The sequence below is a fragment of the Curtobacterium sp. MR_MD2014 genome (genome assembly GCF_000772085.1).
Classification (GTDB): Bacteria; Actinomycetota; Actinomycetes; order Actinomycetales; family Microbacteriaceae; genus Curtobacterium.
In genome coordinates this window covers 2755279-2985964 of sequence record NZ_CP009755.1, presented here as the reverse complement: position 1 = coordinate 2985964, position 230686 = coordinate 2755279, and the positions used below count along the sequence as shown (strand labels likewise).

At 71.3% G+C, this 230686-nt stretch carries 217 protein-coding genes, 1 tRNA gene, 6 rRNA genes and 2 pseudogenes (2 of these 226 running past the window's edge); 125 read left to right on the top strand and 101 right to left on the bottom strand.

Annotation, left to right across the window (positions count from 1 at the left end; all coding sequences use genetic code 11):
• The 5 genes from galU to NI26_RS13785 form a co-directional block, all read left to right on the top strand.
• Window positions 1–53 carry the end of a UTP--glucose-1-phosphate uridylyltransferase GalU gene (gene galU, locus NI26_RS13805; RefSeq protein WP_066656448.1) on the top strand. It extends 838 nt beyond the left edge of the window, so 53 of the gene's 891 nt are visible here — the last part of the coding sequence; its start codon lies off the left edge, out of view; the stop codon is at window positions 51–53.
• An 89-nt stretch (window positions 54–142) separates the two neighbouring features.
• Entirely contained in the window at window positions 143–802 is a 660-nt protein-coding gene (locus NI26_RS13800) for a GNAT family N-acetyltransferase (protein ID WP_066656446.1), read from the top strand.
• A gap of 128 nt (window positions 803–930) precedes the next feature.
• Window positions 931–2064 (top strand): hypothetical protein, encoded by a 1134-nt coding sequence (locus NI26_RS13795; protein WP_144411380.1) that lies wholly within the window; start codon window positions 931–933, stop codon window positions 2062–2064.
• Between the two features lie 82 nt (window positions 2065–2146).
• A tRNA-Ala gene (locus NI26_RS13790) sits at window positions 2147–2222 on the top strand.
• A gap of 281 nt (window positions 2223–2503) precedes the next feature.
• Entirely contained in the window at window positions 2504–3232 is a 729-nt protein-coding gene (locus NI26_RS13785) for a hypothetical protein (RefSeq protein ID WP_235426379.1), read from the top strand.
• A 3-nt stretch (window positions 3233–3235) separates the two neighbouring features.
• Here NI26_RS13785 and NI26_RS13780 read toward each other — a convergent pair whose 3' ends face one another.
• Window positions 3236–3619 (bottom strand): hypothetical protein, encoded by a 384-nt coding sequence (locus NI26_RS13780; RefSeq protein ID WP_066656438.1) that lies wholly within the window; start codon window positions 3617–3619, stop codon window positions 3236–3238.
• Between the two features lie 74 nt (window positions 3620–3693).
• Here NI26_RS13780 and NI26_RS13775 point away from each other — a divergent pair, with 74 nt between their 5' ends.
• Window positions 3694–4755 carry an amidase domain-containing protein gene (locus NI26_RS13775; protein WP_066656435.1) on the top strand — a complete coding sequence of 354 codons (1062 nt, stop codon included), beginning with the start codon at window positions 3694–3696 and terminating at the stop codon, window positions 4753–4755.
• A gap of 298 nt (window positions 4756–5053) precedes the next feature.
• Here the strand turns inward: NI26_RS13775 and NI26_RS13770 are convergent, their stop codons facing one another.
• A complete protein-coding gene (locus NI26_RS13770) occupies window positions 5054–6289 on the bottom strand; it encodes a glycosyltransferase family 39 protein (RefSeq protein WP_144411379.1) in 1236 nt (411 codons plus the stop codon).
• Between the two features lie 121 nt (window positions 6290–6410).
• Here NI26_RS13770 and NI26_RS13765 point away from each other — a divergent pair, with 121 nt between their 5' ends.
• Window positions 6411–7262, top strand: a complete 852-nt coding sequence (locus NI26_RS13765) for an alpha/beta fold hydrolase (RefSeq protein ID WP_066656433.1) — start codon at window positions 6411–6413, stop codon at window positions 7260–7262.
• Between the two features lie 106 nt (window positions 7263–7368).
• Here the strand turns inward: NI26_RS13765 and NI26_RS13760 are convergent, their stop codons facing one another.
• Entirely contained in the window at window positions 7369–9219 is a 1851-nt protein-coding gene (locus tag NI26_RS13760) for a glycoside hydrolase family 2 protein (RefSeq protein ID WP_066656431.1), read from the bottom strand.
• Between the two features lie 117 nt (window positions 9220–9336).
• Between NI26_RS13760 and NI26_RS13755 the strand changes: the two genes are divergently transcribed.
• Complete coding sequence (locus tag NI26_RS13755; protein ID WP_066656429.1) at window positions 9337–10605, top strand: phosphotransferase; 1269 nt, start codon at window positions 9337–9339, stop codon at window positions 10603–10605.
• 98 nt (window positions 10606–10703) lie between these two features.
• On the opposite strand, the gene NI26_RS13750 is transcribed toward NI26_RS13755, so the two are convergent.
• On the bottom strand, window positions 10704–11006 hold the full coding sequence (locus NI26_RS13750) for a DUF1844 domain-containing protein (RefSeq protein WP_066658711.1): 303 nt from the start codon (window positions 11004–11006) through the stop codon (window positions 10704–10706).
• A 387-nt stretch (window positions 11007–11393) separates the two neighbouring features.
• Between NI26_RS13750 and infC the strand changes: the two genes are divergently transcribed.
• The 22 genes and pseudogenes from infC (at window position 11394) to rrf (NI26_RS13640) (ending at window position 40309) form a co-directional block, all read left to right on the top strand.
• Window positions 11394–12053, top strand: a complete 660-nt coding sequence (gene infC / locus NI26_RS13745; protein ID WP_081985092.1) for a translation initiation factor IF-3 — start codon at window positions 11394–11396, stop codon at window positions 12051–12053.
• A gap of 62 nt (window positions 12054–12115) precedes the next feature.
• Window positions 12116–12310, top strand: a complete 195-nt coding sequence (rpmI, locus tag NI26_RS13740; protein ID WP_022903519.1) for a 50S ribosomal protein L35 — start codon at window positions 12116–12118, stop codon at window positions 12308–12310.
• Window positions 12311–12337: 27 nt separating this feature from the next.
• Window positions 12338–12721, top strand: coding sequence for a 50S ribosomal protein L20 (rplT, locus tag NI26_RS13735; protein WP_066656427.1), 384 nt, complete (start codon window positions 12338–12340; stop codon window positions 12719–12721).
• Window positions 12722–12792: 71 nt separating this feature from the next.
• Window positions 12793–13656 carry a TrmH family RNA methyltransferase gene (locus tag NI26_RS13730; RefSeq protein WP_066656424.1) on the top strand — a complete coding sequence of 288 codons (864 nt, stop codon included), beginning with the start codon at window positions 12793–12795 and terminating at the stop codon, window positions 13654–13656.
• Window positions 13657–13727: 71 nt separating this feature from the next.
• Window positions 13728–14768 (top strand): phenylalanine--tRNA ligase subunit alpha, encoded by a 1041-nt coding sequence (gene pheS / locus NI26_RS13725; RefSeq protein WP_066658706.1) that lies wholly within the window; start codon window positions 13728–13730, stop codon window positions 14766–14768.
• On the top strand, window positions 14768–17260 hold the full coding sequence (pheT, locus tag NI26_RS13720; RefSeq protein WP_066656421.1) for a phenylalanine--tRNA ligase subunit beta: 2493 nt from the start codon (window positions 14768–14770) through the stop codon (window positions 17258–17260). The genes pheS and pheT overlap by 1 nt, the downstream gene beginning before the upstream one ends.
• 74 nt (window positions 17261–17334) lie before the next feature.
• A complete protein-coding gene (locus NI26_RS13715; RefSeq protein WP_066656418.1) occupies window positions 17335–18432 on the top strand; it encodes an N-acetyl-gamma-glutamyl-phosphate reductase in 1098 nt (365 codons plus the stop codon).
• Window positions 18429–19628 (top strand): bifunctional glutamate N-acetyltransferase/amino-acid acetyltransferase ArgJ, encoded by a 1200-nt coding sequence (gene argJ / locus NI26_RS13710; RefSeq protein ID WP_200884114.1) that lies wholly within the window; start codon window positions 18429–18431, stop codon window positions 19626–19628. Before NI26_RS13715 ends, argJ begins: the two co-directional genes overlap by 4 nt.
• Window positions 19628–20530 (top strand): annotated as a pseudogene (gene argB, locus NI26_RS13705) (acetylglutamate kinase); the annotation flags it as partial. The gene argJ and the pseudogene argB, both read left to right, overlap by 1 nt.
• Before the next feature lie 158 nt (window positions 20531–20688).
• Window positions 20689–21912 carry an acetylornithine transaminase gene (locus tag NI26_RS13700; protein WP_066656412.1) on the top strand — a complete coding sequence of 408 codons (1224 nt, stop codon included), beginning with the start codon at window positions 20689–20691 and terminating at the stop codon, window positions 21910–21912.
• The gene (gene argF, locus NI26_RS13695; protein WP_066656409.1) at window positions 21909–22853 is read left to right on the top strand and encodes an ornithine carbamoyltransferase; all 945 of its coding nucleotides are present in this window, start codon (window positions 21909–21911) and stop codon (window positions 22851–22853) included. Before NI26_RS13700 ends, argF begins: the two co-directional genes overlap by 4 nt.
• Before the next feature lie 20 nt (window positions 22854–22873).
• Window positions 22874–23977: an argininosuccinate synthase domain-containing protein gene (locus tag NI26_RS13690; RefSeq protein ID WP_066656406.1), complete on the top strand. Its 1104-nt coding sequence runs from the start codon at window positions 22874–22876 to the stop codon at window positions 23975–23977.
• 112 nt (window positions 23978–24089) lie between these two features.
• The gene (gene argH, locus NI26_RS13685; RefSeq protein WP_066656404.1) at window positions 24090–25538 is read left to right on the top strand and encodes an argininosuccinate lyase; all 1449 of its coding nucleotides are present in this window, start codon (window positions 24090–24092) and stop codon (window positions 25536–25538) included.
• Complete coding sequence (locus tag NI26_RS13680) at window positions 25535–26230, top strand: DNA-3-methyladenine glycosylase (protein ID WP_066656402.1); 696 nt, start codon at window positions 25535–25537, stop codon at window positions 26228–26230. Before argH ends, NI26_RS13680 begins: the two co-directional genes overlap by 4 nt.
• Window positions 26231–26280: 50 nt before the next feature.
• The gene (tyrS, locus tag NI26_RS13675; RefSeq protein ID WP_066656399.1) at window positions 26281–27594 is read left to right on the top strand and encodes a tyrosine--tRNA ligase; all 1314 of its coding nucleotides are present in this window, start codon (window positions 26281–26283) and stop codon (window positions 27592–27594) included.
• A 573-nt stretch (window positions 27595–28167) separates the two neighbouring features.
• Window positions 28168–29689 (top strand): 16S ribosomal RNA (locus NI26_RS13670).
• A gap of 412 nt (window positions 29690–30101) precedes the next feature.
• Window positions 30102–33229: ribosomal RNA gene (locus NI26_RS13665) — 23S ribosomal RNA — on the top strand.
• A gap of 141 nt (window positions 33230–33370) precedes the next feature.
• Window positions 33371–33487, top strand: a 5S ribosomal RNA gene (rrf, locus tag NI26_RS13660).
• A 168-nt stretch (window positions 33488–33655) separates the two neighbouring features.
• Entirely contained in the window at window positions 33656–34522 is an 867-nt protein-coding gene (locus NI26_RS16290) for a GNAT family N-acetyltransferase (protein WP_081985090.1), read from the top strand.
• 467 nt (window positions 34523–34989) lie between these two features.
• Window positions 34990–36511 (top strand): 16S ribosomal RNA (locus NI26_RS13650).
• A 412-nt stretch (window positions 36512–36923) separates the two neighbouring features.
• Window positions 36924–40051 (top strand): 23S ribosomal RNA (locus tag NI26_RS13645).
• Between the two features lie 141 nt (window positions 40052–40192).
• Window positions 40193–40309, top strand: a 5S ribosomal RNA gene (rrf, locus tag NI26_RS13640).
• Together the 16S, 23S and 5S rRNA genes form the textbook arrangement of a ribosomal RNA operon.
• On the opposite strand, the gene NI26_RS16665 is transcribed toward rrf (NI26_RS13640), so the two are convergent.
• Window positions 40310–41524: a hypothetical protein gene (locus NI26_RS16665; RefSeq protein ID WP_066656396.1), complete on the bottom strand. Its 1215-nt coding sequence runs from the start codon at window positions 41522–41524 to the stop codon at window positions 40310–40312. It lies immediately after the preceding rRNA gene.
• A gap of 198 nt (window positions 41525–41722) precedes the next feature.
• Here NI26_RS16665 and NI26_RS16660 point away from each other — a divergent pair, with 198 nt between their 5' ends.
• From NI26_RS16660 to NI26_RS13585, 10 genes are all read left to right on the top strand, one after another.
• Window positions 41723–42463 (top strand): hypothetical protein, encoded by a 741-nt coding sequence (locus tag NI26_RS16660; RefSeq protein ID WP_066656394.1) that lies wholly within the window; start codon window positions 41723–41725, stop codon window positions 42461–42463.
• Window positions 42464–42488: 25 nt separating this feature from the next.
• On the top strand, window positions 42489–43466 hold the full coding sequence (locus tag NI26_RS13625; protein ID WP_066656392.1) for an HAD-IIA family hydrolase: 978 nt from the start codon (window positions 42489–42491) through the stop codon (window positions 43464–43466).
• Between the two features lie 10 nt (window positions 43467–43476).
• Entirely contained in the window at window positions 43477–43776 is a 300-nt protein-coding gene (locus NI26_RS17220) for a hypothetical protein (protein WP_235426377.1), read from the top strand.
• Window positions 43763–44608: a TlyA family RNA methyltransferase gene (locus tag NI26_RS13615; protein WP_235426376.1), complete on the top strand. Its 846-nt coding sequence runs from the start codon at window positions 43763–43765 to the stop codon at window positions 44606–44608. The genes NI26_RS17220 and NI26_RS13615 overlap by 14 nt, the downstream gene beginning before the upstream one ends.
• Window positions 44605–45528, top strand: a complete 924-nt coding sequence (locus NI26_RS13610) for an NAD kinase (RefSeq protein WP_066656388.1) — start codon at window positions 44605–44607, stop codon at window positions 45526–45528. Before NI26_RS13615 ends, NI26_RS13610 begins: the two co-directional genes overlap by 4 nt.
• Window positions 45525–47219: a DNA repair protein RecN gene (gene recN / locus NI26_RS13605; RefSeq protein ID WP_066656385.1), complete on the top strand. Its 1695-nt coding sequence runs from the start codon at window positions 45525–45527 to the stop codon at window positions 47217–47219. Before NI26_RS13610 ends, recN begins: the two co-directional genes overlap by 4 nt.
• 212 nt (window positions 47220–47431) lie before the next feature.
• A complete protein-coding gene (locus NI26_RS13600; RefSeq protein WP_066656378.1) occupies window positions 47432–49153 on the top strand; it encodes a CTP synthase in 1722 nt (573 codons plus the stop codon).
• A gap of 114 nt (window positions 49154–49267) precedes the next feature.
• Complete coding sequence (locus tag NI26_RS13595; RefSeq protein WP_066656376.1) at window positions 49268–49897, top strand: NUDIX domain-containing protein; 630 nt, start codon at window positions 49268–49270, stop codon at window positions 49895–49897.
• Complete coding sequence (locus tag NI26_RS13590; protein WP_066656372.1) at window positions 49894–50493, top strand: DUF1349 domain-containing protein; 600 nt, start codon at window positions 49894–49896, stop codon at window positions 50491–50493. Before NI26_RS13595 ends, NI26_RS13590 begins: the two co-directional genes overlap by 4 nt.
• A 40-nt stretch (window positions 50494–50533) precedes the next feature.
• The gene (locus NI26_RS13585) at window positions 50534–51526 is read left to right on the top strand and encodes a site-specific tyrosine recombinase XerD (protein ID WP_066658700.1); all 993 of its coding nucleotides are present in this window, start codon (window positions 50534–50536) and stop codon (window positions 51524–51526) included.
• Window positions 51527–51916: 390 nt separating this feature from the next.
• Here the strand turns inward: NI26_RS13585 and NI26_RS16960 are convergent, their stop codons facing one another.
• The gene (locus NI26_RS16960; RefSeq protein ID WP_066656369.1) at window positions 51917–52360 is read right to left on the bottom strand and encodes a DUF2510 domain-containing protein; all 444 of its coding nucleotides are present in this window, start codon (window positions 52358–52360) and stop codon (window positions 51917–51919) included.
• 129 nt (window positions 52361–52489) lie between these two features.
• Here NI26_RS16960 and NI26_RS13575 point away from each other — a divergent pair, with 129 nt between their 5' ends.
• Window positions 52490–52969, top strand: coding sequence for an ASCH domain-containing protein (locus tag NI26_RS13575; protein WP_066658698.1), 480 nt, complete (start codon window positions 52490–52492; stop codon window positions 52967–52969).
• A gap of 15 nt (window positions 52970–52984) precedes the next feature.
• On the opposite strand, the gene NI26_RS13570 is transcribed toward NI26_RS13575, so the two are convergent.
• Complete coding sequence (locus NI26_RS13570; protein WP_400430339.1) at window positions 52985–54016, bottom strand: LLM class flavin-dependent oxidoreductase; 1032 nt, start codon at window positions 54014–54016, stop codon at window positions 52985–52987.
• A gap of 56 nt (window positions 54017–54072) precedes the next feature.
• Between NI26_RS13570 and NI26_RS13565 the strand changes: the two genes are divergently transcribed.
• Together NI26_RS13565 and NI26_RS13560 are read left to right on the top strand one after the other, a co-directional pair.
• Window positions 54073–54405: a TraR/DksA family transcriptional regulator gene (locus NI26_RS13565; protein ID WP_066656365.1), complete on the top strand. Its 333-nt coding sequence runs from the start codon at window positions 54073–54075 to the stop codon at window positions 54403–54405.
• Window positions 54406–54667: 262 nt separating this feature from the next.
• Window positions 54668–55135 (top strand): TIGR02611 family protein, encoded by a 468-nt coding sequence (locus tag NI26_RS13560; RefSeq protein ID WP_235426374.1) that lies wholly within the window; start codon window positions 54668–54670, stop codon window positions 55133–55135.
• A 13-nt stretch (window positions 55136–55148) separates the two neighbouring features.
• Here NI26_RS13560 and NI26_RS13555 read toward each other — a convergent pair whose 3' ends face one another.
• Window positions 55149–56399 carry an MFS transporter gene (locus tag NI26_RS13555; protein WP_066656361.1) on the bottom strand — a complete coding sequence of 417 codons (1251 nt, stop codon included), beginning with the start codon at window positions 56397–56399 and terminating at the stop codon, window positions 55149–55151.
• Between the two features lie 106 nt (window positions 56400–56505).
• On the opposite strand from NI26_RS13555, the gene NI26_RS13550 reads away from it, so the two are divergent.
• Both NI26_RS13550 and NI26_RS13545 read left to right on the top strand, forming a co-directional pair.
• Complete coding sequence (locus NI26_RS13550; RefSeq protein WP_066656359.1) at window positions 56506–56883, top strand: ArsR/SmtB family transcription factor; 378 nt, start codon at window positions 56506–56508, stop codon at window positions 56881–56883.
• Entirely contained in the window at window positions 56880–58514 is a 1635-nt protein-coding gene (locus NI26_RS13545) for a DUF7059 domain-containing protein (protein ID WP_442854639.1), read from the top strand. The genes NI26_RS13550 and NI26_RS13545 overlap by 4 nt, the downstream gene beginning before the upstream one ends.
• Before the next feature lie 24 nt (window positions 58515–58538).
• Here the strand turns inward: NI26_RS13545 and NI26_RS13540 are convergent, their stop codons facing one another.
• Window positions 58539–59405 (bottom strand): NAD-dependent epimerase/dehydratase family protein, encoded by an 867-nt coding sequence (locus NI26_RS13540; RefSeq protein WP_066658693.1) that lies wholly within the window; start codon window positions 59403–59405, stop codon window positions 58539–58541.
• A 198-nt stretch (window positions 59406–59603) separates the two neighbouring features.
• Window positions 59604–60206, bottom strand: a complete 603-nt coding sequence (locus NI26_RS13535) for a TetR/AcrR family transcriptional regulator (protein WP_081985082.1) — start codon at window positions 60204–60206, stop codon at window positions 59604–59606.
• 99 nt (window positions 60207–60305) lie between these two features.
• Between NI26_RS13535 and NI26_RS13530 the strand changes: the two genes are divergently transcribed.
• The gene (locus tag NI26_RS13530; RefSeq protein WP_442854638.1) at window positions 60306–62834 is read left to right on the top strand and encodes a beta-glucosidase; all 2529 of its coding nucleotides are present in this window, start codon (window positions 60306–60308) and stop codon (window positions 62832–62834) included.
• A 426-nt stretch (window positions 62835–63260) separates the two neighbouring features.
• Here the strand turns inward: NI26_RS13530 and NI26_RS13525 are convergent, their stop codons facing one another.
• Window positions 63261–64283: an LLM class flavin-dependent oxidoreductase gene (locus tag NI26_RS13525; protein ID WP_066656356.1), complete on the bottom strand. Its 1023-nt coding sequence runs from the start codon at window positions 64281–64283 to the stop codon at window positions 63261–63263.
• Between the two features lie 182 nt (window positions 64284–64465).
• Between NI26_RS13525 and NI26_RS13520 the strand changes: the two genes are divergently transcribed.
• Together NI26_RS13520 and NI26_RS13515 are read left to right on the top strand one after the other, a co-directional pair.
• Window positions 64466–67027: a DEAD/DEAH box helicase gene (locus tag NI26_RS13520; protein ID WP_066656349.1), complete on the top strand. Its 2562-nt coding sequence runs from the start codon at window positions 64466–64468 to the stop codon at window positions 67025–67027.
• A gap of 104 nt (window positions 67028–67131) precedes the next feature.
• A complete protein-coding gene (locus NI26_RS13515) occupies window positions 67132–67383 on the top strand; it encodes a DUF6458 family protein (protein WP_066656348.1) in 252 nt (83 codons plus the stop codon).
• 99 nt (window positions 67384–67482) lie between these two features.
• Here the strand turns inward: NI26_RS13515 and NI26_RS13510 are convergent, their stop codons facing one another.
• Both NI26_RS13510 and NI26_RS13505 read right to left on the bottom strand, forming a co-directional pair.
• Window positions 67483–68004, bottom strand: a complete 522-nt coding sequence (locus tag NI26_RS13510) for a ribonuclease H family protein (RefSeq protein WP_066656346.1) — start codon at window positions 68002–68004, stop codon at window positions 67483–67485.
• Window positions 68005–68068: 64 nt separating this feature from the next.
• Window positions 68069–68881: a LysM peptidoglycan-binding domain-containing protein gene (locus NI26_RS13505; RefSeq protein ID WP_144411377.1), complete on the bottom strand. Its 813-nt coding sequence runs from the start codon at window positions 68879–68881 to the stop codon at window positions 68069–68071.
• A 149-nt stretch (window positions 68882–69030) separates the two neighbouring features.
• Here NI26_RS13505 and NI26_RS13500 point away from each other — a divergent pair, with 149 nt between their 5' ends.
• From NI26_RS13500 to NI26_RS13485, 3 genes are all read left to right on the top strand, one after another.
• Window positions 69031–69369, top strand: a complete 339-nt coding sequence (locus tag NI26_RS13500) for a hypothetical protein (protein WP_066656341.1) — start codon at window positions 69031–69033, stop codon at window positions 69367–69369.
• Between the two features lie 99 nt (window positions 69370–69468).
• Window positions 69469–70309 (top strand): IS5 family transposase gene (locus tag NI26_RS13490; RefSeq protein WP_235426373.1). Its coding sequence is split into 2 segments (ribosomal slippage): window positions 69469–69771 and window positions 69773–70309, totalling 840 coding nucleotides; the frame shifts between segments, so codons are not numbered across the junction.
• 49 nt (window positions 70310–70358) lie between these two features.
• Entirely contained in the window at window positions 70359–70649 is a 291-nt protein-coding gene (locus NI26_RS13485) for a hypothetical protein (RefSeq protein WP_066656335.1), read from the top strand.
• 142 nt (window positions 70650–70791) lie between these two features.
• Here NI26_RS13485 and NI26_RS13480 read toward each other — a convergent pair whose 3' ends face one another.
• Together NI26_RS13480 and NI26_RS13475 are read right to left on the bottom strand one after the other, a co-directional pair.
• Complete coding sequence (locus tag NI26_RS13480) at window positions 70792–71292, bottom strand: VanZ family protein (RefSeq protein ID WP_066656333.1); 501 nt, start codon at window positions 71290–71292, stop codon at window positions 70792–70794.
• Window positions 71289–72056: a TetR/AcrR family transcriptional regulator gene (locus tag NI26_RS13475; protein WP_081985077.1), complete on the bottom strand. Its 768-nt coding sequence runs from the start codon at window positions 72054–72056 to the stop codon at window positions 71289–71291. The genes NI26_RS13480 and NI26_RS13475 overlap by 4 nt, the downstream gene beginning before the upstream one ends.
• A 97-nt stretch (window positions 72057–72153) precedes the next feature.
• Here NI26_RS13475 and NI26_RS13470 point away from each other — a divergent pair, with 97 nt between their 5' ends.
• The 5 genes from NI26_RS13470 (at window position 72154) to NI26_RS13450 (ending at window position 76220) form a co-directional block, all read left to right on the top strand.
• Complete coding sequence (locus tag NI26_RS13470; protein WP_066656331.1) at window positions 72154–72894, top strand: SDR family oxidoreductase; 741 nt, start codon at window positions 72154–72156, stop codon at window positions 72892–72894.
• Window positions 72894–73796: an SDR family oxidoreductase gene (locus NI26_RS13465; RefSeq protein WP_066656329.1), complete on the top strand. Its 903-nt coding sequence runs from the start codon at window positions 72894–72896 to the stop codon at window positions 73794–73796. The genes NI26_RS13470 and NI26_RS13465 overlap by 1 nt, the downstream gene beginning before the upstream one ends.
• A 39-nt stretch (window positions 73797–73835) precedes the next feature.
• The gene (locus tag NI26_RS13460) at window positions 73836–74042 is read left to right on the top strand and encodes a tautomerase family protein (RefSeq protein ID WP_066656327.1); all 207 of its coding nucleotides are present in this window, start codon (window positions 73836–73838) and stop codon (window positions 74040–74042) included.
• Window positions 74043–74175: 133 nt separating this feature from the next.
• A complete protein-coding gene (locus tag NI26_RS13455; RefSeq protein WP_066656325.1) occupies window positions 74176–74769 on the top strand; it encodes a hypothetical protein in 594 nt (197 codons plus the stop codon).
• Window positions 74770–74834: 65 nt separating this feature from the next.
• The gene (locus NI26_RS13450; protein ID WP_144411376.1) at window positions 74835–76220 is read left to right on the top strand and encodes a LamG-like jellyroll fold domain-containing protein; all 1386 of its coding nucleotides are present in this window, start codon (window positions 74835–74837) and stop codon (window positions 76218–76220) included.
• 762 nt (window positions 76221–76982) lie between these two features.
• On the opposite strand, the gene NI26_RS13445 is transcribed toward NI26_RS13450, so the two are convergent.
• Window positions 76983–77558 (bottom strand): helix-turn-helix domain-containing protein, encoded by a 576-nt coding sequence (locus NI26_RS13445; RefSeq protein ID WP_066656309.1) that lies wholly within the window; start codon window positions 77556–77558, stop codon window positions 76983–76985.
• A gap of 77 nt (window positions 77559–77635) precedes the next feature.
• On the opposite strand from NI26_RS13445, the gene NI26_RS13440 reads away from it, so the two are divergent.
• From NI26_RS13440 to NI26_RS13425, 4 genes are all read left to right on the top strand, one after another.
• Entirely contained in the window at window positions 77636–78586 is a 951-nt protein-coding gene (locus tag NI26_RS13440; RefSeq protein WP_200884113.1) for an NAD(P)/FAD-dependent oxidoreductase, read from the top strand.
• Window positions 78583–79212, top strand: a complete 630-nt coding sequence (locus NI26_RS13435; RefSeq protein WP_066656302.1) for a class I SAM-dependent methyltransferase — start codon at window positions 78583–78585, stop codon at window positions 79210–79212. The genes NI26_RS13440 and NI26_RS13435 overlap by 4 nt, the downstream gene beginning before the upstream one ends.
• A 94-nt stretch (window positions 79213–79306) precedes the next feature.
• The gene (locus tag NI26_RS13430; protein ID WP_144411374.1) at window positions 79307–80797 is read left to right on the top strand and encodes an MFS transporter; all 1491 of its coding nucleotides are present in this window, start codon (window positions 79307–79309) and stop codon (window positions 80795–80797) included.
• A gap of 70 nt (window positions 80798–80867) precedes the next feature.
• The gene (locus tag NI26_RS13425; protein WP_268746753.1) at window positions 80868–81452 is read left to right on the top strand and encodes an IS5 family transposase; all 585 of its coding nucleotides are present in this window, start codon (window positions 80868–80870) and stop codon (window positions 81450–81452) included.
• Window positions 81453–81480: 28 nt separating this feature from the next.
• Here the strand turns inward: NI26_RS13425 and NI26_RS13420 are convergent, their stop codons facing one another.
• A complete protein-coding gene (locus NI26_RS13420) occupies window positions 81481–82299 on the bottom strand; it encodes an aldo/keto reductase (RefSeq protein WP_066656298.1) in 819 nt (272 codons plus the stop codon).
• Window positions 82300–82347: 48 nt separating this feature from the next.
• On the bottom strand, window positions 82348–83553 hold the full coding sequence (locus tag NI26_RS13415; protein ID WP_066656297.1) for an MFS transporter: 1206 nt from the start codon (window positions 83551–83553) through the stop codon (window positions 82348–82350).
• Window positions 83554–83965: 412 nt separating this feature from the next.
• Here NI26_RS13415 and nrdH point away from each other — a divergent pair, with 412 nt between their 5' ends.
• The 6 genes from nrdH (at window position 83966) to drt3b (ending at window position 91384) form a co-directional block, all read left to right on the top strand.
• The gene (gene nrdH / locus NI26_RS13410) at window positions 83966–84199 is read left to right on the top strand and encodes a glutaredoxin-like protein NrdH (protein ID WP_058727719.1); all 234 of its coding nucleotides are present in this window, start codon (window positions 83966–83968) and stop codon (window positions 84197–84199) included.
• Window positions 84200–84311: 112 nt separating this feature from the next.
• On the top strand, window positions 84312–84728 hold the full coding sequence (gene nrdI, locus NI26_RS13405) for a class Ib ribonucleoside-diphosphate reductase assembly flavoprotein NrdI (RefSeq protein WP_066656296.1): 417 nt from the start codon (window positions 84312–84314) through the stop codon (window positions 84726–84728).
• Between the two features lie 17 nt (window positions 84729–84745).
• Complete coding sequence (gene nrdE / locus NI26_RS13400; RefSeq protein ID WP_066656294.1) at window positions 84746–86851, top strand: class 1b ribonucleoside-diphosphate reductase subunit alpha; 2106 nt, start codon at window positions 84746–84748, stop codon at window positions 86849–86851.
• A gap of 94 nt (window positions 86852–86945) precedes the next feature.
• A complete protein-coding gene (gene nrdF, locus NI26_RS13395) occupies window positions 86946–87947 on the top strand; it encodes a class 1b ribonucleoside-diphosphate reductase subunit beta (RefSeq protein ID WP_058725585.1) in 1002 nt (333 codons plus the stop codon).
• A gap of 172 nt (window positions 87948–88119) precedes the next feature.
• Window positions 88120–89370 (top strand): antiviral reverse transcriptase Drt3a, encoded by a 1251-nt coding sequence (gene drt3a, locus NI26_RS16275; protein WP_158407772.1) that lies wholly within the window; start codon window positions 88120–88122, stop codon window positions 89368–89370.
• Window positions 89363–91384, top strand: a complete 2022-nt coding sequence (gene drt3b / locus NI26_RS16270) for an antiviral reverse transcriptase Drt3b (RefSeq protein ID WP_144411373.1) — start codon at window positions 89363–89365, stop codon at window positions 91382–91384. The genes drt3a and drt3b overlap by 8 nt, the downstream gene beginning before the upstream one ends.
• Window positions 91385–91843: 459 nt before the next feature.
• Here the strand turns inward: drt3b and NI26_RS17345 are convergent, their stop codons facing one another.
• On the bottom strand, window positions 91844–92101 hold the full coding sequence (locus NI26_RS17345) for an SDR family oxidoreductase (RefSeq protein WP_235426657.1): 258 nt from the start codon (window positions 92099–92101) through the stop codon (window positions 91844–91846).
• 38 nt (window positions 92102–92139) lie between these two features.
• On the opposite strand from NI26_RS17345, the gene NI26_RS13385 reads away from it, so the two are divergent.
• Together NI26_RS13385 and NI26_RS13380 are read left to right on the top strand one after the other, a co-directional pair.
• The gene (locus tag NI26_RS13385) at window positions 92140–92769 is read left to right on the top strand and encodes a TetR/AcrR family transcriptional regulator (protein ID WP_066656289.1); all 630 of its coding nucleotides are present in this window, start codon (window positions 92140–92142) and stop codon (window positions 92767–92769) included.
• A gap of 372 nt (window positions 92770–93141) precedes the next feature.
• On the top strand, window positions 93142–93756 hold the full coding sequence (locus NI26_RS13380; protein ID WP_158407771.1) for a hypothetical protein: 615 nt from the start codon (window positions 93142–93144) through the stop codon (window positions 93754–93756).
• 195 nt (window positions 93757–93951) lie between these two features.
• Here the strand turns inward: NI26_RS13380 and NI26_RS13375 are convergent, their stop codons facing one another.
• The 18 genes and pseudogenes from NI26_RS13375 to NI26_RS13285 form a co-directional block, all read right to left on the bottom strand.
• Window positions 93952–94950 (bottom strand): HD domain-containing protein, encoded by a 999-nt coding sequence (locus tag NI26_RS13375; RefSeq protein ID WP_158407770.1) that lies wholly within the window; start codon window positions 94948–94950, stop codon window positions 93952–93954.
• Between the two features lie 92 nt (window positions 94951–95042).
• Window positions 95043–95360, bottom strand: a complete 318-nt coding sequence (locus NI26_RS13370; protein ID WP_066656282.1) for a winged helix-turn-helix domain-containing protein — start codon at window positions 95358–95360, stop codon at window positions 95043–95045.
• The gene (locus NI26_RS13365) at window positions 95357–95788 is read right to left on the bottom strand and encodes a chemotaxis protein CheY (protein ID WP_066656281.1); all 432 of its coding nucleotides are present in this window, start codon (window positions 95786–95788) and stop codon (window positions 95357–95359) included. The genes NI26_RS13370 and NI26_RS13365 overlap by 4 nt, the downstream gene beginning before the upstream one ends.
• Window positions 95789–95894: 106 nt before the next feature.
• Window positions 95895–96506, bottom strand: a complete 612-nt coding sequence (locus NI26_RS13360) for a GrpB family protein (RefSeq protein WP_066656280.1) — start codon at window positions 96504–96506, stop codon at window positions 95895–95897.
• 130 nt (window positions 96507–96636) lie between these two features.
• Complete coding sequence (locus NI26_RS13355) at window positions 96637–97602, bottom strand: diacylglycerol/lipid kinase family protein (RefSeq protein WP_144411371.1); 966 nt, start codon at window positions 97600–97602, stop codon at window positions 96637–96639.
• 13 nt (window positions 97603–97615) lie between these two features.
• Window positions 97616–97783: a hypothetical protein gene (locus NI26_RS17090; RefSeq protein WP_200884112.1), complete on the bottom strand. Its 168-nt coding sequence runs from the start codon at window positions 97781–97783 to the stop codon at window positions 97616–97618.
• 140 nt (window positions 97784–97923) lie between these two features.
• A complete protein-coding gene (locus tag NI26_RS16955; protein ID WP_066656274.1) occupies window positions 97924–99231 on the bottom strand; it encodes an ice-binding family protein in 1308 nt (435 codons plus the stop codon).
• Window positions 99232–99466: 235 nt separating this feature from the next.
• A complete protein-coding gene (locus NI26_RS13340) occupies window positions 99467–99880 on the bottom strand; it encodes a hypothetical protein (protein ID WP_066656271.1) in 414 nt (137 codons plus the stop codon).
• 236 nt (window positions 99881–100116) lie between these two features.
• Window positions 100117–100695: an NADPH-dependent FMN reductase gene (locus tag NI26_RS13335; protein ID WP_066656268.1), complete on the bottom strand. Its 579-nt coding sequence runs from the start codon at window positions 100693–100695 to the stop codon at window positions 100117–100119.
• Between the two features lie 151 nt (window positions 100696–100846).
• On the bottom strand, window positions 100847–102118 hold the full coding sequence (locus NI26_RS13330) for an MFS transporter (RefSeq protein ID WP_066656266.1): 1272 nt from the start codon (window positions 102116–102118) through the stop codon (window positions 100847–100849).
• Between the two features lie 373 nt (window positions 102119–102491).
• Window positions 102492–102899, bottom strand: coding sequence for a hypothetical protein (locus tag NI26_RS13325; RefSeq protein WP_066656263.1), 408 nt, complete (start codon window positions 102897–102899; stop codon window positions 102492–102494).
• Between the two features lie 162 nt (window positions 102900–103061).
• On the bottom strand, window positions 103062–103589 hold the full coding sequence (locus tag NI26_RS13320) for a histidine phosphatase family protein (RefSeq protein ID WP_200884111.1): 528 nt from the start codon (window positions 103587–103589) through the stop codon (window positions 103062–103064).
• Between the two features lie 29 nt (window positions 103590–103618).
• Window positions 103619–104062, bottom strand: coding sequence for an SdpI family protein (locus NI26_RS13315; protein WP_081985066.1), 444 nt, complete (start codon window positions 104060–104062; stop codon window positions 103619–103621).
• Between the two features lie 77 nt (window positions 104063–104139).
• Window positions 104140–104637, bottom strand: a complete 498-nt coding sequence (locus tag NI26_RS13310) for an RES family NAD+ phosphorylase (protein WP_235426372.1) — start codon at window positions 104635–104637, stop codon at window positions 104140–104142.
• 19 nt (window positions 104638–104656) lie between these two features.
• On the bottom strand, window positions 104657–105082 hold the full coding sequence (locus tag NI26_RS17210) for a PRC-barrel domain-containing protein (RefSeq protein ID WP_066656258.1): 426 nt from the start codon (window positions 105080–105082) through the stop codon (window positions 104657–104659).
• Window positions 105083–105123: 41 nt separating this feature from the next.
• Window positions 105124–105414, bottom strand: coding sequence for a hypothetical protein (locus NI26_RS13300; RefSeq protein ID WP_144411370.1), 291 nt, complete (start codon window positions 105412–105414; stop codon window positions 105124–105126).
• Window positions 105415–105922: 508 nt separating this feature from the next.
• A complete protein-coding gene (locus NI26_RS13290) occupies window positions 105923–106408 on the bottom strand; it encodes a hypothetical protein (RefSeq protein WP_144411369.1) in 486 nt (161 codons plus the stop codon).
• 269 nt (window positions 106409–106677) lie between these two features.
• Window positions 106678–106956 (bottom strand): annotated as a pseudogene (locus NI26_RS13285) (methionine synthase); the annotation flags it as partial.
• 88 nt (window positions 106957–107044) lie between these two features.
• Here NI26_RS13285 and NI26_RS13280 point away from each other — a divergent pair.
• The 4 genes from NI26_RS13280 (at window position 107045) to NI26_RS13265 (ending at window position 109803) form a co-directional block, all read left to right on the top strand.
• A complete protein-coding gene (locus tag NI26_RS13280) occupies window positions 107045–107371 on the top strand; it encodes a hypothetical protein (protein WP_066656234.1) in 327 nt (108 codons plus the stop codon).
• 68 nt (window positions 107372–107439) lie between these two features.
• Entirely contained in the window at window positions 107440–108018 is a 579-nt protein-coding gene (locus NI26_RS13275; protein WP_144411368.1) for a DUF5819 family protein, read from the top strand.
• A gap of 107 nt (window positions 108019–108125) precedes the next feature.
• Window positions 108126–109124: an HTTM domain-containing protein gene (locus NI26_RS13270; protein WP_158407769.1), complete on the top strand. Its 999-nt coding sequence runs from the start codon at window positions 108126–108128 to the stop codon at window positions 109122–109124.
• On the top strand, window positions 109021–109803 hold the full coding sequence (locus NI26_RS13265; RefSeq protein ID WP_158407768.1) for a serine hydrolase domain-containing protein: 783 nt from the start codon (window positions 109021–109023) through the stop codon (window positions 109801–109803). Before NI26_RS13270 ends, NI26_RS13265 begins: the two co-directional genes overlap by 104 nt.
• Before the next feature lie 198 nt (window positions 109804–110001).
• Here the strand turns inward: NI26_RS13265 and NI26_RS13260 are convergent, their stop codons facing one another.
• Window positions 110002–111051, bottom strand: a complete 1050-nt coding sequence (locus NI26_RS13260) for a methionine synthase (protein WP_066656224.1) — start codon at window positions 111049–111051, stop codon at window positions 110002–110004.
• Between the two features lie 20 nt (window positions 111052–111071).
• Complete coding sequence (locus NI26_RS13255; protein ID WP_066656222.1) at window positions 111072–112076, bottom strand: putative oxygenase MesX; 1005 nt, start codon at window positions 112074–112076, stop codon at window positions 111072–111074.
• 119 nt (window positions 112077–112195) lie between these two features.
• Here NI26_RS13255 and NI26_RS13250 point away from each other — a divergent pair, with 119 nt between their 5' ends.
• Window positions 112196–113143: a LysR family transcriptional regulator gene (locus NI26_RS13250; protein ID WP_066656220.1), complete on the top strand. Its 948-nt coding sequence runs from the start codon at window positions 112196–112198 to the stop codon at window positions 113141–113143.
• A gap of 24 nt (window positions 113144–113167) precedes the next feature.
• Here NI26_RS13250 and NI26_RS13245 read toward each other — a convergent pair whose 3' ends face one another.
• Both NI26_RS13245 and NI26_RS13235 read right to left on the bottom strand, forming a co-directional pair.
• Window positions 113168–113656, bottom strand: a complete 489-nt coding sequence (locus NI26_RS13245; RefSeq protein WP_144411367.1) for a hypothetical protein — start codon at window positions 113654–113656, stop codon at window positions 113168–113170.
• A gap of 431 nt (window positions 113657–114087) precedes the next feature.
• Window positions 114088–115998, bottom strand: a complete 1911-nt coding sequence (locus tag NI26_RS13235) for an ABC transporter ATP-binding protein (protein ID WP_066656205.1) — start codon at window positions 115996–115998, stop codon at window positions 114088–114090.
• A 59-nt stretch (window positions 115999–116057) separates the two neighbouring features.
• Here NI26_RS13235 and NI26_RS13230 point away from each other — a divergent pair, with 59 nt between their 5' ends.
• Both NI26_RS13230 and NI26_RS16260 read left to right on the top strand, forming a co-directional pair.
• Window positions 116058–117086 carry an LLM class flavin-dependent oxidoreductase gene (locus NI26_RS13230; protein WP_066656203.1) on the top strand — a complete coding sequence of 343 codons (1029 nt, stop codon included), beginning with the start codon at window positions 116058–116060 and terminating at the stop codon, window positions 117084–117086.
• A 29-nt stretch (window positions 117087–117115) separates the two neighbouring features.
• A complete protein-coding gene (locus NI26_RS16260; protein ID WP_066656201.1) occupies window positions 117116–117982 on the top strand; it encodes an SMP-30/gluconolactonase/LRE family protein in 867 nt (288 codons plus the stop codon).
• A 101-nt stretch (window positions 117983–118083) separates the two neighbouring features.
• Here the strand turns inward: NI26_RS16260 and NI26_RS13220 are convergent, their stop codons facing one another.
• Window positions 118084–118806: a tyrosine-protein phosphatase gene (locus tag NI26_RS13220; RefSeq protein WP_066656199.1), complete on the bottom strand. Its 723-nt coding sequence runs from the start codon at window positions 118804–118806 to the stop codon at window positions 118084–118086.
• A 161-nt stretch (window positions 118807–118967) separates the two neighbouring features.
• Here NI26_RS13220 and NI26_RS13215 point away from each other — a divergent pair, with 161 nt between their 5' ends.
• Both NI26_RS13215 and NI26_RS13210 read left to right on the top strand, forming a co-directional pair.
• The gene (locus NI26_RS13215) at window positions 118968–119417 is read left to right on the top strand and encodes a DUF4383 domain-containing protein (protein WP_066656188.1); all 450 of its coding nucleotides are present in this window, start codon (window positions 118968–118970) and stop codon (window positions 119415–119417) included.
• Between the two features lie 211 nt (window positions 119418–119628).
• Window positions 119629–120057 carry a hypothetical protein gene (locus NI26_RS13210; protein ID WP_066656185.1) on the top strand — a complete coding sequence of 143 codons (429 nt, stop codon included), beginning with the start codon at window positions 119629–119631 and terminating at the stop codon, window positions 120055–120057.
• A gap of 31 nt (window positions 120058–120088) precedes the next feature.
• Here the strand turns inward: NI26_RS13210 and NI26_RS13205 are convergent, their stop codons facing one another.
• From NI26_RS13205 to NI26_RS13195, 3 genes are all read right to left on the bottom strand, one after another.
• Window positions 120089–121519, bottom strand: coding sequence for an FtsX-like permease family protein (locus NI26_RS13205; RefSeq protein WP_066656181.1), 1431 nt, complete (start codon window positions 121517–121519; stop codon window positions 120089–120091).
• 1 nt (window position 121520) lies between these two features.
• Complete coding sequence (locus NI26_RS13200; protein ID WP_066656179.1) at window positions 121521–121952, bottom strand: hypothetical protein; 432 nt, start codon at window positions 121950–121952, stop codon at window positions 121521–121523.
• Between the two features lie 106 nt (window positions 121953–122058).
• A complete protein-coding gene (locus tag NI26_RS13195) occupies window positions 122059–122475 on the bottom strand; it encodes an HIT family protein (protein WP_066656177.1) in 417 nt (138 codons plus the stop codon).
• A gap of 112 nt (window positions 122476–122587) precedes the next feature.
• Here NI26_RS13195 and NI26_RS13190 point away from each other — a divergent pair, with 112 nt between their 5' ends.
• The 9 genes from NI26_RS13190 (at window position 122588) to NI26_RS13150 (ending at window position 130832) form a co-directional block, all read left to right on the top strand.
• Complete coding sequence (locus NI26_RS13190; protein WP_066658679.1) at window positions 122588–122812, top strand: PLDc N-terminal domain-containing protein; 225 nt, start codon at window positions 122588–122590, stop codon at window positions 122810–122812.
• Window positions 122813–122964: 152 nt separating this feature from the next.
• Window positions 122965–124566 (top strand): MFS transporter, encoded by a 1602-nt coding sequence (locus NI26_RS13185; protein WP_081985053.1) that lies wholly within the window; start codon window positions 122965–122967, stop codon window positions 124564–124566.
• 236 nt (window positions 124567–124802) lie between these two features.
• Window positions 124803–125483, top strand: coding sequence for an acyl-CoA dehydrogenase (locus NI26_RS13180; RefSeq protein WP_066656175.1), 681 nt, complete (start codon window positions 124803–124805; stop codon window positions 125481–125483).
• Between the two features lie 32 nt (window positions 125484–125515).
• Window positions 125516–126067, top strand: a complete 552-nt coding sequence (locus NI26_RS13175; RefSeq protein ID WP_200884110.1) for a signal peptidase I — start codon at window positions 125516–125518, stop codon at window positions 126065–126067.
• Window positions 126064–126789 (top strand): hypothetical protein, encoded by a 726-nt coding sequence (locus tag NI26_RS13170; RefSeq protein WP_066656170.1) that lies wholly within the window; start codon window positions 126064–126066, stop codon window positions 126787–126789. The genes NI26_RS13175 and NI26_RS13170 overlap by 4 nt, the downstream gene beginning before the upstream one ends.
• Window positions 126786–128702 carry a choice-of-anchor G family protein gene (locus tag NI26_RS13165; protein WP_144411366.1) on the top strand — a complete coding sequence of 639 codons (1917 nt, stop codon included), beginning with the start codon at window positions 126786–126788 and terminating at the stop codon, window positions 128700–128702. The genes NI26_RS13170 and NI26_RS13165 overlap by 4 nt, the downstream gene beginning before the upstream one ends.
• Before the next feature lie 120 nt (window positions 128703–128822).
• Window positions 128823–129332 (top strand): hypothetical protein, encoded by a 510-nt coding sequence (locus tag NI26_RS13160; RefSeq protein ID WP_066656165.1) that lies wholly within the window; start codon window positions 128823–128825, stop codon window positions 129330–129332.
• A 67-nt stretch (window positions 129333–129399) separates the two neighbouring features.
• Window positions 129400–129960 carry an RNA polymerase sigma factor gene (locus tag NI26_RS13155; protein WP_066656163.1) on the top strand — a complete coding sequence of 187 codons (561 nt, stop codon included), beginning with the start codon at window positions 129400–129402 and terminating at the stop codon, window positions 129958–129960.
• The gene (locus tag NI26_RS13150) at window positions 129957–130832 is read left to right on the top strand and encodes a hypothetical protein (RefSeq protein ID WP_066656160.1); all 876 of its coding nucleotides are present in this window, start codon (window positions 129957–129959) and stop codon (window positions 130830–130832) included. The genes NI26_RS13155 and NI26_RS13150 overlap by 4 nt, the downstream gene beginning before the upstream one ends.
• A 145-nt stretch (window positions 130833–130977) precedes the next feature.
• Here the strand turns inward: NI26_RS13150 and NI26_RS13145 are convergent, their stop codons facing one another.
• The 6 genes from NI26_RS13145 to NI26_RS13120 form a co-directional block, all read right to left on the bottom strand.
• Window positions 130978–133242 (bottom strand): FdhF/YdeP family oxidoreductase, encoded by a 2265-nt coding sequence (locus tag NI26_RS13145; protein ID WP_066658674.1) that lies wholly within the window; start codon window positions 133240–133242, stop codon window positions 130978–130980.
• Between the two features lie 38 nt (window positions 133243–133280).
• Window positions 133281–134147 (bottom strand): formate dehydrogenase accessory sulfurtransferase FdhD, encoded by an 867-nt coding sequence (gene fdhD / locus NI26_RS13140; protein WP_066656158.1) that lies wholly within the window; start codon window positions 134145–134147, stop codon window positions 133281–133283.
• Between the two features lie 106 nt (window positions 134148–134253).
• Window positions 134254–135450: a molybdopterin molybdotransferase MoeA gene (locus NI26_RS13135; protein WP_066656155.1), complete on the bottom strand. Its 1197-nt coding sequence runs from the start codon at window positions 135448–135450 to the stop codon at window positions 134254–134256.
• Complete coding sequence (locus NI26_RS13130; RefSeq protein ID WP_066656152.1) at window positions 135447–135779, bottom strand: DUF6457 domain-containing protein; 333 nt, start codon at window positions 135777–135779, stop codon at window positions 135447–135449. Before NI26_RS13130 ends, NI26_RS13135 begins: the two co-directional genes overlap by 4 nt.
• Window positions 135780–135783: 4 nt before the next feature.
• Window positions 135784–136392: a molybdenum cofactor guanylyltransferase gene (mobA, locus tag NI26_RS13125; protein WP_066656149.1), complete on the bottom strand. Its 609-nt coding sequence runs from the start codon at window positions 136390–136392 to the stop codon at window positions 135784–135786.
• Between the two features lie 28 nt (window positions 136393–136420).
• On the bottom strand, window positions 136421–138472 hold the full coding sequence (locus NI26_RS13120; protein WP_066656144.1) for a glycosyltransferase family 39 protein: 2052 nt from the start codon (window positions 138470–138472) through the stop codon (window positions 136421–136423).
• 203 nt (window positions 138473–138675) lie between these two features.
• Here NI26_RS13120 and NI26_RS13115 point away from each other — a divergent pair, with 203 nt between their 5' ends.
• A complete protein-coding gene (locus NI26_RS13115; protein ID WP_066656141.1) occupies window positions 138676–139932 on the top strand; it encodes an endo-1,4-beta-xylanase in 1257 nt (418 codons plus the stop codon).
• Window positions 139933–140050: 118 nt separating this feature from the next.
• Here NI26_RS13115 and NI26_RS13110 read toward each other — a convergent pair whose 3' ends face one another.
• Window positions 140051–140356, bottom strand: a complete 306-nt coding sequence (locus NI26_RS13110) for a putative quinol monooxygenase (protein WP_066656138.1) — start codon at window positions 140354–140356, stop codon at window positions 140051–140053.
• 302 nt (window positions 140357–140658) lie between these two features.
• Here NI26_RS13110 and NI26_RS13105 point away from each other — a divergent pair, with 302 nt between their 5' ends.
• From NI26_RS13105 to NI26_RS13095, 3 genes are read left to right on the top strand one after another with little or no spacing between them, the layout of a single operon-like run.
• Window positions 140659–142026 carry an MFS transporter gene (locus NI26_RS13105; RefSeq protein WP_066656135.1) on the top strand — a complete coding sequence of 456 codons (1368 nt, stop codon included), beginning with the start codon at window positions 140659–140661 and terminating at the stop codon, window positions 142024–142026.
• A complete protein-coding gene (locus NI26_RS13100; RefSeq protein ID WP_235426371.1) occupies window positions 142023–142865 on the top strand; it encodes a sugar phosphate isomerase/epimerase family protein in 843 nt (280 codons plus the stop codon). The genes NI26_RS13105 and NI26_RS13100 overlap by 4 nt, the downstream gene beginning before the upstream one ends.
• Window positions 142862–144019 carry a Gfo/Idh/MocA family protein gene (locus NI26_RS13095; protein ID WP_066656133.1) on the top strand — a complete coding sequence of 386 codons (1158 nt, stop codon included), beginning with the start codon at window positions 142862–142864 and terminating at the stop codon, window positions 144017–144019. The genes NI26_RS13100 and NI26_RS13095 overlap by 4 nt, the downstream gene beginning before the upstream one ends.
• 56 nt (window positions 144020–144075) lie before the next feature.
• Here the strand turns inward: NI26_RS13095 and NI26_RS13090 are convergent, their stop codons facing one another.
• The gene (locus NI26_RS13090) at window positions 144076–145329 is read right to left on the bottom strand and encodes a glycosyltransferase (protein ID WP_066656131.1); all 1254 of its coding nucleotides are present in this window, start codon (window positions 145327–145329) and stop codon (window positions 144076–144078) included.
• A gap of 50 nt (window positions 145330–145379) precedes the next feature.
• Here NI26_RS13090 and NI26_RS13085 point away from each other — a divergent pair, with 50 nt between their 5' ends.
• From NI26_RS13085 to NI26_RS13075, 3 genes are read left to right on the top strand one after another with little or no spacing between them, the layout of a single operon-like run.
• Window positions 145380–146384, top strand: a complete 1005-nt coding sequence (locus NI26_RS13085) for an NAD-dependent epimerase/dehydratase family protein (RefSeq protein ID WP_066656128.1) — start codon at window positions 145380–145382, stop codon at window positions 146382–146384.
• Window positions 146377–147204: an MBL fold metallo-hydrolase gene (locus NI26_RS13080; protein WP_158407767.1), complete on the top strand. Its 828-nt coding sequence runs from the start codon at window positions 146377–146379 to the stop codon at window positions 147202–147204. Before NI26_RS13085 ends, NI26_RS13080 begins: the two co-directional genes overlap by 8 nt.
• Entirely contained in the window at window positions 147201–148142 is a 942-nt protein-coding gene (locus tag NI26_RS13075) for a 3-oxoacyl-[acyl-carrier-protein] synthase III C-terminal domain-containing protein (RefSeq protein ID WP_066656122.1), read from the top strand. The genes NI26_RS13080 and NI26_RS13075 overlap by 4 nt, the downstream gene beginning before the upstream one ends.
• A gap of 208 nt (window positions 148143–148350) precedes the next feature.
• On the opposite strand, the gene NI26_RS13070 is transcribed toward NI26_RS13075, so the two are convergent.
• Complete coding sequence (locus NI26_RS13070; RefSeq protein WP_066656120.1) at window positions 148351–148809, bottom strand: DUF4383 domain-containing protein; 459 nt, start codon at window positions 148807–148809, stop codon at window positions 148351–148353.
• A gap of 214 nt (window positions 148810–149023) precedes the next feature.
• On the opposite strand from NI26_RS13070, the gene NI26_RS13065 reads away from it, so the two are divergent.
• Window positions 149024–149944: an ABC transporter ATP-binding protein gene (locus NI26_RS13065; RefSeq protein ID WP_066658668.1), complete on the top strand. Its 921-nt coding sequence runs from the start codon at window positions 149024–149026 to the stop codon at window positions 149942–149944.
• Window positions 149941–150798 carry an ABC transporter permease subunit gene (locus tag NI26_RS13060; protein ID WP_066656118.1) on the top strand — a complete coding sequence of 286 codons (858 nt, stop codon included), beginning with the start codon at window positions 149941–149943 and terminating at the stop codon, window positions 150796–150798. The genes NI26_RS13065 and NI26_RS13060 overlap by 4 nt, the downstream gene beginning before the upstream one ends.
• A 100-nt stretch (window positions 150799–150898) precedes the next feature.
• Here NI26_RS13060 and NI26_RS13055 read toward each other — a convergent pair whose 3' ends face one another.
• Complete coding sequence (locus NI26_RS13055; RefSeq protein ID WP_066656115.1) at window positions 150899–151240, bottom strand: hypothetical protein; 342 nt, start codon at window positions 151238–151240, stop codon at window positions 150899–150901.
• A gap of 172 nt (window positions 151241–151412) precedes the next feature.
• Between NI26_RS13055 and NI26_RS13050 the strand changes: the two genes are divergently transcribed.
• Entirely contained in the window at window positions 151413–152036 is a 624-nt protein-coding gene (locus NI26_RS13050; protein ID WP_066656113.1) for an LppP/LprE family lipoprotein, read from the top strand.
• Window positions 152037–152055: 19 nt separating this feature from the next.
• Here the strand turns inward: NI26_RS13050 and NI26_RS13045 are convergent, their stop codons facing one another.
• Window positions 152056–152712, bottom strand: a complete 657-nt coding sequence (locus NI26_RS13045; protein ID WP_144411365.1) for a hypothetical protein — start codon at window positions 152710–152712, stop codon at window positions 152056–152058.
• 77 nt (window positions 152713–152789) lie between these two features.
• On the opposite strand from NI26_RS13045, the gene NI26_RS13040 reads away from it, so the two are divergent.
• Entirely contained in the window at window positions 152790–153854 is a 1065-nt protein-coding gene (locus NI26_RS13040; protein ID WP_066658665.1) for a YeiH family protein, read from the top strand.
• Between the two features lie 564 nt (window positions 153855–154418).
• On the opposite strand, the gene NI26_RS13035 is transcribed toward NI26_RS13040, so the two are convergent.
• From NI26_RS13035 to NI26_RS13015, 5 genes are all read right to left on the bottom strand, one after another.
• A complete protein-coding gene (locus tag NI26_RS13035; RefSeq protein WP_066656108.1) occupies window positions 154419–155495 on the bottom strand; it encodes an ABC transporter permease in 1077 nt (358 codons plus the stop codon).
• Window positions 155492–156373: an ABC transporter ATP-binding protein gene (locus NI26_RS13030; protein ID WP_066656105.1), complete on the bottom strand. Its 882-nt coding sequence runs from the start codon at window positions 156371–156373 to the stop codon at window positions 155492–155494. The genes NI26_RS13035 and NI26_RS13030 overlap by 4 nt, the downstream gene beginning before the upstream one ends.
• A 130-nt stretch (window positions 156374–156503) precedes the next feature.
• Window positions 156504–157211, bottom strand: coding sequence for a response regulator (locus NI26_RS13025; protein ID WP_066656102.1), 708 nt, complete (start codon window positions 157209–157211; stop codon window positions 156504–156506).
• Window positions 157193–158461 (bottom strand): sensor histidine kinase, encoded by a 1269-nt coding sequence (locus NI26_RS13020; protein WP_066656099.1) that lies wholly within the window; start codon window positions 158459–158461, stop codon window positions 157193–157195. Before NI26_RS13020 ends, NI26_RS13025 begins: the two co-directional genes overlap by 19 nt.
• A 10-nt stretch (window positions 158462–158471) precedes the next feature.
• A complete protein-coding gene (locus NI26_RS13015; RefSeq protein WP_158407766.1) occupies window positions 158472–159716 on the bottom strand; it encodes an MFS transporter in 1245 nt (414 codons plus the stop codon).
• A gap of 23 nt (window positions 159717–159739) precedes the next feature.
• Here NI26_RS13015 and NI26_RS13010 point away from each other — a divergent pair, with 23 nt between their 5' ends.
• On the top strand, window positions 159740–160294 hold the full coding sequence (locus tag NI26_RS13010) for a TetR/AcrR family transcriptional regulator (RefSeq protein WP_066656095.1): 555 nt from the start codon (window positions 159740–159742) through the stop codon (window positions 160292–160294).
• Window positions 160295–160400: 106 nt separating this feature from the next.
• Here NI26_RS13010 and NI26_RS13005 read toward each other — a convergent pair whose 3' ends face one another.
• On the bottom strand, window positions 160401–161072 hold the full coding sequence (locus NI26_RS13005) for a peroxiredoxin-like family protein (protein ID WP_066656094.1): 672 nt from the start codon (window positions 161070–161072) through the stop codon (window positions 160401–160403).
• Between the two features lie 349 nt (window positions 161073–161421).
• Complete coding sequence (locus tag NI26_RS13000) at window positions 161422–161883, bottom strand: ATP-dependent zinc protease family protein (protein WP_066656091.1); 462 nt, start codon at window positions 161881–161883, stop codon at window positions 161422–161424.
• A gap of 68 nt (window positions 161884–161951) precedes the next feature.
• On the opposite strand from NI26_RS13000, the gene rimK reads away from it, so the two are divergent.
• The 4 genes from rimK (at window position 161952) to NI26_RS12980 (ending at window position 167999) form a co-directional block, all read left to right on the top strand.
• Window positions 161952–163130, top strand: a complete 1179-nt coding sequence (rimK, locus tag NI26_RS12995; RefSeq protein ID WP_058727301.1) for a 30S ribosomal protein S6--L-glutamate ligase — start codon at window positions 161952–161954, stop codon at window positions 163128–163130.
• Window positions 163131–163198: 68 nt separating this feature from the next.
• Window positions 163199–164272 (top strand): 3-oxoacyl-ACP synthase III, encoded by a 1074-nt coding sequence (locus tag NI26_RS12990; RefSeq protein ID WP_066658652.1) that lies wholly within the window; start codon window positions 163199–163201, stop codon window positions 164270–164272.
• Window positions 164269–167028, top strand: a complete 2760-nt coding sequence (locus NI26_RS12985) for an alpha/beta fold hydrolase (protein WP_066656089.1) — start codon at window positions 164269–164271, stop codon at window positions 167026–167028. Before NI26_RS12990 ends, NI26_RS12985 begins: the two co-directional genes overlap by 4 nt.
• Window positions 167025–167999 (top strand): NAD-dependent epimerase/dehydratase family protein, encoded by a 975-nt coding sequence (locus tag NI26_RS12980; protein WP_066658648.1) that lies wholly within the window; start codon window positions 167025–167027, stop codon window positions 167997–167999. The genes NI26_RS12985 and NI26_RS12980 overlap by 4 nt, the downstream gene beginning before the upstream one ends.
• A 27-nt stretch (window positions 168000–168026) precedes the next feature.
• Here NI26_RS12980 and NI26_RS12975 read toward each other — a convergent pair whose 3' ends face one another.
• From NI26_RS12975 to NI26_RS17085, 9 genes are all read right to left on the bottom strand, one after another.
• Window positions 168027–168440: an MFS transporter permease gene (locus tag NI26_RS12975; protein WP_066656086.1), complete on the bottom strand. Its 414-nt coding sequence runs from the start codon at window positions 168438–168440 to the stop codon at window positions 168027–168029.
• On the bottom strand, window positions 168437–169612 hold the full coding sequence (locus NI26_RS12970) for an Asp23/Gls24 family envelope stress response protein (RefSeq protein ID WP_066656083.1): 1176 nt from the start codon (window positions 169610–169612) through the stop codon (window positions 168437–168439). Before NI26_RS12970 ends, NI26_RS12975 begins: the two co-directional genes overlap by 4 nt.
• A 65-nt stretch (window positions 169613–169677) precedes the next feature.
• The gene (locus NI26_RS12965; RefSeq protein ID WP_066656081.1) at window positions 169678–169848 is read right to left on the bottom strand and encodes a CsbD family protein; all 171 of its coding nucleotides are present in this window, start codon (window positions 169846–169848) and stop codon (window positions 169678–169680) included.
• Window positions 169849–169977: 129 nt separating this feature from the next.
• Window positions 169978–170541: a hypothetical protein gene (locus NI26_RS12960; RefSeq protein WP_066656077.1), complete on the bottom strand. Its 564-nt coding sequence runs from the start codon at window positions 170539–170541 to the stop codon at window positions 169978–169980.
• A complete protein-coding gene (locus NI26_RS12955) occupies window positions 170538–171113 on the bottom strand; it encodes a DUF6286 domain-containing protein (protein WP_066656074.1) in 576 nt (191 codons plus the stop codon). The genes NI26_RS12960 and NI26_RS12955 overlap by 4 nt, the downstream gene beginning before the upstream one ends.
• Before the next feature lie 12 nt (window positions 171114–171125).
• The gene (locus NI26_RS12950) at window positions 171126–171458 is read right to left on the bottom strand and encodes a hypothetical protein (RefSeq protein WP_066656068.1); all 333 of its coding nucleotides are present in this window, start codon (window positions 171456–171458) and stop codon (window positions 171126–171128) included.
• A complete protein-coding gene (locus NI26_RS12945; protein WP_066656066.1) occupies window positions 171455–171646 on the bottom strand; it encodes a DUF2273 domain-containing protein in 192 nt (63 codons plus the stop codon). The genes NI26_RS12950 and NI26_RS12945 overlap by 4 nt, the downstream gene beginning before the upstream one ends.
• Complete coding sequence (locus NI26_RS12940) at window positions 171639–172103, bottom strand: Asp23/Gls24 family envelope stress response protein (RefSeq protein WP_066656064.1); 465 nt, start codon at window positions 172101–172103, stop codon at window positions 171639–171641. The genes NI26_RS12945 and NI26_RS12940 overlap by 8 nt, the downstream gene beginning before the upstream one ends.
• Window positions 172104–172267: 164 nt before the next feature.
• Window positions 172268–173461, bottom strand: coding sequence for a helix-turn-helix domain-containing protein (locus NI26_RS17085; RefSeq protein ID WP_066656061.1), 1194 nt, complete (start codon window positions 173459–173461; stop codon window positions 172268–172270).
• Between the two features lie 283 nt (window positions 173462–173744).
• Here NI26_RS17085 and NI26_RS12930 point away from each other — a divergent pair, with 283 nt between their 5' ends.
• The 3 genes from NI26_RS12930 to NI26_RS12920 are packed head-to-tail and all read left to right on the top strand — an operon-like array spanning window position 173745 to window position 176560.
• Window positions 173745–174047 carry a metal-sensitive transcriptional regulator gene (locus tag NI26_RS12930; RefSeq protein WP_066656058.1) on the top strand — a complete coding sequence of 101 codons (303 nt, stop codon included), beginning with the start codon at window positions 173745–173747 and terminating at the stop codon, window positions 174045–174047.
• 30 nt (window positions 174048–174077) lie between these two features.
• A complete protein-coding gene (locus tag NI26_RS12925) occupies window positions 174078–174296 on the top strand; it encodes a heavy-metal-associated domain-containing protein (RefSeq protein WP_066656057.1) in 219 nt (72 codons plus the stop codon).
• Entirely contained in the window at window positions 174293–176560 is a 2268-nt protein-coding gene (locus tag NI26_RS12920; RefSeq protein WP_066656056.1) for a heavy metal translocating P-type ATPase, read from the top strand. The genes NI26_RS12925 and NI26_RS12920 overlap by 4 nt, the downstream gene beginning before the upstream one ends.
• A 65-nt stretch (window positions 176561–176625) precedes the next feature.
• Here NI26_RS12920 and NI26_RS12915 read toward each other — a convergent pair whose 3' ends face one another.
• Window positions 176626–176820: a hypothetical protein gene (locus NI26_RS12915; protein WP_066656055.1), complete on the bottom strand. Its 195-nt coding sequence runs from the start codon at window positions 176818–176820 to the stop codon at window positions 176626–176628.
• On the bottom strand, window positions 176820–177383 hold the full coding sequence (locus NI26_RS12910) for a hypothetical protein (protein ID WP_066656053.1): 564 nt from the start codon (window positions 177381–177383) through the stop codon (window positions 176820–176822). The genes NI26_RS12915 and NI26_RS12910 overlap by 1 nt, the downstream gene beginning before the upstream one ends.
• A gap of 233 nt (window positions 177384–177616) precedes the next feature.
• On the opposite strand from NI26_RS12910, the gene pgi reads away from it, so the two are divergent.
• Window positions 177617–179326, top strand: coding sequence for a glucose-6-phosphate isomerase (pgi, locus tag NI26_RS12905; RefSeq protein ID WP_066656051.1), 1710 nt, complete (start codon window positions 177617–177619; stop codon window positions 179324–179326).
• A 187-nt stretch (window positions 179327–179513) separates the two neighbouring features.
• Here the strand turns inward: pgi and NI26_RS12900 are convergent, their stop codons facing one another.
• The gene (locus NI26_RS12900; protein WP_066656044.1) at window positions 179514–180419 is read right to left on the bottom strand and encodes a LysM peptidoglycan-binding domain-containing protein; all 906 of its coding nucleotides are present in this window, start codon (window positions 180417–180419) and stop codon (window positions 179514–179516) included.
• Window positions 180420–180529: 110 nt separating this feature from the next.
• On the opposite strand from NI26_RS12900, the gene NI26_RS12895 reads away from it, so the two are divergent.
• The 3 genes from NI26_RS12895 to NI26_RS12885 all read left to right on the top strand — a co-directional run bounded on the left by NI26_RS12895 (window position 180530) and on the right by NI26_RS12885 (window position 183447).
• The gene (locus NI26_RS12895; protein ID WP_066656042.1) at window positions 180530–181039 is read left to right on the top strand and encodes a hypothetical protein; all 510 of its coding nucleotides are present in this window, start codon (window positions 180530–180532) and stop codon (window positions 181037–181039) included.
• A 133-nt stretch (window positions 181040–181172) separates the two neighbouring features.
• Window positions 181173–182630 (top strand): sugar porter family MFS transporter, encoded by a 1458-nt coding sequence (locus tag NI26_RS12890; protein WP_066656039.1) that lies wholly within the window; start codon window positions 181173–181175, stop codon window positions 182628–182630.
• 112 nt (window positions 182631–182742) lie between these two features.
• Entirely contained in the window at window positions 182743–183447 is a 705-nt protein-coding gene (locus tag NI26_RS12885; RefSeq protein ID WP_066656031.1) for a DUF4396 domain-containing protein, read from the top strand.
• 81 nt (window positions 183448–183528) lie between these two features.
• Here NI26_RS12885 and NI26_RS12880 read toward each other — a convergent pair whose 3' ends face one another.
• Genes NI26_RS12880 through NI26_RS12870 form a run of 3 tightly spaced genes read right to left on the bottom strand, consistent with a single transcriptional unit; the run spans window position 183529 to window position 185455 of the window.
• Window positions 183529–184503, bottom strand: coding sequence for a zinc-binding dehydrogenase (locus tag NI26_RS12880; RefSeq protein WP_066658646.1), 975 nt, complete (start codon window positions 184501–184503; stop codon window positions 183529–183531).
• Window positions 184504–184530: 27 nt separating this feature from the next.
• On the bottom strand, window positions 184531–184953 hold the full coding sequence (locus NI26_RS12875) for an organic hydroperoxide resistance protein (protein ID WP_066656027.1): 423 nt from the start codon (window positions 184951–184953) through the stop codon (window positions 184531–184533).
• 25 nt (window positions 184954–184978) lie between these two features.
• Window positions 184979–185455 carry a MarR family winged helix-turn-helix transcriptional regulator gene (locus NI26_RS12870; RefSeq protein ID WP_200884109.1) on the bottom strand — a complete coding sequence of 159 codons (477 nt, stop codon included), beginning with the start codon at window positions 185453–185455 and terminating at the stop codon, window positions 184979–184981.
• 101 nt (window positions 185456–185556) lie between these two features.
• Between NI26_RS12870 and mvk the strand changes: the two genes are divergently transcribed.
• From mvk to NI26_RS16945, 7 genes are all read left to right on the top strand, one after another.
• Entirely contained in the window at window positions 185557–186546 is a 990-nt protein-coding gene (gene mvk / locus NI26_RS12865) for a mevalonate kinase (protein WP_066656025.1), read from the top strand.
• Window positions 186546–187553 carry a diphosphomevalonate decarboxylase gene (gene mvaD / locus NI26_RS12860; protein ID WP_235426370.1) on the top strand — a complete coding sequence of 336 codons (1008 nt, stop codon included), beginning with the start codon at window positions 186546–186548 and terminating at the stop codon, window positions 187551–187553. The genes mvk and mvaD overlap by 1 nt, the downstream gene beginning before the upstream one ends.
• Window positions 187550–188629 (top strand): phosphomevalonate kinase, encoded by a 1080-nt coding sequence (locus tag NI26_RS12855; RefSeq protein ID WP_066656020.1) that lies wholly within the window; start codon window positions 187550–187552, stop codon window positions 188627–188629. The genes mvaD and NI26_RS12855 overlap by 4 nt, the downstream gene beginning before the upstream one ends.
• Window positions 188626–189690 carry a hydroxymethylglutaryl-CoA reductase gene (locus tag NI26_RS12850; RefSeq protein ID WP_066656017.1) on the top strand — a complete coding sequence of 355 codons (1065 nt, stop codon included), beginning with the start codon at window positions 188626–188628 and terminating at the stop codon, window positions 189688–189690. The genes NI26_RS12855 and NI26_RS12850 overlap by 4 nt, the downstream gene beginning before the upstream one ends.
• Window positions 189687–190877 carry a hydroxymethylglutaryl-CoA synthase gene (locus NI26_RS12845; RefSeq protein WP_066656014.1) on the top strand — a complete coding sequence of 397 codons (1191 nt, stop codon included), beginning with the start codon at window positions 189687–189689 and terminating at the stop codon, window positions 190875–190877. The genes NI26_RS12850 and NI26_RS12845 overlap by 4 nt, the downstream gene beginning before the upstream one ends.
• Window positions 190878–190981: 104 nt before the next feature.
• Window positions 190982–191365: a DUF7882 family protein gene (locus tag NI26_RS12840; protein WP_066656011.1), complete on the top strand. Its 384-nt coding sequence runs from the start codon at window positions 190982–190984 to the stop codon at window positions 191363–191365.
• Between the two features lie 135 nt (window positions 191366–191500).
• Complete coding sequence (locus tag NI26_RS16945; RefSeq protein WP_158407765.1) at window positions 191501–191668, top strand: hypothetical protein; 168 nt, start codon at window positions 191501–191503, stop codon at window positions 191666–191668.
• Between the two features lie 66 nt (window positions 191669–191734).
• Here the strand turns inward: NI26_RS16945 and NI26_RS12835 are convergent, their stop codons facing one another.
• From NI26_RS12835 to NI26_RS12780, 12 genes are all read right to left on the bottom strand, one after another.
• Window positions 191735–193522, bottom strand: a complete 1788-nt coding sequence (locus tag NI26_RS12835; protein WP_066656008.1) for a sulfite reductase subunit alpha — start codon at window positions 193520–193522, stop codon at window positions 191735–191737.
• Complete coding sequence (locus NI26_RS12830) at window positions 193519–199083, bottom strand: glutamate synthase-related protein (RefSeq protein WP_081985045.1); 5565 nt, start codon at window positions 199081–199083, stop codon at window positions 193519–193521. Before NI26_RS12830 ends, NI26_RS12835 begins: the two co-directional genes overlap by 4 nt.
• Before the next feature lie 395 nt (window positions 199084–199478).
• The gene (locus tag NI26_RS12825) at window positions 199479–200813 is read right to left on the bottom strand and encodes a glycosyltransferase (protein WP_081985044.1); all 1335 of its coding nucleotides are present in this window, start codon (window positions 200811–200813) and stop codon (window positions 199479–199481) included.
• 76 nt (window positions 200814–200889) lie between these two features.
• Window positions 200890–201240 carry a hypothetical protein gene (locus NI26_RS12820; RefSeq protein ID WP_066656002.1) on the bottom strand — a complete coding sequence of 117 codons (351 nt, stop codon included), beginning with the start codon at window positions 201238–201240 and terminating at the stop codon, window positions 200890–200892.
• A 112-nt stretch (window positions 201241–201352) separates the two neighbouring features.
• Window positions 201353–203002 (bottom strand): sensor histidine kinase, encoded by a 1650-nt coding sequence (locus NI26_RS12815; RefSeq protein ID WP_081985042.1) that lies wholly within the window; start codon window positions 203000–203002, stop codon window positions 201353–201355.
• Entirely contained in the window at window positions 202999–203721 is a 723-nt protein-coding gene (locus tag NI26_RS12810; protein WP_066655996.1) for a response regulator transcription factor, read from the bottom strand. The genes NI26_RS12815 and NI26_RS12810 overlap by 4 nt, the downstream gene beginning before the upstream one ends.
• A gap of 52 nt (window positions 203722–203773) precedes the next feature.
• Window positions 203774–206014: an ArnT family glycosyltransferase gene (locus NI26_RS12805; RefSeq protein ID WP_081985040.1), complete on the bottom strand. Its 2241-nt coding sequence runs from the start codon at window positions 206012–206014 to the stop codon at window positions 203774–203776.
• Window positions 206015–206070: 56 nt separating this feature from the next.
• A complete protein-coding gene (locus tag NI26_RS12800) occupies window positions 206071–206865 on the bottom strand; it encodes an HAD family hydrolase (protein WP_066655993.1) in 795 nt (264 codons plus the stop codon).
• Window positions 206866–206920: 55 nt separating this feature from the next.
• The gene (locus NI26_RS12795) at window positions 206921–207733 is read right to left on the bottom strand and encodes a fructosamine kinase family protein (RefSeq protein WP_235426369.1); all 813 of its coding nucleotides are present in this window, start codon (window positions 207731–207733) and stop codon (window positions 206921–206923) included.
• A gap of 33 nt (window positions 207734–207766) precedes the next feature.
• Window positions 207767–208474, bottom strand: a complete 708-nt coding sequence (locus NI26_RS12790; protein ID WP_066655990.1) for a response regulator transcription factor — start codon at window positions 208472–208474, stop codon at window positions 207767–207769.
• Window positions 208462–209661, bottom strand: coding sequence for a sensor histidine kinase (locus NI26_RS12785; protein ID WP_066655986.1), 1200 nt, complete (start codon window positions 209659–209661; stop codon window positions 208462–208464). Before NI26_RS12785 ends, NI26_RS12790 begins: the two co-directional genes overlap by 13 nt.
• Window positions 209662–209732: 71 nt before the next feature.
• Window positions 209733–210581: a LysR family transcriptional regulator gene (locus tag NI26_RS12780; RefSeq protein WP_066655983.1), complete on the bottom strand. Its 849-nt coding sequence runs from the start codon at window positions 210579–210581 to the stop codon at window positions 209733–209735.
• 71 nt (window positions 210582–210652) lie between these two features.
• Here NI26_RS12780 and NI26_RS12775 point away from each other — a divergent pair, with 71 nt between their 5' ends.
• The gene (locus NI26_RS12775; RefSeq protein ID WP_144411363.1) at window positions 210653–211567 is read left to right on the top strand and encodes a DMT family transporter; all 915 of its coding nucleotides are present in this window, start codon (window positions 210653–210655) and stop codon (window positions 211565–211567) included.
• Between the two features lie 226 nt (window positions 211568–211793).
• Window positions 211794–212279 carry a GNAT family N-acetyltransferase gene (locus NI26_RS16640; RefSeq protein ID WP_066655979.1) on the top strand — a complete coding sequence of 162 codons (486 nt, stop codon included), beginning with the start codon at window positions 211794–211796 and terminating at the stop codon, window positions 212277–212279.
• A gap of 12 nt (window positions 212280–212291) precedes the next feature.
• Here NI26_RS16640 and NI26_RS12765 read toward each other — a convergent pair whose 3' ends face one another.
• The gene (locus NI26_RS12765) at window positions 212292–213140 is read right to left on the bottom strand and encodes an aminoglycoside phosphotransferase family protein (RefSeq protein ID WP_066655978.1); all 849 of its coding nucleotides are present in this window, start codon (window positions 213138–213140) and stop codon (window positions 212292–212294) included.
• Window positions 213141–213329: 189 nt separating this feature from the next.
• Between NI26_RS12765 and fdhA the strand changes: the two genes are divergently transcribed.
• Together fdhA and NI26_RS12755 are read left to right on the top strand one after the other, a co-directional pair.
• On the top strand, window positions 213330–214550 hold the full coding sequence (gene fdhA / locus NI26_RS12760) for a formaldehyde dehydrogenase, glutathione-independent (RefSeq protein WP_066655976.1): 1221 nt from the start codon (window positions 213330–213332) through the stop codon (window positions 214548–214550).
• A gap of 94 nt (window positions 214551–214644) precedes the next feature.
• Window positions 214645–215511: a UbiA family prenyltransferase gene (locus tag NI26_RS12755; RefSeq protein ID WP_066658628.1), complete on the top strand. Its 867-nt coding sequence runs from the start codon at window positions 214645–214647 to the stop codon at window positions 215509–215511.
• 122 nt (window positions 215512–215633) lie between these two features.
• On the opposite strand, the gene NI26_RS12750 is transcribed toward NI26_RS12755, so the two are convergent.
• The 3 genes from NI26_RS12750 to NI26_RS12740 all read right to left on the bottom strand — a co-directional run bounded on the left by NI26_RS12750 (window position 215634) and on the right by NI26_RS12740 (window position 218793).
• Window positions 215634–216815, bottom strand: a complete 1182-nt coding sequence (locus tag NI26_RS12750; RefSeq protein ID WP_066655974.1) for an FAD-dependent oxidoreductase — start codon at window positions 216813–216815, stop codon at window positions 215634–215636.
• A gap of 126 nt (window positions 216816–216941) precedes the next feature.
• Entirely contained in the window at window positions 216942–218153 is a 1212-nt protein-coding gene (locus NI26_RS12745) for an acyltransferase family protein (RefSeq protein WP_066655971.1), read from the bottom strand.
• 67 nt (window positions 218154–218220) lie between these two features.
• Window positions 218221–218793 carry a TetR/AcrR family transcriptional regulator gene (locus NI26_RS12740; protein ID WP_066655968.1) on the bottom strand — a complete coding sequence of 191 codons (573 nt, stop codon included), beginning with the start codon at window positions 218791–218793 and terminating at the stop codon, window positions 218221–218223.
• Window positions 218794–218888: 95 nt separating this feature from the next.
• Here NI26_RS12740 and NI26_RS12735 point away from each other — a divergent pair, with 95 nt between their 5' ends.
• Window positions 218889–219794: an SDR family oxidoreductase gene (locus NI26_RS12735; protein WP_066655965.1), complete on the top strand. Its 906-nt coding sequence runs from the start codon at window positions 218889–218891 to the stop codon at window positions 219792–219794.
• Between the two features lie 160 nt (window positions 219795–219954).
• Here the strand turns inward: NI26_RS12735 and NI26_RS12730 are convergent, their stop codons facing one another.
• Complete coding sequence (locus NI26_RS12730) at window positions 219955–221286, bottom strand: NAD(P)/FAD-dependent oxidoreductase (protein WP_235426368.1); 1332 nt, start codon at window positions 221284–221286, stop codon at window positions 219955–219957.
• 101 nt (window positions 221287–221387) lie between these two features.
• Window positions 221388–221936: a dihydrofolate reductase family protein gene (locus tag NI26_RS12725; protein WP_066658613.1), complete on the bottom strand. Its 549-nt coding sequence runs from the start codon at window positions 221934–221936 to the stop codon at window positions 221388–221390.
• Between the two features lie 93 nt (window positions 221937–222029).
• On the opposite strand from NI26_RS12725, the gene NI26_RS12720 reads away from it, so the two are divergent.
• The gene (locus NI26_RS12720; RefSeq protein WP_144411362.1) at window positions 222030–222848 is read left to right on the top strand and encodes an alpha/beta fold hydrolase; all 819 of its coding nucleotides are present in this window, start codon (window positions 222030–222032) and stop codon (window positions 222846–222848) included.
• Window positions 222845–223588 (top strand): esterase/lipase family protein, encoded by a 744-nt coding sequence (locus tag NI26_RS12715; protein ID WP_235426367.1) that lies wholly within the window; start codon window positions 222845–222847, stop codon window positions 223586–223588. The genes NI26_RS12720 and NI26_RS12715 overlap by 4 nt, the downstream gene beginning before the upstream one ends.
• Window positions 223589–223713: 125 nt before the next feature.
• Here NI26_RS12715 and NI26_RS12710 read toward each other — a convergent pair whose 3' ends face one another.
• The 5 genes from NI26_RS12710 to NI26_RS12690 form a co-directional block, all read right to left on the bottom strand.
• Window positions 223714–224103 (bottom strand): VOC family protein, encoded by a 390-nt coding sequence (locus NI26_RS12710; protein WP_235426366.1) that lies wholly within the window; start codon window positions 224101–224103, stop codon window positions 223714–223716.
• An 84-nt stretch (window positions 224104–224187) separates the two neighbouring features.
• A complete protein-coding gene (locus tag NI26_RS12705; protein ID WP_066655952.1) occupies window positions 224188–225195 on the bottom strand; it encodes a LacI family DNA-binding transcriptional regulator in 1008 nt (335 codons plus the stop codon).
• A gap of 183 nt (window positions 225196–225378) precedes the next feature.
• Window positions 225379–226899, bottom strand: a complete 1521-nt coding sequence (locus NI26_RS12700; RefSeq protein ID WP_066655949.1) for a tripartite tricarboxylate transporter permease — start codon at window positions 226897–226899, stop codon at window positions 225379–225381.
• A 1-nt stretch (window position 226900) separates the two neighbouring features.
• Window positions 226901–227545 (bottom strand): tripartite tricarboxylate transporter TctB family protein, encoded by a 645-nt coding sequence (locus NI26_RS12695; protein WP_066655946.1) that lies wholly within the window; start codon window positions 227543–227545, stop codon window positions 226901–226903.
• Entirely contained in the window at window positions 227542–228594 is a 1053-nt protein-coding gene (locus NI26_RS12690; RefSeq protein ID WP_081985036.1) for a tripartite tricarboxylate transporter substrate binding protein, read from the bottom strand. The genes NI26_RS12695 and NI26_RS12690 overlap by 4 nt, the downstream gene beginning before the upstream one ends.
• Window positions 228595–228729: 135 nt before the next feature.
• On the opposite strand from NI26_RS12690, the gene NI26_RS12685 reads away from it, so the two are divergent.
• Window positions 228730–230007, top strand: coding sequence for an ATP-binding protein (locus tag NI26_RS12685; RefSeq protein WP_235426365.1), 1278 nt, complete (start codon window positions 228730–228732; stop codon window positions 230005–230007).
• Window positions 230004–230686 carry the 5' portion of a response regulator gene (locus NI26_RS12680; RefSeq protein WP_235426364.1) on the top strand. The gene runs 43 nt beyond the window's last position, so 683 of the gene's 726 nt are visible here — the first part of the coding sequence; its start codon is at window positions 230004–230006; its stop codon lies beyond the right edge, outside the window. The genes NI26_RS12685 and NI26_RS12680 overlap by 4 nt, the downstream gene beginning before the upstream one ends.

Here is a 230686-nt window from a genome sequence, read left to right as displayed (position 1 = left end):
ACCTCGGCCCCGACCTCAAGGCCTGGCTGAAGGACTTCAACGCGGGAGAGTAGCCACCCCGTCACGAACGGGTCCGGGGTCCGCCCCGGGCCCGTTCGTGCGTCCACCCGGTCGAGCGCCGGGCACCGGAGGAACCACAGCGATGACGACGATCCCGACCCTGTCCCACGGGCGGGTCACGATCCGGCCCCTCCGGCTCCGCGACACCCGTGACCTCGACGTCGCCCTCGCCACGAACCGCTCGTGGCTGCGGACGTGGGAGGCCACCAACCCCTCCGGACACGTCTCCACCGACGTCCGCGGCAGCATCCGGGCACTGCAGGCCAACGCCCGCGCCGGGCTCGGTCTGCCGTTCGCGATGGAGCTCGACGGTCGCTTCGTCGGCCAGCTCAACGTGTCCGGCATCACCTACGGCTCGCTCGCCAGTGCGTCCATCGGCTACTGGGTCGTCGAGGGGGCGGCCGGGCACAACGTCACGCCGATCGCGGTCGCGATGGCGGTCGACCACTGCTTCCGGGTCGTCGGCATCCACCGCATCGAGATCTGCATCCGTCCGGAGAACGCGCCGAGCCTGCGGGTCGTCGAGAAGCTCGGCTTCCGGTTCGAGGGCCTGCGCCGCCGGTACATCCACATCAACGGCGACTGGCGCGACCACTTCTGCTTCGCCCTCGTCGCGGAAGAGGTGCGCGAGGGAGTCCTCGACCGCTGGGTCGCCGGTCGCGTCCCGCACGGGGCGGGCAGCGTCCCGGCCTCCGCCCGTGAGGAGGCGGCGACCCCGCTCGACACCCGACCGCGCATCTGACGGTCGTCCCGTCGTCCTGTCACGTCGGCCTGGAGGCGCGACCCGCGTCCCACGGATTCGGTCGCGACTCGCGCAACACGCGTCCGGCAATGGGCGGTCCGGGGAACGCGCACCCCTACCGTGTCCCCATGGCAGGTATCGGCTCCTGGGGCGGCGGCATCGTCCTGCTCATCGCGGCCGTGCTCTGGGTCGTCTACCTCATGCCGTCGTGGGCGGCTCGTCGGCAGTACCTCGCGACCGAGCGGAACGCGATCCGGCTGCAGCAGACGCTGCGCATCCTCGCGCAGACCGCCGAGCTCCCCGACGAGGTCCGGGTCGAGATGAACGCGAAGTCCCTGGCCGAGGCGCAGCGCGTCGCCCGGTCGGAAGAAGCGAAGCGGGCCGCCATCGTCCGAGCGCACGAGGCCGCGCGGCAGCGTGAGATCACCCGGCGCCTCGCGGAGCAGCAGCCCCAGCTCGAGCGGGTGTCGTCCGTCCCCGCACTCACGGCCATGCGGATGCGCCGCTCCCGGCTCGGTGCGACCCTCTTCGGCGCGCTCGGTGTCCTCGTCGCGGCGGTCGTCTTCGTCGCGGCCCCGGGCGCCTGGCTCGTCGGTGTCGCCGGGCTCGTCGCCGCCGGTGGGTCCGCGGCGGTCCTGGCGCAGCTGCACCAGGTCGCCCAGGCGCGGAAGGCGCGTGCCGCGGCGGGCGCTGCGGCGGTGACCCGTGCCTCCCGGCCGTCGACCGCGTGGACGGACCCGGCACCGCCGCTGTCCACCGAGCAGCCCGCCGAGCCGACGCGCGACCGGAGCTGGACGCCGGCCAGCGTGCCGAAGCCCCTGTACGTCGAGCGCCCCGCGGCGCCCGCGCCGTCGCCGGAGTCGTCCGCCGAGCTCGCTGCCCGGCTGCGCGAGCGCGTGGCCGAGGCGAAGGCCGAGGCCGAGGCCGAGGCGGCTGCCATCCGGGCGGGGGAGACCGACCCGACGCTCGCGCGGGTGTCCCGGATGCGGTCCGACGTCGAGGAGGCCGCTGCGTCGCTCTCCGCCCACGACCAGGGCCGTCTGGCGGAGCGACTCGGGCTCCGTGCCCCGGCCGGGGAGGCGGCGCCGTCCCGCCCCGCCGGATCGCCTGCCGCCGGATCGCCTACCGCCGAGCCCGCCGTCGCCGCCGAGCCCGAGCAGTCGGCGACGCCGAGCCGCTGGGCCGGCATGGGGGTCATCGACGACGAGGCGTACCGGCAGACCGACCTCGACGCCGTCATGCGTCGGCGCCGCGCGGTCTGACACCGTCCGTGCGCGGCGCGCCCGGACGTGGCGGGCCGATTTCGGTTCGCGCTCCCGGTGGTGCTAGTGTGGTCGAGCACTTGGGGCTATGGCGCAGTTGGTAGCGCGTCTCGTTCGCAATGAGAAGGTCAGGGGTTCGAATCCCCTTAGCTCCACCAAGCAGCAGCGAAGGGCCACCCGATCGGGTGGCCCTTCGTCGTTCTCCCGTGCTGCGGCCCGCACACTGTGTCGCACGGTCCACAGCCGGGTCCCGGGGCTGTTGCCGCGCGCCCGCGCCACCTAGACTGCCGACCGTCCGCACCGGGCGCGGGACCAGCGCCGGGTCTCACCAGGGGGAGTCATCATCCGTACCAGCCGTCTGTTCACGGCCGTCGCGACCGTCGTCGTCGCCGCCGCAGCGCTCGCGTTCGCGGGTCCGACCTCGACCGCCTCCGCAGCGGTGAGCCCGACCGGAGTGGACGTCTCCTGGCCGCAGTGCGGCAGCCGGGTGCCGACCGGACAGGCGTTCGCGATCGTCGGGGTCAACGGGTCGCTCGGGAACACCACGAACCCGTGCCTCGACGAGCAGCTCGCCTGGGCAGCATCGTCGGTCGGGGGTTCCACGCAGCCGAAGACGCAGCTCTACGTGCTGTTCGCCAACCCGGGGCTGCAGGCGTCCGTGTGGCCGAAGTCGAACTCGTACCAGGGCACGACGCCCACCAACCGCTTCGGGAACTGTGGCACGAAGGGCGGCAAGCCGCAGCTCACCCTCGCGTGCTCGTTCATGTACGGGTACGCGCGCGGCTACGACGACGTCACGATCCGGGGCATCGATCGCCCGGCGGCGTACCGGTGGTGGATCGACGTCGAGGAAGGCCTGTCGCACCAGTCCGCGACCTCGCAGAACCGGGCAGCGCTCGAGGGCATGATCGCCGGGCTGAAGGCGGGCGGCGTCCGGACGATCGGGATCTACTCCACGCCGTCCCAGTGGAAGACCATCGCCGGGTCGGTCGGCAAGGACAGCATCCTGTACGGCCGGTCGAACTGGATCGCGCTCGGCCGGAGCACCATCACGAAGGCTCGCCAGGCGTGCTCGAGCACCCCCCTGTCCGGCGGGAAGATCGCGATGGTGCAGATCGAGGCGGCCTACGGCTCGGGGACGATCGACCGCGACGTCTCCTGCACCTGACGCTCAGCTCGGCACGCTGTCCGTCAGGACGCCGGCCTGCGCGAGCGACGTGTGGATCGCGTTCGCGGCCTGCTCGAACGCCCGGTTGCCGCGGGCCACGCCGAGCGCGCCGCCCTTGACCGCGGACCGGCCCGAGCCGCGGAGCAGTCGTGCGACGCTCCGGCCGTCGGGCGCGACCATCAGCTGCACGTCGAGCCGGGTGTGGAACGTCCGGTCGTTCAGGAGACCGCCGACGAGCAGGGTGAGGCCCAGGCTGCCGCGGGTCCCCAGCAGCGTGCCCTGGTCGCCGTCGGTGATCGTGTAGCCCTCGCGGACGAGGGCGTCACGGACGATCGTGCGGGTGGACTCGGGGTCGGCGGCGACGAAGAAGTCGTGGCTCTCGGGCATGTGCGGGTCGATCCTTCCGGTGGATGGTGTGCTGCCAGCGATCCTGCCGTACCGTCGCCTACCCTGGTCGGGTCATGACTGCCTCGTTCACGCGCCGTTCCCTGCTGTCGCTCGCCGGCGTCGCCGGCATCGGGGTCGCCGTCGCGGCCTGCTCCCGCGCCGACGACGCGTCGTCGGGCGCGACCACCCGCGCCGCCGACGGGCCGAGCGGCGCGTCGCCCGGGCCGTCGTCCTCCGGCTCGTCGAGCGCCCGCCCCGCGGCGACCGCGGTCGAGCCGGCGCAGGTGCCGCTCGCCGGTGGTGTCACGGTGACGGTCACGGGGACCGGCCTCGCCGCGGTGCAGGGGGTCACGGTCGGCGGGGTCGCGGCGCGGGACGTGCAGGCCTCGGCGACGACCGTGACCTTCACGGCGCCGCACCAGGCGATGTACACGGCGGGGTCGGCTGACGTCGCGCTCTTCACGTCGGCGATCGAGCCGAGCCCGTCGGCGAACCGGTCGTCGGACGGCAACGGCAGTGCCGCCAACGACGGGCAGGCCGGCGCCACGCAGGACCAGGCCACCGCGACGCCGACCCCGACGGCCGCGCCGGTCCCGGACGCCTCGACCGCGGTCGCGACGACCTCGGTGGCCTACGCGGCACTGACGGACGTCGACCGGCAGCTCGAGTACGCGATGCGGTACTGGGCGGACTACAACCTCGCCGAGTACGGCACGATGAACCCGATCGGCGGGGACTGCGCGAACTACGTCAGCCAGACGCTGATCGCCCGTGGGTGGGAACAGCGCGACGACTGGTACAGCCGGTCCGGCGGTGCGCAGCACAGCGCCACGTGGACGTACTGCCCGGCGATGGACCCGTGGATGACGGCGAACGCGGCGACCTTCGGGTTGACGCGACGCTCCCTCGACGAGCGCAGCAAGGTCAAGGTCGGCGACATCGTGTTCTACGACTGGAACGACAACCGATCGCCCGACCACGTGACGATCGTGTCCGAGGTGTTCACGGAGCCCGACGGCACGATCCGCATCAAGTCGGCGAGCCACAACCAGGACGGGCCCTACCGCGACCTGGACGAGATGATCACCGTGCAGCACCCCGGCGGCACGGCCTGGTTCCACACGTTCGACGCGTAGCGGCGACGCGGCGCGGTCACCCGCCCTGCCGCCCCGTCGGCGCCGGTCGGCGCCGGTCCCGCGGGCCGATCGCGTTGCGCCGGCGCCGGTCATGCCGGCCGATCGCGTCGCGCCGGCGCCGGTCGTGCCGGCCGATCGCGTTGCGCCGGCGCCGGTCGTGCGCACAACCGGGAGCACCTCGCGCCACGTGATCACGTGGCGCGAGGTGCTCGCCGTTGTGCGGCGGCATCCGACACCGCGTTCCGACAGGCCGCCGCGACGCGACGCCGCGCCCCCGCCCCGGCCGCCGCGCCGACGCTCAGGGGTACCCGAGGAACCAGAGCAGCACGATCGCGACGGGCTGCAGGCACACCCCGACGACCAGCCACACGGTCGTCCGTCGCCGCGTTCCCGTGAACACGTCGGCCCCGAGCAGCGGTGCCGTCGGCATCAGCAGGCGCGGCAGGCTCTGCTGCGGCAGGAACACGGCCACCAGGTACAGCGCGTACGCCGCGGTGAACGATACGACGTCGACGCCGAGCGCCCGTACGCCCGGTCGGGTCCAGGACCACACCGCCCCGGCGAGGACCACGACCACGAGCACGACGCCGAGCGGGCCGAGCCACGTGGAGGCCATCGTGAACCACGGCGTGAGCGGCGCGAAGTGCTGCCGGCCGACGAACCCGACCCACCACGACAGCTCGGTCGCGAGGTACGCGTCCGGCCGTCCGGTCGCCGCCGTCGCCACGACGGGCCACGCCAGCCCCGCCGCCGCGACCCCGAGCCCCGCGAGGACGATCGCCACGGCGTCCCGCACCGGCAGCGCCCGGCGCTCCCGGACGACCCGCACGACCAGGTGCACCGCGAGGGCCACCGCGAGCGCGAGCACCCCCGGCTTCGTGAACGCCGCGACCAACCCGAGCGGCAGCACGAGCCAGTACCGCCGGCGCACCAGGGCGAGCAGTGCGCCGAAGAGCAGCAGCAGGAAGGTGCTCTCGGCGTACGCCACCTGCAGCAGGAACCCCGTCGGCGCGAACGCGAAGAGCGCCGTCGCCCGGGTCGCCCGCCGCTCGTCGGTCACCGCGCGCACCAGGCGCCAGAGCACGATGCACGTGCCGGCCCCGGCGAGCGTGGCGACGAGCACGCCGGCGGCCCAGAAGGACCCGCCGACCAGTGGCTGGACCAGCCGTGCCACCGCCGGGAACACCGGCAGGAAGGCCCACGGGTTCGGCAGCACGTGACCCGCCGCGTCGGTGGGCAGCGTCGTCGGGTAGCCGTGCTCGGCGATGGTCCGGTAGAACGACGCGTCCCACGACCCGAGGAACGCCGTGAACGTCCCCTCGCGTCGGACCGACGCGAACCGCCACCCGTGCGCGGTGGCGAGCAGCCAGACCGTGAGCAGCAGGACGGTGCTGACCACGCGGGAAGCCAGCCACACGACGAGCGGAGCGGTCCACCCGCCGTGCCGTCCCTCCAGGCCGACCGTGAGCAGACGACGGACGCGGGACGGCAGCCCCGGCCGGGAGGCACGGGTCGTCTCCGCCAGGTCGGTCACCGCCCGAGTCTCCCATCTCCGCAGCCGCCGCCCGCTGTCCGGTCACCGCACCTCCAGGATCCGTCCGGGCGACGGGCGTTGCATCGGGCACGTTCCCTGGAAACCACCAACAGGAGGAAGCATGCCCTTCGTCACCGTCGGCGCCGAGAACGGCCACGACATCGAGCTCCACTACGACGACCTCGGCGCGGGCGACCCGGTCGTCCTGATCCACGGCTGGCCGCTGTCCGGCCGCTCGTGGGAGGGCCAGGTCCCGGCACTCGTCGAGGCCGGTCACCGGGTCATCGCCTACGACCGCCGCGGGTTCGGGCAGTCGTCGCAGCCGTGGGGCGGCTACGACTACGACACGTTCGCCGCGGACCTCGACAAGCTCATCACCGAGCTCGACCTGACGAACGTCACCCTCATCGGGTTCTCGATGGGCGGCGGCGAGCTCGCGCGCTACGTCTCGACCTACGGCACCGCGAAGATCAAGAAGCTCGTCTTCGCCAGCGCGGTGCCGCCGTACCTGTGGAAGTCGGACGACAACGCGGACGGCGCGGTCGACCAGGACCTCGCCGACTGGTTCGCGAACGGCATCACGGGCGACCGTCCGGCGTTCCTGCACCAGTTCGTCGACATGTTCTACACGCCGGGCGGCGAGCCGGGTCTGCTCAAGAAGCCGCTCGTCAGCGAGGACCAGCGCGCCTACGACCTGGCGATCGCCGAGCTCGCCTCGCCGAAGGGCACGCTCGACTGCACCACGGCGTTCGCGACGACGGACTTCCGCGACGACCTGACGAAGGTCGACGTCCCGACGCTCGTCATCCACGGCGACGCCGACGGGATCGTGCCGTTCGAGGCGTCCGGTCAGCGCACCGCGGCGGCCATCCCGAACGCGCAGACCCACGTCATCGAGGGTGGCCCGCACGGCGTGCTCGCCTCGCACAAGGACGAGTGGAACGAGGCGGTCCTGCGCTTCCTGGCGTCCTGACCTCCCCGCTCCGCAAGACGCAACGTGGGCGGTTCCTCGCAGCGGTGTACCGCTGCGCAGGACCGCCCACGTTGCGTTCCGCGGGTCGCCGGTGCCGGGCGCGGCCTCAGCGCCCGGTGACCGCGGCGCGGATGCGCTCGATCGGGACCTTCGGGGTGCGGTCGGCGTTCAGCAGGCCGTTCGTCTCCTGCATCGTGTCCGTCAGCTGCGTCCAGCACGACCCGGCCAGGAACGAACTCGCCCGGACGCCGTCGTAGAGCGCCGAGATCCGCGCCACCCAGTCGTCGCCGTCGACGGCCGAGGTGTAGCCCCACCCGTCCTCGCGCTTCGCCCCGGGCTGGAAGTCCACGCCGCCGAACTCCGTCAGCATGACCGGCTGCCCCTGGTCCGTCGCGCCGCCCACCAGGATCCGACGATCAGCGGGCCCGCGCCCACCGAGCAGTGCCGTCCGTGCGGCGTCGTCGGTGTAGGTCGCGGCGAGCCGGGGACCGTCGCCCTCGTAGTCGTGCACGGTGACGATGTCGGAGTTCGTGTGCTCCCAGCCGTCGTTCGAGACCACCGGCCGGGTGGGGTCGAGCGCCCGGGTGACGTCGGCGAGTGATCGGGCGTAGGCCTGCTGCGCCGGGTCCGTCGCGATGTGCTGCACGCCCCAGCTCTCGTTCGCCGGCACCCAGGTGACGATGGACGGGTGCGAGGCGTCGCGTTCGACGGCGTCCATCCACTCCCGCACGAGCCGCTGCACGGCGAGCGGGGAGAACGCGTACGCGCCGGGTGCCTCGCCCCAGACGAGCAGCCCCAGCCGGTCCGCCCAGTACAGGAACCGCGGGTCCTCGATCTTCTGGTGGTTCCGCGCGGCGGTGAAGCCGAGCTCCTTGATGAGCTCGACCTCGCGGCGCAGGGCCTGCCGTGACGGTGCTGCGAGGTGCGACTCCGGCCAGTAGCCCTGGTTGAGGACACTGCGGACGTCGTAGGCGCGGCCGTTCAGCAGGAAGGCGCCGCCGTCGATGCCCACGGTGCGGACGCCGAAGTACGACGACACGGCGTCCAGGGGCACGTCGCCCCCGGCCGGCAGCAGCGTGACGACCGCGTCGACCAGGCGCGGGGTCTCGGGGGACCACACCAGCTCGTCCTCGGCCTGACCGTTCTGCTGCCGGGCGACGGGCACGACGACCTCGACCTCGTGCGCGGTCACGGGCACGACCGTCTCGACGGTCGCCAGGTCCTCGTCGCCCTCGGACCAGTGCGCCGCGACGCGGACCCGCGCGCCGGCGGGGCGCTCCCCGGCGAGCCGGACGGTCAGCCGCACCGTCGCGTGGTCGACGTTCGTCCAGCGCAGGGCCCCGATCGACGCGGTCGGCACGGCCTCGAGCCAGACGGTCTGCCAGATCCCGGTCGTGCGGCGGTACCAGATGGCGTGCGGGTGCTCGTGCCAGTCCTGCTTGCCGCGCGGCTGGGTGACGTCGTGGGGGTCGTCCTCGGCGCGGACGACCAGGGTGTGCGTCGCGTCCGGCTCGGTGCCGAGCGCCTCGGTCACGTCGAGCGTGAAGGGGGTGTGTCCGCCCTCGTGCTCGCCGATGAACTGCCCGTCGACCCAGACCCGCGCGCGGTGGTCGACGGCGCCGAAGTGCAGCAGGAGCCGGGGTGCCGCGTCGCCGTACCCGGCGGCGTCGAGCTCGGCGCGCGTGATCGTCCGGGCGTACCAGACCACGGGGTGGAACCCGGGCTCGTCGATGCCCGACGCCGGCGACTCGGGTGGGAACGGCACCGTGATGTCCCGGGCGTCCGGGAACCCGGAGCGCCAGGTCGGGTCGTCGCCCGTGTTCCGGAACGACCACGTCCCGTCGAGGTCGGCCCACGCGCCGCGCAGCATCTGCGGTCGGGGGTACGAGCCGTCCTGGTCGGAGGCGCGAGGGAGCGGGGGCAGGAGGGCGGCGACGGTGCCGTCGAGCGAGGTCATGCGTCCATGCTCGCCGCTCCGTACATCGTTGTAAAGCGGTGCGGGCCAACCGGTGCGGGCCAACCGGTGCGCCACGACTCGGGGCGCGCCCCGGGACCGGCGCGTACCGTTCGCTGCATGAGCGCCGAGGCACCCGAGCACGTCGACGACCGCACGCTGGAGGGCTGGATCGCACGCCAGCGCTGGTACGCCGCGAAGGGTGGGACCCCGGCGCTGCACACCATCGCCGAGACCGACGGCACGCGGTTGGTCCTCGACGACGCCGCGACCGGGCCCGTCCTCTACCAGGTGCCGGTCGTCGCGGGCCCCGGCGGAGGAGCCGTCGACCCGGTCGACGCCACCACCGACACCGACTGGGTGCAGCAGCTCGCGGCGCGCATCGACGCCGACCCCTCGAGCCTCCGGCCGATCGGCGAGGTCACCGCGTCCCGGGTGCTGTCCGGCGAGCAGTCGAACACCTCCGTCATCTGCGACACCGCGTCCGGTGACCGGGTCATCACCAAGGTCTTCCGGGTGCTCCACCACGGTGACAACCCCGACGTCACCACGCAGCTCGCACTCTCCGCCGCGGGCAGCTCCCGCGTGCCGACCGTGTACGGCGCCCAGCAGGCGAGCTGGCCCGACCCCGGCCGTCCCGACGGCACGGCCACCGGACACCTCGCGTTCGCCCAGGAGTTCCTGCCCGGCCTCGAGGACGCCTGGCGCGTGGCCCTCCGCGACGCCAGGACCGGCACCCCGTGGGACGAGCAGGCCGCCGCGCTCGGCGAGGCGCTCGCCGAGGTGCACCGCACGCTCGCCACCGCCCTGCCGACCGAGCCCGCCGACGATGCACGACGGGACGCTGCGATCGCGACGATGCGCGGCCGGCTCGACGCCGCCGTGCGCGAGGCCCCGACCGTCGAGCCGCACGTCGACGCGATCCGTGCCGTGTACGACCGTGCCGCCGCGTCGCACTGGCCGGACCTGCAGCGCATCCACGGTGACCTGCACCTCGGGCAGGTGCTCGCCGCGCCCGAGCCCCGAGGGTGGGTGTTCCTCGACTTCGAGGGCGAGCCGCTCCGCCCGCTCGCCGAGCGGTCGCTGCCCGACTCGACGCTCCGCGACGTCGCCGGGATGCTCCGGTCCTTCGACTACGTCGCCGGCGCGCTCGCGCACGACGCCGAGTTCGTCGACGCGGGTGCCTGGGCGCAGGCGGCACGGCAGGCGTTCCTCGACGGGTACCGCCGGGGGACCGGTGACGACCTGACCGACCACCGCGCACTGCTCGACGCGTTCGAGCTCGACAAGGCCGTGTACGAGGTGGTCTACGAGACGCGGAACCGGCCCGACTGGGCCGGCATCCCGCTGGCTGCGGTCGCGCGGCTGGCGGCGGACGGCGCGGCCTGATCCTCCGACCCCCGGCGTGACCCGCTGACGGACGGGAGGCGCGGTGCCGGCCGACACCGCGCCTCCCGTCCGTCACGTGGTGACGACGACCGTCGTCGTCAGTTGACGGGGCCCGTGTACTTCTCGCCCGGCCCCTTGCCCGGCGCGTCCGGGATGCTCGACGCCTCGCGGAACGCGAGCTGGACCGAGCGCAGTCCGTCGCGGAGCGGACGGGCGTGGTGGTCGCCGATCTCGGTGGCCGCTGCCGTCACGAGCCCGGCGAGGGCCGTGATGAGCTTCCGCGCCTCGTCGAGGTCGGTCTGCTCCTGCGGGTCGTCGGCGAGCCCCACCTTCACGGCGGCTGCGCTGAGCAGGTGCACGGCGACGGTGTTGATGAGCTCGACCGCGGGCACCTCGGCGATGTCGCGGGCCTCGCCGCCGGCTGCGGTCTCGTCCTGCGTGACCTGCGGGGTGTCGTTCTCGGGGGTGTCGGGCACGGTGCTCCTCTGCTAGACTCATCGGCGGCAGATGCTGCCCGTGTGCCCAGATCGTCTCCACAGGAGTCGGACCGAGCCCCGGACGGCGTCGTAGAAGAGGAGTCTCTCCCACCCGCGGCCGTGCACCACAGGCTACCGGGTCCCAACCGCTCCGCCGGGTCAGCAGTGCGATCGTCAGACCGCACCGCGTCCCGGCAGGCCAGCCCCGCGGGGCCGGTGTCGGGCGGCTGCCGAACGGGTTCCGATCCGTGCGTCAGATCTCCTCTCTCGTGCCGTCGTCCAGCGCAGCAGCGCCGGACGGCCACCACTTGATTGAAGGAGCTCCGCATCACCGATCCCCGCACCAACGACCGAATCCGCGTTCCCGAGGTCCGACTCGTCGGCCCCCAGGGTGAGCAGGTCGGCGTTGTCCCGATCGCCATGGCTCTGCGTCTCGCGCAGGAAGCCGAACTGGATCTGGTCGAGGTCGCCCCGAACTCGAAGCCGCCCGTGGCCAAGATCATGGACTACGGCAAGTTCAAGTACGAGGCAGCGCAGAAGGCCAAGGAAGCGCGCCGCAACCAGGTGAACACCGACCTCAAGGAGGTCCGGTTCCGCCTGAAGATCGACGTGCACGACTACGAGACCAAGCGCAAGCGCGCCGAGGGCTTCCTCCTCGGCGGCGACAAGGTGAAGGCGATGATCCTCTTCCGTGGGCGCGAGCAGTCGCGTCCGGAGCAGGGCGTCCGTCTCCTCCAGAAGTTCGCCGAGGAGATCGCCGAGTTCGGCGTCGTCGAGTCGCGTCCGACCCAGGACGGCCGCAACATGACGATGATCATCGCCCCCCTCAAGAACAAGTCCGACGTCAAGGGCGAGCAGAACGCGAAGCGTGCTGCGCAGAAGGCCGAGCGTCGTGCGTCGGAGCACGCGGCGAAGGGCAAGGAGGCCGACGAGGCCACCGAGTCCGCGCCGGCCGAGGCTCCCGCCGAATAGGTCCTCCCCGGACCACCCCGCGACGACGCGGCTCCCCACCCACCCCACGGAAAGGCACCACGATGCCCAAGCAGAAGACCCACTCCGGGTCGAAGAAGCGCTTCAAGGTCACCGGCAGCGGCAAGATCATGAAGCAGCAGGCCGGTATGCGTCACAACCTCGAGGTCAAGAGCGCCAAGCGCAAGGCCCGCCTCAACGAGGACCAGGTCCTCGCGAAGGCCGACGCCAAGAACGTCAAGAAGCTTCTCGGCCACTGAGCCGGCGGAACGTAAAGGAACAGATCAATGGCACGTGTCAAGAGAGCGGTCAACGCCGCCAAGAAGCGTCGCGTCATCCTCGAGCGCGCCGAGGGCTACCGCGGCCAGCGTTCGCGCCTGTACCGCAAGGCGAAGGAGCAGGTCACCCACTCCCTCGTCTACGCGTACCGTGACCGTCACGCGAAGAAGGGCGAGTTCCGTCGCCTGTGGATCCAGCGCATCAACGCCGCGTCGCGTGCGAACGGCCTGACCTACAACCGCCTCATCCAGGGCCTCTCCCTGGCCGGCGTCGAGGTCGACCGTCGCATCCTCGCGGACCTCGCGGTGAACAACCCCGAGACGTTCGCGGCGCTCGTCGAGACCGCCAAGAAGGCCCTGCCGGCCGACACCTCGGCCCCCAAGGCCGCGTAGTCACGCCAGCTCCCGAAGCCCCCGTTCCGTCCACGGAGCGGGGGCTTCGTGCATGCTGCGACACTTGACGCGTGAGCGATCTCCTCGAGAACCCGAAGTCCGGACGCGTCAAGGCCGTCGCGGCACTCGCCAAGAAGGACGTCCGTGCCGACACCGGACTCTTCCTGCTCGAGGGCCCGCAGGCCGTGCGCGAGGCGATCGAGTACCGCCCGGAGCTGCTCCGCGAGCTCTACGTGACGCCGACCGCCGCCGCACGGTACGGGCTCGACGACGCACCGGTCGACACGTGGTTCGTCACCGAGCAGGTGCTCGACACGATGGCGGACACCGTCACGCCGCAGGGGGTCGTCGCGGTGTGCCAGCAGTTCCCGACGTCGGTGAAGGACGTCTTCCCGGACGCCGGACCCGGCCTGGAGGCGCAGGGCGCGTCCGCCACGGACGGCACGCTGCCCGGGCTGGTCGCGATCCTCGAGCAGGTCCGGGACCCGGGGAACGCCGGCACGATCATCCGCGCCGCCGACGCGGCGGGCGCTGACGCGGTCGTGCTGACCGGTCGTTCGGTCGACCCCTACAACCCGAAGGTGGTGCGGTCCACCACGGGTTCGCTGTTCCACGTGCCGGTCTCGGTGGGCGTGACGCTCGCCGACGCCGTCACACGCGCGAAGGCCCTCGGGTACACGGTCCTCGCGGCCGACGTCTCCGGCGACGACCTGCCGGACGTCCGGGCCGACGGCATGCTCGACGGGCCGACCGCGTGGGTCTTCGGCAACGAGGCCCGGGGCCTCACATCCGAGGACCTGGCGCTCGTCGACCGGGCCGTGAAGGTCCCGATCTACGGTCGGGCCGAGTCGATGAACCTGGCGACGGCCGCGTCCGTCTGCCTGTACGAGTCGGCGTTCGCGCAGCGGGTGGCGTCCTCCTCCACAGCGCGCTGACCCGTCCTGCTCTTCCACCGTCCGTCCAGTGCAGGACGGCGGTATCCCGGGGGCCGGTAGGCTTGGGCCTCGTGTCAGAACACCTCGAGATCAGCGAAGCGGCCGTCGCCGACGCGGTCGACCGGGCCCTCGCCGCGGTCCGCGCGACGACGACCGTGGCCGAGCTGAAGCAGGCCAGGGCGGAGCACACGGGCGAGCAGTCGACGCTCGCGCGGATGAACGCGTCGATGCGCAGCGTGCCGAAGGAGCAGAAGGCCGAGGCCGGCAAGCTCGTCGGCCAGGCGCGCGGTCGGGTCAACGCCGCCGTCGCCGAGCAGGAGTCCGTCCTCGCCGAGGCCGAGGAACGCGCCCGGCTCGAGGCCGAGCGCGTCGACGTCACCGCACTGCCGGTCCGTCGGGCGCCGGGCTCCCGCCACCCGCTCTCGGTCCTCAACGAGACCGTCGCCGACATCTTCGTCGGCATGGGGTGGGAGGTGGCGGAGGGCCCCGAGCTCGAGCACGAGTGGTTCAACTTCGACGCGCTGAACTTCGACCCGGACCACCCCGCACGGGCGATGGCCGACACGATCTTCGTCGAGCCGGTCGACCGGCACCTGGTCATGCGCACGCACACCTCCCCGGTGCAGGTGCGCTCCCTGCTGTCCCGGGAGCTGCCGCTCTACGTGATCGCCCCGGGACGCGTGTACCGCGCGGACGAGCTCGACGCCACGCACCTGCCGGTCTTCACCCAGGTCGAGGGCATCGCGATCGACAAGGGCCTGACGATGGCGCACCTCCGCGGCACGCTCGAGCACTTCGCGCGCCAGGTCTTCGGCGCCGGGGCGCAGATCCGCCTGCGTCCGAACTACTTCCCGTTCACCGAGCCCAGCGCCGAGATGGACGTCTGGCAGCCGAACGCCAAGGGCGGCGCGCGGTGGGTCGAGTGGGGCGGCTGCGGCATGGTGAACCCCAACGTCCTGCGTGCGGCCGGCATCGACCCGGACGAGTACCAGGGCTTCGCGTTCGGGATGGGCATCGAGCGGACCCTGCAGTTCCGCAACGGCCTGAACGACATGCGTGACTTCCTCGAGGGCGACATCCGCTTCTCGCAGCAGTTCGGAACGGTGGTCTGATGCGCGTCCCACTCCGTTGGCTCGGCGAGTCCGTCGACCTGCCCGACGACGTCTCCCTCGAGCACGTCCACGCGGCCCTCGTGTCGGTGGGCTTCGAGGAAGAGGACGTCCACACCTACGACCTCACCGGCCCGATCGTCGTCGGCCGCGTGCTCGAGCGCGAGCCCGAGCCGCAGAAGAACGGCAAGACGATCAACTGGTGCCAGGTCGACGTGGGCGAGTCCGAGCCCCGCGGCATCGTCTGCGGTGCGCACAACTTCGACGTGGGCGACCTCGTCGTCGTGACGCTGCCCGGCGCCGTGCTGCCCGGGCCGTTCCCGATCGCCGCGCGCAAGACGTACGGCCACGTGTCCGACGGCATGATCGCCTCGGCCCGTGAGCTCGGCCTCGGCGACGAGCACGACGGCATCCTGCGCTTCGCCGACCTCGGCATGGACCCCGAGGTCGGGGCCGACGCGATCGCGCTGCTCGGCCTCGACGACGCCGCGGTCGAGATCAACGTGACGCCGGACCGCGGGTACGTGATGAGCATGCGCGGCGTCGCCCGCGAGTACGCGCACGCCACCGGTGCCGGCTTCCGCGACCCGGCGGCGCGTGTGACGCCCCGCTCGGGCGAGGGGTTCCGCGTCACGATCGACGACCGGGCCCCGGTCCGCGGCCGTGTCGGCGCGCGCACCTTCGTCACCCGCGTCGTCCGTGGCATCGACCCGACCCGGACGACCCCGGCGTGGATGGTCTCCCGCCTGGCGCTGGCCGGCGTCCGCTCGATCTCGCTGCCCGTCGACATCACGAACTACGTCATGTTCGAGCTCGGCCAGCCCCTGCACGGCTACGACCTGGCGAAGGTCCGCGGTGGCCTCGGCGTGCGTCGCGCGGCGGTGGGGGAGACCCTCGTCACCCTCGACGACACGACCCGCGCGCTCGACCCCGAGGACCTCGTCATCACCGACGACGACGGCCCCGTCGGTCTCGCCGGCGTGATGGGCGGTGCACGCACCGAGATCTCGGACACGACGACCGACGTGCTGATCGAGGCCGCCGGCTTCGACCAGGTATCGATCGCCCGGACGGCCCGCCGGCACAAGCTGCCGAGCGAGGCCTCGAAGCGCTTCGAACGCGGGGTCGACCCGCTCGTGGCCGAGGCCGCTGCGAACCGTGCCGTCGAGCTCCTCGTCGAGCTCGCGGGCGGCACGGCGGACACCCTCGGCTCCACGCTCGTCGACGCCGAGCCCCGCCCGACGATCACGATGCGGGCGTCGCGGCCTGCCGACCTCGTCGGTGTCGAGTACACCGACGCCGAGGTCATCGACACGCTGCGCGCCATCGGTGCGACGGTGGACGTCGACGGCGAGGTGCTCGTCGTCACGCCGCCGTCCTGGCGACCGGACCTGACCGACGACACCACCCTGGTCGAGGAAGTGGCCCGCATCGTCGGCTACGACCGCATCCCGAGCGTGCTGCCGATCGCCCCGCCCGGACGCGGTCTGACCCGGCACCAGCAGGCCCGTCGGCGCGTGTCCGCCGCCCTCGCAGCGGACGGCCTCGTCGAGGTCGTCACCGCGCCGTTCGTCTCGCAGACCACGCAGGACGCCTACCCGGGCATCGACGGCGACGGTGGTCCGAGCGTCGTGCTCGCGAACGCGCTGGACAGCGAGCAGTCGCTGCTCCGTCGCAGCGGGCTCCCCGCGCTCGTCGACGCCGCCCGCCGCAACGTGTCCCGCGGCCTCGTCGACGTCGCCCTGTACGAGACCTCGCGCGTGTTCCTGCCGACGACGGACGTGCAGCTCGGCACCGACGCCGTGCCCGCCGGCGCCGAGCGGCCCGACCCCGACACCCTCGGTGTGCTCGACGCGTCGCTCCCGCCGCAGCCGTTCCACGTCTCGGCGTTGCTGACCGGCAACCGCGTCGTGAAGCAGCCCGGCGTGCAGCCGGAGCCCTACGGCATCGCGGACGCGCTCGACGTCGCCCGGGCCGTCGCCTGGGCGGTCGGTGTGGAGCTCCGGGTCGCACAGACGAGCCACCCGTCCCTGCACCCGGGGCGTGCGGCCGCGCTGCTCGTCGGTGACACCGTCGTCGGTGTCGCCGGTGAGCTGCTGCCCGTCCTCACCGAGGCCGCGGTGCTGCCGCGCGTCGTCGCCGTCGTCGAGCTCGACCTCGACGCCCTGGTCGCCGCGGCACCGGAGCTCGTGTCGGTGGCGCCGATCGTGTCCTACCCGGCGGCGACGCAGGACCTCTCCCTCGTGGTCGCGGTCGACGTCCCGGCGGGTGACGTGCTGGAGGTCGTCCGCTCTGGCGCCGGAGAGCTGCTGGAGTATGCTCGGCTCGTGGACGACTACCGGGGCAGGGGCGTGGACGAGGGACAGAAGTCCCTGACGTTCGCGCTGCGCTTCCGCGCCACGGACCGCACGCTGACCGCTGCCGAGGCCTCCGAGGCCCGTGACGGCGCCGTCCGACGTGCCGGCGAGCGATTCGGGGCGACCCTGCGCGACTGATCCACCGGATCAGCACCGCCCGGGGCCGCCGCCTCCGACTCTCTCGACGACCAGTCCGACCAAAGGTGGAACCCATGTCCGTATCCGTCGCCGTGGCGGGAGCCTCCGGCTACGCGGGCGGAGAGCTCCTGCGCGTGCTCGCCGCCCACCCAGAGTTCGACGTCAGGACGGTGACGGCCTTCTCGAACGCGGGGCAGCCGCTCATCGCGACGCAGCCGCACCTGCGGTCGCTGGCACACCTGACGCTGGTCGAGACGACGGCGGCGACCCTGCGCGGACACGACGTGGTGTTCCTCGCGCTGCCGCACGGGCAGTCCGGGGCGATCACCGCCGAGCTCGACGAGGACACCCTCGTCGTCGACTGCGGCGCGGACCACCGGCTCACGGACCCGGCTGCGTGGGACGCGTTCTACGGCGGCGAGCACCACGGCGCGTGGACCTACGGCCTGCCGGAGCTGCTGCACGCCGCGCCGGCGCCCGGGACGGCGGAGGAGTGGCGGGACGTCGACGACATCGCGGGCCTCGGGCGGCAGCGCACCGAGCTCGCGGCGACGAAGCGGATCGCGGTGCCGGGCTGCAACGTCACGGCGGTGACGCTCGGGATCCAGCCGGGTGTCCAGGCCGGGCTCGTCGAGACGGACGACCTCGTCGCGGTGCTGAGCGTCGGGCCGAGCGGAGCCGGCAAGAAGCTCGCGACGACCTACCTCGCCTCGGAGATCATGGGCTCCGCGAGCGCCTACGCGGTCGGCGGCACCCACCGGCACATCCCGGAGATCCAGCAGAACCTCGTGGCAGCGGGGGCCGGTGACGTCCGGATCTCGTTCACGCCCGTGCTCGTGCCGATGTCGCGCGGCATCCTCGCGACGACGACCGCCAGGCTCTCGCCCGGGGTCAGCGCGCGCGACGTCCGGATCGCCTGGGAACAGGCCTACGCCGACGAGCCCTTCGTGCACCTGCTCCCGGAGGGCGAGTTCCCCCGCACCGCGGACACCGTCGGCGCGAACACCGCGCTCGTCGGCATCGCCGTGGACGAGGCCGCGGGCCGGGTGGTCGCCGTGAGCGCCCTCGACAACCTGGCCAAGGGCACCGCCGGCGCGGCCGTGCAGTCGGCCAACATCGCCCTGGGCTTCCCCGAGACCCTCGGCCTCAGCGTGGACGGAGTCGCACCGTGACCGACGAGACCTCGACGGACCAGCCCGACACGGGCCTCCAGGGCGTGACCGCCGCTGCGGGCTTCCGCGCGGCCGGCGTCACCGCCGGACTCAAGACGAGCGGGAAGCCCGACGTCGCCCTCGTGGTGAACGACGGCCCCGACGCGACCGCGGCCGCCGTGTTCACCAGCAACCGCGCCCAGGCGCACCCGGTGATCTGGTCGCGCCAGGTCGTCGGCGACGGTGTCGCCCGGGCCGTGGTGCTCAACTCCGGCGGCGCGAACTGCTTCACCGGACCCTTCGGCTTCCAGACCACGCACATGACGGCGGAGGCGGTGGGTGCCGCGCTCGGCATCGGTGCCGGCGACGTCGTCGTCTGCTCGACGGGCCTGATCGGCCGCGGTGACCAGACGTTCCGTGACGGCGTGCTGCGCGGTGTCGACCTGGCCAGCGCCGCGCTGGCGGCCGACGGCGGCCCCGACGCTGCGGTCGCGATCATGACCACGGACACGACGCCGAAGCAGTCCGTCGTGACCGAGGACGGCTGGACGGTCGGCGGCATGGCCAAGGGCGCCGGCATGCTGTCCCCCGGGCTCGCGACGATGCTCGTCGTCATCACGACCGACGCCGTGCAGACCGCGGAGCAGCTCGACCAGGCGCTCCGCGCGGCGACCCGCGTGACCTTCGACCGCGTCGACTCGGACGGCTGCATGTCGACCAACGACACCGTCGTGCTGCTGTCCTCCGGTGCGAGCGGGGTGACCCCCGAGGTCGGCGACTTCCAGGAGGCACTGACCGCGGTGTGCGCGGACCTCGCCCGGCAGCTCCAGCAGGACGCCGAGGGCGCGAGCCACGACATCACGATCGAGGTCACCGGCGCGGTGTCCGAGGACGAGGCCGTCACGGTCGGGCGCAGCGTCGCCCGGAACAACCTGTTCAAGGCCGCGGTCTTCGGCAACGACCCGAACTGGGGCCGCGTGCTGGCGGCGATCGGGACCACCGACGCCGAGTTCGACCCGTACGCGGTCGACGTCAGCATGAACGGCGTCCGCGTCTGCCACGCCGGTGCCCCGGACCGGCCGATCGACGAGGTCGACCTGACGCCGCGCGACACCCACGTCCTGATCGAGCTCGGGGTCGGCGTGCACGCGGCGACGATCCTGACGAACGACCTGACGCACGACTACGTCCACGAGAACAGCGCGTACTCCAGCTGATGAGCGACGACCTGACCAAGGAAGAAGAGCACGAGCTCGCCGCCGTCAAGGCCGCGACGCTCATCGAGTCCCTGCCGTGGCTGAAGCGGTTCTCGGGCAAGACCGTCGTCGTGAAGTTCGGCGGCAACGCCATGGTGAACGACGACCTGAAGCGGGCGTTCGCCGAGGACATGGTCTACCTGCGCTACGCGGGACTCCACCCGGTCGTGGTGCACGGCGGTGGGCCGCAGATCTCGGCGGCGCTGAAGGAACAGGGCATCGCGTCCGAGTTCCGCGGTGGCTACCGCGTGACGACGACCGAGGCGATCACGGTCGTCCGCGACGTGCTCGCCGGCGAGGTCAACCGCGAGATCGTCGACCTCGTCAACGAGCACGGTGACGGTCTGGCCGTCGGCGTCTCCGGCGACGGCGGCTCGCTGTTCACCGGTGAGAAGAAGGGCGTCGTCGTCGACGGCGAGTACTTCGACCTCGGCCACGTCGGTGACATCACGCACGTCGACCCGTCCGACGTCCTCGCGGCGATCGAGGCCGGACGCATCCCGATCGTGTCGAGCATCGCGATCGACGACGCCCACCCGGACCAGGCGCTGAACGTCAACGCCGATGCCGCGGCCGGTGCGCTGGCCATCGCGCTCGGTGCCGCCAAGCTCATGATGCTGACGGACGTCCCCGGCCTCTACCGCAACTGGCCGGACCGCGACTCGATCATCGACCTGATCGCGGTCGACGAGCTCCGGGCGCTGCTGCCGAGCCTCGAGTCGGGGATGATCCCGAAGATGACCGCGTGCCTCGACGCCGTGGTCGGCGGGGTCGGCGGCGCGACGATCATCGACGGGCGGATCCCGCACTCGATCCTGCTCGAGGTCTTCACCCTGCGCGGTGCGGGCACCGAGGTGATCCCGGACCCGAGCCGTCGCACCGAGAACCAGAACACCCACGCCGAGGTCGGCCGACGGGTGCCCGAGTCCGCGGCGGACCCGGGCCGACACGCGGCGACCGACGCCACAGTCACCGACACCACCGTCACCGACACCGCCACGACGCAGAAGGGGAACGAGCAGTGAGCACCGAGACGCACACCCAGACCTGGAACGACCGGTTCGGGGCGTCGCTCATGCGATCCCTGACCCCGCCGAAGATCATGCTCGACCACGGTCAGGGCTGCCGCGTGTGGGACGTCGACGGCAACGAGTACCTCGACTTCCTGGCCGGCATCGCGGTGAACTCACTCGGTCACGCCCACCCGGCCCTCGTCGAGGCCGTCGCCGACCAGGCGGCGAAGCTCGTGCACGTCTCGAACTACTTCGCGACGCCGCCGCAGCTCGAGCTCGCCGAGCGGCTCAAGCGCATCACGGGCGCGGGGGATGCCGGCCGCGTGTACTTCGGCAACTCCGGCGCCGAGGCGAACGAGGCCGCGTTCAAGCTCGCGCGGCTGAACAAGGGTGCGGACGGTCGCAAGACCCGGATCCTCGCGCTGAAGCAGGGCTTCCACGGCCGGACGATGGGTGCGCTCGCGCTCACCGGCAAGCCCGCGCTGCAGGAGGACTTCCTGCCGATGATCGCCGGCGTCGAGCACATCGACTCGACGGTCGAGGCGCTCGAGGCGGCCGTCGACGACACCGTCGCCGCGCTCATCCTCGAGCCGATCAAGGGCGAGGCCGGCGTGGTCGACCTGCCCGAGGGCTTCCTGCAGGCCGCGCGTCGCCTGACCGAGGAGCACGGCGCGCTGTTCATCCTCGACGAGATCCAGACCGGGGTCGGCCGCACCGGCAACTGGTTCACCTTCCAGGGCCACGGGTTCACGCCGGACGCCGTCACGATCGCGAAGGGCATCGCCGGTGGGTTCCCGATCGGCGCCCTCGTGACCTTCGGCTGGGCGTCCGAGCTGTTCTCGGCCGGCCAGCACGGCTCGACCTTCGGCGGCAACCCGCTCGGCACCCGCGTCGCGAACGCGGTGCTCGAGGAGATCGAGCGCGCCGACCTGGTGGCCGGCGCGGTCACCAAGGGCGAGCGCATCCGTGCCGGCATCGCGGCCCTCGGTTCGCCGCTGGTGCAGGAGGTCCGGGGCACGGGCCTGCTCGTCGGCGTCGGCCTGACCGCGCCCGTCGGCCCCGCCGTCAACGCCGCCGCCCTCGAGCGCGGCCTCATCATCAACGCCCCGAACGAGTCGAGCCTGCGCATCGCGCCGCCGCTCATCGTGTCCGACGCCGAGATCGACGAGTTCGTGTCGATCCTCGGCCAGAGCCTCGCGGCCGTCGCCGCCGAGCAGGAGACCTCCGCATGACCCGCCACTTCCTCCGTGACGACGACCTGACCCAGGCCGAGCAGTCCGCGATCCTCGACCTCGCCGCCCAGATGAAGGGTGACCGCTGGGGCGAGAAGCCCCTCGCCGGGCCGCAGACCGTCGCGGTGATCTTCGACAAGTCGTCCACCCGCACCCGGGTGTCCTTCCACGTCGGGATCTCCGACCTCGGCGGCAGCCCGCTCGTGATCACGACGGCGAACAGCCAGCTCGGCGGCAAGGAGACCCCGTCGGACACCGCCCGCGTGCTCGAGCGCATGGTGTCAGCGATCGTCTGGCGCACCTACGCCCAGTCCGGACTCGAGGAGATGGCGGCGGGCACCCGCGTCCCGGTCGTCAACGCCCTGTCGGACGACTTCCACCCGTGCCAGCTCCTCGCCGACCTGCTCACGATCCGCGAGCACCGCGGCACCCTCGCCGGGCAGACCGTGGCGTTCATCGGCGACGGCGCGAGCAACATGGCGCAGTCGTACCTGCTCGCGGGAGCGACCGCGGGCATGCACGTCCGCGTCGCCGCTCCGGCGGCGTTCAGCCCCGACGCCACGGTCGTCGCCGACGCCGAGCGTCGTGCGGCCGAGACCGGTGGCTCCGTCCTGGTCGTCACCGACCCGGTGGCGGCGGTCGCCGGCGCCGACGTCGTGGTCACCGACACGTGGGTGTCGATGGGCAAGGAGGACGAGAAGCAGTCCCGACTCGACACCTTCGCGGGCTACCGGGTGGACGACGAGCTGATGGGGCACGCCGCCGACGACGCCGTGTTCCTGCACTGCCTGCCGGCAGACCGCGGGTTCGAGGTGACCGCCGAGGTCATCGACGGGCCGCGCAGCATCATCTGGGACGAGGCGGAGAACCGGCTGCACGCGCAGAAGGCCCTGCTCGCCTGGCTCCTGGCCGCGAACGCGACCGGCAGCCCGGCCGCCTGACCCCGCTCGACTGGAGTCCCGTGACCGATCGCATCGTCGTCGCCTGCTCCGCCGGGGTGGACCCGGCGGCAGCCGTCGAGCACTTCGCCGTCGACCACGAGGTCCTGGCCCTGGTGGTCGACCTCGGCGGTCGGTCCCGCGAGGTCGACGCCGTGCGGGACCGGATGCGGGCCGCCGGTGCGGTGGACGCCGTGGTGGTCGACGCGAAGACCGAGTACGCCGACCGGTACGTCGTCGCGGCGGTCCGGGCGAACGCCGGCGGCCCGGGTCGCCCGCTCGTCCCGGCGCTGCGGCTGCCGATCGTCGTCGACCACCTGGTCCGCACGGCCCGGCAGCTCGGCGCGGTCGCCGTCGCGCACCTCACGAGCGCCCCGGACGAGGTCGCCCTCACGACCACGATCGCCGGGCACGATCCCGACCTCCGGGTCCTCCCGGTGCCGACGGCCGTCGTGCCGGCCGGCGGTACCGAGCACGACGTGTGGGGCCGTGTCGTCACCGAGCCGGACCTCGAGGACCCGTGGGCCGCGGTCGACCGTGCGGACTGGGCGCGCACGGCGGAGGTCTCCGCGCAGCCGGACACCGAGCCCGACGAGGTCACCGTGACCTTCGAGCACGGCGTCCCGGTCGCCCTCGACGGGCAGCGCTTCCCGGTCCTCCGGCTGCTGCGCGAGCTCGACGCCCTCGCCGGCCGTCACGGGGTCGGTCGGCACGACCTGGTCGTCGACCTGCTCGACGGCCGCAAGGCCCGACGTGTGGCGGAGACACCGGGTGCGACGGCGCTCGTGGCCGCGCACCAGGACCTCGAACGGATCACCCTCGAACGCGAGGTCCTGCGCTGCAAGCAGGGCGTGGACCGCGAGTGGGCGGAGCTGGTCGACGAGGGTCGCTGGGCGAGCGGACTCCGCCGCGCGCTCGACGCCTTCATCGAGGAGACGCAGCGGCACGTCTCCGGTGACGTCCGGCTCCGGTTGCACGGCGGGGTCGCGAGTGTCACCGGGCGCCGGTCGGAGCAGAGCCTCTTCGACTTCGAGCTGGCCGGGGCACCGGCCACCGGGAGCGTGTCGTTCGCGAGCGCCCGGGCCCGACCGACGCGGACGGCCACGCGGCGCGACCGCGCGAACTGACGCCCCACCGGCACCACGCAGCACCGCCCCCACCAGCACCACGCAGTACCACCCCGCGAAGCACCGCCCCACGAACCGAGCACGACCGACCCGTACCCCCAGGCAGGACGACATGACCGACGCGACGCAGCCCAGCAAGACCGACGCCACGAACACGGGCGCCCTCTGGGGTGGCCGCTTCGCCGACGGCCCCAGCGCCGAACTCGCCGCGCTGTCCCGGTCGACGCACTTCGACTGGCAGCTGGCCCCCTACGACATCGCCGGGTCCCGCGCCCACGCCCGTGCCCTGCACACCGCCGGCTACCTGACCGAGGACGAGCTCGGGCGCATGACCGCCGGCCTCGACCGCCTCGAGACCGCCCACGCCGACGGCTCCCTGCAGCCGGACGACGGCGACGAGGACGTCCACGGCGCCCTCGAGCGCCTGCTCATCGCCGACCTCGGCCCGGAACTCGGCGGCAAGCTCCGCGCCGGCCGGAGCCGCAACGACCAGATCGCGACCCTGGGCCGCATGCACATGCTCGACCACGGCCGGCGGATCGGGCGCCTCGTCATCGACCTCGTCGACGCGATCTCGCAGCAGGCGAGCGAGCACCCGGCGGCGATCATGCCCGGCCGCACGCACCTGCAGCACGCCCAGCCGGTGCTCCTCGCCCACCACCTGCTCGCGCACGCGTGGCCGCTCGTCCGGGATCTCGAGCGGCTCCGCGACTGGGCCGACCGTGCGAGTGTCAGCCCGTACGGGGCCGGCGCCCTCGCGGGCAGCTCGCTCGGTCTCGACCCGACGGCGATCGCGCACGAACTCGGCTTCGCCCGCCCCGCCGACAACTCGATCGACGCCACGGCAGCCCGCGACGTCGTCGCCGAGTTCGCGTTCGTCCTCGCACAGGTGGGCATCGACGTGTCCCGTCTGGCCGAGGAGATCATCCTCTGGAACACCAAGGAGTTCGGTTTCGTCCGGCTGCACGACGCCTTCTCGACCGGGTCGAGCATCATGCCGCAGAAGAAGAACCCCGACATCGCCGAGCTCGCGCGCGGCAAGTCGGGTCGGCTCGTCGGCAACCTCACCGGCCTCCTCACGACCCTGAAGGGCCTGCCGCTCGCGTACAACCGCGACCTGCAGGAGGACAAGGAGCCGGTCTTCGACTCGGTCGCCCAGCTCGAGGTGCTGCTGCCGGCCTTCACCGGCATGGTCGCCACGCTCGCCTTCGACACGGAGCGGATGGCCGAGCTCGCGCCGCAGGGCTTCTCGCTCGCGACCGACGTCGCGGAGTGGCTGGTCCGGCAGGGCGTGCCCTTCCGCGACGCGCACGAGATCTCGGGGGCGCTGGTCCGGTACTGCGAGGAGCGCGGGATCGAGCTCGACGAGCCCGGCGACGACGAGTACCGCGCCGTGTCCGCGCACCTCACGCCCGAGGTGCGCGGCGTCCTGACCATCGAGGGCAGCGTCGCGTCGCGCGCCGGTGTCGGCGGGACGGCGCCGGAGCGCGTCGCCGAGCAGCTCGCCGCCCTGACCCGTCGCGTCCACGACCTGGCCGAGGGCGCGCCCTTCACCCGATGAGCGACGCGCTCCTCGCGCTCCTGGCCGAGCCGGCTCCGGTGTGCGCGCCGGCGCTGCTCGGCGCGACGATCACCGGGCGTGGTGTGACACTGCGCATCACCGAGGTCGAGGCCTACTGGGGCCCGACCGACCCCGGGTCGCACGGCCATCGCGGCCCGACACCGCGCAACCGGCACCTCTTCGGGCCGCCGGGCACGCTCTACGCGTACCGCTCGTACGGCATCCACACCTGCGTGAACGTGGTGAGCGGCCCGGAGGGCACGTCGTCCGGCTCGCTCCTGCGCGCCGCCGAGGTCGTCGACGGCATCGAGGTCGCCCGGGCTCGCCGCGGTCCGTCGGTCGCCGACGTCGCCCTGGCCCGCGGTCCGGGCAACCTCGGGCAGGCGCTCGGTGCCGTGCTCGGCGAGGACGACGGCACGTCGCTCCTCGACGGCTCGGGACCGTTCCGGCTCGCGCTCGCACCCGGCCTGGAGGCGCGGCTCGCCTCCGCCGACCCGGCGGACGTGGTCGCGGAGCTGCTCGCCGAGACGGTGGCCGGCCCCGCGGGGACGGCTCCGGTCCGGCGGATCTCGCGCGGACCGCGCACCGGCGTCGCCGGTGTCGCCGGCGGCGCGTCCTTCCCGTGGCGCTCCTGGCGCACCGGTGACCCGACGGTGTCGCCGTACCGACGGCACCGGCGCGCGGTCGACTGACGGGGCCGCGCCGATCCTCCCGGCCGTCGCCCGGTGGCTACGATGGTCGGGTGTCCAGCGCAACCGATCCCGATGTCCTGACACGCCAGCAGAACGACCCCACCTTCGCCTCGGTGTGGGACGAACTGCGCTGGCGTGGTCTGGTGCACGTCTCCACCGACGAGACGGCACTCCAGGAGGCCCTCGACGGCGGGACCGTCACGTACTACTGCGGTTTCGACCCGACCGCACCCTCGCTGCACTGCGGCAACCTGCTGCAGCTGCTCACCATGCGCCGGCTGCAGCTCGCCGGGCACCGGCCGCTGGCGCTCGTCGGTGGGTCGACCGGCCTGATCGGCGACCCGCGTCCCACCGCGGAACGCACGCTGAACACCCCGGAGACGGTCGCCGAGTGGGTGAGCCGACTGCAGGCGCAGGTGTCCCGGTTCCTCAGCCCCGACGGCGAGAACGGCGTGCGGCTCGTCGACAACCTCGACTGGACGGCACCGCTGTCCGCGATCGACTTCCTGCGCGACATCGGCAAGTACTTCCGCGTGAACACCATGCTGAAGAAGGACGCCGTCGCCGCACGCCTGAACTCCGACGCGGGCATCAGCTACACCGAGTTCAGCTACCAGATCCTGCAGGGACTGGACTACCGCGAGCTCTACCGGCAGTACGGCTGCACGCTGCAGACCGGCGGTTCGGACCAATGGGGCAACCTGACCTCCGGCACCGACCTGATCCGTCGCACCGAGGGGGTGTCCGTGCACGCGCTCGGCACCCCGCTCATCACGAACTCGGACGGCACGAAGTTCGGCAAGAGCGAGGGCAACGCGATCTGGCTCGACGCCGAGATGACCTCGCCGTACGCCTTCTACCAGTTCTGGCTCAACACGGCGGACGCCGACGTGGTCGCCCGGCTGCGCGAGTTCACGTTCCTCGACCGTGCGGAGATCGGTCGACTCGAGCAGGCGGTCGCCGACGAGCCGTTCCGGCGCGAGGCCCAGCGGACCCTGGCGTTCGAGGTGACGTCGCTGGTGCACGGAGCGGCGGCGACCCGGGCGACGATCGACGCCTCGGCGGCGCTGTTCGGCAACGGCGACCTGGCCGCGCTCGACGAGGCGACGCTGCGTGCCGCGGTCGCCGAGCTCCCCGGCACGGTGTCGCTGCCGGGCGAGGCCGACGTCGCTCGCGCCCTCGTCGACACCGGACTCGTGAAGTCGCTCGGCGAAGCGCGCCGGGCGGTCGACCAGGGAGGCGTGTACGTGAACAACGTCCGCGCCGACGACGCGACCGCGCAGCTCGCGAGCCTCGCGCTGCCCGGCGGAGTCGTGGTGCTCCGACGCGGCAAGAAGACCCTGGCGGGCGTCACGCTCGGCTGATCGATCCACCCTCGGTGCACCCGGTGCCCGGTCTCCCGACGGAGACCGGGCACCGCTGCGTCCGGAGGAGTTGCACAGTGCGACACGCCCGGGAGTGGGGCGCGGTTGGCGCTCCCGCCCAGCGCTGCGTAGAGTTCTTACTCGTCACCCCAAAGGTGCGGCGGAGCGGCTGGAGCGAGAGCCCAGAGCCTGCCGGCCTCAAGCGGGACCATCCTCCACCGAAGTTCAGATCAAGCCTTGTGCTCGATCGCTTCGACGCTTAGGATGACTACTCCACCGGCCCTCTCCCTCGGGATGAGCCACAGGACCTCGGTCCGACGCGATGCCGGTGGTACCAAGAACACAATGCCCCTCTGGCGGAGCTCCTTCGTGGAGTCGAGTGGGGGGGTGCGTCTGGTCCTTGAGAACTCAACAGCGTGCACATTGTCAATGCCAATTATTTTGACCCCGTGCGACCGCAGCTTTGGTTGTGGTCGTCGGAGACAATTCCTTTTGGATTGAAGATTGTCAGTAGACAGTCAACAGTCAGAATCAACTCGGTTCGGCGCTTTCGGGTGTCGGATCTGTAATTTTTTTACGGAGAGTTTGATCCTGGCTCAGGACGAACGCTGGCGGCGTGCTTAACACATGCAAGTCGAACGATGATCAGGAGCTTGCTCCTGTGATTAGTGGCGAACGGGTGAGTAACACGTGAGTAACCTGCCCCTGACTCTGGGATAAGCGTTGGAAACGACGTCTAATACTGGATATGATCACTGGCCGCATGGTCTGGTGGTGGAAAGATTTTTTGGTTGGGGATGGACTCGCGGCCTATCAGCTTGTTGGTGAGGTAATGGCTCACCAAGGCGACGACGGGTAGCCGGCCTGAGAGGGTGACCGGCCACACTGGGACTGAGACACGGCCCAGACTCCTACGGGAGGCAGCAGTGGGGAATATTGCACAATGGGCGAAAGCCTGATGCAGCAACGCCGCGTGAGGGATGACGGCCTTCGGGTTGTAAACCTCTTTTAGTAGGGAAGAAGCGAAAGTGACGGTACCTGCAGAAAAAGCACCGGCTAACTACGTGCCAGCAGCCGCGGTAATACGTAGGGTGCAAGCGTTGTCCGGAATTATTGGGCGTAAAGAGCTCGTAGGCGGTTTGTCGCGTCTGCTGTGAAATCCCGAGGCTCAACCTCGGGCTTGCAGTGGGTACGGGCAGACTAGAGTGCGGTAGGGGAGATTGGAATTCCTGGTGTAGCGGTGGAATGCGCAGATATCAGGAGGAACACCGATGGCGAAGGCAGATCTCTGGGCCGTAACTGACGCTGAGGAGCGAAAGCGTGGGGAGCGAACAGGATTAGATACCCTGGTAGTCCACGCCGTAAACGTTGGGCGCTAGATGTAGGGACCTTTCCACGGTTTCTGTGTCGTAGCTAACGCATTAAGCGCCCCGCCTGGGGAGTACGGCCGCAAGGCTAAAACTCAAAGGAATTGACGGGGGCCCGCACAAGCGGCGGAGCATGCGGATTAATTCGATGCAACGCGAAGAACCTTACCAAGGCTTGACATACACCGGAAACGGCCAGAGATGGTCGCCCCCTTGTGGTCGGTGTACAGGTGGTGCATGGTTGTCGTCAGCTCGTGTCGTGAGATGTTGGGTTAAGTCCCGCAACGAGCGCAACCCTCGTTCTATGTTGCCAGCGCGTTATGGCGGGGACTCATAGGAGACTGCCGGGGTCAACTCGGAGGAAGGTGGGGATGACGTCAAATCATCATGCCCCTTATGTCTTGGGCTTCACGCATGCTACAATGGCCGGTACAAAGGGCTGCGATACCGTAAGGTGGAGCGAATCCCAAAAAGCCGGTCTCAGTTCGGATTGAGGTCTGCAACTCGACCTCATGAAGTCGGAGTCGCTAGTAATCGCAGATCAGCAACGCTGCGGTGAATACGTTCCCGGGCCTTGTACACACCGCCCGTCAAGTCATGAAAGTCGGTAACACCCGAAGCCGGTGGCCTAACCCTTGTGGAAGGAGCCGTCGAAGGTGGGATCGGTGATTAGGACTAAGTCGTAACAAGGTAGCCGTACCGGAAGGTGCGGCTGGATCACCTCCTTTCTAAGGAGCATCTGACCGGCCCTGCTCTGCAGGTGTCTGGTTCAGGCGCCGAGTAACCCGAACGTGGTTGCCGGTAGCTCATGGGTGGAACATTGACAGTGCAGTCGGGAGCGTAGCTTCCGGCCCTAGTACGCCAGCTTGCTGGTTGGGACGGGTCGGGGTGAGCGGGTCGGCTGGTGCACGTTGTTGGGTCCTGAGGGACCAGGCTTCCTGTTGACACGTGAGTGTTGGCGGGGGTTGGGCCTACGGGTCCTTCGTTGGGCCAGGGTGAACCTACCGGTTGGTGGGGGAGTGCTGGTGCCGATCGTATGTTGAGAACTACACAGTGGACGCGAGCATCTTAGATCGCTCGTGATGATGACCGGCCTTCGGGTTGGTTGTTGTTCGAGTCGATCGCAATTTTAATCTTTGTGGTCAAGTTTCTAAGAGCAAACGGTGGATGCCTTGGCATCTGGAGCCGAAGAAGGACGTAGAAATCTGCGATAAGCCTCGGGGAGCTGATAATCGAGCTGTGAGCCGAGGATTTCCGAATGGGGAAACCCCGCCAGGCGACTTGTCGACCTGGTGACTCCCGCCTGAATATATAGGGCGGGTAGAGGGAACGTGGGGAAGTGAAACATCTCAGTACCCACAGGAAGAGAAAACAACATGTGATTCCGTGAGTAGTGGCGAGCGAAAGCGGATGAGGCTAAACCGATCATGTGTGATAGCCGGCGGGCGTTGCATGGTCGGGGTTGTGGGACACGTCGCTCAGTTCTGCCGGACTGGGACGGTTACAGCGCATCATAGTCGAACCGGTTTGAAAGCCGGGCCGTAGTGGGTGCCAGCCCCGTAGACGAAATGGTGTTATGGCCGGATGTGTATCCCAAGTAGCACGGGGCCCGAGAAATCCCGTGTGAATCTGTCAGGACCACCTGATAAGCCTAAATACTCCCAGATGACCGATAGCGGACAAGTACCGTGAGGGAAAGGTGAAAAGTACCCCGGGAGGGGAGTGAAATAGTACCTGAAACCGTTTGCTTACAAACCGTCGGAGCCTCCTTGTAGGGGTGACGGCGTGCCTTTTGAAGAATGAGCCTGCGAGTTAGTGATATGTGGCGAGGTTAACCCGTGTGGGGCAGCCGTAGCGAAAGCGAGTCTGAATAGGGCGATTCAGTCGCATGTCCTAGACCCGAAGCGAAGTGATCTATCCATGGCCAGGTTGAAGCGACGGTAAGACGTCGTGGAGGACCGAACCCACTTCAGTTGAAAATGGAGGGGATGAGCTGTGGATAGGGGTGAAAGGCCAATCAAACTTCGTGATAGCTGGTTCTCTCCGAAATGCATTTAGGTGCAGCGTTGCGTGTTTCTCGCCGGAGGTAGAGCTACTGGATGGCCGATGGGCCTCAACAGGTTACTGACGTCAGCCAAACTCCGAATGCCGGTGAGTGAGAGCGCAGCAGTGAGACGGTGGGGGATAAGCTTCATCGTCGAGAGGGAAACAACCCAGACTACCAACTAAGGCCCCTAAGCGTGTGCTAAGTGGGAAAGGATGTGGAGTTGCACAGACAACCAGGAGGTTGGCTTAGAAGCAGCCACCCTTGAAAGAGTGCGTAATAGCTCACTGGTCAAGTGATTCCGCGCCGACAATGTAACGGGGCTCAAGCACACCGCCGAAGTTGTAGATTTCGCACACAGACAAGCCTTCGTGGTTCAGTCGTGCGGAGTGGTAGGAGAGCGTCGTGTGGCGAGTGAAGCGGCGGAGTAATCCAGCCGTGGACGCCACACGAGTGAGAATGCAGGCATGAGTAGCGAAAGACGGGTGAGAAACCCGTCCTCCGAAAGACCAAGGGTTCCAGGGCCAGGTTAATCCGCCCTGGGTAAGTCGGGACCTAAGGCGAGGCCGACAGGCGTAGTCGATGGACAACGGGTTGATATTCCCGTACCGGCGAACAACCGCCCAAGCTAATCCAGTGGTGCTAAGAGTCCTAACCCGGACTTCCGGATCCCTTCGGGGTGATGGTGTCCGGTCTAACGCTCGACCCCATGCTGGTGCGGCTAGCGTATGAACAGGTGTGACGCAGGAAGGTAGCTGAGCCAGGCGATGGTATCCGTAAGGTGAACCTGGTGTAAGGATGTAGGGCTGACGATAGGCAAATCCGTCGTCTGTGTGCCTGAGATCCGACGCGTACCCGTAAGGGGAAATCAGTGATCCTATGCTGCCGAGAAAAGCATCGACGCGAGGTTGCAGCCGCCCGTACCCGAAACCGACTCAGGTGGTCAGGTAGAGAATACCAAGGAGATCGAGAGAATCGTGGTTAAGGAACTCGGCAAAATGCCCCCGTAACTTCGGGAGAAGGGGGGCCGGACACGTGATACGACTTCTCGTCGTTGAGCGTTGAAGGCCGCAGAGACCAGTGGGAAGCGACTGTTTACTAAAAACACAGGTCCGTGCGAAGTCGCAAGACGATGTATACGGACTGACGCCTGCCCGGTGCTGGAAGGTTAAGAGGAAGGGTTAGCCTTAGGGCGAAGCTCTGAATTTAAGCCCCAGTAAACGGCGGTGGTAACTATAACCATCCTAAGGTAGCGAAATTCCTTGTCGGGTAAGTTCCGACCTGCACGAATGGCGTAACGACTTCCCAGCTGTCTCAACCGCGAACTCGGCGAAATTGCACTACGAGTAAAGATGCTCGTTACGCGCAGCAGGACGGAAAGACCCCGTGACCTTTACTACAGTTTGGTATTGGTGTTCGGAGTGGCTTGTGTAGGATAGGTGGGAGACTGTGAAGCGGGCACGCTAGTGTTCGTGGAGTCATTGTTGAAATACCACTCTGGTCACTTTGGATGTCTAACGTAGGACCCTGATCGGGTTCATGGACAGTGCCTGATGGGTAGTTTAACTGGGGCGGTTGCCTCCCAAAGAGTAACGGAGGCGCCCAAAGGTTCCCTCAACCTGGTTGGCAATCAGGTGGCGAGTGTAAGTGCACAAGGGAGCTTGACTGTGAGACTGACAGGTCGAGCAGGGACGAAAGTCGGGACTAGTGATCCGGCAGTGGCTTGTGGAAGCGCTGTCGCTCAACGGATAAAAGGTACCTCGGGGATAACAGGCTGATCTTGCCCAAGAGTCCATATCGACGGCATGGTTTGGCACCTCGATGTCGGCTCGTCGCATCCTGGGGCTGGAGTAGGTCCCAAGGGTTGGGCTGTTCGCCCATTAAAGCGGTACGCGAGCTGGGTTTAGAACGTCGTGAGACAGTTCGGTCCCTATCCGCTGCGCGCGTTGGAAATTTGAGAAGATCTATCCCTAGTACGAGAGGACCGGGATGGACGAACCTCTGGTGTGTCAGTTGTTCTGCCAAGAGCACCGCTGATTAGCTACGTTCGGACCGGATAACCGCTGAAAGCATCTAAGCGGGAAGCCGTCTTCGAGATGAGATTTCCATGCACCTTGAGTGTGAGAGGCTCCCAGCAGACTACTGGGTTGATAGGCCGGATGTGGAAGCGGGGACTAACGACCCGTGGAGCTGACCGGTACTAATAAGCCGAAGACTTGACAACACAACTTTTACCGTCGCCCCTTGTGGGTGGCGGGCTCGCGTCCACTTTGTGGTTCCCGACAGACGATCGGGAATCAAACTGAATACTTCAGCAATGCTCTGAAGGAACAATGGTTTGATCCAGGATCTGGGTCGACAGTGTTCCGGTGGTCATAGCGAGAGGGAAACGCCCGGTCACATTCCGAACCCGGAAGCTAAGCCTCTCAGCGCCGATGGTACTGCAAGGGGGACCTTGTGGGAGAGTAGGACGCCGCCGGACTCAACTTCAGCAACACCAGGAAACCCCTGACCGTGACCGGTCAGGGGTTTCCTGCGTTTCCGGGCCGACCCGCACACCGCCACCGCCCTCGACTGCTCGGGCCGTGCGGGCGAGCGCAGCGGCGATCGCACGCTGGCGCGATTGCACGCGATCGGTCACCATCAGAACGTGGCACGACACGTCGGTGATCTGTTCCGGGACGAGCCTGACCAGTGGGGCTGGCGCGGTGACCCGTGGCTGTGGCGAGCTCTCGGAGAGCGGTTCGCGCACGTCACGCTCCCGAGCACGCGAGGTGAGCTCGACGGCATGCTGCGGTGGGGCTTTGCGGCGGAGGTCGGTCGTGCGATGTCGGGAGACGCCGGCGCAGGGGTGTTCGTCGAGCGCTTCGCACACGGCGGGATGTCCTCCGGGCACGTGTCGCCCTCGTGGTGGTCGGCGACCGGCGTGCCCCTCCTCCTGGGGCGGGCCGGTCTCCCGGGTCTCCGGTACGTCGTGCGGAGCACGGTCGAGCAGGACTGGCGGTCGGTGCGAGCGCTCTGGCTCGAGAACGCGGCGGAGAACCCGGTGTCGTACGGAGCCGACCTCCGGACCACCCTCGCGATGACCGAGGACGACTGGCGGCTGCGGGCGCGGCGCGGTACCGGGCGGGACACCACTGCTGTCGTGGCAGTCGCGGAGGACGGGGCGTGGCTGGGGATCATGGCCGCTCAGCTGCCGGCTGACGAGGAGCCTGCCGCGCTGCTCACGGGGGTGTTCGTCCGTCCTCGAGCGCGGGGCCGGGCGAACGGCGTGGCGGACGCGCTCCTCGCGGAGGTCCTCAGCTGGGCAGCCCTCCGTGCCCCGTCGATCCGACTCTGGGTGGACTGCGCTCCGGACGGTGCGCCGGCGCGGGGCTTCTACGCTCGCCACGGCTTCCGCAGGACGGGACGCCGGCGCGCGGCCGACGGGTTGCCGAACGCCGTCATCGAAGAGATGGCGACTGCACTCGAGCTCCCGACCGTCCACGGAAGCAGCGGAGAACCGGGCGAGGAGTGAGTCGGTCGCAACGCTGCAACGCGTCCGCTCATCGCCCGACACGCCCGGGATGTGGCCCCACTTGGCAGCGCGTTCACCTCCGCGTAAGGTTGTACCTCGTTGCCGCTGAGGCGGAGAACGGAACGGCCGAGACGGTCACCAGGGCGAGTACCTGGAGATGCAGTCCGGACGGGGTCCCGCTCGGCAACCAACCACCATCCTGACGAGCTGCAAGGTTCGGGGGATGGTGCCGAGAATCCAGCCCCTCTGATGAGGTACCACTGTGGTGGTGCTGAGTGGGGGGTGCGTCTGGTCCTTGAGAACTCAACAGCGTGCACATTGTCAATGCCAATTATTTTGACCCCGTGCGATCGCAGCTTTGGTTGTGGTCGTCGGAGACAATTCCTTTTGGATTGAAGATTGTCAGTAGACAGTCAACAGTCAGAATCAACTCGGTTCGGCGCTTTCGGGTGTCGGATCTGTAATTTTTTACGGAGAGTTTGATCCTGGCTCAGGACGAACGCTGGCGGCGTGCTTAACACATGCAAGTCGAACGATGATCAGGAGCTTGCTCCTGTGATTAGTGGCGAACGGGTGAGTAACACGTGAGTAACCTGCCCCTGACTCTGGGATAAGCGTTGGAAACGACGTCTAATACTGGATATGATCACTGGCCGCATGGTCTGGTGGTGGAAAGATTTTTTGGTTGGGGATGGACTCGCGGCCTATCAGCTTGTTGGTGAGGTAATGGCTCACCAAGGCGACGACGGGTAGCCGGCCTGAGAGGGTGACCGGCCACACTGGGACTGAGACACGGCCCAGACTCCTACGGGAGGCAGCAGTGGGGAATATTGCACAATGGGCGAAAGCCTGATGCAGCAACGCCGCGTGAGGGATGACGGCCTTCGGGTTGTAAACCTCTTTTAGTAGGGAAGAAGCGAAAGTGACGGTACCTGCAGAAAAAGCACCGGCTAACTACGTGCCAGCAGCCGCGGTAATACGTAGGGTGCAAGCGTTGTCCGGAATTATTGGGCGTAAAGAGCTCGTAGGCGGTTTGTCGCGTCTGCTGTGAAATCCCGAGGCTCAACCTCGGGCTTGCAGTGGGTACGGGCAGACTAGAGTGCGGTAGGGGAGATTGGAATTCCTGGTGTAGCGGTGGAATGCGCAGATATCAGGAGGAACACCGATGGCGAAGGCAGATCTCTGGGCCGTAACTGACGCTGAGGAGCGAAAGCGTGGGGAGCGAACAGGATTAGATACCCTGGTAGTCCACGCCGTAAACGTTGGGCGCTAGATGTAGGGACCTTTCCACGGTTTCTGTGTCGTAGCTAACGCATTAAGCGCCCCGCCTGGGGAGTACGGCCGCAAGGCTAAAACTCAAAGGAATTGACGGGGGCCCGCACAAGCGGCGGAGCATGCGGATTAATTCGATGCAACGCGAAGAACCTTACCAAGGCTTGACATACACCGGAAACGGCCAGAGATGGTCGCCCCCTTGTGGTCGGTGTACAGGTGGTGCATGGTTGTCGTCAGCTCGTGTCGTGAGATGTTGGGTTAAGTCCCGCAACGAGCGCAACCCTCGTTCTATGTTGCCAGCGCGTTATGGCGGGGACTCATAGGAGACTGCCGGGGTCAACTCGGAGGAAGGTGGGGATGACGTCAAATCATCATGCCCCTTATGTCTTGGGCTTCACGCATGCTACAATGGCCGGTACAAAGGGCTGCGATACCGTAAGGTGGAGCGAATCCCAAAAAGCCGGTCTCAGTTCGGATTGAGGTCTGCAACTCGACCTCATGAAGTCGGAGTCGCTAGTAATCGCAGATCAGCAACGCTGCGGTGAATACGTTCCCGGGCCTTGTACACACCGCCCGTCAAGTCATGAAAGTCGGTAACACCCGAAGCCGGTGGCCTAACCCTTGTGGAAGGAGCCGTCGAAGGTGGGATCGGTGATTAGGACTAAGTCGTAACAAGGTAGCCGTACCGGAAGGTGCGGCTGGATCACCTCCTTTCTAAGGAGCATCTGACCGGCCCTGCTCTGCAGGTGTCTGGTTCAGGCGCCGAGTAACCCGAACGTGGTTGCCGGTAGCTCATGGGTGGAACATTGACAGTGCAGTCGGGAGCGTAGCTTCCGGCCCTAGTACGCCAGCTTGCTGGTTGGGACGGGTCGGGGTGAGCGGGTCGGCTGGTGCACGTTGTTGGGTCCTGAGGGACCAGGCTTCCTGTTGACACGTGAGTGTTGGCGGGGGTTGGGCCTACGGGTCCTTCGTTGGGCCAGGGTGAACCTACCGGTTGGTGGGGGAGTGCTGGTGCCGATCGTATGTTGAGAACTACACAGTGGACGCGAGCATCTTAGATCGCTCGTGATGATGACCGGCCTTCGGGTTGGTTGTTGTTCGAGTCGATCGCAATTTTAATCTTTGTGGTCAAGTTTCTAAGAGCAAACGGTGGATGCCTTGGCATCTGGAGCCGAAGAAGGACGTAGAAATCTGCGATAAGCCTCGGGGAGCTGATAATCGAGCTGTGAGCCGAGGATTTCCGAATGGGGAAACCCCGCCAGGCGACTTGTCGACCTGGTGACTCCCGCCTGAATATATAGGGCGGGTAGAGGGAACGTGGGGAAGTGAAACATCTCAGTACCCACAGGAAGAGAAAACAACATGTGATTCCGTGAGTAGTGGCGAGCGAAAGCGGATGAGGCTAAACCGATCATGTGTGATAGCCGGCGGGCGTTGCATGGTCGGGGTTGTGGGACACGTCGCTCAGTTCTGCCGGACTGGGACGGTTACAGCGCATCATAGTCGAACCGGTTTGAAAGCCGGGCCGTAGTGGGTGCCAGCCCCGTAGACGAAATGGTGTTATGGCCGGATGTGTATCCCAAGTAGCACGGGGCCCGAGAAATCCCGTGTGAATCTGTCAGGACCACCTGATAAGCCTAAATACTCCCAGATGACCGATAGCGGACAAGTACCGTGAGGGAAAGGTGAAAAGTACCCCGGGAGGGGAGTGAAATAGTACCTGAAACCGTTTGCTTACAAACCGTCGGAGCCTCCTTGTAGGGGTGACGGCGTGCCTTTTGAAGAATGAGCCTGCGAGTTAGTGATATGTGGCGAGGTTAACCCGTGTGGGGCAGCCGTAGCGAAAGCGAGTCTGAATAGGGCGATTCAGTCGCATGTCCTAGACCCGAAGCGAAGTGATCTATCCATGGCCAGGTTGAAGCGACGGTAAGACGTCGTGGAGGACCGAACCCACTTCAGTTGAAAATGGAGGGGATGAGCTGTGGATAGGGGTGAAAGGCCAATCAAACTTCGTGATAGCTGGTTCTCTCCGAAATGCATTTAGGTGCAGCGTTGCGTGTTTCTCGCCGGAGGTAGAGCTACTGGATGGCCGATGGGCCTCAACAGGTTACTGACGTCAGCCAAACTCCGAATGCCGGTGAGTGAGAGCGCAGCAGTGAGACGGTGGGGGATAAGCTTCATCGTCGAGAGGGAAACAACCCAGACTACCAACTAAGGCCCCTAAGCGTGTGCTAAGTGGGAAAGGATGTGGAGTTGCACAGACAACCAGGAGGTTGGCTTAGAAGCAGCCACCCTTGAAAGAGTGCGTAATAGCTCACTGGTCAAGTGATTCCGCGCCGACAATGTAACGGGGCTCAAGCACACCGCCGAAGTTGTAGATTTCGCACACAGACAAGCCTTCGTGGTTCAGTCGTGCGGAGTGGTAGGAGAGCGTCGTGTGGCGAGTGAAGCGGCGGAGTAATCCAGCCGTGGACGCCACACGAGTGAGAATGCAGGCATGAGTAGCGAAAGACGGGTGAGAAACCCGTCCTCCGAAAGACCAAGGGTTCCAGGGCCAGGTTAATCCGCCCTGGGTAAGTCGGGACCTAAGGCGAGGCCGACAGGCGTAGTCGATGGACAACGGGTTGATATTCCCGTACCGGCGAACAACCGCCCAAGCTAATCCAGTGGTGCTAAGAGTCCTAACCCGGACTTCCGGATCCCTTCGGGGTGATGGTGTCCGGTCTAACGCTCGACCCCATGCTGGTGCGGCTAGCGTATGAACAGGTGTGACGCAGGAAGGTAGCTGAGCCAGGCGATGGTATCCGTAAGGTGAACCTGGTGTAAGGATGTAGGGCTGACGATAGGCAAATCCGTCGTCTGTGTGCCTGAGATCCGACGCGTACCCGTAAGGGGAAATCAGTGATCCTATGCTGCCGAGAAAAGCATCGACGCGAGGTTGCAGCCGCCCGTACCCGAAACCGACTCAGGTGGTCAGGTTGAGAATACCAAGGAGATCGAGAGAATCGTGGTTAAGGAACTCGGCAAAATGCCCCCGTAACTTCGGGAGAAGGGGGGCCGGACACGTGATACGACTTCTCGTTGTTGAGCGTTGAAGGCCGCAGAGACCAGTGGGAAGCGACTGTTTACTAAAAACACAGGTCCGTGCGAAGTCGCAAGACGATGTATACGGACTGACGCCTGCCCGGTGCTGGAAGGTTAAGAGGAAGGGTTAGCCTCAGGGCGAAGCTCTGAATTTAAGCCCCAGTAAACGGCGGTGGTAACTATAACCATCCTAAGGTAGCGAAATTCCTTGTCGGGTAAGTTCCGACCTGCACGAATGGCGTAACGACTTCCCAGCTGTCTCAACCGCGAACTCGGCGAAATTGCACTACGAGTAAAGATGCTCGTTACGCGCAGCAGGACGGAAAGACCCCGTGACCTTTACTACAGTTTGGTATTGGTGTTCGGAGTGGCTTGTGTAGGATAGGTGGGAGACTGTGAAGCGGGCACGCTAGTGTTCGTGGAGTCATTGTTGAAATACCACTCTGGTCACTTTGGATGTCTAACGTAGGACCCTGATCGGGTTCATGGACAGTGCCTGATGGGTAGTTTAACTGGGGCGGTTGCCTCCCAAAGAGTAACGGAGGCGCCCAAAGGTTCCCTCAACCTGGTTGGCAATCAGGTGGCGAGTGTAAGTGCACAAGGGAGCTTGACTGTGAGACTGACAGGTCGAGCAGGGACGAAAGTCGGGACTAGTGATCCGGCAGTGGCTTGTGGAAGCGCTGTCGCTCAACGGATAAAAGGTACCTCGGGGATAACAGGCTGATCTTGCCCAAGAGTCCATATCGACGGCATGGTTTGGCACCTCGATGTCGGCTCGTCGCATCCTGGGGCTGGAGTAGGTCCCAAGGGTTGGGCTGTTCGCCCATTAAAGCGGTACGCGAGCTGGGTTTAGAACGTCGTGAGACAGTTCGGTCCCTATCCGCTGCGCGCGTTGGAAATTTGAGAAGATCTATCCCTAGTACGAGAGGACCGGGATGGACGAACCTCTGGTGTGTCAGTTGTTCTGCCAAGAGCACCGCTGATTAGCTACGTTCGGACCGGATAACCGCTGAAAGCATCTAAGCGGGAAGCCGTCTTCGAGATGAGATTTCCATGCACCTTGAGTGTGAGAGGCTCCCAGCAGACTACTGGGTTGATAGGCCGGATGTGGAAGCGGGGACTAACGACCCGTGGAGCTGACCGGTACTAATAAGCCGAAGACTTGACAACACAACTTTTACCGTCGCCCCTTGTGGGTGGCGGGCTCGCGTCCACTTTGTGGTTCCCGACAGACGATCGGGAATCAAACTGAATACTTCAGCAATGCTCTGAAGGAACAATGGTTTGATCCAGGATCTGGGTCGACAGTGTTCCGGTGGTCATAGCGAGAGGGAAACGCCCGGTCACATTCCGAACCCGGAAGCTAAGCCTCTCAGCGCCGATGGTACTGCAAGGGGGACCTTGTGGGAGAGTAGGACGCCGCCGGACTCAACGTAAGTGATGTGGCCATCGGCCCTCCATCGAGAACTCGTAGGGGAGACCCTCGTTCTCGTGGAAGCCGGTGGCCACATCTGTTTCCGCCGTAGGTCGCTCGACTCGCGGTCCGGTTCGTGATGGACTGGGCCCAGCAGTGAGCACGGACGACCGTGCGGCACCCCCCACAACGACACAGCGGACGATCGCCCGGCGCATTCGAGCACGGGCACGCGATGAGGAGCAACGGTGGCGAACGACGACGAGCAGCAGCGCAACGACCGGGATCGCGGGGAACGGCGCGAAGGCAGCCGCTGGTCGTCCGGGCCGCGCGACTTCGAGCGTCGCGAGGGGGATCGTGCGCGACGGGACGGTGACCGTCCAGCCCGCGACGCCGGCCGGAGTGGTCGTGACGACCGTCGGGGCTTCCGCGAGGGCGACCGGTCGTTCGGTGACGGTGGCCGTCGGCCGGCTCGGCAGGGTGACCGCGACGGTGCTGGGCGTCCGCCCCGCGGTGACGGTCCTCGGGGCGCTGACCGCCCGGGCCGTGATGGTGACCGCCGTCCGTTCCGTGGCGGCGACGACCGTCGGCCGCAGCGGGATGGTGATCGTCCCTTCCGTGGTCGCGATGACCGCGCGCCCTTCCGTGGTGGCGACGACCGTCGTCCGCAGCGGGACGGTGGCGACCGTGGTCCGCAGCGTGATGGTGATCGTCCCTTCCGCGGTCGCGATGACCGCGCGCCCTTCCGCGGTCGCGATGACCGCGCGCCCTTCCGTGGTGGCGACGAGCGTCGTCCGCACCGTGACGGTGGCGACGACCGTCGTCCGTTCCGTGGTGGCGATGACCGCCGTCCGGCGCGTGACGGTGGCGACCGTCGTCCGTTCCGTGGTGGTGATGACCGTCGTCCGGCGCGTGACGGTGGTGAGCGTCGTCCGTTCCGTGGTGGCGACGACCGCCGTCCGCAGCGTGACGGTGATGACCGCCGTCCGTTCCGTGGTGGCGATGATCGTCGTCCGCAGCGCGACGGTGGTGAGCGTCGTCCGTTCCGTGGTGGCGACGACCGCCGTCCGCAGCGTGACGGTGATGACCGCCGTCCGTTCCGTGGTGGCGATGATCGTCGTCCGCAGCGCGACGGTGGTGAGCGTCGTCCGTTCCGCGGTGCCGACGACCGCCCCCGCCGCGACGACGACCGGGGCGACCGCCCTCGGTTCGGCGACGGCTCCCGTCATGCCGGCGCACGCTTCGGCGAGGCTGCCCGTGACGACTGGGAGGACCGTGACCCGTACGGCACGCGTTCCGTCCGTCCGCGGCACGAGGACCCCGAGATCGACGAGAGCGTCTCGCCGCGGGACCTCGACCCGGCTGCCCGCGCCGAGCTCAAGACGCTCAGCAAGGACAACGCCGAGTGGGTCGCGAAGCACCTCGTCATGGCGGCGCTGCTCGTCGACGAGGACCCGGAGACGGCCAACCTCCACGCCCTGAGCGCTGCGCGTCGGGCCGGCCGTGTGGCGGTCGTCCGCGAGACCGCGGCGATCACCGCCTACCGGACGGGCGACTTCGCCACGGCGCTCCGGGAGCTGCGCACCTACCGTCGCATCTCCGGCAAGAACGACCAGCTGCCGATGATGGTCGACTGCGAGCGGGGTCTCGGACGTCCGGAGCGGGCGCTCGAGCTCGGCCGGTCGGTGGACCGCGCCGCGCTGGACACGGCGGTGCAGGTGGAGCTCGCGATCGCGATGTCCGGCGCCCGGATCGACCTGGGCAACCCGACGGCCGCGCTCGGCGAGCTCGAGATCCCGCAGCTCGACCCGACCACGGCGTACAGCTGGTCGCCGGCCCTCTACAGTGCTTACGCGGCCACGCTCGAGGAGCTCGGCCGCCAGGACGAGGCCGACGAGTGGTGGGCGCGGGTCGACCGGGCTGCCGCCGCCCTGGCCGAGATCGCCGACGAGAACGCATGGGAGACTGTCGATGTGGTCGAGGAAGAAGTCGAAGGACACGACGAGCACGACGCCGTCGTCGGTGACGAGTCCGTCGCCGGTGACGAGCACGGGACCGGAGCGCTCGACGACACCGACCAGCTCGGCGACGACGTCGACCCCGACGACGACCTCGGCGAGATCGACGACGACAACCCCCGCGACGTCGACGGCTCCGCAGCCGACTGACGTCCCGAGGCCGCCGACGGACGGTGTGGACGTCGTCCTCACCGACCTCGACGGTGTCGTGTACCGCGGACGCAACGCGATCCCGCACGCTGTCGAGGCCCTGACACGGGCGTCGCTGACGGCTCGGGTCGGCTACATCACGAACAACGCCTCTCGTCGGCCGTCCGACGTCGCGGAGCACCTCGAGGGCTACGGCCTCGAGGTGACCGCCGACGACGTCGTGACCTCGTCGCAGGCGGGCGTGCGGCTGCTCGAGACGCTGGTGCCGGCCGGGTCCACCGTGCTGGTCACCGGCGGCCTCGGGCTGACGAGCATCGTCGAGGAGGCGGGCTTCACCGTGACGACGAGCGCCGACGACGCTCCGGCAGCGGTCATCCAGGGGTTCTCGCCGGACCTCGGGTGGACGCACCTGGCCGAGGCCTCCTTCGCCCTCGCCGATCCGGACGTGCCCTGGGTGGCGACGAACATGGACTGGTCGATCCCGGTCGAGCGTGGCATCGCGCCCGGCAACGGCACGCTCGTGTCCGCGGTGCACCAGGCCGTCGGGCGGATGCCGGTGGTGGCGGGCAAGCCGGAGCGACCGATCTTCGACGCCGCGATCGCCCGCTTCGGCGGCGAGCACCCGCTGTTCATCGGCGACCGGCTCGACACGGACATCAAGGGCGCGAACGACGCCGGCATCCCGAGCGTGCTCGTACTGACGGGCATCGACCAGGCGAAGCAGGTGCTCGCGGCCGACCAGCGCTCGCGTCCGACGTACGTCCTGCAGGACCTCCGTGGGCTGTCCGAGCCGTACCCGGTGACGGTGCGGCGGCAGGACCCGGACGGCACCCGGTACGTCACGGTCGGCGGCGCCACGGTCGCGATGCACGGGCACGTCGTCCGGGTGCTCGACAGCGGGACCCCGATCGACCTGCTCCGCGCCGGAGCGGCGCTGATCTGGGAGTCCGGACTGGCGATCTACGGCCTCGACGTCGACCCGAAGCTGTACGGCGGCGAGTAGCGTGACCGACGTGCCCCACCCGCAGCAGCCGCCCGAGCAGGAGCAGGGTGAGCAGCAGCAACCGGGCGAGCAGCAGCAGCCGGGCGAGCACCGACTGCCCGCGCAGCAGCCGGATGGCTTCGCGGAACGCACCGCGGCTGCCGAGGCGCTGCCCCTGCCCGAGCGCGCCGACGCCTTCGCCGCGCTGCACGACGACCTGCGCACCCGCCTCGAGAGCGGCCAGGCACCGCAGGGGCACAGCTCGGGTCGCGCTGCCGGCGCCACGCAGGTGTGGGGGAGCGGACGAGGAGACGGCGGTGCCGGTGCCTGAGCACGACGAGGCCCGCCCGGTCCGGTTGGACGCACTGCTCGCCGCCCGCGGGCTGGTCAGGTCACGGACCGCCGCGGCGAAGCTGGTCCAGGCCGGCCGCGTGACGGTCGGGGGCACGGCGGTCGTGAAGCCGTCGGCCCCGGTCGCGCCGGACGCCGAGCTCGTCGTCGACACCGAGGACGAGTGGGTGTCGCGTGCGGCGCGGAAGCTCGTCCGTGCCCTCGAGGCCTTCGACGTCGACCCGAGCGGGCGCGTCGTGCTCGACGTGGGCGCCAGTACCGGAGGATTCACGCAGGTGCTGCTCCACCACGGAGCCGCCCGCGTCGTCGCCCTCGACGTCGGGCACGGTCAGCTCGACCCGGTGGTCGCCATCGACGAGCGGGTGCGTGTGGTCGAGGGGTGCAACGCCCGTGACCTCACGCCGGACACCTACGCGGCGCTCGACGACGCAGCGCCCCGCACGAGCCTGGTCGTCGGGGACCTGTCCTTCATCTCCCTGCGCATCGTCCTGCCCGTGCTGGCGGCCGCCGTGCCCGCGGACGACTTCGTGCTGCTCGTGAAGCCGCAGTTCGAGGTCGGCCGTGGTGGGGTGCGGGAGGGCATCGTGCGCGACCCCGCCCTGCGGAACGACGCGCTCATGAACGTGCTCTGGTCGGCGTGGGACGCGGGCCTCGGGACGGTCGGGCTGACCGCATCGCCGATCGTCGGCACGCACGGCAACCACGAGTACCTCGCGCACTTCCAGCGTGGTGTCGGGGGTCATCCGGCAGGATGGGGGAACCCGACAGCGTGGATCGGTCGGGCCACCGAACTCACCGAAGGGGCTGCATGAGCGACGACGACCGGCACATCCTGCTCGTCTCCCACACGGGCCGACAGGACTCCATCGACGCCGCCGTCGAGGTCTGCGACCTGCTGCACGCCGCCGGACTCACCCCGGTGATGCCGTTCGACGAGTACGCCGACGTCCGGCGGGCCGAGGCCTCGGTCGGCCAGGTCGACATCCTGGGGGTCGACGTGCAGGCCGACGCCCTCGAGATCGTCATCGTCCTCGGCGGGGACGGCACAATCCTCCGTGCCGCCGAACTCGTGCGGGGGACGCGCGCCCCGATCGTGGGCGTGAACCTCGGACACGTCGGCTTCCTGGCCGAGAGCGAGCGCGACGGGCTGCGGGCCACGGTCGAGCGTGCCCTCGTCGGCGACTACAAGGTCGAGGAGCGTGTGACGCTCCAGGTCGACGTGGTCGTCGGGCACGAGGTCGTCTACTCCTCGTGGGCGCTGAACGAGGCGACGATCGAGAAGGCCTCCCGCGAGCGCATGCTCGAGGTCGTCACCGAGGTCGACGGTCGGCCGCTGTCGTCCTTCGGCTGCGACGGCGTCGTCGTCGCCACCCCCACGGGGTCCACGGCCTACTCGTTCTCGGGCGGCGGCCCGATCGTCTGGCCGGACGTCGACGCCCTGCTCATGGTGCCGCTCAGCGCGCACGCCCTGTTCTCGCGTCCGATCGTCGTCGGGCCGGACTGCACCCTCGCGATCGAGGTACTCCGGCGCACGAGCGGCGTCGGTGTCCTGTGGTGCGACGGCCGTCGCACCCACGACCTGCCGCCGGGTGCCCGGGTCGAGGTCCGTCGATCGCCCGACCCCGTCCGGGTCGCCCGGCTGAAGGACGCGCCCTTCACCGACCGGCTGGTCGCCAAGTTCCAGTTGCCCGTCGCGGGTTGGCGCGGTCCGGCGACCGAGGACGACGCATGATCGAGGAGATCGTCATCTCCGACCTCGGCGTCATCGGCGAGACCACGCTCGAGCTCGGACCCGGCTTCACCGTCGTCACCGGCGAGACCGGTGCGGGCAAGACCATGATCGTCACGGCGCTCGGGCTGCTGCTCGGTGCCCGGGCGGATGCCGGCTCCGTGCGCCGCGGCGCCTCCAGCGCGGTGGTCGAGGGGCGTTGGCACGTCCCGGACCACGCCGCCGTCGCGGAGCGTGTCGAGGACGCGGGCGGGACCGTCGAGGACGGCGAGCTCATCCTGACCCGCACGGTCTCGGCGGAGGGCCGCAGCCGTGCGACGGTCGGTGGCCGCAGTGCCCCGGTCGCGGTGCTCGGCGAGCTCGCCGACCAGCTGGTGACCGTGCACGGGCAGTCGGACCAGATCCGCCTGACGTCGGCCTCGGCGCAGCGCGCCGCCCTCGACGGCTTCGGCGGCAGGGCCGTGCAGCGGGCACTCGGTGCCTACGTCGCCGCCTACGACACCTGGCAGGCGCACGCCGGCGAGCTGGAGACGCTCGTGCGGGACCGCGACGACCGCGTCGCCGAGGCCGAACGCATCCGCGCCGCGTCGGACGAGATCGAGTCGGTCGACCCGCAGCCCGGCGAGGACGTCGAGCTCGCCGAACGCGCCGAACGCCTCGGCAACCTCGAGGAGCTCCGCCTGGCCGCCGGCACCGCCCACGAGGCACTGTCCAGCGAGTCCCTCGACGGGGTCGCCGACGTCGTCGGACTGGTCGAGGCGGCACGCCGGGCCGTCGAGCGCGTCGCCGGGTCCGACCCGGCCCTCCAGCCCGTGCTCGAGCAGCTGACCGAACTCGGGATCCAGGCCTCGGACGCATCCGCCGGCCTGTCCAGCTACCTCGGCTCGTTGGAGCCGGACGCCGGGCACGACCTCGAGCTCGTCAACGAACGCCGGGCACTCCTGGCGAACCTGACGCGCAAGTACGGCGAGACGGTCGACGACGTGATCGCGTACGGCCAGCGGGCGAGCGACCGGTTGCTGGAGCTGGACGGTGACGACGACCGCATCGTCGCGCTGCAGCAGAGCGTCGAGCAGGACGAGCAGGCCCTCGCGCAGACGGCCGCGGCGCTGACCGCGGCCCGCACGAAGGCCGCGGGCGACCTCGCGAAGCGGGTCACCGCGGAACTCCGGACGCTGGCGATGGCCGGCGCGACCCTGGTGGTCGAGGTCACCGACGGCGGCGAGTACCGCCGGCACGGGCGCGACCAGGTCGCGATCCTGCTCCAGCCGCACTCCGGCACCGACCCCCGCCCGATCGGCAAGGGCGCGTCCGGCGGTGAGCTCTCGCGCGTGATGCTCGCGATCGAGGTCGTCATGGCCGGCAGCACGACCGTCCCGACCTTCGTGTTCGACGAGGTGGACGCCGGCGTCGGCGGAGCCGCGGCGATCGAGATCGGTCGGCGGCTCGCGAAGCTCGCCGAGCGGACACAGGTCATCGTCGTCACGCACCTCGCCCAGGTCGCCGCGTTCGCGAACAACCACCTCAACGTCGTCAAGGACGCCAGCGGCGCCGTGACCTCGTCGAGCGTGCGCCGGCTCGAGGGCGAGGACCGGCTCCAGGAGATGGCCCGCCTGCTCTCCGGCCTGGGCGACAGCGCGAGCGGCATCGAGCACGCGCGCGAACTCCTCGACGTCGCCGGCCAGCGCGCCTAGGCAACGTTCCGGCCTGGAGGCACGCCCCGCCCCGTCCCTCCGCCCTCGTCCGCGACACGCAACGAAGGCGGCTCCGCGCAGCGGTACAGCGCTGCGCACAGTCGCCGACGTTGCGTCCTGCGGGGACGGCGGGGGTGACCGGTCGGCGGGCGCAACGCCCGCGGCGAACGCGGGTCGCGCCTCCCGGCAGTTCTGACGTACGATGGAACCCCGTGGCGGACACTCTCAGCGGCGGAACCAATTCTTCGACCTCGACCCCGAAGGTCACGAAGCAGATCTTCGTGACCGGCGGGGTCGTCTCGTCCCTCGGCAAGGGCCTGACGGCGGCCAGCCTCGGCAACCTGCTCACGGCGCGCGGCCTCAAGGTCGTCATGCAGAAGCTGGACCCGTACCTCAACGTGGACCCGGGCACGATGAACCCGTTCCAGCACGGCGAGGTCTTCGTGACCGACGACGGTGCCGAGACGGACCTCGACATCGGGCACTACGAGCGCTTCCTCGACATCAACCTGTCGCAGGCCGCGAACGTCACGACCGGTCAGGTGTACTCCAGCGTGATCGCCAAGGAGCGTCGCGGCGAGTACCTCGGCGACACCGTCCAGGTCATCCCGCACATCACCGACGAGATCAAGCGTCGGATGCGCGAGCAGGCCGAGAACGACCCGCAGCCCGACGTCATCATCACCGAGGTCGGCGGCACGGTCGGTGACATCGAGTCCCAGCCGTTCATCGAGTCCGCCCGCCAGGTCCGCCACGAGCTCGGCCGCAACAACGTGTTCTTCGTGCACGTGTCGCTCGTGCCGTTCATGAGCGCCTCGGGCGAGCAGAAGACCAAGCCGACGCAGCACTCCGTCGCCGCGCTCCGCTCGATCGGCATCCAGCCGGACGCCCTCGTGCTCCGCTCGGACCGCCCGGTGTCGGAGTCGAACAAGCGCAAGATCGCCCTCATGTGCGACGTGGACGAGGACGCCGTGGTGAACGCCGTCGACGTCCCCTCGATCTACGACCTGCCGACGCTGCTGCACGACCAGGGTCTCGACCAGGTCATCATCGACGCGCTGAAGCTCGACGCGCACGACGTCGACTGGTCCGCGTGGAACCCGGTCCTCGACGCGGTACACGAGCCGAAGAAGCACGTCACGATCGCGCTGGTCGGCAAGTACATCGACCTGCCGGACGCCTACCTGTCGGTCACCGAGGCCCTGCGCGCCGGTGGCTTCGCCCACAACGCCAAGGTCACGCTGAAGTGGGTCGTGTCCGACGACTGCACGACGCCCGAGGGCGCCGCGAAGCAGCTCGGTGACGTCGACGGCATCTGCGTCCCCGGCGGCTTCGGAGTCCGCGGCATCGAGGGCAAGCTCGGCGCGCTCAGGTTCGCGCGTGAGCAGGGCATCCCGACGCTCGGCCTGTGCCTCGGCCTGCAGTGCATGGTCATCGAGTACGCCCGCCACGAGGCCGGCCTGACCGACGCGTCGAGCACCGAGTTCGACCCGGAGACCTCGACGCCGGTCATCGCGACCATGGCGGAGCAGGTCGACATCATCGCCGGTGGCGACATGGGCGGCACGATGCGCCTCGGCCTGTACCCGGCGCACTTCACCGACGGGTCGCTCGCGGCCGAGCTCTACGGTGCGTCCGAGGCCTCGGAGCGCCACCGTCACCGCTACGAGGTGAACAACACCTACCGTCAGCAGATCGCGGACGCCGGCCTGGTGTTCTCGGGCACCTCGCCCGACGGCACCCTGGTCGAGTACGTCGAGCTGCCGCGCGACGTGCACCCGTTCTACATCGCCACGCAGGCACACCCGGAGCTGCGCTCGCGTCCGACGAACGCGCACCCGCTGTTCGCCGGGCTGGTGGACGCGGCGATCGCGCGCCACGAGGCGTCCAGCCTGTTCGACCCGGCCGAGGAGTCGGCGGAGGTCGTCGCGTAACGCGCGCTGTCGCTCAACGCGCGTTGTCGCTGACGGGAGGCGCGGTGCCAGCTGGCACCGCGCCTCCCGTCCGTCCCGGGGAGGGCTGACGGAGCCGCGTGCCAGGATGGGCTGGTGACTGCCGCTGACGCACCGATCGCCGACGAACACGCCTCGTACGAGGTCACCGACTCCACCGTCGTGTACGAGGGTGCCGTCTGGGACGTCCGCCGTGACCACGTCGACTACGACGGGCACGACATGGTCCGCGAGTACATCGACCACACGGGCGCCGTCGCCGTCTTCGCGGAGGACGACGAGGGCCGCGTGCTCGTCATCCAGCAGTACCGCCACCCCGTGCAGCTGCGCGACTGGGAGCTGCCGGCCGGGCTCCTCGACCACGAGGGCGAGGACCACCTCACCGCCGCGCAGCGGGAGCTCGGGGAAGAGGCCGACCTCGAGGCGGACCACTGGGAGCCCCTCGTCCGGTACAACACCTCGTCGGGCGGCAGCGACGAGTTCATCCAGGTCTACCGGGCCCGTGGGGTCCGTGCGACGGCGTCCGCGTTCGAGCGTGAGGCCGAGGAGGCGGACATCGTGACCCGATGGGTGCCGCGGGCGGAGCTCGTCGAGGGGATCCTCGCGGGCCGCCTGCAGAACTCGGCGCTCGTCGTCGCGACCCTCGCGGTCGATGCGATCGAGCGGGGCGCGGTCGAGCGCGGCGCGGTCGAGCGGGGCGCGGTCGAGCGGGACGCGACGGCGTGACGGCCGACAGCGGGCTCGGTGCCCTGCTGCGGGACGGGCTCTGGACGCACGAGCCCGTCGCCGTCGAACCCGTCGTCGACCGCGCCGCCCTGCTCGTGACCGCGGAGGAGGGCAGCGATGCCTGGCGGACGACCTCGTACGGGTTCGTCCACGACTCGGAGCACGCGCTCCTCCGACCCACCGACGGCGCGTTCGCCGTGGAGGTCTCGTTCGTCCTCGACTTCGCGGAGCAGTTCGACCAGGCCGGGGTGTTCCTGCGGGTCGACGAGCAGGAGTGGGTGAAGGCGGGCGTGGAGTTCTCCGACGGGCTGCCGCAGGTCGGGGCCGTCGTGACGCACGGGACGTCCGACTGGTCCGTCGCGCCCGTGCCGTCCTGGACCGGGCGGGTCGTGACGGTGCGCGCGAGCCGCTCCGGTGACGCCGTGACGATCCGGGCCTGGGCCGACGGCGAGGAGCCTCGGCTGGTGCGGGTCGCGCACCTCGACCCGGACGCCGTCGTGTCGGCCGGCCTGTTCTGCGCCGCACCCACCCGGGCCGGGCTCACGGTGACCTTCACCGCCTGCCGCTTCGGCGAGCCGGACGCCGGGCTGCACTGACGACCTGCGCAGGGCGGTCCCGCACTAGTTTTGTCGGGTGATCCCCCTCGACCGTGCCACCGACACCTACCTGCGGCACGTCGCCGTCGAGCGGGGACTGTCGCAGCACACGGTGGCGGCCTACCGGCGGGACCTGGCGGTCTTCGCGGAGTGGCTCGCCTCGACGCCGGCGGTCGACTCCGCGGGCGCGGACCGGGCTGGGGGAGCGGAGGCGCTGACGGACGTCGCACGCCTCGCCCGCGCGGACGTCGCCGGGTTCGTCACGCACCTGACCTCGCGACCGGAGCAACCGCTCGCGCCCCGGTCGGTCGCCCGGATGCTCAGCTCGGTGCGGTCCTTCACCGCGTTCGCGGCCGCCGAGGGCTGGCTGCCGCTCGACCCCGCCACGGCCGTCCGGCCACCGAAGGCGCCGTCACGGCTGCCGAAGGCGATCTCGGTGCACGACATGGAGCGACTGCTCGGCGCCGCGGGTTCGGCGGACGACGACCCCGTGCAGCTGCGGGACCGGGCGCTCCTCGAGCTGCTCTACGCCACGGGCGCGCGCATCTCCGAGGCGGTCGGGTTGTCGGTGGACGACGTCGCGACGCTGTCCGACCCCGAGGACGACGAGGGCGACGGGCTCGCGGTCGTGAAGGTCACCGGCAAGGGGAACAAGCAGCGCATCGTGCCGCTCGGCAGCTTCGCGCGGGCCGCGGTCGACGCGTACCTCGTCCGGGCCCGGCCGGTGTTCGCGGCGCGTGGGCCGTCGACACCGGCGCTGTTCCTCGGCGCTCGGGGCGCACGGCTGTCGCGGCAGAGCGCCTGGCTCGTGATCCAGGCGGCGGCGGAGCGGGCCGGACTGGCGGCGCACGTGTCCCCGCACACGTTCCGGCACTCGTTCGCGACGCACCTGCTCGAGGGCGGCGCGGACGTGCGCGTCGTGCAGGAGCTGCTCGGGCACGCGAGCGTCGCGACGACGCAGATCTACACGCTCGTCACGGCCGACATGCTGCGCGACGTCTACCAGACGGCGCACCCGCGGGCGCGGCGGTAGCGCTGCGCCCGGGCGGGGCCGGGGCCGGCCGGGCGGGGCCGGAGGCGGGGTCGGGGTGACGTGCGGCGCGACGTGCTCGGGCACAACCGGAAGCACGTCGCGCCATGAAGAACCCTGGCGCGACGTGTTTCCCGTGGTGCGGCGCGCCGAGCGCCGCGGGCGCGGCGGTAGCGCTGCGGCCGGCCTGCCTGCCTGCCGGCCTGCCGGCCGGCCGGCCGGGCGGCCGACCGGGGCCGGAGGCGGGGCCGGAGGCAGGGCCGGGGTGACGTGCGGCGCGACGTGCTCGGGCACAACCGGAAGCACGTCGCGCCATGAAGAACCGTGGCGCGACGTGCTTCCCGTAGTGCCGAGCGCCGAGCGCCGCGGGCGCGGCAGCTCCGCCCGCAGCGCTCAGAACAGGTGGAACTGCGCGGACGCAGCGACCACGCCCGTGGCGACCGCGACCACGAGGGCGCTCGCCGCGGCGCTCCGCCACAGCGCCCGCCAGCCGCCGGTCGCGCCGGGACGCACGATCGCGAGGACGCCCGTGACGACGGCCAGCGTGCTCGCGATGCCGACCGGGTTCCAGACGATCGACACGACCGCGAGCAGGACCGCCACGAGCGCCGCCGCCCCGACCCGCTGCACGGACCCGCCGGACGCCCAGGACCCGGTGCGCACCGCTGCGCCCTCGACGGAGAACGACGGCCCGACCGGTGCGACGACGACCGGTGCGACGGGCTCCTGCCGTGCCGGGAGCACCCGCGTCGCCCCGCCCCACGCGTGACCGTCCCACCACCGGAGGCGGTGGGCGTCCTGGGGGTCCGGGAACCAGCCGGCGGCCGGCAGCGTCACGGGGTGCTCCTCGCGGGTGCGGTGGATGGTGCACCTCGACGCTACGCAGCCGGGAGGCACGGCCACAGTCCCACAGCGGGTGTCGGCAACAAGGGGGACCGGTCGCACCTGCGCTACGGTCGTGCGGTGATCACCGCCGACGCCGAGACCCTGTCCGCCTTCTGGGCCGCCCGCCGCGACGAGGCACCGGAGCTGCCCGAGGCCGTGCCGGAGGCGTGGGCGTTCGGCGCGACGCCGGACCACGCCGACGGACTGCTCGACCTGGTGCTCCGCGGGATCAAGGACGGCACGGCGTCGTCGATGTGGGACTACGAGGCGACGGGCGACCCGCTGCCCGAGGTCGGCGAGCTCTCGGTGATCCTGGACGGTCGCGGCGAGCCCCGGGCCGTGATCGAGACGACGGACCTGCGGGTCGTCCCGTTCGACCAGGTCGGCGAGGAGCACGCCCGCGCCGAGGGCGAGGGGGACCGCACCCTCGCGCACTGGCGTGCGGTGCACGAGCGCTACTGGCGTGAGCACTCCGAGAACCCGCGCGGGTACGAACCGGACATGCCGGTGCTGTGCGAGCGCTTCCGCCTGCTCTGGCCGGAAGCGCCCGCGGGGGCGTGAGCCGGACGACCCGACCTACGCGGGGACGGTCGCGGCGTCGACCTCGTCCATGACGGCCTTCGTCGCTGCGAGCAGCCGGGCGTTGAAGTCCACGCCGAGCTGGTTCGGCACGGTGACGAGCACGGTGTCGGCAGCCCGGACCGCGGCGTCGGCGGCGAGTTCGGCGACGAGCTGCTCCGGCTCCCCGATGTAGGACCGACCGAAGCGGGCGAGCCCGCCGTCGAGGTGCCCGACCTGGTCCTGCCCCTCGACCTGTGCCCGCACGCCGAAGTAGTGCCGCGACTCGTCGTCGGTGATCGGGATGATGCTGCGCGACACCGAGACCCGGGGCGTCCGCTCCCAGCCCATCTCGCGCCACGTCGTCCGGAATCGCTCGATCTGCTCGGCCTGCAGCTGGTCGAACGGCACGCCGGTGTCCTCGGTGAGCAGGGTCGACGACATGAGGTTCATGCCCTGCTCGGCCGTCCACTCGGCGGTCGCGCGGGTCCCGGCACCCCACCAGATCCGGTCGGGCAGCGAGTCCGACAGCGGGGACACCGACAGCGACCCGGCCGACCCGGTCATCTGCGGGTTCGCGTGTGCCATCGGCTCGCCGGCGATCGCACGACGGAACACGTCGGTGTGGGAGCGCGCCATGTCGCCGCCGTTGGTGTCGTGCGCCTCGGGCACGTAGCCGAACTGCTGGTACCCGGCGAGGGCGGTCTCGGGTGACCCCCGCGAGACACCGAGCTGCAGTCGGCCTCCCGAGATGAGGTCGGTGGCCGCGGCTTCCTCGGCCATGTAGAGCGGGTTCTCGTAGCGCATGTCGATCACGCCGGTGCCGATCTCGATGCGGCTGGTCCGGGCGGCGATCGCCGAGAGCAGGGGGAACGGCGCCGCCTGCTGCGGAGCGAAGTGGTGCACGCGGAAGTACGCGCCGTCGACGCCCGCTTCCTCGGCCGCGACGGCGAGGTCGATCGCCTGCACGAGGGCCTCGCGGCCGCTGCGCACACGCGAGCCCGGCACGTCGCGCCAGTGCCCGAAGGACAGGAACCCGATCTTCGTCATGCCGATGCGAACGCATGCTGCTGCGGCCGCATTCCGACGCGACTACGGTCGTCGGCATGGACGACCCCCGCACCGCGCTCGCCGACGAACGGCGGCGCAACGAGCGGCTGCTCGCCGACGTCGAGCGCAGCATGCGGGACGTCAGCGACGCGCGCCTGGACGCCAACGCGGACGACGAGCACGACCCCGAGGGTGCGACCCTCGCCTGGGAGCGCGGGTCGCTCGGTGCGGTGCGCGACGACGCCCGGGAACGCATCCGCCTGGTCGACGCCGCGCTCGCGCGGCTCGACGCCGGCACCTACGGGCGGTGCGCCGTCGGCGGCGAACCGATCCCGGAGGCCCGTCTCGCCGCGGTCCCGTGGGCTGCGACGTGCGTCGCTCACGCGTGACGAGCCTCCAGGCCGACGGGGCCCGCTGACGGGGCTGCGGCCGGCGCGACACGGCCCCGACTGCGCGAGACGCCGCGGGGCGCGCAGAACGCCGTTGCATCCGACGCCGTCGCGACGAGACCGCGGCGTCTCGACGGAACGAGGGCTCCGGTGGGCCGAGGCCCGTGACGGCCGGGAGGCGCGGTGTCCGCCCGTCCCACTGCTCACGTGGCGTGGACCGGTTGCGCCGCCGTTTCCCAGCCGCGCGCCCTAGGTTGCCGCCATGGACGACACCCACGAGCGACCCGACGCGGTCGTGCGTGCCGACACCACGGCTCCCGAGACCGACGCCGACGACCGGCACCACCGCTTCCGGTGGTTCCGTCGGATGCGCGCCTGGATCCACGCGCGGCCGGGGTGGCACCTGTTCTACAAGGTGCTCGTCGGGATCGTCGGCGGACTCGTCGTGGTGATCGGGCTCATCCTCGTGCCGCTGCCCGGTCCGGGGTGGCTCGTGGTCTTCATCGGCCTGACGATCCTGGCGAGCGAGTTCCACTTCTTCCACCGCATCATCACGTGGCTGCGCGCGCAGCTCCACCGCTTCTGGGACTGGGCGAAGGCGCACGGACCGCAGTGGCTGCGGAGGGCGGCCGACCGCGGCAAGGCCGACGTCGACGCGGCGCACGCCGACGCACACCGCAGCACCGGGGTCCGCGCACAGCGACCGAACCGGGCGCGGGCCGGGCACTAGCCCTCGCGCGGCGCTACTCGGCGACGGTCCGGACGGAACCGGTCGCGGTGCGCTCGACGGCCTCGGCGGCGCGCTCCTCGACCCCGGCCGCGCTGCGTGACGCGAGCTGCAGCACGAGGGCGATCGCCGCGGCGAGGACGATGAAGGCGCCGTAGCCGGCGAGCACCGGCACGAAGCCGAACGCCGGTTCGACGAGTCCCGCGACGACGGCGGGTACGCCGAACGCCAGGTAGCTGACGATGTAGACCGACGACAGGAGTCCGGCGCGGTGCGTCGGCGCCGCGGTGGCGAGCAGCATCCGCAGGGGTGCCTGGAAGCCCGCGCCGAAGCCGACGCCCGCGATCGCGCTGCCGACGACGAGCCCGGGCAGCGAGTGCGCGAACACGAACGTCACGGTGACGACCGGGCCGACGATGAGCGCGACGAGCCCGAGGAACAGGCTCCGACGTGTGTCGAGGCGCTGGATGGCGAGACCGGTGAGTCCGCCGACGCCGGTGACGACGGCGATGAGAGCCCCGGCTGCGAAGTGGTCGTGGATGCCGAACACCGCGCCGAGGGCCGACGGCACGAGCGACAGGAACAGCCCGCCCAGTGCCCAGCTGGCGACGAGCGCCCCGGCGACGCCGCGGAAGAGCGCCCGCGACGCCCGCGGGACGGACACGGTCGGGCGGAGGGAGCGGAGTGCACCCGGTCGGCGCGTGACCCGCTCGGGCACGACGACCAGGGCGGCGACGAGCAGCAGCAGGAGCGCACCGAAGAGCACGTAGACGAGCTGCTCCGGTGCCGGGCCCCACTCCACGAGGGCGCCGCTCGACACCGCGCCGGTCGCCAGGGCGAAGGGTGGGACGGCACCGTTCAGCACGCCCGCGAGCGAGGGGAAGCGCTCGAGCGAGTTGTCGATGAGCGCTGCACCGAGGGCGCCGATGAGCAGCCCGACCGCGACGCCCTGCACGATCCGGTCGACCACGAGGGCCGTGAACCCGTCGGCGCCGGTGAACAGCACGAGCGACACGACGAGCAGCAGTCCGCCGGCGACGAGCACGGGCTTCCGGCCGACGTGGTCGGACAGCCGACCGGCGACGAGCATGGTGACGAGGAGTCCGGCGACGTAGATCGCGAACACCCCCGTGAGCATGAGCGGCGTGAGGTCCCACTCGGCGGCGTAGACGGGGTAGATCGGCGACGGGACCGAGGACGAGGCCATCGCCACGAAGAGCATGGCGGCGAGGATCCAGAACCCCGCGACTCCGCGTGCTGACTGCATGGTGGCACCTTCCGGCCGGATCGACTGCTGTACGACAGCATTCGTACAGCAGTGCACCAGTACGACGCAAGTCGTACTACTGCGTGCGCGGTGCTACCGTCGTCGCATGCCCGCCGCGCCCGTGGACTCCGTCGTCGCCCCAGAACGCCTGCCGCAGCCGACCGTCGCCGAGATGGACCTGCCCGTCGTGCTCGACGCGCTGAGCGACCCGATCCGGCTGACGATCCTGCACCGCTACCTGGTCGACGCCGCCGGTGGCGTCCGCAGCTGTGGGTGGGTCGGGGTCGACCGACCGAAGTCGACGCTGACGCACCACTTCCGCGTCCTGCGCGAGGCCGGCCTGCTCGAGCAGCACCAGGAGGGACTGACGCGCTCGAGCCGGGTCCGGGTCGAGGACGTGCAGCAGCGCTTCCCCGGGCTCCTCGACCTGGTGGCCGCGTGGCAGGTCCCCGCGACCGTCATGCGCGAGGAGGTCCCCGCGTGACCGGCCGGCCCCGCGGTCCGATCGCCCACGAGCTCCCGACGATCACGACCGTCCCCGCGGTGACGACGGCGCTCGCCGCCGACCTCGACGCCGCGGGCTTCACCGTCGACCGCATCGACGCACTCTGGGGCACCGAGGCCGCTGCATCGCTGCACCGCGGTTCCCGGGTCGCCGCGCTGCGGGCGCTCGCCGCGCGGGACACCACGCCGCTGACCACGCTCGCGACGCTGTTCGTGCTCGGCCTGCCGGTCGACCGGAGCGATGCCGAGCGGGCGTTCCCGACGGCCGGGCTCGACGCGGTGCTCGCGGCCGGTCTGCTCCGGATCGACGACGACACGGACGACGCCGGTGCTCCCGACGCCGACCACCTCCTGGTCCACCCGACCGTCGACCTGCGGCCCTACGCCTTCGTCGACGACCTCGGCGCCGGCAGCTGGTGGATCGTCTCCGACCTCGGGGAGCTCGCACTCGGCACCGCACTGGGCGAGGAACACGTGCTCGGCATCGGCGGCGCGACCACCACGCTCTCCGGGCTCCAGGTCCCGGTGCCGGTCCGACGGGTGCTCGACCTCGGGACCGGGTGCGGGATCCAGGCCATGCACGCCCGTCGCTTCGCCGACGAGGTCGTCGCCACGGACATCTCCCGCCGTGCGCTCGACATCGCCCGGTTCAACGCGGCGCTCAACGGCATCGACGGCATCGAGTTCCGGCTCGGGTCGCTGTACGAGCCGGTGGCGGGCGAGCGGTTCGACCGGATCGTGTCGAACCCGCCGTTCGTCATCACCCCGCGTCGCGACGACGTGCCCTCCTACGAGTACCGCGACGGCGGCATGGTCGGCGACGCGCTCGTCGAGACCGTGCTCCGCGGGCTCGCCGACCACCTCGCACCCGGCGGGACCGCGCAGCTGCTCGGCAACTGGGAGTACCGCTGGGGCGTCGACGGGCTCGACCGGGTGCGCTCGTGGTTCGCGGACGCCGAGGACCTCGACCTGTGGGTCGTCGAGCGGGAGCGCGAGGACCCGCCCGCCTACGCCGAGACCTGGATCCGCGACGGCGGCACGAAGCCCGGCACGGACGGGTTCGACCGGCTCGTGGACGCCTGGCTCGACGACTTCGCGACCCGGCGGGTCACCGGGGTCGGTTTCGGGTACGTGGTCGTCCGGCGTGCGTCGGCGTCGGCAACGGAGATCGGTCGGCCGGGAGGTACGGCTCGCCTCCGCCGCGCCGAGCGGGTCCCCGAGGCGCTCGGTTCCAACCCCGTGGGGCTCGGCGCGACGGTCGCACGGGTGCTCGACGCCACCGGGTGGCTCGAGGCGCACGACGACGAGGCGCTCGCCGCCGCCCATCTGCGGGTCGCCGGTGACGTGACCGAGGAGCGGCACTACTGGCCCGGGAACGACGACCCGACCGTGATCACGCTCGTGCAGGGCGGTGGCTTCGGCCGTCGGGTGGACGCGGACACGGCGCTCGCCGCGTTCGTGGGTGCCTGCGACGGGGAGCTGTCGGTCGCGGCGATCGTCGGCGCCATCGCGCAGATCACCGGCGTGGACGAGGGCGCGCTCGTGGCAGACCTGCTGCCGCGCGTGCGCGACCTGGTGCTGGACGGCCTGCTGCTCGCGCCGACGTCCTGAGGCCGCCCCGCGCCTCCCCTCCGGTCAGCGCGAGCGGTGGTTCCGCCAGGTGTGCTCGGGGGCGTAGCCGAGGAGCTCGCGGGCCTTCTCGCTCGAGAGCAGGGAGCTCGTGCCGTCGATGTCCGCACGGCGCTCGATGTCCGGCACGAAGCGCTCCACGAGCTCGATCGTCGGGGTGTCCATCACGGTGTCGGGGCTCGCGATGACGAACGCCTCGAACCCGGTGAGCTCGGCCTCGAGCGACCGCCGCACGGCCTGCGCCCCGTCGCGCGAGTCGATGTACGACCACAGGTTGAAGGTCTTCGCCTCGGGGGAGGCGTCCCACGGGAACGACGGGTAGTCGGTCTCGTCCATGACGTTCGAGAAGCGCAGCCCGATCATCTTGAGCTCCGGGTCCCAGCGGGTGAAGTGGCGGGCCATCTCCTCCTCGACCGCCTTGCCGAGCGAGTACGAGGACTGCGGGCGGACCGCGAACTCCTCGTCGACGGGCAGGTACGGCGGGTGGTGCTCGCCCATCGGGATGCCGAGCAGGGTCTCGCTCGACGCCCACACGACGTTCTTGATCCGGGCGACACGGGCGGCGTGGAAGACGTTGATCGACGCGGTCACGTTGTTCGTGATGAGAGCGACGTCGGGCACCTGTCCGGGGGCCGGTACGGCGGCGAGGTGCACCACGGCGTCGACGCGGTCGTAGCGGTCGTCGATGCCCGTGAGCGCCCCGAGCACCTGGCCGTAGTCGCTCAGGTCGATGCGGACGAAGGGCACCCGCTCCGGCTTGTCGGGGGAGGGCACCCGGTCGAGCAGGACCACGTCGTACCCGTGCTCGTCGAGGTCGCGGACGACCGCCCGTCCGAGCTTCCCGCTGCCTCCGGTCACCACAACACGCGTCATCGCGTCACTCCACATCGTCGTCGGACGGCCTGGTCGGCCGGACCCCATCCTGCCGTGCGCGCCCGAGCGGGGACCAGGCACTGGCGGTACCTGTCCGGGCGGCGCAGGCGGTGCAGGCGACGCAGGCGATGCGGCCGACGCGGCCCGGGGCCGGAGCGGTCGAGCGCGGCGGGAGCGCGGCGGGCCGGGGTGCCGGCGTCAGGCCGGGGCGGGCGTGACGGACTGCGCGACCGCGAGCCGTGCGACGAGCTCGACGTGGTCGGCCATGTCCCGCGACGGGTCGTACAGCCACTGGATCTGCATGCCGTCGGAGATCGCCAGGAGCACGCTCGCCAGCTGCTCGGTGTCCACGTCGGAGCGGAGCCGGCCGTCCTGCTGCATGGTGCGGAAGTCCCGGGCGAAGTCGTTCCGGCTGCGCTCGTAGCGCTCGCGGAAGTACTCGTGCGCGGGGTGCTCGTCGTCGGTCGCGGCGGCCGCCGACAGGTTGACGAACATCTGCACGAGGCCCGGGACCTCGGTGTTGTGCCGGACGATCGCCGCGAGGAACGCACCGGGGTCCTCGGCCGCGGTGCCCCAGTCGTGCGCCAGGTCGACCTCGTCGCGGCGACGGAGGATCTCCACCCAGAGGTCGTCCTTCGAGTCGAAGTAGTGCAGCAGCCCGGCCTGGGTGAGCCCGACCGCGTCGGCGATGTCCTTGATGCTCGTGCGCCGGAACCCCTGCTGCGCGACGAGGTCGAGCGCGACCGTGAGGATCTCCTCGCGCTTCGCGATCCCCTTCGCGTACGAACCCCGTCGTGCCATGGCGCGAGCGTACAGCGGGTTCGAGACCCAACAAACCTACTTCCGATAGGTTTTGGGTGCTACGCTGCCCGCAGCCGCCGACGATGGCGCGCGGAGGTCATGCCCCGTCGCCTGCGTCGCACAACGAAGGGACCGACCATCGTGACCACCGTGGACGACACCACCCGCGCCTCCCGGCCGACCGCCGCGTCGCCGCTGGACGAGCGCATCGCCGCGCTCGTCGGACAGCTGACGACCGCGGAGAAGGTCCAGCTGCTGACCGGGCGCGACTTCTGGACGACCTGGCCGGTCGAGAAGATCGGGCTGCGCCGCATCCTGATGTCCGACGGTCCGTCCGGCGTCCGCGGCGAGGTCTGGGACGAGCGCGACCCGTCGCTCAACCTGCCGTCCGCCACCGCCCTGTCGGCGAGCTGGGACCGCGCGATCGCGAAGCGCTACGGTGCCGCCGCGGCGGTCGAGGCCCGCCGGAAGGGCGTCGACGTCGTCCTCGGCCCGACGATCAACCTGCACCGCTCGCCCCTCGGTGGTCGCCACTTCGAGGCGTTCAGCGAGGACCCGCTGCTGACCGGCGACCTCGCCGCGTCCTACGTCGACGGCGTGCAGGAGAACGGCGTCGCCGCGACCCCGAAGCACTACATCGCGAACGACTACGAGACCGACCGGTTCACCGCGTCGACGGAGGTGTCGGACCGTGCGCTCCGTGAGCTGTACCTGCTCGCGTTCGAGAAGGCCGTGACCGAGGCGCACGCCTGGGCGGTCATGTCGTCCTACAACGCGATCAACGGCGTCACCGCGTCCGAGAACGACCTGCTCGAGACACCGCTCAACTCGGAGTGGGGCTTCGACGGCATCGTCGTGTCCGACTGGACCGGCGTCCGCTCGGTGGAGTCGGCGAAGGCGTCGCAGGACGTCGCGATGCCCGGGCCGAACCCCTGGTGGAGCGAGGGGCCCCTGCTGCAGGCGGTCGAGTCGGGCGAGGTCCCGATGGAGGCCGTCGACCGCAAGGTCCGCCGCATCCTGACGCTCGCCGCCCGCGTCGGCGCGCTCGAGGGCTTCGAGCCCGTGGCCGCGCAGCCGGTGCACGTCGAGGACGGCGTCGCGTTCGTGCGGACGGCCGAGGCCGAGGGCACCGTCCTCGTCCGCAACACCGGGATCCTGCCGCTCGATGCGTCCGCGGCGTCGCGGATCGCGCTCCTCGGGCACAACGCCGACCAGGCCCGCACGCAGGGCGGCGGTTCGGCGACGGTGGTGCCGGAGCACGTCGTCACGCCCATCGAGGGCATCCGAGCGGCCTTCCCCGGCGCGACGGTCGACCACGCCATCGGCGCCGTGGTGCAGGAGGGCATCGCGGAGTTCCCGCTGTCCAGCATCACGAACCCGGCCACGGGGGAGCCCGGTGCACGGGTGGCGTTCGTCAAGGGCGGCGAGGAGCTGTTCGTCGAGGACCGCCGTGCCACCGCGCTGTTCTGGTTCGGCGGCGACGCCCCGATCCGGGAGTCCGACCGACTCGACGTCACCACGACGTACACCGCCGAGACGACGGGGACCGTGCGGATCGGCATCGGTGCCGCCGGTCGCTCGCGCATGTGGGTCGACGGCGAGCTCCTGCTCGACGAGACCGTGCCGGTCGAGGGGGACCAGCTCGGTGCGGCGTTCCTCAACCCGCCGGCGCGCTCGGTGCCGGTGTCGGTCGAGGCCGGGCAGCAGCTCGCGATCCGGATCGAGCACGACATCGTGCAGGACGAGGCGCTGGGCGGTGTGCTCGCCTACCAGTTCGGTACCGAGCCGAGCGACGCCGACCCCGCCGCACTCGTCGAGGCCGCGGTCGCGACGGCCCGCGACGCCGACGTGGCGATCGTCGTCGTCGGGACGAACAGCAAGGTCGAGTCCGAGGGCTACGACCGCTCGTCGCTCGCGCTGCCGGGCCACCAGGACGAGCTGGTCCGTGCCGTCGCCGCCGTGAACCCGAACACGGTCGTCGTGGTGAACTCCGGTTCGCCGGTCGAGATGCCCTGGCGGAACGACGTCGCCGCGGTGCTCCTGACCTGGTTCGGCGGACAGGAGTACGGCAACGCGCTGGCCGACGTCCTGACCGGTGCCGCGGAGCCCGGCGGGCGCCTGCCCACCACCTGGCCGGCGACCCTCGCCGACGTCCCGGTGCAGGACGTCACGCCGGTCGACGGCAAGGTCGCCTACGACGAGGGCGTGCACGTGGGCTACCGTGCCTGGCTGCGCGCCGGCACCGAGCCCGCCTACCCGTTCGGCCACGGGCTGGGCTACACCACCTGGACGATCGACGGCGTCGCCGCGTCGCCGACCGTGACGGAGGGTGACGCCGCGATCGTCACCGCGACCGTGGCGAACACGGGCGACCGTGCCGGGAAGCACGTCGTGCAGGTCTACGCCTCCCGCACGGAGTCGGCGGTCGACCGTCCCGTTCGCTGGCTCGTCGGCTTCGCGCCCGTCCGGCTCGGGGCAGGGGAGTCCACCGAGGTGTCGATCGAGGTTCCGGCCCGGGCGTTCGCACACTGGGACGGCGCCTGGCGCTACGAGCCCGGGACGTTCGAGCTCCACGTCGGTGCCTCGGTCGCGGACCTGGCCGGTTCCGCGGCCCTCGAACTGGAGTGAGCCGATTTCCGCACGGTCGTGGATGCGTTCAGTAGCATGAATCCGCGCCAGTCGGCTGGTTACCGTCGGCGCGCGCACCACCGAGGGATCGTCGTGTGAGCGAAGCGGCCTCCTGATCCGGCCGTGGAACCCCGTCGATCCCGGTGCGTCCAGAATGCGTCCCCGCGTCCGCGCGGGGGCGCATTCGTCGTCCTGTGGGCAAAGGTACGAGAGCGTACCTTTCCGCTTCTGACCAGGGGTTGTCGTGCGCAACTGGCCATGTGCCCGTTCCCGGGGAAGTGATGATGACAAATCCTTCAGAAAGTGAAAGAGTGATGCCACCATCCCGTACGGATCAGGGACGAGATGGTCATCCGGCCCGGGGCTCGTCGGACCTCACCACCCCGACTCGAGCCCCGGCCGGGTGCCTGTCGTCAGCGGTCGTGCTCAGGGCAGCCGCGGGGCGATCTCCTCGGCGACGACCCGCAGGATGCGTTCGTGCGCCGCGGCGTCGCCGTTCGCCGGCAGGGTGATCACCAGCTCGTCGGTCGCCTGGACCGCGGGGTCGGCTGCCAGGGCGTCGACGATCTCGTCCACACCGCCCGACACGATCCTGCTGAACCGGAACGGCGGACCGCTCAGGGGGCGCCCCTCGTCGTCCATCCCGCTCGCGTACCCGGTGAGGAACTCCTCGTGCACCCGGCGGTCGTGGTCGTCGAGCATCGGGACGACGATCCGACCGACCGCCACCTTCGGCGTGCGGCCGGGGTGCTCGCCGGCGGCCTGCAGCTCGGCGAAGCGGTCGCGGTACGCGGTGAGCTGGTCCGCCTGTGCCTGGGCGAACGGGGCGCCCGTGTCCTCGGTGTTGAGCGTCGAGCAGTGCAGCAGCAGGCCCTTCTCGGCCGTGCGGACCGCGGTGCCCGTGCTGCCGCCGCCCCACCAGACGCGGTCGCGCAGGCCTGGCGACAGCGGCTGGAGGGTCAGGTCGGCACCGGCGGGGATGCTCTCGTAGCCCTTCCCCGCGGTGCCGAGCGGCTCGCCCTGCAGGACCTCGAGCAGCCGCGCCGCGCGCACCTCGGCCTCGTCGCGGAAGCTGCGTTCCGACCCGCCGAACACCGGGTCGAGGATCGGGCCGTACCCGGCGATCCCGGTGCTGATGCCGAGCTGCACCCGACCGTCGCTGAGAAGGTCGACGGTGCTGGCGTCCTCGGCGAGACGGATCGGGTCCTCGTACCGCATGCCGAGGACGGCGGTGCCGAAACCGATGGTGCTCGTGCGCTGGGCGGCCGCCGCGAAGAACGTCATCGGGCTGGTCAGGAAGGGCTCGAAGTGGCGGCCCCGGACCCAGCCGGTGCCGTACCCGAGCGACTCGGCCGTCTCGAACAGGCGGAGACCGTCCTCCAGGGCGGCAGCAGCACCGGCGGTGCCGCCGTGGTTGGGGACGAAGGAGAGGAAGCCGAGTTCGCGCACGGTCTGAGTCTATGCGCGCGCATCGATTCCCGACAGGGCGCCGGACGGGAGGCGCGGCTCGTCTCCGGCCTGCGACCTGCGGTCGGCGCGTGCGGACGCCGGATGCGTGACGGAGCGGCCCCGTGCCTCCCGTCCGCCGCCGGCTCGTCTGCCGGTCACCGCCCACCTGGGAGGATGGGCGCATGACCGACGTCACCACCACCCCGCCGCTCCTCGCCGCCCTGCCGGCGGCGGTCGACGGCGCCGTCGACCCCGACGCGGTCTACCAGGCGTTCGCCGACTGGGCCGAGGCGGGCGGACGACCGCTCTACCCGGCGCAGGACGAAGCGCTCATCGAGCTCGTCTCCGGCGCGAACGTCGTCCTCAGCACGCCGACCGGCACCGGCAAGTCCCTCGTCGCGGCCGGGGCGCACTTCGCCGCGCTCGCCGAGGGCAAGCGCAGCTACTACACGGCGCCCATCAAGGCCCTCGTCTCCGAGAAGTTCTTCCAGCTCGTGGACCTGTTCGGCGCGCAGAACGTCGGCATGGTGACCGGTGACTCGAGCGTCAACGCGGACGCCCCGATCATCTGCTGCACCGCCGAGATCCTCGCGAACACCGCGCTCCGCCAGGGCCCGGACGCCGAGGTCGACGTCGTGGTGATGGACGAGTTCCACTTCTACGGCGACCCCGACCGCGGCTGGGCGTGGCAGGTGCCGCTGCTCGTGCTCGAGCGCGCGCAGTTCCTGCTCATGTCGGCGACGCTCGGCGACGTCACGACCATCGCCGACGACCTGTCGCGCCGGACCGGGCGCCCGACCGCACGGGTCACCGGCGTCTCGCGGCCCGTGCCGTTGTCGTACGAGTACGTGCTGACCCCGGTGCAGGAGACGGTCGAACGTCTGCTCGAGGAGGGGAAGGCGCCGGTCTACATCGTGCACTTCGCCCAGGCCGCTGCGCTCGAACGGGCGCAGGCGCTCATGTCCGTGAAGGTGGCGTCGCGCGAACGCCGGGACGAGATCGCCGCCGCGATCGCCGGGTTCCGCTTCAGCGCCGGGTTCGGGCAGACGCTGTCACGACTCATCCGGGCCGGCATCGGCGTGCACCACGCGGGCATGCTGCCGAAGTACCGCCGGCTCGTCGAGCAGCTCGCCCAGCGCGGCCTGCTGCCGGTGATCTGTGGCACCGACACCCTGGGGGTCGGGATCAACGTGCCGATCCGCTCCGTGCTGCTCACCGGGCTGACGAAGTTCGACGGCTCCCGGATGCGGCAGCTGTCCGCCCGCGAGTTCCACCAGATCGCCGGACGAGCCGGACGAGCCGGCTACGACACCGAGGGCGACGTCGTGGCCGAGGCGCCGGAGCACGAGATCGAGAACGCCCGGGCCGTCGCCAAGGCCGGGGACGACCCGAAGAAGAAGAACAAGGTCAAGAAGAAGAAGGCGCCGGAGGGGTTCGTCTCGTGGGGGCCGGCGTCGTTCGACCGGCTCATCGCCGCCGAGCCCGAGCCGATGGTGTCCCGGATGCGGATCACGCACGCGATGGTGCTCGCCGTCGTCGCCCGCGGGGGTGACGCCTTCGCCGACGTCCGCTCGCTCGTGTTCGAGAACCACGAGCCGCGCTCCCGGCAGCTCGCGATGGCCCGGCGCGCGCTGTCGATCGCCCGCACGCTGATCAACGCCCGCGTGATCGAGAAGGTCGACGGGCGCTACCGCATGACCGTCGACCTGCCCGTGAACTTCGCGCTCAACCAGCCGCTGTCGCCGTTCGCACTCGCCGCCTTCGAACTGCTCGACCCCGAGTCCCCGACGTACGCGCTCGACATGGTGTCGGTCGTCGAGGCGACCCTCGACGACCCGCGCGCCGTCCTCGCGCAGCAGCAGTTCAAGGAGCGCGGCGAGGAGGTCGCCCGGATGAAGCGCGAGGGCATCGAGTACGAGGAGCGGATGGAGCTGCTCGAGGAGGTCACCTGGCCCAAGCCGCTCGACGAACTGCTGACCGCCGCGTACGAGGCCTACGCGGCCGAACAGCCGTGGGTGCTCGACTTCACGCTGTCGCCCAAGGCCGTGGTGCGCGACGTGTACGAGCGGGCGATGACCTTCGGCGACTTCGTGCGGTTCTACCAGCTGACCCGCTCCGAGGGACTCGTGCTCCGGTACCTGTCCGACGCCTACCGCACCATGCGCCAGACCATCTCCGAGGAACAGCGCACGCCCGAGCTCGACGACCTGATCGAGTGGCTCGGCGAGGTCGTGCGGCAGACCGACTCCTCGCTCGTCGACGAGTGGGAGGCGCTGGTCAACGGCTCCGTCGCGGAGGCCGCCGCGGAACACGACGAGATCGCGCCGCCGCAGCCCGCGCGGCTCACCGGCAACCCGCGCGCGTTCCGCGTGCTCGTGCGGAACGCGCTGTTCCAGCGGGTGCTGCTCGCGGCGGCCGACGACGTTGCCGGGCTCGCCGCGCTCGACGGGGCCGCAGGGTTCGGGCAGGAGGAGTGGGACGCCGTGCTCGAGGAGTACTACGAGGAGCACGACGCGATCGGGACCGACGGGGACGCCCGGTCGATGGCGTACCTGGTGCTCGACGAGCACGGGCCGGGTCGGACCTGGCGGGCACGGCAGATCTTCGCCGACCCCGAGGGCGACAAGGACTTCGGGTTCTCGGCGACGATCGACCTGGACGCGTCCGACGAGACCGGCGAAGCCGTGGTGCGCGTCACCGAGATCGGCCGGTTCGACGGCTGGGCCGAGGTCGACGTCGACTGAGGGCGGCCTCGCTCGGCGGTCACACGGAACCTCGCCGCCGCGGTCCGGGTACCTTCGACGCCAGCCCCGGACACCCGGGACGGGGCACCACGGAAGGACCCGTCATGCGCATCGGATCGAGCATCGCCCTGATCGTGATCGGAGCGATCGTCGCCTTCGCGGTCGACTACCAGATCGCCGGCATCGACCTGCGCCTGATCGGCTACATCCTGATGGCAGCCGGGGTCGTGCTGCTCATCATCAGCCTGGCGGTCGGGTTCGGCGGGCGTCGGACCACGACCACCACCCGGTCGGGCGTCGACCCGGCGTCGGGGGAGCAGATCACCCGACAGGACCGTCGCGACGGCACCTACTGAGCGCACGTCCCGAGCGGACGACGGGCCCGGGCGAGGACATCGCCCGGGCCCGTCGTCGTGCGGCCCGTCGTCGTGCGGCCCGACAGGGCGTGTGGCTCGTCAGAACAGGGTGGCGGGCGGTTCGACCTGCACCGGCTCCGGAGCGGGCGGGACGACGGTGTCCGGCCAACCCGGACCGGTCGGTACCTCGGTGCGGTTCTGGAAGGCGGTCGCAGCGCCGCGGGCACGGACGTCCGCGGCCTCGTTCATCTCGTGGCCGACGTGACCGCGGACCCACTCGAAGGTGACCTTGCGGCCCTGCAGCTCGGCGTCGAGCTCCTTGATGATCTCGACGTTCAGCACGGGCTTGCCGTCGGCCTTCCGCCAGCCCTTGCGCTTCCACCCGGCCAGCCACTCCGTGCACGCCTTGATCGCGTACTGGCTGTCGCAGAGGATGTGCAGCGGCTCGCCGGTGTCCTTCGTGGCGCGGAGCAGCTGCAGCACGGCCGTGAGCTCGCCGATGTTGTTCGTCGCCCGCGGCCATCCACCGGCTGCCCAGCGGTCGTCATCGACGTACCAGGCCCAGCCGGCCGGTCCGGGATTGCCGAGGGCGGAGCCGTCTGCGGCGGCGACGATGGTCACGATGTGGCCTCCTGGGTGGTGCGGGGTGCTGGACGAGCGTAACGGACCCGCACCGGGCTCCGTGTCAGCGCGAGGCCGGGTCCAGGTTGATCCAGGAGCCGGCGAGCACCCAGTTGTTGCCACGGGTCTGCATCGTCGGGTTGAGCCACCGCAGCTGGTCCACGGTGATGCCGAAGCGCTTCGCGATGGTGGACTGGTCGTCGCCCTCGTTGACCTTGTAGCTGACCGGGGTGCCGGTCGTCCCGCGGAGGGTCTCGTCGGCGGCGTCGAACGCGTAACCGTACGCACCCGGTCGGGCCGTGCCGAGCGTGACGTGCAGGTCCGGGTCGGGGTTCGGGATCGACCAGGAGAGCTTCCCGATCGCGAGCACCTTGTAGACCCACGGGCGGGCGCTGTCGTCGCCGTCGGACTGCGGGACGAGGACGACCGTGTGCAGCCAGTCCGGGTAGGGGCCGCCGTCGCTCAGGCTGACCGTCGCGGGCGGCTGGGCGTCGGCGTCCCACTGCGTCGTGGCGACCGCTTCGGTGTCACCACCGTCGCCGTACTGCGCCGTGCGCCGGAACTGCACGGACATCGGCTGCGGCTGCGTGGTGCGGTAGTCCGACAGCTGCGCGTCGAACGTGCCGTGGTCGTTCGCGACGACCCGGACGTGGATCGACGTGTCGCCGGTCTTCGACACCGCGTCGGTCTCCGCGACCACCGTGCCGGCCGGCACCGCCTGCGGCGCCGCGACGGGCTGGGCGGTGTCGTCCGCGGCAGCCGACCCGCCGACGGGCCCCGGCGTCGCGGAGGCGCTCGGCGCAGCGTGGCCGGTCGGCGCCGGCAGCGGGGCGTCGTCGCCGAACAGCGAGCAGCCAGCCAACAGCAGCGTGCTCATCCCCACCAGTGCGACGGCCGCCGTGCCCCGTGCCCTCGTCCGACCCATCGTCCGACCCCCTTCGTCGGGACGACGGTACCCGAGCGCGAACCGGATCACGGCCGTCGTGACCGAACCGGTACCAGGAGCCCCGGCCTACTGTGCGGGGCATGAGCGACAGCATCCCGAACGTGCCCGGCCCCGACGAGTCCGACGACCGCGCCCGCAACGACGAACTCCGCGACGCGGCGCACAGCGACGACGTCGACGGCGTGAGCGACCGCGAGCAGCGTGCCGCCGACACGTCCTACAGCCCGTCGAGCGAACGGGAGACGGTCGCGTCCCAGACGCAGCAGCGCAGCCGCGAGGACCTCGAGCAGGACGGCATCGACCCGTCCCGCGTGGTGGCGGCACCCGGCACCGGCGGTGCGGACGACGCGGGCGACGTCGAGCCCGAGCCGGGCGACCTGAACCTGCCGTGGCAGTCCGAGGAGGACCGCCGGGGCTAGGGCGTGTCTCCTGAAGATCAGGTAGTGCGCTGGCGCGCTGTAGTGGTGACATGATTCCAGCTGCTCTCCGATGCTCAGTGGTCTTCGATCCAGTCGTTCATGCCGGGTCCGACAGGCAAACGTGGCCGTCCGTTTGCGGACGCTCGGAGCATGGTCGAGGGGATCGTGTACCGGTATCGGACCGGGATCGCGTGGCGTGACCTGCCCGAGGTGTTCGGGCCGTGGCAGACGGTGTGGAAGTGGCATCGCCGGATGGCAGGCGACGGCACGTGGGACAGGGTCCTCGCCGCGGTGACAGCGTCCGCGGACCAGGCTGGGGCGGTGGACCGGTCGTTGTCAGTGGACTCCACGATCGCTCGCGCGCATCAGCACGCCACGAACATCGCCCGCACCACAGGGGGAACCATCGAATCACACGGATTCGGGACTCGAGCCGCCTGATCACGGATTCGGCCGCTCCCGCGGCGGCCTGTCCACGAAGGTCCACCAGCTCGTCGACGGCCACGGGCTGCCCCTGGTCACCCTGATCACGCCCGGACAAGCCGGCGACTCACCGATGCTGCTGCCGCTGCTGGCAGCGCTCGAAGTGGCCCGTCCGGTCGGCAGGCCGCGGACCCGACCGGACCGGCTCCGCGGTGACAAGGCGTACTCATCCAACGCGATCCGGCAACACCTGCGCGACCGCGGTATCGAGTCCGTGATCCCCGAGCCTCGCGACCAGCAAGGACACCGGAAACGGCGTGGTTCCCGCGGCGGGAGACCCGTGACCTACGACCGCATCGACTACAGGAACCGGAACGTCGTCGAGCGTGGCTTCTGTCGCCTCAAGCAATGGCGAGCCCTGGCGACGAGGTACGACGACCTCGCGATCGTCTACCGCTCAGCCGTCGTGCTCAACGCCGTCATCGCCTGGACCCACCATTCAGGAGACACGCTCTAGGTCCCTCCCGCTCCGCCCATCATCCCCGATCGACCCAGGAGCAGGAACCATGATCACCACGACACGCACCACCAAGACCGCGGCCCGCCGTCCGGCCGAGAAGACCTCGACGCCCCGCCGCACCATCGAGGAGAAGAAGGCGCAGGCCGCCGCACTCCACGAGTCGATCGCGACGCAGGTTGAGAGCTTGCGCGACGCGGAACGGTGGACGGCGTTCCTCGCGTGCGCGTCCGCGTTCCACGCCTACAGCCTGGGCAACGTGTTGTTGATCCTCGGTCAGCGCCCCGACGCGTCGCGCGTCGCCGGGTTCCGCAAGTGGCAGGGACTCGGCCGAGGATGATCCCGCACACGATCGGTGCAGCTGACGGCAGGCCTGTCGGGGGGGCTCACCATTCTTGCTGCGGCAGGTGAGCACGCGCACATCGCACCCTGATCGAGGACGGACATCGACCGGTCAGCGCCTGTCGTGATCCGGCAGCGGTTCAGTCCAGGACGAAAGCGGCGCGCCGCCGCCGGTCGATCGCATGGATGGTCAGAGCAATGACCGCGCCCAGCAGTGCTCCGACGGTGTTCATGAACCAGTCGTTGGTGTCGCATCGCCGGCCGAGTGCCGGTGCGAGGGCCTGCACGACCTCGATGGCGACGGAGAGGGCGACCGTGCCGGCGAGGACGGTGAGTGGCCGGTTCGTCGCCACGCTGAGGAAGAGCGCGAGCGGCAGCAGCAGCGCGATGTTGGCGAGGGTGTCGATGCCCTGGAACGGGACCGAGAACTGCACGGTGCAGGTGACGCCGCCAGAGCGGGCACCGTCGGGGAGCAGGGTGAGCACGAGGGCGGCGACGAACGACAGGCCGGAGAGGCCGAGCAGGACGCCGCGGAGCCGCAGACGGTGGAGCAGCCAGGCGACCCCCGTGGCGACGGCGAGGGCGACCCAGAACCCGATGGGGACGAGGGGGGCGTGTTCGGCGAGGAACGTGGAGATCATCGGGTGCCTTCGTGGTCCTGGTGGTGGTCGGTTTCGTGGCCGTGGTCGGCCTCGTGGTCGGCCTCGTGGTCGGCCTCGTGGTCGAGTCGGTCGAGCCAGATCCGCATGAGTGCGGTCTCCTCGGGGAGCAACGCGTCCGACCCGTCGTCGTCGAGCCGGGCGCGGAGCTGGCGACGAGCAGCCGCGTCGAGGTCGTCCTGGTCGCGGGCGGACGCCTCGATGAGGACGGCGTCGAGGACCGCGTCCCGGAGTGCGTCGTCGTCGGCAGTGTCCGGAGCCGTCGTGGTCATCTGGTGGAGTGCGAGTCCGACGTTGGCGGCGAGCAGCATGGTCGCTGCGACGGGGACGTCGACGCGGAGCAGGCCCGCGGCCGCGCACCGGGTCAGCGTCCGTTCGAGCAGCGCGGTCAGGCCGTCCCGCGCGGAACTGCTCGCCCACGGCCGTGGGGCGAACATCAGCCGGTAGAGGGCGGCGTGTTCCCGAGCGAACGCGAGGTGGTCGTCCCATCCGTGGCGCAGGTCCGCTGCCGGGTCGTCGGACACCTCGAGCTCGGCCTTCCGAGCGGTGTACCGCTGCAGGCCCGTCTCGGCGAGGGCGTCGAGGAGCCCGCGCTTGTCGCCGAAGATCCGGTAGAGCACGGGCTGGGTCACGCCGGCCGCTTCGCAGACCGCTCGGGTGGCGACGTCCCCGTCGGGGGCAGTGACCAGCTGGTCCTCCGCTGCGCGGAGCAGGGCGCTGCGGAGCGCTTCGTCAGATCGGGCCATGCAGTGATCGTAGCGCAGGTTGTATCGATGATCGTAACCGTGCTACGTTCTGCCGTAGCGCCGAAATGCTCTGCGCGTATCACTGAAAGGACAGACGATGAGCACCACTCCTCGCCGCGTCGCCCTGGTCACCGGCGGCTCTCGCGGCATCGGCCGCGCCGTCTCGATCCGGCTCGCCGCGGACGGCTTCACGGTCGTCGTCAACCACGCCAGCGGGACGGCCGCCGCCGAGGACACCGTCGCCGAGATCGAGCGGACGGGCGGCCGTGGCGTCGCCGTGCAGGCCGACGTCGCGGACGAGCACGCCGTGGCCGCGATGTTCGACCGGGTCGAGGCCGAACACGGCGGCGTCGACGTCGTCGTGCACTCCGCCGGCCGCCTTGCGCTGTCGACGATCGCCGACCAGGACCTCGACGTCCTCGACGCACTGCACCGGACGAACATCCGCGGCACCTTCGTCGTCGCGCAGCAGGCTGCCCGTCGTCTCCGGGCCGGCGGGGCGTTCGTCGGCATGTCGACGTCGGTCGTGGGGACGCAGTTCCCGACCTACGGCGCCTACGTCGCGAGCAAGAGCGCGGTCGAGGGCATGACGATGATCCTCGCGAAGGAGCTCCGCGGCCGGGACGTCACGGCGAACGTGGTGGCCCCGGGGCCGACGGCGACCGAGCTGTTCCTCGACGGCAAGACGCAGGACCAGATCGACACCCTGGCGAAGGTCCCGCCCCTCGAACGGCTCGGCATGCCGGAGGACATCGCCGGTGTCGTCGCGTTCCTCGCCGGGCCCGACGGGCACTGGGTCAACGGCCAGACCATCCGCGCCAACGGCGGGATGGTCTGATGCCGACGCCGCGGGTCGTCCTCGTCACGGGCGCGTCGAGCGGCTTCGGCCGGCTGACGGCGGAGTCGCTCGCGCGGGCGGGGCACGTCGTCGTCGCCGGGATGCGTGCGGTCGACGGCCGGAACGCGCCCGCCCGTGCCGCGCTCGACGACCTCGCCGTGCGCGAGGGCCTGCAGCTCGGCGCGGTCGAGCTCGACGTGCAGTCGGAGCAGTCCGTCGACGAGGCGGTCAGCACCGTGATCCGTGCGCACGGGCGCATCGACGTGCTGGTGCAGAACGCCGGCCACATGGCCTACGGTCCGGCCGAGGCGTTCACGCCGGAACAGTTCGCCGCCCTGTACGACGTCAACGTCGTCGGCGCCCAGCGCGTCGCACGTGCCGTCCTGCCACACCTGCGGGCGCGCCGGTCCGGACTCGTCGTCTGGGTCGGCAGCTCGGCCACCCGCGGCGGCCACCCGCCGTTCCTGGCGCCGTACTTCGCGGCGAAGGCCGGCATGGACGCCCTGGCCGAGAGCTACGCGGCGGAACTGATCCGCTTCGGCATCGACACCACGATCGTGGTCCCGGGCGCCTTCACCTCGGGCACGAACCACTTCACGAACGCCGCCGTCCCGACGGACACCGCCCGCGTCGACGAACACGACACGGAGTACGGGGCGCTCCGGCGCGACCTGACCGACCGCCTCGCCGCGATCGTGCCGGCCGACGCCGACGTGCAGGACGTCGCCGACGAGATCGTGCGCGTGGTCGGCCTGGCCGACGGCGCCCGCCCGTTCCGGACCCACGTCGACCCCTCCCGTGACGGCAGCGAGGTCGTCTCGGCGGTCGCCGACCGCATCCGATCCGAGTTCTACCACCGCGTCGGCATCGAGGACCTCCTGTCCCCGAACGCCGCGCTCTGACCCCCGGAACGTCCGGGACACCCCACCGAGAGGAACACCATGCCCTTCGCCAACATCAAGGTCCCCGCTGACACCCTGACCCCGGAGTCGAAGAAGAAGCTGCAGGACGCCGTCACCGACGCCATCGTCGACGTCTACGGCGAGCGAGCCCGACCCACGACGCTCGTCATCCTCGACGAGGTCGCCGACGGCGGCTGGATGCTCGGCGGCACCATCCTCAACGAGGCGATGCTCGGCCGCGTCTGACCATCTCCGGGCGCGGCGGGGACCGACAGCACGGCCCCGCCGCGCCCCGCACCGGGAGTCGATCCGCGCTCCCTCGTCCTGCACATGCTCGCGTCCACCGACGACGGTGTGGCGCCCTCCCCGAAGGAACCCCGTGCACCTCACGTCTCGAGCACGCCGCACCATCGCCCTCGCCGTCGTCCCGACGGCTGTCCTGGCCTCCGGCCTCGTCATCGCCCAGGCGTCCTACGCCGCCTTCTCGGCCACGACGAGCAACGCCCCGAACACCTGGTCTGCCGGGTCCGTCTCGCTCAGTGACGACGATTCCGACACCGCGCTCTTCACGGCCTCCGGGCTGCAGCCCGGTGACACGCGGACATCGTGCATCGTCGTCACGTCGACCGGCTCACTCCCCTCGACGGTGAAGCTGTACGGCACGGACCCGGCGACCACCAACGCACTGTCGAGCTCCTTGCACGTCACCGTCACCGAGGGCACCGGCGGGTCCTTCGGCAAGTGCAGCGGCTTCACCCCGCTCTCGCCCGCCGCGGTCTGGTCGGGCTCCCTCGCCGACCTCGGATCGACCGCCACGAGGTTCTCGAACGGCATCGGCACCTGGCGCACCGCCGGCGGTTCCTCCGAGTCGCGCACGTACCAGGTGACGGTCGCGCTCGACGCCGCGACGCCGAACTCTGCCCAGAACGGGACCGCGCGCATCGGTCTCACCTGGGAAGCGCAGAGTTCCTGAGCCCGGCCGTGGCCGACGTCACCCTGCGTCCGGACGGACGACGCGAACAGCCCTCGGCTGTCGCGGTGACACGATCCGGGCACGCCTCCGCCTCGACCTGGGTGGTGTTCGCTGCGGCACTGCTCGGCCGCACGGTCCTCGTGGTCACCGTGAGCCTCCTGCTCTGGGCAGCGCTGCCTGCGTCATGGGCGTGGACCCCCACGACGGTGGTGTCGGGATCCATGGCGCCGAAGATCCTCCCAGGTGACGTGGTCGTCGCGATGCCGGTCCACGATCGGGAGGTGACGATCGGGCAGGTGCTGCTGGTCGAGGACCCCGACCACCCGGAAGCGCTGCTGCTGCACCGACTCGTCGCGCGGACGCCGTCGGGTTCCCTGCAACTCCGCGGTGACGCGAACCCCACGCCCGATGCCCGGACGGTGGAGCCGGAGGACGTCCGCGGGGTCGGTGTGCTCCGGGTCCCGCTGGTCGGTCTCCCTGCACTGTGGGTCCGCGAGCACGACGTCGGCAGGCTCGCCGCGGCGACGCTCGGACTCGGGGGCGCCCTCGTGCTCTCGTCCCGCCTGGGCAGCCCAGGCGGACCCGAGGTGACCCGTGCGGTCGGGCACGGTCGGCGACGACGGCGGTCCGTCCGCGCGGAACGTGCCCGGAGCGTGGTCTTCGTCGGTGCACTCGCCGCCGTCCTCGCCGTGGTGATCGTGGTGGACGATGCCGCTCGCGCAGCGTTCACGGCCACCGCGGCGAACACGGGTACCCGGCTCGCCACCGCGACGTTCCCGTGTCTGCAGCGAGCGCCGTTCGCACACACGTACCTGACCTACCGGTTCGACGACGCCCCCGGCACCTCCGCGGCCGACGGATCCGGGAACGGTCGCCACGGCACCCTCACCTCGGGAGTCTCGCTCGCCCCGGGCACCTGCCGAGCCGGGGACAGTCCGTCCCTGCTGACGGGCGGGGTGCGGGGGCAGGTGATCACGGACGCGGCGGTCGATGCACCGCAGATCTTCGCGATCGAAACGTGGTTCCGGACCACGACGACGACCGGCGGGATGCTCCTCGGCTTCGGCAACCTCCGCTCGGACCAGTCCACCAAGTACGACCGACAGCTCTACCTCTCCGACGAGGGCGCCGTGCACTTCGGCGCCTACAACGGCACCAACATCGCGATCAGCTCCGCAGCCGGCCTGAACGACGGCGTCTGGCACCTCGCCACCGCGACCATGGACGCGTCGGGCATGCGGCTGTACGTCGACGGCGAACAGGTCGCCGCGAGCTCGAACGCCAGAGCAGAGGTCAGCACCGGGTGGTGGCGGATCGGCTTCGACAACCTCAACGGCTGGCCCGGCAACCACACGACATTCCACTTCAAGGGCAACCTCGACAACGTCGCCGTATATGAAGACACGCTGCCGGCGGCCGCGGTGCAGGAACACTTTGCCGTCGGCAGATGACCGGCAGGACGCCGAAGCAGTAGGCACGCAGGCCCTGGTCACTCGGGAACGGGGCCCGCCCGCCGAGCCGGGAGTCAAGCGCATGTTCAAACCGAGTCGTCGGCAGATCAGTCCGGTGCGATTTCTCTGGACCCCAGCCGAACGGACGCGCGTACCACTGGCATCTCCGTTGGTGAAGAAGTCTTGGTAGGTCGGACCGATCCTGTCTGTAGCGCCGGCGGCGTCGACTGGCCGTCCGCTCGGGTGCGGGTGCAGCGACGATCGCCGTTGCACAACGGCGTTGATGTCGTCGGGTGACGGGTCCGACTTTCGCCCACTCGGGGCTGCCGCGTGTGGCGTCGTGAACGCGGGTTCGGCCAGCAGACCTCGCTTCAACGAAGTTCGCTGACCGGAAGGAGCTCTTGTCAGGGGACGCGGAGGCGCGGCCCGATACGGCACGTCAACATACGTTGACAGGTGACGAAACGGCGGTTGGCTCGACTCGTGGAGCACAACGCCGGCCCCGACGGCACACGCCGCACGGAGGGTGTCCGCACAGGGCAGCTCTGCCCTGTGCCCACTCCGCGTTGCAGGTCACACCGCGTAGGCCGACCAACCGGAGATTGCGGTGCGGCATCTCTGTCTCTGGGACGCCCTCCTGAGCTCATCAACTTCGGCGCTCCTGGGAACCCTGCCCCGCGCTCGTAGGTGACGCGGTCGGCAAGGCGCCACACCGCGGGTTCTCTGTGTTCGACCGTCAACCCTGGCGAGCAGTCTCGACGGTCAGGCGTCGCGGATGTGCAGCTGCTCGCCCTGTGCGCTGAAGAGGGTCAGGACCTCGACCGGGTTCGTCGTGCCGCTGGCCATGCCGTGCGGCGCTGCCGTGTCGAACTCGGCCACCTCTCCAGCATCGAGCACCGTGAGTGTCGAGCCGATCTGCAGGTGCAGCGTCCCAGTGAGAACGAACACCCACTCGTAGCCGACATGGGTCTTCTGGCAGATCCGCGCGTCCGGCTCACGACCCGGCAGGATCACCTTGAAGGCCTGAACCCCGATCGGCCTCGTGGTGAGGGGAAGGTAGATCATCCCGTGGCGACGGACCGGTTTGGGGTGCACACGTGGATCACCGGATGCGGGCGCGCCGACGAGCTCGTCGAGAGGAACCTGGAAGACGCGGGCGATCTTCAGCAGCACGTCGAGGCTTGGAGCGCGGACCCCTGATTCGAGCCTGGACAGGATGCTGATCGAGACTCCCGTGATCTCGCTCACGTCGGCGAGCCGGAGGCCCCGTCTCGTCCGCTGCTCCCTCAGCCGCGCGCCGAGCCCGTCCATCACCGCATCGAGGTCGTCGTGTCCCATACCGTACAGCCTCTCCCGCCTTTGCGATTCTCGCAAATCAGTTTGAGGTTCTGGTCACCGTGTTGCAGGGTCATCACGTGAGCAGATTCGAGTGGGATGTCGTGGTACTCGGTGGCGGTAGTGCTGGCCTCAGCGCAGCGCTGATGCTCGGACGTGCGCGCCGCAAGGTGCTTGTGCTCGATGCGGGGGCACCCCGGAACAGGTTCGCCGCCCACATGCACGGTGTCCTCGGTCATGACGGGAAACCTCCGCTGGAGCTTCTCGCGGTAGGTCGGGCCGAAGTCGAAGCCCACGGCGGTGCCATCTGGGACACTCCGGCTGTGACGACCCGTCACGAGGGCGACGGGTTCGCGGTGGAGACCGATGACTCCCGGACCGTGCTGGCGCGGGCGCTCCTTGTGGCGACGGGTGCCAGCGATGAACTGCCTGACGTCGATGGCCTCGCCGAGCGTTGGGGCAGCGGTGTCGCGGCGTGCCCGTACTGCGACGGGTACGAAGTGCGCGACCGACGGATCGGGATCCTGGCTACCGGCCCCGGCAGCATCTTCCAAGCGCAACTGTTGCGACAGTGGTCCGACCAGATCATCTACCTCGCACACGACACGGATGCGCCGACCGGTGAGGACCAGGCGGCGTTCGACGCCCGCGGCATCCAGATCGAGGATGGGCGAGTCACGCGTGTGCTGTCCCGAGGTGACCAGCTGTCCGGCGTGGAGTTCGACGATGGACGGACCATCGAGCTCGACGCGATCTTCACCGCACCGCGTCTGATCCCACAGGACGCGGCACTGCGACAGCTGGAGGTCGAGCGCACTGAACACCCCTGGGGGTCCTTCGCCACCGTCGACCCCAGCGGGAGGACGAGCGTCGACGGGGTGTGGGCGGCCGGGAACGTGGTCAACGCGATGGCCAACGTCCCTGTCTCCATCGGCACCGCGGCCCTCGCCGCAGGCGCGGTGAACCACGCTCTCGTCCTCGACGACGTCCGCCTCGCACTCCGCGGCAGCGCGAAGGCGGAGACGCGATGAGCGAGGACACCACGCCGAGCGAGCGGTTCTGGGAATCCCACTACCAGGGCATGGACCCGTCTTGGGGGACCCGGCCGAACGCAGTCCTCGCTGCAGTCCTGGATGACCTGGCTCCTGTCCCGGCTCGTGCTCTGGACCTCGGATGCGGACACGGTGGGGATGCGCTCTGGCTCGCCTCCAACGGCTGGCACGTCACTGCGGTAGACGTCTCCGCGACCGCCATTGCACGCGTCACCGACGCAGCGCAGCGCAGTGAGTTGGGCCCGCGCCTGAGTGCCTTCCGGAAGGATCTTGCTCGAGACATCCCCGCCGGCCCGTTCGACCTGGTGTACGCCTGTTACTTCCACACGCCAGTGGACATCGACCGGAACGCGATCATCGGTCGCACATCCGAAGTCCTGTCCCCGGGCGGGTACCTCGTCGTCATCGACCACGCGTCATCGGCACCATGGTCCTGGGGTGCCCACGACCAGGAGTTCCCCACCGCGAACGAGGCGGTGACCCGGCTGGGCCTCGGTGAAGACCTGCGCATCGTGCGGCAGGAGACCGCGTGGCGTGAGGCGTCCGGCCCTGACGGGCAGCGCGCCGACGTCGCTGACAACGTCATCTTCGCCCAGCGTCCTTGACCGACCAACCGAAGCCGGTTCGTGCTTCGTGCTTGCCCCACCCTCCCCGTCACCTCGGGCCTCCTTGGCCTGCCCGAAAGTAGTGGACCACCACGTGTCAGATTCACCCGTCACCGCCCCGCCGCCGTCCGCACCGGAGAACCCACGGAAGTGGTTCGCCCTCGTCGCGATCACACTGGCCAGCCTCATGGTCGTGCTCGACGCCTCCATCATCAACATCGTCTTGCCGGAGGCGCAGCAGGAACTCGGGATCTCGGACGCTGACCGCGTCTGGGCCGTGACCGCCTACGCCATCACCTTCGGCGGGCTCCTGATGCTCGGCGGTCGGATCGCGGACATCGTCGGGCGCAAGAAGACCCTGGTCATCTCGCTCATCGGCTTCGCGATCGTGTCCGCCATCGGTGGTCTCTCTTCAACGCCAGAGATGCTGTTCGCCGCTCGCGCCGCCCAGGGTGTGTTCGCCGCAGCCCTCGCACCCGCAGCCTTGTCCTTGCTGAACGTCACGTTCACCAACCCGCGTGAGCGAGCACGGGCGTTTGCCGCGTACGGGGCCGTTCAGGGGGCTGGCGGTGCAGTCGGTCTGCTCCTCGGCGGGGTCCTGACCGAATTCGTCAACTGGCGCTGGACGCTGTTCATCAACGTGCCGATCTCCCTCGTCGCCGTGATCACGGCGATGTGGGCCGTTCGGGAGAGCCACGCCGGGAGCTCGCGCCGCCTGGACGTTCTCGGCGCGGTGCTCGTCACCGCCGGATCCGCTCTCCTCGTCGTCGGGTTCACCTACGCCGCCGAACCCGGCGCGGGCTGGACCAGCGCCGTCACGATCGCCTCGCTCATCGGCGCCGTCGTGCTTCTCGCAGCCTTCGTGTTCGTGCAGGCGAAGGTGAAGAACCCGATGCTCCCACTACGGATCCTGACGAACCGCACCCGCGCCAGCGCGCTCTCTGCCGGCTTCCTTGCCAACGCGGCGGTGTTCGGTATGTTCCTGTTCCTCACCTACTACCTGCAGCTCTCCCTCGGCTTCACACCGCTGCAGACCGGCTTTGCGTTCCTCCCCTTCAGCATCGGCATCGTCGCGAGTGCCACGCTGTCCTCATCCCTCTTGCCCCGCATCGGAGCCAAGCCCCTCATCGTCGGCGGCCTCATCCTCGCTACCGCAGGCATGGCGTGGCTGACCACGATCGGCCCGTCATCCTGGATCACCGTTGTGCTGCCCTCCCAGATCCTGATGGGCCTCGGACTCGGTGTGACGTACGTTGCGATCAACAACGCCGCGCTGAACGGCGTCACGGACGCTGACTCCGGAGTCGCCAGCGCCACGATCAACACGACGCAGCAGCTGGGCGGAGCTCTCGGCGTCGCGCTGCTGAACACCGTCTACGCCACTGCTCTCCTCACAGAGGGTTCGGGAACACCGACAGGTGCGACGACGCTTGCCGCCTACCAGACCGCTTTCCTGGTGTCCGCCGCGCTCTTCCTCGCCGCGACGATCGCCGGTCTCCTGACCCGGAATTCCGGCAAGCGAGCGCAGAGCGAAGACCCCACATCGGAAGAAGCCCACGCCAGTACTCCCGCTGCAACGCACTAGGGCGTGTCTGCTGAAGATCAGGTAGAGCGCTGGCGCGCTGTAGTGGTGACATGATTCCAGCTGCTCTCCGATGCTCAGTGGTCTTCGATCCAGTCGTTCATGCCGAGTCCGACAGGCAAACGTGGCCGTCCGGTTGCGGACGCTCGAGCCGCCTGATCACGGATGCGGCCGCTCCCGCGGCGGCCTGTCCACGAAGGTCCACCAGCTCGTCGACGGCCACGGGCTGCCCCTGGTCACCCTGATCACGCCCGGACAAGCCGGCGACTCACCGATGCTGCTGCCGCTGCTGGCAGCGCTCGAAGTGGCCCGTCCGGTCGGCAGGCCGCGGACCCGACCGGACCGGCTCCGCGGTGACAAGGCGTACTCATCCAACGCGATCCGGCAACACCTGCGCGACCGCGGTATCGAGTCCGTGATCCCCGAGCCTCGCGACCAGCAAGGACACCGGAAACGGCGTGGTTCCCGCGGCGGGAGACCCGTGACCTACGACCGCATCGACTACAGGAACCGGAACGTCGTCGAGCGTGGCTTCTGTCGCCTCAAGCAATGGCGAGCCCTGGCGACGAGGTACGACGACCTCGCGATCGTCTACCGCTCAGCCGTCGTGCTCAACGCCGTCATCGCCTGGACCCACCATTCAGGAGACACGCTCTAGATCCCCGGCGACGGCGACGGCGACGGCATCAGGACACCGAGTCCGGGTGCGACCCGGTCCGCTGTCCGTTCTCGAGACCGGCGATCGCGGTCAGGTCCTCGTCGGTCAGCTCGAACCCGTCGACGTCGATGTTCGCCCGGATGCGCGACGGCGTCACCGACTTCGGCAGCACGACGACCCCCTGCTGCACGTTCCACCGCACGAGCACCTGCGCCACGCTCACCCCGTGCGCGTCCGCGATCCGCGTGAGCACCGGGTCGTCGACGAGCCGCCCACGTCCGAGCGGCGACCACGCCTCGGTCCGGATGCCGTGCTCCTCGTGGAACTCGATCAGCTCGCGCTGCGGCAGCCACGGGTGGCGCTCGACCTGGTTGACGGCCGGCACCTCGCCCGTCTCGTCGACCACCCGCTGCAGGTGCGGCACCTGGAAGTTCGAGACGCCCACGCTCCGCGCCCGACCCTGCTCGCGCAGCTCGACGAGCGTCCGCCACGTCTCGACGTACCGGCCGTTCGCCGCCGCCGGCCAGTGGATGAGGTACAGGTCGACGGCGTCGAGTCCGAGCCGCTCGAGGCTCGCGTCGAACGCCCGCAGGGTCGCGTCGCGCCCCTGGTGGTCGTTCCACACCTTGGTGGTCACGAAGACGTCGTCGCGGTCCAGCCGGGAGGCACGGATCGCCTTCCCGACGCCGGCTTCGTTGCCGTACATCTCGGCCGTGTCGACGTGGCGGTACCCGGCGTCGAGCGCCAGGCGGACGGCGGTCTCCGCCTCGGCGTCGTCGACCTTGTAGACGCCGAACCCGATCGCGGGGATCGACCGGCCGTCGCGGAGGGGGAAGGAGGTGACCATGCACCCATCCTGCCCATCGGGGCGGGGGTGCGTCGTGCCTCCCGGCCGTCAGCTCGGCAGCGTGACCGGCTCGGTGTCGGGGAGGGGGCTCGCGTCGCGGCCGCGCAGGTCGGGCAACCACCGCTTCGTCACGAGCGGCAGGACGACCCCCGCCGCCGCCATCACCGCTCCGACGGTCATGCCGCCGGTCGGGCCGTTCGCGTCGATGAGGAAGCCCGCGACGGCGGACCCGCCCGCGGCGCCGATGAGCTGGCCGGTGCCCATCCAGCCGTAGGCCTCGGCCGTGTCGGAGAACTTGACCGTCGCGGACACCGAGCCGAACATGACCGCGAGTGCCGGTGCGATGCCGGCGCCGGCGATGACGAGGGCCAGGCAGAGCCACCAGAAGTCGGTGCCGCCGACCGCGAGCGCGAGCCCGACGAAGACGATCGACATGCGCGCCCAGAGCGTGTTCTTCGAGATCGGTCGGTGCCCGAGCGCGAGGCCGCCGGCGAGCGACCCGACCGCGAACACCGCGAGGACGATGCCGGCGTTCGGACTGCCCTCTCCGAAGACGCTGGTGACGCTCGCCTCGACCGCCGAGCACGCGCCGATGAGCAGCAGGCCGGTCAGCGTCGCGACGATCACCGACGGCCGCTTCAGCACGACACCGAACGCCCGCTTCGACCGGGGGATGCGGACGCGACCGAGCTCGGGGGAGGCGATGAACCACACGCCGCCCACGACCAGGAACACCATGGCGACGACGATCGCCTGCACCGTGCCGACCTGCGTCGCGACGAACGTGGTGATGACCGGGCCGGCGACCCAGATGAGCTCCTGCGCACTGGCGTCGAGCGAGAACAGGGGGGTGAGCTGCGACGAGGTCACCATCTTCGGGTAGATGGTGCGCACCGCGGGCTGCACGGGCGGGACCGCCAGCCCGCCGAGGAACCCGACGACGACGTACCCCCAGAGCGGCATCGTGACGAACGCGATCACGACCATGCTCGCCAGGGCGACGGCGCTCGTCAGGACCAGCACCGGCCGCATGCCCCAGCTGCCCATCCAGCGGCTGGTGAGAGGACCGGCGATCGCCTGGCCGATGCTCGTCGTCGCGAGGACGAGCCCCGCGGCGCCGTAGGAGTGGAACACGTGCTCGACGTGCAGCAGGTAGGCGAGCGACAGCATGCCGAACGGGAAGCGTGCGGTGAGCTGTGCTGCGATGACGCGACCGACTCCGGGGGTCTTCAGCAGGGGTCCGTAGGCGCTCACGGGACGAGCGTACCGACCGGACGGAACGTGCCGTCACCCGTCCGGGGGTGCTGTGGACAGACCGGGTGCCCACGGTGCTCGGCACGGGCTGCCGCGACACGCCGACGCGTCGATTCCACACCTGTGGATCGAGGCTCTCCACGAGTGTGGGGAAGTGTCGGTGGTCGGCCGCAGAATGGCGGAACCGCGGGCCTCCCCGAGCTGTGCACACTGTGGAAGGGCTTGTGGAGAACTACACTGCTGTAACACTTCCTCTAGTGGTCGGTGCGGCAGTCAGCCACTAGATGTAGTGTGGAGACATCGCAGCGGCCCCTTCCCGGACACGTCTGCGCAGCTACCTGCACCACCTGCACACGTGGCATCAGCACCACCTCCACAGCAAGCACGACACCAGCAAGAACCAGGGGAGATCATGGCCGTCACCGTCTACACCAAGCCGTCCTGCGTCCAGTGCACCGCGACGTACCGCGCGCTCGACAACAAGGGCATCCAGTACGAGGTGCTCGACGTCTCCGCCGACGAAGCAGCGCTCGAGCACGTCAAGAGCCTCGGCTACATGCAGGCCCCCGTCGTCGTGACCGACGACGACCACTGGTCGGGCTTCCGTCCCGACAAGATCGCGACGCTCAGCGCCGAACTCGCGTGAGCCGTGCGGGTCCCGTCACCGGGGCCCGCAGCTCCGCCGGCCCGGAGGCGCGCAGCACCTCCGACGGGCCACCCCTGATCTGCTGTCCGCACCTCTCACAAGGAGCGCGCACATGAGTCGCCTCGTCTACTTCTCGAGCGTGTCCGGCTACACGGCCCGCTTCGTCGAGAAGCTCGGCCGTGACGCGGACCGCATCCCGCTCCTCCCGAGCGACCCGTTCCTCCACGCGGACGAGCCGTACGTGCTCGTGCTGCCCACCTACGGTGGCGGCAACGGTCAGGGCGCGGTCCCCAAGCAGGTCATCAAGTTCCTCAACGACGAACGCAACCGCTCGCTCATCCGCGGTGTGATCGTCGGAGGGAACACGAACTTCGGCGAGGCCTACGGGCTCGCCGGGGACGTCATCGCCGAGAAGTGCGGCGTCCCGCTCTTGTACCGCTTCGAACTCTTCGGAACGCCTGACGACGTGCAGGCGGTCAACTCAGGATTGGATGCATTTTGGACGCAGCAGTTGCAGACGTCGATCTGACGTCGCCGCAGACGGGGATGGACTACCACTCCCTCAACGCGATGCTCAACCTCTACGACGCGGACGGGAACATCCAGTTCGACAAGGATCGTGAGGCCGCCAAGCAGTTCTTCCTGCAGCACGTCAACCAGAACACCGTCTTCTTCCACAACCTGAAGGAGCGGCTCGACTACCTGGTCGAGAACGAGTACTACGAAGCCGCGACGATCGAGCAGTACTCGCTCGACTTCATCCAGCAGCTCAACGACCTGGCGTACTCGAAGAAGTTCCGGTTCCAGACGTTCCTCGGTGCGTTCAAGTACTACACGAGCTACACGCTCAAGACGTTCGACGGCAAGCGCTACCTCGAGCGCTTCGAGGACCGCGTCGTGATGACCGCCCTCGGCCTGGCGCAGGGCAACGAGCAGCTCGCGATCGACCTCGTCGAGGAGATCATCGCCGGCCGATTCCAGCCCGCGACCCCGACGTTCCTCAACACCGCGAAGGCCCAGCGCGGCGAGCTCGTCTCCTGCTTCCTCCTCCGCATCGAGGACAACATGGAGTCGATCTCGCGCGGGATCAACTCGTCGCTGCAGCTCTCGAAGCGCGGCGGTGGCGTGGCCCTGCTGCTCTCCAACATCCGCGAGGCCGGCGCCCCGATCAAGCAGATCGAGAACCAGTCGTCGGGCATCATCCCCGTGATGAAGCTGCTGGAAGACTCCTTCTCGTACGCGAACCAGCTCGGCGCGCGTCAGGGTGCCGGTGCCGTCTACCTGTCGGCGCACCACCCCGACATCATGAAGTTCCTCGACACCAAGCGCGAGAACGCGGACGAGAAGATCCGCATCAAGACGCTGTCGCTCGGTGTCGTCGTGCCGGACATCACGTTCGAGCTCGCGAAGAACAACGAGGACATGTACCTGTTCTCGCCGTACGACGTCGAGAAGGTCTACGGGATGCCCTTCGGCGACGTCCCGATCTCCGAGAACTACCGCGCGATGGTCGACGACTCGCGCATCAAGAAGACGAAGATCAAGGCGCGTGACTTCTTCACGACCATCGCCGAGATCCAGTTCGAGTCGGGCTACCCGTACATCGTGTTCGAGGACACGGTGAACAAGGCCAACCCGATCAAGGGTCGGATCAACATGTCCAACCTGTGCTCGGAGATCCTGCAGGTCAACACGCCGACGACCTTCAACGAGGACCTGTCCTACAAGGAGATCGGCAAGGACATCTCCTGCAACCTCGGCTCGCTGAACATCGCGCTGACGATGGACTCGCCGGACTTCGGCAAGACCATCGAGACCGCGATCCGCGGCCTGACCTCGGTCTCGCAGATGTCGCACATCTCGTCGGTCCGCTCCGTCGAGGACGGCAACGACAAGTCGCACGCCATCGGCCTCGGCCAGATGAACCTGCACGGCTACCTCGCTCGTGAGCGCGTGTTCTACGGCTCCGACGAGGGCATCGACTTCACGAACATCTACTTCTACACGGTGCTGTTCCACGCCCTGCGCGCCTCGAACAACATCGCGATCGAGACGGGGGAGACGTTCGACGGCTTCCGCGACTCGAAGTACGCGTCGGGCGAGTTCTTCGACAAGTACACCGACCAGACCTGGACGCCGGCGACCCAGCGCGTCGCCTCGCTGTTCGACGACGCGAACATCACGATCCCGACGCAGGACGACTGGAAGGCGCTGAAGGCGTCCATCCAGGAGCACGGCATCTACAACCAGAACCTGCAGGCCGTCCCGCCGACCGGGTCGATCTCGTACATCAACCACTCGACGTCGTCGATCCACCCGATCGCGTCGAAGATCGAGATCCGCAAGGAAGGCAAGCTCGGTCGCGTCTACTACCCGGCGCCGTTCATGACGAACGACAACCTGGACTACTACCAGGACGCGTACGAGATCGGTGCCGAGAAGATCATCGACACCTACGCGGCTGCCACCCAGCACGTCGACCAGGGCCTGTCGCTGACGCTGTTCTTCAAGGACACCGCCACCACGCGCGACATCAACAAGGCCCAGATCTACGCATGGCGCAAGGGCATCAAGACGATCTACTACATCCGTCTGCGCCAGCTCGCCCTCGAGGGCACCGAGGTCGAGGGCTGCGTCAGCTGCATGCTGTAGAGCTGCTGCTCTCTTCCTGGAGGCGCGGGGCGGGCCCCGCCCTGCGCCTCCAGTCCGTCCGATCGTCCTGTCCACCACCACCCGGAAGAAAGCCATGACCCTCACCGACCCGGTCCACGCCACGGGCAAGTCCATCCCGCTGATCAGCGCGGTCAGTGCCATCAACTGGAACCGCATCCAGGACGACAAGGACGTCGAGGTCTGGAACCGGCTGGTCAACAACTTCTGGCTGCCCGAGAAGGTGCCGCTGTCGAACGACGTGCAGTCGTGGAACACGCTCACGCCGGAGGAGCAGCAGCTCACCATGCGGGTCTTCACCGGCCTGACGCTGCTCGACACGATCCAGGGCACCGTCGGCGCGATCAGCCTGATCCCCGACGCGATCACCCCGCACGAAGAGGCCGTCTACACGAACATCGCGTTCATGGAGTCGGTGCACGCGAAGAGCTACTCGTCGATCTTCTCGACGCTCGCCTCGACGCCCGAGATCGACGACGCCTTCCGCTGGTCCACGGAGAACCCGAACCTGCAGAAGAAGGCCCAGATCGTCCTCGACTACTACACGGGTGACGACCCCCTGAAGCGCAAGGTCGCCTCGACGCTGCTCGAGTCGTTCCTGTTCTACTCCGGCTTCTACCTGCCGATGTACTGGTCCAGCCGGGCGAAGCTCACCAACACCGCCGACCTGATCCGCCTGATCATCCGCGACGAGGCCGTGCACGGGTACTACATCGGGTACAAGTTCCAGAAGGGCCTTGAGGGCGCCTCCGAGGAGCGCAAGCAGGAGATCAAGGACTACACGTTCAACCTGCTCTTCGAGCTCTACGAGAACGAGGTGCAGTACACGCAGGACCTCTACGACGGTGTCGGGCTGACCGAGGACGTCAAGAAGTTCCTGCACTACAACGCCAACAAGGCGCTGATGAACCTGGGCTACGAGCCGATGTTCCCCAAGGAGACGACGGACGTGAACCCGGCGATCCTGTCGGCGCTGTCGCCGAACGCGGACGAGAACCACGACTTCTTCTCGGGGTCTGGCTCGTCGTACGTCATCGGCAAGGCCGTCGTGACGGAGGACGAGGACTGGGACTTCTGATCCCGGTCTGACTCGTGGGGGCGCCCCGCTGGCTTCGGCCAGCGGGGCGCCTTCTCTTTAGTGACCGTGACTTAGGTGTCGGGTAGGCTGAACGCTTATGGGGTGGCATGAGGATTCGTATGGGCACGAGCGATTCCGAGCGTCTTGGGATCGAGCCATCCGACGCGGCGAGGTGCTCACGACGTGGGATGATGCGCTGCGACTTGCAATCGAGAAGCGGAACCACCTCCGCGCGCAGATCCGCCGGGCCGAGCGACTCACCAATGTGAGCATCACATCCGCGCTCGAACTCGCCCATAAAGAAAGCGAGGACGTTGCGACAAAGGAGCTGGACAGGTTTCTTGACGAAGTGCGCGGACAAGTTCAATCCAGACTTGAAGCAAATGACCGTTGGGTGCTGACCGAGGGCATAACTCTCAATGGTAAAAGAACCTGGCACACCGACCGCAAGATGAACGCTGCCTCCTATTTCGAGGAGCGCATTGCCGAACGAGCACTTCGTTCTTCGTTTGACATCTCATCGCCAAGCCGGGCGCATGTTTCTGACGCTCTCAAAACCGTTCTGACCGACGGGTCGCCAAAGTTTGTGTATAGAACGGACATTAGGGGGTGCTTCGAAAGCATTCCGCACGCCGGGTTACTCGAGATGCTTGAAGCTAATCGCGAACTTCCGCGACGAGTGGTCAAGCAAGTGAGGAATCTGCTGTCCGATTACAGCGCAATTGTCGGAAGTGCAGTTGGGTTACCGCGAGGGGTTGGTATCAGCAGTGTGCTAACGGAGGTGTATTTGTCGGCACTCGATCGACAGATCGAGGAGCAGTTGTTACCAGCTTTCTGGTGTCGATACGTCGACGACATAGTGGTGGTGACGTCCGCCGAGCGCGGCCGGGACGCGTCGAAGGTCATTAAGTCCGCTGTGAAAAATCTGTCGCTAGCTCTGAATGCGTCGAAAACAATCTCCTTCGCTAGTGGCACTCCTCGCACTTTCACATTTTTGGGCTATCAATACTCGTGGCCCTCAGGGTCACTGCTAGTACAAATGTCCAGCAAGCGATCTAAAAGGATGCGGCTTCGTTTGGAACGGGCATTCGACGCCTACTCCTCATCGACCTCGCCGGCACGCGGTGATTTGTTAATCAAGCGTGTCCGCTTTTTGACCCGTAATGTGCGTCTGAGCAACAACAAACGAAACGCCTTGACGGGGATCTACTTTTCAAACTCGCAATTAGACACGCCGTCGCGGCAGTTGCAAGCTTTAGATAGACGATTGAGCGCGCTCACGAAGCAGCGCGTGAGCGAACCGGGCATTTTTCAACTCATCCATCAGGAGAGCTTTGCAGGGGGTTTTGTCAGCAAGCGTTTTTTAGTCCTGACGCCGGAAGAAATGACCAGAGTAACTGCGATTTGGATCGACCTTGAGTAAATCACGTAGAGGTATCAAGCATGGCCCAGGACGAGTTGTTCTCTCAGATACTCTGCCGTTCGAGTTGCCAGTGGGATTCGACAATAGCGCCTGGTATTCGTTTCTCAATCTTGCTAAATTCGAATGGGATGCCGACGGCTATAAGTTCCGAGCAGACAAAGACGGGCTTCATGAACTCGTTCTGAAAATCGTATTCGGCGGAGTGGCTGAAGTGAGCGTTGCGTCAGCTGAGCGCTTAGAGGTCAGGTTCTTCAAGCGGCCTAGTCCCACCGTTCCTTTCCAGTTTGTAATCAACACTCGGAATGGCAGGGGTCGACTGCTGTCGGTGCCTCATCCGGCTATCCAGCTCCGCATCGCTCGCTTCTACGATAAGTACCGCGCCCTTATTCTTCACCACTCACGTAGGAGCAACTTCTCGCTGAGGGCCCCGAGTCGAGTTGCACGCTACACTACTGTTCGCGATTCTCTTTTCGCCGCCGATCGTGATCGATCGACTCGAGAGACCGTCGAGGTGAGGGATAGGGAGTCTCGCGCTCTTCACTCATACTTTGTGTATCGGGAAGTGGCTAGTCTTCACCGCTTCTACGAGTCCCGCAGCTACCGGGAGGCCGAAAAGCACTATTCGATGCTTACTCGCCTCGATCTTTCTCGCTGCTTCGATAGTATCTATACTCATTCGATTGCTTGGGCTTTGCACGAGCGTGAAGTTGTCAAGCGAAGTGTTGCATCGCACAAGATGACATTCGCGGGCGAGTTCGACGCCTTGATGCAACTGATGAATGATAACGAGACTAACGGCATTCTTATTGGCCCGGAGGTCTCTCGCATATTCGCAGAGATGATCCTCCAGGGTGCGGATCGCTCACTTGAGCGGGTGCTGCGCTCGCGAGAAGTCGTTCACGGCCGTGACTATCAAGTACTCCGGTATGTTGACGATTACTTCATTTTCCACAACGACCCGGCTGTGGAGCGTGTCATTGTGTCAGAGCTTGAGAACGAGTTGCGGCCTTATAAGATGAACTTGAACTCAGCCAAAGAAGAGCGACTGAGTGCGCCATATATTTCACCGATGTCGAGCGCGAAACGAGCATTGAATCGCGCCATATCTAGGCAGCTGCCACTACCAGCGACGGACTCAAATATTGTCACGGGCGAATATGTTGTCCGAAATTTGCTTCATGAGTTCAAGACGGTAGTCCTGCAAAGCGGACTTTCTGCGGCCGATCTCGCAAATTACTCGACGGCTGTGGTCGAGTTACGTCTTGAGGAGGTCCTGCGAGCCGCCGCTCATGGAGCCGATCCAGAACTCAGCGCGCTTTCGTCCGCAACTTCGGCGCACCTCCTTGCGCTGGTGTCGGGGTCGATGGAGTTTTTGTTCTACGTGTATGGTTCGACACCGCTCGTGTCGGGCGCCGTCAAGTTGGCTCGGGCAGTCGCTATGGTGCGTCGCTTCATGTCCGAATGGAACTTTCCTTACTCATCGCGGTTGCTTGTCGATGAATTGATTGGACGCGAATGCTCCCGGCTACTCCGGCGCATGAAGCTCGAGGCAGGGGTTGAATCCGTCTACCTTCTAGACGTTCTAGCGGAGCTCCCGCGGGACTTCGACCTTTCCGAAGCGGAGTTCAGGCATGTCACCGGCGGTCTCTCTTTCGAAGCGAATACCGGTGAACTTGCACTACTGGAGGTTTTCGGTGTTTTGCGATACGCAGGGCCAAGGGCCCATCTTCAGCCGTTCGTTCTTGCATCAGAGCGTTGGTTGAAAACTCGCGCTGCCGAGCTTCAGAAGTTGCAGCGTCCTAGTTCCGAGTTGGTTCTATTGGTTTTGGATGCAATTGCGTCTCCCTGGGTGGACGATGCAGTGAAGGGGCACCTCTTGCGGCTCTTTGTTCCGAAGGCGAGCAACTCCAAAGCGGTGGAGCTGGCCGCGCTCCAAGAGGGCTGGTTCGGCCGTTGGCGTTGGGACGATCTGTATGCGGAGTTGCGTTTGAAGCGCGTTCATGAGGTATATTGACCGAGCGCCTCGCCGGCCTCTAGGTCACACACCAGCGCCTTGGCGGTATCGAGTACCCCGCCTCCCAAAATCATCAAGGTCACATCGGTTCAGATCTAATCACTTGCCGCATGGTTCGGTGTCCTCCTGCTGCAGAGGAGAGTGCGTGCCTTTTTCAGCGCGATGATCAGCCGGTTCTTCGACTGAGTCACCGCTGGCGTGACTCGGCCTGCCGTACGCCGGCTAGGGGCAAGCGAGCCGGCGGGGTTGAACCGAGATCCGAGTGTTTGTCTGCCTTCCACGCGAGGAAGGCCCACACCTCGGGGCGATACCTGTGACACCTTCAAGGGGAGTGCCTGTGCCGGATCCCTTTCCACGTGCTGTCGAGAATCGCTAGTAGGCCGCGCGGCCCTCGAGGCTCTGGCGTTGGCCTTCGGGAAGAGGTTGTGTAGGCTGTGGCCGTTGGGTGGCGCCTTCGAACTAATCGTGGCGGCGATACTGGCCAGGGAAGCTGGCGCAGGCGATGCTGCTGCCGCCGTCGATGAGGAGCTCGCTTCCCGTCATCCCCGAGCTCTGGTCGGACACGAGGAAGAGCACCGTGGCGGCGACCTCCTCGGGACGGAGGAGTCGACAGAACGGCAGACCGCTCGCCATCTGCTGGAGCATCGCGTCCGGACTGCCCGTAGCGGGTCCCGCGAGCCCCGGCGTCCCTGTCGGCCCGGGGACGACGGTGTTGATCCAGACGCCGCGCGGTGCGAGCTCGGCCGCCCACGTGCATGCCCCGACCGCGCAAGTTCGACGAGGCCGAAGTGGTCGAGCGCGCCCGGCGCACGTTCGCGGAGTCCGGGTTCGACGGCACGTCGCTCGACGACCTGCTGGCAGCGACGGGGCTCGGTCGGCAGAGCCAGTACAACACGTTCGGAGGCAAGAAGGAACTCTTCATGCGCGCGTTCCTCAGCGACACCGCCGACGCCGTCGAGGTCGTGCAGTCCGTCCTGCGGAGCGCCGAGCACCCGATCGCGCGGATCCGGACGCAGCTGGTCTCCGCTGCGGTCGAGCACGGGGCGGCGCAGGGTCCGCCGTCACTGCTGCTCCGCGCGGCGGTGGAGCTGTCCGCTCGGGATCCCGAGGTGGCCGCGACCGTGACCGAGGCCTTCGACACCATCCGCGCTGGCTACACGGCCTGCATCGTGGACGCGCAGGCAGCCGGCGAGGTCGAGGCTGCCGCCGACGCCGAGGCGCTCGGCACCTACTTCTGCGCGGTCATCGAGGGGATGGGGGCGATCGGACGCGTCGGGACCTCACGAGCGGCGCTCCTGCAGGTGGGGATCGCGAGCCTCGCGGCACTGCCGATCACACCGCTGGGTGCAGAGCACCTCGGAACCGCGGACGGTCCCTGGGACTGATCGTCGCCCAGTACCAGGGCGACACCGCGACGACGCGAGCGGCGGGACGGACCGGCACCGCGCCTCCAGTCCGGATCTGGAGGCGCGCATCCCGCAGGCGCGACGGCATCCGCCCGTCGCATGGAACATCACCGTTGCGTCGATGAAGCCGGTCCTCGCCATGATGCGAACACCGCAGCCGGGCGTTCCGATCCATCAGGACGGTTCCCTCGAGGGTCAGCGGCACGGACGACAAGCCTGCGCTAGCTTCGAGTGAGATGACACGGTATCTACGGGGGACACAACGGTGACAGGATCGACAGACCTGACCGCGTACGTGCTGCCAGACTTGACGTCCTTTCCCTCGGGACTTGCGACGTGGATGCGAGGGTCGTGTCGAAGGGCGACGGGACCGCCGTGGTCGAGTACACGGCACCGAACGAGACCACGCTCGGCTCGGCCCTGCGGATCCCCGGGCTCGACCACGACGCGGTGAACCGAGCCGCTGGGAGACCACGGGCCGTTCTCGCGGGTGACGGAGCGGTTCACGTGGAAGGAGAAGGTGAAGTGGTGGCGAAACATCCGGCGGGTATAGCGACGTCGATCGCGGTGCTGACGCTGTTGATGACCGGTTGCGCCGTCACGGCACAGCCCGAGCCGGAGGACTACACCGGCACCTGGGTGCTCGAGGGAGCGGACGGTGATCGAGCGACGGAGTTCACCGTGTCGGCGGACCGGACGTACACAGCGCGCAACATCCCGATCGACCTCGCGTGCCGAACCGGCAACGCTGCGACGGGCCCTCCGGGTTGTGCGAACGGCGAGGACTCGGCGAGCTTCTCCGGACGATGGAAGGTGGCCGACGGTGACTCGCCCGGCATCCGGTTCTACTTCGATGGCCAATTAGTGCGCCAGGGCTACGCGACCAATGGAGCACTCGGTTTCTACAGCGGATCACTCGATGTGCCACGTCCCGACTACCTCTTCGTCCGTTCGTCGTCGGCCTGACCGGAAGCCTCCTCCACAGCCCGCCCGGTGACCGTCCCGACGGGGACCGCGACGACAATCGGGGAGTCGTGGCGGCGCGGATCTGTGGGACGCCCTACCGGTGGGGCCCGTGGCTCGTGTCGGCTCCCACCCGTGCTGCACGAGACGCACAGCCGGTCCGTTCGACGGCCGCTCCACCACCGGGCGCGGTTCGGCTCAGGCGACGTGCGTCCGATCGTCGCTCCGCTTCGCGCTCACCCACATCGGGAGGTCCTCCTGCAGGGCGGCGACGCGCGGGTCGGAGGTGGTGCGACCGCCACTCCTGGGGAGGTCGAGGTAGCTGCGTCGGACCACGTGCGAGAAGGGTTCGCCGCAACTGTCGTCGCTGTGATGGCGAAGCTGCCACCGCTGAGGATGCCGTCGCAACGACGCTGCGTCGGCACGGGTCGCGGCGCTGGAGAGGAGCACTGACCACAGTTCGTCGTCGGTCATGCCGGCCAACTCGGTCGGTTCGAGGGCTCCCGTGTCGAAGAGGCGGCTCACCAGGCCCCGCACGACGGCGACGGGCACGAGGTTCGCCGCGCTCCTCTGGGCAAGTGCTTCGCTGATCGCGAGGTCCGCCAGTTCGACAGCATCGACCGGATCGGCATCGACGGCACCGTCGCTCAGATGCAGCCGTCGCAGGAGTTCGTGCGGTGCTGATCGTGTGCGCCCGTGGGCCTGTCCGCTGCGGAGGAACGAGTCGAGGTGGTCCAGCTTCAGGCCGCCGTGCGACGCCGTGAGCGGCGAAGGGATGCTTCCGTCGTCGAGTGCGATGATCGTCTCGGCATCGCCAGCGAGTGCCGCATCGGTGGCGAACAACGCGGTGATCCGCTGTCGGGTGAGGTCGTGGTGGTCGAGGCCTGCGAGACCCTCGAGCGTGTGGCTGAACGGGAGGTGGCCGACGTCGTGCAGCAACGCAGCGGTGCGCGCGGGCTGGTGCTCGGGCGCGAAGTGGGCCACGAGTGCGAGTACCCCGAGCGAGTGCTCGAGGCGAGAGTACGTCTGCACCGTCGTGATCGACGCGGCTCCTGCGTGGGCGATGAAGGCGAGACGCCGCACCGGCCAGGTGCGGAGGAGACGCTGTTCGGTCGCCGTGAGGCGCACCTCGATCCGCCACAGTGGGTCGAAGTACACCCCGTCGTTCCCCAACGTGTCGACCGCTTCTCGGTGCACTCTGGCCTCCCCGTCGTCCGCACCGACAGTAGCGGAGCGGACGGCCGCTCCAGGAAGTTCGTCCCGTGCCGCGCGAGCGACGACCGCAGGGATCAGGACGGGTCGGCGATCTCCTGGAGCGCTGCGAGGTGCGCACGCCACGCCGTCCGACCCTCGCGTGTGACGGTGAGCGACGTCCGGGGGGTCTTCCCCGTGAAGGCCTTCCCGACGGCGACGTACCCCGCCGTCTCGAGGAGCGCGACCTGCTTGCTCAGCGCCGAGTCGGTGACCTCGACGGCGTCGCGGACCTCGCGGAACCCCAGCGTGGTGGCACGGTCGAGTGCGGCCATGATCGAGAAGCGGACCGGATTCAGCAAGTGACCGTCGAGCCGGTGACGGGGATGGACCGGTGCCTGGTTCGTCGACGTCATCGTCGTGCCTCGTACGACGCGCAGGCCATCGTGACCGCCAGGATCGCTCCGGAAGTGATCCCGGACCACAGGACGGATCCGTGCGCCCAGGCGACGACGGCGATTGCAGCCCCGTAGGTGACGAACCAGCTCGCGATGTAGATCGTCCATCGACGGCTCCGCGCGAAGGCCGCTCGCCCGCGGATGGACACCGCGAAGAACACGATCAACGCGAAGAAGGCGGCGAGTGTGCCGACGTAGGTGAGGCCGAAGGCCGAGCCGGTCGTCAGACCCATCCCGAGGGTCCCGAACGAGGTCACCATGCCGAGCGCGAGGATGAACGTCACGTACGGCCACCGGGTGGACTCGTGCGCTCGTCGACTGAGGCGATCGGCGGTGTCGAGGAGCGTCCGCGCCTCTGCCGGGCTGATGCTGTTCTGGTTGTCCATGGTGTTCCCCTCTCGGGTTCCAGCCTGGCACAGACTTGCCATGTAGGCAAGTGCTTGCCGATCGGCCAAACCTACCGCGACACGGGCGACGGACGGCTGCGGGTGGTCATGGCCGCGGCTGAGCGTCGTGGGCGTGATGCGGATCCGATGCGAAGGCTCGTTCGTAGATCTCGTGGACGACAGCGGCCTTCGCGTCGTTGTAGCGCAGGCCGTTGCCGGCGTTCACGGCCGCTGCCTTCGCGTCCGCGTACACCTGCCGGTCCTCGGGGTGGGATCGCAACCACTCCACGAACAGGCGATGCCGTTGCGGCTCCGCTGCCCCCGGCTGCCACACGTGCAGGTTGGTGTTGGGATCGCCGAGGGTGAGCTGCCGGTGCGGGTCACCGGCGATCACGTCGCGGAAGACCAGACGGAACCCGACGGCCTCGAGCTCCGGGAGCCAGGTGCGTTCATCACCGAGGTCGGGCACGAGCAGGTCGGCGTCGATGACCGGCTTGGCGATCATCCCGGGAACGGCAGTCGAGCCGACGTGCGCGATGGTGTGATCGGCGCCGAGCGCACCTGCGACGAGGTCCCGTACGCGCGCGAACGCATCGGCCCAACGTGGGTCGTGGTCCTGGAGGCTGCCAGGGTCGACCTGTCGGAACGCGACACGCTGCGACTGACGGGCTGCGTTGCCGTCTGCGGTGAACGGCCGCCAGAGCGGGTGTGTGGCCACAGCCACATCATGGACCCTCGACGCGTCCGCTGGGCGAGGGATGTCGGGGGAGGGCCGAGAGCACTGCCCCGTGGTGGTGTGAGCACGACGTTCGCACGGTCGGCGCGTGACCACCGCGGACGAGTGCCGGTCAGGCGCGGAGCGTCAACCCGTGAGGGTGGGTGCTCAACGTCACGGCGACCACCCGACCGAACGGGTCCCCGTCGAGTTGTACCTGTTCCGGTTCGTCGAACGCGAGGCGGAGTCGTCGCGCTCGGGTGGTCGGGAGCACCCGGGAACGCGGCAGCAACCGAGCGAAGAGCCGACCGAACCCGGTGCGCGAGAAGAAGCGGTTGAGCGTGAGGGTGGAGCCGATCTTCGTCCAGCCGAACCAGCCGTTCGGTCGGAACGCGACGGCGTCGAGGATGCCGTCGTCGGGCTCGGCGCGCGGCAGGAGGAGCACGCCGGCGGTGAGGGTGCCGCAGTTGCCGACGATGATGGTGTGTGCGTGCATCGTCCTGGTCGGGGCGCCGTCGATGTCGTAGCGGACGGGGATCTGACGGTTCCCGACGATGGACCTGGCGATCGGGTCCGAGTACGCGACCCAACCGAACCGCTTCTTGACCCACGCGTTCGTGTCCGCCGCCATGCTCGCGTCGAGTCCGACACCGGCCATGACGAGGAACGCGTGGGTGGTCGTTGATCCATCGACGTCGGTCAGTTCGGCGAGCCCGACGTCGATCGGCCGGTCGGCGCCGGTGAAGGCGTCGTGGACGGCACTGTCGACATCGTTGCGGGTCAGACCGAGGTTGCGGGCGAACAGGTTCCCGGTACCGCTGGGCAGGAGCGCGACCGGGACACCGGTGCCGCGGAGTTCCTCGGCGACGACACGGAGGGTCCCGTCGCCGCCGGCGACGAGGACGACGTCCGGCTTCGACTCGGCTGCTTCGCGTGCGGCTGCGCGACCGTCGTCGTCCGCAGCGGTCTCGAACCATCGGGTGGGTGCCCACCCGTTGCGGGACGCTTCGGCGTCCACGAGGGTGCGCAGCCGTGTCGGGTCGGTCTTGACCGGGTTGATGACGACGGCTGCGGTTCGCTGCCGTGAGGGATCCTGCACTGGTCCGTCCCGATCAGTCGGTGCGCTGGGCCGTGTTCCCGGAGCGGCGGATCGCCCCGAAGACCACGGTTCCGACGAACAGGACGATGCCGATGATCGCGAGCCAGAGCAGGCCCTTCAGCGCGAAGCCGACGACGGCGAGGATCAGCCAGAGGGTGAGGAGGACGATGACGGTCTTCATGGTGGTGCTTCCTGTCAGGGAGGGGGAGATGCCGGCGGTCCGCTCGACGTCGACGACCTCGTCGCCGGTGCGGCAGGAGGGTCCGCGGCCGTTCCGCGGACCTGGCCACCACACCGGTGGCGGTCCGGGGCGGCTGCGTGTCAGATGCGGCTCGTGCGACGACGGTGCCGGACGATCAGCGTGATCGCCGTGCCGGCTGCCAGGAGCACTCCGGCGATGCCGAGGGGCAGCGCCGGGTCGCTCCCGGTGAAGGCCAGTTCACCGGTCGGGGTGTTCCCGCCCGGTGCCGCTCCGCCGGTCGGGCTCCCTGAGGGGGTGCCGGTGGGAGCGGTCGGGGTGTTCCCGCCCGTAGCTGCTCCGCCTGTCGGGGTCCCAGCGGGGGTGCTGGCGGGGGCGGTCGGCGACGCAGTGGGTGTGGGAGTCGACGAAGCAGCCGGTCGCACGGTGATCGTCACGGTCTGCACGTCAGCGGGCGGCGTGCCGTTCGACGCGGTGATCGTCACCGTGGACGTGCCGGGTGTGGTCGGCGTGCCGGAGACGACGCCGCTGGTGCCGTTGATCGTCAGGCCGGCGGGCAGTCCGGTCGCCGTGTAGGTCGGGGTGGGCGTACCCGTCGCGGTCACCGTGTACGAGTACGGCGTCCCGGCGGTCGCGGCGGCGGGTGCGTCGGAGGTGATGACCGGTGCGGGCGTCTCGGTCGGAGTCCCCGGGGCGGGGCAGCCGGTCGAGGCAGTGATGGTGTTCGTGTCGAGGGTCACAGCGCCGGTGCGGGCGAGCAGGCGTCCCACGACGGTGGCGCCGGTGGTGGCGGTCACGGACTGCTGCGCCAGCACGGTCCCCTGGAACTGGGCACCGGTGCCGATGGTGGCGGAGCTGCCGACCTGCCAGAACACGTTGCACGAACTCGCACCACCGGTGATCGTGATCCGGCTGGCGGAACCGATGGTCAGCGTCGATGCGGCCTGGAACACCCACACCGAGTCCGCGCTGCCGGCGAGGGTCAACGCACCGTTGTCCGCGAGCTGGAGCGCCCCGCCGGAGTACACCCCGGGTGAGAGGGAGAGGCCGTTCAGCTCGGTGAGGCCGGTCTGCGTCGGAGACAGTGACGCAGCGACGTCGTACGCCGTCGTGGTGTCCCGCTGCGCCTGCGCGGCCGCGGCGTCGGTCTGGTGCGTGGTGCCGTTGACGGTTCCGTTCGGCGCACCGCCGAAGCCGGTGATCGAGGTGCCGGGAGAGAGCCCCAGGTCGCCGTTGACGACTGACGGGCCTGTGTTCGTCACGGCGCTCGCGCCGAGGACACCGTAGGTCGACGCGGTGCCGAGGTTCACCGGGCCGTCGATCACGGTCGCGGCCGATGCCGCAGAGGTCGACATCATCGCCATCGAAGCGGCGAGGCCGATGCCGGTCAGGGCGAAGGCGGTGCGGCGGAGGATACGGGACGTGGCCATGCGAGGCCCCTGTCTGAGTGGGAGAGCCACAAGGCGAGCGTCGACGACGCGAACATGATCTCCGGTCCCTGCAGTATGCGCCTGCTCGACGCAGAACGGTGCGGCTCGTCGGATCGGCAGGCCGATGGTCAGGAACGGTGTCGTCGACCGGGCCCCTCCCACGGCACGGACCTCGCGGCCGAACCGAGGACGGACACCACACGCGACCCGGCCGGAGACGTTCCGCCGGAGGCCCTCAGCAGGACGCCAGTCCGAGTCGGGATGCTGCTCGCGAGACGACCGGTCCGCGGCTGCGTCGCGCGTCTGCAACGGCTCGTCGCACTTGCTCGGCGTCCGCTTCCGGACGCGTCGGTGATCCAGCGTCGAACGGCGGGTGCGGGTCGTACTCCACGGCCAGTTGGACAGCGCGGGCTGCGGCATCGTCGTAGACCTCAGCGGCGACCGTGAGGGCGAAGTCGACACCACTGGTCACCCCGCCTCCCGTGATGATCCGACCGTCGCGGACCACCCGCGCCTGCTCGGGTACGGCTCCGATGGTCTCGAGCAGGTCGAAGGCACCTTGCCCTCCGGGGACCATGAGGACGTCCGCCTGCGGGGCCTCGTCGAAGGTCACCGTCGGCATGATCGCGAAGCCCGCATCGGTGCCCACCGGCTCTCGGTCGTGCCAGGCGAGGTCGATGGTCGCCGGGGAGCCTGGAGAAGAGCTGTACCGGGCCGGTCAGGTCGAGCTGTGTCACGTTCGGGAACAACAGCGCAACGAACCTGACGGGTCTGTTCATCCGTACATCGTCGCGGAATCGCGAGGATCCCGGTAGCCGGTAGCCGGTAGCCGGTAGCCGGTAGCCGGTAGCCGGTGGTCGGTGAACCGCGCGACCGTCGTCGGACTCACACCTCCCAGTCCGACAGGGAGGTCCTGTCGCGGAGGAGACCGGCGAGTTCGGCGTGCACCGTCATGGTCTTCTCCAGACGCGCTGCCCTGTCGACGGAGAGCGTCCCCGCTTCCCAGTCCCGCTCCGCGATGTACGCCGTGTACGGGTTGACGACGCACTTGAAGTCGAGCATCAGGGACTGCGCGAGCGCGCCCGTCGCCATGTAGCTGTGCGGGAGCCCGGCAGCGCACACGAAGGTGACCACCTTGTCGAACCATGCAGCACGCCGGCCTTCCCCCGTCGCACCGGTGGCTTCGATGAGCGACTTGACCGCCGATGACGGCGCCCAGTTGTAGATCGGGAACGCCAGCACCACGCCGTCGGACTCCCGGATGACATCGTGCAGCGCACCGAACGCGTCACTGTCGAAGACCTGGTCGTTGTCGAACGCCGGCAGCGGTGCCGTTGCCAGGTCGACGACCTCTGACCCGTGACCGTTCGCCCTCAGGAGCGACGCCGACCGCTCGGCCAGCCGGCGACTGGTGCTGACGGGATCGAGGCTGCACGAGATGACCGGCAGACGCAGGGGAGTCACCCCTGCACGGTACCGATTCAGGTGCGGCGGAGCGTGGTGCGACCGGTCCGTGGCAGGTCGTCCTCGTGCCGGTCGGGGCCACCAGCTGGCGCGCGACCACCCGTAGCTGGCATCCTCCGGACAGCCAGCCGTCCGTCCGGCCGAGCCCCGCTCATCCGTCGATGTCGGTCGGCTCCGTTCCCTGGACCCGTTGTGGCAGGTCGCGGACCGCTCCGTGCCAGGCCCAGGCAGCGCCGAGGAACACACCAGTGGCGATGAGCCACAGCAGCCAGGGCATCCGCGAGTCCAGCAGTCCGAGGGTGAGCGGGAAGAGTGCCATCCCGATCGAGCTCGCGGTCTGGAACACCCCGATGGCTCGGCCACGGATGCGTGGGTGCGGCGCTGCAGCCATGACCGCGTTCGCCGCGGGCAGGGAGATCATGTCCGCCGCGGCCAGCACGACCGCGACCACGACGACGTAGGACCACGCGGCCGGTCCGTGCAGCGGAGGAAGGACGATCAACGGTGCCGTCGTCGCAGCGGTCAGGACGGCGCCGAGCGCGATGAGCGTCCCGCGCCGTCGCCCGGCGACCCACCGGGTGACGGATGTCTGGAAGAGTGCGCACAGGCCTGTGGCGATGGCGAACTGGACGGGTGCGACCGCCGGGGACACGCCCCACCGCTCGATGAACAGGACGGCGAACGCGACGTTCGGCAGCAGCATGGCGGGACCGATCAGGAACTGGCCGAGCGCGATGAGACGCATCGACCGGTCGGCGACGAAGGCGCGGAGCAGCCCGGAGGCATCGGCTGGTCCCGCTCCCGTCGGTGCCGCTGCCTGCGGGGCTCGATGGCCGGTGCGTTGCGTGGCGAACACGACGGCCGCTGCGACGCTGGTGACGACGTTGGCGAGGACCAGCCACCGCAACCCGTCCTGGTGTCCGTGCGCGAGGGTGACCGCAGCGACGATCGCGCCTGCCCCGAGGGCGGCGGCCTTCGTCGCTTCGAGGAAGGCGAACCAGCGCTCGAACGGGCGGCCCGCCGCGAGGTCGTGGACGTACGCGGTCCACGAGGTCCAGTAGAGCCGTTCGGATGCGTTGGCGAGGAAGATCGCCGCGAAGATCACCACCGGATCGTGGGCGGAGAGGTAGAGCGTGAAGCCCGCTGCGGAGAGCAGGTTGTTGAGGACCATCGACGCCCTGGCACCGAACCGGTCGGTGAGGACGCCGCCGACGAGTCCGATCGGGAGGGCCACCAGCGATGCGACGGTGGAGAGGACACCGATCACCGCCAGGGACACGTCGGTGGTGATCGTGAAGTAGACGATCGTCAGCGGCAGCGTGAGGCCGGCGCCGATGGTGTCGGTCAGGACCGCGAACGTGACGAAGCGGTGCTCGTGGAGGCTCGCGAGCGGAGCCCGGAGCCGGGCAGGGGTGAAGCGCATGGAGGTGTTCCCGTGAGGTCGTCGCACCGCCGCCGAGCGGCGACAAGGGCGTGCAGGAGCACACGAGCAGAACGCTCGCGGCGAGGAGGGCTGACCGTGTCGGTCAGCTCAGTGCTGCGTTGCCATGACTCCGGGAGGGACGGGCCGCGGTCCGACGAGCTCGGGGGCGGCTTTCGTGGGGAACAGTCCACGAGGGGCACTGAGCGGCATCGTCGCCACCTTCCCCGTCGTCGGACCAGACCGACGAACGTTAGCAGCGTCCACGTCGACCGAGCAACGGTTGGTGCAGCACACCGTTCGGGTCAGCGGCGCTCGCGCGCCTCCGGTCCGGGCCGGGAGGCGCGGGTCCTGCGGGTGCAGCGGCGCCCGCCCGTCACTTCGTTCGCTGGTAGACCGTTGCGACGACCGACCCGTACAGCGCGAAGGCGGCGATGCCGCCGGGGAACATCGCGAGGACGGCCGCGGGTACCGCCCACACCTGGTGCACCCAGGGGTGACCTGCTGGCTCCGTGGTGGTCATCGCGGCGAACGAGCACGCGGAGACGAGCACGGCCCACGCCGCCGTCATGCAGATGATCGGCAGGAAGTGCCACCCGAGGCCGAGCAGCGGGTAGACGAGCGGGAGGAGGAACATCGCCGGCGCGATGATGAAGCCGGTCCTGGCCGTGATGCGGAAGGCCTTCCGGCTGCTGTTGACCTGCGCGATGGTGCGCTGGTCGTCGACCTCCGACTCCGGCCATGAGTCGTACGGGAGGCCTGAGCGCGTGTCCTTGTGGTCCATCTACGGCAGCCCCGGCCAGGACACCGCGGGCCACTCGAGCTGCCCGGCCGTCGCTCGTTCCCGATGATCTGTGGTCACGGTTCCCCCTCGCGTTCCCCTGACGGCAGCGTACTGCTCTCGATCTGATCTGCCGCCGCCGGACCTGCCCCCCCGCCTCCCGCTTCAGCCGACGTGCTCCCACGACGACAGCGCCGTCCAGTCCTGCGGGTCGAAGGCGAAGGAGCTGCCCATCGCGGGCTGGTCGAGTGCGCGGCTGATGGGCTCGCGTCGGAGGCTCGCCAGCAGGAGTGCGCCGACCCCGCCGTGAGCGATGAACGCGATGCCCCGCTCGGGCGTCTGTGCCGCGATGCGTCGGACCGCGCGCTCGACACGGCTCTGGGCGTCGATCGCGCGTTCCCAACCACGGGCGGACCGGTGCGGTTCGGCGAAGAACGCGTCGACGGTCGGTTCGAACTCACGCGGGTCGAGGTAACCGGTCGCGCTGCGGTCCATCTCACCGAGGTCCTCGTCGACCTCGAACTCCGAGCCCCACTGTCCGGCGATGATCCCGGCGGTGTCCAGGGCCTTCCGCTCGCTGCTGCTGACGATGCGGAGGGGCTGGGGGAACAGCGTCGCGATGTGTGCGGCGCGGGCCCGTCCGACCGGCGACAGACCCCAGTCCTGGATCCGGACGGTCGGGTCGACTGTCACCTCGGGATGGGACACCCACGTGCACAGCATCATCCGACCGTATCGGCGTCGTCAGTGTCCCTCTCACTCGAGACGGGCGACGGGGTCGCGGGGGAGCCATCGGGGTGAGAACCGTCGCCTCCAGCCTCGGGCAACGCTCGTCGTACGGCGCGGTGGGCGGCCGGGATGGACAGGAGTGCTCCACCGACGAGGAGACCAGCGGCGACGAGGACGGCGGCAGGAGTGTGGAGTGCTGGAACTCCGATGCTGATCGCGCACCACGCCGTCACGAGGAGGCCGGAGACGATCGTCGGGCGCAGCGCTGCACGATGGCCGATCCGCCAGGCCGCCTCGCTCGACATCGTGACCGACGTCCGGACGCCGGCGAGGCTGTTCCGTGGCAGCGAGCCGTTGGCGGCCCTCCACGTCAGCCACGTGACCAGCGCAGCCGCCCCGATCTCGAGGGCCATCGGGAACACCACCGCACCGTCCATGCCGACGACGCTAGCGTCCCCGGCGGAGAACAGCGAAGTATCAGTGTCACCTACGTGTCGTCGAACCCGGCACGGTCTCAGCCGGCCTCTGTCCGGACGCGTACCTGCGGCGCACCGTCGGTGTTCCAGCGGAACAACACGAGGTGCCAGAGGCCCGGGCGCTTCCTCGACGGATCGATCAGGCCGTCGGCGCCGAGTGCCACCAGGCGGTCTCGGACCTGCCACGAGGCCGGGACGCCACCGTCTGCGACGACCTGCTGCCACGGAGCGGTCGCGTCCTCGAGGTCGACCACGGCTTCGGAACGAGCGGCCCGGTCGCGGAGGTCGACGATCCGGGACGCCACCACGTCCACCTCGACGATCATCGGCTCCGTGGCGCGCGTGTCCGGATGCGCCACCAGTGCGGCCTCCACACCCTCGACCGACGAGCTGAGGTACAGCGTGGGCTCGTCAGCACGTGAGTACCGGCCTGCGGACCGTGACCCTGCGATGGCGGATGCGCGGAAGCGCGGGTCCACCGCGCGGAAGAAGGTGCCGCGCACCTCCGGTGCGAAGATGTCTCGGTCGTCGCTCACAAGAGCATCCTGGTGCGGCTCACGCCGGCGGCGTCGCTCCCGCGCCCTCGGTGTCGTCAGCGCCCGCCGGACCGGTACCGGCCTGGTCGAGGTTCTCGTGCGGGTCGCCCATGTCGCCGGTCGCCTTGCCTGCCGGGGACAGCCCGAAGTGCTTGCGGACGGCATCCGCCTGGGTGTCGGTCACGGTGTTCCCGGCTCCTGGGGAAGGGGCATCCTTGATCGCGCTCTTCAAGTAGCCGACGTGCAGGTCGTTACCGTCGAACGTTGCGTCCTCGACCGGGACGAGCACGGTGTGACCCCCGAGGAGTCCCGTTGCGACGCTGATGAACGCGGCACTGCCGTCCTCGGCGGAGGGGAAGACCTGCGCGACCTTGCCGACGGATGCGCCGTCGCGGTCCTTCACAGGAGCGTTCTCGATCTCGTGGATCTTCGCCTTGGTGATCATGTGCGTAGTCAACGCCCTGTGCCTGATGCTCCGCGGGTCTGTCACTCGCCGTTCCGCTGGAGCTCCTCTGCATTGCCAGCGGTGCAGACGGAAACGGCGTCGAGGCTGTACCCGCGTTCGTCGGCGAGGAAGTCGATGCTCGTGGCCGGGCCGCCCGTTCCCCGGACGCCCTGCGTCGGGTCGGTGCCTCCGCTCTCGTGGCGTTCGGTCGAGAGGCCCTTGTCCTTCCACAGCCGTTCGACCGTGGCGACGTCGTCGGCGGGATCTCCTGCACGCTGTTCGCGCATCTCCGTCAACAAGTAGGCGGCACCACGTGCACCGTTGTCGCGCATGCAGCCTTGGACCGCCGGACCGCTCGCGACCGACCAAGTGCCGCCGACTGCGCCGGCGGTGTCGTCGACGATCGTGACGACGGTGTCCTTCGCCTGGTCGGGGGCTGCTCGTTCTCCGAGGAGGGCCCTCCGGAGCACCCCATCAGTGCGAGCGCCGCAGCAGCGACGGACACCGCGGAGCCGGTGATCCTGTCGGCCTGCAGGCGACGTGCCGTCTTCATGTCCGCCCTGATCCTCACGCCTCGACACTAGCGAGACGGGCGGAACGACGGAGTCCGAGGCGGTCGGAGTGCTCGACCTCTGGGCGATCGCAGCCGCCTTGTCCGTGTTCGACGTGCGGTCCGCCGTCCGCCTCGCCGCGACGCAGTCGCTCCTGCCGTGGATCGCGCCTCGACCGCTGCTCCTTGCTCGAATGCTCGAGTGGACCAGAGGGATGCTGCAGCGCAGACCGTGGGGCCACCGAGCGCTCGGTCACCAGGAGGAACGTCACCTGTTCGACTGGACCGCCTCAGGATGAGGGGCCAGCGGACGGCAGACGCGTCGTGTCCTGGTGCTCGTACGCGTACTGCTCGTCGTTCAGTACGTTCACGTCGCCTTGCGCGCAGGGCGTCTGCGCTTGGATGCTCGACCCGTACTCCGTGATCCCGATCTCCACGAAGAAGCCATCATCGAAGACTCCGCCGGCCGGGTAGCGGAGCTGCAGTCCGGGTGCATCACCGCCGAACGTGCTCCGTGTCGGCTCCCAACCGTTGTCCTTCCACGCAGTCTCGATCCGGGCGATGATCCGCGTTCGGTCGTCGGCGCTCGCACCCGGACCCAGTCGGGTGATGCCCCACTGCGCCCCGGAGGTCCCGCATGCTGACGCGCCGGAGTCCGACGCCTCCCACTCGCCCGGGACCATCAACTGGGTCGACTCGATCCGCTCGTTCAGGTCGTCCCAGGCGGCTTTCGCGTCCGTCGCGCGTGGCTCTGATCGGGCGGAAGGGCGGTTCACGTTCGGCTCCTCGTCGGGGCGACTGGTCGAACAGCCGGCGATCATCAGCACTGCTGCCCCGGTAGCACCCAGGATGAGCAGGGACCGGGCCACTGTTCTCATGAGATCCGTTTTTCGCCCGGGGTGTACCCGATGCTCGTGGAGGCGGTGTTGCGAAGGGACGAAGTACGCGAGAAGGTATGCGCTCCCCCGTCGGAGTCTGCCTGGTTCGACCCTGCGGAGCTGTGAACGCGAGCGAGGACGCCGAGCCGCATCGGCTGGTCGTGTCGCTAGCGGCCCGCCGGTACCGCGACGTTCGCGAGCTCGGCCCGCACGATGTCCGCGCCGGCGGACAGCGCGCCGAGCTTCTGCAGGGCCGCCCCGCGCGCCAGCGGCGCCATGCCGCAGTTGGTGCTCGGGATGAGCTTGTCGGCATCGACGTGGTCGAGTGCCCGGCGGAGGACCGCGGCGACCTCCTCGGGCGTCTCGACCTGCTCGGTGGCGACGTCGATCGCGCCGAGTATGACCTTCCTGCCGCGGACGAGCTCGACGAGTTCAAGCGGGACGTTTCCAAGGGTTAACCATCGCACTTGCAAGGTAGACAGCACACCAGAGGTGCCGGTATTGATGTATCAATCGACAAGAAGGGGTTGCATCATGAACCGGAAAACGATTGTGGCGCTCGCAAGTGGTTTCGTCGCCCTGGGGGCGATCGTCGCCCTCGCGGCGCCCGCAGAGGCCGATTCGTACAGCGAAACGAGCGCCATGGCGCAGGCAGTGGAGGCTGGCTCTTCGCAGACTGCGGCGGCCGAAGCGAGTCCGCGAGGGGTGGGGGGCGTCGCCAAGGCGCTGTGGGCGGGGTTCAAGGCCGCTCATGCGCCGCGAGCTGCGGGCAACGTCGCGCGCATGGCGAGCGTGCTCGGGTACGCCGCAGACACCCCCCAGGGGTCGTCGGAGGCAGAGAAGGCGTACTTCGATCGATGACCAGGTCAGGCGGGTCCGGTATCAGCGCTGGACCCGCCTCCGTCGGAGGGACAGCAATGAGACGGACGGTGCTTGCTGCACTCGGCCTCACTCTGGTCGCCACCTTCGGAGCCATGGCGATGGTTCTGGCGGGGCCGTTGACACCGATCAAGTTCGACGTCGGTGGTGCCGCTTCGATGTTGAACCCGTACTTCTCCCAGAACTGGCAGTTGTTCGCTCCTGATCCGGTCAGTGATGAACGGGGGGTCATTGCGCGGTTCGAATGCAACGGCAATGCGACGGACTGGAGGGACATCACCTCGCAGGCAATCGTTCGTACTCAAGGGAGCCGCTTCTTCCCACCGCGCGAGAGTCGAATCGTGAGCAGTGCGGTGCTGCAGCGGTTCGCAGAAGACGACCTGACCGAGCGATTGTTGAAGAAGCACAACGCGGACCTGGCGCCGCCGGATGAACGCGTTCGGCGTCAGGCGGAGGAAGTGCTCGCTCGTTACGCGGCTTTGACTGTCGGTTGTGGACGCGACGATCAGCGGCCGACCGCGGTGCAGCTCCGTTTCGTGACCAAGGCGTTGCCTCCGTGGTCGCAGCGAGGGTCAGCACCTCGCGACGCTCAGCCGAGCACCATCGACTCGGCGTGGATCCGACTGTGACGCATCTCTTGTGGCGTCGACTGGTCAGCGTCATCGAGTGGATGACGGACGCGCCTCGAGCGCTCGAGGCCCTGAGTCTCCTCCGTGCTGTGCTCGGACTGGTATCCGTGTCGATCTACGTCGGGCAGTACAGCGACCGTCTTCTGCTCTTCGGTCCTGACGGTGTGTACGGCACTGCGGGCATCCGAGATTCCGCCGCAAGCATCGGAACGTGGAGCCTGTACGGCTTGTCCGAGGATCCGTGGGTCTTCGAGCTTCTCTTTCATGCGGGTCTTGTCATCGCGGTGCTCGTCATGCTCGGCGTCGGAGGTCGCGCGCTCCTTGCGGTGCACTGGGTCCTGATCTGGCCGCTGTACATGGCGAATCCGGGGCTCATGGACGGCGGCGACGCGCTCGCCTCAACGGCGACTTGCTTCCTCCTCCTCACGCGGTGCTACTCCGCCTTCACCGTTCGTCGAATCCGTTCCGAGCCCGTCGGGGTGATCGCGAGCGTGTGCAACAACACCGGACTCCTCCTGCTCGTGACGCAGGTCGTGGTCGTGTACCTCATGGCGGGCCTGTACAAGGTCCAGGGTCAGCTGTGGCAGGACGGAATCGCGCTGTACTACATCCTGAGCGTTCCGGAGTTCTTCCTGCCCGGCGTGACGCCGTTCGTCCTGCAATCGGATTGGGTTCTCGTCATCGGCGCGTACGCGACCGTGCTCGCATCGGTGTTCTTCCCAGTGCTCGTGCTCTTCCGCCAAGGAAGACCGTTGGCTGTTGCGGTGATGCTGACGTTCCATCTGGCGATTGCAGTGCTGATGGGGCTCACGTCGTTCGCGCTCGTCATGGCGGCGTACGACCTTCTCTTCGTGAACCATCACGTGGTGCGCTTGCGCCGCCGGGCGGCCCTGCTACGCCGCGCATTGGCCGGCTGTCGAGAGGAGACAGTTGATGAGAGATCTGTTGAGAGTACGGCGACACTGGCGGGCGAGCATCGGCGACGAGTGGGGCTGGCGTTCTGTGCGTCCCGCCAGCGGGCCGTACGCAAGGGCTGCTCTGGTCGAGTGGGGAAGTATCACCAAGGGACTCGTGGGGACCGCTGCGACGATGGTGCTTCCGCTTGATCGCGAGGTCCGTCAGTTCGCGCCCTGGTTCCCGGGGGCTGACTTCACCGTCCAAGACCTGATTGAGCACACCTCGGGACTCCCTCGCCTGCACGTCGGTATGGGACTGGTGCCGTTCCGCGATCCGTACCTTCCGACGATCGGAGCCCCTCTGGATCCGGACAGCGTCGTTCGCAGCGGAGACCGCGGACAGTTTGCGTACTCGAACCTCGGCTACGCCCTGCTCGGTGAGTTACTCGACGACGTCGACGGCAACTGGTTCCGAACGGTACGGAAGCAGGTCCTCGAGCCAGCGGGCATCACCACGGCCACGACAGCTCCACTGGAGACAGCCAGAGTCGTGCCGCGGAGGCTTGGTCGGCCCGTCGAGCCGTGGACGATGACCGGGTCGCCCTATGCAGCTGCAGGGGGCGTCTGGTCGACGTTCGAGGACCTCTGCCGATATGCGGACTGGGCTCTGGGAGACCTGGACGACCCGGCGCGGACGGTTGCTTGGCAACGACGGGATGCGACGATCTGGATCAACGGACAGGTACGTGCTGCAGGTGCTGCCATCGTGTCTGCGGGTGGCGTGACGGCGGTCGTACATGCCTTGGCGCAGCGGCTCTTCACTCCGGACCGCATCGCCTCAGCCGTCATCGAACGGGAGCTCGCAGGGCGTGGCGAGCGACGTCGATGAGATGAGCCGCGGCGGTCAGGAGGTGACCAACTCGAGCTGGCTGGCGGCCAGCCCCGCGCCGACGCGCAGGTGCCCACACATGTGACCGACCCGCCAGGAGCGACCCCTGCCTCCAGGCCGGATCGAGACCAGCGCAGGCGGGGACACGGCGGTCGGCTCGCCCGGTTGTTGGGGCGAGCCGTCCTGCGGAGCAGGGGACTACCGCGCTGCCGGTACCGCGACGTTCGCGAGCTCGGCGCGCACGATGTCCGCACCCGCGGAGAGCGCACCGAGCTTCTGCAGAGCCGCCCCGCGCGCCAGCGGCGCCATGCCGCAGTTCGTGCTCGGGATGAGCTTGTCGGCGTCGACGTGGTCGAGGGCGCGGCGGAGGACCGCGGCGACCTCTTCCGGCGTCTCGACCTGCTCGGTGGCGACGTCGATCGCGCCGAGCATGACCTTCTTGCCGCGGATGAGTTCGACGAGTTCGAGCGGGACGTGGGAGTGGATGCACTCGAGGGAGACGATGTCGATCGAGGACTGCTTCAGGAGCGGGAACGACTGCTCGTACTGCCGCCACTCGGCGCCGAGGGTCTCCTTCCACCGGTTGTTCGCCTCGATGCCGTAGCCGTAGCAGATGTGCACGGCGGTCTCGGCGCGCAGGCCCTCGGCGGCGCGCTCGAGTGCGGCGACGCCCCAGTCCTGCACCTCGTCGTGGAAGACGGTGAAGGCTGGCTCGTCGAACTGGATGACGTCCACGCCGGCCTCCTGGAGCTCGAGTGCCTCCTGGTTGAGGATCGTCGCGAACTCCCACGCCAGCTTCTCGCGGCTCTTGTAGTGCTGGTCGGAGAGGGTGTCGATCATGGTCATCGGGCCGGGGAGTGCCCACTTGATCGGCCGGTCGGTCTGGGCGCGGAGGAACCTCGCGTCCTCGACGAACACCGGCTCCGGGCGGCTCACCGCGCCGACGACCGTGGGCACGGCGGCGTCGTAGCGGTCGCGGATGCGCACGGTCTCCTTGCGCTCCTGGTCGATGCCGTCCAGGTGCTCGATGAAGGTGGTGACGAAGTGCTGCCGGGTCTGCTCGCCGTCGCTGACGATGTCGATGCCGTTGCGCTCCTGCTCGTGGACAGCGGAGCGGAGCGCGTCCTGCTTGCCCTCGACGAGGGCGTCACCCTCGAGCAGCCAGGGGGACCAGAGTCGCTCGGGCTCGGCGAGCCAGGAGGGCTTCGGCAGGCTGCCGACGATCGCGGTGGGGAGGAGCGTGCTCATGCGCGTGGGGGTCCAGTCGGTCAGTGGGTGAGGGCAGCGGGGGCGGCGGGAAGAGCCTGGCCGGCGTGTGCGGTCTGCTCGGCGAGCCAGCGGTCGAGGAAGTCGCGGTGCGGTGTGACGAGGTGCTCCTCGGTCCACCGGCCCTGCGTGACGCCGAGGCGGCTGCGTTCCTCGCGGTCGTAGGCGATGCCGGTCGACGTCCAGTCGTCGTGCTCGAGGGTCGGGCGGAACGTGCTCGGCGCGACCTCGTTCGCGTTGTAGATCTCCGGCCGGTAGATCTTCTGGAACGTCTCCATGGTGGCGATCGTGCCGATGAGCTGCAGGTCCGAGTAGTCGGTCAGGACGTCGCCGCGCGAGTAGAAGGCGAGCGGTGCCTTGGACCCCGGCGGCATGCAGTACCGGACCTGCATGCCCATGCGACCGAAGTAGTCGTCGGTGAGCGACGAGTGCTCGTGCTCGTACTCCGCACCGAGGACCGGGTGGACGACGCCCGTCTGCCGGTAGGTCTGGCTCGTCGAGACGCTGATGCAGACGACCGGCTCCGCGTCGAACTCCGACCCGAACGCGTCCGATCGCAGGAAGTGCTGGAAGAGCTGCCCGTGCAGCAGCCCGAAGTCGGCGGGGAGCGAGGGAGCCGACGGCAGGCGGACGGCGAAGTCGTGGTCCCGCAGGTACGACGAGAAGTTGTTGCCGACGATGCCCTGGTGGCGATCGCCGGAGTGCTGGTCGACGATCGTGACGTCGAGCACCTCGATCAAGGGGAAGCGCTCGACCAGACCGCCGTCCTCGAACTGCATCGTCACCGACACGATGTCGAGCTCGACGCGGTAGCGATCCGCGTCCGGGTGACCGGCCAGGTCGTTGCAGCGCCCGTCGATGAGCGCGAGCGCGTTGCGGAGGTTCTGCTGGCGGTGCTCCCCGCGGGCCAGGTTCGCGAAGTTCGTCGTCAGGCGGGAGCTCTCGGCGGGGGAGTAGTCCTCGTCGAAGCGTGTCCTGCTGATGCTGAAGGTGATGTCGTTCGCCATGGTCCGGAGTCCGGTCGTCGAGCGCCCGCGGGCACTGTGGGAAGGGTCCTCCGATCATGACGGGAGGCGCGGGTCATCAGGTAATACCGAGACGCTATGCGGTCGCATAGCCTGTTCCTATGGCTCGCGTTGCGAACGACATCACCCTGCAGCAGCTGCGGTACTTCATCGAGGTCGCCTCCGAAGGATCGATCAGCGCGGCCGCAGACCTGCTCTACGTCTCGCAGCCGACCATGTCGGCCGCGATGAAGGACCTGGAGGCTCGCATCGGCCGGCCGCTCTTCACCCGGTCCGCACGTGGGGTCGTGCTCACCGTCGACGGCGTCGAGTTCCTCGGGTACGCCCGCCAGGTCGTCGAGCAGGTGTCGTTGCTCGAGCAGCGGTACGTCGGGCGCCAGGCGTCGCGCCGGCTGCTCGGGGTGTCGGCCCAGCACTACTCCTTCGCGGTCGAGGCCTTCGTGCGGATGGTCGAGGGTGCCGACGCCGACCAGTACGAGTTCTCGCTGCGCGAGACCCGCACGTGGGACATCATCGAGGACGTCCGGACGCTGCGGAGCGAGCTCGGCATCCTCTACCGCAACGACTTCAACCGGCAGGTCCTCGGCAAGCTCATGCGGGACGCCGGGGTCGTGTTCACGCCGCTGTTCGTCGCACAGCCGCACGTCTTCGTCGCCCGGCGGAACCCGTTGGCGTCGCAGGAGCGGGCGACGCTCGACGACCTCGCCGAGCTGCCGCGGTTGACGTTCGACCAGGGCGCGAACAACTCCTTCTACCTGGCCGAGGAGATCCTGTCGACGATGTCGAGCAAGCGGGAGATCCGGGTGTCGGACCGGGCGACGATCTTCAACCTCATGATCGGGCTCGGCGGGTACACGATCTCGACCGGGCTCATCAGTGACGACCTCGACCCGGAGATCGTCGCCATCCCGCTCGACGTCGACGAGCGCATCGAGATCGGGTGGATCGCGCACTCCTCGGTGCCCCTGACGGAGCAGGCGCAGACGTACCTGGAGGAGTTGCGGGCGGTCGTCGTCAGCTACGGGGTCGAGCTGCTCGGGCCGCACTGATCCGTCGAGGATCTCCGCCGCTCGTCACTCGCCGTTGCGCTGCATCTCGACGGCGTCCCCGTCAGCACACTCGGACGTTGCTGAGACCGTGTACCGACGGGTGTCCGCCAGGAAGCTGATGGACGTGGTCGGGCCTCCTGCGCCGCGGAGACCGAGGATCGGGTCGTCGCCCCCGCTCTCGTACGGCTGCGTGGTGATCCCGGTTTCCTCCCACAGCTTCTCGACGACGGCGATGTCCGTTTCGGGTTCACCGGTCGGCTTCGCGAGAGCCTTGATGTACCTGTAGGCAGCGCCGTCGCTGCCGTCGCTCTTGCTGCACTGCTCGACCGAGGGCCCGCTGTAGACCTCCCAGTCGCCCTCGAGTGAGGAGGCAGTCCGGTCGACGATGTCCTGCACGGACTGCCGGGCCTCGGCAGTGCTCACGGCCCCGTTGCTCTCCGAGTCCACGCGGCTTCCTCCACTGCAACCGGTGATGACGACGATCGCTGTCGCCGCAGTGACGACGGCGATCACCGCACGGACGTGTTCCCTCACCGTCCGCATCGGTCAGGGATCCGCTCCGAGGACGATCCCGAGGACGATCCCGAGGCCGGCCTCGAGAGGTGGTACGCGGTCATCTCGACTCCTTGTCCCGTGGCGGCGTGAGCGACGACACGACGCCATCCTGCGCCTCGTCGCACCGAGCGAGCCGGGAGCCGAGTACGGGGCGGCCACGTCCCGTCCGCCGCGTGACGATCCCGGTGCACGGATGCCGCGGTTCGTGCACCGGGATCGTCACGGACGTGGACCCGATCTCGGTCTCGGGCACGGAGCGGCTGACGGCTGCGGACCGCGGTGCCGCCGGACGGGAGGCGCGGGGCGCGCGCACCACGCGCCTCCGGGCCGGCGCTGGGCGCGATCGCACGTCCGCCCGCAGCCCGTCACAGGACGCTGCGGTCGCGCCGTCAGCGGATGCCGCTCCCGCGCAGCGGAGCGGGGTCCGGCGCCTGGTCCGCCTGGACGGCGAACTGGGTCCGGTGCAGCTCCTCGTACCGGCCGCCCGCGGCGAGGAGTTCCTCGTGCGTGCCGCGCTCGACGACGGAGCCGTCCTCGATGACCAGGATGAGGTCCGCGCTCCGGATGGTAGACAGCCGGTGCGCGATGACCATCGCCGTGCGACCGTCGAGCGCCTCGCTCAGGGCGGCCTGCACGGCGGCCTCGGACGTCGAGTCGAGCGCGGCGGTCGCCTCGTCGAGGATCACGACGCGGGGCTGCGCGAGCAGGAGCCGGGCGATCGTCATGCGCTGGCGCTCGCCGCCGGACAGTCGGTAGCCCCGCTCGCCGACCATGGTGTCGAGCTGGTCGGGCAGCGACCGGATCAGCGGCTCGAGGCGTGCGCGTCGCACGGCGTCCCACACCTCGTCGTCGGTGGCCTCGGGGCGGGCGAGGCGCAGGTTGGCGCCGATGGTCTCGTGGAACAGGTGCCCGTCCTGGGTGACCATGCCCATCGTGTGCCGCAACGACGCGAAGGTGACGTCGCGGACGTCCGTGCCGGCGAGTCGGACGGCGCCGCTGTCGACGTCGTACAGGCGGGAGAGCAGCTGCGCGATCGTGGACTTGCCCGCGCCGGAGGACCCGACCAGGGCGACGGTCTGCCCGGGCTCGATCCGGAACGAGACGCCGTGCAGGACCTCGTCACCGCCGCGGGTGTCGAGCGTGGAGACCTCCTCCAGCGAGGCCAGCGAGACCTTGTCGGCGGACGGGTAGGCGAAGCGGACGTCGTCGAACTCGACCGCGACGGGACCGTCGGGCAGGGTGACGGCGTCGGGCTTCTCCTGGATGAGCGGCCGGAGGTCGAGCACCTCGAAGACGCGCTCGAAGCTCACGACGGCGCTCATGATCTCGACGCGGGCGTTCGCCAGGCTCGTGAGCGGTGCGTAGAGGCGGGTGAGCAGGAGTGCGAGGGTGACGACGTCGCCCGTGTTCAGCTGGCCACCGAGGGCGAGCGTGCCGCCGAGCCCGTACACGAGTGCGAGCGCGAGCGCCGAGACGAGCATGAGCGCGGTGACGAAGACGAACTGCAGCATCGCGGTGCGGACGCCGATGTCCCGCACGCGGGCGGCGCGGACGCGGAACTCCTCGGCCTCTTCGTCGGGGCGTCCGAACAGCTTGACGAGCGTCGCGCCGGGCGCGGAGAACCGCTCGGTCATCTGCGTGCTCATCGCGGAGTTGTGGTCGGCGGCCTCGCGGCGGAGTGCGGCGAGGCGGCTGCCCATCCGGCGTGCGGGGACGAGGAACACCGGGAGCATGACGACGGCGATGACCGTCACCAGCCACGAGGTGCTGAGCATGACGACGAGGGTCAGCACGAGTGCCACGGAGTTCGTGACGACGCCGGAGAGCGTCCCGCTGAAGGCCTGCTGCGCGCCGATGACGTCGTTGTTGAGCCGGCTGACCAGGGCGCCGGTGCGGGTGCGGGTGAAGAACGCGATCGGCATCTTCTGCACGTGGTTGAACACCGCGGTGCGGAGGTCGAGGATGACGCCCTCGCCGATCCGCGCGGAGTACCAGCGGGTCAGCAGCGACGACGCGGCGTCGGCGACGGCCACGAGCGCGATGACCAGGGCCAACCAGACGATCGTCGACACGGCGCCGCGGGCGGCGATGACGTCGACGACCTGGCCGGCGAGCACCGGCGTCGCGACCGCGAGGAACGCCCCCACGACGGACAGCGCGATGAACACCACGAGCTGGACCTTGTAGGGCACGGCGAACGTCATGATCCGCCGGAGCGACTCGCGGGAGAAGCCCCGCCCGGCGTCCTTCGCGGACGAGATCTTGTACAGCGAGCTCCAGGCAGCGCCTTCCATGCTCATGCAGCCAGGATACGTCGGGACCACCGACGCCCCGCGCCCCGGTCTGCGACGATCGGAGCATGCCCTCCGACGACCGGCCCCTCGAGCGCCTCGGCTTCCTGACCATCGGCTCGTTCGACCCCGTGCGCCCGGCCGACGGCCACGAGGAGACGCTCCGCGTGATCGAGCGAGCCGAGGCCCTCGGCTTCGACAGTGCCTGGCTCCGGCACCGCCACCTGCAGCACGGCATCTCGTCACCCGTGGCGATCACGGCCGCCGCCTCGCAGCGCACCTCGCGGATCGCCCTCGGCACCGCGGTCACCCCGATCGGCGCCGAGAACCCGTTCCGCCTCGCCGAGGACCTCGGCACCGTGGACGTGCTGCTCGGCGGTCGGCTGCAGCCCGGCTTCTCCGTGGGGACGCCCATGCACTACGACCTCTACCGCGACGCGATCCACCCGGACACCGCCGAGCACGAGGACCTCGGCAACGACCGACTCCTGCGCTTCCGGGACCTCGTGCGCGGCGACCCCGTCACGGCGACCGTGGAGCGCCGGGGGATCGAGGAGTTCGCCACGACCGTCCAACCGCAGAGCCCGGGGCTCGCCGACCGGATCTGGTACGGCACCGGCAGCACGCGGTCCGCGGTGTGGGCGGCCGAGCACGGCTTCCACCTGCTCACCTCGAGCGTGACCCGGAGCGAGGTCGGCACGGACTTCGCCGCGAACCAGCGCGCGCAGGTCGACGCCTACCTCGACGCGCACCCGGACCCTGCTGCGGCGCGGGTCTCGCAGGGCCTCGTGGTCATCCCGACCGACTCGGCGACGCCGGAGCAGGTCGAGCGGTACCGGGCCTACGCCGCGGCGCGAGCCGGTCGGGTCGGGGTCCCGCAGGGGCCGGGGAAGCTGCTGTTCGCCGCCGACCTGGTCGGGAGCTCGGCCGAGATCGCCGATCGACTCCGCGCCGACGCCGGGTACCAGGTGGCGACGGAGGTGGCCTTCGCGCTGCCGTTCTCGTTCGCACCCGACGACTACGCGCAGATCATCGAGGACATGGCCGGTCGGCTCGGCCCCGAGCTCGGCTGGACCCCGGCCACGAGCGCCAGGTGACCGCCAGTCCCGAGTGGCAGGTTGGACGGGTGCACACCACCATCGACTCCGCGACCGAGGTCGTCTCCGGCATCCGCTTCCCCGAGGGCAACCGCTGGCACGACGGCCGGCTCTGGTACTCCGACATGCACACGGGCGAGGTCTTCTCGGTCGACCCCGGTGCGGCGGACGCGCGACCACGCCTCGAGACGACCATCGACGGCCAGTCGTCCGGCCTCGGGTGGCTCGCCGACGGTCGGCTGATCGTCAGTGCCATGAACGCCCGGACGATCCAGGTCGTGCGTCCCGACGGCTCGAACGAGCCGTTCGCCGACCTGTCGTCGACCGAACCGTCGCTCCTCAACGACCTGGTCGTCGACGAGGCGACCGGCCGGACGTACGTCGGCGCGTTCGGCTACGACCTGTACGGCGGTGAAGAACTGCGCCCGGGACCGCTCTACGTCGTCGACCAGGACGGCTCCGCCCGGCTCGCCGCCGACGGCCTGGTGTTCCCGAACAGCGCGAACGTGCTCCCCGGCACGCGGACCCTGGTGGTCAGCGAGACCTGGGGTGGTCGACTGACCGCGTTCGACATCGAGCCGGACGGGTCGCTCACCGGCCGCCGCGAGTGGGCGACGCTGCCCGGGGGCGTCACGCCGGACGGCAGCACGGTCGATGCCGAGGGCGCGATCTGGGTCTGCTCGGTGGACACGGGGGAGTTCCTCCGCGTCGTCGAGGGCGGCGAGGTCACCGACCGCATCGACGCCCCCGGCCTGTGCGCGATCGACTGCGCGCTCGGCGGCGAGGACGGTCGCACCCTCTACCTCGCCACCGCCGACAGCTACGACCCGGACACCACGGCGCGCACGCGCGCCGGGCGGATCAGCGCCGTCCGCGTCACCGTCCCCGGGCCGTGACCCCACGACCGACCTGAGCAGTCGACGGCGGGGCGCAGCTGACGGACGGGAGGCGCGGTGCGGGCCGGCAGCGTGCCTCCCGTCCGACGGCTCCCGCGTGGTCAGGGGGTGGTGAGTCGGGCGCGCAACCGTGCGCGCAGGTCGTCGTCGGCACCGACGGCGGCGAACGCCGCGTCGACGTCGGCGGCGACGTCCTCGACGATCGGTGTGACGGTGGCGAGCCACTCGGTCACCTGGTCGGCATCCCAGGTCGCCTGGCGGTCACCCGGAGCGTGGGTCCCGGTGCCGGCCATCGCGCGGACGGAAGCCGCGTGGTCCTCGGCGACGGCCGTCGGCGGGACGCCGGCGTTCGCGAGCAGCAGCGTGCTGATCATGCCCGTCCGGTCGCGCCCCGCACTGCAGTGCACGAGCACCCCGGACGGCGCGTCCGCGATCGCCCGCAGCGCACCGAGCACCAGGTCGGGCAGGATCCGCCAGTTGTGCCGCCAGTACTCGGGGGAGTCGAGGATCGGGAAGCACACCCCGCGGAACTCCGGGTCGTCCTGGTCCTCGGTCGGGGCCGCGACGACGGTGATGTCGGTGAGGGCGTCCGGAGCGACGAGGGGATCGCCCTCGCGACGCCCCACCTCGTCGGCGCACCGCAGGTCGACCACCGACCGGAGCCCCCACACGCGTGCGTCCTGCCAGCCTCGGTCAGTGAGCAGTTCGCGGCGCGGACCGCGTGCGATCCGGCCGAGTTGCGTCGCACCGGTCGGGGACGACGGGGTGGGGAGCCCGCCGAGGTCCCGCACGTTCCGGTAGCCGTCCCAGTCGAGTTCCCGCACCCTCCCACCGTACGACGGGTCCTGTCCGTTCGGCGCGTGCCCCCGGACGGGGGGAAACCGAGAGCAGGCTGCATGTCTACCGTCAAAGGCAACCGAGCGTGACACGCGTCACGTCCCCGACCGGAACCACGACCCGGTCCTCGCACACAAGGAGAGACCACATGTCCAGCGCAGCAACCCCCCGTACCGGTTCGACCCTCGTCCAGAAGGGCGCACTGCTCTTCGGGATCGTCTTCCTCATCGTCGGCATCGCCGGCTTCATCCCCGGACTCACGATGGACATGGGCACGCTGTCCTTCGCGGGCAACAGCTCGATGGCCATGCTCCTCGGCCTGTTCCAGGTGTCGGTGCTCCACAACATCGTGCACCTGCTGTTCGGCATCGTCGGCCTGCTCGCCGCCCGTTCGGCCGCGGGCTCGCGCTCGTACCTGCTCATCGGCGGCATCGTCTACGCCGTGCTGTTCGTCTTCGGCCTCTTCGTCGCCGGCATGGCCGGGGCTGCGAACTTCGTCCCGCTGAACAGCGCCGACAACGTCCTGCACGCCTTCCTCGCCGTCGCGATGATCGTCCTCGGCGTGCTCCTGCCCCGCGCCGGACGCACCACCCGCTGACACCCAGCCCAGCGCAGACAGGAGCGCGTCGGTCCTCGGACCGGCGCGCTCCTGTCGTCCGTGGGCAACGGGCGTGCGCCGGGACGGACGGGAGGCTCGTGGTCGACCCGCACCGTGCCTCCCGTCCGCCGGGTCGCGCGGTCCGCACCGGCGGTGCCAGGATGCCGTCAGCACCGGTCGCGGACCGGGCGGATCGGTGAGGGAGACGGGCATGGCCGAGGTGTTCAGCGACGCGGAGCGAGCCGCGATGCAGCAGGCAGCAGCGGAACGGAAGGCGACGCGCGGGCTGAAGGGCGCCGCGAAGCGCGAGGCCGAGCGCGAGGCGTGCACGGCCGCGATCGAGGCACTCGAGGGCTTCGACCAGGTCCTGGCCGCGCGCTACCACGTGCTCGTGACCGAGGTCGCTCCGGAGCTCGATCCGAAGACCTGGTACGGGTTCCCGTCGTACGCGCGGGACGGCAAGGTCGTCACCTTCGTGCAGCCGGCCTCGAAGTTCGGTGCGCGCTACGCGACCGTCGGGTTCCAGGAGGACGCCACGCTCGACGACGGCGCGATGTGGGCGACCTCGTTCGCCGTCGTCGAGTGGACCGACGAGGTCGAGCAGCGGCTCCGGGAGCTCGTGCGTCGGGCGGCCGGCTGACCCCGCGACACCCCCCCGGCCCCGTCGGGCGCTACTCGTACCGGAGCGCGGTCACCGGGGCCGCCCGCACGGCTCGTGCCGCCGGGCCGAGCGCAGCGGCGAGCCCGGTGCCCGCAGCGCCGACCACCACGACGACCACGAGCCAGAGCGGCACGACGGGCGCGATGAGTTCCGCACCCTTCGTCGCGCCGAGCAGGGTGTACGCCCCGGCCCAGCCGTACGCGGTGCCGAGCAGCCCGCCGAGCACGACCGCGACCGCGACCGTGATCGCCGTCTCCGCGAGGACGAGCGCGCGGACCTGCTGCCGCGTCGCGCCCACCACCCGGAGCAGTCCGAGCTCACGTCCCCGCTGCGCGGTCGTCAGGGCCGTGACGGCGACGACCCCGGCGGCCGCGATGACCCCCGCGGCACCGACGAGGCCGGTGAACATGACCGCGAGCTGGTCGAACTGCTCCTGGATGCCGCGGTAGTACTCGGGGTCGTCCGCGGCCTGGCCCTGGAGCATGCTGGCGTAGGTCGAGAACCCGACGGCGAACGTGGCCATGAGCGTCACCGCGATGAGCAGCCCCACCGTCGCGCGGGCGGTGCGCTTCGGCGCCCGGAGCGAGTTCCGTGCGGCCATCGCCGGCACGACCGACCGGGCGGACGCGGCGGCCGCGATCCGCAGGACGGCGGGGAGCAGCACCGGGGCGGCGACCACGACGCCCGTGAACGACAGGGCACCGCAGGCCACCGCGAGCAGCAGGGAGTCGACGCTCGTCGCGCCGAGCACCACGGCGACGCCGAGCCCCGCCGTGCCGAGCAGGGAGAGCGTGCTCGCGGTCACCGTGCGGCCGACGGAACGGGTCGTGCCGGGAGCGGCCTCGACGCCGGCCTCGAGCGCGCGGAGCGGGGAGATGGTGAGGACGGCGCGGGAGCCGATGCGGAACGCGACCGTCGTGATGACCGCGACCAGGAGCCCGATCGGGACCAGGGACGGCGGGGCGACGACGCCGAGCGACGGGAGCACGTCCGCGGCCGCGGTGACGGCGAGCGCGGCGTCCGCGACGACCGCGCCGAGGACGGTGCCGACGGCGGCGCCGACGATCCCGCAGGTCGCCCCGGTCCGGGTGACCTGCCAGCGGAGCTGCTGACCGGTGGCACCGAGGACACGTTGCAGTCCGAGCGAGCGGGTGCGGCCGGCGATGACGGTCGCGCAGGTGTTGGACGCGACCACGGCGCTGACGTACAGGGCGATCCCGATGAAGACCCACGCCACGACGGGCAGGATCGCGGCCACCGTTGCGCTCGACCCGGTGCGTTCGCCGAGCTCGACGATCCGGTGCGCGGCCTCGGCGCCGGTGACGACGAGGGCGCCGAGGCCGGCGGAGAGGGCCGCGACGGCGACCGTGGCGCGGTGCTCGCCGAACGGACGGGCGCGCCGCGTCCTCGTGCGTCGGTGGCGGCCGCGGGGACGGGGCACGTCAGGACCCGCCGTCGCCCGGGTTCGGCGTCCAGGCGACCCAGCGGTCACCCGTCGACGTCATCGACCACGGGCCGCACCGCAGCACCGAGGTGGCCTTGTACACGTCCGGCGCACCGTCGACGTCCATCGTCGGCGCGGACTGCCGGGGCGTCGTGCTGCAGGCGTCGTCGGTGACACCGTCGGTGCTCGTGAAGACCAGCGTGGTCGGGGTCGTGTCGGAGCCCTTCCCGCCGGTGCCTGCGACCGAGGTGATGTCGCTGGCGTCCGAGGGCAGCCAGTCGGGTGCGGAGTCGAGGTCGGCGCGGCTCGAGGCCTCGGAGGTCACCCGGTCGTGGGCGAGGTCGCCGAGGGCCGAGCAGCCGGTGAGCGTCAGGGCGCCGAGGGCGAGCACGCCGACGGCGAGGGGAGCGGTGATCGTGGAGCGGGGCATGTCGAGCCTTTCGTGTCTGGGACGATCACAGCGCACCGCGGCCCACGGCGGGATCGGCACAGCGGAGGACCGACGTGCTCCTCCGGGATGACATCCGGTGCCGCGCCTAATCGAACATCGCCCGCAGGTCGGCGTACGGATCGCCGTCGTGCACGTGCGCCGACGGCGGCTCCGGCCAGTGCGTCGTGCCGTCGTCCGGCCAGCAGGGCACCACGTGGAAGTGCAGGTGCGGCACGCTCTGCCCGGCGTCGGTGCCGGAGGCCTGCAGGAGGACGGTCCCGGTCGCGCCGAGGGCACCCCGCAGGGCGAGGCCGACCCGTCGCGCCAGCGCCGTGCAGGCTGCGAGCGAGGTGGGGTCGGCGCTGAGCAGGTCCGCGGTGTGGGCGACCGGGACGACCAGCGTGTGCCCGGGCGCCAGCGCCGACGCCGGGAGCGGGGCGAAGGCGACGGCGTGCTCCTCGCGTTCGACCCAGGTGACCGGTTCCCCGCCGGCGATGATGCTGCAGAACGTGCACGACTCCATCGCTCCAGTCTGGTCGACGCCGACCAGGGGGGAGTGAGGTCGTCCTCGCGGAGGACGCGACCGACACGGGGCGCGTCCTAGCGTGGGACCTCCGACGACGAAGGAGGACGACGTGTTCGAGAACCTCGCTGGTGCCCACGTGCTGGTGCTCGTGCTGCTGCTGACCCTGGACGTGCTGGCGCTGGTGCAGGTCTGGCGCGACCGACGCCGGAGCGACGCGGTGAAGATCGTCTGGACGCTCGTCATCGTCCTGGTGCCGGTCGTCGGCGTGCTCGGTTGGGCGGTCAACTGGCTCCTGGGGAGGGCGGCGGACGGCCTGCAGCGCACGGGGCGCTGACCCTCCGGCCCCTCCGGCCCGTCCGGCCCGTCCGGGGCGTCCGGGGCGTCCGCTGTGTCCGAGGTGTCCTCGGCGTCCGCGGGTCGGATCGGGGGACAAGAACCGCACAGCCTGCGGATCGCCCCGAGGGCCCGGCCTAGCGTGGCATCGTCATGGCAGCCGAACACCGCAGACCCGTCGAGCCCGATGCGGCTCCCACCGTCGCGCACCACACCGCGCACCACGCCGCGAGCGCCGAGCAGCCCTCGGGACCGCAGGCCGAGCAACACCCCGAGCAGCACCCCGACCAGCAGCAGCCGACCGGCGGACGACCGGCGCAGCAGCAGGACGACGCCCCGGACCCGAACCGGTGGAAGGCACTCGTCATCTGCCTGCTCGGCGGCGGCATCGTCCTGCTCGACGTGTCGATCGTCAACGTCGCACTCCAGTCCATCTCGAGCGGCCTGAGCGGCGCGACCCCCGAGGCCGTCCAGTGGATCCTGTCCGGGTACGCCCTGGCGTTCGGACTGCTGCTCGTGCCCGGCGGTCGGCTCGGTGACGCCGTCGGCCGTCGCCGCATGTTCGTCGTCGGTGTCGCACTCTTCACGGTGGCGAGCGCGCTCTGCGGCTTCGCCCCGAACGGGTTCGTGCTCGTGGTCGCCCGCCTGGTGCAGGGCCTGGCCGGCGGTCTGCTCACCCCGCAGGTCACCGCGCTCATCCAGCAGCTGTTCCGCGGCAAGGAGCGCGGCACCGCCTTCGGCCTGTTCGGCGCGACCGTCGGCATCGCCACCGCGATCGGTCCGCTGGTGGGCGGCCTGCTCATCACGGCGTTCGGCACCGAGAACGGGTGGCGCTTCGTCTTCTTCGTGAACCTGCCCGTCGGGCTCGTCACGATCCTGCTCGCCTTCCGCTACCTGCCCACCACGCCGAAGGCGGAGCGCGGCCAGAAGCACGACTTCGACCCGGTCGGGATCGTCCTGCTCGGCGCCGCGGTCGTCGCGCTGCTGCTGCCCTTCGTGCAGTCGGAGCAGTGGAAGAGCAACGCCAAGTGGTGGCTCGTCGTCGCCGCGGTGGTGTTCGCGGTGCTGTTCGTGCTCTGGGAGCGCCGCTACGGCCGGGACCACGAGCCCGTGGTCGACCTGCGGCTGTTCCGCCGTCGGTCGTTCTCGCTCGGGGTCGGTCTCGCCACGGTCTACTTCGCCGGGTTCACCCCGCTGTTCTTCGTCCTCACCCTGGCGCTGCAGTCGGGCCTGCAGTACTCCGCGCTGCTCGCGGGCGTCGCGTCGGTGCCGTTCGCCATCGGCTCGGGCATCGCGTCGACCGTCGGCGGCCGGATCGTGCACCGCTTCGGTCGGCAGCTCATCGTGGTCGGCACCGTGCTGGTGCTCATCGGCCTCGGCGCGGTCGTCTGGGTCGTCGCGGAACACTACGGCCCGGACCTCGGCTGGTGGCTCGTGCTGCCGCTGCTCGTCGCCGGCATCGGGTCGGGTCTCACCATCTCGCCGAACCAGACGCTCACGCTCTCCGAGGTACCGGTCCAGCAGGGCGGGTCCGCAGGTGGTCTCATCCAGGTGGGGGCCCGCGTCGGCTCGGCGATCGGCATCGCCGCGGTCGGCAGCGTGTTCTACTCGTCGCTGGCGAGCACGAAGGGCGACTACTCGCAGGGCCTGCCGCTCGGGCTCGGGGTCTCCCTGGTCTTCGTCGCGGCGGCGCTCATCGCCGGGATCGTCGACGTCGTGGTGGGGAAGGTCCGCGGGACGGAGGCGTCCGTCTGAACGGGCGCGACCGTTGCGCGGCGACCAGCTGACGGACGGGAGGCGCGGTGCCAGCGGGCACCGCGCCTCCCGTCCGTAGTCTCCGGAGCAATCCTCGCGGTTGGCTTGTCTTCCGGCCGGAGGTCCGGCAGCATGTCCCCAGAAGAGCGGACAGCCGCCGACGGGGGACCTCACCAGCTCCCGCCGTGTCGGACCGGCCCACCACCGGCGTCCGCGTGCACGGATCAGGAGCAACGATGTCAGGACAGTCCAGCGCGCCCGCTTCGCGGCGCACCAGGGCCGCGGCGCTCGTCGCCGGCGGCGCCCTCGTCGTCGGCGGGGTCGGGTACACGCTCGCGTCGTGGACGGACACCGAGTGGGTGTTCGGCGGGAACGGGACCGGAGGGCCGGGGATCGGGACCTCCACCTTCGAGGTGGAGCAGAACGTCACCGCGGCGCTCGACTCCGGGTGGACGCAGGCCGAGGAGAACCCCGGCCAGGAGATGACCTTCGGCCTCGACGGCATCGCGCTCTCGCCGGGCGACGCGACGTACGCCGGTGTCCGACTCCGGACGGTGGCGGGCTCGATCGCGGGCGACGTGCGGATGGCGGCGGCGGAGACCGCGACCGGGGTGACGACCTCCGACCCCGGCGAGCTGCTCTGGCAAGCCCTGCAGGTCCGCGTCGCGACGACGGCCGACGGCGTCCCGTGCGGTGCGACGGCCTTCACCACCGGCACCGTCATCGCCGACGGGTCCCTTGCGTCGACCGGAGCCGCCGCGAGCCAGGCGCTCGCGGCGGACGCCGGTTCGGAGCAGGCGTACTGCTTCGAGGTGTCGCTCCCGACCACGCCGTCGCTGCCCGCCGGGGTCGCGCTCGACGCACTGCAGGGACGGACCGCGGCGCCGGCATGGATGTTCGCAGCCACCTCGAGGTGACCGGGGTCGTTCCGGTGCAGGACAGCGCGGCAGTGGTTTCGACCGCCGCTGCACGCCGTCGCGGCGTGCTGCACCGCCTGCGAGCCGTCGTCGTCGCCGTGGCGGGGGTCGTCGGTGTCCTCTGCGTCGCGTGGTGGGTCGTCGCCACGACGACGGGGCTGTCGCTCGTGGTCGTGACCACCGGGTCGATGAGCCCGACGATCCCCGCCGGGGCGGTCGTCGTGTCCGAGCGGATCGCAGCGGCTGACGTGCGACCGGGGCAGGTCGTCACGGTCCCGCGACCGGGATCCGAGCTGCCGGTGACCCACCGCGTGGTCGCCGTCGATCGGGTGCCGGGTGACCCGGAGGCGAGGTCGCTGACGATGCGGGGCGACGCGAACGACACGATCGACCGTGATCCCTCGGTCGTCCGCGAGGCCCGGCTCACCGTCGCCAGCGCCCCCGGGCTCGGGCACGTGCTGCAGTGGTCCTCGACCCCCGTTGCCCGCGGGCTGGCGGTGGCGACGGTCGGCCTGCTCGTCGTGTGGTCGTTCTGGCCAGCACGACGGACCGCTCGGGACGACGACACCGGAGCGCGAGCATGAGTCGTACGGCGGGCGCTCGTGCGGGAGTCACCGCGGCCGGAGCGGTCATCTGCGCCGTCCTCGGGCTCGCCAGCGGCGGTGCGGCCGTCGCAGCGGGGTGGCACGTCGTTCCCGAGACCGGAGTACCGGGCGGTCTCGTGCTCGAGGCATCGCCGTACCCGCTGCGCGCACCCGAGCTGCAGCCCGGTCGACCGGTCCACTGGCAGGTGCGCACCAGTGTCGACCGACCAGGGCTGATCGCGACGGAGGTGCAACTCCGTCGGGACGGAGCGCTCGCCGAGCACCCGGACGGCCTCCGGGTCGCCGTGTCGGCGTGCGAGCGGCCCTGGCGAGGACTCGATGCCGTGCCGGTCTGCGACGGCGGGCAGCGGGTCCTGTCGGTCGGTCCGGGAGAGCCCGACACCCTCCGTGTGCCGGTCTCCGATCCCGACGGCGACGGTGCGACCTGGCTGCTCGTCGAGCTCGCCGTCGCCGACACCGCGGGAGCCTCGGCCGACGACGGGCTCATGGGACTCCGAGCGACCGTGGGGCTCGGGGTGACCGCGAGCGCGGACGACGCGGTCGCGGGGCCACCGGTGTCGCCGACGGCGTCGTCCACCTCGCTGGCCTCCACCGGTGCGGCCTTCGTGGCGCCGCTGTTCGTCGCGGCGGCGCTCGTGCTCGCCGGGGTGGTGGTCCGGGTGTGGCGGACAGCGGCGTCGAGCGACGGGTGCGCCCGGTGATCCCGCGCACGAGCCCCCGCCAGCGACCGCGCCACCGTGCCCGTCACCGCCCGGCGGTGCTCGGCATGCTGCGCCGTGGTCGTGGCGCCGTGCTGGTCGGGATCGTGGCGGTGGTCGGGGCGACCGCAGCGGTGACGGTCCCCGGACCCGCCCCGTCGACCGCGACGTGGCAGGACTCGGAGTGGGTGCACGGTGACGGTGCTCTGGGGACCTCGTCGTTCTCGTGCGGCGAGGACGTCGGCTACACGGCGAACTCCTCGAGCCGGTTCCTCGCCGGGAGCGTGGCGGGGCAGGACCTCGGGGCGGTCGCGGACCTGCGCGGGCTCGACGTGACGAAGACCGGCACGCAGGGCGTCTCGGTCAGCCCGGCGACCGCGCCCGAGATCACCCGCACGGAGACCACCGCCGCGTACGGCAACCCCCTCGACGTCGGCGTCCTGGGCAGTGTCGCCGGACTCGACCTGACCGGCCTCGGCACCGGACTGCCCGGAGGATCGGCCGGAGCGGTCAACCAGGTCGCGACGTCCGTCGCCACGGGCAGGTCGGTCGCCGCTTCCGGCCTGGTCAGTGACTCCGGGGGCGTGCTCGTCACCGACACCACGCCGACCGAGGCGCTGCCCGAGCCGGCGACGCTCGACCTCGGGCAGGCCCTGGCAGGGGTCGTCGACCTGCGGAACGTCTCGGACGTCGGGCTCGAGGTCGGGGCCGTGGGATCCTCGGCGCAGCTCGACGGCTGCGACCTGCTCGAGGACGAGGTGTGGGGGACCGCGGGTCCCACCGCGGCCGGTGCAGGTGCTGACGCGCCCACCGTCCGACCTGCGTTGCTCGCGGCGACGGGGACCACGACGGCTCCCGTTGCGGCTGCCGCTGCCGACGGGTCGCGGCGGGTGACGCGCGACTACGGGATCGCCGGGCTCGACCTGCGGATCGACAGTCCGCTCGTCTCGTCGCTCACGAGCTCGGTGGACAGCACGGTGCGGACGCTCGACGGCGCGGTGGCCCAGCTCGCCGGTCCGGGCGGGCTGCTCGCGAACGCCGTCAGGGCCGAGATCGGCGCGGAGTTGCTCGGCGGCACGCTCCGCGTCGGGACCGTGCGCGGCAGCGTGACCCTGCAGGGAGCCGACCTCGGGACCGCGATCGCCCCGATCACCCGGGAGCCGCTGACCGACGGCGTCGTCACGGTCGACCTCGCGTCCGGCAGCGTCCACGTCGACCTCGCACGGCTCGTCGGTGGTCGGTCCTCGGGGTTGAACGGCCTGCCCCCGAACACCGAGATCGTCCTCGACGCCGGTCTCGTGGACCAGCTCACGGCCAGGGTCACGGCGATGCTGGACGCCTGGACGCAACGCATCGCGGCGGTCCTGACCTCGACGCTCGAGGCGTTGCGCCTGCAGGTCGCGCTCGACGTCCAGCTGCTCGGCCTGCTCGGGACACCGGTCGTCGAACTGGACATCCGCACGGACAGCGGGCTCGGGACCGCCGCCGGCGGGAGCGGGACCGTGACCGTCGGGTCGAAGCTGCTCGGGCTCGACCTCGGACTGGGCGGTCTCGTCAGCCTGCTCGTCAGCGGCCTCACGGAGGACCTCCCGGGAGTCGTCCAGGGTGTGGCGAGGGGACTCCTGGCCCAGGTCACCACCGCGGGCAGCACCCTGGCAGCGGCGACGGGGCCGCTCGTGGCCGCGGTCACACCGGTGCTCCGGGCGCTCCCCGCGCTGCTGTCGGTGCAGGTCAACGTGCAGCGCGACCTCCCCGGTTCCCGTGACGGTCGGTACGCGAGGACGGGCGCGTACTCGGTGACGGCGATCCGCATCGGTGTCCTCGGACCGGGCGGAGGCACACCCCTCGCCCGGGTCGACCTGGCGTCGTCGACGGTCGGGCCGAACCTGGTCGACCTCGGTACCCCGCGGTCCTGAGGGCCTCCGCCGCCGCGCTGACACGGAGCGGGTCGTCTCCTAGGGCTGCCGTCGGCGTCTCGACTCCGCTACCGTCGCGGTACGCGGGCGACGAGTCCGTGAGCGACCGGAGGGGGCACCGTGACGACGGACGACCGCGCGCAGGACAGCGACCGACCGCTGCGACGACCGACGGTGGTCACCGCGGCCCTGGCGATCTGGGCGGTCGTGCTGCTGGTACGGGTCACCACGGTCTCGGTGGCAGCGGTGCAGCTGGCGCAGGACGAGTCCGGTGGTCCGCTCATCGCGGTGATCGGTGGGGTGCTCGGCATCGGGATCTGCGCGTTGCTCGCCTGGGCGACCCTGCTCGTGTGGCGTGGTTCCGGCACCGCGCGGGTGTGGCTCGGGGTGCTGGGTGCCTTCGCCCTGGTGAACGTCGTGATCGCCGTGGCCGTCGGGAGCGCGGACCGGCCCACGCTCGAGCCGGTCGCTGTCGTCGCCGCTGCCGTGCTGCTGTACCTGCCGTCGGCACGCCCGTGGTTCCCTCGCTGGGAGCGACGCCCGCGTGCGCAGGAACCGAGGACCATCGGCTGGGACCCGCAGACCGGGGAGCGGATCACGGAGCCGCGCGAGGCCGCCGACCAGCGCTGAACACGCCGCGCCCGCGCGCGACACGCCGAGCCGGGAACCGATCGCGTCGGTGCGGACACCACCTGACATGAACCAGATCACGGGGGACCGGGCCGACTGGGCCCTGAGCCTCGCGGGGGACGGGCAGGCCTTCGGCAGGGTCTTCGACCGGCACGCCGCGAGGCTCCGGCGACATGCCGTCGGCCTCGTCCCGGCAGCAGCACCGGCCGACGCGGACGACGTCGTCGCGATGACCTTCCTCGAGGCCTGGCGGCGCCGTGACCACGTCCGCTTCGTCGACGACTCGCTCCTGCCGTGGCTCCTCGTCACGGCGACGAACACCGCGCACAACGTCACCCGGTCGGCGCACCGGCACCGGGCGTTCCTCGGCCGGTTCCCGGCGCCCGAGCCGGCGCCCGACCCCGCGGAGCAGTTCGGCGACGGCGGTGCGGTCGCGGCCATGGGGCGGCTGTCGCTCGACGACCAGCGCGTCCTGACCCTCTGCGTGCTCGAGGGACTCAGCGAGCGCGAGGCGTCGGCGGTGCTCGGCGTCGCCCCCGGGACCGTCAAGTCCCGACTCCACCGGGCGAAGGCCCGGCTCCACAAGCGGTACACAGCCACAGCGGAACCCCTCGGAGGCGCACTGTGAACGACGACTTCTCCCCCCGCCTGACCGCCATGCGCGACGCGCTCGTCGCGGAGGTCGACCGGTCCGGCACCCCCGGCACCGCTCCCGTCCCTCGTCGCCGTCCGACCCGGGGCGCGGTGCTCGCTGTGCTCGCAGCCTTCGTGGTCGGCGGTGGGCTAACCGGCGGGCTGACCGCGGCCGCGCTGCCCGGAGCCGACCCGGACGCCGCCGTCGAGACCCAGCTGGCGACGTCCGCGCGGTACCAGGTGGAGGAGAGCAATCACGCGACGGTGCTCGGGACCCCGACCTTCCTCGTCACGCACGGCGACCGGACCATCACGTTGGACGACCGACCGCGCGGTGCCGACGCGATCACGGTGTCGTGGACGTGCCTGGACCGGGCGGACCTCCGGGTGGCGGTCGACGGGACGCGCGTGGACGTCGGCGACCCGTGCCTGCCCTCGACCGAGGACGTCATCCGCACGCCGTGGAGCATGACCCCGGCGGACGACGCCGGGAACCCGTCGGTGACGCTGTCGAGCTCCGGGTCGGCGCGGTACGCCGTCTGGGTGTCGTGGGTGCAGCGGGCGACGATCGCCGAGCCGTCCCCGCAGCAGGGCGCCGAGACCGACGACGGGGTCGTCACGTTGCAGGAGTACACGACGGCGTTCAACCGGCTGCAGGCGTGCATGGCCCAGGCCGGCCACCCGATGGCCGTCGTCCCGCTCACGTACGCCGCGGACGGCCTGTGGAGCTCGACACCGGGCGGCGACGGGCCCTGGTACCGGTACGGCATCGCGTCGGAGAGCATCGAGGTCTACGACACCCAGTGCTACCCGCGCGAGTTCGAGGCCGTCGACACGATCTGGCAGGGCGAGCACCCGGAGCCCTGACCCGGCACCGCGGCGGACGGGAGGCACGGTGCCGGCTGGCACCGTGCCTCCCGTCCGTCAGCGGTGCGCGTTCCGCGACGTCGCGGCTGTCGAACGACAGCGGTCTCGTCGCAGGACGCGTGTCACGCGCCGCCGCCCGCGTGCCTCACACGCCCGCGGGCACCGCCACCCGTGTCAACCGCACCGGCACCGCCTTCGACACCGGCGTGTTGCTGCCCTTCGCCGCGCTGTCGAGCGGCACGAGCACGTTCGCCTCGGGGAAGTACGCCGCCGCACACCCGCGAGCACTCGGGTACGCGACGACCCGGTAGTCGCGCAGCACGCGCTCGACGTCGTCGTCCCACACCGTCGCGACGTCCACCCGGTCGCCGTCCTGCAGCCCGAGCTCGACCAGGTCGTCCGGGTTCACGAAGACGACGTGGCGGCCCTTCTTGATGCCGCGGTACCGGTCGTTCAGGCTGTAGATCGTCGTGTTGTACTGGTCGTGCGACCGCAGCGTCTGCAGCAGCAGGGTGCCCTCGGGGCGCTCCACGTGCTCGAGCTCGTTCACGGTGATCATCGCCTTGCCGGTCTTCGTGGCGAAGGTCCGGGAGTCGCGGGGACCGTTCGGCAGGACGAAGCCCTCCTTGCTCGCGGCGCGGCGGGAGTAGTCGTCGAAGCCGGGGACGACGTGGCTGATGTGGTCGCGGATCACGTCGTAGTCGTCCCGCATGCCCTGCCAGTCGACGGCCACGCGGTCACCGAGGGTGGCCTTCGCGAGCTCGCAGACGATCGCGACCTCGGACAGCAGCCCGGGGGCGACCGGCGGGACCTGCCCGTGGCTGCCGTGCACGGAGCACACGGTGTCCTCGACCGAGACGAACTGCGGGCCCGCGGCCTGCACGTCGATCTCGGTGCGGCCCATCGTCGGCAGGATCAGGGCTTCTTCGCCCACGACGGCGTGCGACCGGTTCAGCTTCGTCGACACCTGCACCGTCATCTCGGTGCCGCGGAACGCCGCCTCGGCGAGCTGGCTGTCGGAGATCGCGGCGACGAGGTTGCCGCCCATCCCCATCCAGAACTTGATCTCGCCGCGCTGCATCGCCGTGATGCCCTTCAGGGCGTCGACCCCGTGCTCGCGGGGCGGCTCGAAGTGGAACTCCTCCGCCAGGGCGTCGAGGAAGCTGTCCGGCATCTGCTCCCAGATGCCCATCGTCCGGTCGCCCTGCACGTTGCTGTGCCCGCGGATCGGCGAGGCGCCGGCGCCGGGTCGGCCGATGTTCCCGCGGAGGAGCAGGAGGTTGATGATCTCCTTGATCGTGTCGACGGCCTTGGTGTGCTGCGTGATGCCCATAGCCCAGGTGATGATCGTCCGCTCGGAGCGCATGTAGCGCTCGGCGAGCTCGTCGATCTCCTCGGTGGTCAGGCCGGTGGCGCGGAGGACCTCGTCGTCGTCGATCCGCAGGACGTGCTCGACGAACGCCTCGTACCCGCTGGTGTGCTCGGCGATGAAGGCGTGGTCGACGACCGTGCCGGGGGCGGCGAGCTCGGCCTGCACGACGCGCTTCGCGAGCGCCTGCAGCAGGGCCATGTCGCCGCCGAGCCGGATCTGCACGAACTGGTCGGCGATCTCGGTCCCGCGGCCGACGATGCCCCGGACCTTCTGCGGGTTCTTGTAGCGCCTCAGGCTCGACTCGGGGAGCGGGTTGACGGCGACGATCTCGGCGCCGTTCTCCTTGGCGTCCTCGAGCGCGGTGAGCATCCGGGGGTGGTTCGTGCCGGGGTTCTGGCCCATCACGATGATGAGCTCGGTCTCCTCGAAGTCGTCGTAGGCGATGGTCGACTTGCCGATGCCGACGACCTCCGCCATCGCGAGGCTCGTCGACTCGTGGCACATGTTCGAGCAGTCGGGCAGGTTGTTCGTGCCGAAGGCGCGCACGAACAGCTGGTAGACGAAGGCCGCCTCGTTCGAGGTGCGCCCGGAGGTGTAGAACGACGCCTGGTCGGGGGAGTCGAGCCCGTTCAGCTTGTCCGCGATGATCCCGAACGCCCGCTCCCAGCTGACCGGCTCGTAGTGGTCCTTCCCCGCGGGCTTCCACACGGGTTCGGTGATGCGGCCCTGCTGTCCGAGCCAGTACTCGGTCTTGTCGGCGAGGTCGTGGACCGAGTGCTCGGACCAGAACGTGCGCGGCACGAGCAGCGGGGTGGCCTCCCACACGACCGCCTTGGCGCCGTTCTCGCAGAACTCGGCGGTCTTGCGCTTGTCCGGGTCCGGCCAGGCGCAGCTCATGCAGTCGAACCCGCCCTTCTGGTTCAGGTTCAGCATGAGCTTGGCGGTGCGGGCCACGCCCAGCTGCTCGATCGCCGGGGCCATCGAGTGCAGGACGCCGGGGACGCCTGCGGCCCACTCCTTCGGTTCGCCGACCGTCATCTCGGCGTCGGTCACGTCGTCCTTCGGGGGCTGTTCGGTCACGGTGCGCTCACGGTCTCTCGAGGGGCTGGTGCTGGTTCGGTGATGCGTTCGGGGCGGCTGTAGACGACCATGCTCTGGCCGCGCAGGAAGCCGACGATCGTGATGCCGACCTCCTTCGCCAGGTCGACCGCGAGCGACGACGGCGCGGACACGGCGGCGAGCACCGGGATCCCGGCCATCGAGGCCTTCTGCGTCAGCTCGAAGCTCGCCCGGCCGGAGACCATGAGGACCGTACCCCGCAGGGGCAGCCGTCCTTCCTTCACGGCCCACCCGACGACCTTGTCGACGGCGTTGTGCCGACCGACGTCCTCGCGGAGCACGAGCATCCGCCCGCTGGCGCCGTCGAACAGCGCTGCGGCGTGCAGGCCGCCGGTCTTCTCGAACACGTCCTGGGCCTCGCGCAGCCGGTCGGGGAACGTCGCGAGGAGCGCCGGGTCGAGCACGAGGTCGTCGTGCAGGACGCTGTGCTGCGAGGTCGTCCGCACGGCGTCGATGCTGGCCTTGCCGCACAGGCCGCACGAGCTCGTCGTGTAGAACGCGCGCTCCAGGCTCGGGTCCGGCGCGGGGACGCCGAGTGCGAGCGTCACGTCGAGCACGTTGTAGGTGTTGAGCCCCTCGTCCGTCGCCCCGGCGCAGTACCGGGCGGCGGCGAAGTCGTCACCCCGGGCGATCACGCCCTCGGACACCAGGAACCCCGCGGCGAGGTCGACGTCGTTGCCGGGCGTCCGCATGGTGATCGCGAGCGAGTTCCCGCCGACGCGGATCTCGAGCGGCTCCTCGACGGCCAGCAGGTCGTCGCGCACCGACCGGGACGTCGCGACGGTGATGCGGGTGACGCGCTTCCGCGCCGTGATCCGGCTCATGCTCCGGGTCTACCACCCGTGCCCGGCACCCGCCAGGGCGGTGCGGTTCCCGCACGCCGTCCTGTGGCGGTCCTCAGGCCCGCCGTCGGACCGTCCAGTGCGCCCGTCAGCACCACGGCAGCCGGACGGGAGGCACGTCCTCGCCCGCCACGCCGCCGCCGGCCGGGACGACCAGCAGTCCGTCCGCGTCGGCCAGGCCCCGGAGCATCGCCGAGGTCTGGTGCGACGCCGGGACGGCGCCCTCGGGCGTCGCGCGGTACGCGAGCACCAGCGCGCCCGGCCGGTCGTTGGGCACGTCGACCGCGAGCCGCACCCGTCCCACCGGCTCGAGCGGTCGCCCGAGCAGTCCGGCGACGAGCGGTCCACCGAGCAGCACGAGGCCGACCATCGCGGCCATCGGGTTGCCGGGCAGGCACAGGAACACCGTCGGGCCCCGGCGGGCCAGCAGCATCGGTCGACCCGGACGCACGTCGACCCGGTCGACGAGCAGCTCGGCCCCGATCCGGGCGAGCGCACCGCGGACGTGGTCGGTCGACGAACCGGCCGTGCCGCCCGTGCTCACGACGAGGCGCTCGCGAGCGGCGTCGAGCACGCGGGCGGTGGTGTCGGCGTCGTCCGGCACGCGGTCCGCGGCGACGGGGTCGGCACCGAAGGTCCCGAGCACCGCGGGCAGGGTGTGCGAGAAGACGTCGCGGACCTGTCCGGGTCGTGGGACCCCGGCGCCGACGACCTCGTCGCCGAGCACCGCGACCCGGGCGGTCGGGACCGGCGCGACGCGCACGTCGTCGACCCCCGAGGCGGCTGCCAACGCTGCACGCGGAGGCGTGAGCACCGTGCCGCCGGTGAACAGCACCTGGTCCCGGGTGACCTCCTCGCCCGCCGGCCGGACGTGTCGTCGGGTGGACGGCGTGTGGCGGACCAACCGGCCGTCGTCGTCGACGGTGGCGTCCTCGGACCGCACCACGGCCGCCGTGCCGGGCGGGACGGGTGCCCCGGTCGTGATCGGTCGGGCGTGCCCGGTCGTCAGCGGCGCGTCGGACGGGACCGCTCCGGCGACGATCGGCGCGCCGAGCACCCACGGCCCCGGTCCCGCGACGGCCCACCCGTCCATGGCTGCGCCGTCGTGCCCGGGGACGTCGCCGCGGGCGGCGAGGTCGCCGGCGAGCGTCCGGCCGAGCGCCGACGCCAGGTCGAGCCGGACGGATCCGGCTCCCGGGTCGGCGGCGGTGTCGGCGGCGAGGCGGACGCCCTGCCGGTGTGCCTCGTGCCGGGCGTCTGACCAGGACGGCAGGACCAGCGTCACCGGGCGTCGGACCCGGTGGTGCCGTCGGTCCGGCCCGTGTGCTCGGGTCCGTCCGGGCCGTCGGTCGTGTCCGGGGCGTCCCCGTGCGCGAGCGCGAGCCGTGTCGCGGTCGCTGCGGCGTCGGCCAGGTCCGCCTCCGACCCGCCGCGGAGCCCCGCGGCGTACCCGACCAGGAAGGTGGTCAGCGGGGCAGCCGGACGGGCCACGCCGTGCGCGGCGTCACGGGCGAGGTCGAGCACGACGTCGCGGTCGAGCGCAGAGCCCTCGGGGAGGCCGAGCGCCTCGGCGAGCTCGGCGGTCCAGGCGGCGAGGACGTCGTCAGTGGTCATGCGGTCAGTCAAGCAGCCGGGCGTCCGCCGTGGCCCGCGTGGCGTCCTCCGGTTCGTCCACGTCCGCACAGAGTGCGGCGGGCAGCCGGACCTCGACGAGCCGGAGGCCGTCGGTCAGCCGTCGCACCGCCGCGCCGGTCGGGTCGCCGAGCGCCCGGACCGCGGCGCGCAGCGCGTCCGAGCGGTACAGCGCGAGCAGGTGCTGGCGACGCCCGTCCTCGTCGACCGCGACGACGCCGTCCGCGTCGTCGGGCGCCGCGCCGGCGGCGTCGAGCAGCAGCGCGGCCGCAGGCTCCGGACGCACGAGGTCGCACGCGAGCACGAGCGTCCACGGCGCGGGGTCGGCCACGGCGGCGAGTCCGGCGGCGATCGCGGCGACCGGCCCGCCGAGGGGCGGGTCCTCGCGCGTGTGCACGACCCCGGCGGGTGCACCCCGTCCCGCCCGCAGCCCGACGAGCACGGTCCGACGAGCGCCGGCGGCCGCGGCGACGGCGTGGTCGGACAGTGCGACGCCGTCGGCGACGAGGGCGGTCTTGTCGATCCCACACATGCGCGTCGCTCGGCCGCCGGCCAGCAGGACGGCGTCGTGGTGCGGTGCGGTCGGGGAGGTCATGCCTGCACCGTAGCCGGACGGCCCGGGGTCAGGAGCAGCGCTCGAGCGCGAAGGACTGGAGTGCGTCCCACTGCGACGGTCCCTGGCCCAACGCGGGGCCCCACCGGTGCAGGACGCGGCACCCGAGCGCGGTCGTGGCCTGGCGCACCGGGTCCGCGGCGCGTCCGTCCCGTGCGACGAGGAACAGCCGTTCCCGACCGGAGTGCACCATCGACTCGATCTGCGCCGCGGAGAACACGGCGACCTGACCGGAGAACCCGCCGTCGGTCAGGACCTCCTTCCCGGTGGCACCGATCACGTCCGACGCGACCCGCCACGAGTCGGTGAGGAACAGCGGGGCGCCGTCCTGCCCGCCACCTGCGCGCTCGGCGTCCCGCACCAGTTCGGCGTCCGCCGTGGGCAGGCCCTGCCCAGCGCCCCACGGGTCCGGTGCCGAGACGGTGAAGGGAGCGTCCTCGGTCGCCTGCCCGACGCGGCGGGGACCGCCTCGGCCCGGCGCCGACGCCCGCTGCGACCGCGCAGCGTCCCACGTCGCAGCGTCCTGTCGCACCCCGACCGACGCGTCGCCCCGGTCACCGTCGCGAGCGGCGTCGAGCGCCTGCAGGGAGAAGCACGCGGGCCCGAGCACGACCGCGGCGACGAGCAGGGCCCCCGCGGTCCGGCGCCCCGCCCCGCCCGGCGCTCGTCCGGTCGCCGCCGACCCGGACCGACGGCTCCGGACGGCGAGCACGACGAGGGCGGCGGCGGTCGTGCCGACGGCGACGGTCGCGAGCAGTGCCGGCTCTGCCGAGGTGCGTGCGAGCCAGGTCCACCAGGCGCCCTGCAGGACGAGCAGCCCGGCGGGGACGAGCCGCAGTCGGCGGTCCGGCGCGTCCGCGAGCCGGGCGGCTCCCCACCAGCCGAGGGCGGCGAGGGCGGCGAGCTGCACGCCGATGCCCGCGACGTAGGCGGTGTGCGGCAGGTGCATGACGGACAGGACCACCACCGCGGTCGCCAGCCAGACGACCAGCGTGCACAGCGTGGCGGAGGGGACCCGGGCCTCCCGGACGGTGCGTCGCGGCCACCAGCGGAACGCGCCGAGCACGATCCCGGCGAGCGCAGCGGGCCACGACCACCCGACCTGCGAGGCGTAGCGGGGTGAGAACAGCTGCAGGAGCGGGTGTCCGGCCGCGTGGCTGACCGCGAGCGACCACCGGTCCGCGGCCGCGTCACCCGCGGTCCGCAGCGCACTGACGGCGCCCGGCCAGGCGCCCGGCAGGAACCGGTCGACCCCGTTGTAGCCGAAGACCATCGCGAAGACGCTGTCGTCGGTGGAGCCGTCGACGAACGGGTGGTCGGCCGTCGGGAGCAGGGCGACGACGACCGACCAGCCGAGGCTCGCGACCAGCGTCGCCGACACCAGGGCGGCGAGGTGACCGGCGGCTCGACGCCAGCGCGGACCCGGACCGGCGGTCGCGACGAGGGTGCCGACCACCAGCGCCGGCAGGACCAGCCACGCCTGCAGCATCTTGGCCTGGAACCCGATGCCGACGAACAGTCCCGCGAGCAGCAGCGGCCACCAGGTGCGGGTCAGGGCGGCGCGTTGCCACCACACGAGGGCGACGGCGAGCGCAGCGGTGAGCAGGCCGTCCTCCATCGGGTGGCCGAACATCGACACGAAGATCGGGGTCGCGGCGGTCAGCGCGGCCGCGACCAGACCGGCGCGGGCCCCGAGCCAGCGGAGCACGACCACCGACACCGCCAGCGTGGTGACGGCGCCCTCGACGACCTGCGGCAGGCCCATCGCGGCCGCGGACATGCCGAAGAGGTGCACGCTGATCGCCTGGGGGACCGCGAAGCCGGCGAGCTTGTCGAGCGTGACGGTCGCATCCGGGTCGAAGGAGCCCGAGAGGAAGGCCGGCAGGGACTCGGACATGGACCGGACGGCGCTCGCGTAGAAGGACAGGTCGCCGCCGCGGCCGAGGTTCCAGCTCGTGAGCACCGCGCCGAGCACCACCACCAGGGTGAGGGTGGTCTGCTCCCACCGGCTCTGGTGCCACCACCGGGCCGGGCGTTCCGCGGCCGCGTCGATCGTCGTCATGCGGTGACTGTCCCGCCGCAGTCGATGGAGCAGCCGTGCGGAGCCGCCCGGGGGCAACGGATCCGTTCAGCCAGGCCCCCAGGGAACCGCGGTCTCCGGACGACGGTGGGGTCGGGGCTGTCGCGTCCGCCGAGCACCAGTTATGTTCGGCAGCACAACAAAACCGGACGACGGTGGCGACGCGGCCGCCGGAGGAGCAGCCCATGGTCGAGCACGGAGTCCAGCACGAGTCGGTCGCGCACCGCACCGGCGAGACGGTCCTGACGGTCGTCGACCACCACGGCGCACCGCTGCCGGACGTCGAGGTCGCCGTCGAGCAGACCCGGCACGCCTTCGGGTTCGGCAACATCGGGTTCGACTTCGTGGAGCTGGCGAACGACGAGGTCGACGGCGCCGGACGGGAGCGCCTCGAACGCCTCGCCGACCTGTACGCCGACGTCTTCACGACCGCGACGCTGCCGTTCTACTGGGGTCGCTTCGAGCCGGAGCGCGGGCGCCCGGACACCGCTCGACTCCGGCGCACCGCGGAGTGGTTCCGCGACCGGGGGATCGCGCTCAAGGGGCACCCGCTCGTCTGGCACACCGTGCAGCCGGACTGGCTCCTCGGGCTGCCCCTCGACGAGGTCGAGCAGCTGCAGCGGGAGCGCATCCGCCGTGACGTCGGCGACCTCGCCGGGCTGGTCGACACGTGGGACGCGATCAACGAGGTCGTCATCATGCCCGTGTTCGACAACGGCGACAACGCCATCACCCCGCTCGCCCGGGCGAAGGGCCGCATCCCGACGATCCGGATGGCGTTCGAGGAGGCCCGCGCCGCGAACCCGCACGCGACCCTGCTGCTCAACGACTTCGACCTGTCGAGCGCGTACGAGTGCCTGATCGAGGGCGTGCTCGAGGCCGGCGTGCAGATCGACGCCATCGGGCTGCAGACCCACATGCACCAGGGGTACTGGGGTGAGGAGACGATGCTCGCGATGGTCGACCGCTTCGCCCGGTACGGCCTGCCGCTGCACCTGACCGAGACCTCGCTCGTGTCGGGTGACCTCATGCCCGCGGACATCGTGGACCTGAACGACCACGTGGTGGACTCGTGGCCCTCGACGCCCGAGGGTGAGGCCCGACAGGCGGACGAGGTCGAGCGGCACTACCGGAGCCTGGTCGGGCATCCCGCGGTCGAGGCGGTCACCTCCTGGGGCATCACCGACGCGGGCGCCTGGCTCGGCGCGCCGATCGGGCTGGTCCGCGAGGACGGGACGCCGAAGCCGTCGTACGAGGCACTCCGTCGCCTGGTGAAGGACGAGTGGTGGACCGGGCCGACGGTGCTCCGCACGGACGAGCGCGGACAGGTGCGGGTGCGCGGGTTCCGGGGGGAGTACCGGGCCGAGGTGCGGGGCGCGTCGGCGGCGGTCACCGTCGGGCGCGAGCCGGCCGAGCAGCGGGTGGTCGCGTCCGCGACGTGACCAGCGGCGGACGGGAGGCGCGGTGCGGGTCCGTCCCGTGCCTCCCGTCCGGTGTCGCCCCCCGGTCCCGCGCCGCGCGGTGCGGTGCCGTCGGGACCGCGGACGCGGCCCTGCGTGCTCAGCCCAGGTCGAGCGTCCGGCCGAACGTCCGCGTGACGGGCGGCGCGGCGACGATCGCCGCGAGGGCCCTCGGGGCACCCTCGTCGGTCGCGCGCCAGGCGACGTAGGCGTCGTGGTCGGCGGGTGTCGTCCACCGCTCGAGCACGACGAGGTGCAGCGGGTCGGAGTCGTCGACCAGGACCTCGAGCGACTCGTTGCCGGCGAAGGTCGCCGTCTGGGCGAGGGTCTCGCGGATCGCGGAGTCGATCGTGTCCTGCGCGACGTCGTCTCGCAGCTGGACCTCGAGGAGGACCGTCTGGGTCATGTGCGTGCCTTTCGTCAGGTGCTCGTTCTCGGCACCCGTCCGTCGGGTGCCGAGTGCGCCAACGTCCGGGTGACCCGTGGTGTTCCGCGGACCGACGGAGAAGTGCAGAACGCAACGTCGGCGACTGCTCGCAGCGGTGGGGCGTTGCGGGGAACCGCCGGGGTTGCGCGTTGCGGGCCCGACGCCGACACATGTCGGAAAGAAAGCTTCCGGAGGAAGGTTTTCGGTGTTACTGTCCTGATCACCTAGCAGCACTAGGTATTCGAGAGGGCACGCCGCCCCCGATGGCTCGAGGAGGAGTCATGTCGACACCGACGTCGAAGGAAGAACCGCAGTCCGGTCTCGCCGGTACCGCGAACCCGCCGGTCACCGCGGCCGCGGGAGCCACGAGCACCGACCCCGCAGCCGCATCGCGTGCGTTCTCGGTCGAGGGCCTCACGCAGAACGTCAGCACCGTCCGGGTCGGCCCGAAGTACCTCTGGGCACTCAGCCTGGCCCAGTTCGGCCTCTTCGCCGCCCTGCTCACCCCGGTGTTCGTGGGCATGGCGATCAAGGCGACGGTGCTGAACCCGGACAGCCCCGAGACGATCGTCGGGTCGGTCCTGCCGTTCGGTGCCCTCGGCGCCCTGCTCGCCAACCCGCTGGCGGGGGCACTCTCCGACCGCACCCGCACGCGCTGGGGTCGCCGTCGGCCCTGGATGGTCGGTGGCGTCGTCGTCTTCGTCGTCGCGCTGGCCTGGCTCGCGTTCGCGCCGGACGTCCTGCAGCTCACCATCGCGTGGGTGCTCGCCCAGGTCGCCGCGAACGCCGTCCTCGCCACCCTGACCGCGAGCTTCGCGGACAACGTGCCCGAGTTCCAGCGCGGCAAGGCGTCGAGCGTCATCGCCCTCGCGCAGAACATCGCGATCCTCGCCGGCCTCTACCTCGCCGTGTACCTGGTCGGGAACCTGCCGGTCCTCTTCATCGCGCCGGGCATCCTGGCGATCGTCGTGATCCTCGTCTACGCGGTCGTGGCCCGCGACGAGCTCCCGGCCACGACCAAGCCCTTCAGCTGGGTCACCCTGATCGCGTCGTTCTGGACGAACCCGATCAAGCACCCCGACTTCGGGCTCGCCTGGTGGGGCCGCTTCCTCATCACCTTCGGCACGTTCATGTTCACGACGTACCGCGTGCTGTACATGCAGGAGCAGATCGGGATCGAGGACCTGGCCGAGGCCACCGCCACCGTCGCGTTCGGTGTGCTCCTGTACACGGTCGCCCTGCTCGTCAGCGCCGCGGTCTCGGGCTGGGTGTCCGACCGCGTCCGACGCCGCAAGGTCTTCGTCTGGGGTTCCACCGCCCTCACCGCGGTCGGCCTGGTGATCCTCGCGCACGTCGACAGCGTCGGCGGGTTCTACTTCGCGGAGATCGTGCTCGGGTTCGCCTTCGGCATCTACGCAGCGATCGACACCGCGCTCGTCGTCGACGTGCTGCCCGACCCCGAGCGTCCGGGCAAGGACCTCGGTGTCATCAACATCGCCAACGCCCTGCCGCAGTCGCTCGCCCCGGCGGTCGGCCTGTTCCTGCTGGGCCTCGGCGGCGGCCAGAACTACACGCTCATGCTCTGGGGTGCCGGCGTCGCCGTGCTCCTCGGTGCGCTCGTCATCCTCCCGATCAAGAAGGTCCGGTGACCACCGTGGCACCCCGCATCTCCCTCCAGCTCTACACGGTCGACAAGGCGCTGGCGCCCGACCTCGACGGCGGCGTCGCCCGCCTGGCCGGCATCGGGTTCGACACCGTCGAGGCGTTCGCCTTCGTCGGCCGCGCAGCCGAGCTCCGGACGGCGTTCGACGCGCACGGCATCAGCGCCCGCACCGGCCACGCCTTCCTGGTCGAGGAGTCGATCCCGCTGCCGGACGGCACGGTGATGACCGCCCCGTCGCACGCCGAGACGTTCGCCGAGGCGTCGGCGCTCGGCATCGAGATCGTCATCGACCCGTTCGTCGGTCCCGACCACTGGACGACCCGCGAGGGCGTCGAGCGGGTCGCCGCCCGGCTGAACGCCGCCGCCGAGGAAGCCGCCGTCCACGGCCTCCGCGTCGGCTACCACAACCACGACCACGAGCTCCGGCCGCGCATCGACGGGAAGCCCGCGCTCCAGGTGCTCGCCGAACTGCTCGACCCGCGCGTCGTGCTCGAGCTCGACCTGTACTGGGCGTCCGCCGCGGGCATCGACCTCGTGCCCTTCGTCGAGGAGCTCGGCGACCGCATCGTCGCCGTGCACGTCAAGGACGGCCCGATGCGCGAGGGGATCTCCACCGCGCAGGTGCCGACCGACCAGACCCCGGCCGGCCAGGGCGACGTCCGGCTGGCCGAGGCGCTCGCCGCAGCACCGGCGCTCGAGTACGCCGTCATCGAGTTCGACGGCTTCGACGGGGAGATCTTCGACGGGGTCGAGCAGTCGTACCGCTGGCTGCAGGCCGCGCTCGCCGGGTCGGACGAGACCGCCACCACGGGGGTGTCCGCATGACCCGCACCGGCCGCGTCGGCGTCGGCTTCATCGGCGCCGGGATGATCAGCGAGCAGTACCTGACGAACCTCACGACCTTCCCGGACGTCGAGGTGGTCCGGATCGGCGACATCGACACCGAGCGCGCCGCGGCGTCGGCGGCGAAGTGGGGCATCCCCGCGTCGGGCACCGGCGACGAGGTCCTCACCGACCCCGACGTCGAGATCGTCGTGAACCTCACCCTGCCCGCCACGCACGTCGAGGTCTCCACGGCGGCACTCCGCGCCGGCAAGCACGTCTGGAGCGAGAAGCCGATCGGCGTCGACCGCGAGAGCGCCGCCGGACTCGTGGCGCTCGCCGACGAGCTCGGCCTGCGCCTCGGCATCGCACCGGACACCGTCCTCGGCACCGGGTGGCAGACCGCGAAGCGCGCGATCGAGGCCGGCGCGATCGGCACCCCCCTCACCGCCGTCACGAGCTTCCAGTGGCAGGGACCGGACGTGTTCCACCCGAACGCGTCCTTCCTCTACGCGAAGGGTGCCGGACCGCTGTTCGACATGGGCCCGTACTACTTCACGGCGCTCGTGCACCTGCTCGGCCCGGTCGCGTCCGTCGTGGCGACGGGGTCCCGGTCGCGCGAGACCCGGCAGCTGGTGGTCGGTCCGAACGCCGGGCAGGAGTTCCCGGTCGAGGTCCCGACGCACCTCTCGGTGCTCACGTCCTTCGAGCAGGGCGGGAACGCGCAGTCGCTGCTGTCGTTCGACACCCCGCTGTTCCGGCACGGCGTCTTCGAGGTGAACGGCACCGAGGGCACGATCGTGCTCCCGGACCCGAACACCTTCGGTGGCGGACACCCGATCCGCATCGCACGACCGCTCGGCACGGACGTGTCGTTCCCGATCGAGCAGGCGTGGGAGACCCTCTCCGACGAGGAACCGACGGTCGGCCGCGGCCTCGGCGTGCTCGACATGGCACGGGCGATCCGCGGGGGCGGTGCGCACGTCGCGACCGGCGAGGTCGGGTACCACGTGCTCGACACCATGGTCGCGGTCGAGGAGTCCGTCGCGCGCCGCGCGTTCGTCGAGGTTGCGTCGACGGTGGCGCCGATCGCGTCGCTGCCCGAGGACTTCGACCCGCTCGCCGCGACCCTCGAGGGTGCGTCCGCCACGGTCTGAGCGGCCACACGACGGTCTGGAGGCTCGGCGCCGGTCGGCACCGAGCCTCCAGACCGTCACGTGGTGCGGGACGGCCGCAGGACGCTCGCGTAGACCGCCACCAGCTCGTCGACGCGCTGCTCGACGCGGCCGCGGGCCGCGACCAGCGCGGCGCTCGCCCGCACGAGCTGCTCCGGCTCGTCGTGGAGCCGTCGGACGACCGACGCGATCCCCGCGGCGTCCGGCGTCGGCGTCGTGAAGCCACCGCCGTCGGGGACGACCTCGGCGAGGTCCGGGTCGCAGTGCACGACGGGCAGGCCGGTGGCGACGGCCTCGAGCATCACCATCGGCTGGTTGTCGAAGTCGGAGGAACTCGACACGAGCACGTGTGCACGGCGCATGGCGGCGAGGACCTCGTCGTGCGGGGTCGAGCCGTGCAGCCGGACCGGGGTGCCGGCCGCTGCCCGGGCGACCGCAGCACGCGCGACGCCGTCGCCGAGCACGTCGACCACGGTGCCGGGTGGGAAGGAGCGGGCAGCCTCGACCAGGACCTCCGGACGCTTCTCGGGCGACAGGCGCCCCACCCAGAGCACCCGGAGCGGCTCGTCTGCGGTCCTGGTCCGGACGGTCGCCGGTCCGATCGCGTCGAGGACCGCGGGCTCGATGCCGTTCGAGACGACCGACACCGGGGTCCGGACGCCCCGGTCGACGAGCTTGTGGGCGAAGTGCCGCGACGGGACCACGACGTGGTCGCTCGCCCGGGACTGCGCGAGCATGACCCGCCACATCCGCCGCGCCGTCCGGGTCCGGGTGTACGGGGTGTCGGCCGCGACACGGACGCCCCGGCGGGGGACCTGCGTCGCGTGCAGGAAGGCGAGCAGCGCGGTCGTGACGGCGGGCACGGGCAGGACGTTCCGCGTGTAGACGTCGATGCGGCCGTGCATCGTGTGCACCACCGGGATGCCGAGGTCCTGCGCGGCCCGGATCCCGCCGAGCGCCGCGAACATCTCGGAGTGGGTGTGCACGACGTCGACCCGGCGTGCGGCGAACTCGCGGCGGAGCAGGGCGCGGAGGCGACGCGGGGACCACGCGAAGGGGTAGCCGTCGGGGCGGAACACGGGGGAGACGGGCAGACCGACGACGGCCGGCACGGTGGCGGTGCCGGGTGCCTGCGCCGTGCCCGCCGAGTGCGCGGGGCCCGCCGGGTCGTCGGGACAGAAGACCGTGACGTCGTGTCCCGCTGCCGTGAGGGCCTCGGCCAGGGAGCGCACCGCCGTCTGGACGCCCCCGAGCGTCGGCAGGTAGTAGTCGGTGACCAGCGCGATCCGCACGCCCCGAGCCTAGGGCCGTCGGCTCCTGCCGGGCTCGTAGGATCTGGGGCATGGGGGGAGCAGGCACCGGGGAGCGCGCGCTGGTCACGGGGGCGAGCGGGTTCGTCGGCGGTCACGTCGTGCGGACCCTGCGCGAGCACGGCTACCGCGTCACGGCGTCCGGTCGGCGGGCGTCGGCGCTGCCCGCCGGGGACGTCCACGTCGGCGACCTCGACGACCTCGCCCGCGCGGACGTCCCCGCCGACGTCGTCGTGCACTGCGCGGCGCTCAGCTCGCCGTGGGGCCCGTGGTCGGCCTTCGAGCACGCCAACGTCACCGGGACCGCCCGGGTGCTCGAGTACGCACGTCGCGTCGGGGCGCGGCGGCTCGTGCACGTGTCGTCGCCCGGCATCTACGCCGCACCGCGCGACCGGCTCGACATCCGCGAGGACCAGGTCGACCCGAGCCGCCCGATGAACCACTACATCCGCTCGAAGCTGCACGCCGAGGCGCTCCTCCGCGCCGCGACCGGCGACCCCGACGGACCCGAGATCGTCGTCCTGCGGCCGCGCGGCATCATCGGCGCGGGCGACACCGGACTCGTCCCGAGGCTGCTCCGCGTGCACGAACGGGTCGGCGCGCCCCTCCTGCGCGGCGGACGCGGACTCGTCGACCTGACCGCCGTCGAGAACGTCGCGCACGCCGTCCGGCTCGCGGCCGAGGTGCCCGGGGCCGCCGGGCTGGCGTTCAACATCACGAACGGGGACCCGCGTCCGTTCGTCGAGCTCCTCGACCAGCTGCTCACCGGACTCGGGGTCCGGCCGCGGCACCTGCACCTGCCGGCCGGGCCGGTGTCCGCGCTGGCCACCGTGCTCGAGGCCGTGTGCACGGTGCTGCCCGGGCAGCCCGAGCCGCCCATCACCCGGTACACGGTGACGACGATCACGCACTCGCAGACCCTCGACCTGACCCGGGCCCGGCAGGTGCTCGGCTACCAGCCGGTCGTCGGGCTCGACGAGGCACTCGCGAGCTACGCGACCGCCGGCCGGCGCGTCGGTGGGCAGCCCCGTGGCTGAGCGCCCGGTCGGTACCCTGCGCGCCGCCGCCTGCGGGTGGACGACCCACGACGTGCACGGTCTGCTCCGCGGTGCACCCCGTGGCCGTCGGGTCTTCCCCGCGAACGTCTTCCACTGGTCCGGTCCGGACCGCTCCGTGCTGTTCGACACCGGGTACGCACCCCTGCCGTGGCGCACGGGTGCCGCCGGGTGGCTGTACCGACGCCTGCTCCCGCCCGTCGTCCCCCCGGGCAGCACACTCGCCGACGCGATCGACACGGACGACGTCACGCACGTCGTCCTGTCGCACCTGCACCCCGACCACGTCGGCGGGCTGGCTTCCGTGCCGCACGCGCGGGTGCTGGTCTCCGAGGGCGTGGCCCGGAGCACCGCCCGCCCGCGGGTGCTCGCCGGGCAGCTGCGGGGGCTGCTGCCCGCGGGGCTCGTCGACCGGCTGCAGGTCGTCCCGGACAGCGCCTTCGGCCCCGCCCCGACCGGGCCGCTCGCCGCGGTCGGTCTGTCGACGGCCGACCCGTTCGGCGACGGTCGCACGCGGCTCGTCCGGCTGCCCGGGCACGCCGACGGGCACCTCGGCCTCCTCGTCGAGGACCGTGTGCTGCTCGCGGGCGACGCTGCATGGAGCCGCGACCTGCTCGGACGCGAGCGCGACCTGCGCCTCCTGCCGCGTGCGGTCGCCCACGACGCCCGATCGCAGCGCGACACCGCCGAGCGCCTGCTCGCCCTCGAGCGCCCAGGTGTCAGACTGCTGTTCAGCCACGACGAGCACCGGACCGGGGTGGACCTGCTCGTCGACGACGACGAGGACCGAGGGGGACCATGAAGCACTGCGCCATCGCCGGGTGGGGGACGGCACTGCCGGACCGGACGGTCACCTACGGCAGCGGTGCCCGCACCGTCACCCGGTACCGCATCGCCGACGACGTGTCGCACCTCGACATGCTCGCCACGGCAGCGTCCCGAGCCATCGAGCACGCCGGCATCGACGCCGCCGACCTCGACCTCGTGATCGCCGCCTGCGCCGCCGGCGTGCAGCCGATCCCCTGCACGGCGGCACTCGTGACGGAGCGGGTCGCGCCCGACGCCCGAGCGGCCGCGTTCGACGTGAACTCGACGTGCACGAGCTTCATCACGGCACTCGACATCGCCTCCCGCTACCTGGAGGACGGCGACCACGACCGGGTGCTCATCGTCTCCGGGGACGTCGGGTCACGCTTCCTCGACCCGGCGCAACGGGAGTCCGCCGAGCTGTTCTCCGACGCTGCGGCCGCGGTGGTGCTGACGCGCGGCGACGGGACGCAGGGGGTGCTGTCGGCGCTGCAGCAGACCTGGCCGGAGCACGCCCACGACACCGAGCTCCGGGGCGGCCTGTCCCGGTACCCGGCGCAGCAGTACGCCGACGGCGACCCCGCTGACTACCTGTTCGACATGCACGGCCGGCGCGCCCTGACCGGGATGCTCCGGGTCCTGCCCGGGTTCTTCGCGCGGTTCTGGGAGCGCAGCGGTCTCGGGCTGGACGACGTCGACCTGGTCGTACCGCACCAGGCCAGCGGCGCGATCGGGCTCGCGATGCGCCGGCTCGGGATCCCGACGGACAAGTACGTCGACGAGGTCGCGGCGTTCGGGAACTCGGTCTCGTCGTCGGTGCCGTTCATGCTCGCGCGGTGCCTCGACGACGGTCGGCTCCGGCGCGGGGACACCGTGCTGCTCTGCGGGACGGCTGCCGGCCTGACCGCGAACGCCCTCGCGCTGCGCCTCTGACGCGCCCGCGGTCGGCGCTGCGCCTCTGACGCGCCCGCGGTCGGCGCTGCGCCTCTGGCGCGCGCGGTCGGCGCTGCGCCGGGTTCGCCGGGGACACGACGACGCCCCCGCCGCTGCTGCGACGGGGGCGTCCGATGACCCCTGATCCCCGGGGAGGCCACCGCTGGTCCGGTGGACCGCCCAGCACCGGGCGGTCCACCGAGGTCGGTCAGCGCGCGGTGCGTCCGGCGCGGGGCAGGAGCACGCCGAGGACGATCATCGCGACGGCGAGGAAGGCGTGCAGGACGTTGTCGGCGCTGTTCAGCGGGACGAAGTTCGCAGCCCCGGCCATGCCGGCGACGAAGAGGCCGAAGACGAACAGCACGGCGTAGACGATGCCGCCGATGAGCAGGTACGAGCGCGACCCTGCGGCGGAGCGGGCGGCGAGGATGCCGACGATGCCGAACAGCAGGTGGACGATGTTGTGCAGGGCCGACACCTGGAACAGGCCGAGGAGCATGGCCATCGAGCTGTTGCCGGCGAAGGACATGGTGCCCATGTCCATGGTCAGGCCCGGGATGAACCCGGCGATGCCGACGATGAGGAAGACGACGCCGAAGAGCAGTGCGCCCTTCTGGACGAGGGTCGACGCGAAACCGGTACGGGGTGATGCTGCGTTGCTGGTCATGGTGCGGTCCTTCCGAATGCGTTCCACGACGGCGTCTCCGGGTCACCGCGCAGGGGCAGCGTCGTCGTCGTACAGGGGTTTCGGAGCAGGTGCGCAGCCGGATTGGTGCGCCGTCCGGGTGTCCTTCCAGCGCGGCGTCCTCCTGCGGGATGACCCCGGGTCTCCGCCCCAGGGGGGACGCGCTCGGCGGTGTCCCGGAAATAGCGTGGACCACGTGATCGAGATCGAGCATCTGTCCAAGCGCTACGGCGCCAAGACCGCCGTCGACGACATCTCCTTCGTCGTCCGTCCCGGCAGCGTCACCGGCTTCCTCGGGCCGAACGGCGCCGGGAAGTCCACGACCATGCGGATGATCATGGGCCTCGACACGCCCACGTCCGGACGCGTCCGGGTGAACGGCCAGGACTACCGGTCCTTCCGCGACCCGCTCCGCCAGGTCGGCGCGCTGCTCGAGGCGAAGGCCGTCCACTCCGGGCGCAGCGCGTACAACCACCTGCTCTCGCTCGCGGCGACGCACGGCATCCCGAAGTCCCGCGTGCACCACGTGATCGAGCTCACCGGCCTCGAGTCGGTCGCGAAGAAGCGCGTCGGCGGGTTCTCCCTCGGCATGGGGCAGCGGCTCGGCATCGCGGCGGCACTGCTCGGCGACCCGAGGACCCTGATCCTGGACGAGCCGGTCAACGGCCTCGACCCGGACGGCGTCGTGTGGGTGCGCCAGCTCGCCCGGCACCTGGCGTCCGAGGGACGCACGGTCTTCCTCTCCAGTCACCTCATGAGCGAGATGGCGCAGACGGCCGACCGCGTGGTCGTGCTCGGCCGCGGCAAGGTCCTGGCCGACGCCCCGATCGCGGAGTTCGTCTCGGGCAGCGGACAGGGCGGCGGCGCACGGACCCTCGTCCGGACCCCGCACCCCGACCAGCTCTTCGATGCCGTGGGATCAGCGGCGTCGTCGATCACCCCGCGCGAGGACGGCGCCTTCGTGGTCGTCGGTCCCGACGCACAGCAGATCGGCACCATCGCCGCCCGTGCCGGCGCGGTGCTCCACGAACTCACCCCCATGGGTGCGAGCCTCGAGGAGGCGTACATGGCCCTCACGAAGGACGAGGTCGAGTACCAGGCGGAGGTCGCACGATGAGCGCCGCGACGGCCACCGCGATGCCCGACCGCGTCGGACTCGGGTTCGGTCGACTCGTCCGCAGCGAGTGGATCAAGTTCCGCAGCATCCGGTCGACGTGGTGGTGCTACGCCATCATCGTCGCGCTGACCATCGGGCTCGGTGCGCTGCTCGGGCTCTACGCGCCGATCGTCGGTCTGCCCGAGGGCGCCGAGGTGACCCAGGCGGTCGCGAACGCCCAGATCGTCAACCTCAGCATCTCGTCGGTCGGCTTCACCGTGCTGGTCGCCGCGGTCCTGGGTGTCCTCATCATCACGGGTGAGTACGGCACCGGGCAGGTGCGCTCGACCTTCACGGCCGACCCCGGGCGCACCGGCGCGATCCTCGCCAAGGCCGTCGTCCTCGCCGTGGCCACCTTCGTGGTCAGTGCAGCGGCGACGTGGATCGGGGTCGTGCTCGTCGCGCTGTTCCAGGCGGACAAGGGCGTGCACGCCGACCTGGCCGACCCCGCCGTCTTCATGCCGATCCTCGGTTCGTCGGTCTACGTCACGGGGATCGCACTGCTCGCCTTCGGCATCGGCCTCCTGGTCCGGTCGAGCGCCGGTGGCATCGCGATCGCGCTCGGCGTGCTGCTCGTCCTGCCGATCGTGCTGCAGCTCTTCGCGGGGCTGGTGGACCAGCAGTGGCTCCTCGACGTGTCCCGCTTCCTGCCCGACCAGGCCGGCAGCCAGCTCTACACCTACGAGCGGTCCGCGGGCCAGCCCGCACCCGAGGGCGTCGTGCTGAACGGTTGGGCCGGCGGCGGGGTCCTGGCAGCGTGGGTCGTCGCGATCGGTGTCCTCGCCCTGGCCGCGGTCAAGAAGCGCGACGTCTGACGACGAGCCGCGCGGCCCGCGAGGCGGGGCGTGACGGAACGGAGGCTCGGTGCCGACCGGCACCGAGCCTCCCGTCCGTCCGCAGCCGGGTACGGGCGGTTCAGGCCGCCCGTGAGAACAGCCCGCGCAGGGCGCGCGTCAGTCGCCACGAGCGCCGCGGCTGCTGGACGACCTCGACCGCGCGGGTCGGCATCCGGAAGGCGAGGTCGTGGAGCATGTTCCGCTTCGAGCCGTCCCAGTTCGCGAACAGGTAGGAACCGCCGATGAACGACATGCTCCGGACCGGCGTCCGCTTCCACGAATCGGCCGCGACGTAGTAGCCGGCGTGCCCGGCGCGGATGTGGTCGATGACGGTGTCGACGTCGAAGACACCGGTCGTGGTGACGACGGTGGTGATGCCCGTCCGGTCGCGGGCGACGTACTCGATGAGGTGTTCGGTCACGGCGTGCTCTGATCTGTGTCTGACTCGACCGGCCCGTGAGGTCGGTGCTCGGGAGGTGTTCGGAACCGCCCTTGCTTCCGCCTGGATGGTACGCCGACAGGCGGTGGGGTCTCCAGGCGTCGGTGCGGTCGGGGGATGAACATCCGGGCAGCGCGGCGGGCAGGGTGGTCCCATGCGCACCACACGTCACTCCCGTCCCGCCGGCCTGCTCCTGATCGTCGCCGGGGCGTCCCTCGCCCTCGCGGGGTGCACCGGCGGGGGCGCCGGTGGCCCGACCGCGACCGTCACGCGGACGGTCACGCCCTCGAACTCGGCGTCGTCCTCGTCGTCGACGACGGGCAGCGGGACCCCGGGCCCGTCGTCGACGCCGACCGTGACACCCTCCTGCGGACCGTCCGACGGGGCCGCCGCCGCCGCTGGTCCGATCGCCGACCTCCCGCTGCCCGCCGGCCTCGAGTCGGCGCGGTGGGACGCGTCGAACGCCGACACCTCGGTCTACGACGGCTGCGCCGCGCTGTCCGCGGTGACCGTCAGCGTCGTCGACGGCACCGCGAGCTCGCCGGTCGCGATCCTGCTCTTCCACGACGGGACGTACCTGGGGACGGCGACGAAGGAGCAGTACCCGTTCGTCCCGCAGGTGACGCGGGAGTCCGCGGGGACGATCCGCGTCGAGTACCGCTACCCGCAGGGTGCGGACAGCAACGCCGACCCCTCCGGCCGAGCGACCGCGACGTACACGTGGGACGACGCTGCCGGTCGCGTTGAGATGTCCGGAGACGTCCCGCCCGCCCGGTGACGTCCCGCCGCCCTGTCACTCAGCGCGGTGCTCCGCGTCGACCGGCGGACCCGGACCCGGACCCGGGCCCTGACCCGGGGCGCAGCGCCCGCAGCACGTCCCGCAGGACGTCGAGCCGGGGCTGGGACGCGCTGAACGGTCGACCGAGTGCCGAACGCGGTTCGAGGACGAACGGTCCGCCGTCCGTCAGCGTGAGCCACAGCCCGTAGTCCTCCCGTCGTCCGCGGTGGTCCTTCGTGGCCAGGTCGATCCGTGCGACGCGCGTCCAGGGGATCGTCACCACCGGGTCGGGTGACACGGGGGACCAGCCGAGCAGCCCGCTCCGGTCGACGGTGACGAGCGCGATCCGCGGGTCGGGGAGGTCCTGTCCGGCGATGGTGCCGCGGGCGGAGACCGGGAGGTGGAACGCCGGTCGACCCCGGCCGTGGCCGTGCGCGTGCCGGAGCGCACGTCGGTCCCGTCGTCCGTCCCGCCAGGCGCTGATCGGCGCGGCGACGCATCCCACGGCGCCGAGCAGCGGCAGGAGGACGGCGAGCGAGCCGCGGCCGGTGAGCGACGCCTGGTCGACGAACCGGGCCTCGACGACGAGCACGCCGACCGCGACGGCGAACAGGCCGAGCGCGCCCGCGACGAACGGCCACAGCGGCGGCACGACGCCGTCTCGCAGTCGCTGCACCCACGGCTCCGACTGATGGTCCACCACCTCAGCCTGCCCGTACCGCCTGGGCACCGGACGGTGGGATGCTGGTCCGCATGCCCCTGTCCCGCCCGGCGCTCGTCGCTGCCCTGCCCGGTGTCGCGCTCGCCGTCGTGATCGGCGTCGCCGCGACCCTGGTCGGCCGCGCGGTCCCTGTCGTCGGCGGTCCGGTGCCGGCCGTCCTGCTCGGTGCGCTGGTCGGCTGGCTCGTCCGGCGTCGACGGGCCCAGGACGACGGAGCAGCCGACCTCGGTGGGCTCCAGCCCGGCGTGAAGTTCGCGTCGAGCCGCGTCCTGCAGGCAGCGGTCGTGCTCCTCGGCGCACAGCTGTCGATCGGCGAGGTCCTGCGCATCGGCGGCGAGACCCTCCCCGTGATGCTCACCACGCTCGTGGTGTGCCTCGTCGCGGCGTGGGGGATCGGTCGGCTGCTCCGGGTGTCGAGCACGCTCCGGACGCTCATCGGGGTCGGCACGGGCATCTGCGGCGCATCGGCCATCGCCGCCGTCACCCCCGTGGTCGGTGCCGCCAGCGCCGAGGTCGCCTACGCCCTGTCGACGATCTTCCTCTGCAACATCGCCGCGGTCTTCGTCTTCCCGCTCGTCGGCCACGCGCTCGGCCTGTCCCAGCACGCGTTCGGCGTCTTCGCCGGGACCGCCGTGAACGACACGTCCTCCGTCGTCGCGACCGCCACGGTCTACGGCCGTCAGGCGACGGACACCGCCGTCGTCGTCAAGCTCGTGCGGACCCTGATGATCATCCCGATCGTGATCGGGCTCGCCGGCCTGGAGGCGCGCCGCACCGCCCGCACGCAGCCCGCCGCCGTCGACGGTACGGGTCGCGCCGGGGGCGTCCGCGTGCTGCGGCTGGTCCCGTGGTTCCTGGTCGGCTTCCTCGTCGTGGTCCTGCTCCGGACCACCGGGGTCCTGCCCGCGGCTGCGGCCCCGGGGTTCTCGACGGCGGCGACGTTCCTCATCACGGTGGCGCTGGCGGCCGTCGGGGTCTCGACGGACTTCTCGGCGCTGCGCCGGGCCGGGTTCCGGCCGATGCTGCTCGGCATCGTGCTGTGGGTGCTCGTCGCGGGGACGAGCCTGGGCGTGCAGGCGGCCTTCGGTCAGCTCTGACGGGCCCGGCGGCACGGTGCCAGCCGGCACCGTGCGTCAGCCGTCGCGTCGGCGACGCCTGCGTGGCGTGACGTGCTCCCGCACAACGGAAGGCACGTCACGCCGCGCGGTTCCGTGGCGCGACGTGCTCCTGGTTGTGCGGGGCGCCCCGCGCCCGGCGCGGCCGCGTTCCGGACGGGAGGCGCGGTGCGGTCCGGTCCCGTGCCTCCCGTCCGGCGGCGTCCGCGTGGCGCGACGTGCTCCCGCACAACGGAAGGCACGTCGCGCCGCGCGGTTCCGTGGCGCGACGTGCTCCTGGTTGTGCGGGGCGCCTCGCGCCCCCGCGCCCGGCGCGGCCGCGTTCCGGACGGGAGGCGCGGTCCGGTCCGGCACCGCGCCTCCCGTCCGGCGGCGTCCGCGTGGCGTGACGGGCTCCCGCACAACGGGAGGCACGTCGCGCCGTGCGGTTTCGTGGCGTGACGTGCGTCTGGTTGTGCGGGGCGCCCCGCGCCCGGCGTATCCGCGTTCCGGACGGGAGGCGCGGTGCCAGCCGGCGCCGCGCCTCCCGTCCGTCGTGCGGCGGCGTCAGCCGCGGATCGCCTCCGTCAGCTTCACCCGTCCGCCGGTCCGCAGCAGCGCGTTCTCGTAGACGCGCGCGCCCACGGCGACGACCACGACGACCGACGCGGCGACGAGCAGCAGCGACAGGATCGGCTCCCACCACTCGGCGGTGCCGAGGAAGATCCGCATGGGCATCCCGATCGGCGCGCTGAACGGGACGTACGACATGATCCCGACGATCGTCTCGTTGTCCGCCGCCGAGACGATGAGGATGTACGGGATCATCACGAGGAGCATCACGGGCATCGTGACACTGCCGACGTCCTCCTGGCGGGAGACGAGCACGGCGGACGCGGCGAACAGCGCGGCGATGAGCACGAAGCCGACGGCGAAGAAGCCGACGAACCAGAGCACGCTGGGGCCGAGCAACGTGAACAGGTTGTCCTGCCCGGTGACCGCGAGGGCCACGGCGCCGGCGATCGCGATGGCGATGATCTGCGCGAACGCCATGATGCTGCTGCCGAGCACCTTCCCGGCGAGCAGGGCACGGGCCGGGATGGCGGCCATCAGGATCTCGACCACCCGCGTCGACTTCTCCTCGACGACGCTCTGCGCGATCGACGACCCGAAGGTCACGGCGGAGGTGAAGAAGACGACGCCGAACAGGATGCCGATGGCGGACACCAGGCCCGCCGAGAGCGTGCCGGGCTGCAGGAGCTCCACCGCAGGGGTGACGCTGAGGGCACCGACGACGTCGGTCGGGGTGTCCTCGAGCCCGACGACGCTGTACCCGAGGGTGTCGTCGGACGGCACGACGGCGGCGTCCACGTCACCGCTCCGCACGAGGCGCTCGGCCTGGGCGACGGTGGTGGTCGGGGTGACGTCGAGGCCGTCGGTGGACTGCAGCGAGACGCCGTCGACCACCGCGACGGGCGTGGTGTCGTCGGCGGTCGCCTTGCCGATGATGCCCGCGATGACGACGGACACGACGACGGCGAGCACCAGGATCGCGGCGGAGACCACGAAGGCCTTGCTGCGGACGCGGGCCTGGATCTCGCGGACGGTCACGAGCCGGACGGCGTCGACGAAGTGGCTGGTCATCGGACGACCTCCCGGAAGACCTCGCTGAGACGGGGCACGCGCGGGGCGAACGAGCCCACCGTGCCGTGCTGGACGGCGCGCTGCAGGATGCGCTGCGCCGTGGGCTCGTCGGCCTCGAACACCGCGTACCCGCCGTCGAACTCGCGCACGGTCACGCCGGGTTCGTCGCGGATCCACGCGACGTCGCCGTCGACGAGCAGCTCCCACGCGGCGGGGCCGGCGCTGCGGCGCAGGTCCTCCTGGGAGCCGGCGGCACGGATCGTCCCGTCGGCGATCACGACGACGTCGTCGCACAGCCGCTCGACCACGTCGAGCTGGTGGCTCGAGAAGAGCACCGGGACACCCCTCGCCGCCTGCTCGCGGAGCACGCCGAGCACGGTGTCGACGGCCATCGGGTCGAGGCCCGAGAAGGGCTCGTCGAGCACCAGGACCTCGGGGTCGTGGACGAGCGCCGCAGCGACCTGCACGCGCTGCTGGTTGCCGAGCGAGAGCTTCTCGACGGCGTCGCTCGCGTGCTGCGTGAGGTCGAGTCGTTCGAGCAGCGCGGTGGTCCGCTGCCCCGCGGTCCGCTTGTCGACACCGTGCAGGCGTGCGAGGTAGGTGATCTGCTCGGCGACCGGCATCTTCGGGTAGAGCCCGCGTTCCTCGGGCATGTAGCCGAAGCGGCGGCGGTCGGTCGGGCCGACCTCGGTGCCGTCGATCGACACGCGCCCGGTGTCGGCCTGCAGGACGCCGAGCAGGATCCGCATGGTGGTGGTCTTGCCGGCGCCGTTGCCGCCGACGAACCCGGTCAGCCGGCCGCTGCCGACCGAGAACCCCACGTCGTCGAGCACCCGGCGGTCGCCGAAGTGCTTCGTCACGCCTTCGATGGTGAGCATCGCCCGTTCCCCTTCCGCCGGCGGTCCTCGCCGACGTCTCGACGCTACGGTCCGGGAGGCGCTGCCCACCTCCGGCGGGAGGCGGGACTTCCCGACGCCCCGGCTCCACCGCGCGGGGGAGCGGGGTCCGTCAGGCCGCGGAGGAGACGCCGTGCTCGAAGGCCCACACGACCGCCTGGATGCGGTCGCGCACGCCGGTCTTCTGCAGGACGTTCGACACGTGCGTCTTGACGGTCGCCTCGCCGACGAAGAGCGCGCGGGCGATCTCGGCGTTGCTGCAGCCGCGCGCGAGCAGTCGCAGGACCTCGGCCTCGCGTTCGGTGAGCCCCGCGGCGGCGATGGCGGCCGCACCGTCGTCGACCGGGGACGCCGTGTGGCCGGCGTGCGCTGGGCAGGTGGGCCCGTGCCCGGCGGTCGCGCGGCTGATCACCCGGCGCGTGACGTCGGGGGCGAGCAGGGCGTCCCCGGCGGCGACCGTGCGGACGGCGTCGATCAGCCGTTCGGGGGAGGCGTTCTTCAGCAGGAACCCGCTCGCCCCCGCCTCGAGCGCCTGGAACAGGGCGTCGTCGTCGTCGAACGTGGTGAGCACGAGCACCGCCGGCGGGTCCGGGAGCGCGCCGATGCGTCGTGCCGCCTCGAGCCCGTCGACGCCGGGCATCTGGACGTCGAGGCACACGACGTCGGGTCGCAGCGCGACGACCGCGTCGACCGCGGCGCCGCCGTCCGGGGCCTCGCCGACCACGCGGAAGCCCGGCTCGGACTCCAGGATGACGCGGAAGCCGGCACGCACCAGGTCCTGGTCGTCCGCGAGCACGATCGTCAGGTCGTCGGCAGCCATGCCCGTACCAGGTACCCTCCCCGGGCGCGGGGCCCGATCTCGATGCGACCGCCCACGGCGGCGACGCGCTCCCGCATGCCGACGTGGCCCAGCCCGCTGCCGGCGGGGTCGCGGACCGCGCCGGCGCCGTGTCCGTCGTCGGCGACCTCGACCTCGATGCCGTCGTCGAGGTACCGCAGGCGCAGGTCCGCGCGGGCGGTGGGGCCGGCGTGCTTGACGACGTTCGTCACGGCCTCCTGCGCGATGCGGAACGCCACGGCCCCGACGGTCGGCGGCACCGAGCGCTCGTCACCGACCACGACGAGCCCGGCGTCCCGGCCCGAGGAGCGGACGGCGTCGACCAGCTCCGGCATCCGACCGAGCCCGGCCGTGCTCGGCGCGGTGTCGGTCGCGCTCGCGCCGGGGTCGTCCTCGCGCAGGGTCCCCAGCATCCGGCGGAGTTCCTCGACCGCGGTGCGTGCGCTGTCCTCGACCACCGTGAGCGAGGCGGTCGCCTGCTCCGGGTCGCGGCCGACCACGCGTCGGGCGGCTCCGGCCTGGACACCCATCAGCGACACGTGGTGGGCCACGACGTCGTGCAGCTCGCGGGCGATCCGCACGCGCTCGAGGGTGATCGCCTGGGCGGCCGTGCGCTCTCGTTCGGCGGCGAGCTCCGCGGTGCGTTCGGCGAGGTCGTGCTTGGCCACCGCGGCTGCCCACGCGCGGTTGCCGGCGTACCAGGCGCCGCCGAAGTACAGCACGTTGATGAGGATGTTCACGAGCGAGTACGCGATGTACGGCGGGATCAGGGCGTCGTCGTCGTTCGGCAGCGCGTTCGGCACCGCCCACCCGAACGAGAGCGCGAGGAACACCCACGCGAACATCCCGCCGATGATCACCCAGCGGACCACCTCGGCGCGGATCCGGTCCGAGCACCACGCCCCGACCGTGTACAGCGCGATGAAGAGGGTGAAGTTGACGAGGATGATCTCGGGGACGTGGAGCAGCTGGGTCGCGGCGAACGCCAGCGCGGACACGACGGCGACGGTCATCGGCCAGCGGCGGCGGAACGCGATCGGCGCGGCGTTCGCGACCACCATGAGCGCCGACACCCACCACGGCGCCTGGTCGTCCTCGTAGACGCCCGCGGCGCCGTACAGCGTGGTCGTGACGGCCAACCCGACGCCGAGCACGAGCGCGAGCAGTGCGTCCTGCCGGTGCTCCCGCGGTCCGACGGGCAACCGGGCCCACCCCTCCCTCGTCCACCCCATGCGGGCAACGCTACCGGGTGGGTGCCGCCGGCCGCAGGTCCCGCCGGGCGACGACGAGCGGTGTGGTGGCAGCGACCGCCACGACGGCGGCTGCCGCGGTGAAGGTCGTCGCCGTGCCCGCTGGCCCGACCAGCACGCCGGCCGCCGCTGCCCCGAGTGCCTGGCCGGCGACGAGCACCACGAAGAGCAGCGCGGTGCCCGCGGCCGCGTGGTCCTGGTCGATCTCGGTCGTCCAGGCGATGAGCGCGCCCGTCGCCGCGGTGTAGCCCCACCCGAACAGCGCGCACGCCACCAGTGCGGCCCCGACGACGTGGGGCAGCAGGCCGAGCGTGAGCACCGCGACGGCGGCGAGCGTCGTCGTCAGCAGCCACAGGCGGGCAGCGGGCAGCCCGCTCGTCCACCGTGCCGTCACCGCGACCGAGGCCCCGCCGGCGCCGAGCGCGATCCACGCGACGACCGTCAGTCCGCTCGGCACGCCGGCTCCGACGAGCGCTGAGCGGCCGTAGGTCCAGACCACCGCCGAGCCCGCACCGAGGAGGAGCGCGACCACGACCGGCACGACCTGTGCGCCGAACCACGACCGTCCCGGGAGCGCCGCGCGGAGCGCGGGGCGCCGAACCGCGGGGCGCCGGACCGCGGGGCGCTGGAGCGCGGAGCGCTGGGCCGCTGCCGGGGTGGAGCGCGCGTCCGGTGCTCTTCTTCCGGCCGCGAGGAACACCACCGCCCCGACCAGCAGCGTGACCACGCCGGCGGCGGCCCAGGCGGTGCGCCAGTCCGGCAGCAGCACGAGCGCGAGGACCCCGGCCGCGACGAGCCCCGGGCCCGTCCCGGAGTTCACCACCGCCTGGGCCCGGTCGCGTGCGGCGCCGTCGAGCCGGCCGGCGACCAGCTGCACCATCGCCGGCGACGCCAGCCCGGCCCCGGTCGACGCCACCACGGCGGCCACCCCGAACACGACGGTCGTCGCGCTCGCCGCCGTCGTGATCGCGCCGAGGCCTGCGGTGAGCGCCGCGCCCACGACGAGCCACCGGGCAGCGCGGCCCGCGAGCAGGAACCCCACGACGGCACCGGTGCAGTACAGGACCGAGGCGCCCGAGGACACCGCACCGCCGACGTCCGTGCCGAAGCCGAGGTCGCGCTGGACGTCCGGCAGGAAGAGCCCGAACGCCAGGCGCACCAGGCCGTAGGTCGCAGCGACGAGCCCCAGCCCGCTCGCGAGCAGGACGGAGGTCGGTAACGAAAACGATCGTTTCACTTCTGTGACCCTAGGCTGGCTGCATGGCGATGCGTCCAGGGACCGAGCAACGGGTGCTCGACGCCGCCGAGGAACTGTTCTTCACCCGCGGGATCGCGGCGACCCCCGTCGACGCGGTGCTCGAACGCGCGGGGGTGTCGTCGGCGACGCTCTACCGCGGGTACCCGAGCAAGGAGGCCCTGGTCGCCGCGGCGCTCGACCGACGACACGACGACTGGGTCGCGACGTGGGACCGTGCCCTCGAGCGGGCGACCGACGACCGCGGCCGCCTGCTCGCCGTGTTCGACGCGCTCGACGAGTACCGGTCCACCCCGACGGGCTCCCGCTGGTGCGCCTTCCTCGGCACCGCTGCCGAGTACGTCGATGCCCCGGAGGACCTGCGCGCCGTCCTCGACCGCGAGACCGACACCCTGCGACGGCGGCTGACGGAGACGGCTCGTCCGCTCGTCGGCGACCGTGCCCCGGCGCTCGCCGAGCAGCTGCTGCTCGTCGTCTCGGGTGCGCTGGCGATGCGCCTGCGCGACCCCGCTGCGGACTCCGCCACCGCACGCGCGGTCGCGTCCGCACTCCTGCCCTGACGGCCGCGCCGCGGTGCGGTCGGGAGGGCGCCGTCCGGGTGACGGACGTCCGTCACCCGGACCGCGCCTCCCGTCCGCCCCGGTCGGCTCCGCGCCGAGCGGCCGGTCAGGGCGCGGGGACCACCAGGGCGTCGACCGCGGTCAGCACGTCCGCGACCTCGGTGCGCGTCGTGTAGTCGACGTGCACGTCAGCGGAGCGGACCACGCCGTCCGCGTCGATCACGAAGACCGACGGGAACGGGATCGCCGCGGTGTCGTCGGCGTTGCTGTCGGCGACGTCGAACCCGAGCTGCGTGTGCGCCGCCCGCGCGGCGTCGCTCGGCTCCGTGACGATGCCGAAGCGTCCGGCGAGCACGTTCTCCGGGTCGGTCAGCACCGGGAACTCCAGCTCCCCGTTCGCGATCGACTGCTCGGCGGCCTCCGGCGTCTGCGGCGAGACCGCGACGAGCTGGACGCCCCGCTCCCGCAGCGCCGGCAGGAGCTCCTGCTGGTAGGTGCGCAGCGTGATGTTGCAGTAGGGGCACCAGGCGCCGCGGTAGAAGACGACGACGGTCGGTGTGGAGCCGCGGACGGCGGCGAACGACGTCTCGTCGCCGGTCGGGGTGACGAGTCGCGCGTCCGGGGCGGTCTCGCCGACACCGACGACCCCGTCGGGCACCCCCGAGGCGCGCAGGTCGGCCTGCTCGCCGTCGAAGACCGCGGACAGCTCCGGGCCGATCTGGGTGGTGAAGCCCTGGTTGAAGTCGTCCACCTGGCGGGCGATGGTCTGGTCGGTCACGTCGGTCTCCTCGGGTCCGGGACGCCGGCGACTGGGCCGGTGCGTGGAGCGTAGGCACGTCACCTCGGCGGGGGAACGGGCGTCGTCACGGAGCGTCATCCGGGCTGCGGAGCGCGACCCGAGCGGCGGACGGGAGGCGCGGATCCGACCCGCCCCGCGCCTCCCGTCCGCCGTGGTGCGGAACGCGCGGCGGGAGGCGCGCACAACGGAGAGCACTACGCACCACGGTACGACGTGGCGCGGATTGCTCCCCGTTGTGCGGGAGCGCCGCGCACGGCCAGACGCCGTCGGCCACGAGAAGCGCGCTGCGCGCGGCGCGCACCGTCGCGCAAGCGGCCCGCCCCGCGCCTCAGGCGCGACCGCGGTTGCGCCGCCGGATCTCCTTCGGGGCCCGGCCGGCCATGAACGACCGCGCGGGGTCGACCAGGAAGCCCTGGCGCAGCGCCTCGCGGCCGACGAGCATGCGGAAGCCCATCTGGTCGCGGTTGCTCAGCGTGACCTCGGCGTCGATCGTGCGACCCGCGAGCGTGATCGGCGTCAGCACGACGATGCGTTCCTGCGTGTGCCCCGTCGAGCTCCGGACGATCCGTCGGTCGTGCACGTCGCACTCGTGCGTGACGGCGTCGGCGTCGGTGTCCTGCCACGGGTGCACCGAGAAGCGGACGCGGTCGCCGGGGAGCTCCTCGAGGTCGAACGCGTGCAGTGCCGAGCTCCGCGCCCCGGTGTCGAGCTTCACCTTGATCCAGGGCAGGTCCAGCCCGGGCAGGGCAGCCCACTCACGCCATCCTGCGATCGTCGGGTTCCGGGCCATGTGCCCATCCTGTCGCATGCTTTGATTGAGCGTCGCCGTCGACGTCTCGACCCCGTGGAGCAACCCCGATGAAACTCGCCATCCTGTCGCGCGCCCCGCACGCGTACTCGACGCAGCGTCTGCGTGCCGCCGCGGTCGATCGCGGCCACGAGGTCAAGGTGCTCAACACCCTGCGGTTCGCCATCGACCTGTCCGGGGACGAGCCCGACCTGCTCTACCGGGGCAAGCTGCTCAGCGACTACGACGCCGTGCTCCCGCGGATCGGCAACTCGATCACCTACTACGGCACCGCGGTGGTGCGGCAGTTCGAGCAGATGGACGTCTACACGCCGAACACGGCGACGGGCATCACGAACTCGCGCGACAAGCTCCGGGCGAACCAGATCCTGTCCCGCCACCACATCGGCATGCCCGCGACCACGTTCGTGAACAGCCGTGCCGACGTCCGCGGGGCGATCGACAGCGTCGGTGGGGCGCCGGTCGTCATCAAGCTGCTCGAGGGCACGCAGGGCATCGGCGTGATCCTTGCTCCCGAGGCGAAGGTCGCCGAGTCGATCGTCGAGACGCTGCACTCCACGAAGCAGAACGTGCTCATCCAGGCGTTCATCTCCGAGAGCCGGGGCCGGGACATCCGTGCGCTGGTCGTGGGGGACCGGGTCGTCGCTGCGATGCGTCGCAGTGCCTCCGGCGACGAGTTCCGCTCGAACGTGCACCGCGGCGGCACCGTCGAGAAGGTCACCCTGAGCCCCGAGTACGAGGAGGCGGCGGTGCGCTCGGCGCAGATCATGGGGCTCCGCGTCGCGGGTGTCGACATGCTCGAGGGCAACGACGGACCGCTCGTCATGGAGGTCAACTCCTCGCCGGGGCTCGAGGGCATCGAGCGTGCGACGGGTCTCGACGTCGCCGGCGCGATCATCGACTTCATCGGCAACCAGGTCGCGTTCCCGGAGATCGACGTCCGTCAGCGCCTCAGCGTCTCGACCGGCTACGGCGTGGCCGAGCTCCTCGTGCACACGAACGCGGACCTGGTCGGCAAGACCATCAAGGAGTCCGGGCTCTGGGACCGGGACATCACGGTCCTGACCCTGCACCGCGGCGCCTCGGTGATCCCGAACCCCCGCAGCGGCGTCGAGCTGCAGGCCAGCGACCGCCTGCTCTGCTTCGGCAAGCTCGAGGAGATGCGGTCGATGATCCCGGACCGTCGGCGTCGCCGGTCGAAGGTCCGCAAGCTGCCGAAGGACGCCTGACCGGTGCCGCCCAGCGCACCCGGATCGCACATCCAGGTCGGATGCGGAAGTATGTGTCGGTGACGATCATGACGGAACGACCGGTCGACCAGTCGACGAGCAGCGAACCGGAGCGCCCCGGCAACGCCACGGCGAAGCACCAGAACGTGTCGCTGCTGTCGGTGGCGACGACCGTCGCGGACCGCGTGACGACCTCCGCGGACATCGAGGCGAAGCTCCGCGGGGCGCTGCGTCGGCTCCGTCTCCCGACCGGTCTCCTCGAGCGTGTCGCCGGTGTCACCGAGCGCCGCAACTGGGGCGAGGGGCAGACCTTCCAGGACGCCGCGATCGACGCCGGCCGTCGCGCGATGGCCGAGGCCGGCATCCGCCCGGAGGACGTCGGCCTGCTGATCAACACCTCGGTGACCCGTCCGCACCTCGAGCCGAGCGTCGCCGTCCGCCTGCACCACGGGCTCGGGCTGCCGACGTCGGCCATCAACTTCGACATCGCGAACGCGTGCCTCGGCTTCGTCAACGCGATGAGCGTCGCCGCGGGCATGATCGACTCCGGGCAGATCAAGTACGCGCTCATCGTGGACGGCGAGGACGCCGACCAGGTGCAGCTCAACACGATCGACCGCCTGAACCAGGGTGGCCGGAACCGCAAGGACTTCATGAGCGAGTTCGCGAGCCTGACCCTCGGGTCCGGCGCCGCGGCCGCCGTGCTCGGCCCGTCCGACGTCCACCCCGAGGGGCACCGCATCATCGGCGGCGTCACCCGCGCGGCGACGCAGTGGTACGACCTGTGCGTCGGCAGCGTGGACGGCATGTTCACCGACGCGAAGATGCTGTTGAAGGGCGGCATGGAGCTCGTCGTCGCCGCCTGGACCGAGGCGCGTTCGCACTTCGACTGGCAGGACATGGACCGCTACGTGCTCCACCAGGTCTCCGACGTGCACACGAACGCCTTCGTCGAGGCCATCGGCATCCCGCGCACGAAGGTCCCGACCACCTACCAGCGCTACGGCAACGTCGGCCCGGCGTCGATCCCGATCACCCTGGCCGACGAGGTCGACCGCGGCGGCATCACCCGCGGTGACCGCGTCTTCCTGGGCGGCGTCGGCTCCGGCATCAACACGGCGATGATGGAACTGCGCTGGTGAGGTCCGGCCTCCCGCGCGTCGCTGCCAGCACGGCCCCGGCGACGCTCCCGCCGCCCCTGCCCGGACTCGACCCGGCCTGGTCCCGTCTGGTCACCGTCCCCGGGTCGCCGGACGGCCGGCCGGGAGGCACGCACCACCCCGCGCGCACCTGGCACCTCCTCGACACGGCCGGTCAGCTCGAGGCGCTCGGCGTCACCCCGGTCGGCACCCTGCTCTGCGTGCACGGCAACCCCACCTGGTCCTACCTCTGGCGGTCCGTCGCGGCCCGCGCGCTCAGCGTCGCCCGGGCCGGTGGCCCGGCCTGGCGCGTGATCGCCGTCGACCAGCTCGACATGGGCTTCTCGGAGCGCACCGCCGACCAGCACCGTCTGGCCGACCGCGTGCGCGACCTCGGTGCCCTGACCGACGAGCTCGGACTCGCCGGACCCGTCGTCACGCTCGGGCACGACTGGGGCGGCGTCGTCTCGCTCGGCTGGGCGGTCGACCACCCCGACCACGTCGTGGGCGTGGCGACGTGCAACACCGCCGTGCACCAGCCCGACGACGCCCCGATCCCCGCACCGCTGCGGCTGGCCCTGCGTCCCGGCGTGCTCGGTCGCGGCACCGTCCTGACGCCCGCGTTCCTCGAGACGACGCTCGCCATCGCGCACCCGACGCTCGACCGGCCGACCGCCGACGCCTACCGGGCGCCGTACCGCGGAGCAGCCCGCCGCGGGGGCATCGGCGGGTTCGTGGCGGACATCCCCGTCGACGCCGCGCACCCCAGCGCGACCGAGCTCGACCGGATCGCGGCCGGTGTCGCGGCGCTCGAGGTCCCGGCGCTCGTCATGTGGGGACCGCGTGACCCGGTGTTCCTCGAGCGGTACCTCGACGACCTGGCCGACCGGTTGCCGCACGCCGACGTGCACCGCTTCGAGGGTGCCGGTCACCTGCTGCCGGACGACGCCGACGTCGCGGGCACGGTGCTCGACTGGCTCGGCGACCGCCTGCCGGACGGGCACGCGCCCGGCGGTGGCGAGTCGAGCCTCCAGGCCGACGCCCGGACGGCCGACGCCCGGACGGCCGACGCGAGCGACGCGACCGGCGCGACCACCGAGGGCCCCGCGACCGACCGACCGCTCTGGGCAGCCCTCGACGACCTCGCGGACGACGCGAGCCCGGCGCTCGTCGAGATGGCCGCTCCCGGCGGCCCGCGGACGGTCTCGTGGCGGCTGCTCGCCCGCCGTGTCCGCGAGGTCGCCGTCGGTCTCGCCGACCTCGGCGTGCGTCCCGGCGACCGCGTCTCGTTGCTCGTCACGCCCGGGGCCGACCTGACGGCCGTCCTGTACGCCTGCGTCCGGATCGGTGCCGTGGTCGTCGTCGCGGACGCCGGCCTCGGTCTGCGCGGGCTCACCCGTGCCGTCCGCGGCGCCCGGCCGGACTGGGTGATCGGGGCGCTGCCCGGTCTCGGAGCTGCGCGCGCACTCGGGTGGCCGGGTCGACGCATCGCGACGGTCGCGCTCCCGGCCCCCGCGCGAGCGGTCCTCGGCGTGGAGCACACCCTGACCGAGGTCGCCCGACGTGGCGCCCGACGACTCGCAGCCGGAGCAGACCTGCCCGCTGCACCGTCGCCGGACGCACCCGCGGCCGTCCTGTTCACCTCGGGCTCGACCGGTCCGGCCAAGGGCGTCGTCTACACGCACGGGCAGCTCACCGCGGTGCGGGACGTCCTCGCGGCGCAGTACGGCGTCGGCGTCGGCACGGGGCTGGTCGCCGGCTTCGCGCCGTTCGCCCTGCTCGGTCCCGCCCTCGGTGCCCGGTCGGTGGCCCCGGACATGGACGTCACCCGTCCGCGCACGCTGACGGCGTCGGCGGTGGCCGACGCGGTGGCCGCCGTGGACGCGACCGTGGTGTTCCTCTCACCCGCAGCGCTGGCGAACGTCGTCGCGACGGCACCGGCGCTGGCGGCCGGCGACCGCGACGCCCTCGGTCGGGTGCGTCTGTTCCTGTCCGCGGGGGCACCGGTGCCCGCGGCGCTCCTCCGGGCGGCCACCGACCTCATGCCGAACGCAGCGGCGCACACGCCCTACGGCATGACCGAGGGCCTGCTCATGACGGACGTCGACCTGGACGGCGTCCGGTCGGCGGGTTCCGCTCCCGACGACGGCATCTGCGTCGGTCGACCGGCGGTCGGTGTGCGCGTGCGGATCGCGCCGCTCGACGCCGACGGCGCACCGACCGGAGACCTCACGGAGCAGGCCGGCGTCACGGGCGAGGTTGTCGTCGCGGCCCCGCACGTCCGCGACCACTACGACCGACTCTGGCGCACGGACCGCGTCTCGCGGCTCGGGGTCGACGACCCGCGCGGGCACCGCACCGGCGACGTGGGGCACCTCGACGCCGACGGGCGCCTGTGGATCGAGGGCCGGCTCCAGCACGTCGTGACGACCCCGCACGGTGTCGTGACACCCGTCGGACCCGAGCAGCGCGTCGAGCGCGTCGACGGCGTCGGCCGTGCCGGCATCGCGGGCACCGGACCGTCCGGCACCCAGCAGGTCGTCGCCGTGGTCGAGACCGTCCCCGCAGCCCGGCGTCCCGGCCTCGCGTCGGCCGAGCTCGCCGCCGCCGTCCGCACCGCCGCCGGGGTCCCGCTCGCCGCGGTGCTCGTCGTCCCGGTGCTGCCGACGGACGTCCGGCACAACTCGAAGGTCGACCGCGCCCGGCTGTCGCGATGGGCGACGACGGTGCTCGGCGGCGGCCGGATGACCCGCCCGTGAGGGTCCTGGTCACCGGTGCCAGCGGCTTCCTCGGCCGGGCGACCGCCGCTGCCGTCCGGGACGCCGGGCACGACGTCCGCACGTTCCAGCGTCGGCCGTCCCGGGTCGACGGTGTGGAGGACTCGCTCGGCACGATGACGGACACCGCTGCGGTCGCGCGCGCGGTCGAGGGCGTCGACGCCGTGGTGCACCTGGCGGCGAAGGTCTCGCTCGCCGGGGACCCGGCCGACTTCGCGCGGGTCAACATCGCCGGGACGAGCGCGCTGCTCGACGCCGCGCGGGCCGCCGGGGTGGGGCGCTTCGTCTTCGTGTCGTCGCCGTCCGTGGCGCACACCGGGTCGTCGCTGGCCGGCGCCGCTGCCGACCCTGCCGAGCCGATGGCCGCCCGCGGGCACTACGCGCGGACGAAGGGCGCCGCGGAGCTCCTCGCGCTGGCGGCCGACGAGCCGGGCTTCGCGGTCGTGGCCGTCCGCCCGCACCTGGTGTGGGGACCGGGCGACACGCAGCTGGTCGGACGCATCGTGGACCGGGCACGTGCCGGCCGGCTGCCGCTCCTCGACTCGGGCGCCGCGCTCATCGACACGCTCTACGTCGACAACGCGGCCTCGGCGATGGTCGCTGCGCTCGAGCACGCGGCGGACGACGCCGTGCACGGCAACGCCTACGTCGTGACGAACGGAGAGCCGCGGCCGGTGGGGGAGCTCCTGGCGGGCATCTGCACCGCGTCCGGCGTCCCTGCACCGCGGCTGCACGTGCCCGCCGCCGTCGCCCGTGCAGCCGGGTCCGTGGTCGAGGCGGTGTGGCGGGTGCGTCCGGGGGCGGACGAGCCGCCGATGACGCGGTTCCTCGCCGAGCAGCTGTCCACCGCCCACTGGTTCGACCAGCGACGGACGCGCCACGACCTCGGCTGGTCCCCGACGATCACGATCGACGAGGGCCTGGCCCGCTTGGCGGCCGCCGCCGGACACTGACCGGCCGTCGGTCGGGTGGGCGGACCGTCAGCCGGTGAAGCGCTGCCAGAGCTCGGTGACGATCGGCCACACGTCGCCCGCGCGGTCCGCCGAGGCGATGCCGATCGTCACCACGGGGTAGGCCGTGACCGCGAGGCTGACCAGGACCGCGAGCACGACGGCGAACACCGACGTGACCGTGTGCCGTCGGGTCAGCGCCCAGAGCAGCAGGGCGAGGACCACCACCAGGCCGAGCACGGTGACGAGGGCGATCCGGACGAACGGGAACGGCACGAGCCCCGCCGTGGTGGCGGTCACGCCGCCGAGGAACCCGACGAGCGGCAGGTACCCGCCGAGGGCCACGGCGAGCACCAGCACGATGCCGATGCCCGACGTGGTCCAGACGCCGCGCGGGCGAGGACGCCGGGCGGTGGTGCCCCGGCGTCCCGCCCACGCGGTCATCGCTGTGCCTCGCCGTCGCCGTCGCCGCTGCCGCTGCGGTGGGCGGCGGCCTGGTCGTGGCGGGCGTCGGCCTCGTCGCGGACGACGTCCGCGGCGTGCTCGATGCGGTCGGCCGCCTCGTCCAGCGCGTCGGCGACCTGCTCGTCCGCGGCGGGTGCGCTCTCCACCGACGGCTCGTCGGCGTCGGTGCTGCCCTCGCGACGTGCACCGTCCGCTGCGTCCTGCGTCGCGGTCACCGCGTCCTGCGTCGCGGTCGCTGCGGAGTCGGCGGCGTCCGAGGCCGCTGCGCCCGCGTCGGCCGCGGCGTCGGTCGCTGCCGAGGCAGCACCGGAGGCACGGTCGCGGACCTCCTGCGAGGCGTCCGCCGCGGCGTCCTTCGCCGCGCTGACGGCCTGCTTCGCCGCGTCGCCGGCGTCGGAGGACTTCTCCGCGGCACGCTCCGCCGCGTCGGATGCGGTCTCGCGCGCCGTGTCGACGGCGTCGGCCGCCTTCGCCCGCGCGGTGTCCACGGCGTCGGACGCCCGCTCGCGCAGGTCCCCCGCGGTCTCCCGTGCCCGGTCGACGGCGTCGCCGGCGGCGTCGCGTGCGCGACCGGCGGCCTCGCGCGTGGCACCCGCCGCGTCCTGCGCAGCGTCCCGTGCACGCTCGGCGACCTCGGCGGCACCGCCGCGGACGTCCTCCGCGGCACCCGAGACGGCCTCCTTCGTGCGGTCCACCGCATCGCCCACGGCCTCCCGGGCCCGGTCGACGGGGGCCGGCTCGTCGTCGAAGGGTCCGTGCACGTCGAGCACGCGGACGTCGACCGTGGTGGGCTGTCCGGCGCCGAGCTGCGACACCGCGGCGGCCACCTGGCGGCGGACCTCCTCGGCGACCTCGCGGACCGGCTGCGGGTAGCTGATGACGACGGACACGGTCACGTCGAGCGTGCCGTCGTTGTCGTCGACCTGCACCCCGGGCGCTCCGGCGGTGCGGCCGAGCTGCGAGCGGACGCGGTCGGCGGCGCGGGCGACGAGCCCGCCCAGGTGGTGGACGCCCGGCACGCCGAGCGCCGTCTCCGCCGCGGTGCGGGCGGCGACCACCAGGGGCCCGGCATCCTCGGGGAGCGGGGTGGTCAGCTCGGGCGGCAGGTCGACCTCGGTGATCTGCGTCCGGGCGTTCGGATCGTGCTGCATGGCTTCCTCCTCTGTGAACAGGACGGCCGTCGCTCCCCTCGGGGAGCGACGGCCGTGGTCCGCTGTTACTTGAAGACGTCCTTGACGTCCTCGCCGGTCTGCTTGGCGCTCGCAGCGGCCTGGTCCTTCTTGCCCTCTGCGACCTTCTCGTCGTTGTTCGTCGCGTTGCCGAAGGCCTCCTTGGCCTTGCCGGTCAGGTCCTGTGCGGCGTTCTTGATCTTGTCGTCGAGTCCCATGGTGGGTTCCCTTCTCTCTCGTGGGCTGGTGCCCGGTGGTGACGGTCGGGAGGCTCGGTCTGCCTCGTCCGACCGGGTTGCGGTGGTGCTGGTGGTGCGTTCGTGTCCGGCGTCGTCCGCCGGGTGGCGTCACTGGACGCGGGTGGTGCGTGCCAGTGCGGTGCGGGTGCCGCCGGTGAGGTGGACCAGGACCGGGATCTGTCGGCCGAGGGTCTGGTCGAGGGTGGTCAGGGCGTGGTCGACGGCGTCGAGGACGGTGACCGCGTCGCCGCCGCGGCGGACGTGGACCCGGATGCGTGCGGCGCGGGTCTTCTTGACCAGGTACGTGTCGACCTTCGCGGCGACGATGTCGTGGACGCCGGTGAGTTCGTGGTCGATGACGTCGCGCACGAGGGCGACGTTCACGGTGACCTGGTCCTCGCCGGAGCGTTCCCGGACCGCGACGCTGGTGCCGCCGCCACCGCGAGTGAACACCACGATCACGGCGAGGACGATGACCACCGCGCAGACCGCGGCGATGATCCACAGTGCCTGGTCGGGCACGGTGACCTGCTGCGGCAGCGTCAGGTAGGGCTGGAGGGCGTCGCGGACGGGTTGCAGGACCCCGGCGCCGATGGTGACACCGACGATGATGGCGATCAGGCCGATCAGGAGCAGCAGGACCCGGTTGAAGCCGCGGTTGGTGGTGGTCATGCCAGGGTTCCCTTCTGTTCCACGGTGACCTGCACCGACGAGCCGTGCTTGCCGCCGAGGCGACCGAGCCGGTCCCCGACGGCGTGCTCGACGGCGCTGGCATCGACGGGGATGCCGGACAGGGGCACCACGTGCACCTGGGTGCGGTGCCCACGAGCGGACGCGGTCGTGTTGGCTTCCGGGACGCCTGCTGCGTGGGCGGCGGCGTTCGCGGCGGTGGAGGCCAGGATGCGGGTGTCGATCACGACCGCGCCGCGGTCACGGTCGATCCCGGAGCGGGGCTGCCGGCCGGGCTTGAGGGCCAGCACGACCAGGATGATGCCGAGGATCACCAGGGCGGCGGCGATGACCTCGATGATGGTGGTGAACGCGGCGTCGGGCGTGAGGGCGGTGTCGACCACGGTCTGCGGGTCCGCCAGCAGCGGCTGCTGCCCGATGGCCTTCAGGACCGCTTCGGTGCCGATCCACGCCGCGACCAGTGCGACGACGACCAGGGTGATCGCGACCGCGGTGGACCGGGACCGGTGGATGCTGCGACGACGCAGCCGCTTCTCGAGCTGTTCGGTGCTCATGTGCTCTGTCTCCTACCGGACCCGGCCCTCGTGCTCACGCACGATCCCGGTCAGTTCGATGTGGGTCCGACCCACCCGCCGGCCGGAGAGTTCCCCGACGCGGGAGCGGATCGTGTCAGCAGCGGACGACGCCGCGGAGACGACGTCCCCGCCGGCGGCGATCGGGCCGGTGACCTCGAGCGCGAGCGCGCCGTCGTGGTCGTCCAACCCGACCCGGAGCCGCTTCGCGGGAGCGCCCAGACGCTCCGCTGCGACGGCCCGGGCCAGCGCCGTCAGCGCCCGGGCGGTGATCTCGACCCGGCCCGGGACCGCGCTCGCCGGGAGGCTCCCCGGGCCGGCGCTCACCGGGAGCTCCGGCGTCCGGTCAGCACGTCGGTCAGGGCGCCGCGGTCGATCTTCCCGGTCGTGATCGCGGCCACGAGGGCACCGACCAGACCGAACACGATCACCAGGACGAAGCCCCAGAACCCGAACTGCAGTGCCACGACGGCGAGGATGGCGCCGATCAGCGCGCCGACGAGTGTGTTACTCAACGCGGGACTCCTTCTTGTCGTCGTTGTCGTCGTCATCACCCGGGATGAAGACGTCCTGGACGGTCACGTTCACCTCGGCGACCTCCATGCCCACGATCTGCTCCAGCGCACGGGCGACCGACGAACGGACACCGTCAGCGACCTGCTGCAGCGACACCGGGTACTCCGCGACGATCACGACGTCCGCGGCGACCTGCTTCTCGCCGACCTCGACCTTGACGCCCTGACCGTGGTCACGCTGCCCGATCGCGTCACGGATCGCGCCGATCGCACGGGCAGCGCCGCCGCCCAGCGAGTGCACCCCGTTGACCTCACGAGCGGCGATGCCGGCGACCTTCGACACGACGGTGTCGTCGATCGTGGTCTTGCCCGCAGTACCCGAACCGTTCTGGACGGCCGAGCGCGACGCCGCCGAAGCGGTCGCCGGAGTGGTCGAGGTGGTGGTGGTGTCAGCCATTGGTGTCTCCCTTCGAGGACCCGCCGGGACTCGTTCCCAGCGGTTGCTGTTCACGGATGAGACGGGCTGACACCGAGATTCGTCACACGGGTCCGGTGGGATTCAGCGCTCCTTCAGGGAAAGCGCCAGAACGCCGGTTCTCTGTGTACCCCGACGGCGGAGGGTCAGCCGGTGCCGCCGATACCGGCCCCGGTGTTGCGCGACGCAGCGTCCCGCACGGAGCGCACGTACGCCATGGGCGACAGTCCGCACTCCTGTCGGAAGAGCTGCTGCAACCGGCGGGGACGCACCCCCGCAGCGTCCGCGATCTCGTCGACGGTCAGGTCGCCGTCGGCGTGCTCGACGATGTGCGCGACGGCACGTCGGACCCGCCAGGACGTCCGGCCGGAGTCGGGTCGCGCGGCCCGTGAGCCGCGCAGGGTCGCCGCGGGGTCCTCACCGAAGCGCTCCCGGTAGGCCGCGGCGAAACGGCCGGGGTTGGTGAAGCCCCATCGTCGGGCGACCGGTGTCACGCCCTCGTCGCCGGCGGCGCGCAGCAGTTCACGACGGACGCAGTCGAGCCGGTGGTCGCGCATGAACCGGTTCGGTGTGGTGCCGAGCGTCCGCGCGAAGACGTCCTGCAGGCCGCGCTGGCTCAGTCCGCACGCGGCCGCGATCTCGGGGACGGACGGTCGGTCCTGTGCGTGTGCCTCGATGTGGCGGACCGCGTCGCGCAGCCGGTTCGCGACCGGGACGTCCTGGCCCCGGTTGCGGATCGGGAAGGTGTCGAGGACGACCACCGCGAGCCGCCGGTTCAGGGCCGTGCGCATCGGACCGACCACGCGGTCGTCGAGCAGCGCCGGCGCGAGGTCCTGCACCAGGCGGCGGAGCGGCTCGCGCCGGGCGATCGCCTCGTCCTGCTGGTCGAACAGCAGGGGGCCGTCCGGCAGGCGGTAGCCGAGCTCCGCGCCGACCGACCGGAGGAACGGGTCCGACACGTGCAGGCCGTTGTAGACGGTGTCGGCGGACTCGAACCGGTACGCCTCGGACGCCGAGGCGATGTAGGGGCTCCCCGGTTCGATCACCCGCGTCCGGTCCGCGAAGTGCATCTCGAGGCGTCCGCGGGTGAGCCAGAACACGACGTGGTCGTTGCGCGGGCCGATCACGCCACCGCGCCGTCCACCCTCGGCGCGCATGGTGCGGAGCGTGACGTCGTCGTCGCCGACGATCGTGTACTCGTACCGGGTGCCCTCGGCGACGTAGGTCTCGGTACCGAGGTCGCGGCCGTTGTACTCGGCCGAGAAGATCCGGCCGTAGTCGGTGCCGTCGCTCTCGGTGAACCGCAGGCGGCGGTAACCGTTCGTCGACGAGGTGCTCACCCGCGCATCATGCCAGCACTGTCCGGGATGCGCGCTTCCGCGTCCCGGTGGGCGCTGCCGGACGGGAGGCCCGTGGCGGCCGCGACACGCGCCTCCCGTCCGGTGGGGACCGGTTCGATCCGCGCCACGGCGGGGATCCGTCGGCGCACGCCGACCCTCGCCCGCAGCGACGAGCGATCCCGCCCCTCAATGACGAATTCTCAGACAACTCTGCGCCTCCCGAGGGATCGACGAGCACGAAATACCCCAGGGGGGTACCCTGTCGGGGAAGACGGAGGTCAGGATGCCAGCAGCACCGCACGCACACGTCGGGTACATCGAGGACAAGGACGACCTGCTCAAGCGGCTGCGCCGCGCGGAGGGGCAGGTCCGCGGGATCGCGCGCATGGTCGAGGACGAGACGTACTGCATCGACGTGCTGACCCAGATCTCCGCGGCGAACCGGGCGCTCGAACGGGTCGCCCTGTCGTTGCTGGAGGACCACCTGCGCCACTGCGTCGCCGAGGCCGTGGCCGAGGGCGGCGACGCCGCCGACGCGAAGGTCCGCGAGGCGAGCGACGCCATCGCCCGACTCGTCCGTTCCTGACCCCACCGCACCACACACCGAGGAGGACCCATGACCACCGAGACCGTCGCCGTGACCGGGATGACCTGCGAGCACTGCGTGGCGAGCGTGACCGAGGAGGTCTCCGAGCTCGCCGGCGTGACCGACGTCACCGTGGACCTCGTGCCCGGCGGGTCGTCGTCCGTCACCGTCACGTCCGACCACCGGATCGACGACCAGGCCCTCCGCGGCGCGATCGCGGAGGCGGGGTACGAGGTCGTGTCCCGGTGAGCGAGGGCGTCGTCGAGCTCGACATCACGGGGATGACCTGCGCCTCGTGCGCGAACCGCGTCGAGCGGAAGCTCGGCAAGCTGCCGGGCGTCTCCGCGACCGTGAACTACGCGACCGAGCAGGCGCAGGTGTCGGTGACCGACCCGGACACGGTCGACACCGCGGCGCTCGTCGCGGCGGTCGAGGCCGCCGGGTACGGGGCGACCGTCCACGTGCGGCAGCCGACTCCGGGCTCTGCCGACGACGTCGACGACGCCACCGGTCCCGACGCCGCGACCGCGCCCCTGCGGCAGCGGCTCGTCGTCTCCGCCGTCCTGGCGCTGCCCGTGGTCCTGCTCTCGATGGTGCCGGTCCTGCAGTTCCCGAACTGGCAGTGGGCTGCCCTGGCACTGGCGGCACCGGTCGCCGTCTGGGGAGCGCTGCCGTTCCACCGTGCCGCGTGGGTGAACGCCCGACACGGCGCCGCGACCATGGACACCCTGGTCAGCCTCGGCGTCGTCGCCGCGTTCGGCTGGTCGCTGTACGCACTGTTCCTCGGCGACGCCGGTGCCCCCGGCATGCACATGACCTTCTCGTGGTTCGCCACGGACCCCGAGGCGAGCGACCTCTACCTCGAGGTGGCCGCGGCCGTGACGGTCTTCATCCTGGCCGGCCGGTACATGGAGGCCCGGGCGAAGCAGCGGTCCGGGGCGGCGCTGCGCGCGCTGCTCGAGCTCGGCGCGAAGGACGCGTCGGTGCTCCGCGACGGGCCGTCCGGTCCCGTCGAGACCCGTGTGTCCGCCGCGTCGCTCGTCGTCGGTGACGTCGTCGTCGTCCGACCGGGGGAGCGGATCCCGAGCGACGGCATCGTGCGCGAGGGCTCGTCAGCCGTCGACCTCAGCATGCTCACCGGTGAGTCGGTCCCGGTCGAGGTGCGACCCGGCGACCGTGTGACCGGCGCGACCATCGACGTCGGTGGTCGGCTCGTGGTCGAGGTCACCGCCGTCGGTGCCGACACCGAGCTCGCCCGGATGGGACGCCTCGTCGAGGACGCCCAGACCGGCAAGGCCGCGGTGCAGCGACTCGCCGACCGGGTCTCCGCCGTGTTCGTACCCGTCGTGATCGGCCTCGCCGTGGTCGCGTTCGTCGGGTGGCTCGTCGCCGGCGGGTCCCTGACCGCTGCCGTCACCGCCGCGGTCGCGACGCTCGTCATCGCCTGCCCGTGCGCCCTCGGGCTCGCGACGCCCACCGCGCTGCTCGTCGGCACGGGTCGTGGCTCGCAGCTCGGCATCCTGATCGGCGGCCCCCAGGCGCTCGAACGCACCCGCGCCGTGGACACGATCGTGCTCGACAAGACCGGCACCGTGACGACCGGGGAGATGCGCCTGACGGCGGTCCTGCCGGTCGACGGCGCACCGGACGCCGACGGATCGCTGCTCGCGGTGGCGGCGGCGGTCGAGGACGGTTCCGAGCACCCGGTGGCGCGTGCGGTCGTCCGGGCCGCGCGGGACCGCGCACTCGACGTCCCGGTCGCGGAGCAGTTCGCCGCGACGCCGGGCGCGGGCGTGCAGGCCGTGGTCGACGGCGAGGTGGTCGTCGTCGGCACCGCCCGGTGGCTGGCGGAGGCCTGGGCGCTGCCGGTGGACGAGGCGCTGGCCGCGCGGGTCGCCGCTGCCGAGTCGGACGGCGGGACCGCGGTCCTCGTCGGCCGGGGCGGCTCGGTGCTCGGCGCCGTCGTCGTCGGCGACACGGTGAAGCCCGAGGCGCCGGAGGCCGTCCGGCGGTTCGTCGCGCTCGGCCTGCGCCCGGTGCTGCTCACCGGGGACAACGAGGGCGCCGCGCGCGCCGTCGCGGCGCGCGTCGGCATCGACGAGGTGCACGCCCGTGCGACCCCGGCCTCGAAGCTCGAGACCGTCCGGCGACTGCAGGCCGAGGGGCGGACGGTCGCGATGGTCGGCGACGGGGTCAACGACGCGGCGGCGCTCGCGGCGGCGGACCTCGGCATCGCGATGGGGGCCGGCACCGACGCGGCGATCGCCGCGAGCGACATCACCGTCGTGAGCGGTCGGCTCACCGTCGTGGCGGACGCGGTCCGGCTGTCCCGGGCGACGCTCCGCACGATCCGCGGCAACCTGTTCTGGGCCTTCGCCTACAACGTCGCGGCGATCCCGCTCGCGATGGCGGGCCTGCTGAACCCGGTGCTCGCGGGTGCGGCGATGGCGTTCTCGTCCGTCTTCGTGGTGACGAACAGCCTGCGCCTGCGTCGCTTCCGGGCCCTCGGCTGACGCCCGACGAGTGTCCCCGCGCCCTTCCGGGGGCGCGGGGACAGCCGATCACGGTGGTCCGTCGGTCATCTGCGTCGCTGGTGCTTCCGCACCGCGAACCCGGTGAGGACGATCCCGACGAAGAGAGCGGCCCCCAGGGCGAGCTTCCCGAGCCAGGAGTCGGAGCTGGCGAGTACGGACCCGACGCCCACGAGGACGAGACTGACGGCGACGGCGAACGGGACGCTCGAGGCAACCCCGCAGACTACGCGCTTGCTCATCAGGCGCAGCGCGGCTTGACCTTGCCGCCAGCGAACGGGTAGACCCGGAGAGCCTTGCCGCCGCTGCACCGCACTCCTCCGTTCGAGGTGATCGCAACGGCCGCGGCGGTCAGGATCGCGCCGGCGACGACGCAGAACGTTCCCGCACTGATGGCGCAGAGTCCGGCACCGAGCCCGAATGCTGCTCCGCTGATGATCAGGTTCTGGTCGGTGCTGTTGAACGCCACGTACGTGCCCCTGCTGTCCCGACCGGCGCTCAGACGCGATGTCGGACCCTCCTGGATGAGATCGAAGGTCATTCCCTGCCCGAGGTCCAGGGTCGTGCGGATGCTCCCGTCGTCGTCGACCGTCTGCCGCTCGACGTAGCCGCCAGCTCGGGCTTCTTCGATCGCATCGTCGATCTGAGCGGGTGTGAAGTGCTGCAACGCGTCGGCGCTGGCAGCAGCGCCCTGCGCGCCCGCGGTGGTGTCTGCGGCGTTGGCTGCAGGGGCAGCGATCAGCCCTGCGGCGACGAGTGCGACGCTGGTCGCGCTGATGGCGAGCGACGTCCTGACCTTCGACATGCGATTCCTTCCTCTGGGGTCCGAGAGCTGAGTGCTCCCCGGACTCCTGACCGTAGGGGTCGGAACGTCGATTCTGAAGTGTGAAATCTCAGTACGACGAGTTGTTACGCCGCTTCGCCCCCCGAGCTGTGCGCAACCGCACTGCTGCGGCACTACGCTCGGACGTGGTCCGCGACGCAGCGCTGCGGTGACCCGCGGTCCAGTACGTCCAGAAGGTACCCAGGAGGACCGAAGTGACCGAATCCGCTCCCGTCGACCCCACATCGACCGACGGCTGGAAGAAGCTCGCCGGCATCGCCGACGGATTCACCCCCGACCTGCGCGGTTGGTTCGACAGCGACCCCGGTCGCGCCGAGCGCTACACGTTCCAGGCCGCCGACCTGACCGTCGACCTGTCGAAGGGCCTCGTCGACGACGAGATCCTCGCCGCCCTGCTCCAGGTCGCGAAGGACACCGGCGTCGCCGAGCGCTTCGAGGCGATGCTCGCCGGCGAGCACATCAACGTGACCGAGGACCGCGCCGTCCTGCACACGGCGCTCCGCCGTCCGCGGGGCATCGAGCCGGCGCTCGTGGTCGACGGCCAGGACGTCGACGCCGACGTGCACGCCACGCTCGACAAGGTCTACGCCTTCGCCGAGCAGGTGCGCGACGGCTCGTGGACCGGTGTCACCGGCAAGCGCATCGAGACCGTCGTCAACATCGGCATCGGCGGCTCCGACCTCGGCCCGGTCATGGTCTACGAGGCGCTCAAGCCGTACGTGCAGGAGGGCCTCGAGGCGCGCTTCGTCTCGAACATCGACCCCGCCGACATCTACGAGAAGACCGTCGACCTCGACCCGGAGACCACGCTCTTCATCGTCGCGTCGAAGACCTTCGGCACGCTCGAGACCCTGACCAACGCCCGTCTCGCCCGCCAGTGGCTGTGGGAGCGCCTCGGCCTGACCGACGCGTCGGACGACGAGAAGTCGAACGCCGTCGCCAAGCACTTCGTCGCCGTCTCGACCGCGCTCGACAAGGTCGCCGCGTTCGGCATCGACCCCGAGAACGCCTTCGGCTTCTGGGACTGGGTGGGCGGCCGCTACTCGGTCGACTCGGCCATCGGCACCTCGGTCGTCATCGCGATCGGCAAGGAGAACTGGGAGCAGTTCCTCGCCGGGTTCCACGCCGTCGACGAGCACGTCCGCACCACGCCGCTCGAGCAGAACGTCCCCGTCCTCATGGGTCTGCTCAACGTCTGGTACACGAACTTCCTCGGTGCGCAGAGCCACGCGGTCCTGCCGTACACGCAGTACCTGCACCGCTTCGCCGCGTACCTGCAGCAGCTCACGATGGAGTCGAACGGCAAGCGCGTCCGCTGGGACGGCTCGCCCGTCACGACGGACACCGGCGAGGTCTTCTGGGGCGAGCCGGGCACCAACGGCCAGCACGCGTTCTACCAGCTCATCCACCAGGGCACCCGCCTGATCCCGGCGGACTTCATCACCGTCGCGAAGCCGGCGCGTCCGCTCAAGGACGAGTCGGGCGACGGCAAGGCCGTGCAGCCGGGCCAGGACGTCCACGCGCTGTTCCTGGCGAACTTCTTCGCGCAGACCAAGGCGCTCGCGTTCGGCAAGACCGCCGACGAGGTCCGCGCCGAGGGCACCACCGACGAGGGCATCGTCGCGGCCCGCACCTTCACGGGCAACAAGCCGTCGACGTCGATCCTCGCGCCGGAGCTCACCCCGAGCGTGCTCGGTCAGCTCATCGCCCTCTACGAGCACATCGTGTTCACCGAGGGCACCATCTGGGGCATCGACTCGTTCGACCAGTGGGGTGTCGAGCTCGGCAAGCAGCTCGCGCTGCAGATCGCCCCGGCGGTCGACGGCGACCAGGACGCGCTCGCGTCGCAGGACTCCTCGACGAAGGCGCTCATCGCCAAGTACCTGGAGCTGCGCGGCGAGTAGCCCACGCACCTGACGACGGACGGGAGGCGCGGTGCCAGCTGGCACCGCGCCTCCCGTCCGGTGCGTGGTCGCGCTTGCCGCGGGGCGGCCTCGGCCCCGAGACTCGGCCCCGCGGACACCTTCGCGGCTCGAGGGCCGCGAACACGTCCGCCTGCGCGAGACTCGGCGGGCGTGCGACCAGCCGGCGTCAGCGCGCGAGCGGGTCGAGGTTGAGGGTCGTCCCCTCGTACAGGTACTGGTCGTCGCCGAACACCTGCACGTCGGCGTTCAACCAGACGAGCGCCTTCACGCTGATGCCGAAGCGTGCCGCGACGTCGCCGATCAGGTCGTCCGGCGCGACCGTGTAGGAGCGCGGCGCACCGGACGCCGTCGTCGCCGTGACCGGACCGGAGGCGTTCGACCGTGCTCCGCCGTCGACCGGGTGCACGTTCGTCTGCCGCTCGGGCACCGACCAACGCACCGGCGCGACCGCGAGCACCTTGCCGGCCGCGATCTCGATCGGCAGGTCGGCCTGGCCGGGGTCGGCCGCCGAGGACACCACGAGCGTCACGAGCCCCGACGGGTCGACACCCGAGCCGTCGAGCGGCACGTCCTTCGCGACCGGCGCGGGGGTCGGACCGCCGAGCACGGTGTCGCCCACGCCGGGGTAGGTCAGGCCGTCGCCCACCGTCCGCTCGCGTTCGAAGAACCCGGCCCCGATCGGGACGGGCAGCGACGAGGTCACGCCGCTGAGCTGTGCGGTGAAGGTGTCGTCGCCGTCCGCCACGACGCGGTAGTGGAAGTGGATGCTGCCCTTCGGTGAGGCGACGTCGCCCTCGGCCAGCACCGTCCCGGCCGGGATCGGGGTGAGCACGGGGTCGGGGACGGCGGCCTCGGACGCGACCGGGCTGGGCGCGCGCGGGGTCGCCGAGGCCTCGAGCCGGGCGGCGTCCGGGTCCTCGGTCGCCGTCGGCGACGGGGTGGACGTCCGGCTCGCCGTCGGCGGGGCCGAGGGCGCCGGGAGCGCTCCGTCGGACCCGCCGAGCAGCGAGCAACCGGACAGCGCGACGGCGACGACCAGAGCGGTGGCACCGGTCGCAACGGTTCGGTTCATGATTCCCCCTCGGTTCGAGATGCTACCGGCGGACCCGGCGCGGCAGGGAGCGGCGGCGAGCGGATGTGTCGAGGGACGTAGCTGTCGGCGCGAGCGGCTACCGTCGAGGCATGGACCGCCACGACATCCTCGCCGCCGCAGCCGCCGCCCACGCCGCTCGCATCGCCGAGGCGGGCGGTGACGACACGGCCGCCCGGCAGCGTGCCGCCGCCGTCGAGGGGCGCGAGCACGGGACGGACGATGCTTCGGCCGACGCCGTCCGCGCGGTCCAGCGCCGGCGTGCAGGAGAGGTCGAGCGGGCCGCTGAGCGCACCGAGGGCGCCCTCTCCGACTGGCACCGGATGGGCACCCGTCGCGGGGTCACACCGGACGAGCAGCTCCGGAGCGCCTGGACGGTCACCGGGGTCCCGGAGTCCGGCGCCGCACGCGCACTGGCGAACGTCCTGCTGTCCACCGCCGGGCACGCGGGTCGGGTGGCGGACGCGGCTCGGCGCAACCCGGCGCTCGGCGGGGCCGCGAGTGCAGCGGCCCGACGGACCGTCCGCCGCTACACCGACCACGGGGCCGGCATGGCTTCGCTCGGCGACGTGCTCGGCGACGGTCCGGCCGACTCCGACTGAGCAGCACCGGCCTCCGCCGACCGGTCGGAGGATCGGCCGGCCGCACGGGTGAGCGGTCCGGTCGACGGGACACGGAACGGGACACGATCGCCGCGCGCACCGTCGCGAGGTCCCCCGACGAAGGAGCCACGCAATGGTCGACACCGCGCCGACAGCACCGAAGGTCGCTCTCCCCCCGGTGGGGGAGGGCCCCCACCGCCGCCGTCTCGGTGTCCTGGCCCTCGTCGCGACCCTCGGCGGTCTGCTCTTCGGCTACGACACCGGTGTGATCAACGGGGCGCTGCTCCCGATGCAGCAGGAGCTCGGCCTGACGGACCTGACCGTGGGCGTCGTCACGAGCTCGCTGCTCTTCGGCGCGGCGGTCGGTGCGGTGCTCGGCGGTCGGATCGCGGACGGCTGGGGACGTCGGAGGACGATCGTCCTGCTCGCCGTGGCCTTCTTCGTCGGCACGCTGACCTGCGTCCTCGCCCCGACGTTCGGGGTCATGGTCGTCGGCCGGGTCCTGCTCGGGCTCGCGGTCGGTGGGGCGTCGACCGTCGTGCCCGTCTTCCTCGCCGAGCTCGCACCGTACGAGATCCGTGGATCGCTGTCGGGCCGCAACGAGCTCATGATCGTGATCGGCCAGCTCGCCGCCTTCGTGGTGAACGCCGTCATCGGCACCCTCTGGGGCGAGGGCGACGGCGTCTGGCGCGTCATGCTCGCCGTCTGCGCCCTGCCTGCGGTGGCGCTCTTCGTCGGCATGCTGCGCGTGCCGGAGTCGCCGCGGTGGCTCGCGTCGAAGGGCCGGTACGGCGAGGCCCGCGCGGTGCTCGTGCAGGTCCGCTCCGAGGAGCGCGCCACCGCCGAACTCGAGGAGATCGAGCGCGCGAACGAGCGCGAGGCGGAGCTGCGGCACGGCGGCGGGTGGCGCACGCTGCTCGGCAGCGGGTGGCTGGTGCGGATCGTGCTCGTCGGGTCCGGCATCGGTGTCGCGCAGCAGCTCACCGGCATCAACTCGATCATGTACTACGGGCAGACCGTCCTGGTCGAGTCCGGCTTCCAGGAGTCGGCGGCCCTCATCGCGAACATCGCTCCCGGGGTCATCGCGGTGGTCGGCGGGGTGGTCGCCCTCGCCAACATGGAGCGCATCGACCGCCGCACGACGCTCGTCATCGGGTACTCGCTGACGACGGTGTGCCACTTCCTGATCGGCATCGCGTCGATGACCCTGGTCGAGGGCAACCCCGCTCGACCCTGGGTGATCCTGGTCCTCGTCGTCGCGTTCGTCGGCTCGATGCAGACGTTCCTCAACATCGCGACGTGGGTGATCCTGTCGGAGATCTTCCCCACGCAGATCCGCGCGCTCGGCATGGGCATCGCCGTGTTCTGCCTCTGGACCGCGAACGCGTTCCTCGGGCTGACCTTCCCCACGATCGTCGCGGCGACCGGCATCACCGGCACCTTCTTCGGGTTCGCCGCGGTCGGCGTCCTGGCCCTGCTCTTCATCCGGAGGTTCGTGCCGGAGAGCCGGGGCCGCACCCTGGAGGAGGTCGAGCAGGGGCTCCCCACCGGTGACGTCTCCGCCGTCGCCGCGGAGCAGGCGCAGCGGTAGCCCGCGCTGCCACGCGGACCGACGCCGGGGGACGCCTGCTCGACCGCGGCTCCGGCACGGGTGTGTACGGTGCACCGTTGTCGGGCGACAACGATCACGGGAGGCGCACGCGATGACCGAACTGCAGGTGGGCGACCTGCCGACGACGCTGACCGCGGTCTGCGCGGTGCTCCTCGTGGTGGCGGTCGGCTGCGCGCTCGTCGTCGCGGTCGACGTCGTCCGACACCCACCGCACATGCGGGTGATGGCGCTCGTCTGGCCGCTGACGATGCTCTTCGGCAGCGTGGTGTGGCTGGTCTTCTACCTCCGCCGGGGCCGTGCGACGGTGGGCGGTCACGGCCGGTGGGCGGGCACGGCGATCGACACGAGCCACTGCGGCGCCGGGTGTGCGCTCGGTGACCTCGTCGGCGAGTTCGGGCTCGTCGCCTTCCCGGCCCTCGGCACCCTCGTCGGGCTCGGTACGCTCTACCAGGACCGCATGTTCGCCGGGTGGATCATCGACTTCGTCATCGCGTTCGTCGTCGGTATCGCGTTCCAGTACGCGGCGATCGCGCCGATGCGCGAGCTCGGCTGGCGGGACGGGCTCGTCGCCGCGCTGAAGGCCGACACCCTCAGCATCACCGCGTGGCAGGTCGGCATGTACGGCGCGATGGCGGTGCTGCAGTTCGCGCTGCTGCCGGCGGTGCTCGGTGGCCGCGTCGGCGTGCTGACACCCGAGTTCTGGGTCGCGATGCAGGTCGCGATGGTCGCCGGGTTCGTCTGCTCGTACCCGATGAACGCGCTCCTGGTGCGGAAGGGGCTGAAGGAGGCGATGTGACCTCCGGCGCACGCCACGACGGACGGGAGGCGCGGTGCCAGCTGGCACCGCGCCTCCCGTCCGTCCCGGGGTGCTGGACCGCTACGGGCGCAGCAGCACCTTGCCGACACGGCCGGCGGTGTCGCTGGCACGCGCCGCGTCGCGGGCGTCCTCGAAGACGAAGGTCTCGGAGACGGGGAGCGTCAGCGATCCGTCGAGCACGCGGGTGATGAGCTCGCCGAAGAGCTGGCCCTTGAGCTCGGCCGGCATCGTCTTGCTGACGACGGCGCCCCAGAACCCCTTGACGGTGAGCTGGCCGAAGATGACCTTGCCGGACGGGATCTCGAGCGTCGGCGACGCCATGGCGCCGAAGACGACGAGCGTGCCGTTCTCGCCCATGACCGAGGCGATGTCGCCCGCGGCCTTCCCGCCGACGGACTCGACGCCCGCGATGATCGGGGCACCGCCGGTGAGCTCGCGGACCTGGTCCTGCCAGCCCTCGGAGTCGGTGGCGACGATGCGGTCGATGCCCTGCTCCCGCAGTTCCTCGACGCCCTCGGCGCGACGGACCAGACCGATCACGTTGATGCCGCGGGCCTTGCCGAGCTGCGCGACCATGCGGCCGACGGCGCCGTTCGCGGCGTTCTGGATGATCCAATCGCCCTCGTGCAGGTCGAGCGAGTGCAGCAGGCTGATCGCGCTGAACGGCATCGAGACGAGCTGCGCGGCGGACTCGTCGGGCATGGCGTCCGGCACGGGGACGAGCCCGGCGGCGTCGGCGACGTAGTACTCGGCCCAGACGCCGAAGGTGCCGCCCGCGACGCGCTGGCCGACCTGCAGGCGGTCGACGCCCTCGCCCAGGGCCTCGACGACGCCGAGCGCCTCGGTGCCGCTGGCCGCGGGGAGCTCGGGCTTGAACCCGTAGGTGCCGCGGATCGTCCACAGGTCGTGGTTGTGGATGGGGGAGAGCACCGTGCGGACGAGCACCTGGCCGGGGCCGGGCTGCGGGACGGGGCGCTCGGCGACGGTCAGGACGTCGGCTGGCTCGCCGAAGGTCTCGTGGACGACGGCACGCATGGTGGCGGGGGTGGTGTCGGTCATGGGTCAGTCCTCCGAGACGACGATGGTGACGTCGATGTTGCCGCGGGTGGCGTTCGAGTACGGGCAGACCTGGTGCGCGGCGTCCGCGAGGGCCTGGGCCTGGTCGTGCTCCAGGCCGGGGATGACGACCTCGAGCATGACGGCGAGCTGGTAGCCGCCCTGGCCGTTCGGGCCGATGGAGACGCGGCCACCGACGGTCGAGTCGGTGATCTTCACCTTCTGCGCGCGGGCGACGCCCTGCAGCGCGGAGTGGAAGCACGCGGCGTAGCCGGCTGCGAAGAGCTGCTCGGGGTTGGCGCCGTTGCCGGAGCCACCCATCTCCTTCGGGATGGCGAGGTCGTGCTCGACGCGGCCGTCGCTGGTGGCGACGTGGCCGTTGCGGCCCTCGCCGGTGGCGAGCGCCTCGGCGGTGTAGAGGACGTCCATGGGGGTCCTTCCTTCCTTCGTGGGGTCAGTCGTCCGACGCTGTGGGGGCGTCGGTGGTCGTGGTGGCGGTGTCGTCGGCCGCGGCGTGCATGGTCGCCGTCAGGCGCTGGAGCGTCGCGATGAGCTCGAGGGCGGCCTGCTCGTCGGACAGGCCCATGCCCGCGGCGATGCGCGCGGGGACGTGGGCGAGCTCGGGGCGGATCGAGCGACCGCGGTCGCCGAGCGTGACGGTCACGACGCGCTCGTCGGTGCTGCGGCGCTCGCGGCGGACCAGGTCGGCCCGCTCCATGCGCCGGAGCAGCGGCGACAGGGTGCCCGAGTCGAGCTGCAGGTGCTCGCCGAGCGTGGAGACGGTCTGGTCGCCCTCGATCCACAGGGTCACGAGGACGAGGTACTGGGGGTACGTCAGTCCCCAGGGCTCCAGCAGTGCGCGGTACGCCTGGGTGGTCGCCCGGGACGCCGCGTAGAGCGAGAAGCACACCATCTCGTCGGTCACCGGCATGCCCACCAGTGTGGCACGCAACTCAGTTGTGCACAACCAGGTTGTTCACAGGTGGGCACGGGCGGTCGCGCGCACGGCCGGTTAGGCTGACCTGAGCCACGATGACCAGCAACGACACCGACAGCACCGCGACCCCGGGAGCAGGACCCAGCCTCCGCACCGGGTCAGCGTCGTCCCACGGCAAGACGATCCTGATCGGCGAGCACGCCGTGGTGTACGGCGTACCCGCGCTCGTGCTCCCCGTGCTCGACGTGCGGGTGACCGCGGCGGTGACCCCGGTGGCGCCCGGCGACGGCAGCCGGCTCGAGTCGACCGTGCACACCGGCCCCCTCGACACCGCACCGGCGGCCGTGCTGCCGACGGTGACCGCCGTGACCGCGACGCTCCGGCACCTCGGCGCCGAGGAGCAGCACGTGCACGTCCGGGTCGACAGTGCCGTGCCGACCGCCCGGGGCATGGGTTCGAGCGCCGCCGTCGCCGCCGCCGTGACCGCCGCCGTGGCCGACGTCTTCGGTCGGACCCTCGACCCCGAGGAGCACCACGAACTCGTGCAGGAGTGCGAGCGCGTCGCCCACGGCCGCCCCTCCGGACTCGATGCCCGAGGGGTCGTCGCCGAGGTGCCCGTGTGGTTCGAGGGCGGCGTGGTCGAGCCCGTCCCGCTCGGCGCGGTGTTCACCTTCGTCGTCGCGGACACCGGTGTCCCGGGGCACACGCGCGAGGCAGTCGCGGCCGTCCGGGAACGGCACGACGCCGACCCCGCCACGGTCGACGGCGTCGTCGATGCGATCGGCGCACTCGCGCGACGCGCACGGGGGACACTCGAGGATGGCGATGCCCAGGCCCTCGGTGCCACGATGGACGCCGCGCACGAACTGCTCACCGAACTCGACGTGTCGAGCGCGGACCTCGACCGGCTCGTCGACGCCGCACGCCGTGCGGACGCCCTCGGCGCGAAGCTCACCGGCGGTGGGCGCGGCGGATGCGTCCTCGCGCTCGTCGCGGACGGGGAGCACGCCGACCGCGTGTCCGCCGCACTCCGTGCCGCGGGCGCGACGGAGACCTGGACCACCACGATCGGAGCCCGCGCTTGATGACCGCCACCGCCGTCGCGCACCCCAACATCGCGCTCGTGAAGTACTGGGGCAAGGCCGACGCGCAGCTCGCCCTGCCCGCCACCGGCAGCGTGTCGATGGGCCTCGACGTCTTCCCGACCACGACGACCGTGACGCTCGACGCCGCGGCGGACGCCGACTCGCTCGTGCTCAACGGCGGCGCGGCCCCCGAGGGTGCGCTGCTCCGCGTGCAGCAGTTCCTCGACCTCGTGCGGGCGCTCGCCGGGTCGTCCGACCGCGCGGCCGTCGTCTCCGAGAACACCGTGCCGACCGGCGCCGGGCTGGCCTCCAGCGCGTCCGGCTTCGCGGCCCTCGCGACCGCGGCGTCGGCGGCCTACGGGCTCGACCTGTCCGAGCGCGACCTCTCCCGGCTCGCCCGACGCGGTTCGGGGTCCGCCACGCGCTCGATCCCCGGCGGTGTCGCGGTCTGGCACGCCGGCGACGACCAGGGCTCCTACGCCGAGCGCGTCCCCGCCCCGCCGATGGCCATGGTCGTGGTGACGATCTCCGCCGGCGAGAAGGCGATCGGCTCGCGCGAGGCGATGCGCCGGACGATCGCGACCTCGCCGTTCTACCCGGCGTGGGTGACGTCGACGACCGAGACCGTGGGGGAGATGCTCGACGCCTGCGCCGCCGGTGACTTCACCCGGATCGGGGAGCTCACCGAGAGCAACGCGCTCCGCATGCACGCGACGATCGAGGGCGCCTTCCCGCCCATCCGGTACCTGAACGCCCGCAGCGTCGCCGTGTTCGACGCCGTCGCCGAGCTCCGTGCCGCCGGGACCGAGGCGTACGCCACCGCCGACGCCGGCCCGAACGTCGTGGTGCTCACGAAGCCCGAGGACCGCGGTGCCGTCGCCACCGCGCTCGCCGGTCTCGGAGACGTCATCGAGTCGGGCACCGGACCAGGCGCACGGGTCGTCCGCTCCGAAGGGACGGAGGCACCCGGAGTGGGTGCCGTCCGACCGGAGGAGACCGCCGAGTGATCGAGTTCCGCGCCCACGGCAAGCTGTTCGTCGCGGGCGAGTACGCCGTCGTCGAGCCCGGGCAGCCGTCCGTGCTCATCGCCCTCGACCGGGCCATCACCGCCCGGGTGCGCGAGGGCCACGGTTCCGGGAGCGTGCACTCCGAGGAGTACGGACACCTCCCGCTGACGTGGACCCGCGACGAGGACGGCCTGGCGCTGGACCGCGAGCACCACCCCTACGACTACGTCATGGCGACGATCGACCTGGTCGAGAAGCTCCGGGCCGAGCGTGGGATCGCACCACGGTTCCACGACCTGCGCATCGAGAGCCAGCTCGACGACGCCAGCGGTCGGAAGTTCGGACTCGGATCCTCGGCCGCGGTCACCGTCGCCACGGTCGGCGCACTCGACCGGTTCTACGGCATCGGGCTCTCGCAGCGGGACCGCTTCCGGGTCGCGCTGCTCGCGACCGTCCGGGTCAACCCGCGCGCGTCCGGCGGCGACCTCGCCGCGAGCACCTTCGGCGGCTGGCTCCGCTACAGCGCACCGGACCGCGAGCGCCTGGTGGCCATGCTCGACAGCCGTTCCGTGACCGCGATCCTCGACGACACCGACGCCTGGACCGGCTTCGACGTGCAGCGCCTGCCCGCGCCGGCGGACCTCGAACTCCTCGTCGGCTGGACGGGCTCGCCGGCGTCGACGACGAAGCTCGTCAGCGTGGTCCGGAAGCACCGCAACGGCGGGTACCAGGCGTTCCTCGACGACAGCCGCGCCTGCGTCGACGACCTGACCACGGGCCTCCGGACCGGCGACGCCGCGATGACGCTCGACGCCCTGCGGCGCGCCCGCGTGCTCATGCAGCGCCTCGGCGCGTCCGTCGGCTCGCAGATCGAGACCGAGCGGCTCGCGACCCTGTGCGACGTCGTCGAGTCGGCCGGCGGGGCGGCGAAGCCGTCCGGTGCCGGCGGCGGCGACTGCGGCATCGCGCTCGTCCCGGCGGACACCGACCTCGCCGGCATCCACCGCGCCTGGGAGGCGCACGACATCAGACACCTCAGCGTCGCGGTGCAAGCGCCCGAAGGGAGCGTCGAATGACCGACCTGCTGACCCCGATCCCCACGAAGTGGGTGGGGCCGATCCGCGTGAGCGGCAACGCCGTCGAGGGCGAGCACGAGGTGCCCCTCGCCACGTACGAGTCGCCGCTGTGGCCGTCCGTCGGTCGCGGTGCCCGCATCTCGCGCATGGTCGAGGGCGGCATCGTCGCGACCGTCGTCGACGAGCGCATGACCCGCTCGGTCGTCGTGAAGGCCGACAGCGCCGCCGCTGCGCACATCGCGGCAGGCCGCATCCTCGCGCGCCAGGACGAACTCGAGCAGATCGTCGCCGGGCAGAGCCGCTTCGCGAAGCTCATCGAGGTGCACCCCGAGATCGTCGGCGACCTGCTGTTCCTGCGCTTCGCGTTCACCACGGGCGACGCCTCCGGCCACAACATGGTGACGCAGGCGGCGGACAAGCTCCTGCCCGCGATCCTCGCGTGGGAGCCGGGCCTGCGCTACGTCAGCGTCTCGGGCAACTTCTGCACGGACAAGAAGGCCACCGCGGTGAACGGCATCCGCGGTCGCGGCCGGAACACGATCGCCGAGATCGTGATCCCGGGGGAGATCGTCGAGAAGCGGCTGCGGTCGAGCGCTGCGCGGATCGCGGAGCTCAACGTGGCGAAGAACCTGGTCGGCTCGACCATCGCCGGGGCCCTGCGCTCCGCGAACGCGCACTACGCGAACATGCTCCTCGGCTTCTACCTGGCCACCGGGCAGGACGCCGCCAACATCGTCGAGGGCTCGCAGGGCATCACCTACGCCGAGGCCCGCGGTGACGACCTCTACTTCTCCACGGCGCTGCCGCACCTCATCGTCGGCACGGTCGGCAACGGCAAGGGCGGGGACCTGCCCGTCGTCGAGGACGCCCTGGTGCGCCTCGGCTGCCGTGAGGACCGGGAGCCCGGTGCCAACGCCCGCCGCCTGGCCGCCCTGTGCGCGGCGACGGTGCTCTGCGGTGAGCTGTCCCTGCTCGCCGCCCAGACCAACCCGGGCGAGCTGATGGCGGCGCACGTCGCCATGGAACGTCGCGGGTCGAAGCCCGCAGGAGGTGCAGCATGAGCGCCCAGCAGCGCGACGCACGGCAGCCGCTGTCCGTCGGCATCCACGACATCGCGATCGCGACCGGCCACCACGTGCTCGAGCTCGACGACCTGGCCGAACGGCTCGGTGTCGACCCGGCGAAGTACCACGTCGGCATCGGGCAGGACGCGTTCAGCGTCCCCGCGCCCGACGAGGACATCGTCACCATGGGTGCCGCCGCCGCGAAGGAGGTCATCGACCGCCACGGCGTCGAGGGCATCCGCACGGTGCTGTTCGCGACCGAGTCGGGCGTCGACCAGTCCAAGGCCGCCGGTGTCTACGTGCACGGGCTCCTCGGCCTCCCGCAGAACGTCCGCGTGGTCGAGCTGAAGCAGGCCTGCTACGGCGGGACCGCGGCCGTGCAGCTCGCCCTGGGCATCATCGCGCGCGCACCCCACGAGCGGGTCCTCGTCATCGCCGCCGACGTCGCCCGGTACGACGTCGACACCGCCGCCGAGCCCACCCAGGGCGCCGGGGCCGCCGCGATCCTGGTGTCCGCGGACCCCGACCTCATCGAGATCGAGCCCGCCGCGGGCGTCTTCACCGCCGACGTCGACGACTTCTGGCGACCGAACGACCGCTCGACGGCGCTCGTCGACGGCCGGCTGTCGGTCAGCGCGTACGTCGACGCGTTCGTCGGGGCGTGGGACGACCTGGCGTCGCAGGGCGGCCCGGCGTACGAGGACATCGTGCGCTTCGTCCACCACCAGCCGTTCACGAAGATGGCGCTCAAGGCGCACCGGAAGCTCACGCAGCACGTCGGGGTGCCCTTCGACGAGTCCGAGCTCGCGATCGGCTTCACCTACAACAAGCAGACCGGCAACACCTACACGGCGTCGCTCTGGATCGGCCTCGCGGCGCTGCTCGACCTCGACGACGACCTGGGCGGCGAGCGGATCGCCCTGTTCAGCTACGGCTCGGGCAGCGTCGGGGAGCTCATCACCGGGATCGTCCGGCCCGACTACCGCTCCCACCGCCGCGAGGGCCGGGTCCACGCACTGCTCGCGGCGCGCACCCCGCTGACGGTCGACGCGTACCGGGAGCTGCACGCTGCCGGTGCCGCCACGAGCGAGGACGTCGAGCGGCCCCGCGTCACGGCTGCGCCGTACCGCTTCGCGGGTGTACGCGGCGGTGCGCGGCACTACGAGGCGACCGCGCAGGACTGACGCGACCCCACGACGGACGGGAGGCGCGGTGCCGGCCGGCACCGCGCCTCCCGTCCGTCCCCGCACCCGTCCCTCGCCCGCCCACACGGTGTAGAAGGATCCTCATGGGTCAGATCGTCTACGACGGTGAGGTGCTCGACCTGCGGGTCGACGACCGCGCGCTCACGCACCTGCAGATCGTCATCGTGAACATGCTGCGGCGCGACCACCGCTTCGTGTTCTCGTGGAAGGACGACGTGCTCCACGGCGACGGGCGCAGCTCCGTCTGGCTGCACCCGAACGTCAGCCTGCGGTTCACCTTCGCGGGCAGCCGGGTGCCCGCGATCAACCGCAGCTGGCTCGAGGAGCTCTACGCGGCGGCGACCTCCGGTGCCGGGCTCGTGCTCGTGCCCGAGCCACCGGACACGAGCACCGCGGCGGACTCCGCGTGGTCCCGGGCGGTCGTCCCGGGGGCGGCGGAGTCCGCGTCCGCCGGCGACACGGAGTAGCACAGCGGCGGAGCCGGGTCAACGGGTTCCGGCCGTCGCAGGCGCCTCCGTAGGGTACGGGTGCCGCGGGACGCACAGTCCCCACGGCCGGCGTCAGGGAGCCGGCCGGCTGCGACCGCGGACGGAGGGAACCGCATGTCCGCGACGGAGGACACGGTCGACGACCGCGCCGGGACGGTCGTCGAGGTGGAGCGTCGACACGAGATCTGGATCAGGGGTCTCCTGGTCGAGCCGGACGGGTGCGCGCTGTACTCGGACTTCTTCGTCGTGCGGGATGCGGAGTCGGTCGCCGTCACCGGGTGACCGTCCCTCGGGTGCCCCGGCCGTCGGTCCCTCGGCGGCCGGGGCACGCCTCGGCGGCGGCGCCGCTCAGTACACGTCGCGGACGTAGCGCTTCGCGCGCCGCAGGTCCGCCAGGTACGCCTGCGCGTCGTCGTCCCCGCGGCCCCGACCGGTCGCGATGACCTCCAGGAGCGCCTGCTCGACGTCCTTCGCCATGCGCGAGGCATCGCCGCACACGTACACGTGCGCCCCGTCCTCGAGCCACCGGAAGAGCTCCGCCGCCTGCTCGCGCATCCGCGTCTGCACGTAGACCTTCTCGGCCTGGTCGCGCGAGAACGCCAGGTCGAGCCGGGTGAGCACGCCCGACGCCTGCATCGCGGTGAGCTCGTCCTCGTACACGAAGTCGGTCTCGCGGTGCTGGTCGCCGAAGAACAGCCAGTTCCGCCCGGTCGCACCGGCCGCTGCCCGCTCGTGCAGGAACCCGCGGAACGGGGCGATGCCGGTGCCGGGGCCGATCATCACCATCGGGGCGTCGCCGTCGGCGGGGACCCCGAACGCGGCGTTCGGCTGGAGGTACACGTCGACCTCACCGTCGGCCTGCACCCGGTCGGCCAGGTACGTCGACGCGACGCCGGCGTGGGACCGGTGCGCGTCGCCGTAGCGGACGGACGCGATCGTCAGGTGGATGCGGTCCGGGTGCGCCAGCGGGCTCGACGAGATCGAGTACTGCCGCGCCTGCAGCCCGCGGAGGTTCGGGAGCAGCTCCTCCATCGACGGCGCCGCGGTACCGGCGTCCCGGAGCAGGTCGAGGACGTCGCGGCCCCAGAGCCACCGGTCGAGCTCGTGCTTGTCCCCGTGCGACACGACCGCCGCGAGCTCCGACGCCGGTGCGCGCTGCACGAGGTCGGCCACGAGGTCCTTCGACGGCGTCCGGATCTCACGCTCGGTGCGCAGGACCTCGGCGAGCGGCCGTCCGTCGAACACGGCGGCCCCGTCGGCCCCGAGGTGCTCGAGCAGCTGGCCGACGAGCGCGGGGTCGTTGTGCGGTACCACCGCGAGGGCGTCGCCGGCGCGGTACTCGATGCCCGAGGTGCCGAGGTCGAACTCGACGTGCCGGATCTCCTTCGCGCTGCGCGGCGAGGAGAGCAGCCGGTTCACGACGAGCGGGGCTCGGTACGGGTTGCGCTTGTTCCACTGCGATCCCGGCCGGGAGGCGCGGCCCGCCTCCGACGCGCCCGCTGCGGCGGACGACGTGGTCGCGGCTGCGGCGGGGCCGTCCGCCCCGGGCTGCGCTCCGGCCTCGGCCGCCAGCCGGTCGAGGACCGACGCGCTCCAGAGCGCCGCGGGGTCCTCGAAGTCGACGTCGCAGTCGACGCGGTCGTGGATGCGGGTCGCGCCGAGCTGCTCGAACCGCAGGTCGAGGAGCTTCCCGGCCTGGCAGAACTCGTCGTAGCTCGTGTCGCCGAGCCCGAGCACCGCGTACTGCAGCCCCTCGAGCCGGGGGACCGTCGAGGCCTGGACCGCGTCCCAGAACAGGCCGGCGTTGTCGGGCATCTCGCCCTCGCCGTACGTCGAGGTGACGACGAGCACGTGCGACATGCCGGCGAGCTGCTCCGGCGTCACGGCGTCGAGCGGTGTCGCCCGTCCGCCGAGCCCGCGCGCCTTCGCGCCGGCGACGAGCTCGTCGGCGAGGAACTCGGCGTTGCCGGTCTGCGTCCCGAAGAGCACGTCCACCGTCGTGGTCGGGGCACCGCCGGTGGCACGCTTGCCCGCGGCCGCGATGCCGGCGATGAACCCGGCGAGCCACGACTCCTGCGCTGCCGAGAACGGGGCGTCGACCGGGATCAGCTGCCCGGTGGGGGGAAGCGTGCTCATGCCGACACCGCCTCGACGGGGGCCTGCGGGGCGCGGGCGGCGATGTCCTCGAGCGCCGCGGTCGCGAGCAGCTCGTCGAAGCGGGCGGCGCGGACACGGCCGGCGTTCTTGGCGTTCTGGTGCATGATCCACCCCGTGGTACCGGGCATGTCCGCGCTGCGGTTGTTCCGCTGTGCGAGGGCACGCTTGGCGTCGTCGAGCCGCTTGACGGCGATGAGGGTCGCGAGCTCGTCGTCGGCGAACCGGTCGAACGTGCCGCGGAGGTACTTCACGACGCGCTGCTTCACCTGGAAGTCCTCGGTCAGGACGAGGTTCCGCACCGCCTCGGTCACCCGGGGGTCGCTCGGCGCGGCACCGGGCACACGTTCCTGCGCGACGTCCTGCGCCACCCCGAGCACCGTGTACGACGACAGCAGCGAGAACGTGTCCTCGCCCTGGTCACCCAGCGCCGGAGCGCGGCCGTCGAGCACCGTCCGCTGGTCGCGGTAGTCCACCTTGAACGCCCGGAGCTTGTCCGTCGCCACCGAGGTCGCGAGCTCGTCGAGGAGCTCGTTCCGCGTCGCGGCGGCGAGGATCTCGTCGGCGTCCTGGCTGAGCAGGAGCGCGCGCGGCATCCCGACGAACACGTGCTCGCGAGTGGTCGCCCAGTCCGCGAGCAGCCGCTCGGCGAGGGCGGACCCGGTGGCCTCGAGGTGCCACTCGAGCAGCAGCTTCGCCGCGGCCTCGTGGAACGCACCGCGCTCGGTCTCCGTGACGGGGAAGACGAGGAGCGAGTCGGTGCTCGCGCGCTCGGCCACCGCTCCCGACGGGTCGTACTGGTACAGGAACCCGCCGGACATGCCGTTGCCGAGGCCCTTGCCGTAGCCGCCGAGGTTGAGCACGGCGCCGCCGGTCATGTACTCGCAGCCGAAGTCGCCGAGGCCCTCCACCACCGCCGTCGCGCCCGAGTTCCGGACGGCGAACCGGTCGCCGGCCTCGCCCTCGACGAACGTGCGTCCGCCGGTGGCGCCGAACAGCGCGAAGTTGCCGACGAGGACGTTGCCGCCGCGCTCGGCGCTCCCGCCGCCCGGGGCACGGACGACGATGCGTCCGCCGGACTGGCTCTTGCCGACACCGTCGTTCGCCGTGCCGGTGTGCTCGAGCGTCGTGCCGTCGTTCGTGAAGACGCCGTACGACTGCCCGGCAGCGCCGTGGGTGCGGACCGTCACCGCGCCGTCGACCAGGCGACGGCGACCGCGGTCGTCGGTGGTGACCGCCGGGTGGCCCGACAGGTCGACGTCCCGCAGCTCGTGGTTGAGGAGGCGCTCGACGTCGATCCCGAGCTGCCCGCCGACCGACTTGTCGGCGTTGCCCAGGCCGATGCCGTCCACGGTCAGGGCGTGCTCGTGCCCGTCGACGAGCGCGGCCCGCACCTGGTCGATCAGGGCGTCGTCGGTGCGGTAGTCCTTCTCGAGGTACTCGGGGTCGGTGACGACCTTCTCGGGCACCTGCGCGAGCAGGTTCCGCACGTCCAGCCGGCCGACGGACGCCGGGTGGTCGAGGAGCTGCAGCAGGTCGGTGCGACCCCGGGCCTCGCGGAGGGACTGCAGGCCGAGTCGCGCGAGGATCTGCCGGACGTCGTGCGCGATGTTGAGCAGGTACTGCGCGAGCGCTCGGGGGTCGCCCTCGAAGGCCTCGGCGTTCGTGGTCAGGCCCGCCGGGCACTTCACGTTGCAGTTCTTCGCCATCACGCAGCCGAGCATCATGAGCGCGGTCGTGCCGAACTCGAACGAGTCCCCGCCGAGCAGCGCACTCGTGACGACGTCCGAGCCGGTCTGGTGCGCACCGGAGCAGCGGAGCGTGACCTTCTGGCGCAGGCCGTTCGCGACGAGGGCCTGGTGCACCTCGGCCACACCGATCTCCGCGGAGCGTCCGGCGTACTTCAGGCTCGTGACGGCCGCGGCGCCGGTGCCGCCGGTGTTGCCCGCGACGTTGATGACGTCCGCGCCGGCCTTCGCGACGCCGACCGCGATCGTGCCGATGCCCTCGGAGGACACGAGCTTCACGACCACGCGGACCCGGGCGGCCTTGCAGTCGTGGATGAGCTGCGCGAGGTCCTCGATCGAGTACGTGTCGTGGTGCGGCGGCGGCGAGATGAGCTCGACGCCGGGCGTTCCACCCCGGGCCGCGGCGATGTCCACCGTGACCTTGGGTGCGGGGAGCTGCCCGCCCTCGCCGGGCTTCGCGCCCTGGCCGATCTTGATCTCGAGCTCCTCGAGCATCGGGTCGGCCAGGTAGCCCGCCCAGATGCCGAACCGACCCGAGGCGAACTGCTTGATGCGCGAGCCGCGGATCGTGCCGTAGCGGGAGTGGTGCTCGCCGCCCTCGCCCGAGTTCGACATGCCGCCGACCATGTTCGTGCCGTGGGCGACGGCCTCGTGCGCGGTCGCGACGAGGGCGCCGTGGCTCATCGCACCGGACGCCAGGGTCCGGGTGATCTCGTGCGCGGGTTGGACCTCGGCCACGTCGACGCTCGCCGGTGCCTGCTGCAGCAGGCCGAGCAGGTCGGCGGCCGCACCGGTGGCGCGCAGCGTCACCCGGTCGTCGGCGACGACGTCGACGTCGACCGTGCCGGGGTGCAGCAGGGCGAGCCCGTCCGCGAGGGCCCGGTGGCGCAGTGCGCCCGTGGGCCCCGTCGAGGTGAGCCGCAGGGTGAAGCGGGTCGTGCCTCCCGGCAGGGCGTCCTCCGAGGAAGACCGCGAGCCGGACAGCCCGCGCACCGTGATGCTCGCGTTCCCGGTGGTCGAGAAGCGGCCGAGCTCGCGCGCGAAGTCCGGCGCCTCGTCGATGCCGGTGACGTCCGCGGGCAGGGCGAGCACGTCGCGCAGGGCCGCCGGGCGGCGGGAACGCTCGTCGTGCGTGGTCTGCAGGAACGTGACGTAGCCCGGCGTGATGCGGTGCGCGTCGATCTCGGCGTCGCTCAGCCGGTCGTAGCCGGTGTTCCGGTACGCCGTGTCCGAGATGCCGAACGAGTCGTCGAGCTGCCGGAGCGTGAGCAGCCGCAGCGCGTCGGAGTCACCGGAGCGCTCGAAGGCCGGGCGCTCCTCGGTCATGCCGCCGAAGCCGCGGACGCTCGCGACGCCGAACGAGTGTCCGGCGCCGTCCGACCGCTCCTTGAACAGGCCGAGCAGGGGGACCTGGCCCTCGGTGGCGACCGAGCGCGCGCGCTCGTGCCACTCGGTGGACGCCTGGGCGATGCGGGCGAAGCCGACACCGCCGACCGGAGCGGCCATGTGCGGGAAGACCCGGGCGAACAGGTCGTCGCCGGTGTCGAGGTAGTTCGGCTCGAAGAACTCGCCGCCGATGTAGCTCTCGGCGGTGCACAGGCCGACGCGGCCCATCGTCTTCGCCAGCGCCTTCTCGGCCGCCTTGCGGAAGCGCTCGAGGGCGGCATCCGTCTCGGTGAGCTCGCCGGCGGGTGCGGGGGCGGCGGGGTACTTCTCCTCCGCGCGGAGCCGGGCGGACAGGCTGTACACGGCCGAGGCCCCGAAGCCCAGGGCGGTGGCCACGTGGTGCGAGGACGGCAGCTGGCCGGACTCGGCGACCACGGACACGCGCAGGCGCAGACCGGTCTCGATGAGCCGCTGGTTGACGGCGGCGACGGCGAGGATCACGGGGAGGGGTGCGTGCGTCGACGACACCGAGCGGTCGGTCAGGACCGCGATCCCGCCCTGGCGCTCGGCGAAGGCCACGACGGCACCGGCGAGCCGTTCGGTCGCGGTACGGACGGCGTCCGCGTTCGCCTGCTCGTCGTCGACGACCGGCACGTAGAGCATGTCGAACCGTTCGAGCGGCACGATCGTCTGGTCGCGCAGGCGGACCATGTCGAGGTGCCCGAGGACGGGGGAGTCCACGACGATCTGCCGGCTCGACGTGCCGGACGCGCTGCCCGTACCGTCCGGCTTGCTGCCGAGGGCGACCCGCATCGACATGCCGTCGGCCTCGCGGATCGAGTCGAGCGGCGGGTTCGTCACCTGGGCGAAGCGCTGCGAGAAGTACTTCGCCATGCCGCCCTCGGTGTCGCTCAGCGCGTTGATGGCGTTGCCGTAGCCCATCGCCGAGATGCGCTCCGAGCCGGTGGCGAGCATCGGGTCGAGCATGAACCGGAAGCTCTCCTGGTTCAGCGAGTACGCCACGTAGCGGCCCGCGAGCGACAGGTCGCCGTCGTAGCCGAGCGTGCTGGTGCCGCGGTCGTAGGCCGGCGCCGGCAGGTCGTCGAGGTGCACGCGGGCGGCGTCGAGCAGCGTCCCGTAGTCGCGACGGGCGGCGAGCATCCGCAGGACCTCGTCCGTGCGCATCACCGACCGGGTGCGGTGGTCGACGACGAGCATGCCGCCGGCCTCGATGCGACCGCGGTGCACGACCTCGTCGGCCGGGAACGTCACCTGGCCGGACTCGGACGCCACCATGAGGTACTCGTCCGTCTGCACGGTCCGCAGGGGACGGAGCCCCAGTCGGTCGAGCCGTGCGCCGACGACGTCGCCGTCGCTGAAGATCACCGCGGCCGGGCCGTCGTTCTTCTCCTCGTACAGCGAGAAGTACTCGAGCATGTCCCGGACGTCGGCCGTCAGGGTGCGGTCGTTCTCCCACGCCGGCGGCATGAGCGTGACGACGGCCTCGACGATCTCGAGCCCGTCGTCGAACACGCGGCTCTGCAGGGTCTGGTCGAGCCGGCTCGAGTCCGACTGTCCGGGAGGCCGGACGATGCTGCGGGTGCGGGCGGCGGCGAGTGCCTCGTCCGACAGCCGGTTCTTCCGGTCGGTGTTGAGCTCACCGTTGTGCGCCATCAACCGGAACGGCTGCGCCATGGTCGGGTGCGGCTCGGTGTTCGTCGAGAACCGCGTGTGGAAGTAGAGCGTGCGCACCGAGTGCCGCGGGTCCGTGAGGTCGCGGAAGTACGAGATCACCTCGCCCGAGTTCAGCCGGCCCTTGAGGATCTGCGTGCGGGCACTGAGCGACAGCGGGTAGAGCGCGGCGTGCGGGGCACGGGCCTCGGCCGCCTGCGTGTAGGACACGCGCTCGACGGCGAGCAGGGCGCGGTTCGCCGCGGCGTCGACGTCGGTGCGGGACCACCCCTCGGGCGCGCGGAACACCCACTGCACGATCGGCAGCTGGTACTGCTCGGCCTCGGGACGGGCGACCGAGTGGTCGACGGGGACGTCGCGGACGAGCAGCAGCGTGAAGCCCTCGTGCTCGATCGCGTCGGTCACGGTCTGCACGGCGGCGGCACGCTCGTCGGGGTCGGCCGGCACGAAGCAGTTCGCGACGCCGAAGTGCCCGGCGACGAGCTCCTCGCCGGTGATCGCGCTGAAGAACTCCACCGACAGGTCGATGCTCACGCCGGCGCCGTCACCGACGCCCTCGGCGGACTTGCCGCCCCGGTGCGGGATCGAGCAGAGCGCTTCGTCACCGCGGACGATGACGTCGTGGGTCGGCACCCCGTCGAGGCGGGTGATGAAGCCGACGCCGCAGTCGCTCGACTCGCGGGCAGGGTCGTACAGACCGAAGGGGGAGGGGTTCACGTGCGGGTCCAGTGGGGCTCAGCCGGCAGCGGACGGCCAGGGCTGCATCGGTGGAGCGCTCGCCGCGGGCGGACCGGTGGTGGCGGTCGTGGCCCTGTGTGGGGGTGGTGCGGTGAGCCGATGCTACGGCTTGGTATACCGCGGGTGCAACAGACCGGCCGGACGGGAGGCGCGGGGCGGTCCGGCCACGCGCCTCCCGTCCGGTGTGCGGCCGGTTCCGGTGCCGGTGCCGGTGCCGGTGCCGTTCTGCTCCCGCGGTTCTGTCTGCTTGCGCACAACCGGAAGCACCTCGCGCCACGGGATCCCGTGGCGCGACGTGCTTCCGGTTGTGCCGCGAGCGCCGTGCCGCGAGCGCCGCGCCGCGAGCTTCGCGGCGCGCCGCCTGCTGCGGCGGCTCAGGCCGCCGGCTCGTCGACCCGCCGGGTCGCCGCCGCGGCGGTCGCCGTCGTCGCGATCGGGCCGGCAGCGTCGGCGACGGCTGCCGTGGGGCCGCCGGGGCGCACGAGCACGGGACGCCGCCTCGTGCGGAACACCCACGCCTTGAAGAGGACGAAGCGCACCAGGGTCGCGACGAGGTTCGCGCCGGTGAGCACCAGGACCTCGGCGCCGTGCGACGCCCCGGGCACGGTCGTGTGCAGCAGGACGAGCGACCCGGCGGTGATCGCCCAGGCGATGCCGAACACGACGAGTCCCTGCACGTGGTGGACGCCGGCCCCCGCCCGCCCTCGGACTCCGAAGGTGAAGCGGCGGTTCAGTGCGGTGTTGCCGATCGCCGTGATGAGCAGCGCGAGGAAGTCCGCCGTCTGCGCTCCGATCGCGGGCCGGAACAGTGCGTAGAGCAGCGCGAAGGCGACCGTGGACAGCACGCCGATGGTCCCGAAGCGCATGAGCTGACCGATGATCCCCACGTGCGGGGTCGTGAAGGGCTGCCGGCCGATGGCGTCGTACACCGGGTCGATCGGGATGCGCCCGGTCGCGAGCCCGCGGGAAACGCGCCACATGCCCTTGAGGTCCTCGGCTGCGGTCGACGCGATGTGCACCGAGGAGTCCACGTCGTCGACCCAGTCGACCGGGACCTCGTGGACGCGCAGCCCCGCGTGCTCGGCGAGCACCAGGAGCTCGGTGTCGAAGAACCACGCGTCGTCCTCGCAGAGGGGCAGCAGGTGGTCGGCGGCCTGGCGGGTGATCGCCTTGAACCCGCACTGGGCGTCGGAGAACGACACGCCCATCGTGCTGCGGAGGAGCAGGTTGTACGAGCGGGAGATGAACTCGCGCTTGCCGCCGCGCACGACCCGGGAGGACCCCGCGAGCCGCGTGCCGATCGCCACGTCGGAGTGGCCGGAGAGCAGCGGTGCGACGAGCGGTTCGAGCGCCGCGAGGTCGGTCGACAGGTCCTCGTCCACGTAGACGAGCACGGCGGCCGGGGACGCTGCCCAGACCGCCTTGAGGGCGCGGCCGCGACCCTTGAGCGGCAGGTGGACGGCGTGCACCTCGGGCAGCATCGCGGCGAGGTCGTCGGCGATGCGCCCGGTGTCGTCGGTCGAGGCGTTGTCGGCGATCGTGATGCGCCAGGTGTGCGGCAACGACGTCCGGCAGAAGTGGTGCAGACGTCGGACGTGGGCGGCGAGCGTGCCCTGCTCGTCGTGGCAGGGCACGACGATGTCGATGTCGAGCGCGGTGCTGCTGTCGAGCGGGGTGCTGCTGTCGTTGGGGGTGGCTGCTTCCGTCATGCCGCCCAGGCTCGGCAGCGCGTCGATGCGGACCGCAGCAGCACCCTGTGGTGCCCCTAAGAAGCGGTCGGAGGGCTCAGCCGGTGACGCCGAGCACGATCTGCACGATCGCGACGACGGCGAGCGCCGCGATCGGCACGCCCGCGATCCAGAGCCCCGCGCGCGTCTGCGTCCGCCGGATCGTCGGCATCGCGTGCGAGGTCTGCGCGAAGCGGGTCGCGGCGACGAGCTCGGGGGCGGCGGCCGGCGGCTCGGGTTCGGGCTGGGGTCGGTCGTCCTCGAACGCGGGGACCTCGACGACCAGGTCCTCGGGTCGGGCACGCTCCGGCAGGCGGGTGAACCGCTGGTCCGTCCCGCGCGGGTCACCGTCCCGCAGGTCGCCGCTGCGGAGGTCGCCGTCCCGCAGGTCGCCGTGTCGCTGGTCCATCGCGTTCCCCTTCCGCCGGTGCCCGCAGCGTACCCGTGGCAGACGAGGAAGCGGGAGCGGGTACGCGTGACGATCCTGGTTCGCGGTCCGCGGGGATCGTGCACCGGGATCGTCAGGCGTCGGATCGGTCGCCGACCTCCGGCAGGTCGACCGTGAACGCGGTCCGTCCCGGCTCCGACACGACCCGGACGCTCCCACCGTGTGCGGTCACGACCGCGCGGACGATCGCCAGTCCGAGGCCGCTCGTCCCGTGCTCCCGCGAGCGGGACGACGAGCCCCGGGTGAAGCGGTCGAACAGCACCGGCAGGACCTCGGCGTCGATCGGGGGTCCGTCGTTCGCCACGACCAGCCGTGCGAGCCCACCCGTCGCGGCCTCGTCGCCCCCGGTGCGCGGGACCCGTTGCAGCGACACCACGACGGTCGTCCCCGCCGGGGTGTGCGTCCGCGCGTTCGCGAGCAGGTTCGTGACGGCGCGCCGCAGCTGCCCCGGGTCGCCGGACACCGTCAGCGGGCGGTCGTCGGCGAGCTGCAGCATCCACCGGTGGTCGGGTGCGGTGGCTCGTGCGTCCATCACGGCCTCGACCACCGTGGCGGTGAGGTCGACCTCCTCGTGCACCGTCCCGGGCCGGGCGGCGAGGGCGGCGGCGTCGGGCGCCGGGCCGTCGGGCGCCGGGCCGTCGGGCGCCGCGCCGTCGGGCGCCGCGCCGTCGTGTGTCGCTGCGTCGGGTGCCGCGCCGTCGTGTGTCGCGGCGTCGAGCCGGGCGAGCAGCAGGAGCTCCTCGACCAGGTCGCCCATCCGCACCGCCTCGCGGCCGATCCGTTCGGCGTTCCGCTGCAGCGCTGCGACGTCCTGCGAACCGGCCGACAGCTCGGCGTAGGCGCGGACGGTCGCGATCGGCGTGCGCAGCTCGTGCGAGGCGTCGGCGACGAAGGTGCGCATGCCCCGCTCGGCGTCCCGTCGGACGGTCAGTGCGCGGCCGACGTGGCCGAGCAGCCGGTTGAGCGCGGTGCCGACCTGTCCGACCTCGCGGCTGACCACGAGGTCCGCGGAGGGCACCCGGGCGGCGATGTCGGCGTCTCCGCGTTCGAGGTCCAGCGCGGTGACGCTCGACGCGACGGAGGCGACCCGCTCGAGCGGACGCAGCGATCGTCGGACGGCCAGGGTCAGCGCCCACGCCGCGACGAGGAGTGCGAGCAGCGTGGTGCTCCCGATGACGACGACGAGTCGGACGACCGACGCGCGCAGGTCCCCGAGGGGCAGCGCCGTCACGAAGACGTCGCCGCCGCGGGTGACCGCCTGCGCCCGGTACGCCCCGAGCGACCCCAGCGAGACCGTCGTGGGGGTCGCATCCGGTGCGACGTCCGCGAGCACGGTCTCCTGCGCTCGGCTGAGACCGTGCTGCGCACCGGCACCGTCCGTGTACCCGGCGAGCACGGCGTCACCGTCGCGCAGGACCGCCACGACGGTGTCGGCCGCCTGTCCCGGCGCCCCGATGAACCGGTTGTCCGGGTCCTGCTGACCGCCGGAGGACTCCGGGGGCGGTCCGGACGGCGGCTGCCCGCCCGGGGTCCGGCCCGCCGCCGTCGCCAGCTCCGCGTCGAGCCGTCCGACCAGGTACTCGCGGTACGCGATCACGGTCACCGCGCCGACGACGACGTTCGTCGCGACGAGCAGCAGCGCCACGGCTCCGACGATCCGCCAGCGCAGCGACGGGGTGCGCACCGGTCGGGAGGCACGCCCCGCCCCGTCGGGACGGCTCACGGCGTCGGCCGCAGCACGTAGCCGGCGCCCCGGACCGTCTGCAGCATCGGCTCGCGTCCGGCGTCGAGCTTCCGCCGCAGGTACGAGACGTACATGTCGACGAGGTTCGACGACGTGCCGAAGTCCATGCCCCACACGCTCGCCAGGATCTGCTCGCGGGACAGCACCCGGTTCGCGTTCCGGGCGAGGTGGCGGAGGAGCTCGTACTCGGTCGGCGTGAGCTCGATCGGCTCGCCGTCGCGCAGCACCGAGCGGTCCTCCTCGTCGAGCCGGAGGTCGCCGACCACGACCGCGGACGACCCCGGTGCCGCGACCACCTGCGGTGCGGTCCGGGCCAGGATGCGGGCACGGACGAGCAGCTCGTCGATGCCGAAGGGCTTCGTCAGGTAGTCGTCGCCGCCGCCGGTGAGTCCGGCGAGCCGGTCCTCGGGGGCGTCCCGGGCGGTGAGGAACAGCACCCGCACGGGGTCCCGGGCGTCCCGGAGCCGCTCGAGCACCTCGAAGCCGTCGATGTCCGGCAGCATCACGTCGAGCACGACCACGTCGGGCAGGAACTCCCGCGCCGCGAAGAGCACGTCCCGTCCGCGGTGCACCGCCCGCACGGCCCAGCCGTCGCCCTCGAACGCGAGGGCGACGGCATCGGCCAAGGCGTGCTCGTCGTCGACGACGAGGACCCGGACGGGGCTGCCGTCGGTGCGTCGGAGTGGTCGGTCCGCCATGCACCGGAGCCTAGCCACCGCCGTGTCCTCGTCGTCGGTCACGTCGATGCCGTCACTTCGACGCGCTCAGGTCGTAGACGGTCTGGCCGCCGACCGTGGTCGCCTCGTAGTGCGCGGCGACCCACTCCTGGATCGCGCTCGCGGTCGACGAGCCGCCACCCATCCCGCCGCCGGAGCCCGAGGACACGTAGTAGCCGACGTCACCGGCCGCGACCCAGGCCTGGAACTCGGCCAGGGTCGGCGCGGGGTCGCTCGACCAGCCGCCGATGGCCATCACGGCGGTGTCGGTGTCGAGCTCGAGCTGCGCGGCCGACTGCGAGCCGTTCACCGCGGCCGACCACTTCGCGTCCGAGGCGGCGAGCAGCTTCGTCAGTGCCGACGACGTCGTCACACCGCCACCACCCATCCCGCCGCCGCCGGTCGGGGCACCGTCCTCCGAGGTCGCGGAGCCGGAGCCGGAGCCGGAACTGCCCGGCATCGTCGGGACGCCGTCGCCCGTCCCCGCAGGAGCCGAGCCGGTCGGCGCTTGCCCGCCGCTGTCCGGGCCCTGCCGGGAGCCGTCCGTCCCGTCCTGCTGCGTGCCCTGCCCGCCCGGGCCGCCACCGTCCTGGGAGCCGTCCGTCTGCGTGCCGTCAGTCGACCCGCCGGGGCCTCCCGCGCCTCCCGGCTGTCCACCGCCACCGCCGCCCGGGAATCCTGCTGCGCCGCCCGTCCCACCGGAGCCGCTGCCCGCCGGGCCGACGCTCGGGATGGACCCGGAGTGCGCGACGGTCGTCGTGGCGAGCGCGTACGCGGTCGTGCCGGTCAGCCCGAACAGGGTGCCGGCGAGGACGCCGACGGTGACGGCCTTCCGGAGGGTGGGCACGCTGCCGACGACGATCGCCGCGGCGGACAGGAGCCCCCCGGCGAGCACCACCCATCGGAGCCAGGGCAGCCAGGTCGGGTCCTCGTTCAGCAGGCACCAGCTCCAGAACGCCGTCCCGCCGACCATCGCGGCGAGGCCGAGGCGACCGGTGACACGCTCGCGGGCGTGCCAGAGGAGCGCACCACCGGTGCCGACCAGGCCGGCGATCGCCGGGGCGAGCGCGACCGTGTAGTACGGGTGGATCGTGCCGGACATGAACGAGAAGACCAGACCGGTGACGATCAGCCAGCCGCCCCACAGCACCAGACCGGCGCGTGCCGGATCGGCGAGGTGCCGACGACCGACGACCACCAGGCCGAGGACGAGCGCGACGAGCGCGGCGGGCAGGAGCCAGGAGATCTCGAGGCCCATCTCGGACGAGAACAGGCGGTTCAACCCGGTCGCACCGCCGAACGACGAGCCCGCGGTGCCGCCTCCGCCCGTGCCGCCCCCGCCGCCGCCGTTGCCCGAGCCGCCGAAGATGCGGCCGAGGCCGTTGTAGCCGAACACCAGGTCGAGGACCGTGTTGTCGGTGGACCCACCGATGTACGGGCGCGACTCCGCGGGCCACAGCGCCACGGCGACCACCCACCAACCCGCGGACACGACGAGCGAGACCGCGGCGATGCCGAGGCCGATCGCGCGCCGGCCCCAGCTCGTGCGTGCGGCGAACAGGTACACGAGGCCGAACGCCGGCAGGACGAGCAGGCCCTGCAGCATCTTCGTCAGGAACGCGAAGCCGAGGGCGACACCGGCGAGGGCGATCCACCGCCAGCTGCCCCTCGGGAGCGCCCGGACGGTGCAGTACGCGCCCGCGGTCATGAGCAGGACGAGGAGCGCGTCCGGGTTGTCGAAGCGGAACATCAGCGCGGCGGCCGGGGTCGCGGCGACGACGAAGCCGGCGAGCAGCGCACCGACGTTCGCGGTCGTCGCACCGAGGCGGGCGAGGGTCCGCCGGACCGTGCCCCACACCAGGGCGACGGAGCCGACGGCCATGAGCGCCTGGGGGAGCAGCAGGCTGGTCGACGAGAAGCCGAACACCCGGGCGGACAGCACCATCACCCACAGCGAGGCCGGGGGCTTGTCGACGGTGATGAAGTTCGACGAGTCGAGGGAGCCGAAGAAGAACGCCTCCCAGGACTTCGTGCCGGCCTGCACGGCGGCGGCGTAGAAGCTGTTCGCGTACCCGGAGATGCTGAGGTCCCACAGGTACACGACGGCGGTGAGGACGAGGAGCGCCCAGAACGCCGGGCGGAGCCAGCGGGCGTCCTCGCGCTCGCCGGCGAACAGGCGGACGAGGGGCTGGCGTCGACGGACCCGGGCGGCGGTGCTCCCACCGGGGTGGGCGCGGCCCGGACGGTCGGTCGCGGGGGTCGGGTAGGTGGTCATGTCGACGACGATCGCCGGTCCGGGTCGGCCGATCCGATGTGTTCCCTCGGTGCTCCCTAAGAGCGCTGCACGGTGCCGGTGCCGGTGCCGGTGCCGGTGCCGGTAGCGGTACCGGTGCCGGAGGCGGCCTCGCGGCGGACCCGTCGGCGGGCCTGGCGGATGCTCGCGCGCTGCAGCCGCATCGACGGCCACCCAGCGGTGCGCGCGTGTGTCGCGAGCTGTTGGTCCGGGTTCACCACGACGGGGTTCCCGACGAGCGAGAGGAGCGGGATGTCGTGCCGCGAGTCCGAGTAGGCCCAGCAGATCGCGGGGTCGGCACCGGTCCTCGCCAGGAGCGCCCGGGCGGCGACGGCCTTCTGCTCGCCGTGCAGGAACGCGCCGTCGAGGCGGCCCGTGTACACGCCGTCCTGCACCTCGAACACGCTGCCCAGGGCACCGGTCAGGCCGAGGCTCCGCGCGATCACGTCGGCGAGGAACGTCGGCGTCGCGGTGACGAGCCAGACCTGGTGGCCCTTCGCGAGGTGCTCCCGCGCGAGCGCGGCGGTCTCCGGCCAGACGCTCGGTTCCGTGTGGCGCTCCCACACGTCGTCGGCCAACCGGGCCATGTCGGTGACGGTGATGCCGGTGATGACCTCGAGCCCGCGGGTCTGCGCCGCGGCGAGGTGCCGGTCGTCCTCCCCGCGCACCTTGAACCGCGCGTGCTTCCACCCGGCGCTGACGATGTCGCGCAGGGTGATCAGTCCGGCGGCCCGGAGGCCACGGACCAGGTGGAAGGCGCTCGCGCCGTGCACGAGCGTGTTGTCCACGTCGAACAACGCGAGGACCGGGCCACCCGTCTGCTCCACCGCCATCGCGCCAGCGTAGGTGACACACCTGCGTCTCCGCCGCTGTGGACGCCCCGCGGCGTCAGGCGTAGCGGCGGGCGGCGCGCAGGGCGTGGTCGGTGTACGAGCCGCCGAACAGGTACACGTGCAGGAGCAGCGGCGCGAGCTGGTGGAGCTCGACACGCTCCTGCCAGCCGTCCGCCAAGCGGGACTCGGCGTCGTACCCGGCGAGCACCGACTCGAGCCGGGGGAGTCCGAACAGCGCCAGCAGTGCCAGGTCGGTCTCCGCGTGCCCGCCGTGCGGCGTTGCGTCGATGAGCACCGCACCGGTCGGTTCCGAGGAGTCCGTGTGCCACAGGACGTTCCCCGCCCAGAGGTCGCCGTGGATGCGCGCCGGAGCGTCGCCGACGAGCCGGGGCTGCGGGGAGCCGAGCGTGCCGTCCTCGAGCCGGTCGGCCACGCGCTCGAACACCGCGGCCTCGGCAGCGTCGAAGCCACCGCGGTCGACGATGCGCTGCACGAAGTCCCGGATGCGGTACTCGGCGAAGAACGCGCCCCAGGTGGCCGGCGCGTCGGCGGCGCTCGTGAACGGCGTCCGCGACCGACCCATCCGCAGGCCGCCGCGGGTCGGGAACCCGGGCGAGGGTGCACCCCAGTGGTCGGCACCGGCGGCGTGGGTGCGTGCGAGCGAGCGACCGAAGCGCTCGGCCTGTGCACGCGTCGGGCTGCCGTCGCGGATCTGTTCGAGGTGGAGCACGGTCGGCTCCGGGTGGTCGAGGACGCGGGCGATCCGGGTGCCGCCCGTCTCCTCGGCCTCGGCGAGCCAGGCCAGTCCGGCGGCCTCGGCGGTCGCCTCGTCGGGGTCGCGGAACGTCTTCACGTGGATCTCGGGCACCGGTCCATCCTGCCGACGGTGCCCGGCGGGTGTTCAGGCTCCGCGGCGGGCGGCGTGCACGACCAGGGCGAGCTGCACCCGGTTGTCGACGCCGAACTTCTCGTACACGTGCCCCACGTGGGTCTTCACGGTGGCCAGGCTCACGAACAGGTCGGCGGCGACCTGTGCGTTCGAGGCTCCGGCGGCCACGGCGAGGGCGACCTCGGTCTCGCGGTCGGTCAGGCTCGCCAGGAGCGCGCGCTCGGCGGCTCCGTCGGCCGCGGCGGTCGCGACGGCGGCCGTCCCACGTCCCGTTCCGGTCGGGGCGCTCGCCGCGACGGCGATGACGCGGTCGAGCACCGACGGCGACAGGATCGACCGCCCGGCGGCGACCGTCCGGACCGCGTGGACGAGGTCGTGCGGCGGGGTGTCCTTGAGCAGGAAGCCCCGGGCGCCCCGCTGCAGCGCTCCGAGCACGAGGTCGTCGTCCAGGAAGGTGGTCAGGACGAGCACGGCCAGCTCCGGCTGCTTCCGGAGCTCTCGTTCGGTGGCGACGAGGCCGTCGCAGCGGGGCATCCGGATGTCCATCAGCACGACGTCGGGTGCTGCGGAGGCGATCACGCCCTCGGCCTCGAGTCCGTCGCCGGCCTCGCCGACGACCTCGATGCCGTCGTCGCCGCTCAGGAGCAGTCGGAGCCCGGCTCGGACGAGTTGGTCGTCGTCGACGAGGACGACCCGGATCGATGCGCTCACGCCGTCCACGGGAGCACCGCCTCGACCACGTGGGTGCCGTCGTCGTCGCGACCGGCCGTGAAGGTCCCACCGACGAGCCGGGCCCGTTCCGCCAGGCCCCGCAGGCCGTGACCGCCGGGAGCGCCGTCGCCGGTGCTCGCGGGCCCCACCGTCGGGTTGCCCACCCGCACGCGCAGCGCCGGACCGTGGAGCACGTCGACCGTGACGGTGACGGGCTGCCCCGGAGCGTGTCGGCGGGCGTTCGTCAGCGCTTCCTGCACCACCCGGTAGGCGTGCCGCCCGACGGTGTCCGGCGCGGCGGTGACGGCCTCGTCGACGGTCGCCGACACCACGGCGCCCGAAGAGCGCGCCTCGTCGAGCAGCGCGGGGAGGTCGCGCAGGGTCGGCTGCGGGGGAGCGGCTCCGGCGAGCGCGGCGGTGTCCCCGGGTTCCCGCAGCACGCCGAGCACGTCGCGGAGCTCGGTGAGTGCGGCGTGCGCCTCGGCCCGGACGACCCCGGCGGCCTCGACCGTCTCGTCGGGTGACAGCGACCGGCCGCGGTACTCGAGCGCCCCGGCGTGCAGGGCGACGAGCGACAGCCGGTGTCCCAGCACGTCGTGCATCTCGCGGGCCAGGTGCGCCCGCTCCTGCTCCCGGGCGCGGTCCTCGCGGAGCTGCTGGTCGCGTTCGAGCAGGGCGGCCCGTTCGCGCAACCCGTCGAGCAGGGCCCGCCGCTGCCCGATCGCGATGCCGATCGCGACGAGCAGGGCGGTGAGCACGACGGCCGCGACGAGCACCTGCCACAGGGGCGTGGCGTCCTCGACCGGGTACAGCCCCTCACCGAACATCGAGGCGGCCACGAACGCCGCACTCCCGATCGCGATCTCGGCCGGGCGCCGCCGGGTGACGAGCGAGACCAGCGCGAGGACGGCCGCGCCGACCGCGAAGGTGGACACGGTGCTGCCGGCGATGACGAGCACGCCGACGAGCAGTGGCGCCCGGTGCCGGAAGGGGACCAGGACGAGCGCAGTGAGCCCGACCGCGAGGTCGACGAGCAACGCCGCACCGAGCCGGGCCTCGCTCCACCGGGTGGTGTCGAGGGTCGACCAGATCGCGCTGAACGCGGTGAGCCCGACGAGTGCCGCGAGCACGAGTCGCCACGACTGCGCCCACACGCGTCGGCCGAGGGGCACGGGACGGAGCACGGTCGAGGTCACGGCTCCGAGCCTAGGAACTCCGGCACCCGCGCCGGATCGGCCGAAGGTCGGAGAAACGGCGGCGGCCGGGGTCACACCGCGTCGACGAGGGCCCGTGCCAACGGGTGCCACGGCCGCGAGTCCGGTCCGCTGAGCACGAGTGTCCGCACGTACCGCGGCTCCACGGGCAGCATCACCAGGTCGTCCGGCAGCATCACCCGCCCGAGCGTCGGGACGATCGACACCCCCTCGCCCCGCTGGATCATCCCGAACATCGTGCTCATCTCCCGCACGCGGTGTGCCCAGCGGAACGGTTGCCCGGCGAGCTCGTGCATCCGCTGGATCTGGTGCTCGCAGCCTCCGCCGCCGGCGACCAGCCCGTCCTCGTGCAGGTCGTCGAGCGTCAGCGCAGTACTCGACGCGAGCGGGTGGTCGCGCCGGACGACCGCGCCCATCTCGTCCCGTGCGACGACCACGCCCCCGTGGGGTGCCGGCACCGGGTCGACGAGCACGGCGGCGTCCACGGTGCCGCCCTCGAGCCACTCGGCCATCTCGTCGTCGTCACCCTCGTAGACCTGCACGTCGACGTCCGGCAGCGTCACCGCCCACAGCTCGCGGAGCCGCGGCAGCAGGCCCTGGCAGACCGTCGGGACGGCGGCGAGGCGCACGGTGCCGCGGATCGTGGCGGGCCGCACCACGGCCTCCAGGGCGTCGACCGAGGCGAGCACGCTGCGGGCGTGGGCCAGCATGCGGTCGCCGAGCGGGGTGGCGACCGCGGCGCCGCCGCGCCGGACCACGGGCCCGCCGACCTCGCGCTCGAGCCCTGCGACGGCGTGCGAGACGGCGGACTGACCGACGCCGAGGGTGGTGGCCGCGCCCGTGAAGGAGCCGGCGTCCACGGTGGCGACGAAGGCGCGGAGCTGCGGGATCGAGAGGGTCATGCGTGTCCTTCATGCCGTCATGCAGGTCAGTCGTTCGACACATGTGACGGACGTGGCCGATGCTAGCGCTCGTGAACGCCCTCCTCTACGTCCTGGTCGCCCTCACCTGGGGTTCGAGCTTCTTCTTCGCGAAGATCGGGCTCGAGGGACTCGCACCGCAGCAGGTCGCCACCGTCCGCACCGTGCTCGGGGCGGTCACGCTCGTCGTCGTGCTGCTCGTCACCCGACGGCGGTGGCCGCGCGAGCCGCGCGTCTGGGGGCACCTGCTCGTCGTCGCGGTGTTCCTGAACGCGGTGCCCTCGTCGCTCATGGCGTGGGCCGAGCAGACGGTGCCGTCGGGTCTGGCGAGCATCTACAACGCCACGACGCCGATCATGACGCTCCTCGCGCTCGCGGTGCTGGTGCCGTCCGAACGGCTCAGCCGCCGCCAGCTCGGCGGCGTCGTGCTGGGGATCGTGGGTGTCCTCGTACTCGTCGGCCCGTGGGACCTGGTCGGCGACCCCGCCGTGCTCGCCACCGTCCCCGGCCAGGTCGCACTGCTCGGCATGACCGCGTCCTACGGCATCGGACTGGCGTGGCTCCGGCGCTTCGGCGTCGGCAGCGGGCAGGACCCGACGACGGTCGCGACGGTGCAGCTCACCCTGGCGGCGCTGCTCATGCTGCTGGTCGCGCCGGTCATCGCGACCGGGCCGGTGGACCTGGACTGGAGGATCGTGGCCGCGATGGTGGCGCTCGGTGCGGTGGGCACGGGGCTGGCCTACGCGTGGAACACGCGCCTGGTCGGCGCGTGGGGCGCGGGGCGCGCCTCGACCGTGACCTACCTGACGCCGGTGGTCGGGGTGGCGCTCGGGGTCCTCGTGCTCGGGGAGCCGCTGCGGTGGAACGAGCCCGTGGGTGGGCTGGTGGTGCTGCTCGGGATCGCGTTGGCGTCCGGGGTGCTGGGCGGGCGGCGGCGGAGCGCCCCGCGGGCTGCAGCCGCCGCCTGACGTCGCTCGGGCGGGGCGGGGCGGGCTGCGGGGCTCCGGCTCTGGCGCTGCCCGTTCTTTCCCACAGCGGCTGCGATGGAAGGTGGAACCGGGCGTACCTGGTGGGAACGGACGACCAGGTACGCCCGGATCGACCAGGTACGCCCGGATCGACCAGGTACGCCCGGAACGGCCGGGTACGCCCGGGAGGACTCGGCGCGCTCACCCGCGGCAGTACGCTCGCCCGGTGCTGACGATCGAGACCGTGCTCCCCGGTGCGCCCGCCGCCGCGCGCATCCTCCGCCGGTACACGTCCGAGGTCGCCTCGCGGTGGTACGGCCGCCCTGCGAGGGAGGACGAGGTCGACCAGGCACTCCGCGACGAGCCCTCCGACGACCTCACGGGCACGACCGGTGTGCTCCTCGTCGCCCTCGACGACGGGGTACCGGTCGCGTGTGCCGGCGCGCGCTTCCGCGGGGACGTCGCCGAACTGACCAAGGTGTTCACCCTGGGCGAGGCCCGCGGACGGGGCATCGGGAGACGCATGGTCCGCGCCGTCGAGCGGGTGTGCGCGGAGCGGGGCGTCGACACGGTCCAGCTCGACACCCGCGGGGAGCTCGCCGAGGCCTGCGCGTTGTACGAGCGGCTCGGCTACCGGCGGGTCGAGCCGTTCAACGACGAGCCGTACTCCGACCGCTGGTACCGGAGGTCCCTCGCCGGAACGTCCGCCTGAACCTCCGGCGGGTCAGAAGGCGGCGAGGGCGTTCTCGAGCATCCGGTGCCCCTGTCGTTCGAAGCGCTCGTCGTGCACCGCGAAGGCCCACACGGCCGTCCCGACCGCCTCACGCAGCTGGAGCGAGCGCCAGTCGTCGGTGTCACGAGGATCGGACCCGTAGCCCGCGAAGAACGCGTGCTCGAGCTCGGGGGAGTCCTCCCAGTGCAGGACCGCCAGGCGGGTGAGGTCCGCTGCGGCCGGGCGGAACCCGAAGCGACCGAAGTCGATCGCACGCAGTCGGCCGTCCTGCACGATCCAGTTCCGGGGGTGCCAGTCGCCGTGCGTCGGCACCAGGGTCGCGGCGTGCGGGGTCGACGACCGGAGCAGCGTCCGCGCGCGGTCCTCGAGCTGCGGATCGATGCGGTGCGGGGCGTCGAGGGAGCGGAGTGCCTTCGCGGTCTCGGCCGTCAGGTACTCCGCATCGGTGCGGGCCGCCTGGTCGTGGAGCCGTCGGAGGATCGTGCCCGCCTGCCGGTGCACGGTCGCAGCGGTCTCGTCGGGGGTCCCGAGCGCGAGGTGCCCGGGGACCCGCTCCAGCACGAGCACACGGCTCTCGGTGTCCGCGGCGACCAGATGGCCCGTGTCGTCACCACGGAGGAGCGCCCCGGTCCACTGCCGGTGCGCCGTCAGCTCCCGTGGGAAGTGCGTGTTCTCCGGTCCGGACGCCTTCACGGTGTGCTCCCCGGCACCGTTCCGGACGTGGAGCACCCGGGTGTCGAGGAGGCCCCACGACTCGTCCGCCACCATCGACGCCCCGGGGAGCACCTGCGCGACGAACGCCGCCTGCGCCGGGCTCAGCCCGCTGTCGTCCCACCCCACGGCGCCATCCTGGCACGTGCGCGACGAGTGGTCATCCGGTAGTCGCGCACCGTCCTTGTCGCCCTCGGACACGGGCGGTACAGTCCGGATCACCCGTCGACGGAGACGGCCCCTCGACGGGACGAGGAGCGCACCGCAGTGCTGCGCGCTCCCCGCACGTGCCGCCGCCGACCGATCGAGGAGGATCACATGGCGAGCAACCACGCAGTCGCGTACAAGGGACCCGGGAAGGTCGAGGTCATCGACACCGACTACCCGACGTTCGAGCTCAAGGACGGACCCGGGGTGAACCCGGCGAACGTCGGACGCAAGGTCAACCACGGGGCGATCCTGCGCACCGTGGCGACGAACATCTGCGGCAGCGACCAGCACATGGTCCGCGGGCGCACGACGGCACCGACCGACCTCGTGCTCGGGCACGAGATCACCGGCGAGGTCGTCGAGGTCGGGTCGGACGTCGAGTTCATCAACGTCGGCGACATCGTCTCCGTGCCCTTCAACATCGCGTGTGGCCGCTGTCGCAACTGCAAGGAGCGCAAGACCGGCATCTGCCTCAACGTCAACCCGGACCGTCCGGGCAGTGCCTACGGCTACGTCGACATGGGCGGCTGGGTCGGCGGCCAGGCCGAGTACGTGCTCGTGCCGTACGCCGACTGGAACCTGCTGAAGTTCCCGGACCGCGACCAGGCGCTCGAGAAGATCCTCGACCTCGCGATGCTCTCCGACATCTTCCCGACCGGCTTCCACGGTGCGGTGACCGCCGGGGTCGAGGTCGGCTCGACGGTCTACGTCGCCGGCGCCGGGCCCGTGGGTCTCGCCGCCGCGACGGGCGCGTTCCTGCTCGGAGCGAGCGTGGTGATCGTCGGGGACATGAACGCCGACCGGCTGGCGCAGGCGCGCAGCTTCGGGTGCGAGACGGTCGACCTGACGAAGGGCGACCCGGCCGACCAGATCGACCAGATCCTCGGTGAACCCCTCGTGGACTGCGGCATCGACGCCGTGGGCTTCGAGGCGAAGGGGCACGGCTCCGGTGCCGGACACGAGGCCCCGGCCACCGTGCTCAACTCCCTGATGGACGTCACGGCCGCCGGCGGCGCACTCGGCATCCCCGGGCTCTACGTCACGGGTGATCCGGGCGGCGTCGACGAGGCCGCGAAGAAGGGCGCCCTGTCGCTCAGCCTCGGCACCGGGTGGGCCAAGTCGCTGTCCTTCACCACGGGGCAGTGCCCGGTGATGAAGTACAACCGGCAGCTGATGATGGCGATCCTGCACGACCGCACGAGCATCGCGAAGAACGTCAACGCGAAGCCGATCGGACTCGACGAGGCCCCTCGCGGGTACGAGGAGTTCGACAAGGGTGCCGCGACGAAGTACGTGCTGAACCCGAACGGCCTGATCCCGGCGGCCTGACCGCCGCACGGTCCGCGTCGCATCGACACCCGGTGCGGCGCGGGCCGTGGCCGTCGTCGCACTCGCGCAGCCACCGGTCCGTACGCTCGCCGGTGTGAGCGACACCCGCCGGCCCTCGACCGTCCGCCTGCTGTTCGCGTCGTCACACCCCGGACCGACGGTCACGGTGACGGTCCTCGCCGCGGTGATCGCCGCGGCCGTCGGGCACCCGTGGTGGCTCGTCGTGCTCGTGGCGCTCGCCGTCGTGGCCGGGCAGCTGTCGATCGGCCTCGCCAACGACTGGATCGACGCCGACCGCGACCGGGCCGTCGGCCGCAGTGACAAGCCCGTCGCCCGCGGACTGATCCCCGTCGGGACCGTCCGGACCGCGGCCGTGACGACCGCGGGTGTCGCCGTGCTCCTGTCGCTCGCCCTGGGCCCGGTCGCCGCGGTGGCCCACGTCGTCCTCGTCGCGGCCGGCTGGGCCTACGACGCCGGACTGAAGCGGACGGTCTGGTCCGTCGTGCCGTTCGTGGTGGCGTTCGGGCTACTGCCGGTCGTGTCCGTCGCTGCCGGGGGCGACGGTTCGTGGCCGGCGTGGTGGGCGATCGCCACCGGAGCGGTCTTCGGTGTCGCGATCCACTGCACCAACGTGCTGCCGGACCTGCTCGACGACGAGGCGACCGGCGTCCGTGGGTTCCCCCACCGGCTGGGGCTCCGGGGCGCGGGGACGCTGGCGTTCGGGTCGCTCGTCGTCGCGGCGGCGCTGGTGCTCGGCGGCCAGGTCGCCGGCGGAGGCGTCGGCACGGCCGGGACGGTCCTGGCGGTCGTCGGAGCCCTCGTGGTCGTCGTGCTCGCGGTGGTCGGGATCCGCCTCGTGTTCGCCGGTCGTCCGACGCGGGCACTGTTCCGCCTGGTCATCGCGTCCTCGCTCGTCCTCGTCGTCGAGCTCGGCGTCGCCGGCGCCCGACTGATCGCCTGACGGCACCGGAAGCGGCACCGGGACCGGCACAGGCACAGGCACAGGCACAGGCACCGGCACTGGCACCGGCACCGGCACCGGCACCGGCACTGGCACCGGAAACGGCATCGGCACCGGCTGACTCAGGCCCACCGCATCGCGTAGACCCCGGCGAGCCCGTCGGCGCTCGGCAGCGCGAGCACGGTGCGGAGCAGCGCCTCCCGCCCCACCGACCCGAGCACGCCCGTGGGACGCCCGAGCGCCATGTTCAGTTCCGCCTGCCGAGCAGCCCGCCGCGCCGCGGCCTGCCGCCCGACGGCGTACCCGTTCGCGGACTCCTGCCACGGTCCGTCCGTGCCTGAACGGACGGCCTCGGCGAGCAGTGGCGCGAGCGCGGCGGCGTCGAGCCAGCCGAGGTTCATGCCCTGGCCGCCGATCGGACTGATCTCGTGCGCGGCGTCCCCGACGAGCACCACCCGTCCGACACCGACGTGCGACGCCTCCCGCCGCCGCACCCGGAAGCCGCTCGTCATCGTGCACGTCGCCGGGTCGGGCCGGGCGCCGGTGCGTCCCGCGACGATCGCGGCGAGGCGGGCGGCGGCGTCCGGGTCCGGTTCGCCACCGGCCGGTGCGGTGCGGTCGTCCGGCACGAGGGCGACGTACCGCCGCCTGCCACCCGGCAGCGGGAACGACTCGACGACCCCCTCCGGTCCGACGTCGACCAGTGCCGACGACCGGGCCTGCTCGGGTTCGGGGTCGGCGAAGTCGCCCATCACGTACCGGTCGCGGTAGTCGCGGCCCGAGGTCGCGATGCCGACCAGGTCCCGCACCGCGCTGCGGGCGCCGTCCGCGCCGACGACGAAGGCCGCCTCGACGACGACCGGGGCACCGTCGGGTCCGACACCGTGCGCCACGACGTCCCCGACGCGGCGGGACAGGGCGGTCACCGTCGTGCCCGTCCGCAGCGTCCCGGACGCGAGCCGGTCGCGCAGCAGCGCCTCGGTGCGGTGCTGGTCGAGCGTCGCGACGTACGGGTGCGTCGCGGAGGCACGGTCGAACGACAGCGTCCCGAGTTCCCGTCCGCGACTCCGGGCCACGCCCGTGCGGACGAGCACCGCCTCGGCGAGCACCGCGGTGTCCAGGCCGATCGCGGCGAAGGCGTCGAGCGACGGCGGGTGGATCCCGATCGCGCGCGAGCCCGTCGGCTCGGTGCCGCGCCGCTCCCAGACGGCGACCGTGACGCCCGCCCGCTCGAGGAGCGCAGCGGTGAACAGGCCGACGGGCCCGCCCCCGACGACGAGCACGTCGACGCGTTCCGTGGTCACGGAGGCGAGCCTACGGACCCGTCGCGGCGACCCACCCAGGCGGCGTCGGACGGGAGGCGCGTGGCGGGCGCGCCACGGGCCTCCCGTCCGACGGTGCGTCACGTCGGCGGACGCTCGCCGACGTCGTCAGGTGGTGACGCGTGCGCGTTCGGCGCGGTCCTCGGCGGCGAGTCGACGGGCCTCGCGGAAGCGCTTCTGTGCCTTCTCGACGGGGACCTCGACGGCGTACGCGGCGCCGACCGCCACGACGACGGCGACCGCGATCATGAGCACCTTGCCCCACGGCCCGACGGCGAAGGGGTCGAGGAGCGCGATGACGAGCGGGTGCCAGAGGTACGCGGCGTACGACACGCGCCGACCGAACCACGAGACCGGCGACCAGGCGAGTGCGGCCGACAGCGGCGACCGCACCGACACGAGCCCGCCGATGAGCACCGCGGAGACGACGCCCGTGAGCGGCAGCAAGACGCTGAAGGTCCAGGCGTGCTGCGCCCAGTCGTCGCCGATCCACAGCATCGTCCCGACGAGCAGGGCGAGCCCGGCACAGGTGGCGACGTGTCCGGCGATCCCGGCGGCCCACGTGCGGACGCGCTCGTCGTCGAGCAGCAGCGCGAGCAGGCAGCCGGTCGCCAGCGGGACGACCCCGAGCACGGGGGAGAAGTAGACGTCGGGCGTCGCACCGCTGTTCGGCGTCCGGTAGACCAGCCCCGCGGCCACCGAGCACCCGACGATCACCGCGCCGAGGCCGGCGAGCAGCCACCGCCGACGCGACCGCACCAGGAACAGCAGCACGAGGACGGGCGGCCACACCAGGTAGAACTGCTCCTCCATCGACAGCGACCACGTGTGCGCGAAGACGCCCTGCGTGGTGTCCCAGAAGGAGCGGAAGAGGTTGCCGGTGTAGGTCAGCGCGATGAACGCGGCCTCGCCGGGGCTGAACGAGGCGCCCTTGTAGTCACCGACCCAGTTCCACAGGAGCAGCCCGACCACGACGAGAGCGACGAGGGCCGGGTAGAGCCGGAGCAGACGCTTCAGCCAGAAGGTCCCGAGACGGATGCGTCCGGTCTTCCGGTGCTCGCCGAGCAGCAGCGTCGTGATGAGGAACCCGGACAGGGCGAAGAACACGGTGACGCCGATGAAGCCGCCCTCGAACTGCGGCACGTGCAGGTGGTACAGGATCACCATGGCGATGGCGATCGTCCGGAGCCCGTCGAGGGCCGGAGCGCGGCGGGTCAGTGGCGGTGGCGGCGTCGGCCGGGCAGCACGGATCCCACGGCCGACCGGTGTGCTGCGGCCGACCGCGTGGGCGTGCTCGGGGGCGAGGGTGTTCGTCGCCACGGTTCCTCCCTGTGAGGATCGTTCGAACGGATGACGACGAGCTTGCCCTGTCCGGGTAAGAGGACGCTCAAGATCCGGGGTGCAGGATCCGGGTCAGTGCGTCCAGCCGCTCGTGCACGATCGCGGCGAAGTCGCGGTCCTCGCCGTCCGCGATCCACTGCGTGAAGGACAGGTGGAACACCGTGACCGCCGTCTCTGCGGCGATCGTGGCCGCCGGCTCGTCGATCCCGTGTGCGCGCAGTGCGCCGCCCAGGTGGACCTTCAGGGTCGCGAGCTTGCCGAGCTCCCGCTCGCCCAGGGCGGGGACGGCGTCGATGACCTGCTGCCGTGCCCGGGACCACGCGCGACGGTCGTCGGGGAAGAACGTGGCCGCGGAGTCGAGCGCGCGACCGACCAGGGCGAGGGCGGGTGTCCCCCCGGGAGCCTGGGCGATCGGGTCGGTGAACATGCCGGTGAAGTCGTCCTGCCCGGCGAACAGCACCTCGCGCTTGTCGGCGAAGTGCCGGTAGAAGGTGCGCTCGGTGACCTCGGCTGCCGCGGCGATCTCGGCGACGGTCGTCTCGTCGTAGCCGTGCTCGGCGAAGCGCTGCAGTGCGGTCGCCTGCAGTCGTTCCCGGGTGCCCGATCGCCATCGTGCCATGGGACGATCCTACTGATGACAGTCGCTGACATCGAGTGCTACGGTGATGTCAGTCCGTGACATCAGGTCGCGGGCACCCCACGAAGGGACCACTCATGCACGTGTTCGTCACCGGGGCCTCCGGATGGATCGGCTCCCACACCGTCGACGACCTGCTCGCCGCCGGGCACGACGTCACCGGCCTCGCGCGCTCCGACGCGGCGGCGGCGGCGCTCGAGACGAAGGGCGTCACGGTCCTGCGCGGCGACCTCGACGACCTCGGGGCGCTCGCCCGGGGTGCGGCCGGTGCCGAGGGGGTCCTGCACCTCGCGAACAAGCACGACTGGTCCGACCAGGCTGCGACGAACGCCACCGAGCGCGCCGCCGTCGAGACCCTCGCGAACGCCCTCGTCGGCACGGACCGCCCGTTCGTGGTGGCATCCGGGGTCGCCGCCCTGGCTCCGGGTCGTCCCGCCGAGGAGCGGGACCCGTCTCCCTTCACCGGTGTGGACAGCCCCCGCGGTGGCAGCGAGAACCGGGCACTCGACTTCGTGGACCAGGGGGTCCGCACGATCGCTGCGCGGTTCAGCCCGACCACGCACGGCGTCGGCGATCACGGCTTCGTCGCGTACCTGACCTCCGTGGCGCTGGAGCGGGGCGTGTCCGGCCACGTCGGCGACGGCAGCAACCGCTGGGCGGCCGTGCACGTGGACGACGCCGCCCGCATGGTGCGACTCGGTCTCGAGCAGGCCCCCGCGGGCGCACGCTTGCACGCCGTCGCCGAGGAAGGGATCCCCACGCGGGACATCGCCGCGGCGATCGGCGACGCGCTCGGGCTGCCGGTCACGAGCATCGACCCGTCGGACGCGTCGGCGCACTTCGGGTTCATCGGCGGGTTCTTCGGCGCGGAGATGTCGGCGTCGTCGACCGCGACGCAGGAGTTGCTCGGGTGGGAGCCCGTCGGGCCGTCCCTGCTCGAGGACATCGCCGCGGGGGCGTACGCACACGCCGCCGCGCGCTGACGGCCGCGCCCGCCGTGCTCGTCACGCTCGTCACCACGGTTGCGAGACTCGGCACAGCGGACAGTTTCGCGACGCAACCGCCGCGAATCTGTCCGCATGGTCGAGTCTCGGCTCGGGCCGGCGCCGGGCCGGCGGCCGGCCCGGCCGCGCCGCGGCCGGCCTACTCGGCCTTCTGCATCTGCCAGGGCTCGGGCTCGCGGTCGCCGTTCGGGCGCACCGGCCGAACGTCCCCGACGATCGGGATCGAGCGCTTCCGCATGAACCACAGGTAGCGGACGAAGAAGTGCGAGAGCGTCGACAGCCGGTTGCCGTTGCCGAGCAGCGAGGCGATGTGCACCGCGACCCACGCCAGCCACGCCACGGGGCCGACCATCGTGATGCCGCCGCGCAGCTGCGCCACCGCGGCGTTCGTCCCGATGGTCGCCATCGTGCCCTTGTCGAAGTACTTGAAGTGCTCGGTCGGCTTCCCGTCGAGCAGACGCACCACCTGGCGCGCGACGTGCTTGCCGCCCTGCAGTGCGGGCTGGGCGAGCTGCGCGAGCGCGTCGTCCTGCGCCGCGATGTCGCCGGCCGAGAAGATCCGCTCCACGCCCTTCACGCTCAGGTCGTCGTTCACCTGGATGCGACCGCCGTGGGTCTGCGGCAGGCCCCAGCCGGAGACCTCCTTGTGCGCCGCGACCCCGGTGGCCCAGATGACCTGCGACGCGGGGATGAACTCGCCCGAGGCGGTGACGACCCCGTCCTCCTTGACCTCGGCGACGCCCGTGTCCAGGCGGAGCACGACCCCTCGCTTCCGGAGGACCTTGGCCGCGTACCGACGGAGGCGCGGGGCGAACGGCTTGAGCAGCTCGCCGCTGCGGTGCACCAGCGTGATGGAGATGTTGCCGCGCTCGATCTCCGGGTAGGCGCCGACGAGCGCCTGGTCGCGGAGTTCCGCGAGGGCGCCGGCCATCTCCACGCCGGTCGCGCCGCCGCCGACGATCACCACGCGGATCTCGTCAGGGCCCTGCTGGGCCGCGGCCTGCTCGAGGCGGGTGAACAGCTCGTCGCGGATGCGGAGTGCCTGCGAGCGGGAGTACATCGAGTAGGCGTACTCGTACGCACCGGGGGTGCCGAAGTAGCTCGTGTTGACGCCGTTCGCCAGGATCAGCCAGTCGTAGTGCAGGTGCTCGCCGTCCGACATCTCGGCGATGCGGTGCTCGGTGTCGATACCGGTGAGCAGTCCGTGCCGGAAGTCGGCGTTCGACTGCTTCGCCCGCAGGCTCCGCAGGAAGTACGTCACGTCGCCCGCGTTCAGGCCGCCGGTGGCGACCTGGTACATGAGCGGCTGGAACATGTTGTAGACGTGGCGGTCGACGAGCGTCACCCGGACGTCCGCGTCGGCGAGTTCACGCATGGCCGCGATCCCCGCGAAGCCACCCCCGACGATGACGACGTGCGGGCGGGTGTCCTCGGACATGGTGTTCTCCAGGGTGGTGCGGTCGACGGCCACCCAGAAGGGTACGCCGGTCTCGGCACCCGTCCGTCCACCTGCCCGTCCGGCTGCCGATGGAGCGGTCCCGCGGTCCGGCCTGGAGGCACGCCCCGCCGCCGTCAGGCGTCGAACGGCGCGTAGGTGCTCAGCACGTTCCCCTTGCTGGTCACCGCGCTCTGCACCAGGCGCAGGCGGGTGGGCGGGTCCGTCGGTTCGAAGAGCCGCCGCCCGGCTCCGGCGATCGCCGGGTGCACCATGAGCTGCAGCTCGTCGAGGAGTCCGGCGAACAGCAGGTGGCGCACCAGCGTGACGCTGCCGGTGACCGCGACGTCGCCGCCCTCGCCGGCCTTGAGGTCGCGGACGAAGTCGTCGACGTCGCCCTGGATCCGGTGCGCGTTCTGCCACGTCAGGTCGTCACCGAGGGTGGTCGACGCGACGTGCTTCTCGATCGGGTTGATCCACCGGCCGAACGGGTCGTCCTCGTGCCGGGGCCACCACTCGGACCACTCCAGGTAGCTCTGCTTGCCGAGCAACACCGTCTCGGTCCGCTCCATCCACGCCGTCATGGCGGTCCCGAGCTCGGCGTCGAACGAGTCGTACTGGAACTCGTACGGGTCCTGCACCACACCGTCGACCGATGCGAACAGCCCCGAGGTCACCTTGCGCATGCTGCGGAGCACAGGGCCGCGGCGACCCCGCGTCGAGAGGTGCGTGCCGATCAGGCTGACCCCGCGCCGGGGAGCGCCGGGTAGGTTCGCACCGTGCGCGCACGGGTGGAGTCCTTCGAGGTCGGTGGGCTGTCCGTGCGGCTCCGGACCCTCGCGCCGGCCGGGCGGCTGCACGACACGCTCGCGCCGACGGTCGTCCTCGTGCACGGCATCGGCATGTCGCACCGCTCCTTCGACCGGACGCAGCGCCACCTCGCCCGCACCCACCGCACGGTCGCGGTCGACCTGCCGGGTTTCGGCGGGCTCCCCCCGGCAGGCCGCCCGCTCGACCTGCAGGAGCTCGGCGACCTGGTGGTCGGAGCCGTCCGGTCGCGGGGCGTCGGGGACCTCGTGCTCGTCGGCCAGTCGATGGGCACCCAGGTCGTCGTCGAGGCAGCCCGTCGGCACGCCGAGACGGTGACCGCGGTCGTCCTGGTCGGGCCCGTCGTGGACCGGGCGCGGCGGACGCTGCTGCAGCAGGCGACGGACCTCGGACGCGACTGCCTCGTCGAGGACCCGCGGATGAACCTCGTCGTGCTCACCGACTACCTGCGGAGCCTGCGGCAGTACGTCCGGCAGCTCCGACCGATGCTCCGTTACCGGCTCGAGGACACCGTCCCGGAGCTCCCGCAGCCGGTGCTCGTCGTGCGCGGCGACCGCGACCCGATCGGGCGACGGGACTGGGCTGCTGCGCTCGCGGTCGCAGCGCGTCGGGGTGTCCTGGTCGAGCTCCCCGGCGGTCACCACGTGCAGGACCGGCAGCCCGTCGCGTTCGCGCGGCTGGTCGACGAGTTCCGGCGGGTGCAGACCGTCGAGGACCTCGCGGCCGGTGGCCCGTCGACCGGTGACACCACGACGGGGCCGGCACGGTGACGGACCGGACCACCCCGGGGACGGGAGCGGCGTCGGGGACGGCGGCCGTGCCTCCCGGCCGTGTGCCGCTGCTGCGTCGCGCCTGGTGGGCCGCCCTCGACTGGTGGTACGCCGCGCGGTGGCAGCTGCGGAGCACCGGACCGACGACCGCCGATGACTACCGGACCGGTGACGGCCAGCCGGTCGTCGTCGTGCCCGGCGTCTACGAGACCTGGCACTTCATGCGCCCGCTGATGGACGCCCTGCACGACGCCGGGCACCCGGTGCACGTGCTGCCCGTGCTGCGGCACAACCTGCGTCCCGTGCCGGAGTCGGCGCGCGAGGTGCTGGCGTACCTCGACGAGCACGACCTCCGCGGGGTGCTGGTCGTCGCACACAGCAAGGGCGGCCTGATCGGCAAGTACGCGATGACCCTGCCCGAGGGGGAGCGCATCGACCGGATGGTGGCGGTGTCGACGCCCTTCGGCGGGTCCGTGTACGCGCGGCTCGCGCCCGTGCCGCACCTGCGGGCCTTCCGTGCGGCGGACCCGGTGCTCGCAGCGCTCGGACGCGACCTCGCCGTGAACGCCCGGATCACGTCCGTCTACGGGGTCTTCGACACGCTCATCCCGGGAGGCAGCGAGCTCGCCGGGGCCACGAACGTGCGCGTGCCCGTCGGCGGGCACTTCCGGATCCTCGGCGCGCAGCAGACCCGCGAGGTCGTGCTCGACGCGGCCGCGGGCCCGGGCTCAGCGGGCTGAGCCGCGAGAGGCCGTGCGGCGGCCGTGCGCGAGACTCGCGCTTACGGGCACTTTCCTCCCCGGGGCCCGCGAGTCTCGTCCGCCTGGCCGAGTCTCGGGGCTGTGCCGCGCCGCCGCCGCCGCGGTCAGGCGCCGGGCAGGAACAGGCAGAAGGGGTGCCCGTCGGGGTCGAGGAGCACCCGCACGTCGTCCTGGGGCTGGAAGTCCGCCTCGGTCGCACCGAGCTCGAGCGCGCGGGCGGTCGCGGCGTGGAGGTCCTCCACCTGCAGGTCGAGGTGCAGCTGCATGCCCTGCGTCCCCGTGACCGGGGGCCAGGTCGGTGCCTCGTAGGCGTCGTCGTACTGCACCGAGAGCCCGACCCCGCCGTCGGCCGGGCGCACCCGCAGCCAGGTCGGACCGTCCTCGTGCACGGTCCACCCGGTCAGCGCACCCCAGAACCGCGCGAGGCGCACCGGGTCGGGGGACTGCAGGACGGTCGCGGTCAGCACGGGCATCGCGGGGTCGTCGGCACTCATGCGGCGCACGGTACCCGGGCCTGTCGACAGGACGGTCCAGCACCGCGACGGCCGCGCGACGGACGCGCGACGGCTGCCGGCTGGTCAGCGGGCGGCGACGCTCGCGCGCTCGACGATCCGGTGCGGCACGACGACGGTCTCCGGAGCGGCCGTCGGGTCGGCGATGCGTCGGGTGAGCAGGTCGAGCGCCGCCGTGGCGAAGGCCCGCCGGTCGAACGACACCGTCGTCAGCGCCGGGATCGCGAAGGCTGCGGCGTCGACGTCGTCGAACCCCACGACGCTGACCTGCTCCGGCACGTGGACACCCCGTGCCGCCAGGACGTGCAGCACGCCGAAGGCGATCGAGTCCGTGTACGCGAACACCGCGTCCGGCAGCGGGTGCGCGTCCAGCCAGGTCGCGAACCCCGCCGCCGCCGCACTCGTCGACCACGTCGGCAGCGGCACGCGCAGGGCGGGGTCGACCTCGAGGCCGACCGCGCCGAGCGCATCCGCGTGACCCTGGTCGCGCAGCTCGCTCGTGGCGGTGGCGTCCGTCGGACGGGCGGCCCCGACGACCGCGATCCGACGGTGCCCGCGGTCGAGCAGGTGGGTCGTGACCTCGCGTGCGGCGCGGCGGCTGTCCACGTGCACCTGGTCGACGTGCTCCGGTTCGACCTCGCCGATGACGACGGTCGGCGGGAGCCCCTCGGTCTCGGCCAGGACGCTCGCGCTGAGCGACACCGGGTTGAGCACGAGACCGTCCACCAGGTGGGCCCGGGCCCGGGAGACGAGGTCCCGTTCACGTCCGGGGTCGTGTCCGGTCTGGTCGAGCTGCACCGTCCAGCCACGCTCGCGGGCGAGTTCGACGAACCACTGGGCGAGTTCGGCCGAGTAGGCGCTGCCGAGCTCGGGCAGCGTCAGGGCGATCGCGCCGGAGCGTCCGTTGCGCAGGCCGCGCGCGGACAGGTTCGGCACGTAGCCGAGCTCGGCGACCGCGCGCTCGACCCGCTCCCGTGTCGCCGGCCGCACGGGCACGCCGCCGTTCACCACGTTGGAGACGGTCTTCGGGGAGACCCCGGCGAGGGCCGCCACGTCCCGCACGGTCGCGCGCATCGGGACGAGCGTAGCGCGCCGCCCGGCGGACGGGAGGCGCGGTGCGGTGCCGCCACGTGCCTCCCGTCCGTCGCGGTGACGGACGGGAGGTGCGGTGCAGGACCGCCCCGTGCCTCCCGTCCGAGACGGGTCGGGTCCGCCGACCCGGACCGCGCGCCGCGGGCCGGCGCCGCTCGGTCGTGGCTACGCGTCGAGCAGCTCGCGCCGCGCCGCACGGCGGGCGCGGACGCGGCCGGTCACCGTGACCGCGACCACGACCGCCAGCACCGCGTAGAGCACGATCGGGATGGGGCCGGCCACCAGTACCGAGAAGTCCCCGTCGGCGCTCAGCGCCGCGTCCCGCAGGCTCGTCTCGGCGAGCGGACCGAGCACCATCCCGATGATGAGCGGTGCGAGCGGGATGTCGAGGGCCCGCATGAGGAACCCGACGAGACCGATGCCGAGCAGCATGAGCAGGTCGAAGACCGAACCGCTCGTCGCGTAGATGCCGAGCCCGCAGAAGACGGCGATGCCCGCGTAGAGGTACGCGCGCGGGATCCGCAGCAGCTTCGCCCACAGCATCGCGAACGGGAGGTTGATGACGAGCAGCACCACCATCGCGATGAAGAACGACGCCAGCAGCGCCCAGACCAGGTCGGGGGAGCGGTCGAAGAGCAGCGGACCCGGCTGCAGGCCGTACTGGCGGAACGCGGCGAGCATGATCGCGGCGGTCGCCGACACCGGCAGGCCGAGGGACAGCAGCGCACCCATCGCCATGCCGGTCGTGGAGTTGCCGGCTGCCTCGGGTGCCGCCAGCCCGCGGATCGCACCCGTGCCGAACTGCGGGTCCTTCCGGCGGGCGTCGAGACGCTTCTCGAGCCCGAACGCCAGGAAGGTCGGGATCTCGGACCCGCCGGCGGGCACGACGCCGAAGGGCAGCCCGATCGCGGTGCCGCGCAGCCAGGCGGGCGCCGCCTCGCGCAGTTCCCGCTTCGAGAGCCACGGGCGTCCGGTCGCCTGCACCATCCGGCGGTCCTTCAGGTGTCGGGCCAGGCACGCGACGTAGATGACCTCGCCGAGCGCGAGGACCGCGACCGTCACCGTGACGAGCGAGATGCCGTCGAAGAGCTCGGGCACGCCCATCGTGAAGCGCGGTGCACCCGAGATGCCGTCGACGCCGATCACCGCGATGCCGAGACCGAGGCACAGCGAGCCGAGTCCCTTCAGCGCGTCGTCGGTGACGACCGACGACGTCGTGACGAACGCGAACAGTGCCAGGGCGAAGAACTCCGCCGGTCCGAAGCTCGACGAGAACGACGCGAGTGCCGGTGCGAGGAACACGACCAGGACCGAGGCGATCATGCCGCCGACGAACGCGCCGATCGCGGCCGTCGCGAGCGCCTGGGCCGCTCGTCCGTTCAGCGCCATCTTGTGGCCCTCGAACGTCGAGGCGATGGCCGAGGCCTGGCCCGGCGTGTTCATCAGGATGCCCATGGTGGAGTCACCGAAGAGCCCGCCGAAGTAGACGCCGGCGAACATGATGAACGCCGCGGTCGGGTCGAGCGAGAACGTCACGGGCAGCAGCAGCGCCACCGCCATCGACGAGCCGAGGCCGGGGAGGACGCCGACCGCGGTGCCGAGGAGGCACCCGACGACGACCCAGAGCAGGTTGGCGGGGGTCAGGGCGCCGGCGAAGCCGTCACCGAGGAGACCGAGCACGTCCACGTCAGAACTCCCATCCGACGATGCCCGAGGGCAGCGACAGGTCGAGCAGCATGTCGAAGGCGATGTAGCTGATCGCGCTCACCGTCAGCCCGACGACGAGCGGACGCAGCCACCCCGGGGCGCCGAGCCCCTTCGCGACACCGAGGAAGAGCAGTCCGGCACCGACGATCCACCCGAGCACGCCGAGCAGCAGGGCGAAGGCGGCGAAGGACAGGACCACCCAGGCCAGGGAGCGCCAGTCGACGCGGACCGAGCGCTGCTCGACCGAGGTGCCGGTCGTGTCGGTGTCGGCGGCGGTGTGCGCGTCGGCGCGGACGGCGGTGTCGGTGCGGGCCTCCGACGGTGTGCCGTCGGACCCGACCCGTCGGCCGCGCGCAGCCCGGACGGACCGGACGACCAGCAGGGCGGCCAGCAGCAGGAGTGCGGCGGCGACGATGCCGGGGAACACCGCGGGCCCGGGGAACGCGGTTCCGTCGGGGACCTCCATCGTGACGATGCCGACGACGAGGTAGACCGCGAAGGCGGTGAAGAGCGCCGGGGTGGTCAGCTCCTTCGCCACCGCGGCGACGCGGCCGGAGTCGGCCCGCAGCGTGAGCCGCTGTCCGACGACCGCGGAGGACGACGTGGGGTTGCTCGGACGGGTCATCGGCCCAGCTCCTCGTACAGCCCGGTGATGCGCTCGCGCTCCTCGTCGATGAACGCGTCGAGCTCGTCACCCGTGATGATCCGCTCGGTCCAGTGGTACCGCTCCATGGCGTCCGCCCACTCGGGGGTGTCGAGCGTGTCCAGCACGATGTCGGTCAGCTGCGCCCGCTGCTCGTCGTCGAGTCCGCCCGGTGCAGCGATCTCGCGCCAGTTCGTCAGCGTGACGTCGTGCCCCTGCTCGACCGCGGTGGGGATGTCGATGCCCTCGACCGGCTCCGCCGCGACGAGCGCGAGTGCGCGCAGACGACCGGACTCGATCTGGTCGATGTTGTCCGGGTACCCGCCCGAGGCCGCCGCCGCCGTGCCGTTGAGGAGCGCCTGGATGGCCTCGCCACCGCCGTCCGACGGGATGTAGTTCGTGTCCTTCGGGTCGATCCCGGCCGAGACGGCGAGGTCGGTGACGACGAGCTGGTCGAACGAGCCGCCGCCCGTCCACGGCACCGAGCCGGGGCGCTCGCGCCAGGCGCTGACGAGGTCGTCGAGCGTCTCGTACGGCGAGTCGGCGGGGACGACGATGACGTCGTACTCCTCGACGGTGACCGCGAGCGGCGTGATGTCGTCGTGGGTGACCGCGGAACCGAACTGGATCTCGGCCGCGAGGAGCCCCGTCCCGCCGACGAGCAGCGTGTCCGTCTGTCCGGCGAGCCGAGCGACGTTCCCGAGCGCGATGGTGCCACCGGCGCCCGGCATGTTGACCACCTGGACGGAGTTGACGATGCCGTTCGCGCGCTGCGCCTGCTGCATGGACCGTGCGACGCCGTCCCAACCGCCGCCGGCCGCCGCCGGTGCCACGAGGGTCACCGACCGGGTCGGGTCGCCTCCGGCCGCTGCCGACGTCACCGAGCCGAAGGCCGCGACAGCGATGGACACCGCGGCGACGGCTGTCCCGACCACGCGTGCGACGGGGCGACGGGCACGCGGCGGACCCGGCGTCCCCGTCGTCGGCTGCTCCGGCACTGGTTGCTCCGGCTGCACTGGTTGCTCTGGCATTGCTGGCTCCCTCCTGCGCACGTCGTCGTGCCGCAGGTCGAGAAGTACGATGGCAGCCGCCGACCGGGCGAGCACCCGGCGGCGGAGATGTGCTCATTGACGCTCACGGCGTCGCGGCCGAAGGGGGACGCCACGGTGACCAGGGCTCGTCTCGGGCGGTTGCGGCGGACCGCGGTGCTCGCGCTGCCGAGCGTCATCGTGCTCGCGGCGACGGGTGTCACGACCGGGGTCGCGGCCGTGGTGCAGGAGCGCGCCATCCGCACGTCAGTGGTCGACCAGGTGTCCGGCGTCGCGTCGAGCCTGGCCGACCTGCCCGAGGTGCGGGACGCGGTGGCGTCGGTCGCCGACCGGGGCGCACCCGGCGCGCTCGCCGACGCCGACGACCTCGCCTCCGCCACCGCGGCACTGCAACCGATCGCGACGCTCGTCGAGGGTGCCGCCGGCGTCTCGTACGTCGTGGTCACCGACGACGACGGCGTGCGGATCACCCACCCGGACCCGGCGGAACGCGGTGAGCCCGTCGAGACGACGATCGCGCCCGTGCTCCGCGGTGCGGAGTTCGTCGGCACCGAGACCGGCCCGACCGGGACGACCCTGCGTGCGAAGGTGCCCGTCGTCGGCGAGGAGGGCGAGGTCGTCGGCGTCGTGGCGGTCGGCGTGCTCGAGTCCACCATCGCGGCGGACCGGGAACGGGCCCTCGGCACCCTGCTCCCGTGGAGCACCGGCGCGCTCGTCGCGGCGACGCTCGCGAGCGTGCTCCTGTCACTCGTGATCGCCCGACGGCTCCGCCGAGCCGACGCGGTCGACGCGGAGAGCCGGCAGGTCCGGTGGACGACCGAGGCGCTGCGCGAGCAGGCACACGAGTTCGGCACCCGTCTGCACGTGGTGCGCGGACTGGTCGAACAGGGGGACGACGAGGACGCGATGGCCTACATCGACGCCGTGGCACCCGGGTTGACCAGCGGCGGCGGTGCCGGGTCGCCGCGCCGCGGTGCGGTGGCGACGGCGTCGGTCGCGGCGGTGCGCTCGGAACTCGCCGTGGCCGGGACCACGCTCGACCTCCGGATCGCCGACGACGTCGTGCTCGACGACGCGGTGCTGCTGGTCGTCGCCAACCTGTGCCGGAACGCCGCCGAGGCCGGGGCGGCCACCGTCAGCTGCACCATCGGCTCGCATGACGGGCGTGTGACGGTGACGGTCGAGGACGACGGACCGGGCATCGACCCGGCCGACGCGCACCGCGTGCTGACCCGCGGGTGGTCGTCGAAGACCGACGAGAGCGGCCTCGGGCGCGGCATCGGCCTGGCACTCGTCCGACGCACCGCCACCGACCGCGGCGGATCCGTGGTCGTCGGACGGTCGGCAGCGCTCGGCGGTGCCCGGCTCGACGTCGAGATGGCGGCGGGATCGTGACGGCGGCGCTCCGCGTGCTCGTGGTCGACGACGACGCCGGCGCTCGCGCACTCCACACCCGGTGGGTGGCCGCGACCGAGGGGTTCGCCGTCGTCGGGGCGGTCGCGTCCGGCGGCGCCGCGCTGGCATCCGTGGAGCGCGGGGTCGACCTCGTGCTGCTCGACATGCGCCTGCCCGACATCAGCGGCATCGAGGTCCTGCACCGCATGCACGTCGCCGGCGTCGACGACACCGACGTGCTGGTCGTCAGCTCGTCCCGCGACCAAGTCACCGTCCGGCAGGCGCTCGCCGCGCACCCGGTCGGGTACCTGCTGAAGCCGTTCGACCGCGAGGCCCTGCAGGACCGGCTCCGCGCCTACGCGGCCGAACGTCGGTCCCGCGAGGACGCGCAGCGCGACGTCCCGATGGGGCAGGGCGACGTCGACCGGCTGCTCGCCACCGGATCGGTGCGCGTGGTCGGACCCGACCGCACGGCGACGAGAGCGCCCGAGGACGCCCTCCCGAAGGGCGTCAGCGCCACCACGCTCGGTCGGGTCGTGACGGCGCTCGACCCCGTGGTCGCCCGCTCGGTCGACGAGGTCGCGGCAGCGACGGGCACCTCGCGGGCCACCGCCCGCCGGTACCTCGACCACCTCGTCGCGACGGGCGCCATCGACCTGGCGCACCGGTACGGCCGTCG

Bases quoted from the DNA above. Each gene is read 5' to 3' on its own strand.
- nrdH (WP_058727719.1), top strand. From the start codon at position 83,966: ATGGCCGTCACCGTCTACACCAAGCCGTCCTGCGTCCAGTGCACCGCG.
- nrdI (WP_066656296.1), top strand. From the start codon at position 84,312: ATGAGTCGCCTCGTCTACTTCTCGAGCGTGTCCGGCTACACGGCCCGC.
- NI26_RS13115 (WP_066656141.1), top strand. From the start codon at position 138,676: ATGGTCGAGCACGGAGTCCAGCACGAGTCGGTCGCGCACCGCACCGGC.
- NI26_RS13070 (WP_066656120.1), bottom strand. From the start codon at position 148,809: ATGACCAGCAACGCAGCATCACCCCGTACCGGTTTCGCGTCGACCCTC.
- NI26_RS13300 (WP_144411370.1), bottom strand. From the start codon at position 105,414: ATGCGCGACAACGGTGCACGTGGTGCCGCCTACTTGTTGACGGAGATG.
- NI26_RS13800 (WP_066656446.1), top strand. From the start codon at position 143: ATGACGACGATCCCGACCCTGTCCCACGGGCGGGTCACGATCCGGCCC.
- NI26_RS13250 (WP_066656220.1), top strand. From the start codon at position 112,196: ATGGCTCGCGTTGCGAACGACATCACCCTGCAGCAGCTGCGGTACTTC.
- NI26_RS13325 (WP_066656263.1), bottom strand. From the start codon at position 102,899: ATGGACCACAAGGACACGCGCTCAGGCCTCCCGTACGACTCATGGCCG.
- NI26_RS13425 (WP_268746753.1), top strand. From the start codon at position 80,868: ATGCTCAGTGGTCTTCGATCCAGTCGTTCATGCCGAGTCCGACAGGCA.
- NI26_RS12955 (WP_066656074.1), bottom strand. From the start codon at position 171,113: ATGAGCACCGAACAGCTCGAGAAGCGGCTGCGTCGTCGCAGCATCCAC.
- NI26_RS12840 (WP_066656011.1), top strand. From the start codon at position 190,982: ATGGGTCAGATCGTCTACGACGGTGAGGTGCTCGACCTGCGGGTCGAC.
- mvaD (WP_235426370.1), top strand. From the start codon at position 186,546: ATGACCGCCACCGCCGTCGCGCACCCCAACATCGCGCTCGTGAAGTAC.
- NI26_RS13330 (WP_066656266.1), bottom strand. From the start codon at position 102,118: ATGCGCTTCACCCCTGCCCGGCTCCGGGCTCCGCTCGCGAGCCTCCAC.
- NI26_RS13035 (WP_066656108.1), bottom strand. From the start codon at position 155,495: ATGACCAGCCACTTCGTCGACGCCGTCCGGCTCGTGACCGTCCGCGAG.
- argH (WP_066656404.1), top strand. From the start codon at position 24,090: ATGACCGACGCGACGCAGCCCAGCAAGACCGACGCCACGAACACGGGC.
- NI26_RS13195 (WP_066656177.1), bottom strand. From the start codon at position 122,475: ATGGAGTCGTGCACGTTCTGCAGCATCATCGCCGGCGGGGAACCGGTC.
- NI26_RS12880 (WP_066658646.1), bottom strand. From the start codon at position 184,503: ATGCGTGCCGTCGTCCACGAGACCTTCGGCGAGCCAGCCGACGTCCTG.
- NI26_RS13535 (WP_081985082.1), bottom strand. From the start codon at position 60,206: ATGGCACGACGGGGTTCGTACGCGAAGGGGATCGCGAAGCGCGAGGAG.
- NI26_RS12885 (WP_066656031.1), top strand. From the start codon at position 182,743: ATGACCGAACTGCAGGTGGGCGACCTGCCGACGACGCTGACCGCGGTC.
- NI26_RS13780 (WP_066656438.1), bottom strand. From the start codon at position 3,619: ATGCCCGAGAGCCACGACTTCTTCGTCGCCGCCGACCCCGAGTCCACC.
- NI26_RS12895 (WP_066656042.1), top strand. From the start codon at position 180,530: ATGGACCGCCACGACATCCTCGCCGCCGCAGCCGCCGCCCACGCCGCT.
- pheT (WP_066656421.1), top strand. From the start codon at position 14,768: ATGCGCGTCCCACTCCGTTGGCTCGGCGAGTCCGTCGACCTGCCCGAC.
- NI26_RS16955 (WP_066656274.1), bottom strand. From the start codon at position 99,231: ATGGCCACGTCCCGTATCCTCCGCCGCACCGCCTTCGCCCTGACCGGC.
- NI26_RS13480 (WP_066656333.1), bottom strand. From the start codon at position 71,292: ATGATCTCCACGTTCCTCGCCGAACACGCCCCCCTCGTCCCCATCGGG.
- mobA (WP_066656149.1), bottom strand. From the start codon at position 136,392: ATGACCTCCCCGACCGCACCGCACCACGACGCCGTCCTGCTGGCCGGC.
- NI26_RS12800 (WP_066655993.1), bottom strand. From the start codon at position 206,865: ATGGCGGTGGAGCAGACGGGTGGCCCGGTCCTCGCGTTGTTCGACGTG.
- NI26_RS12890 (WP_066656039.1), top strand. From the start codon at position 181,173: ATGGTCGACACCGCGCCGACAGCACCGAAGGTCGCTCTCCCCCCGGTG.
- NI26_RS13215 (WP_066656188.1), top strand. From the start codon at position 118,968: ATGTCCAGCGCAGCAACCCCCCGTACCGGTTCGACCCTCGTCCAGAAG.
- NI26_RS13755 (WP_066656429.1), top strand. From the start codon at position 9,337: ATGAGCGCCGAGGCACCCGAGCACGTCGACGACCGCACGCTGGAGGGC.
- mvk (WP_066656025.1), top strand. From the start codon at position 185,557: ATGACCAGCAACGACACCGACAGCACCGCGACCCCGGGAGCAGGACCC.
- NI26_RS17090 (WP_200884112.1), bottom strand. From the start codon at position 97,783: ATGAAGACCGTCATCGTCCTCCTCACCCTCTGGCTGATCCTCGCCGTC.
- NI26_RS16660 (WP_066656394.1), top strand. From the start codon at position 41,723: ATGGCGGCGCTGCTCGTCGACGAGGACCCGGAGACGGCCAACCTCCAC.
- NI26_RS12690 (WP_081985036.1), bottom strand. From the start codon at position 228,594: ATGCCAGAGCAACCAGTGCAGCCGGAGCAACCAGTGCCGGAGCAGCCG.
- NI26_RS12780 (WP_066655983.1), bottom strand. From the start codon at position 210,581: ATGACCCTCTCGATCCCGCAGCTCCGCGCCTTCGTCGCCACCGTGGAC.
- NI26_RS16665 (WP_066656396.1), bottom strand. From the start codon at position 41,524: ATGACGGGAGCCGTCGCCGAACCGAGGGCGGTCGCCCCGGTCGTCGTC.
- NI26_RS13095 (WP_066656133.1), top strand. From the start codon at position 142,862: ATGACCCGCACCGGCCGCGTCGGCGTCGGCTTCATCGGCGCCGGGATG.
- NI26_RS13475 (WP_081985077.1), bottom strand. From the start codon at position 72,056: ATGGCCCGATCTGACGAAGCGCTCCGCAGCGCCCTGCTCCGCGCAGCG.
- NI26_RS13105 (WP_066656135.1), top strand. From the start codon at position 140,659: ATGTCGACACCGACGTCGAAGGAAGAACCGCAGTCCGGTCTCGCCGGT.
- NI26_RS13540 (WP_066658693.1), bottom strand. From the start codon at position 59,405: ATGACGCGTGTTGTGGTGACCGGAGGCAGCGGGAAGCTCGGACGGGCG.
- NI26_RS13000 (WP_066656091.1), bottom strand. From the start codon at position 161,883: ATGGCCCGGAACCCGACGATCGCAGGATGGCGTGAGTGGGCTGCCCTG.
- NI26_RS12975 (WP_066656086.1), bottom strand. From the start codon at position 168,440: ATGACCGCGTGGGCGGGACGCCGGGGCACCACCGCCCGGCGTCCTCGC.
- rplT (WP_066656427.1), top strand. From the start codon at position 12,338: ATGGCACGTGTCAAGAGAGCGGTCAACGCCGCCAAGAAGCGTCGCGTC.
- NI26_RS13025 (WP_066656102.1), bottom strand. From the start codon at position 157,211: ATGGCTGCCGACGACCTGACGATCGTGCTCGCGGACGACCAGGACCTG.
- NI26_RS12915 (WP_066656055.1), bottom strand. From the start codon at position 176,820: ATGAGCAAGCGCGTAGTCTGCGGGGTTGCCTCGAGCGTCCCGTTCGCC.
- NI26_RS13060 (WP_066656118.1), top strand. From the start codon at position 149,941: ATGAGCGCCGCGACGGCCACCGCGATGCCCGACCGCGTCGGACTCGGG.
- recN (WP_066656385.1), top strand. From the start codon at position 45,525: ATGATCGAGGAGATCGTCATCTCCGACCTCGGCGTCATCGGCGAGACC.
- NI26_RS13235 (WP_066656205.1), bottom strand. From the start codon at position 115,998: ATGAGCATGGAAGGCGCTGCCTGGAGCTCGCTGTACAAGATCTCGTCC.
- NI26_RS13040 (WP_066658665.1), top strand. From the start codon at position 152,790: ATGCCCCTGTCCCGCCCGGCGCTCGTCGCTGCCCTGCCCGGTGTCGCG.
- NI26_RS13435 (WP_066656302.1), top strand. From the start codon at position 78,583: ATGAGCGAGGACACCACGCCGAGCGAGCGGTTCTGGGAATCCCACTAC.
- NI26_RS13280 (WP_066656234.1), top strand. From the start codon at position 107,045: ATGAACCGGAAAACGATTGTGGCGCTCGCAAGTGGTTTCGTCGCCCTG.
- rimK (WP_058727301.1), top strand. From the start codon at position 161,952: ATGAAACTCGCCATCCTGTCGCGCGCCCCGCACGCGTACTCGACGCAG.
- NI26_RS13050 (WP_066656113.1), top strand. From the start codon at position 151,413: ATGCGCACCACACGTCACTCCCGTCCCGCCGGCCTGCTCCTGATCGTC.
- NI26_RS13130 (WP_066656152.1), bottom strand. From the start codon at position 135,779: ATGACCACTGACGACGTCCTCGCCGCCTGGACCGCCGAGCTCGCCGAG.
- NI26_RS13365 (WP_066656281.1), bottom strand. From the start codon at position 95,788: ATGGACAACCAGAACAGCATCAGCCCGGCAGAGGCGCGGACGCTCCTC.
- NI26_RS13180 (WP_066656175.1), top strand. From the start codon at position 124,803: ATGTCAGGACAGTCCAGCGCGCCCGCTTCGCGGCGCACCAGGGCCGCG.
- NI26_RS12970 (WP_066656083.1), bottom strand. From the start codon at position 169,612: ATGCAGCACGATCCGAACGCCCGGACGCAGATCACCGAGGTCGACCTG.
- NI26_RS13145 (WP_066658674.1), bottom strand. From the start codon at position 133,242: ATGACGGTCGGCGAACCGAAGGAGTGGGCCGCAGGCGTCCCCGGCGTC.
- NI26_RS13560 (WP_235426374.1), top strand. From the start codon at position 54,668: ATGGACGACACCCACGAGCGACCCGACGCGGTCGTGCGTGCCGACACC.
- NI26_RS12900 (WP_066656044.1), bottom strand. From the start codon at position 180,419: ATGAACCGAACCGTTGCGACCGGTGCCACCGCTCTGGTCGTCGCCGTC.
- NI26_RS13485 (WP_066656335.1), top strand. From the start codon at position 70,359: ATGATCACCACGACACGCACCACCAAGACCGCGGCCCGCCGTCCGGCC.
- NI26_RS12845 (WP_066656014.1), top strand. From the start codon at position 189,687: ATGAGCGCCCAGCAGCGCGACGCACGGCAGCCGCTGTCCGTCGGCATC.
- nrdF (WP_058725585.1), top strand. From the start codon at position 86,946: ATGACCCTCACCGACCCGGTCCACGCCACGGGCAAGTCCATCCCGCTG.
- NI26_RS13315 (WP_081985066.1), bottom strand. From the start codon at position 104,062: ATGGACGGTGCGGTGGTGTTCCCGATGGCCCTCGAGATCGGGGCGGCT.
- NI26_RS12725 (WP_066658613.1), bottom strand. From the start codon at position 221,936: ATGCGCAAGGTGACCTCGGGGCTGTTCGCATCGGTCGACGGTGTGGTG.
- NI26_RS13505 (WP_144411377.1), bottom strand. From the start codon at position 68,881: ATGAGCACGCTGCTGTTGGCTGGCTGCTCGCTGTTCGGCGACGACGCC.
- NI26_RS12910 (WP_066656053.1), bottom strand. From the start codon at position 177,383: ATGTCGAAGGTCAGGACGTCGCTCGCCATCAGCGCGACCAGCGTCGCA.
- NI26_RS13170 (WP_066656170.1), top strand. From the start codon at position 126,064: ATGAGTCGTACGGCGGGCGCTCGTGCGGGAGTCACCGCGGCCGGAGCG.
- NI26_RS13260 (WP_066656224.1), bottom strand. From the start codon at position 111,051: ATGAGCACGCTCCTCCCCACCGCGATCGTCGGCAGCCTGCCGAAGCCC.
- NI26_RS13120 (WP_066656144.1), bottom strand. From the start codon at position 138,472: ATGACGACGATCGACGCGGCCGCGGAACGCCCGGCCCGGTGGTGGCAC.
- NI26_RS12740 (WP_066655968.1), bottom strand. From the start codon at position 218,793: ATGGCACGATGGCGATCGGGCACCCGGGAACGACTGCAGGCGACCGCA.
- NI26_RS13500 (WP_066656341.1), top strand. From the start codon at position 69,031: ATGAGCGACAGCATCCCGAACGTGCCCGGCCCCGACGAGTCCGACGAC.
- NI26_RS13110 (WP_066656138.1), bottom strand. From the start codon at position 140,356: ATGACCCAGACGGTCCTCCTCGAGGTCCAGCTGCGAGACGACGTCGCG.
- NI26_RS12820 (WP_066656002.1), bottom strand. From the start codon at position 201,240: ATGGACCAGCGACACGGCGACCTGCGGGACGGCGACCTCCGCAGCGGC.
- NI26_RS12825 (WP_081985044.1), bottom strand. From the start codon at position 200,813: ATGACGGAAGCAGCCACCCCCAACGACAGCAGCACCCCGCTCGACAGC.
- NI26_RS13550 (WP_066656359.1), top strand. From the start codon at position 56,506: ATGCCCGCCGCGCCCGTGGACTCCGTCGTCGCCCCAGAACGCCTGCCG.
- NI26_RS13765 (WP_066656433.1), top strand. From the start codon at position 6,411: ATGCCCTTCGTCACCGTCGGCGCCGAGAACGGCCACGACATCGAGCTC.
- fdhA (WP_066655976.1), top strand. From the start codon at position 213,330: ATGGCGAGCAACCACGCAGTCGCGTACAAGGGACCCGGGAAGGTCGAG.
- NI26_RS12875 (WP_066656027.1), bottom strand. From the start codon at position 184,953: ATGGACGTCCTCTACACCGCCGAGGCGCTCGCCACCGGCGAGGGCCGC.
- NI26_RS13445 (WP_066656309.1), bottom strand. From the start codon at position 77,558: ATGGGACACGACGACCTCGATGCGGTGATGGACGGGCTCGGCGCGCGG.
- NI26_RS13555 (WP_066656361.1), bottom strand. From the start codon at position 56,399: ATGCAGTCAGCACGCGGAGTCGCGGGGTTCTGGATCCTCGCCGCCATG.
- nrdE (WP_066656294.1), top strand. From the start codon at position 84,746: ATGGACTACCACTCCCTCAACGCGATGCTCAACCTCTACGACGCGGAC.
- NI26_RS13075 (WP_066656122.1), top strand. From the start codon at position 147,201: ATGAAGCACTGCGCCATCGCCGGGTGGGGGACGGCACTGCCGGACCGG.
- NI26_RS12990 (WP_066658652.1), top strand. From the start codon at position 163,199: ATGACGGAACGACCGGTCGACCAGTCGACGAGCAGCGAACCGGAGCGC.
- NI26_RS12835 (WP_066656008.1), bottom strand. From the start codon at position 193,522: ATGAGCACGCTTCCCCCCACCGGGCAGCTGATCCCGGTCGACGCCCCG.
- NI26_RS13565 (WP_066656365.1), top strand. From the start codon at position 54,073: ATGGACGACCCCCGCACCGCGCTCGCCGACGAACGGCGGCGCAACGAG.
- NI26_RS13470 (WP_066656331.1), top strand. From the start codon at position 72,154: ATGAGCACCACTCCTCGCCGCGTCGCCCTGGTCACCGGCGGCTCTCGC.
- NI26_RS13155 (WP_066656163.1), top strand. From the start codon at position 129,400: ATGAACCAGATCACGGGGGACCGGGCCGACTGGGCCCTGAGCCTCGCG.
- NI26_RS13030 (WP_066656105.1), bottom strand. From the start codon at position 156,373: ATGCTCACCATCGAAGGCGTGACGAAGCACTTCGGCGACCGCCGGGTG.
- NI26_RS17210 (WP_066656258.1), bottom strand. From the start codon at position 105,082: ATGATCACCAAGGCGAAGATCCACGAGATCGAGAACGCTCCTGTGAAG.
- NI26_RS13230 (WP_066656203.1), top strand. From the start codon at position 116,058: ATGCCCTCCGACGACCGGCCCCTCGAGCGCCTCGGCTTCCTGACCATC.
- NI26_RS13610 (WP_066656388.1), top strand. From the start codon at position 44,605: ATGAGCGACGACGACCGGCACATCCTGCTCGTCTCCCACACGGGCCGA.
- NI26_RS12870 (WP_200884109.1), bottom strand. From the start codon at position 185,455: ATGCCGGTGACCGACGAGATGGTGTGCTTCTCGCTCTACGCGGCGTCC.
- fdhD (WP_066656158.1), bottom strand. From the start codon at position 134,147: ATGAGCCGGATCACGGCGCGGAAGCGCGTCACCCGCATCACCGTCGCG.
- NI26_RS13085 (WP_066656128.1), top strand. From the start codon at position 145,380: ATGGGGGGAGCAGGCACCGGGGAGCGCGCGCTGGTCACGGGGGCGAGC.
- NI26_RS13255 (WP_066656222.1), bottom strand. From the start codon at position 112,076: ATGGCGAACGACATCACCTTCAGCATCAGCAGGACACGCTTCGACGAG.
- NI26_RS12965 (WP_066656081.1), bottom strand. From the start codon at position 169,848: ATGGGACTCGACGACAAGATCAAGAACGCCGCACAGGACCTGACCGGC.
- rpmI (WP_022903519.1), top strand. From the start codon at position 12,116: ATGCCCAAGCAGAAGACCCACTCCGGGTCGAAGAAGCGCTTCAAGGTC.
- NI26_RS13680 (WP_066656402.1), top strand. From the start codon at position 25,535: ATGAGCGACGCGCTCCTCGCGCTCCTGGCCGAGCCGGCTCCGGTGTGC.
- argF (WP_066656409.1), top strand. From the start codon at position 21,909: ATGACCCGCCACTTCCTCCGTGACGACGACCTGACCCAGGCCGAGCAG.
- NI26_RS13775 (WP_066656435.1), top strand. From the start codon at position 3,694: ATGACTGCCTCGTTCACGCGCCGTTCCCTGCTGTCGCTCGCCGGCGTC.
- NI26_RS13760 (WP_066656431.1), bottom strand. From the start codon at position 9,219: ATGACCTCGCTCGACGGCACCGTCGCCGCCCTCCTGCCCCCGCTCCCT.
- NI26_RS13370 (WP_066656282.1), bottom strand. From the start codon at position 95,360: ATGACGTCGACGAACCAGGCACCGGTCCATCCCCGTCACCGGCTCGAC.
- NI26_RS12810 (WP_066655996.1), bottom strand. From the start codon at position 203,721: ATGGCGGACCGACCACTCCGACGCACCGACGGCAGCCCCGTCCGGGTC.
- NI26_RS12705 (WP_066655952.1), bottom strand. From the start codon at position 225,195: ATGCGCGCGACCGTGCGGGACGTGGCGGCCCTCGCCGGGGTCTCCCCG.
- NI26_RS13010 (WP_066656095.1), top strand. From the start codon at position 159,740: ATGGCGATGCGTCCAGGGACCGAGCAACGGGTGCTCGACGCCGCCGAG.
- NI26_RS12710 (WP_235426366.1), bottom strand. From the start codon at position 224,103: ATGAGTGCCGACGACCCCGCGATGCCCGTGCTGACCGCGACCGTCCTG.
- NI26_RS13715 (WP_066656418.1), top strand. From the start codon at position 17,335: ATGTCCGTATCCGTCGCCGTGGCGGGAGCCTCCGGCTACGCGGGCGGA.
- NI26_RS13570 (WP_400430339.1), bottom strand. From the start codon at position 54,016: ATGACGAAGATCGGGTTCCTGTCCTTCGGGCACTGGCGCGACGTGCCG.
- NI26_RS13420 (WP_066656298.1), bottom strand. From the start codon at position 82,299: ATGGTCACCTCCTTCCCCCTCCGCGACGGCCGGTCGATCCCCGCGATC.
- NI26_RS13530 (WP_442854638.1), top strand. From the start codon at position 60,306: ATGCCCCGTCGCCTGCGTCGCACAACGAAGGGACCGACCATCGTGACC.
- NI26_RS13460 (WP_066656327.1), top strand. From the start codon at position 73,836: ATGCCCTTCGCCAACATCAAGGTCCCCGCTGACACCCTGACCCCGGAG.
- NI26_RS13385 (WP_066656289.1), top strand. From the start codon at position 92,140: ATGCCCCGACCGCGCAAGTTCGACGAGGCCGAAGTGGTCGAGCGCGCC.
- NI26_RS12735 (WP_066655965.1), top strand. From the start codon at position 218,889: ATGCACGTGTTCGTCACCGGGGCCTCCGGATGGATCGGCTCCCACACC.
- NI26_RS13200 (WP_066656179.1), bottom strand. From the start codon at position 121,952: ATGCCCCGCTCCACGATCACCGCTCCCCTCGCCGTCGGCGTGCTCGCC.
- NI26_RS12960 (WP_066656077.1), bottom strand. From the start codon at position 170,541: ATGACCACCACCAACCGCGGCTTCAACCGGGTCCTGCTGCTCCTGATC.
- NI26_RS12940 (WP_066656064.1), bottom strand. From the start codon at position 172,103: ATGGCTGACACCACCACCACCTCGACCACTCCGGCGACCGCTTCGGCG.
- NI26_RS12695 (WP_066655946.1), bottom strand. From the start codon at position 227,545: ATGACCCGTCCGAGCAACCCCACGTCGTCCTCCGCGGTCGTCGGACAG.
- NI26_RS13515 (WP_066656348.1), top strand. From the start codon at position 67,132: ATGCGCATCGGATCGAGCATCGCCCTGATCGTGATCGGAGCGATCGTC.
- NI26_RS13210 (WP_066656185.1), top strand. From the start codon at position 119,629: ATGGCCGAGGTGTTCAGCGACGCGGAGCGAGCCGCGATGCAGCAGGCA.
- NI26_RS13520 (WP_066656349.1), top strand. From the start codon at position 64,466: ATGACCGACGTCACCACCACCCCGCCGCTCCTCGCCGCCCTGCCGGCG.
- NI26_RS13795 (WP_144411380.1), top strand. From the start codon at position 931: ATGGCAGGTATCGGCTCCTGGGGCGGCGGCATCGTCCTGCTCATCGCG.
- NI26_RS12805 (WP_081985040.1), bottom strand. From the start codon at position 206,014: ATGACCACCTACCCGACCCCCGCGACCGACCGTCCGGGCCGCGCCCAC.
- NI26_RS13020 (WP_066656099.1), bottom strand. From the start codon at position 158,461: ATGGGGTGGACGAGGGAGGGGTGGGCCCGGTTGCCCGTCGGACCGCGG.
- NI26_RS13465 (WP_066656329.1), top strand. From the start codon at position 72,894: ATGCCGACGCCGCGGGTCGTCCTCGTCACGGGCGCGTCGAGCGGCTTC.
- NI26_RS13185 (WP_081985053.1), top strand. From the start codon at position 122,965: ATGGCAGCCGAACACCGCAGACCCGTCGAGCCCGATGCGGCTCCCACC.
- NI26_RS12850 (WP_066656017.1), top strand. From the start codon at position 188,626: ATGACCGACCTGCTGACCCCGATCCCCACGAAGTGGGTGGGGCCGATC.
- NI26_RS16945 (WP_158407765.1), top strand. From the start codon at position 191,501: ATGTCCGCGACGGAGGACACGGTCGACGACCGCGCCGGGACGGTCGTC.
- NI26_RS12930 (WP_066656058.1), top strand. From the start codon at position 173,745: ATGCCAGCAGCACCGCACGCACACGTCGGGTACATCGAGGACAAGGAC.
- NI26_RS12925 (WP_066656057.1), top strand. From the start codon at position 174,078: ATGACCACCGAGACCGTCGCCGTGACCGGGATGACCTGCGAGCACTGC.